We start from the raw sequence: 230,686 nt of genomic DNA, 5'->3' as shown, positions 1-230,686 counted from the left end.
TTTTAACGAAGTTCCAATTGCAATTAAAATACTCGCTACCATTAAGTTTACGGATGCTCGAACCATATCAAAAGCAGGTTCGTCGTCATTTCCTTTTGTTGGCTTTTCAACCGATTTAAAGCGATTGTCAATTCGGATTTGTAGTTTTTTAGGTAAAAAATAATTAATTCCTTCACCCAAATAAACACCCAATCTTACAATTCCTCGCGAAATTGTATTTGGTGCAAACTTCTCTACTCCTTCTCCTTGACGCGATAAATTAACACCCGTTTCAATAACGGCTTTTGCTTTTTTAGAAGTCCACAAAGTGATTACCATAATAATTCCTGCGAATAATAAAAAGTAAAACGGAGCCACGATATTGTCGTTTGCCAAAGCACCCATCATAAAAGTTTCACCCGAAGCTCCAGGAACAGCTTGGAAAATTTCATACGAATTGAAAGCTGCAATTGGTACACCTATAAAGTTCACTAAATCATTTCCTGCAAAAGCAAGAGCCAATGCAAACGTACCAATAGTGATGATAACCCGTAAGATATTCACTTTAAAATAGCTAATCAACACTTGAGAAAGCATTAAAAAGAATACAAAATTCACACCTAATATTAAGAATTGATGCGTGTTAATCCAACTTGACTGTTCTGCAGAAATGAAAGAAACGCCTTTTAATCCTTTGATTAAAATAAAGAAAGTAATAGCCGAAATAGCAACTCCTCCGAAAATCGCGCCAAAATATTTCAGCTTTTTCTCATAGTGAAAAGTAAAAATCAAACGCGAAATATATTGTATAAAACTACCTAATGCAAAAGATAGCACTACGGAAAGTAAAATACTATAGACAATTTCTGACGCTTTCTTGGTATTAATGTACATTCCTAGATTATCAAAAGAATCATCCGAAGTATAAATTTTATAAAGTGCCAAACAAACTGCCGCACCTAATAATTCAAAAATGATAGAAACAGTTGTGGATGTCGGTAAACCCAACGAGTTAAAAACGTCCAACAGAAGAATATCACTAATCATAACCGCCAAGAAAATAATCATGACGTCATTAAAGCTAAACATACTTGGTACAAAAATACCGCTTCGGGCAATTTCCATCATTCCGCTGGAAAACATCGCACCTAATAAAACTCCGGCACTCGCCACAATCATAGTGGTTTTAAACGAAATTGCCTTCGAACCTATGGCTGAATTCAAAAAATTAACCGCGTCGTTACTCACTCCAACCATTAAATCAATAACAGCTAAAACGCCCAACACAATCAACATTATTACGTAAATCTGATCCATTCTTTATTGAAATTTCTTTTATGCAAAAGTCCTTTAAGAAATCTGCATGCATGTTAAGTTAATGTTATTAAAAAGATAAGCGTTCCCCATCGGAATGCTTTATCCCAAAAATGAATTTACAATTTTTTTTACCGATTGTTTTAACAATTACACAAAAAAATAGCCGTCCAAAAAATGAACGGCTATTTTTAACCTTTGATATTCAACAAATTTATTCTTTTGCTTCGGCGTTTTCTTCAGCTTTAGCACCCATTCGTTCCCATTTAAATTTAGGAGCAAATTTGAATTTAATTTCTGCGATTTTTAAATTATCGTGAGACGACAATCCTTCTTTTTCAACTGTATTTTTTCTTGAGTCTAAAGCTTCATACAACGCTTTAATCTCGTCAAAATCTTCTCTTGAGTACGAGTTTTTATTGGCGTCAAATTCATTATAAAAGTCATTGTAAACGGTCAAAATATTATCCTTGTTTACCCAACTGAAGTCCATATCGCCACCAGTCATTTTTCCATCACCAAAATAAGAGTTACGAATCACTACTTTTCTATCCACTGGTTTAGGAACACTTGCCTCTACTTTCGTTTTAAACTCCGTATATTTAACTTTCGCTTTCTCAATTCGAATTTCTGCTTCAGCACGATCTTTCATACTAGCAATTGCCATGTCTGCTTCGTTCATACGGTCGTTATATCCCGCTTCAATTGCTTGCCAGTTTGCTAAAGCATCTGCTTCTGTAACAACTTGAACTGAATCTACATATTTCTCATAACGGTCAAATGACTTCTCTGCCATTTCTTGTTCTTCATTTTTACACGAGGTAAAAGAAGCTGCAAGGATAGCAACTCCTACTAATAATTGTACTTTTTTCATAATTTGGTTTATTTTAATAATTCATCATAAAAGTAACAAATGATTCAATATAACATTTAATTAACTTAAAAATTTATGATTAATTTAATAATTATACATTTTTAATGAATAAATATTCATATCTTGTAACTGTGACCTGAAATTGTATAATAGTTTTGCTGATGTTTTATTGCATTAAAATGTAACTTTAGCCCAGAATTCTAAAAACTACACAAAATGAAGGTCTACACCAAAACAGGAGATAAAGGAACAACAGCACTTTTTGGAGGTACGCGTGTTCCAAAAAATCACATACGAATAGAAAGTTACGGAACGGTGGATGAATTAAATTCGCATATTGGATTAATAAGAGACCAGGATATTAATGGAATATACAAAAACACATTGGCCGAAATTCAGAATAAGCTATTTACTGTTGGAGCAATATTAGCTACACCACCCGAAAAGGAAACATTGAAAAATGGAAAAGACCGCTTAAACATTCCCAAGATTACAGAGGCAGAAATTGAGTTTATGGAAAATGCGATTGATTCAATGGAAGCGTCACTCCCACAAATGACACATTTTGTATTACCTGGAGGCCATCCAACTGTGTCATATTGTCATATCGCACGTTGTGTTTGCCGCAGAGCGGAACGAATAGCAGTCCATTTAAACGAAATTGAGTCCATTGATTTCTTCGTTTTGAAATACTTGAACCGACTTTCTGACTACCTTTTTGTGTTGGCACGGAAGTTGTCTCAAGACTTAAACGCTGAAGAGGTTCAATGGATTCCCGAAAAATATTGACAGTAAATTTCCGGGCTATTTTTCTAAAAAATCCTTTTGCGAAACTGGAAAATAAAAAAACGTTCTTAACTTTAAAAAATAAACACAATTTTACTTGACTGTCTCAGTAAAAAATTTATTTTTGCATAAAATTATAAAACTTATACAAGATGTATTGGACATTAGAATTGGCATCCTATTTAAGTGACGCACCGTGGCCTGCTACTAAAGATGAACTTATTGACTATGCTATTAGAGCTGGTGCACCTTTAGAAGTGGTAGAAAACCTTCAATCTATAGAAGACGAAGGAGAGATCTATGAATCAATGGAAGAAATTTGGCCTGATTATCCAACCGACGAAGATTATCTTTGGAACGAGGATGAATACTAAAAAATAAACCCAATGAAAAAGTCTCATGCGAGACTTTTTTTTTGTTTGAATAACGAATTGAATAACAGAATTATATACATATGAGCTTCATAAACAGCATTCTTAAAGCCTTTGTAGGCGATAAATCACAGAAGGACGTTAAGGCTTTACAACCTTACTTGGCTAAAATTAAAACATTTGAGTCTTCATTGGCTGCCTTATCTCACGATGAATTAAGGGCAAAAACCGCTGAATTCAAAAAGCGAATACAAGAAGCACGTCAGGAAAAAGATGATAAGATTGCGGCTCTAAAACTTGAAGTAGACCAAAAAGTAGATATCGATGAGAAAGAAGACATTTATGTGTCTATCGATGCTTTAGAAAAAGAAGCCTATGATATTTCTGAAAAAACATTATTAGAAATTCTTCCTGAAGCTTTTGGCGTTGTCAAAGAAACAGCGAGAAGATTTAAGGACAATTCAGTAGTTCGCGTGAAAGCAAGTCCTAGCGATTTGAAATTTTCTGCTGCTAAAGAATATGTAAGTATCGAAGGCGATGAAGCACTTTGGTCAAATACGTGGTCAGCTGCCGGAAAACTAATTACATGGGACATGATTCATTATGATGTTCAGTTAATTGGTGGAATGGTGTTGCACCAAGGTAAAGTAGCGGAAATGCAAACGGGTGAGGGAAAAACATTAGTTGCAACTCTACCTCTTTACTTAAATGCATTAACTGGAAACGGTGTGCATTTAGTTACCGTGAACGACTACTTGGCAAAAAGAGATAGCGCTTGGAAAGCACCTCTTTTTGAATTCCACGGAATGACGGTTGATTGTATCGATAATCACCAACCGAATTCAGACGCAAGACGTGAAGCGTATAATGCTGATATTACTTATGGTACAAATAACGAATTTGGTTTCGATTATTTGAGAGATAATATGGCTCATGCTCCAACAGATTTAGTGCAACGCAAACACAATTTTGCAATTGTCGATGAGGTCGATTCTGTTTTGATTGACGACGCTCGAACTCCGTTGATTATTTCAGGTCCGGTTCCGCAAGGTGACCGACATGAATTCATGGAGTTGAAACCAAAAATTGAAAATTTAGTAGCACTTCAACGCCAACTATCTAATGGATTTTTAACAGAAGCCAAAAAATTAATTAAAGAAGGAAATACGAAAGACGGTGGTTTTCAATTATTGAGAGCGTATCGTGCTTTGCCAAAAAACAAAGCGTTAATTAAATTTTTGAGTGAAGAAGGAATTAAACAATTGCTTCAAAAAACTGAAAATCATTACATGCAAGACAACAACCGCGAAATGCATAAAGTGGATGAAGCGTTGTATTTTGTCATTGAAGAAAAAAACAATCAAGTTGAACTTTCAGATAACGGTATCAAATTTTTATCGACAGATGAAGATGCTGATTTCTTCGTTCTTCCGGATATTGGAACTGAAATTGCTCGAATTGAAAAATTAAAATTAGACAAAGACGCTGAAGCAGAAGAAAAGGAAAAATTATTCCAAGACTTCGGTATTAAAAGCGAACGAATTCATACGTTAACTCAATTGCTTAAAGCCTATTCTCTTTTTGAAAAAGATGTAGAATACGTAATCATGGACAACAAAATCATGATTGTAGATGAGCAAACAGGTCGTATAATGGATGGTCGTCGTTATTCTGACGGTTTGCACCAAGCGATTGAAGCAAAAGAAAATGTAAAAATTGAAGCGGCTACGCAAACATTTGCAACTGTAACTTTACAGAATTACTTTAGAATGTACAACAAACTTGCAGGTATGACCGGAACGGCCGTTACTGAAGCAGGGGAATTGTGGGAAATATATAAATTAGACGTTGTTGAAATTCCAACCAACCGTCCGATGGCTCGTAACGATAAAGAAGATTTGATTTACCGTTCCGTTCGTGAAAAATTCAACGCTGTTATTGACGATGTAACGGAATTATCAAAAGCAGGACGTCCGGTTTTAATTGGAACAACTTCGGTTGAAATTTCGGAATTATTAAGCCGAATGTTGAAAATGAGAAACGTGCAACACAACGTTTTGAATGCCAAAATGCACAAGCAAGAAGCACAAATCGTTGAAGAAGCGGGTAAATCTGGTGTTGTAACTATTGCAACAAACATGGCCGGTCGTGGAACGGATATTAAATTATCTCCAGAAGTAAAAGCGGCAGGTGGTTTAGCAATTATTGGTACAGAACGTCATGATTCGCGTCGTGTAGACCGTCAATTACGAGGTCGTGCAGGTCGTCAAGGAGATGTGGGAAGTTCACAATTTTACGTTTCACTAGAAGATAACTTAATGCGTCTTTTTGGTTCAGAACGAGTTGCAAAAGTGATGGACAGAATGGGATTGAAAGAAGGCGAAGTAATTCAGCATTCAATGATGACCAAATCTATCGAAAGAGCACAGAAAAAAGTAGAGGAAAATAACTTTGGAGTTCGTAAACGCTTATTGGAATACGATGACGTAATGAATGCACAACGTGAAGTAGTTTACAAACGCCGTCGTCACGCTTTGCATGGCGAACGTTTGAAAGTGGATATCGCTAACATGATTTATGATACGTGTGAATTAGTGGCGACCTCAAATAAAGAAGGTGGCGATTTCAAGAACTTCGAATTTGAATTGATTCGCTATTTCTCAATTACAGATGCAATTACGGAAGCAGAATACAACAAACTTACTCCAATTGAAATTGCAGGAAAAGTATACAAAGCAGCTTTAGAATACTATACAGAAAAAACAAATCGCAGTGCTCGGGAAGCATTGCCGATTATTAAAAATGTTTTTGAAAACAAAGACAATCAGTTTGAACGCATCGTAGTTCCTTTTACAGACGGAATTAAATCGTTAAACGTCGTTACTGATTTGAAAAAAGCATACGACAGCGAAGGAAAACAATTAATTGCTGATTTTGAAAAAAATATCACCTTAGCAATTGTGGATGAAGCTTGGAAAAAACACTTGCGTAAAATGGACGAGTTGAAACAATCAGTTCAATTAGCCGTTCACGAACAAAAAGACCCGTTGCTGATTTACAAATTCGAAGCTTTTAAATTATTTAGTTCAATGTTGAATGGCGTAAATAAAGAAGTTGTTTCATTCTTGTTCAAAGGTGATTTGCCGCAACAAAATACAGCGACAATTCAAGAAGCGAAAGAAGTACGTCAGAAAGAAGACTATACGACTTCTAAGGATGAAATTCAAAATACAGACCAAGCAGCTGCAGAAAACCGCGAAGCAGGTCAAACACAACAACGTCAAGTCACAGAAACGATTAAACGCGAAATGCCGAAAATCAACCGTAACGACAACGTAACAATTAAACATGTGATGAGTGGAAAAACGGAAAGTATGAAATACAAAAAAGCCGAATCCCTTTTAGCATCAGGCGAATGGGTTATCGTTAACGAATAACTTCATTTTCTAAAATCTCTAAAATCCTCAAACTGAATACAGTTTGGGGATTTTTTTTGTGGGAAACTTTTCATAACTTCTTGAAATTCTGTTTTTTCAAATTGCCTTAAACCGAATTATCTGTTTATCTTTGCAGCAGTTTAACTTTTACACAAAAAATGAAACCCAACACACAACAATTAGTCGATTTAAGTACACAAGTAAGAAGAGACATTCTTCGCATGGTTCACGCCGTAAATTCAGGCCATCCCGGAGGTTCTCTTGGTTGTACCGAATTTTTAGTAGCACTTTACCAAAACATCATGGACCGAAAAGAAGGCTTTGACATGGACGGAATGAACGAAGATTTATTCTTTCTTTCTAACGGTCACATTTCTCCTGTTTTCTACAGTGTTTTAGCAAGAAGCGGTTACTTTCCGGTAGCAGAATTAGCGACATTCCGTTTGTTAAATTCTCGTTTGCAAGGTCACCCAACAACTCATGAAGGTTTACCTGGAGTTAGAATTGCTTCTGGTTCACTAGGACAAGGATTATCTGTTTCTATTGGTGCGGCTCAAGCCAAAAAATTAAACAACGACAACCATTTAGTGTATACTTTAATGGGCGACGGTGAATTGCAAGAAGGTCAAAACTGGGAAGCAATTATGTATGCTGCTGCTAAAAAAGTGGACAACATTATCGCTACAGTTGATTTAAACGGAAAGCAAATTGACGGTTCTACAGACGAAGTTTTACCAATGGGAAGCATTCGTGCAAAATTCGAAGCATTCGGCTGGGACGTTTTAGACATTGAAAAAGGAAACGACATTGAAGCAGTAATTGCAGGATTGAATGAAGCTAAAGCCAAAACAGGAAAAGGAAAACCAGTTTGTATTTTGTTACATACAGAAATGGGTAACGGAGTTGATTTCATGATGTACACGCACGCTTGGCACGGAAAAGCGCCAAATGACGAGCAATTGGCAAAAGCTTTTGAACAAAACGCTGAAACTTTAGGAGATTACTAATTAAGTAATTATTTACGTAGTACAATATTCATGAAGAAATACATCTGTCTGCTACTGATTTTTACGATGCAGTTTGGCTTTGCCCAAAAAACATATAAGTTCAATTTGTTTGCAAATTATGAATCGCGAAAAGACAACAATCATTTTCAACAATTTTTTTTATCTGACACAATAGAAAACAATTATAGGCTATCAGTCTATGCGAAAAATGGAGAGATTATAAATGTGATTTTGGCCGATTATGAAGTAGGTGAAATTTACCGTTTTGAAATTCACGATAAAAGTTTTAAAGGTTTTGATATTTCTAGTAATTTAAAGAATTACGAGATATTTACCATGACAAATCCTAAAACCAGAAACAATTCTTATTGTGTAAGACATTACGATAGAAATTCACAAAAACTAAATGATTCAGTTAATGTTGAAACATTTACTTTTTATAAAAATAGAAGAAAGAAAAAGATATCTTCTATTACTACGATTCAAAGTTTAAGTTCAAAACATATAAAAAACCGTTTTTCTTCAGATGATGTAGGAATGATTATAGAGTGCATCGATAAAAGTTATGAATCGAAAATAATACAGAAAATCAATAGTAAATACTTTGATGGTAAAAAGTTGAAGTTTGAACACAGTAACAATTTGGTGGAAATGCAGCCAATAAATTTTAATTTTATTATTCAAAAATGAAAAAACATATCAATACAGGAAATAAAGATACACGTTCAGGTTTTGGAGCGGGATTAACTGAATTAGGTCAAACTAACGAAAATGTAGTTGCACTTTGTGCCGATTTAATTGGTTCATTAAAAATGGACGATTTTAAGAAAAATCATCCAGAACGTTTTTTCCAAATCGGAATTGCTGAAGCAAACATGATTGGAATTGCAGCAGGTTTGACTATTGGTGGGAAAATTCCGTTTACAGGAACATTCGCTAACTTTTCTACAGGAAGAGTGTACGACCAAATCCGTCAATCTGTAGCTTATTCAGATAAAAATGTAAAAATCTGTGCTTCTCACGCAGGATTAACTTTAGGAGAAGATGGTGCAACTCACCAAATCTTAGAAGACATCGGTTTGATGAAAATGTTGCCAGGAATGACAGTAATCAACACGTGTGATTACAATCAAACGAAAGCAGCTACGATGGCAATTGCTGATCACCATGGCCCAGTTTACTTGCGTTTTGGCCGTCCGTCTGTTCCAAATTTCACACCTGAAAACGGAACATTCGAAATTGGAAAAGCTGTTTTATTGAATGAAGGTTCTGACGTTACCATTATTGCTACTGGACATTTGGTTTGGGAAGCATTAGTTGCTGCAGAAGCGTTAGAAGCGAAAGGAATTTCGGCAGAAGTGATCAACATTCACACTATTAAACCGTTGGACGAGGAAGCCATTTTAGCGTCTTTAGCAAAAACAAAATGTGTAGTTACTGCGGAAGAACATAATATAATGGGAGGTTTGGGTGAAAGCGTTGCTCGAGTTTTAGCATTGAATAATCCTTCACCACAAGAGTTTGTTGCCGTTAACGACAGTTTTGGCGAATCTGGAACTCCAGACCAATTGATGGATAAATACAAGTTGAACAATCAAGCAATTGTTGCAGCTGTAGAAAAAGTGATGAAGAGAAAATAATCAATATCTCACGAAATAAAAAATCCAGTACTAGAAAGTACTGGATTTTTTTGTTGCTTAATATTACAGAATTATTGACAATTTGCGTCCAAATGTTTTCTTACACGAGTTGGACTTTCAAAATCTCCAGAACAACTTGGAATCCCTTTTCTGTCGTCGTAAGGTGTTGAAGGATCATCTACTAATGCACCGTTAAATGGATATTGAGCAGTGATTGTCACGCCATCTGCATTAACGTACGTATATCTTGTTTCTAAAATGGTTCTCACGCCATCATTGTCATCATCAATATCTAAAAAGTCAGGTATGTTATCGCCGTCTGTATCGACTGTGTACAAATCCTCAACACCAGATCCATTTTCATATTTAGATAAAACACTATCACGATCGTGATCGCGTTCACGAACACTGTGCAATCGAACGGTAAAAACCAAAGGTGAATAAATTGGAATATTATTTTGTGGCGTGTTGTAATACGCTAAACCTGAAGGCAAAAACACCACACCTACTCCGTAATTATTGTAAGATACAGAACCATCTACTCCTACATCGATTGTTTCAGATGCTTTTAAAAGCGAAGTAAATTGTCTAAAACCAGAAATTACAGAAACTTCTGCACTAGATATTTTTGGAAATGTAGCCCAAAACGGTGTGTTATTAATGTCAAATTGTTTATCATTCAACTTCCAGCCTCTGTAACTAACGTAAGTGGAATCAAATCTAGTTGTAGAAGCACCACCACCTTCATTAAGGATTAAATAGTACATTTTATAATCAACAGGATCTTTAACACGACCATCTACAAAATTCGTTGCACGAATATCATTCTTTACCATTTTAAATTGCAAAGGATACTCAGTATTGTCCCAAATAGAAACTTTACCTTCGGCATTCCCAACAATCAAAGTGTCGATTTTTACATCCGTTCTACCGTCGACTTCTATTACGGAAAAACTGTGTGTTTTTAAATACGATTCAATAGCTTCAATATCCGCTGGATACTGTTCTGTATATGCTCTTGGAGGCGCTGCCACTTTCTCGTCGTCTTTACTACAAGAAAATAAAACGATACTTACTAAAGGCAAGATAAAATAAAACCTAAATTTGTTCATTATTATAAAAAATTTTCGTCGCAAGATACAATATTGATTTATTTTTGAACTAAAATTTAACGCTGATTTTACAAAACAAATGAGAATTGACAAATATTTATGGTGTGTAAGATATTACAAAACCAGAAACATGGTTACCGAAGCATGCAAAAAAAATCACATTACCGTGAACGGACTAGTTGCAAAGCCATCTAAGGAGGTTTTTCCGACGGACAAAGTGACTTTTCGTAAAGATCAAATTGTTCGAAAAATCACAGTTTTAGACATTCCTCCCAATCGTGTTGGACCGAAATTAGTAGATATCTATCGGAAAGATGAAACGCCTACAGAATCTTTTGAACATTTAGAATTACTGAAATTAGCTAAGGAACATTACCGTAAAAATGGAGAAGGTAGACCAACTAAAAAAGACCGTCGTGACATTGACGACTACACAACTGATTTTGATACCGATGAAGAAGTTTAAAATTATAATTGTTTAAATTTACACTCAAATAAAAATTTCCATGAGTCAAAATACTATTCTTAACCACCAAGAAATAGCACACAAAATCAAGCGAATTGCTTATCAAATCTATGAAACGTTTGTAGATGAAGAAGAAATTGTGATTGCCGGAATCGCTCAAAATGGCTATCTCTTTGCAGAAAAAATTGCAGAAACATTAGAATCGATCACGCCCATTAAAGTTTTATTGTGCGAAGTGTTTATTGACAAGCAAAATCCCACAGAAGCAATAACAACTTCCATTTCTGCAGAAACTTATAAAAATAAAGGATTAATATTGGTAGACGATGTTTTGAATTCGGGAACAACATTAGTCTACGGTGTCCGTCATTTTCTAGATGTACCGTTGAAAAAATTTAAAACTGCAGTTCTAGTCGACAGAAACCACAAGAAATATCCTGTGAAAGCCGATTTTAAAGGCATTTCACTTTCAACCTCTTTATTTGAACACGTGACCGTAGTTTTTGAGAAAGACAACAACCACGCCTTCTTAAGTTAGCAGGTTGACAATTTCTGTTGAAATCAAATCAGGTGACTTTTCATTTACAAAAATTTTGAAATTTGCCTGATTGTAGAAATAACTTCTGTCAAAAAGATGTTTGGCAATGTACTCCTTAAATTCATCGGCATCTAAATTAGCAATTAGAGGCCTGTTCTGGCGTTCTTCAATTAATCTCGCACACAAAGTACCAATTGATGCATTCAAGTACACTGAAGATACGTTTTCACCCGAAAGTAACAAGTGATTATTTGCATAGCAAGGCGTTCCTCCTCCTAAACTCAAAACGAACGTTTCCTCTTTTGTAAGAAATTCTTTAAAAATCTCGTGTTCTATTTTTCTAAAGAAGATTTCACCCTTCTGCTTAAAAATTTCTGAAATGGACATTTCGAAACGTTTTTCAATGAAATGATCTAAATCATAGAATGAAATTCCCAATCGTTCCGCCACTAATTTTCCAACAATTGACTTTCCCGAACCCATATAACCAAGTATCAAAATCTTTTTCATCAAAATAAAGTCTTAAATAACAATGTGTTAAGTTTAAATCCAAAAAAAAGACAAATTTAAAGCAAAAATGCTTTGAAAAATAAATAATAAGGCCTTATATTTGCACCCGCATTCAAGGAAATAAAAATGACTCGATAGCTCAGTTGGTAGAGCACATCACTTTTAATGATGGGGTCCTGGGTTCGAGCCCCAGTCGGGTCACAAATTGACTTATTTTTCTTGAATGCATCGACTCGATAGCTCAGTTGGTAGAGCACATCACTTTTAATGATGGGGTCCTGGGTTCGAGCCCCAGTCGGGTCACAAAAGGTCGTTCGTTTTTCGAATGACCTTTCTTTTTTTGGGCCACGTGGAGAAACGGTAGACTTGCCATCTTGAGGGGGTGGTGCTCGAAAGGGCGTGTGGGTTCAAATCCCACCGTGGTCACATAAAAAATCCTTAAACTTTCTGTTTATCAGTTGTTTAAGGATTGCTTATTTTAGTATTTGTACGATTTCTGTATTATTGAAGTAGTATAATTGTTTTAAATCTTAATAATACGCTTCGATTTTATCAATTTTTTTCTTGAACGATTCCGACTTTAGCATCTTATTAAAATTGTCTTCTCTATTATCAAGTGGATTCCATAAAAAAATATTTTATCACTGATATGCCTCTTAACGTACTCACTCCAAAAGAATTTTAATTTTCAGTAATATTTTCCACCTCAACAGTAATAATAAGCAACTTCAAAGCATTTTTAACTAAAATAATTATTTCCTTCAACTTATTTGATTCAATAAGTTCTATTAAGCCATCAACCGTCTTTATATCAATTATCATTGTCATCGGGATTGGTAAAAACAATTTGAACTTTGGAAATATATTGGTTGTTGTTATTGGCATCTGTATAATTAATAGCTTTTAAACTTACGTAGAACAAATTTTGATAAATCAGTTAATGTCTTTATAAGTTCCGTTGGTTCTAATACTTTTAAATCGCTATTCATTAGCTCCAAATTATCATTAGTAAGGTTTTGGAACTGTTCACGTATTTCTTTAGCGTTGCGGTTCGGTCTTCCTTTGGTTCTTCCGTATGTTTTTATGCCTGCTTGCCAACTCTCCTATTTTTATTACTTTAGTTAATCGATTACAAAAATGGATTTAAATTTAGTGATCGACTAAAGCTATACATCATATTCCAAGGTTTTGGAAATTAATTGTATGATGCTACTTAAAAAAAAAGACGTTCCAAGTTGGAACGTCTTTTTTTTTTGGAAACGTGATTTAATTTATTCAATCAAAACAAGTGTTCTATTAATTAATTCATTTTTGTACTTGATGACATCATCAATATGTTCTAAAATATATTCATTATTATCAATAATTAATTTCATTTTAGTATCATTAAAAACTAATTTACAAATAACTTTTTTAGTAGAATTGTCAATACTGATATTGAAAAAATTTTTAAAATCTTTATATGAAATTCTTTCTTTTGGAATTCTTTTATTTTGAATCAACATCGTTCTAATGGTATGATAGGCTTGAATTTCAAATTCTGTTGTAATTACTCCCAAAGAATTAGATTTTGTCTCTTCAAGTACTTTTTTTTCATATAATGATTTCAACAAAGTAGAGTTAATTAAATTAATCATTTTACCTTGAGTCTCTTCATTAAACTTTGATTTAAAACTCATGTTTTTGTGAATAATTTTTAATAAATCTTTTGACGGCGCAATTAACTCATTAAATATTGAAGTTTCAAAACTTCTTATAAATACTTCTTCTTGAGCCGTACTAATAATATCAATAATTTTTATAAATCTTTTATCAAAGTGCAATAACGATTCAATATCATTTTCATCATAAGTAAGCAAGTTAAACACATAAAATGGATTGCTGTCTATTATATTTGGTTCAACAACATCAGAATAGAATTTATACTCTATACCATTTGTCAAAATAGCAATTCGTGAATTTTTAGTATTATTAAAATAACCGTTTAACTGCCCAGCTTCTTTATCGGATAGCTTACTATTATACTTCTTTGCTTCTACAAGTAATGTATCTTTTTTATTTAAAATTATTGCATAATCAATTTTTTGACTAACTCTGTCACCGAAGTCTGCATTATATTCAGGGATTAAATCATTGGAAACATAATTTAGTAGTCCGAAAAAAGGTTCAATTAAAAATTTGCGTGTTTGTGCTTCGTTTGTACACAATTCGATCGCATCAATTACTTTAAAATTATCTAATGCTTTTTTTAGTTGCGTTACTGCCTGTTTTGGTATTACTGTTGCCATAAAAATGATTGATTATTGTACCAAATCTAACAATAAAAACTAAATAAAGATAAATCTATGAAATTTCTTTTTTGTAATGATCAAATTACTTTAGGCATACAACGTGAGAAAGGACACTAGCGTATTTAATTAGATACTATTCATTAATAAATAACTATATTTTTAATTTAATATCTAATCTTAGAATTAATAGTAGGGAACTAGTAAATAATTAAAAAAAACGCTTCTACCCTAGTAACGCAAACAAAACAACAGTATCTTTCCATAAGATGCTGTTGTTTTGTTTATATAAAAAAAAGGCAAAAGAAACTGAATTCTTTTGCCTTTTTTTAAGACTCATTTAAACGCTTTACAGCTTAGATGCCGTGTTCGTCAAATAATGTAATTAATTCCGGCTCTGAAGGCCTTGGAGTATCGTAAGAAATCAAATTACCTTGTGGATCCAGTAATATAAAACGTGGAATGCCTTCAATAAAGTAATCCTTGATGAATTGCGACTCGATTTCGTTATCCGCCAATAATTGAACGCCTCCTAAGCCTTCTTTAACAATCATCTTTTTCCACTTTTCTTTGTCCTTTTGACGGTCGACAGAAATACTTAAGAAAGTAATGTTTTTTCCGTGGTATTTTTTCTCTAGTTCTTTTATGTAAGGAAATTCATATTTGCAAGGTCCACACCAAGTTGCCCAAACATCAATGAAAACATATTTTCCACGAAGGTCAGATAAAGACACTTTTTTACCATTTTGACTTTCATAATTTTTAAATGATGGCGATGGTTTTCCAACGATTAGCTTCTCATTAATTTGCAGTTGCTTCGTGTTTTCAGCAGTCATTCCGGTCATAAATTCCTCTTGTGCCTTGCTCTGCATTGAAATAAAGTTGGCACTTAAGTTTTTCTTGTTGCTCTCTAAAAGATGTACGATTTTAGAATTGTACTCATTTAGTTTGCTAGTGAATGTTGGTTTGTCTAATGAAAACAACGTTCTATAATCTTCGCCGAAAAGTTCGTTTGTAAACTTCTCTTTTTCGAATAACACTTGATTTTCTAAACTACCTTTTCCTTCATATTTCAAAGTTGATTTGAATTTTTTGGCATCAAAACTCACCTGAACATCCATACCATTTTCAACATAGAGGCTAAAAAAACTATCGTAGGAAGTAGTATAAATCGTAGGTGTTTTTAAATGGATTGTATCTCTAAAAGAGCCATCAGCACCCACGTTTAACATTGCGCTTTTTCCTGCGGCACTGTCGTAAAGACGTATTTTTTTATCTGCCGTTGGATTTTCAATCTTACCGGAAATTATGGCGTAATCCACTTGTGCTTGAGCGCTAAAAAATCCAATTGTCGCTAAAAAAGTTATTGCTATTTTTTTCATTTTTGTATATTTTATAATTAAGTATCTGTTTCAGTTAATAACCCGGGTTTTGAATCAATAAATTGTTCGCACTCAAAACATTTAAAGGCATCGGAAGGATGAATTGCGTTTCTGAAGTAAGTGACGCTTTTTCAGCGAAAGCGGAAACATCACCCAACTTATGGTAACGAATTAAATCAAACCACGTTTCTCCATTTTCAAAAAACAATTCTAATAATTTCTCCTCACGGATTTGAGTCAAAAGTGTCGTTTTATCGCTCAGTTCATACGCTTCCACTCCTGCTCTTTCTCTAATTGCATTCAAACTGGTTAACGCATCGTCTAAATTTCCGCCCGCTTTTCTAGCTTCCGCTTCTGCATGAATTAAATAAATTTCACCTAAACGGATGTAAAATAACGTGTTGTTTTCAGAATTAGCTTGAAAAGTATTTACTGGATATTTACCATTCAAATTCGTTCCTTTCGTACTTGTTGCATACGCATAAGAAAATCGAGGGTCGTAACCTGAACCACTTTCCGTTAAAGAACCTGCTCCATCAATTTGAGCATCTGCTAACGTTCGAAGCGTTTCACTGTATTTGGTTCGGTTTATTTGATACATTCCACTTCCACCTTCTGGTGTTTGCGTATGGTAAATGGCAAAAATAGCTTCAGATGAATTATAAGTGTTTGAAAAGATGGAACCGTAGTTCGTTTCTAACTCATATCCTTCTGCATTTAGAATTACTTCTTGTGCTGCAGCAGCGGCTCCTTCATAATCATTCATATATAGTTTAACTCTTGCCAATAAAGCAGTCGAAGCTACTTTTCCTGCAAAGTAATGTGCTACCATCGATGGACCATTTGCAGACGCGTCTTCTAAATCTGCAACAATTGATGCATATACTTCCTGTACAGAATTCCGTTGCGCGAAAACAACGTCCGTTGAAAATGTTGTTTTAAGTACAATTCCATACGATGAATTTTGGTCGTAAAACTGGCCAAAATAACGCAGCAAATTAAAATTAGCCATTGCACGAGCAAATTTTGCTTGCATGATCAGCTCTGTTTTTCGTTCGTCAGAAATACCAACTGCTTTTCCTTTTTCTAATTCTTCAATTAAAAAATTGCTACCATTTATAATTTTGTAATGTGCATTGTATAAAAAGCCCAAGTATAAGTTTTCAGGTTTCACTTGATTTGCGTTAAAACCAGTACTTCCTGTAATCGTTCCGGAAAAGAAACCTTCATTGCCTAAAGCACCAAGATGCAACGGAAATGCGTTGAGTTCTATGGCACGCCAACCGCCGTAAATTCCATTTAAAACAGCTTGAGCTGATTGTTCGTCTCGAATTGCATTCTCCGTTGTCAGTTGATTTAAAGGCTTCACATCGTCAATACTGCAACTTACGACTGAAGTTACAAGCATTAAAGTCAAGGCGATTTTTAAGATATATATTTTATTTTTCATGAGAATTTTATTTTTTAAAATTGTAATTGAACACCAAATGAAAATGATTTCGCTAATGGATACGGATCTTCATTCTGCACTTGATCTGTAACTCCTCCTCTTTCAGAGAAAATTTCCGGATCAATTCCTGGCCATTTTGTCCATGTGACGATGTTTGTAGCTGCAACAAAAATGGTTGCACGAGACAACATTAATTTCTCCACAATTGCTTTATCAAAAGTATAATTCAACTGAATATTTTTCAATCGCAAATAAGAAGTGTCAAATAAATAACGATCTGAGATTCTACCGTTTCCAGCTGGATCCGTATATACTGCTTTTGCATAACGTGCATCGGTATTTTCAGGCGTCCAAGTATTCAAACCATATTCTGCTAATTTATTTTGACCTATACTGTTATAAACTCCCGTTGGAATTGCATCCCAAACAGATTCAGCACCTACAGAATATTGGAAGAAAGCAGATAAACTTAAATTTTTATACGTAAATGTGTTGCTGAAACCTCCAAAAAATTCCGGTTGAATAGACCCAATTACAGAACGATCATCCGCATTGATTTCACCATCACCGTTCACATCTTTAAATTTATAATCTCCCACGCTTAAAGAAGGCGAACTGTAAAATCCATTTGGAGCATCTGCATTCAACTGATCAATTTCAGCTTGGTCTTGGAAAATTTTTTCCACTTGGTATCCCTTAATTGTTCCAATAGGTTGACCTTCTACATAGTAATCAAGACTATACTGATTGATATTTGCACCATTCAACTTGTCTAATTTATTTTTATTAGTCGCCCAATTCACATTCATACTCCACATGAAATCTTCCGTACGAATGATATCTCCACCAATATTAATTTCAATTCCTTTATTAGAAACATCCATCAAATTAGAGAAATAAGTCAACGGTCCAAGTTCAAAAGGAATTGGTGTTGGCGCTAAAGCTCCTGTTGTTTTTCTCGAATAAGCATCTATACTACCATACAAACGGTGAGAAAAAGCTTTGAAATCAACACCTAAATTAAATTCCTTGGTAGTTTCCCAACCAATATTTTTATTAGGTAAGATATTTAAAGGTGTGATTCCGGTATTTCCTCCGTATTTAATTCCGCTATTGGTTCCAAAGAATTGCAAATAAGCAAAATCAGCTGTATTTGCCGAACCTACTTTACCGTAACTGGCTCTTAATTTCAACACATTCAAATCTTCCACTTTAATGAATTCTTCGTTTGCAATATTCCAGCTTGCCGCAAGGGACGGGAAATATCCACTCTTATTTCCAGGTCCAAATTTTGAAGATTCGTCTCTTCTAAAATTCACCGTAAGATTGTATAAATCATTATAACTGTAACTCAATCTCGAGAAAATAGAGTTGATTCCCGATTCACTTTTACTGCTTGAAAAGGAAGTAATTTGAGCAGCTGAATTCGGATCAATTAAAATTTCATCGTCGGGAAAACCGGTGTAAAAAACGCTGTTGTATTGACGTTTAGTGCGGTCCCATGAATATCCAACCAATGCTTTGAAATTATGATCCCCTAAGTACAAATCATATTTTGCAGTTAAGTTGGTTGTAATATTTGAGGTTAACCCGTTTCCTGTAATCAAATTAGATTCGTTTGGGTACCCAAAGTTGGTTGACGTGGTTTTTGGAATAAACAAGTTAGAATCATTGTAAAAAACACCTGCATTTACATCACCTCTTAACACTAAATCTTTCGCTACTTTCGCTTCAAGAAATGTGTTTCCAATAAAATTATAGGATCTGTTTTCTGACTTATTCTGCAATTTAGCAACAGGATTTGGCTCGTAAGTTTCAAAACCATATTGATAATCAGGTTGGTCTAACAACATTCCGTTTTCTCCACGAACTGGTAAATCAGGACGAGCGATTACGTTAGCAGTATTTACGGTGTTGAATCCGAAATCTTTTGCTTCGCCAGATAAATTTTTAGTATGCGAAACATTTGCAGTCGCACCCATTGTCACTTTTTTGCCGATTTTTGAATCAATTGCCATTCTCAAATTGTACTGGTCGTATTTCTCATTGATGACCAATCCTTCTTGATCTACAGCTGATAATCCAAAAGAGTAATTCGTACTTTCTGAACCACCTCTTACATTTAAATTATACTGATTCGTTAATGCGAATTTTCGGAACGTTTCCTTGTTCCAATTTGTATTGGCTGTGCCAAAATAAGAATCATTCAACCCATTGTACGTATATAAAAAAGTATCGTAATCCAATTCGATATTTCCGATGTTCATCAAATCCATATCGTAAAAGAAATCAAGTGTCCCGTCGTTTAACGAGTTCACACTGTTGCTCATTAAAGTATCATAAAACGCTCGGTATTGAGTCGCATCCAATGCTTTCAACGTATTAATTGGTTGAGCATAAGTCGTTGTATAAGAGAAATCGACCGTAGATTTTTGATTCTTAGTCCCTCTTTTGGTCGAAACAATGACAACTCCATTCGCACCACGAGAACCGTAAATTGCAGTTGCAGCAGCATCTTTTAAAATATCGATTTTCTCAATATCATTTGGGCTTAACGCCAAAAGTGGATTGGAACCGCCTAAAGCATCGGCATTAAACGGAACACCGTCAATCACAAAAAGAGGCTGATTCAAACTTCCTGAAAGTGGCGAAGTCAATCCTCTAATATTCAACCGAACCGGTTCGCCTGGACGACCACTGTTTTGCGAAACTTGAACTCCAGGTGCCAAACCTCCCAAAGCTTTGTCAAATCCAACATTTCCAACCGAAAGTTGCGTAATTTCCTTTTTATCGATCGAAGAAACCGCACCAGTTACTTTATTTCTAGATTGTTTGTCGTATCCTATAATTACAATTTCTTGCATATTTTCGACTTGGAATTTTAATTTTACATTCATAAAATCAGTGTTTCCAACGATTACTTCTTGCGTTTCAAAACCAACGTAGGAAATCACTAAAACTGCATCTGTTGTAGGAAGTGTGATCGCAAAGTTTCCGTCTGCATCTGAAAAAACAGCGAGGTTCGTTCCCTTCACTTTGATACTCGCTTGTTGCAATGGATCGCCAAATTCATTCATTACTTTTCCACGAATAATAACTTCAATGTCTTCCGCTTCAGCAATAGAAATAGGAGTTACCGTCGCTTTTTTGACAGACAAAATGATGTGTGAACCTGATATCTTGTAATCAGTCGTGGTATTGACAAACAATTTATTCAACACATTTTCAATTTTCTCTTCTTCAAGATTAATTGAAATGACGCGTTGCAAATCAACCGATTTTACATTGTAAACAAACATGTATCCGGTTGTGTTTTCAATTTTATCAAGAACATCGGCCGTGGTTAACTGATGTGCATGTATCGACAGTTTATTCAATTGACCAAAACTTTCGTTGGCATGAATAAAGGTGATACTTGTTAATAAAAATAAGACGGTAAGTTTCATTTTTAAATCAAATTTTAGAAAAGGTTGTTCAAACCTAATCAGGTTAGGAAGTTTTTTCATACTTTTAAATCGGTTTTTAATTGGTTAATGTTAATCTATTGACCAGATAGTACTCCGGGAAATGTTGGCGCATTTTCCGGTTTTTTTCTGACCAATTCGGTTTAGCCTTTCAGCTGTTTCTTATTCAATATAAATGACATTGTTTTTAATACTATATTTGATTGGGTAGCTTTCACTCAAATGATTCAATAAAGATTCTATCGATTCATTTAAAAATGTGGCATTAAACTTTTCGCTATTCAACGCTTTATTTTTCACCACAATTGTGACATTATATTGACGCTCTAACGTTTTTAATATATCTTCAAATTTTGCATTTTTAAAAACCAATGTTCCCGTCATCCAAGCGATGTACGGTTTTACATTTACTTTTTCTGTCGATATAACGTTGGTTCCTTTTAAAATCGTTCCTTTAAAACCAGGAGTCAGATCAACTGATGCTTTCTTCATTTCAATATCTTGCGACAAGGCTACTTTTCCTTCTACCAAAACAACATTCGTTTCAGACTCATTTTCATACGCGTTTATGTTAAATTTTGTACCTAAAACTGCCACATTAACCGCATCAGTAGACACTTTAAAAGGATGGTTTTTATCTTTTGAAACATCAAAAAATCCTTCACCTTTCAAGAAAACCATTCGGTCACCTTCGATTGGGAATGCCGTTGGAAAACGAAAAGTAGTACCTGCATTTAAAAATACTTTTGTACCGTCAGAAAGTTGCAATTGGAATTTTTTACCAAATGGAATTTTTAACGTATTGTAAGTGATTTTTTGATCTTGCCCTTCATTTGTGTAGACTAATCCATTTTTGGTTGACGAACCTACTACGATTCCATCTGCATTTTTAATGGTTGTTTCTGTAGAAAGATCTAATTGTTGAATAGAACCGTCTTCCATTTCCAATGTAATTGCTTCTAATTTAGGTTGAAAAACTTCATCCGCTAAAGTTGGATTACGTTCAGTTTGAAATACAAACCATACTCCTAAAGCAATGACAAGAACCGCTGCAATTTTGATATAATTAGAAATGTGAAAAACAGATTTACGCTTTTCAGGCTGCTTTATTTTATTTAAAAGATGCATTTTGACTTTTATTTTGTCAAAAGAATGCAAATTACTTGTAGAAGCAATGTTCACTTTTACCAAATCATCGAATATTTTTTGATGTTCTGATTCTTCAAGCCATACCATTAACGAATCAATTTCACCTTTAGTTTCTTGATTGTTTAAGTATTTTACAATTATATCGGTCGCTTTTTCGCTATTCATCAGTTCACACATTTATTCTAATACGAAGTCGAAAATGAATACCCTATATTTTTTTGATATATTTTTAACTTTAGTAAATTTCTAAAGCAATATTTACTTAATTTGCTACTATGTCTTCTCACGATTTTAGCGATAACAGCCAATTGATTCAGCGCCTTAAAAAAGGGGATCAAAAAGCGTATACCTATATTATTGACATGTACTTTGATAAATTGTGCGTTTACGGGTACGGATTATCACGAAACACGGCAATTGCGGAAGATATTGTGCAGAATTGCCTGCTCAAAACATGGGAAAAAAGAGCACAATTAGAAGAAACACTTTCTCTTAAAAGCTATTTATATAAAATGGTTTACAATGAGTTTGTAGACATTTACCGCAGGAATAAATCAGTCTCGGCTTTAGAAGAAAATTATCAAAAATCTGTTGAGTCATTTATGGTTACAGATGACGAGGAATCATTTCAAGCTGCCGTAAATGCGGTTCGAAAAGAAATTGATAAACTTCCTGAAAAATGCAAAAATATTTTTATCCTAAGTAAAAAAGAAGGCCTCACCAATGCAGAAATAGCGGAACACTTAGGCATTTCAATTAAAACAGTCGAAGCACAAATCACAAAAGCGTTCTCCATTCTGCGTGAAATTTTCAAAGACAAACTCCCTTATATCTTGTTTACACTTTTTAGATAAAAAATAACGGGGATATTTTTGACATTAATCTATTAATTTACAGCAAATTAAAGTACTAACAACAACCTTTAAAAGAAATTTTTTGTTAAATTGCACAAACAAATCGTTAAACAAATTAGTTTTTCAAACTTTTAAAATGTACTTTTGTTTAAGATAAACAATAAAATGATGAACACTTTTAGAAACGCATACAGTATTAAGGACTTGGAAAACATTTCAGGTATTAAAGCGCATACGATTCGTATTTGGGAAAAGAGATATAATATCTTAGAGCCCATGCGAACCGACACCAATATTAGGTATTACGATTTTGGAAGCATCCAAAAGTTGTTAAACATCACTTTGTTGCACAATCACGGGTACAAAATATCGAAAATTTCTCAATATCCTTCGGAAAACATTCCGAGTTTAGTCAAAGAAATTATTACCGACAAAACATATAAAAGTCACGCAATAAATGCGTTTAAAGTGGCGATGTTAAACTTTGATCGCGAAGCATTTTACAAAGCATACGATCAATTGTTGGCCAATAAATCATTTACAGGAATTTTTAGCGATGTATTTGTTCCGTTGTTAAATGAAATAGGTTTGCTTTGGCAGACCAATACAATTACAGCCGCTCACGAACATTTTATCACGAATTTAATCAAACAAAAACTTGAAGTTGAACTTGAAATTATTTCAAAATCACAACAAGTTATTCAAGATAAAATCTTTATTTTATTTTTACCGGTTCAAGAAAGTCATGATTTAGGTCTGAAATACTTGAACTATGAAATCGTAAAAAATGGGTACAAGACCATTTACCTTGGCGAAAGCGTAGAAATTGACGATTTAAAAAAAATGACAGAGCAGTTTGAATCGCCTGTATTTTTGACGTACCTTACTACTACTCCAATGCTTGACGAAATCAATGCTTACATCGAAAAATTACAACAGAATCTTTTAGTAAACAGTGCGGATTCAGAATTGTGGGTTATGGGAATTGGAGTTGAAAATTTACCAATGGAAACGGCAACAAATCGTACCAAACTTTTTCTGTCAATGGACCACATCATTAAATCATTATAATTTTTTAGAATACGAATGTCACAAGAAATTGCAATTATAGGTTCAGGCTTTTCGTCGTTATCAGCGGCTTGTTATTTGGCGAAAGCCGGAAATAAAGTAACGGTTTACGAAAAAAACAAGACGATTGGTGGACGAGCCAGACAAATGAAAAAAGAAGGATTTACATTCGACATGGGACCAAGCTGGTATTGGATGCCCGATGTTTTCGAGCGCTTCTTTAATGACTTTGGGAAGAAAACAGCTGATTATTACGAGTTAATCAAACTTTCACCAGCTTATCGTGTCTATTACGGAATCAATGATTTTGTAAGTATCGCAGATAATTTAGAAGAAATTATTGCCACTTTTGAGTCTATTGAAAAAGGTAGTGGTGACAAATTGAAAGCTTTTATGGCCAAAGCCAAAAGCAATTACGACATCGCAATTAAGGATTTAGTTTACAGACCAGGCGTTTCACCGCTTGAATTGATTACGGTTGAAACAGCTAAAAAAGTAGGCCAATTTTTTAGTACCATCAGTAAGGATGTAAAACGCGAATTTAAAAATCAACGCTTAATTCAAATTTTAGAATTTCCAGTGCTGTTTTTAGGAGCGAAACCAAGTAACACGCCCTCGTTTTACAGTTTCATGAATTATGCTGATTTCGGATTGGGAACGTGGCATCCAAAAAACGGAATGTTTGATGTGGTAAAAGCCATGGAAACATTGGCAAAGGAGTTAGGAGTTACTTTTGAATTCAATGCAAACGTAAATAAGATTGTTGTTGAAAATGGTGATGCAAAAGCGCTCATCGTAAATAATTCTAGAGTTGAAGCAGATGTCATTCTAAGTGGTGCCGATTACCATCATTCTGAAACATTACTAGATTCAGAATACCGCATGTACTCCGAAAAATATTGGGACAGTCGGGTTTTTGCGCCATCATCGCTACTTTTCTACGTAGGTTTCGACAAAAAATTAGAGAACGTTTCGCATCATGCACTGTTTTTTGATGTCGATTTTGATCAACACGCTAGAGACATTTACGACGAACCAAAATGGCCAGAAGATCCTTTGTTTTATGCCAACTTTCCTTCTGTAACGGATCCGTCAACTGCACCAGAGGGAATGGAATCTGCTTTCTTTTTGATTCCACTAGCACCAGGAATTGAAGATCATCCGGCTTTACGGGAAGCGTATTTTGATAAAATTATCGATCGATTTGAAACGCTAACTAATCAAAAAATAAAAAATAACATTATATTTAAAGAGTCGTTTTGTAAGAATGATTTTGTATCTGATTACAACTCGTACAAAGGAAATGCATACGGAATGGCCAATACATTGCTGCAAACTGCTTTCTTACGACCAAAATTAAAAAGTAAAAAAGTTAAAAATTTATATTTTACAGGTCAGTTAACCGTTCCAGGTCCAGGAGTTCCACCGGCTTTAATTTCGGGAAAATTAGTATCGGAATTAATTAAAAACAATTAAATTGTCTATGAAATCCATTTTTGACACCGTATCAGCTGAATGCAGTAGAACCGTCACGCGTTCGTACAGCACTTCGTTTTCGTCTGCCGTAAAAATGTTAGCGCCAACAATCCGACAAGATATTTATAATATTTACGGATTTGTAAGGTTTGCTGATGAGATTGTCGACAGCTTCCACGATTACAATAAAATCGCTCTTTTTGAACGTTTTGAAACCGATCTACATTTGGCTTTGAAGGAAAAAATCAGTTTAAATCCAATTTTAAATTCATTCCAACATACCGTAAATAAGTATGAAATTGATATGAACTTGATCGATGCTTTTATGCACAGTATGCGACTTGATTTATACAAATCAGATTACAAAACAACGGAAGAATACAACCAGTATATTTATGGTTCTGCTGATGTTGTGGGTTTAATGTGTTTGAAAGTTTTTGTGAAAGGCGACATGGCAAAGTACGACGAATTAAAAGAATCTGCAATGCGATTGGGTTCGGCTTTTCAGAAAGTAAATTTTCTCCGTGATTTAAAAGCTGATTTTGAAGATTTAAGTCGGACTTACTTTCCAAATACCGATTTAACGAAATTAGATGAAAATTCGAAAAACGAAATTATTTCAGAAATTGAAGCGGATTTTACAGCTGCATTTCACGGTATCGTAAACTTACCGTTAGAAGCGAAATTTGGCGTTTACACCGCTTACGTTTATTACAAAAAACTATTGATGAAGTTGAAAAACACACCTTCAACAGAAATAAAAAACACTCGAATTCGGGTTTCTGATTATCAGAAGTTTGGCTTATTTGCCAAGTGCTATTTCACTTACAAATTGAACATTATTTAAATTACAGCATAAAAATCAACAACAATGGGAATTCATATCTTAGTTTTCTTTCTGACCTTTTTCTTCATGGAATTCATGGCTTGGTTCAGCCACAAATACATCATGCACGGTTTTTTATGGAATTTGCATGCAGATCATCATAAGAAAGACCACGACTCTTGGTTTGAAAGAAACGACGCTTTTTTTATTATTTATGCCGTTATTAGTATTGGATTTTTCCTGCTGTGGCAAAATAATATTTTGGAAATTGGCTTAGCGATTGGCTTAGGTATTTTCGCTTATGGATTGGCGTACTTTTTAGTACACGACATCTTTATTCACCAAAGATTTAAGCTTTTTAGAACTGCAAATAACAGATATGCAAAGGCAGTTCGTAGGGCACATAAAATGCACCACAAGCACATTGGTAAAGGAGATGGAGAATGTTTTGGGATGTTACTTGTTCCTTTTAAGTACTTCAAACAATAAAGCAAAAAAGCCTTTCGATTTAAAATGAAAGGCTTTTTTTATACAATTAATGCAGACTATTAATTAATCGTTGTATTGTTTGATTCTCCATTATCGGTCTTCTGCAGCATTTTTTGCAATGGTTTTAATTGCTCTAGATTAATTTTAGATTTTTGCAAAATAGTGACAAAATGCATCATGTCATTTGACGTTATACGATCTCCTAAGATTCGTACAACAGCAAAACCAGCTTCAGCACTTCGAGCATAGAAAATAATTTCGTCTACTTTTTCTTCCGTCCCTAAATAACTTACGGAAACACCTTGCATTCCGGAACTAAATTTCATTAGTGAAATGTATTTTTCTTCTTTTAAAATATCCTCAATTTTGGTTCTTTCCGACTCGTAAATTGACGCATTTTCAGCATTCAAGTTGAACGCTAGAATATTCATTTTTTCAAAAGATTTGAATGCTTTTTGTTCTTCTTGTGAAAGCAAACGCTGATCAATATTTAAAACCGAAGGCGAAAGGTCAATGTTAATAAAGTTCGCATCTTCAGAATGTGCGACAAAATAACGTTGCAATGAAGGTTCATTAGTACAACTAAGTAATAACAAACCGCATATAACTAAGATTAGGGAGTTCTTTATCATTATTTCGTTCCTTTACCAGTTTTGTTCAACACATTTCCACCAGGAAGATTCATTTTATCCGTCAAAACCGATAACTCATTCAAATCAAAATCTCCAGTAAGCGACATTAAAACGGTTTCATTTTTCTTTCCACTATCCTCAATGTACATCAAAAGCTCTTTAATTTGACTTTCCTTCGCTCCGGATTTTACTAGAATTCTAATATTTTGACTTCCGTCTTTAACCCGCATCAACTCTTCTAATCCAGCAGACACCAAATACTTTTCGGCAGTCGCTTTCAAATCTGCTTTAATTTTAGGATTTGAAGTTGTGAAAACTTTTAGATTGTTTAGTTTTTTAGTCAAACTAATGAATTGCTGCATTTCCTTATCATTCGCATCCATCTTCACATTCCCCATCATTTGAAACATTTTTTTGCTCACTAACACGGAAGTGACGTCGTCTAAACCGTCAAATTTATCAAAAACAGATTGTTGTGCGAAAAAGAAGTTCGGCAATAAAACGAAGGCAATTAGTACAATTATTTTTTTCATGGTTTCTTTATTTTATAAGTCTTTTAAATTTTATTTTTAATTTACGTTGAAAATTTTATTTTTGGTAACCTCATATTCACCAATATACTGTACACTTTCATAACCCGTATTTACATGCTTTGAGAGTAAAGTCAATGCTTTCTGTGTTTCTTCTAAAGCCACTTTTGGATCATTATAAGTTCCTAAATCACTTTCATTCTCCGGTTGATAGCTCGTGTACATAAAAATTACAACACCTAAACCAACAATCAAGGTTGCCGCGATTGAAAGTAAAAAAGCTCGGTTTTTTTTCGGATGTTCTGCAGATTTCAACATAAATTCTTTTTTATTTTTAATTTGTTTAGCTTCCGCAAAGTAGCCAAATAATGCCTGATATTGTATTAAATGTTTCGCAATATTTTCCTGTGCAAAATAATTGCGTAACGCCAATTCCTCTTCTTCATTTGAATCTCCGTCAAAATACTTCTCTAGAAATACTTCAATTTTACTTAATTCCATATTCATGTGTTTTTACCATTGCTTCTCTGATGGTTTTTCGTGCTCTTGAAAGTGCCACCCGAATTGCTGTTTCATTCATTTCTAAAATTTCTGCTATTTTTTCAAAATCATACTGCTCAATATCCCGCATTTGAATAATCAGCTGCTGCTGAACGGGTAAATTTTGAATTATTTTTTCGACCCAATTCAATATGTCTTTGTTTTCTATTTCATCCTGCAAATAACCTCCATTATCAGCATAATTCGCATGTTCTATTTTCAAATGAGAAGCTCGTTTATTTTTGAGTTGATCAAGACAGTAATTTTTAGTCATCGTCATTGCAAAAGCTTCAACACTTTTATATTCGTGCAATTTTTCTTTCTTATTCCACAAACGCATCAGCATTTCCTGCGAAACATCTTCAGCTTCTTCCACACTAATTAACAAGCGACGTGCCAATCGAAATACCTTTTCTTTAAAAGGCTGAACAAGATGTACAAATTCCGATGGCGTCATAAACATGATTTGAAATGCAGTGTATACTAAGAAGACGAATCAACTTTCTTTTTGTTACAAAAGAATGGTATTTAAATCTAAAGTAGTTAAATTTACGTTTGTAATTTAAAAGAATAACATGAAAAATATTTTTAAATTGTTGGTTTTAACCATTCTTGCATGTTTGACACTTTACAGTTGTGACGACATGGACGACTCCTTAAATGTACCCACAAATCTTGAAGTGCAGAATTTTATTTGGAAAGGACTCAATTTATATTATTTATGGCAAGAAGATTCGCCTGATTTAGCAGACGACCGCTTTGCAAATCAAGGACAATTGAATGCGTTTCTTTCCAATTATGGAAGTCCTGTTGATTTATTCAATCATTTAAAAGTAGACAAAAGCATCGATCGTTTTAGTGTTTTAGTGGACGATTATGTATATCTAGAAAATCTTTTTCAAGGTGTGACTAAAAATAACGGAATGGATTTCACCTTACGTTACAAACCAGGAAGTCAAACGGAAATATATGGAGTTGCAAATTATATTTTGCCAAATTCAGACGCTTCAAGTAAAAATGTAACTCGTGGTACGCTTTTTTACGGAATAAACGGTCAAGCCTTAAATGTGGATAATTACAGAGCATTGATCGCTTTAAATACATACACTTTAAATTTAGCCGATTTTAACGGTGGAGCAATTACGCCAAACGGACAATCGGTTGAATTAATCAAAAGCGAACTTACTGAAAATCCTATTTTCCTGACGAAAGTGATTCAAACCAACACCAAGAAAGTGGGTTATTTAATGTACAATGGTTTCACCGCTAATTATGATTTAGAATTAAATCAAGCATTTGCAACATTTAAAAACGAAGGTGTTACTGATTTAGTTTTGGATTTACGTTACAATGGTGGTGGTTCTGTTTTAACTGCAACCCGATTAGCAAGTATGATTACAGGGCAATTTAGTGGACAATTATTTGCGAAGCAACAGTGGAATTCAAAAATTCAGACTTATTTTGAAGAAAATAATCCGTCGCAATTGGTCAATAATTTTACGAATACGATTGGCAGTACACCAATTAACAGTTTGAATTTAACGCGGGTTTACGTTCTGACAACAGGCGGAACTGCTTCTGCCAGCGAATTAGTCATTAACGGACTGAAACCATATATGGATGTAATCCAAATTGGAACCAAAACAATCGGTAAAAATGTAGGTTCAATTACATTATATGATTCACCCACTTTTAATAAAGAAAATGTAAATCCACGTCATAAATATGCAATGCAACCTCTTGTGATAAAAACAATCAATAAAGATGGTTTTGGAGAATACCAGGATGGAATAATTCCGACAGTGGAACAACCCGAAAACCCAGGTAATCTAGGTGTTTTAGGAAACCAAAGCGAACCTTTATTACAAACGGCTTTAGGATTAATTGAAGGAAACGGACGAACTGCTCCATCAAATTTAAGAAAATTTGGACAAGAGTTTAAAAGCTCAAAATCCTTACAGCATTTTGGAAATGAAATGTATATTAACAATAATACAGAAATTACATTGCCAATATTCAAATAATTAAGCTAGATTGTCGTTCTATTTTAACAAACCATAAATTCTACTTACATGAAAAACACATTTAAATTTATTCTAGCATTTGCAGTTTTGGCTTCGTTTGCTTTTATCAAGCCATTTGAAAACGATCCTAAAAAGACCATTACTGTTGTAATTGATGCCGGACATGGTGGGAACGACGACGGAATGACGGTTGATGGTTTTATCGAGAAAGAAATCGTAGCCTCGATTGCTCAGAAAATCAAGGGAAAAAATGCTAATGAAAATGTAATTATTCACCTCACACGTACCCAAGATCAATACGTGAGCTTGCAAGATCGTGCAAAGTTTATCAATGAGTTGAAACCAGATTTAGTGCTTTCACTTCATGTGAATGGAAATGAAAATGCAGCAGCTTCAGGCATAGAATGCTATGTTTCTCCAAAAAACGCAATGTATGAACAATCAAAAAAAATAGCGGAAGACTTAAATTCTCGTTTAGTAAACAATCATAATTTAAAATCTAGAGGTATAAAAAAAGCTAATTTTACAATGCTTAAAGATTCAAAATTCCCATCTGTTACTGTGGAATTAGGCTTTCTTTCCAATGAAAATGACAGGGCTTATTTAACGAATAACGAACAACAAGATAAAATTGCAACTACTATTTTAGAAGCAATTGCAGCAATTAAATAATTTTTTGTCCCAAAGAAAAAGGGCTTGCATATACATGTAAGCCCTTTTTTAGTTTATAACTAAAAAAATTAGTCGTTGAAGTAAAATCCATTTGGAATTAAACCTGCACTAAACTCTTTTTGCAAAGTTCCTGCTGTACTGTAAATAAAAACAGCCCCATTTGAAGCATAATCTTTAGCATCGCCCACGAAAATTCTATTATTATCAACTGCAAAACCATATAAAGTAGTCGCTGTTGAAGTAAATAAAGGCGTTCCAGAAATCGCAGTTGTAGATAAATTTTCTTTATAAACGGCTGAATTTACTGTAAAGTACATTTTGTCATCCTCAATATTTAAATTCTGAGCATTCATCAATCCCGTCATAGTGATTTCAGAAACTTTTAAATTTGTAGTTAAATTGATTTTTACCACTTTACTGTCGTTTGTGACATTTCCACATAAAACATATAGAAACCCATTTTCTTCCTCCATAGAATTTGGTGACATTCCAACGTCAATTGTGCTTTCAATTACTTTTGTTGCTGCATTAATTACAGTTACTGAATTTCCAGCACCATAACTTCCGTTTGCTACATATAATTTTCCATTCTCCGCTACAATTTTTTCAGCAAGTGCATTTACAGCAATAGTACTTTCCACTTCGTAGGTTGTCAAATTTATTACACTAATAAAGTCGTCTGTCAAATTACCAAAATCAGCTAAATTAGTGACGTAAGCTTTTCCGTTTACAACTACACCGTAACGAGGAACGCTAAATCCTGTTTCAATTTTAGCAATCAATTCAAACGTGTATCGATTTACAACCGTTACTTTATTAGAACCATTAGAAACAATAAAAGCGCGGTCGCCATCAAAAAACATAGACTGAACGTAACCACCAATTCCTTGACCCGGATTTACTGTTCCAAAAATATCTTGACCAACACTAGTTAAATCGTCTGTGATAAATGAAATACTTCCAGCAGAACCGTTTCCTTCATTCACTACTAAAATACCATTATCGTAAGCACCAAGCGGCACTTGTGGTTCAACAGCTGCATTGTCATTGTCGTCATCGCTACATGAAACAAATAAAAGTGAACTTGCAATAGCAACAAAAAGCAATTTTGTAATCTTCATAATTTAAAAATTAAGGGTTAAATTTATTGTGTAATTTCGGCCAGGAAGTGGCCTGTTTTCTACGCTTTCGTAGTTTTCATTCCATAAATTAAGGATTTTGAATCCAATGGAATAATTTCTTTTTTTGTCCAATTCTGCTGAAAATCCGACATTCGAAACAGTATAATTTTGTATAATTTTTTTAGAATCATTATCTGTTTGTGTGAATACTTCACCGTTAAATAAATATTGATAAAAGGCAGAAAAACGACTGTACGAATAAGCAATTGATGCCGTTGTTTTATGAAAAGGAACAAACGTCAATTGCTTTCTAGTTTTCTCATTTTCCGATTTCGTATACGAATAATTGGCATTGAAATCAAATTGGTGTCTATCAATTTTCTTTTGATAATTCACCGAAATTTCACTTCCAAAAATAGAAACGCGATCCGTATTCATAGGTTTGAAAACACCACCATTTTGCGGAACCCAACGAATCATGTCTTTTATCTTTGAATGAAAAACCGTGGCCGTAAATGTGAAACTTTCAAATTGAAAAACGTTTCCAATCTCACCTAGTAAGGAATTTTCGGGCTTCAGATCCAAGTTTCCAGCTCCTTGCCAGTACAAATCATTGAAGGTAGGAATTCTGAAGTTTTTCGAAAAATTCGCTTTCAAAGTATAGAATTTTAAAGGCTTGAAATTCGTTCCAACAGCATACAAAAGCGGACTTCTATAATTAGAAGTTATCTCTTTTCGCAAACTCCAATCATAAGAAAATTTGGAGTTCACGTGGTGCTTAAACTGCAATCCAAATCCTGTAATTGTTCTTTTATCTTCTTGAATATCCGACCCAATTCCCTTATTCTGCGTATAATCAGCTGCAAAATCGGCTTGTATTGTGGAATTGAATCGGTAATTCAAATTGTATTTTGCCAAAAGCGTTTCTACTTTTCCAAATGTAAAATTATCACTTGCTGCATTTCCAAAGTATTTATACTTTTCGCTTAAAAAACCAACTTTCACATTCGAACTAAAAGCACCTAAAAACGTAGTGAAATCAGCTAAATTCCTCGTATTTACATCTTGGTATTTTGTTCTGCTATCCGAAGAATTTATTAAAGAAAAATGACGTTCTCCATCGTACACTTGGCTATACAATTTCAGTATATTCTTTGCATTTAATTTATAACCAAACCCAATATTATAACTTGAATTAAAGTAATTTCCATTCAAATTTTTCAATTTAGAACCCAAATACTCGTAATCATTATCGGAACTATTTCGTGAAATACTTCCAAAAAAACTGATTTTTTCATCGGAGTAACGCAAATGATAGTTAATCCCTAACGTATTAAAACTGCCGTAGTTTACACTTAATAGATTTGAAAACTCATCTTTAAAACGCAAGTCGGTAATCAGGTGAATACTTCCACCAATGGCACTTGTTCCGTAAAGCGAACTTCCTCCACCCGCTCGAACGCTAATGGAATTGAAATCTGAAGTGGTGATTGTATTAAAATCGGTCTGACCGTTTAACTGTGAATTGATATTGATTCCGTTCCATATTACGGCAGTTTGTTGAGCTGTTGTTCCGCGAAAAGACGGCGAAGAAACCATAGCCAAACCATTTTCTTTAAAATAAATTCCAGTTGAAAAATTTAATAAATTACTTAGTGAAGGTTGGCTTTTTCGAATAATCGAATCATTCATTTGCTGCACATTCTGCGAATCTGAATAATTTTTTAGTTTTTTATCGGACACTTCTACTTCCTCCAAAATTATTGCAGGAGTCGTTTGTGCCAAAGTTGATTGGCAAACTAAAATTCCAAATAAAAAGATATAAAATCGTAAAGTCATAATTTCTGAATCTTTTTTCCCGAAGATTCGATATTTGTTACGAAAAAAGGCAGGTCTCCTGGCTTGCGTCTTGTTGTCTACCTTCCCATTTCGCCAATAACGAAACAGTGGTTTTGTAGTTTACAACAAGCTTTTTAGCTTACAGTTGCGGGAACAGCTTTGGTTTTAAACCAAATTCCCTTTTAATGCGATTGATAAAATCACAACCTTAATTCGAGTGCGAAAGTACACTAAATATTGAGCAATTCCATTTCGTTTTTCAAAAAATTTACGTTTTGTGTTTTACTTTGAAATTTAATTAATGCCATAAAAGTCAGAATAACTTCTACCTTTGCAACGCATAAAATCTTTTTCATGAAAATGTACAACTTCAAAATCGCCTTACTTTTTACATTTCTATTTGCTTTCAGTTGCAAAAAAAATCCAACTGAAATTACAGTAAAAACAGAAATTTCAGAAAACACAGTTCAGTATGCAACGGGATTTTCAATCTTTAAATACGAAGGTTATTCAGTAGTAAAAGTGGTAAATCCATGGCCAAATGCAACAAAAGAGTACACCTATGTTTTAAAAGAAGCAGGCGGAACAATTCCAGATAGTTTGCAGAACTATACTTCTATTTCAGTTCCCGTAAAAAATATTGTGGTGACTTCAACGACTCATATTCCCTCTTTAGAAATGTTAGAAATGGAAAATTCATTAATAGGATTTCCCAATCTAAATTACATTTCTTCGGAGAAAGTTCGTTCGCTAATTGAAAAAGGAAAAGTAAAAGAATTAGGGCAAAACCAAGATTTAAATACGGAAGTGATCATCGATTTAAATCCCGATGTTTTAATTGGATACGGCATTGACAATAAAAATCCAACATTAGATAACCTTGAAAAAAGTGGCATTAAAATCATGATGAATGGCGATTGGAACGAACAAACGCCGTTAGGAAAAGCAGAATGGATTAAATTTTTTGGTGTGTTGTATGGCAAAGAAAAAAAGGCAGATTCAATTTTTTCAACTATTGAAAGAGAGTATAAAAACACAGTTAAGTTAGTAAAAAAAGCAACTAAAAAACCAACCGTTTTAGCAGGTGATATTTTTGAAGGAACTTGGTATTTACCAAAAGGTTCGAGTTGGGGTTCTCAACTTATCAAAGAAGCAGGAGGACAGTATTTGTGGCAAGAAACCGAAGGAACTGGAAGTTTAGCCCTGTCTTTTGAAGTCGTTTTTGAGAAGGCAAAAGACGCAGAATTTTGGATTACTTCGGGACAATTTGCAACTTTAAAAGACATGCAGAAAGGCAATCCGCATTACAGTCAATTTTCTGCATTTAAGAATAAAAAGATATATTCGTTTAGCAACAAAAAAGGAAAAACAGGCGGAAATTTATATTATGAATTAGCACCAAACCGACCTGATTTAGTTTTGAAAGACTTAGTTTGGGTTTTCCATCCTGAACTTTTGCCAAATTACAAACCGTACTTTTTTGAACAGATTCAATAGAGAATTTAATGACTACAAAACGCCATTATTTTTTATTTATAAGTTTCGCCATATTACTGGCGTTCTTCTTCTCAATGGATTTAATTTCGGGACAAGTTTCTATTCCTTTAAAAGAAGTTTTTAAAATTTTGATTGGACATGAATCATCAAAATCTACTTGGGATTACATCATTTTAAATTTTAGATTGCCCAAAGCAATTACTGCAATATTAGTGGGAATGGGACTTTCCATCAGTGGTCTTTTAATGCAAACCTTATTCAGAAATCCTTTAGCTGGACCTTATGTTTTGGGTTTAAGTTCAGGATCAAGTTTAGGTGTCGCCTTCGTGATTTTAGGAGCAGGATTTTTACCGAGTTTTCTAAATCAAGCGGTTTTATCCGATTATGGAATTGTTTTGGCATCTTGCTTAGGAAGTTTTCTAGTTGTTTTGGCAATAATGATCGTCGCGCAAAGATTACGAAATACAATGTCTATTTTGATTGTGGGATTAATGTTTGGAAGTTTTGCTGGAGCAATTGTAAATGTATTAAGTTACTTCAGCACCGCCGAACAACTTCAAAAGTTCACCTTTTGGTCAATGGGAAATTTAGGTAATTTATCTTGGAACTCCATAGGGATTTTAGGAACCGTTGTCAGTGTGGGATTGCTATTGAGTTTGTTCAGTATAAAATCTTTAGATGCTTTATTGTTAGGTGAAAACTACGCTAAAAGTGTAGGATTGAATTTCAAAAAAGCACGTTTTATCATCATTATTGCAACAAGTATTTTAGCGGGAAGCATCACTGCTTTTGCTGGACCGATTGCCTTCATTGGATTAGCAGTTCCGCATATTGCAAAATTATTATTTCAAACAAGTAATCATAAAATATTATTTTTTAGTACACTATTATTAGGTGCAATACTGATGCTTATTTGTGACATCATTTCGCAGATGCCTTATTTATCGATGACTTTACCTATCAACGCAATTACTTCTATTATGGGAGCTCCCGTTGTAATTTGGTTATTAATTAGCAAAAAAAACATTCAATAATCAAGTTATGGAAAATGAGATTATCCTGCATTCCGATACGATTTCAATTGGATACGCTAGCAAAAAAGAAAAAATAATTATAGCAAATGATATCACTATTCAATTGCAAAAAAGTAAATTAATTGCTTTAGTGGGAGTTAATGGTATTGGAAAATCTACTTTACTAAAAACAATTACCGGCATCCAAAAACCGATTGAAGGAAATGTTTATTTAAATAATAAAAACATCGCAGATTATACGGCAAAAGATTTGGCACAACAAATGAGTCTCGTTTTAACAGAGCATTTACCGCCAAGTAATTTGACCGTTTTTGAATTAGTTGCTTTAGGTCGCCAACCGTATACGAATTGGTTAGGAACATTAACCACAGAAGATCTTGAGAAAGTAAACGACGCCATTCGCTTGACGAAAATTGAACATTTGGCACAAAAAAAACATTTCGAAATCAGCGACGGACAATTGCAAAAAGTCTTAATTGCAAGAGCTTTGGCACAAGATACGCCATTGATCATTTTAGACGAACCAACGACACACTTGGATCTGTTGCACAAGTTTACCTTATTGCAATTGCTTCAAAGATTAGCAAAAGAAACACAAAAGTGTATTTTATTTTCGACGCACGATATTGATTTAGCAATCCAACTTTGCGACGAAATGATTGTAATGACACCAGAAAAAACCGTTCAAGCGTCGCCTTGTGAGTTAATCAAAAATGGAACATTCAACACTATTTTTGACGATAAAAGTATTGGTTTTGATCAACAAAAGGGAAAGTTTATCTTCGAGAATCGCTAAAGTTTTGAGGTCACAATCAATTGTCTTTTTGCCTCACCAATCACCATTGCAACCGCATTTGCTAAATTATAACTTCGTACCAACGGAGAAATAGGAATACCCAAATGATTTTGAAATTCCGCTAACATTTCAGCACTCAAACCCACAGATTCTTTTCCAAAAACCAACCAATCACCGTCTTGAAAATCGGCTTCTAAATACGATTGTTCCGCATGGGAACTGAAAAGAAAAACACGTGAGAAATCCGGAATTTGATTTCGCCATTCAGCGATATTTTGGTACTGACACCAATCTAGATGAACCCAATAGTCCAATCCAGAACGCTTCAGATTTTTGTCGGTTATTTCAAATCCAAAGGGATGAATGAGATGCAATCGGTTTTCAGTTCCAACGCACAATCGTCCAATATTTCCTGTGTTATTTGGAATTTCAGGTTCTACCAAAACAATATTCAACATAAAAATTAGCTTTTAAATTTAAGAGAGAACCGCTTCCAGCAGGTTTTCCATTTCGATTACGTCACCGGATTTCATTTGATTCAGATTTACATTTCCCACCCGAATACGCACCAACCGCAGTGTTGGAAAACCAACAGCAGCTGTCATTTTTCGCACTTGCCGGAACTTTCCTTCACGAACGGTAATTGACGCCCAAGTTGTTGGACCATGTCGGTCGTCACGGACTTTTTTAGATCGGATTTCAAAATTAGGATCATCTATTTTTTTCGCATTGCAAGGCAACGTCATGTACTTTCCACCTTCAAAACCAATCTCGACACCGGTTTTCAAAAGTGCAATGGCTTCATCGGTAATAATGCCATCCACTTGAACATAATATTCTTTATCTACCTTTTTACTTCGAACAGCTTCACTCACTTTTCCATCGGTTGTCAACAAAAGTAGGCCTTCGGAATCTTCATCTAAACGACCAATTGCCATCGTTCCAGCAGGAAAATCTGATAATTCGCCTAAAAGCTTTTTCTTACGTTTTTGTTCGTAAACAAATTGACTTAAAAAGCCGTACGGTTTGTAAATAAGGAAGTGCTGGTGTGACATAATGCGATTGAGAGCGACAAAGATAATCGCTTTGTTGCATTAAAACAATGTTAATGGTTTTGGAATTTAAATCGTTTTGAACGTAACTTAACCTAAAAATTGTCAAAAAACTAAAATTATAAATTATGGAAAAATCTAATTCCAAAAGTGCACAACCTGTAAATGAAGGTTTCAGCGGAAAAAATTTCGTGGAAAAAGAAAATACTTCAACTGCAGATTTGAAAAAAGAATTCGAGAAAGATGATCATGGAAAGGTAATTCAAGTTGATCGAGCACGCTATGTTGAAAAGAATTTGGAAGACTCAAAATCCGCTCCAAAAGTGGATTATCCCACAGAATCTATTCATCAAACACCTGAAACAGCAGAACACAAAGATTTTAATTCCAACCCGAATCCAGATGAATTTCCGGATAAAAATAAAAAAAATCAAGAAAATCGAGGCAACATAAAAGACTCATAATCAAAGAATTTAATGTAAATGAGTCCTAATTTCTACGTAGAAATTAGGACTCGTTTGTATTTTAAATCATACTATATTTATTGTTTTTTCACTTCTAGAAAACCGTACGTATTTTATTTTCGTATAGTTAAATATATCCCAATGAAATTGTATAAGATAAAGCAAAAATCACATAAGCATCTCATATAATAGTAGTTGTAATTTAGCAGTAAGAAAAATCAATAAAACACGCGTTATGAAAATAGTATCTCTAATCCTGTCAATAGTAGTCTTCATCGGAGCTGGCTTCTTTTTAATCACCGATTTTCGTCCTTCAATGGAAATGAATTTCTTGATTTACATGTCATTATTAGTGATTCTAATGTTAATTTGCATCGTGGGCGTTTTGATCAATTACCCAATATTATTGCAACAAAGAAAAAATGTAAAAACCATTATATACAACAGTTACTCTGCTAAACGGATTTCCAATAAAGAATTTGACCACCAATTTGGAATGTCATAAGCTTATATAAAAACTAAAATTCACAAAACGATTTCTCAAAAGGAATCGTTTTTTTTGTGCCAAAAAATTAAAAGAAGTAGTATTAAATAATTTTTTTTTTCTTGAAACAATGAAGAACATCAATATATTTTTTTGTAGATTTCTGTTCGTGTATTCTATCCTAAATTAAAAATATGAATGAGATTTTGATTGCGGTTCTAGTTGGAGTTTTAAGCTTCATTTTTGGTTTTATGTTCGCCAAATGGTTTGTTGCCTCTAAAAATTCAACAGAAAAACAAGTTTACGTTGAGCAGATTAGGCAACTGGAGCATCAAATTTCTGTGACAAAAGAAGAGCAAAATCGAATGCACGACTTTTTGCAGAAACAGAACACTCAAATTCAAATTGATCGCGAACAAATTCGCACTGAAAAGGAAGTTTTAGCCATTCAGCTATCTAAAAAAGAAGCAGATTTTGATCACTTATTTGAACGACATAGAGAACAAAAAAGTGAGGTTGAAGATTTACAAAAGAAATTCACAACGGAATTTGAGAATTTGGCCAATAAAATTTTAGAAGAAAAAAGCACCAAATTCACACTTCAAAATCAAGAGAATCTAAAAACTATTTTAGCTCCTTTGCAGGATAAAATTCTGAATTTTGAAAAAAAGGTCGAAGACACACATAAGGAAAGCATTGACTATCATGCGGCTTTGCGCCAACAAATTTTGGGACTCAAGGATTTGAACGTTTTGATGAATAAGGAAACGATGAACTTGACAAAAGCCTTGAAAGGCGATAATAAAATGCAAGGGAATTGGGGCGAATTGGTTCTTGAACGTGTTTTAGAAAAGTCAGGGTTGGAAAAAGGTCGGGAATACGAGGTGCAACAAACTTTTGAAATAGAAGGTCAGAAGCGAATTCCTGATGTGGTCATTCATTTGCCGGAAGGTAAAAAAATGATCATTGACTCAAAAGTATCGCTGGTTGCTTACGAGAAATTCGTTAACGAAGAAGACGAACATTTGAGAAAAAACTACCTCAACGAACACATTGCATCCTTGAAAAAGCATGTTGAGCAACTGAGTTCAAAAAATTACCATACCATATACGACATCGAAAGTCCGGATTTTGTATTGCTATTTGTCCCGATTGAAGCCGCTTTTGCTACCGCATTAAATAACGACAGCTTTTTATACAACAAAGCATTTGAACAAAACATCATTATTGTAACTCCCACGACATTACTTGCCACACTTCGCACAATTGATAGTATTTGGACAAATCAAAAGCAACAACAAAATGCCTACGAAATTGCGAGACAAGCAGGTGCTTTGTATGATAAGTTTTATGGGTTCATCACCGACATGGAAAAAATTGGCAGAAAATTAGACGATGCAAAATCGGAATATAGTTTAGCGATGAATAAATTGGTGGAAGGGAAAGGGAACTTAGTCAATAGCGTTCAGAAACTCAAAAAAATGGGTGCGAAAACCAATAAAAGCCTACCTGAAAATTTACTTATTACTGAAGAAGATAGGGAATCTTAAAATTAGTTGTTATATTTAGTTTACAAAAACAAAATAAAATGATTTTCAAACCTGTCGAAGCCTCAAGAGTGACTTTATCGGAACTTATGTTACCGTCACACTCTAATTTTAGTGGAAAAATTCACGGTGGATTTATACTCTCACTGATGGATCAAATTGCATTTGCAAGTGCGTCCAAATTTTCAGGATATTATTGTGTCACCGCTTCTGTTGATACGGTAAACTTTTTAAATCCTATCGAAATTGGCGAGTTAGTTACTTTAAAAGCTTCTGTGAACTTTGTTGGAAACAGCTCCATGATTGTGGGTATTCGCGTAGAATCTGAAAATATCAGAACGGGAACTTGCAAGCATTGTAACTCTTCTTATTTTACGATGGTTGCCAAAGATGATGAAGGAAAAACGATTAAAGTACCGGGATTAACGATTTCTACTGAAGATGAAATCAGGCGTTTTTATAACGGAATTCAGCAAACCAAATTAAAGAAAACAAATCCTAAAGTAGCTTTTGAACGTGATTTTGATACAATCGAAATGCACCAACTTTTTCAAGACTTCAACGTTGAAATCAAATAACACTTTAATCTGGAATTAAAGACCATTTCAAAACCAGAAGCGAGTACTTTATTCTAAAATAAAACCAAATTTACCACATAAAAAAAGTCTCTTTCCACAACGAAAAGAGACTTTTTTAAATATAAGCTATTTATTATTTACTTAAGTACATCTTACGTCTTGAATACAATTCGTAAAACTGATCGTCTTTTAAATCATCAATAAACAAGATGCTTTCACCTGTTGATTTCATCTCTGGACCCAATGCTTTATTTACATTTTTGAACTTACTAAATGAGAATACAGGTTGCTTAATTGCATATCCTTTAAGTTGCGGATTGAATTTGAAATCCGTCACTTTATTATGACCCAACATTACTTTCGTAGCGTAATTTACATACGGTTCGCCGTACGCTTTTGCAATAAAAGGAACAGTTCGAGAAGCTCTAGGATTTGCTTCGATAATGAAAACCGTATCATCTTTGATTGCAAATTGAACGTTGATTAAACCAACCGTTTTCAATGCTCTTGCAATGTTAATGGTATGTTCTTTAATTTGTTGCATTACAAATTCACCTAAATTAAACGGTGGCAAAGTTGCGTTCGAATCTCCTGAATGGACGCCACAAGGCTCAATATGCTCCATGATTCCGATGATGTACACATTTCCATCTGCATCACAAATTGCATCAGCTTCTGCTTCAATTGCACCATCTAAATAATGATCTAATAATAATTTATTTCCAGGAATTGATTTCAATAAATCAATTACATGTTCTTCTAATTCTTGTTTGTTGATGACAATTTTCATTCCCTGTCCACCCAAAACGTAAGAAGGACGAACTAATAATGGAAAATCTAATGTATCTGCTAGTTTAGAAGCTTGGTCGGCACTTTCAGCAATTCCGAATTTTGGGAAAGGAATATTTAAAGTTGTCAATAATTCAGAGAAACGGCCTCTATCTTCCGCTAAATCTAAAGCGTCAAAGCTAGTTCCAAGAATTTTAATTCCGTATTTTGAAAGTTTTTCAGCTAATTTTAAAGCCGTTTGTCCTCCTAATTGTACAATTACTCCTTCTGGTTTTTCATGACGGATGATATCGTAAATGTGTTCCCAAAAAACAGGTTCGAAGTATAATTTATCAGCTGTATCAAAATCAGTTGAAACCGTTTCAGGATTACAATTAATCATGATGGTTTCGTAACCACATTCTTTTGCAGCTAAAACCCCGTGAACACAAGAATAATCAAATTCAATTCCTTGCCCAATTCTATTTGGACCTGAACCAAGAACAATTACTTTTTTCTTATCCGTTACAATACTTTCATTGTGAACGTATCTTGTTCCGTCTGCTTTTTCTACTTCTGCTTCAAAAGTCGAATAATAATAAGGCGTCAATGCTGGGAATTCAGCCGCACACGTATCTACTAATTTGTAAACACGGTTGATGTTTTTGTCCTCACGTAATTTATAAATCTGACTTTCTAAACAACCCATCATGTGAGCGATTTGTCTGTCGGCAAATCCTTTTTGTTTTGCTTCTAAAAGTAATTCTTTAGGAAGTGTATCAATTTTGAAATTTGAAATTTCGCGTTCTAAAATATAAAGTTCTTCGTATTGCTTCAAGAACCACATGTCTATTTTAGTGATTTCGTGGATTCTGCTTAATGGAATTCCCATTTGAATGGCATCATAAATTACGAAAACTCGGTCCCAACTTGCAAAAGTTAGCTTCTCAATGATTTGTTCGTAATTTTTGTACCCTTTTCCGTCAGCTCCCAAGCCATTTCGTTTGATCTCTAATGATTGTGTCGCTTTGTGCAATGCTTCTTGGAACGAACGTCCAATTCCCATCACTTCACCAACCGATTTCATTTGAAGCCCTAACGTTCGGTCTGCACCTTCGAATTTATCAAAGTTCCAACGTGGTATTTTTACGATTACATAATCTAAAGTCGGCTCGAATAAAGCAGAAGTTGATTTTGTAATTTGGTTTTGCAATTCATCTAATGTGTAACCCAAAGCTAATTTCGAAGCGATTTTTGCAATTGGATAACCTGTCGCTTTTGAAGCCAAGGCGGATGAACGAGAGACACGTGGATTGATTTCAATTGCCACAATATCTTCTTTTTCGTCTGGCGAAACGGCAAATTGTACGTTACAACCTCCTGCAAAATTTCCGATACTTCGCATCATCAAAATCGCCATGTCGCGCATTTTTTGGAAAGTCGTATCTGATAACGTCATTGCTGGAGCTACCGTAATTGAATCTCCTGTATGAATTCCCATCGGGTCCATATTTTCAATGGAACAGATAATTACCACATTATCGTTTTGGTCGCGCAAAAGCTCCAATTCGTACTCTTTCCAACCGATCAATGCTTTGTCAATTAATACTTCGTGTATGGGCGACATTTCAAGTCCGTACGAAAGTTTTTCGTCGAATTCTTCCTTGGTATGTACAAAAGCAGCTCCTGTTCCTCCTAAAGTAAATGAAGGACGAATTACTAAGGGAAAACCAAATTCCTGTGCGATTTCTTTTCCTTGCAAGAAAGAAGTTGCCGTTTTTGCTGGTGCTGTTGGAACACCAATTTTATGTAACAACTGTTTGAATTGTTCACGATCTTCTGTTACGTTAATTGCATTAATGTCCACTCCAATTAATCGTACACCAAAATCTTCCCAAATTCCTTTTTCATCTGCTTCTAAACACAAGTTTAAAGCCGTTTGTCCACCCATTGTTGGCAAAACGGCATCAATTTGTGGATGTTCTTTAAGAATTTGAATTAAAGATTTCGTTGTCAATGGCAATAAATACACGTGATCCGCCATTGATGGGTCGGTCATAATCGTTGCCGGATTGGAATTGATTAAAATAACTTCGATTCCTTCCTCACGAATGGAACGAGCGGATTGTGAACCTGCATAATCGAATTCGCATGCTTGTCCGATTACAATAGGTCCTGAACCAATTATTAAAAGCGATTTGATTGAATTGTCTTTCGGCATAGTAGTTATATTTTGTGTGTTGTTGTGTTGTTGTATTTTAAAAAAGTGAGTTTCTGTTTTACCGCAGACCCTATCCCGAAATCTCGGGACTGATAGCGGTATCCTTTTTAATTTTTCTTTAAAATTAAAAAGATTTAGCGGATAGCAGGAAATAGCTCCTGAAACAAACCCTAAATTTAATCAATATTTTATAAAAAACTTTAAAAAAAAGCCGCTACTAATAAAAGTAACGGCTTGATATTGATTAGAATCTAATCATTATTTTTTGTGTCTTGGCTCGCAAGAAACAGTCAATTTATGTCTTCCTTTTGCTCTTCTACGTGCTAGAACTTTTCTTCCGTTCGCAGATTCCATTCTGTCCATAAATCCGTGTTTATTTCTTCTTTTTCTTTTCGATGGTTGAAATGTTCTTTTGCTCATTGCTTTGTATCTTTAAAAATCTTAATTTATTTCTATATTACGGTTCTTAAGATTTTCTTGCCTTAAAACCGAGTGCAAATATACAAAGGTTTTTTTTTTAAGCAAGCGGTTTTATAAAAATATTTTCAAATGATTTTCTTACATTTGCAAACTCAATAAAAGAACTACTATGTATCACAGAAATATTAAGCTTATTATCGCCGGATTAATCATTGCTACTGGGATTTGGCAATTTACAGAAAAGAATATCGGGAATGGAATTTTCCTTCTTTTACTGTCTACCATTTTCATCTTTTTGTATTTTAAGAATGAATTTATCCTTTTGGCCTTTTTAAAACTGCGAAAACAAGATTTTCCCGGTGCTCAAAAGTGGCTTTCATACATTAAAAATCCAGAAACAGCGTTAGTTAGAAAACAACAAGGTTACTTTCAATACTTACACGGTTTGATGCTGTCGCAAACAAACATCATGCAAGCGGAGAAGCATTTCAAAAAAGCGTTAGAACTTGGTTTAGGAATGGATACCGATAAAGCAATTGCGAAATTGAATCTTGCTGGAGTAGCGATGACGAGAAGAAGAAAATTAGAAGCTACGAACTTATTGAACGAAGCTAAAAAATTAGACAAACAAGGTTTGCTGAAAGACCAAATTAAGATGATGAAAGACCAGATGAAGAAAATCTAGTGGTCAGTGTTCAGGTTATTAGTAATCAGTCGTTGTCTTAAGTAAGTATTCGTCAGATTATTCGTAATCATTCGCAATTCAAGAATACATTTGAAATAGAAAATCCGCTTTTGAAACATTCATAAGCGGATTTTTTTGTGAATTATTTTCGAATAATTTATAATGAATACTCTTTTAAATTCTGAACACTAAAAGCCTGAACACTGACCACTTCCTTAATACCCGCTCGTTGGAATTTCAATTACGTATTTCTTTCCAGAAGTATTCGTCAACTTTTTATCGCGCAACCACGGATTGTGAATTTTCAATATCTTATAATTGATTCCTTGCTGTTTGGCGAAAGCGGCTAAATCAGTAATTGAAGAATCTATTTCTACTTTTTTTGTTGGAATTCCGCTGTACAATTCATCTTTTGTATAAGTGAACCCATACATAACGGGGTTTTTCATAATTTCTTTCAATGCCAAAATCCTGAAAACATAACGATAGGTTTCTTCCGTTAGCAATAAATCGTAGTAATTCGTTTCGCCTTGACTTGTGATTTGGCGGTTGACTCCTGCTAAACCTCCATTATAAGAAGCGGCAGCTAAAGTCCATGAACCCATTTTTTCTTTCGCATTCACAAGGTATTTACAAGCAGCTTCAGTCGATTTTATCAAATGATACCGTTCGTCTACTTCATCGGTAACTTCCATTCCATACTCTTTAGCAGTCGCCGGCATAAATTGCCAAAAGCCTTTTGCTCCTACTGATGAAGTAGCGTTTACCAAAGCACTTTCGGCTACAGCCAAATATTTAAAATCATCCGGAACGCCGTATTTCTTCAAAATTGGTTCAATTATGGGAAATTCCCGATTCGCACGTTTGGTAATAATGATCATGGAACCATGCAAATTTGCATTCACAATCAATTCGCGGTCAAATCGCTCTTTTACATCAGCTAAATGCAAAGGTGTTTTTTCTCCGGCGAAATCAATCGAAGTTGGATAATACCTTCCTCCTATTTCAGTATTCGATTTTGGTTCTGTGTAAGCAACCGAGTGGATTAAAGTGCCGCTGATTAAAACCAATCCGACTATACTTCCTATTTTCTTTATCGTGTTCATATCTTTCATCTATTATAGAAGTTAAACTGATTTACTCCTGCATTTATTGTTTTTATTCTAAAATTATTCTCGGAAGATTCTCGTTCATCCATCTAAATTTACTCAAAATCATAATATGTGTTCCGCCGGGAACTGCAATATAATCATTAATATTTTTAACAGGAAATACTTCGTCCAAGGTTCCGTGAATGTGAACGACATTTCTATCAGGTTCGGTTCGGTCCCATAAAATCATTTGCTCAATCGCCCAATCTAGATATACTTTGTCTCGAATGGAAAGATATTTTTCATACAATTTTAAACGTTTTTTTATGGCATCTCCAAAGGAATATTTGGCTAATAACTCTACATTGTGCAACCAACTTGTAGGCAATAATTTATACGCTTTTGTCGATTTTGCAAATTTCATTCGAAGCGGAACTTCCAAATTAGTTTTCACACTCGAAATAATAATCAGTTTTCTAACCTTCAGAAAGCGTGCCATTTCTTGGACTAAAACACCTCCAAAGGAAACGCCTATTAGAACAGGATTTGGTTCTGTGACTAATTTCGAAATTCGCTCTGCATAATGCGTCAGAGTTTCATTCACTAACGGTAATTCCCAATCTAATAAGTGAATTTCAAATTGGTCTTTAGGCAATTCAATACGTTCAAAAATTAGCGAACTTGCCGCAAGACCGGGCATAAAATAAACGTGAATTTTTTCCATCTCAAATGTTTTAACGCTGCACTAACAGCAAAAGTCATATAAAATGACGATTTTTGTATAAAATTACACGATTTATTGAAGTTGCACTATTCTCGATAGCACTTTATCACTAATTTGTGAAAAGCTGATTTTAGTTAGTTTGCTACAATTAATCATGCATTAGTTACTTGAAATACTATAATACAGACAATTATGGAAATTAAAGACAATACTTTTTCGAGACAATTTGAAACTTATGTCGATGAACAATTAATTACTTTAGAATATTCCTTTCAGGAAAAAAAGATTTTCTTAACACGGATAAACACACCTGATGATTTTGAAAACGAAGAATTCATATCCGAATTTTTGAAAGAAATCATGCAAATTGCTATTGATAACAATTGGAAAGTAGTTCCAATTTTACCAAAAATCGCCTCTTTCTTCCGTAAAAACAGAGTTTATAGAGAGCTTTTACCACCTGGAATTCGCATATAAAAACTCATAAAATTGAAACCACTTGTCAGAAGTGGTTTTTTTATTTTTAAAAATTTTTTATTTTTACGAAATGACATCCGAAGAACTCAACTCAAACGTACTTGCTTTTTTTGAAGAAATCGAAAAATATTACGGTTCTAAAACTGAAATAACATCGGGATTATACACCAATCTAGAAGATTTTGATTCGCACAACATCACTTGGAGTTTATCTGAATTTGATTTAATTCGAGCAGCTTATCGCAAAAAGGGCGAACGTTTTATGATGGAAGGTTCTTCAATGTATGTTGAAGTTAGCGCTAAAAACATTATTTCTTTCGAAAAAAAAGGAAGAAATAAATTCGAATTTATCGAGCAATACAGTCCTTCCGTTTATAGAATGACGACGATTAAATTTCATTATAAATATTAGAAATTGAAGTGTTTTTTTTTAGCCACGAATTTCACAAATCTTCACTAATATTTATAATTCATTCGTGCTAATTGGCGCAATTCGTGGCTAAAATTATTTTAAATTAAACTAAAGCCTCGACAAACTCCAATCTCACACTTCCGTCTTCATCGATTTTTGTCAATGTAATTTCGTGTAAAGTATTTACTAATTCTGGATTCCACGGCGTTTTTACTTTTACGTAATTTTCGGTAAAACCGTGAATGTAGCCTTCTTTGTTTTCGCTTTCAAACAAAACAGTTCGATTACTTCCAATTTGACTTTCGTAAAATGCACGACGTTTTTTCACAGACAAACCTCGAAGCATTTTACTTCTTTTCGAACGCACATTCGCTGGAACAACACCTTCCATTTCTGCCGCTTCTGTATTTTCACGTTCAGAATAGGTAAAAACGTGCAGATATGAAATATCCATATCATTCAAAAAATGATACGTTTCCAAGAAATGTTCGTCAGTTTCGCCAGGAAAACCAACAATTACGTCGACACCAATACAAGCGTGTGGCATTACTTCGCGGATTTTATTCACACGTTCGGTATAAACTTCGCGCAAATAACGACGTTTCATTAATTTCAAAATGTCATTACTTCCCGATTGCAATGGAATATGAAAATGCGGAACAAAAGTTCGGCTTTTAGATACGAATTCGATTGTTTCGTTTTTTAATAAATTAGGTTCGATGGATGAAATACGCAAACGCTCAATTCCTTCTACTTCGTCTAATTTTTGAACCAATTCATAAAAAGTATTTTCGTGTTTTTTGTTTCCAAATTCACCCTTTCCGTAATCACCAATATTTACACCGGTTAAAACAATTTCTTTAATATCTTGAGCAGAAATATCTTTGGCATTTTGCAATACATTTTCTAAAGTATCGCTTCTAGATATTCCACGTGCCAAAGGAATCGTACAATACGTACATTTATAATCGCAACCATCCTGCACTTTTAAAAAAGCACGTGTTCGGTCGCCAATGGAATAACTTCCTACATAAAAATCAGCTTCTGAAATTTCACAGGAATGAATTTCACCCATATCATTTTTGGATAAATCATTGATATAATCAGTGATTTTGAATTTTTCAGTCGCTCCTAAAACTAAATCTACACCATTTACATCCGCCAATTCTTCGGGCTTTAATTGAGCATAACAACCAATTGCGGCAACAAAAGCTTTGTCGTTCAACTTCATTGCTTTTTTAACAACTTGCTTAAATTGTTTATCTGCATTTTCAGTAACTGAACACGTGTTAATCACATAGATATCAGCTACTTCTTCAAAATCCACGCGGTCAAATCCTTCGTCTTGAAAGTTACGAGCGATGGTGGAAGTTTCGGAGAAATTAAGTTTACAACCAAGCGTATAAAACGCTACTTTTTTTTTAGTCAATGTCATTATCTGGAGCCCAATTGGGAAATAGGTATTTTAGCTATATTTACATTTTGTAAATAGCCTGCAAATTTACATACAATATTTTTTAAAATGAAATCATTAAGCTACTATATATCACTATTTTGCCTTACATTAACACTGTTTTCTTGCAAAAAAGAAGCCGAGTCTGACCGAGATAATTTGGTTTTCAGATACAATGAAGACGCCAATATCACCTCGTTAGACCCCGCTTTTTCAAAAGTGCAAACTAATATTTGGGCTTGTAACCACTTATTTAATGGGTTAGTTCAGTTGGATGATAAATTAAATGTGCAACCTGATATTGCAAAATCGTGGACTATTTCTGACGAAGGAACAACTTATCAATTCACTTTAAGAAACGACGTTTATTTTCATAAAAACAATTCTTTTGGAAAAGACAGCACGCGAACTGTAAAGTCTGAAGATTTCAATTATTCATTCAACCGAATTTTAGATGAGAAAGTCGCTTCGCCTGGACGATGGATTATGCAAAATGTTGCTTCTTTCAAAACTATTAATGACAGTGTTTTTGAAATAAAATTACACAAATCATTTCCCGGATTTTTAGGTTTGCTTTCAATGAAATATGCTTCGGTAGTTCCAAAAGAAGTGGTTGAAAATCCTGAAATTGACTTTCGTTCAAACCCAATTGGAACTGGACCTTTTCAATTTAAACTTTGGGAAGAAAACGTAAAATTAGTTTTGCGAAAAAATCCTTTATATTTTGAAAAAGATATTAATGGAGAAAAGTTACCTTATTTAGAAGCCGTTGCAATTACTTTTCTGCCTGACAAACGAAGTGGATTTCTGCAATTTATTCAAGGGAAATTGGATTTTATTTCAGGATTAGACCCTTCCTATAAAGACGAAATTCTGACTCAACGAGGTACTTTGCAAGACAAATATAAAAATGACATTAATTTAATTACTGGACCTTATCTGAATACCGAATATTTAGGTTTTCGCCTCGATGGAACTAGTGAAGCAATAAAAAATAAAAGTATTCGTCAAGCGATGAATTATGGTTTTGACCGGAAAAAACTAATTCTTTATTTACGAAATGGAATGGGAACACCTGCCACAAGCGGAATGATTCCAGATGGCTTACCAAGTTTTGAAGCTTTTGAAGGATATGATTATAATCCTGAAAAAGCAATTTCGTTAATAACAAAGTACAAACAAGAAACAGGTGATAAAAACCCAAAAATATTTTTAAGCACGAATGCTTCCTATATTGACATTGCTGAATTCTTGCAACGCGAATGGCAGAAAATTGGTTTAGATGTTTCGGTAGATATCAATCCACCATCGACTTTGCGTCAAGCGATTTCTACGGGTAAAGTGTCATTTTTTAGAGCGAGTTGGATTGCCGATTATCCCGATGCTGAAAATTATTTGTCTTTATTTTACAGTAAAAATTTCGCACCCAATGGCCCAAATTATACGCATTTCAAAAATGAAAAGTTTGATAAATTGTATGAAGATGCTTTCAGAGAAACGGATGTAGAAAAACGTTATAAATTGTACCGTGAAATGGACAAACTGATAATGGAAGAAGCACCTGTAATTCCTTTATTTTACGACAAAGTGGCTCGTTTCAGTCGGAAAGAAGTTCAGAATCTAGGTATCAACGGATTGAATATGTTGGATTTAAAACGCGTTAAAAAAGCAAAAAAGTAAATTTTTAACTGAAAGAGACTTAACGAAAGTATTTTTTTAGTAAATTGCTATGTTTAAATTAAAACAGCCCCAAAACCATGAATACAAAAAAGATATTTACGTTAATTTTAATAGCAAGTTCATTTTTTGCAAGTGCTCAACAAAAACAAAAGGTAACGAAATTACCACCTGAAGCGACAACTTTTCTCGAAGCAAATTTTAAAGGAATTCAAATACAAGAAATGTACAAAGAAGCAGAAGGTACTACGTTTAAATATGAAGTAAAACTTGCGAATGGTGCTGAAGTGGAATTTAACAACCGCGGCCGATGGAGAGAAATTGAATCAAAAACTACTACGCTTGCCACTACAATGTTACAACCAAGTGTTGGTGCTTACATTCAGAAAACATATCCCAATGCAAAAATCACTGAAATTAAAAAAGGAAATCGTTTCAATTTTGTAAAAATTAACGACGAGATAAATTTACAATTTGATACAGAAGGTAATTTTTACAGAATAATGCCTGATTAAAAAGCAAAGAAAAGCCTTAATTTATCATTAAGGCTTTTTTTATGTTTACGAATCTTTTCTCCACTTTTTAGTTTCTTCAAAAACGTGTTCTAATATTTGTTGCTCTTTTTCATCAAACTCTAGATTTCTTCTTGACATTACAATTCTTGCGGTTTCAAATGCTTTTTTAGTGATGTATGTTGAAAAACCTGAAGCGCCACCCCAAGAAAAACTTGGAACGAAATTACGAGGAAAACCACTTCCAAAAATATTCGCACTTACACCAACTACAGTTCCTGTATTGAACATAGTGTTAATTCCGCATTTACTGTGGTCGCCCATCATTAATCCACAAAACTGCGAACCTGTTTTAGCAAAACCTTCGGTTTCGTAACTCCACAATTTTACTTCTTCGTAGTTGTTTTTCAGATTTGAATTATTAGAATCGGCACCAATATTACACCATTCCCCTAAAACTGAATTCCCCAAAAATCCGTCGTGTCCTTTATTTGAATAAGCGAATAAAACCGAATTATTGACTTCTCCTCCAATTCTAGAATGTGGTCCAACCGTAGTTGCTCCATACACTTTGGTAGCCAACTTCACTTGAGCACCTTCGCATAAAGCAAAAGGTCCACGAATTACAGAACCTTCCATAATTTCAGAATCTTTACCTATGTATATTGGACCCGTTGAAGCATTTAAAGTTACAAATTCCAACTTCGCTCCTTCTTCGATGAAAATATTTTCTGGTGAAATGACATTCACACTTTTTGGAATGGGTTGTGACCTTCTGTCTTCTGTCAGTAATTCAAAATCTTCGCGAATCGCAGCGTCGTTTTTTTGAAAAATATCCCATGTATTTTCAACAGTCAAAACGTCGTCGCTGAATTCGATAATTTCGTAAGTATCAAAATCAACTTCTTCTTGCGATTCTTGTGTGAAAAATGCAATTACTTCATCGCCTTTGAAAATCGCCTGATTGACTTCTAAATTCGAAACCATTTCAACCAAAACGGCATTTGGCAAAAAAGAAGCGTTAATCATCACGTTCTCTTCCATTTCAACCATTGGAAATTTATCCTGCAAATATTCTTCTGTAACTGTAGTTGTTGTGGAGCCCAAATAATTTTCCCATTTCTCGCGAATGGTTAAAATTCCAATTCTAATTTCAGCAACAGGTCTGGTAAAAGTGAACGGCAACAAGGCATTACGAACGGTTCCGTCAAAAAGTATATAGTTCATTTGAAAAGTTTAAGGGTTTAAAAGTTTAAAGGCATTCTCGCTGCTTTTAAAATTAGATCAAAGTTACAAAGTAAAAATGATTTTTGAGCATAAAAAAAGCCTCCCAAACGGAAGGCTTTCTATAATTTGAAACACAAACTAGGTTATTTAGTGTGTTTAGCGTATTTTGTTTTAAATTTATCAATACGTCCTGCAGTATCAATAAGTTTAGATTTACCTGTGTAAAAAGGGTGAGAAGTTCTAGAAATCTCCAATTTTACAACTGGGTATTCAACACCTTCGTGCTCGATTGTTTCTCTTGTTTCTGCTGTAGATTTAGTGATAAAAACTTCGTCGTTTGACATGTCTTTAAAAGCAACTAATCTGTAATTCTCTGGGTGAATTCCTTTTTTCATGGTAAATGTTTTTATTCGTTTGTTGAAATAATTCGTTCTGAAGCTTTTTCATCTGACAGAAAAAGGTATAAACGCCTTATGACTTTTTGTTTATTCTGTTTTTAATTTCAGAGTGCAAAAATACACTTATTTTTTAATATACAAATGTTTAATGCGCTTTTTTTAATCTATTTAGAAAATGATTTTTAAAGATAGTAAAAGCGGATTTGCTATATTTGTAGCTTATTTTGAACCAAATACTAATGACAGACCCGATTAAAAAAATTGGAATGCGAAATGGCGTACTTCTAGGATGCCTTTTGATTCTATTCACTTCTTATCTACACTTTTATAATTTAGAATTACTTACAAACGTCTGGCTCGGCTTTTTCACGGTGTTTGTTATGATTGGTTTTGGAATCTTATCTATCCTACAAACCAAAGCGAAATTAGGTGGTTTAATCACTTTTAAAGAAGCTTTTTCAGGCTATTTTTATACTATTTTAATTGGCAACGTGATGAATACAGTATACCTATTGCTATTGTATTTAGTAATTCTTTCACCCGAAACAAAAGAAATTATCCGACAATTGATGATTGATTTGAATGTCAAATTAATGCATGTTGGAAATGCTCCTCAAGAAACAATTGATGAAGCGATGCCAATGTTTGAAAGTTTCAATCCATTTACTTTTTCTGAAGTGGTTACCGCTGCTGTAAAATATTTACTTCGCGATTGTTTGATTGGATTTGTTGTTGCCTTAATATTTAGAAACAAGCGAACTCTTTAATTATGAATTTATCGATTGTTATACCGCTTCTGAATGAAGACGAATCATTGCTAGAACTCCACAACTGGATTGTAAAAGTGATGACTGCCAATCAATACAGTTATGAAATCCTGTTTATTGACGATGGAAGTACTGATAAATCTTGGTCAATTATTGAAGGTTTATCCGTTGAAAATTCAAATGTAAAAGGCATTCGTTTTCTTAAAAATTTCGGAAAATCACAAGCCTTACATGCAGGTTTTGCAAAAGCACAAGGCGATGTAATTATTACTATGGATGCCGATTTACAAGACAGTCCTGAAGAAATTCCCGAATTATACGACATGATTATCAATCAAAATTATGATTTAGTTTCAGGTTGGAAAAAGAAACGCTACGATTCTGTGGTTTCAAAAAATTTACCTTCAAAATTATTCAATTGGGCCGCGAGAAAAACGTCAGGTGTTGAATTGAATGATTTTAATTGCGGTTTGAAAGCGTATAAAAATATTGTCGTCAAAAACATTGAGGTTTCAGGTGAAATGCACCGTTACATTCCTGTTTTAGCGAAAAATGCAGGTTTTGGAAAAATCGGTGAAAAAGTAGTTTTACATCAAGCTCGAAAATACGGCGTGACTAAATTTGGAATGGACCGCTTTGTAAACGGATTTTTAGATCTGATTACAATCTGGTTTTTATCCCGTTTCGGAAAACGACCAATGCATTTATTTGGACTTTTAGGTTCAATAATGTTTGTTATCGGATTTTTAGCAACACTTTCAATTATAATAATTAAATTAGTAAAATTAAATTCAGGATATCCAACGATTTTGGTGACCGATAATCCTTTGTTTTACATTGCCTTAACCGCTATGATGATCGGAACCCAATTGTTTTTGGCAGGCTTTTTAGGTGAAATTATTTTGAGAACCAAGAATAACGAAGAGCGGTATAAGATTTCGGAGGTGATTTAAAGGATTAAAATAGTTGGTGTGATAATTCGTGATACCATCAAAAATATAATTTCACAACTTGAGGTCACAATTTGTGACCTCAAGTTTAAAGAAATAAATTAATAACCTTCAAAAATATACGCCATGCCAAATTTAGAAACAATCGACAATAAAATTCACGTATTACGAAATCAAAAAGTAATGTTTGATTTCGATTTAGCTTTACTTTATGAAATTGAAACTAAACGCTTAAAAGAAGCCGTTCGAAGAAATATAGAACGATTTCCTGAAGATTTTATGTTTGAATTGAATAAAGAAGAGTTTGATAACTTGAGGACGCAAAATGCGTCCTCAAGTTATGGAGGAACTAGATATATGCCGTTTGCATTTACAGAACAAGGCGTTGCAATGCTATCTTCTGTACTAAAATCTTCAAAAGCAATTGAAGTAAATATTGCGATTATGCGGACTTTTGTACTGCTTCGCAATTCAATTTTATCATTGGAAGAAGTTTCAAAGCGAATCACAGATGTTGAAAAACATTTCCCAGAAATATATAATGCTTTGAATTATTTGATGAATACCGATAAAAAAAGTATTGAACAGAACGAACGAAAAAAAATAGGATACACAAATAAATAAAAATATGCATATTCCTGAAAACATATTAAGTCAAGTAAATGAATGGTTAACACCCACTTTTGACGAAGACACACAAAATAAAATCAAAGAAATGATGACTTCGTCTCCAAAAGAGTTGGAAGAAAGTTTCTATAAGAATTTAGAATTTGGAACGGGCGGAATGCGTGGCGTTATGGGTGTTGGAACCAATCGTATTAACAAATATACGTTGGGAAAAAACACGCAAGGTCTTGCGAATTACATGAAGCAGGTTTTTCCAAATAAAGCATTGAGTGTCGCTATCGCTTTTGATTGTAGGCACAACAGCAACACTTTAGCAAAAGTGGTTGCTGATGTTTTTTCGGCAAACGGAATAAAAGTATATTTATTCTCGGATATGCGACCTACACCTGAATTGAGCTTTGCTGTAAAATATTTGAAATGTCAAGCCGGAATTGTACTTACTGCTTCTCACAATCCTCCTGAATACAACGGGTACAAAGTATATTGGGAAGATGGCGGTCAATTAGTTCCGCCTCAAGATGCTGCAATTATTAATGAAATCGAGAATTTACGTTACGACCAAATTCAATTTCATGCGAATGAAAAATTAATTGAATACATCGATAAAAAGGTAGATGAAGCATTTATAAAATCATCTATTGAAAATGCAAGTTTTAATACTGATGCTGCTGCAAAAGACAATTTGAACATCGTTTTCACTTCACTTCATGGAACTTCAATTAAAATTGTTCCGGATACTTTGGCGAAAGCAGGATACAAAAATGTGCATTTAGTTCCCGAACAATCGGTTCCGAATGGCGATTTTCCAACGGTTAAATCTCCAAATCCCGAAGAACCGGAAGCCTTGACAATGGCCTTGGCTTTAGCCGAAAAATTACATGCTGACATTGTTATTGGAACCGACCCAGACTGCGACCGATTAGGTATTGCAGTTAGAGATACAGAAGGTAAAATGATTTTGCTGAACGGAAATCAAACCATGGTGATGATGACCGCATTTTTACTGGAACAATGGAAAAAAGCAGGAAAAATAAATGGTAAACAATTTGTAGGTTCAACGATTGTTTCTACTCCCATGATGTTGGCTTTGGCAGACGGATACGATGTGGAATGCAAAGTTGGATTGACAGGATTTAAATGGATTGCGAAAATGATTAAGGATTTCCCTGAACTTGAATTCATCGGAGGTGGTGAAGAAAGTTTCGGGTTTATGGTTGGCGATGCAGTTCGTGATAAAGATGCTGTTGCAGCTACTTTATTGATTTGCGAAATTGCCGCTCAAGCAAAAGCAAATGGAAGTAGCGTTTATGAAGAATTAATTAACTTATATATCGACTTTGGTTTCTATAAAGAACATCTAGTTTCACTAACTAAAAAAGGAATTGAAGGCGTTGCAGAAATCAATCAAATGATGGTTGATTTACGCGAAAATCCGTTGAAAGAATTAGGTGGCGAACGGGTGATTATGGTAGAAGATTATAAAAATTCGACTGCTTTAAACTTATTGACTGACGAAGTAGAAGCGCTATCTATTCCTAAATCAAACGTTTTGATTTACTACACGGAAGACGGTTCAAAAATTGCAGCACGACCAAGTGGTACAGAGCCAAAGATTAAATTTTACGTTAGTGTAACCACAGATTTAGACTCCAAAGATGATTTTGAACGAAAAGAAAAATCACTAGACTTGAGAATAAAATTAATTTTAGAAGATTTAAACGTCATTTAATGAGCAGTATTAAACAAATTATTCCTTTTGTAAAGCCGTATAAAAAATATGCTTATTTAAACATATTTTTCAACATTCTGTACGCGCTTTTTAGTACGTTGTCCTTTATTGCTTTAATGCCAATGTTAGATGTACTATTTGGCACAGACAAAAAAAATTACGTACAACCCGTTTATACGACGCTTGGCGAGTTAAAAAGTTTTCTTACTAATTTTTTAAGTTTTCACCTGACGCGTTTTACCGATGAAAACGGCATTAGCTTTACTTTAGGTGTTTTAGTAGCGGTAATTATCTCCATTTTCTTGCTAAAAAACTTGTTTGATTACCTCGCGATGTACTTTATCACTTTCCTACGAAATGGAATTGTAAAAGACATGCGAAATACATTGTACAAAAAAACGCTTGAATTGCCCATTGCTTTTTTCTCTGAAAAACGAAAAGGGGACACGATTGCTCGAATTTCAAACGATGTAAATGAAGTTCAAAACTCGATGCTTTCCATTTTAGAAATTATCGTAAAAGAACCGCTTACTATTATTTTTACAATTACCGCCATGTTTTTGATTAGTGTGAAACTTACACTTTTTGTCTTTATATTTATTCCTATTTCAGGTTATATCATTTCATTAATTGGAAAACAATTGAAGAAAAAATCTACTAAAGTGCAAGAAGAACAAGGCGTATTTCTTTCTACTATTGAAGAAACATTAGGCGGACTAAAAGTAGTAAAAAGCTATAATTCTGAAAATTATTTCAATAACGTCTTTCAAAATTCCACAACAAGATTTTATCATTTATCCAACGCAATTGGGAATAGACAAAATTTAGCTTCACCCGTAAGTGAATTTATGGGAATATTTGTAATAGCCGTTTTACTTTGGTACGGCGGACATATGGTTTTGGTCGAGAAAACCTTGAATGGTGGTGTTTTTATTGGATTCATGGGATTGGCTTACAATATTTTAACGCCTGCTAAATCTATTTCTAAAGCTTCTTATGCCGTAAAAAGAGGAGATGCAGCAGCAGAACGAATTCTAGAGATTTTAGACCAAGAAAATCCAATTCAGAATAAATTGGATGCTATTTCAAAAAATGAATTTCACGATAAAGTTTCTATTAAAAACATCAATTTTAAATATGAAGATGAGATTGTTTTGAAAAACTTTTCTTTGGATATTAAAAAAGGACAAACAGTTGCTTTAGTGGGACAATCGGGAAGTGGGAAAAGTACGATTGCAAACTTGCTGACTCGTTTTTACGACGTTCACGACGGTGAAATTAAAATTGACGAAAGCAACATCAAAGATTTAGATTTACAGTCGCTTCGTGGCTTAATGGGATTGGTCACGCAAGACAGCATTTTATTTAACGATACGATTAAAGCAAATATTGCTTTAGGAAAACTTGATGCTTCTGATGAAGAAATTATTGATGCGTTGAAAATCGCGAATGCTTTTGAATTTGTAGACAAATTACCAAAAGGAATTTATACCAATATTGGCGACAGCGGAAACAAATTGTCTGGTGGACAAAAACAACGTTTATCGATTGCTCGAGCAGTTTTGAAAAATCCCCCGATAATGATCTTAGATGAAGCGACTTCTGCTTTGGATACAGAAAGTGAAAAATTCGTACAAGTAGCATTGGAAAACATGATGCAAAATAGAACATCGATTGTTATTGCACACCGACTTTCCACCATACAAAAAGCGGATAAAATTGTAGTAATGCAGAACGGTCAGATCGCGGAACAAGGTTCGCACGATGAATTATTAGCTTTAAATGGAACCTACACACGGTTGGTGAATATGCAGTCTTTTGAGTAAAAATTTATAATTTTAACTGTATGAAAAGAGAATATTTCGGAATGCTTTTTATAATTATTTCTGTTGTTTTAATTATCGGTGCGGATTATATATTCGGAGACGACGTTGTGCAAGAAAACTTAAGTCGATTTATTGTAATATGGATTCTTGCAGGATTTTATGCGGGACAATATTCAATGAAATTTCCAAAAGCTTTTTAAATGTATATTTTAGACAAAAACATTCGACTTGCCGAAGATCCAGATACCATTATTTGGAAATATTTGGACTTGTCTAAATTTGTCGATTTATTGCTGTATCAAAAGCTATTTATGTCAAGGTCCGATAAATTTGAAGACCAATACGAAGGAACGTTCAGCGAGCCGACTTACGAGGAGATTAAAAAATTAGCGAAAGACAATCCCAATTTCTTGGATTACTACAAAACGCACCGCAAAAATGTGGTGATTAGCAGTTGGCATATTAATGAATATGAATCGTTCGCCATGTGGCAAATATTCACTCAAAAAAACGAAGGATTGGCTATTCAATCTACTTTAGGGAAATTACAGAAAGCACTTGAAGTGGACACGGAATACAAACAATACATCGGCGAAGTTAATTACATTGATTATAAAAAAGAATACATTCCGTTTGACAACACCTTCTTTCCGTTTCTATTTAAGCGAAAAAGTTTTCAATACGAACGGGAAGTTCGCGTGATTTCTGACTTAACCAATTTCAATTTAGAAATTGACAATGGTGTTAAAATAGGAATTGATATTAAAGAACTCATTGAGAAAATCTACATTCACCCAAAATCAGAGAATTGGTATAAGAAATTGGTGATGGATTTAATCGCTCGTTTGGGATTTGATTTCGAAACTGAAAAGTCGGATTTAGAAAGCGACATTCTTATTTAGACCCTGCAATTTGCTCTTTTCTAGGAATTAACATAAAATAGAACAAATGTTATAGAAATTATTTTGTAAGTTTGTGTAGAACTTTAAAATTTAGTACCATGGTTGCCGTAATTATCAAAGTCGTTTCTATACTAATTGCCATCATTACAACACTTTTTAACTATTTCTTTTAAATAGGATCGTAATTCTCAATCGTAAATTCAGGACTCAATAAATCTACAAAGTGGTAGTTGATTCGGTCGTTTTTGTCAAACTGACCGTTTTGATTTGTGTCTTCAATCGTTCTAAAGTACAATCTGTTTTTAGATTCTACTAAATTCCAATCAATCAATTCCTGCATATCTGCACTTAACTTCTTAAAGGTTCCTCCTGAAATCGTACTGATATATAACGCTTTTATGTCGTTCGAATCTAACTTTTTATCGCGATTTGTATCCATATCTACAATGGTGTACACCAACAATTGCTTTTTAGATTTTTCGAATATCGTATTCAAGTAACTCACATTACTGATCACCATTTTCTTGTCGGTCAAGAGATGCATTTCAGTTGAATCCGTGTGTTGGAATTTGATGTTCTGTAAAAATCCGGTTAATTCAAAGCGGTTGTAATTCGAAACTGTAAAACTCACTTTATCGGTATTTGAAGTTCCGTAGGTTGATTTCGCACGGCCTTCGTAAACTCTAAAGTCGCCAATGGGATGCAGCAAATAGGAAGTCCCTTCCATTTGAATCGGCAAATCTGCGATTGCAATTTGCGATGAATCGATTGGAGTTGTTTTAATTTCTGTTTTGGACGTATCTTCATACGTCACTTTTGGCGTCTCTTTCTCTTCTTTACAATTGAAAAACATCAAAGAAGCTAGAGCTATAAATACAAGTTTACTATTTTTCATGGTCGCTGTAATTGATTCAAATATAACAAATCTATTTCTAAAATCTAAAATCGTGATTTAAAGTTTGGCAGTCAATTTCAAATTGAATACCCGTGTGGTCAAATAATTCGGAACACCGTATTGATTTTTGGTGTACACGTCACGTACCCACGTATTGGTAATTGCGTTTTGATTGTTGAACAAATTAAAGATTTCAAAGCCTATGGACAAATCTTCAAACGTTTTAAGCCAATGGTTTTCAGAACGATTCGCATTGTTTTCGGTTAAGACGTAGGAGAAACCAACATCGGCACGGCGGTAATCCCTCAACCGACTTTGGTACACATAAGGATCTGCATACGATGGCGAACCTCCGGGAAGTCCTGTGTTGTATAGAATATTCAAATATACTTTTACACTTGGAATATTGGGCATGTAATCTTGAAACAAGGCGCCAAATTTCAATCGTTGGTCCGTTGGTCGCGCAATATAGCCTTTGTTGTCAATGTTTTCTTCTGTTTTCATGTAGCCAAAACTCAACCATGATTCGGTTCCGGGAACAAATTCACCATTCAATCGAACGTCAAGTCCTTGTGCAAATGCTTTTGCATTATTGTCAGCTGCATAACGTATGCGGACATTTTCTAACGTATACGGATTTACATCCGATAATGATTTGTAATAGAGTTCAGAAACCAATTTAAAAGGTCGGTTCCACATTTTAAAACTGTAATCATTGCTCAACACCATGTGAATGGATTGTTGTGCTTTTACATCCGGAAGAACGGTTCCTTCTTGGTTTCGCAATTCTCTGAAAAAAGGCGGTTGGTGGTACACACCTCCGGACACCCGGAACACCATGTCTTTTTGCCATTTTGGTTTTAATGCAATTGAAGCTCTTGGACTGAATACAAACTGCGAATTAGCATTTAGACCGTCACCAGAAACGGTCCATTGATGGCCTCGCACTCCGGCGTTGTACCAAATATCGGCTGCTCCTAATTTCCCTTTATTACTCCATTGTACATAACCGGAGTACCGATTAATATTGACAAAGTTTGTTGCCCGAACATTATTATAAGGAACCAATGGCCCAATATACGGCTCGTAAGGCTGGTTGTTTCCTAAAAAGGGTACAATGGGCGGATTCAAAGAAAATCCTGCTGAGTCAATCACTTCCCACTCCACTACTCTATCTCGAATGTCTTCGCGGGTGTATTTAAAACCCCACTCAACCGTATTGTTTTGAATTTTATTGATTCCTTTTATTTCTCCGTTGAAAATCAAGGCATCTAAATTATTTCGGGCGTGATTCAACTGCGAACCGACACCCTCTGAATAAACAACTTCACCAAAGTTTTCAGATCCCAAGTTGCCGTCCACTTCACCTAACGCATATTGTGCCAAAATATCAAAATATTCCTGTTCCGTCGTATGATAAGCAGAACCGATCAGTTTTAAAGTGAAATTTTCATTGACTTCATGCACTGATTTTAAGGCTCCAAAATAAGTCTTGTACGCGTCTTTTTCTTGCCCTTGATAAAAGATGTTTAAAGCAATCGGTTCATCGATCGTTCCAAAGTTGGTTTGCCGCGTTAACGGTTGGTAATAGTATTTGTTTTGAGAAATATTTCCAAGAAAGCTGAAGCGCCATTTTGTATTTGGTGTAAAAGTCAAATAAGTTTGCACATCGGCAAAAGTGGGTTTGAAATTCGATTCCGTTTCTTGACTGTTTACTAAAAGGCTGTTGTCTCTGTAGCGAATTCCTGCGATTCCTGTCCATTTTTGATTTTTAGAAACACCTTCAACAGCAACGCTTCCGCCAAGAAAACTCGCTTCGGCTGCAACGCCAAATTTCTTCGGAATACGATACGTAATATCTAAAACAGAGGAAAGTTTGTCGCCAAATTTCGCTTGAAATCCTCCAGCAGAAAAATCAACATTCTCCACTAAATCAGTATTGGTAAAACTCAAACCTTCTTGTTGACCTGAACGAATTAGAAAAGGTCGATAAACTTCAATTTCGTTCACATAAACTAAATTTTCATCGTAATTTCCACCGCGAACCGAATATTGGGTACTCAATTCGTTATTTCCATTTACGCCTGCGAAGGTTTTCAATACATTTTCTACTCCTGCATTCGCTCCTGGAATTTTCCGAATCGTAGCAGGATCGATGTTGGCTATGCCTTCAATTCGGTCCCGTTTATTTTTCACCACAATCACCTCGCCCATTTGTTCCGTTCTGCTGTTCAAAACGGGATTGAATTCGAAATCTTCATTCGTTGCAAATGTTTTGGTAATGAAGACATTTTTAAAACTGACGTGAGAAAAGACAATCGTGGTATTTTTGTTCGCAGGTACTTCTAAAACGTAAAAACCCGTTGCGTCTGAAATCGTGCTTTTAGTTGAAATAGAAATCGTTACATCGCGAACAGGCTGGTTGTTTTCGTCTAGAATAACTCCTTTTATTCGAGCGGTCTGTCCGAAAACATTCGCAATCGAAGCACAAATAAATAAAAAAAGCAGTAGGTGTTTTGTTTTCAAAAGGTCGACGTGTTTATTTAGCATTTCTAAAAAAGTGCGTTTCAAAGATAGTAGAATTCCCTACATTATCGGTTACTTCCAACTTAAATTCGTTTCGGCCGTCTTTCAAAAATTGGCCGTCGAAATCGTACGTAATTCGTGCTTTTTTATAGTCATAATCGAATAGAATCCAATTTCCATTGATGTAACCATTATATGAACTGATTCCTGAAAGGTCATCACTTATCGTAAAGTCTATGGAACTTTGAGCATTTAAGGATTTTCCTTCCGAAATATTTACTGGACGCACTTTTGGAGCTGTGGTGTCTTGTGCTAAAAAGAATTTTCCTAGGTTTTTAGTATAGGCCGTAAAGGTACTGTCTTTGACTTTCGTCGAATTGTATCGTTTGCTTTTCCCGTCTAATGAAGCGATAAATGTTTTTTTCTTCTGTTCTTCGGTCAACGAATTGTCGTCGATCGTGACTTTAAAGTTTTTATGAACGGCAACAGAACCATCGTGAAAGGTCAACGTATCTTCTTTTACATCAAAATTCACATAAAAATCTTCGTAGAATGTGCCTTCTTCCACGAAAACCGACATGTTGTCTTTTTTGTACATGTTGTCATTATTGGCTTTCAAGAAATACGGTGTTTTTATAACTTTACTTGGCGTTTCGGCAACTGCAGCCGCATACTGAATGGGAATATTAATGACCACTTTATTATTGTTGTAATCTCTTACTTCGATGCGATAGGTGTTGCTGATATTTGGCTTGACCACAACAATTCCATTGTTTTTATCCGACTTCACAATACTTAATGGATACGGATTACTCATAAATAATCTTTGAATTCGAACGCCCGTTTTCTTAAATCTTGGATAATCCAAAAGTGCATTGATGTAGCGACTTTCGTCAAAAGCAAACGTGTTGAACTCATAATTAAAGGATTGCTTTCCGTTCAAAAACGACTGTACTTGATAGGTTCCATTTTTATTGTAATTGAAATCAAACATATCATAGGCGTTGATTCCAAAACCAACCGCTCCGTTGACTAAAACTTTATCGGTCGTATACGTGCCATCGGGTTGCTTTGTATAATTGATTGCTAGTGGTTCTTGGGATTTATTCACAATGGAATTATCGCCAATCGGATACGCCATCAATGTGCTTACGACCGGCTCTTTGGTATCTTTTATCAATGCATCGAATCCAAAAAGTAGTGGATTAATCGGTTTTTCAGATTTGGTATCCCGAATTTCAAAATGCAAATGCGGTCCACCCGAACCACCCGTATTTCCTGACAGTGCGATAACTTCGCCTTGTTTAACCACCAATTCGTCCGGTTTCAGAAAAAGTTCAATTTCAAATGCTTTCTCCTTATAATGTGCTTTTTTAATATAGTCTTGAATTTTGCCGCTTCCTTGATTCAAATGTCCATAAACGGTTGTGTACCCATTAGGGTGCGTAATGTAAATTGCTTTTCCGTAGCCGTAACTTGAAATTTTAATGCGAGAAACATACCCGTCTGCGGCAGCGTACACATTTAGATTTTCTTTTTGATTGGTTTTGAAATCCAATCCCGTATGGAAATGGTTGCTTCTTAACTCACCAAACGAACCCGACAAGTTCAACCGAATGTCTAAAGGTGCTTTAAAATAGTCTTTTGGATACTCATTTTGAGCACAAAGATTCAAAGAAATAACGAGAAGCAGGAGGCGGATATACATGGTTTACATTTTTGGCTAATATAAATAATTTAAATGAGGCACTAATTCAATTTTAATAATTTTATAACGCACTATTCGTCACATTATTAACGCAGAAAAGAAGATTATCAGTAAAAAAAGCGTAAAACTATTGCGTAATAAAATAGGAATACTAACTTTGTGATTATAAGTAATGAATAATGATTCGATGAGTGAAATTGCAGATATAGTTGATACTCTTGAAGATAAGGTGCTTAAACTTTTTAGTAAACTAGAAGGATTAGAGCAAAACTCTCGAGATTTAAAACTAGAATTGGAGCAATCTGCATTGATCATCCAGCGGCAATCAGCGGCTATTGAAGTGTTGCAAAAGCAATATGAAGCAGTGAAATTGGCAAATTCCTTACTTGGCAGTGACGAAAATAAAAGAGAGACGAAGCTTAAAATAAATGCATTAATTCGGGAAATTGACTACTGTATCAAGCAGTTATCAGACTAAATAATATGGACGAAAAGCTTAAAATTAAAATATCAATTGCCGACCGTGTCTATCCCTTGAATGTGGACATGGCACAAGAAGAAGGACTGCGAAGTGCTTCCAAGAAAATTGATGTAATGATGAAGCAATTTGAAGAAAATTATGCTGTTCGAGACAAACAAGATGTTTTGGCCATGTGTGCGTTGCAATTTGCAACACAAGTGGAGCAAAAACAACTGGATAAAGTCGAAGACCACACGAATACGATTGACAAATTGAAGAATTTGAATGCTTTATTGGACCGCTTTCTCACAAAATAATACGTTCTTAACACAGACTAAAAATACTGCCTACATTAGTTTTTATTTGGTAAACTCAACACTAACAAATTAGAATGAGCAAATCATCGCTACTAGAGCAAGCCGTTTCAGTACGGAAGCTTGAACAGTGAGTTAGCTCAAAACTTGTCCTTTCGAGTTTATACATTTCCCTAATGTAGGCTTTTTTTATATACAAACAAAAACAGCAAATGGAATCAATAGTAATTATAATTTTAGCAGCAATCATAGGAGCTGCCGTAGGTTTTGCAATCGCAAAGAAGTTGGAAAAAAGCAGTTCTTCGAGCTTGATTAAAAATGCAAAACTACAATCTTCTTCTATTATAAAAGAAGCCAATTTAGAAGCAGAGAACATCAAGAAAGATAAGATTCTTCAAGCCAAAGAGAAGTTTATTGAAATGAAATCGGAACACGAACAAGTTATTTTGGGTCGTGACAAGAAAGTAGCGGAAGTAGAAAAAAGAATCCGCGATAAAGAATCACAAGTTTCAGGAGAATTAACTCGAGCGAAGAAATCGGGTGATGAATTTGAAGCCAAAACGAAAGAATACGAAAGTAAGATTGAAGTCTTAGACCGCAAACAGCAGGAAGTAGAACGCATGCACAAAAGCCAATTGGAGCAATTGGAAGTGATTTCAGGTCTTTCGGCAGAAGATGCTAAAAACCAATTGATCGATGGTTTAAAAGCGGAAGCTAAAAGTAGCGCGATGTCTTATCTACAAGACACCATGGAGGAAGCAAAATTGACGGCTCAACAAGAAGCTAAAAAGATTATTATCAATACGATTCAACGTGTTGGAACCGAAGAAGCAGTGGAGAATTGTGTTTCTGTTTTCAATATTGAAAGTGACGATGTGAAAGGTCGCATTATCGGTCGTGAAGGTCGGAATATTCGTGCCATTGAAGCGGCAACAGGTGTTGAAATCATTGTGGACGATACGCCAGAGGCGATTATCCTTTCTTGTTTTGACCCCGTTCGTAGAGAGATCGCTCGTTTGGCCTTGCATAAATTAGTAACCGACGGAAGAATTCACCCAGCGCGAATTGAAGAAGTGGTTGAGAAAACAAGGAAACAAATTGACGACGAGATCATCGAAGTTGGTAAACGTACCGTAATCGATTTAGGAATTCACGGATTGCATCCGGAGTTGATTAAAGTAGTGGGTCGAATGAAATACCGTTCTTCTTACGGACAGAATTTGTTGCAACACTCGAGAGAAGTTTCGAAACTTTGTGGCATCATGGCGGCAGAATTAGGCTTGAACGTCAAGTTAGCTAAAAGAGCTGGATTACTTCACGATATTGGAAAAGTGCCTGATACTGAAAGTGATTTGCCTCACGCATTATTGGGAATGCAATGGGCGGAGAAATACGGTGAGAAAGAAGAGGTTTGCAACGCAATTGGAGCCCACCACGACGAGATTGAAATGAAAACATTGTTAGCACCAATCGTACAAGTTTGTGATGCTATTTCTGGCGCACGTCCTGGAGCAAGACGCCAAGTATTGGATTCTTATATTCAACGTTTAAAAGATTTAGAAGAAATTGCTTTTGGATTCCACGGTGTGAAAAATGCGTACGCTATTCAAGCGGGTCGTGAGCTTCGTGTGATTGTAGAAAGTGAAAAAGTAAGCGACGACAACGCAGCTTCTTTATCGTTTGATATTTCACAGAAAATACAAACGGAAATGACTTATCCTGGTCAAGTGAAGGTTACGGTTATTCGGGAGACCAGAGCGGTGAATATTGCGAAGTAGAAAAGTTGTAGGTTGTAGGTTGTAGGTTGTAGGTTGTAGGTTGAAAACTTACTGGAATAGATAAAAATTGTAGAGGACTTGTTGATATTTTTCAACAGGTCCTTTTTTTTTTGTGGCTGATTTGAGGATTGAGAGATTGAGAGATAGAAGGATAGAAAGATTGAAAGATGGAAGGATTGGAGCATTGGAAGACGGAGGAAGTTCTCAGTTGACAGTTGACAATTGACAGTTTTGAGCAACTTTATGAGAATAGATTTATGAATTATGAGTTGTAGCAATATAGAGCAACGTGATTCAGATATGGAAGATGGAAGATGGAAGATGGAAGAAGGAAGAAGGAAGATGGAAGATGGAAGATGGAAGATGGAAGATGGAAGATGGAAGATGGAAGATTGAAAGATTGAAAGATTGAAAGATTGAAGGATTGAAGGATTGAAGGATAGAAGGATTGAAGGATTGAAGATAAAAGGATTGTGTTTCATACCGTTTTAATGTGGAAATGCAGTTGTCTTTTTAAAAGTTTAACCGCAAGTGTCGTTAAGAGTTGGATGATTGGAGATACTGAAACGAGTTCAGTATGACAAAGTTCTGAAAGGTGGATTTAGAATGCATTATAGCGACGCTACTGCGCTTTTTTGGAAAAAAATATACTTTTGTTTTGTCATTATGAATTTATTTCAGGGTCTAGCCTCAGCTCTATCTAACTAAGTCAAATCATTTGATGAAACGAGTCCAGTATGACAAAGTGCTGAATTGTGGATTTAGAATGCATTATAGGGACGCTATTGCTCTTTTTTGTAAAGAAATATACTTTTGTTTTGTCATAATGAATTTATTTTAGGGTCTAGTCTCAGGTTTATCTAACTAATTCAAATCATTTGATGAAACGAGTTCAGTATGACAAAGTTCTGAATTGTGGATTTAGAATACATTATAGCGTCGCTACTATTTTTTTTGTACAGAAATATACATTTATTTTGTCATCCTGAATTTATTTCAGGGTCCAGTCTCAGCTCCATCAAACTAATTCAAATCATTTGACACTTATCAGGAATTCAATTCTGGCTTTTATTGAAAAAAATGTTCTGATGCAGCGATTGCTTCGCCAGTTCGCTGAAAAGCACGTATCCTCTTTCCTCGAGATGAAAAAATGGTGGATTGTGAGTGCTGATTTTTGAGTAAGTGTCGAGCTGATTTATAATAGAAATAGAAATCATTCCTAGTGCCTCGGGACGATCGCGCATGAATCGTGGAATCGCACGAAAGCAAAAAAGAAGCCCGAAGGCTTCTTTTTATTTAAATTTGAATAGTGTTTTGTACCAAGGTTCTTTGACCTCTTCCACACCGTAGCCGTAGCCGTAACCGTACCCATAGCCGTACCCATAGCCTTTGGTGGTATCGGTATCGTTCAGTAAGATGGACATGTTCGGCAATTTCTTTTCTCTGTATAGGGTTTCAGGAATTTTCAGCATTCGTTTGTCGAGGTAGTTTGCACGGACTACATAAATAAATGCATCCGCATACTTCGCGATCAGTAACGTATCGGTCACTAGACTGACTGGTGCGGTATCGACGATGATGTAATCGTATTCTTTCTTGAGGATCGCAAACATGCTTTCCACTTTTGTACTCATCAACAGCTCTGCTGGATTAGGCGGAATCACACCCGCTGACATCACATCAAAATGTTCGTATCCTTCTTGTCTGAATATGAAACTATGCAAATCGGCGTTTTTAGTAGAGAGGTAATTGGTTACTCCAATGTTGGGCAAGTCCATGTACTCGTCTAGTTTTGGGTTCCGAATGTCCATTCCGATTAACAGTACTTTTTTACCCGACAGGGCAAATGTACCTGCTAAGTTTACCGACACGAATGTCTTTCCTTCTTTTGGGAACGTGGACGTCATGAAGATGGTTTTAGCCACGCCATCTGGTACCTGGTTGAGGATGAAATCCATATTGGTACGAATGATCCGCATCGCTTCTGCTGAACTCGAACGACTGCTCGCGCTGATGAGCTCGTTGTGTGTTTCTGATTTCGGCACATCACCAATAAACGGTACGGGTATTTTCCCTTCAATGTCTGCCCGCGATTTGATTTTGGTATCTAATAAATCGTAAATGTAAATGATCGCAAAAGGAAGCAATAGTCCCAACAATAGTGCTGCTAAGAAAATAATGTTCTTCTTAGGCGCCACGGGAATTGGATTGGCATACGCCGTATCAATCGTCTTAGAATTGGGTGCTGTGACGTTTAATGCAATGGCATTTTCTTCTCTTTTTTGCAAAAGGTATAAATACAATGCTTCTTTGACCGTTTGTTTTCTCCCAATTACTCGTGCTTCGCGTTCTTGGGTTGGAATTTCGCTGATCTTGCCTCCCAATACGTTACCTTGTCTTTTTAAGTCGCGTTCGTTGATTACCAACGCGCTTTGCAAGTTCTTCAAACTTTGCTTGATGCTTTGTCTCAAGCCGGTCAATTGCTGTTCCAGGTTCTGTACAGCAGGGTTGGCAGGCGTTGCGTCCGTTAGTAAGCGTTTTTTATTCAACACCATTAAGTTGTACTGTTGGATCAAGCCGCTTGTATTTCCTTCGTCCGGCACTAAATTGGTAGGGATTACATCTTCATTAGTGGCTCTGTTCAGCATTTGCATGACGTCGTCTACAATTGCTTTCTTGGTTTGGATCTTTAAGTATTCCTTTTGGTAATCCGTTGCTGTAGTTAAGAATGCTTGTGCTTCGGAGACAATATCGGTTACTCTATTTTCTTTTTTGAAGGACTCAATTGCTCCTTCGACTGTGTCTAACTCGGTTGTGATCGCTGCCAGTCGCTTGTTGATGAAAAGATCGGTACTGCGTGCTACTTCATTTTTATCGTTGATGGCGTCTTGGTTGTAATTGGTGATCAAACGGTTGATGAAATCCTCTCCCAATTCTTTTACCGGATCCACCATGGATAGCGTCAACACACTTGATGTTTTGTTGATCGCATCCACTTTCAATTTCGCAAGGTACTTGTTGGTTACCCGTTCCAATTTAGACAACTGAACCGTCACCGTAGCTTTACGTTCTGCCTTTCCTTCAGTTTCATTTTTAATCACGACCATTTTGGCGAAAACCATTGGTATTGTGGCACCAAATTTATAGGTTCCTTTTGTGGCTCCTTCTGCATTTTCGATCGTAAAATCGTTCGTTCCGTTGCTTTTTATGACAAAGGTGGTGTCTTTTTGATAGAAGTCTTTGTCCACTTCAAAGAACTGTACTTTGTACGGACTTGATGTGTATAATTCAGAGGTTTTTACACGGCCGTCTGAGAAATAGGAGATGTTTAGATTTAAGTCTTTTACGGTTTTCTGCACTAGCGTACGCGACTTCAGTACTTCCAGCTCATTGTCTACGTTGCTTTTGACACCCGTTAAAGCGGCTAAGTCGCCAAAACTCCCTAATTCCGATCCAATACCCCCTTTTTTATCGTCTTTGATTAAGACTGTCGCAGCAATATTGTATTCAGGTGTAGCGTAGCGCAAATATAAAAATGCTCCCATCACAAAAACAAGTGCACTCAACACAAACCACTTCCAGTGCACTAAGTAGCGTTCCAGTTGTTGTTTTAAATTAAAATCGTTGTCGTCTTCTTGCTCGGTGGAGTTGAAATTTTGTTGTTGCATGTTTTATCGAATTAAAAGCGCTACTATGGTTATTAACAAGGACACGGACGTCAAAATTACACTGATGTTGGCTCCTACCACCGAACTGTTCATTTTTGTTTTGTTGGGTTCTACATAGACTAAGTCGTTTTGTTGCAAGTAGTAGAACGGCGAATTAATGAAATCTGCCTTTGTTAAGTCTACGAAATTGTAGGATTTTTTGCCACCTATTTCGCGAATGATCAAGATGTTGTCGCGTTTTCCATAGATGGTCAAATCTCCTGCCATGCCTAACGCTTCGGGTAAAGTAATGCGTTCGGTCGTTGTACTGAAGGTTCCGGGTCGTGTTACCTCTCCTTGTACCGTTACTTTGTAATTTAAAATCCGCAATGTAACCGCTGGGTTATTTACATACTGTTGGATTTTGCTTTTCAACAGTTCAACCGCAGCGCTTCGTTCCATCCCTCCCAATTTAATGGTACCCAACACAGGGAACTCAATATTTCCTTTATTGTCAATTAAGTAGGATTGGTACCGCAATTGCGTTCCTGCCAAATCTGGACGTCCTAGGGTATTAGACCCATCGGCAATCACACCATACGATGCGAGGTTAAAGTCCTTTACGGCTTCTGGATTTTGTGCAGAAACAATGATCATCAATAAATCATCGTGTTTCAGTATGGGGTTGTAGGTGAGCGCATCTTGTTGCACTGCTTCTGCAATGCCTTGGTAGTATTGTAATTTTTCGCGTGAGGCACACGAGCCCAACACGACTACTAGTGCAACAGCAGCCATTAATTTCTTAATCATAGTTCTTTTTTAAAAAAGGCAAAGTTACAATTTATCAGCAATCGTGCAACTTTTATTTATCGAGCAGTACGAAGTCGGAGTTCATGCTGATGAATTCCGGCACTATTGCTTTCATTTTAAGTACAATTTCATTTGTGGTGTACTGATTGGCTTCTGTAATCAGCTCGTCCACGGCATGGTTTAGCGCTTCAAAATCTTCCATTTCTTCTTGGGCGATCATGATCTTTTCGTGGTAGGTTGGCAATGTTTTTGCGGCATCGTTCAACAATTCCTCGTACAGTTTTTCGCCTGGACGCAGGCCTACTATTTTAATTTTAATTTCAACTTCTGGGGTGTAACCTGCTAGTCGAATCATTTTGTGCGCTAAGTCGATGATCCGCACGGGTTTGCCCATGTCGAAAATGTATACTTCTCCCCCATTTCCCATGGCACCAGCTTCTAAGACCAATTGGCATGCCTCTGGAATCGTCATGAAATACCGAATGATGTCGGGATGCGTAATGGTTATTGGGCCTCCTTTTGCAATTTGCTCGGTAAAAAGCGGCACTACGGAACCGTTTGAGCCCAGTACGTTTCCAAATCGGGTGGTAATGAACTTTGTTTTCTCGCACCCTTCTTTTGACAACCGTTGTTTATGGTGCAGGCCTTGTACGTATTTTTCAGCAATCCGTTTGCTCGCTCCCATTACGTTGCTTGGGTTTACGGCTTTATCGGTCGACACCATCACAAAGGATTCGCAGTGGTATTTGCAGGCTAAATCGGCTATTATTTTTGTGCCCATCACGTTGACAAAAATGGCTTGTGCGGGGTTGCGTTCCATTAACGGAACGTGTTTGTAGGCCGCTGCATGAAACACGACTGCGGGACGGTATTTTTCAAATACGTGGCGCATGGCTTCTTGCTTTCTCACGTCTGAAATGAGGGGTAGTACCTTTACGGATGACTTCATTTGTCCTATTTCTAGCGACAAATTGTGCAAGGGTGTTTCGGCTTGGTCGACCATTAAAATCATCTTTGGATTGAAGGCGATGATTTGGCGTACAATTTCACTTCCGATCGAACCGGCAGCGCCTGTAACTAGTACCACTTTGTCTTGTAGTTGGCTTGATATGGCATGGTTGTCCAATACAATTGGCTTGCGCTCTAATAAATCTTGTATTTGGAAGGTTTTGATTTTTTTAGCGATGCCTTTTTGGTCTTCCCAGTCGGAAATTAAGGGCACGGTATATACTTTGTAGTTGAATTCCAGGCATTCGTCTACAATGGTTAGTTTTTCTTCTTTGGTCAGCGTTTTGTCGGCGATTACCAGTACTTCTGCGTCGATGGATCGCATGAGTACGGGTACGCGTTTGCGCAGGCTGATGATGGGTAAGTTTAAGATTCGTTTTGCGGTGTTTTGCTTGTGTTTGTCTACAAACCCCACTACTTTGAATCGCTTTGGGCGTTCTGCGATTAAGGCATTGGCTACTGCAAGTGCGTTTTCGTCGGAACCGTAAATTAGGGCCCGCATTAACTCGTCTTTATTGCTTTCGGAGAGGTAGCGTTCGAAGGTTTGTTTTACGACAATTCGGTAGGCAAACAAGGTGACAAATGAAATTACAAAATTGATGATCAGCGCCACGTTCATGAAAATCTTCTCACCTTTTACTAGTACTACGGTATAGTTGATGATAATGAGCACCACTAAGGTGGAAAAGGTGGCGAAGCCCAATTTAATGGCGTCGATGTACGAGGAATGTCGGATGATTCCGGAGTACGTTCTGAACAACCAGAAGAAAAAGATGTTGACTAGAAAGTAGGTCGGTATAATGTAGTACACTGCATACCATTCAAAGGCTTGCAGTCCCATACTGTGTACCATTACGTACATAAAAATGGCACTTACTGCCACAATACCTGTATCTATGGATAAAATGATCCATCGGGGTAAATACCCTAAGTTTTTCAAATTACCGAATTGCCTCAAGCGTTGGCTCAGGATCTTTAAACGGTAATACAACTGGTCGGTCTCTTTGTTGGGCACAGATGAAATGGGTATTTTTAATTGCGCAAAATTAGGTTAAAAAGGTGTACGATGTACGCACGTGGCATTGAAACGGTTTATTTCTTTTTTGAAACTAGCTGAAAAATTGTTGAATCGCCTCTTTGATTCGGTTGCGGTCGTCTTGGTTCAGGTTGGAACCCGATGGCAGGCACAATCCGTTTTCAAAGAGTTTTTCTGCTGTGGTTCCGCCGTAATACGGGAAGGATGCAAAGACGGGTTGCAGGTGCATTGGTTTCCATAAGGGACGGCTTTCGATGTTGGTTTTCTCTAAGTGCAGTCTTAGTTGCTCGGCTGTTTTGCCGTTGGCTTTTTCGGGATCGATGGTAATGGCAGACAACCAATGATTGGAGTGGTAGTCGCCGTTGGGCTCTTCAAACAGCGTTACCGCTGGTATTGTTGCGAATAGTTGTTTGTAGAATGCATTCATGGCGCGTCGGTAGCCCACATGCTGGTCGAGTACTTCCATTTGTCCCCTTCCAATTCCGGCACAGATGTTACTCATGCGGTAGTTGTAGCCTATTTCTGAATGTTGGTAATGCGGTGCTGCGTCGCGTGCTTGTGTGGAGAGAAACACGGCTTTGTCTTTGCGTTCTTTTGAATGGGCTACCAGTGCACCACCTCCAGAAGTGGTGATGATTTTGTTGCCGTTGAACGACAGTACGCCAATTGCACCAAAGGTACCGCACTTATTTCCTTTGTATGCACTCCCTAAAGCATCTGCACTGTCTTCCAGTACTGGTATTTCGTATTGATCTGCTACTGCGTGGATTGAGCCCACTTGGTACGGCATTCCGTATAAGTGCACTGCGATGATGGCTTTTGGTTTGTTGCCTTTTGCGATTCGGTCTTTTATGGCTTCTTCAAGTGCGATTGGGCACAAGTTCCATGTTTCTTTTTCACTGTCGATAAAAACGGGTGTTGCTCCTAAGTACCGTATTGGATTTGCAGAAGCGGAGAACGTCATGCTTTGACAGATGACCTCATCCCCTGCTTTGACTCCCAGTAGGATTAATCCCAAATGAATTGCCGCTGTACCTGAATTCAATGCTCCAACGTATACGTCTTGTTGCAAGTAGGATTGGATGTCGCGTTCGAATCCTTCTACGTTCGGGCCTAAAGGGGCTATCCAGTTAGTATCAAAGGCTTCTTTTACAAATTTTTGCTCGTTACCGCCCATGTGTGGGGAGGACAACCAGATTTTATTTTGCATGGAGGTGGTGTTTTTTGCAAAGATATGGAAATGGATTGAAAGATTGAAAGATTGAAAGATTGGAAGATTGAAGATGGAGGAAGTTTACAGTTGACAGTTGTCGGTTTACAGTTTTGGATTGTTGTCTTCCGGAGGAGGTTTTGGATTGTTGTAGGTTTCAGGTTTGAGCAACGTGATGTGAAAGGTTTAAGGTTTAAGGTTTAAGGTTTTGAGCAATGTCTTCCGATGGTTGAGTAGGTTGGAGGAAGTTGTCAGTTGACAGTTTTCGATTTACAGTTTTGGATTGTTGTCTTCCGGAGGAGGTTTTGGATTGTTGCAGGTTGTAAGTTGTAGGTTGTAGGTTTGAGCAACATGATACGAAAGGTTTAAGGTTTTGAGCAACGAACCGAGTCACAACCCAACATTTGTCATCCCGAGGTACGAGGACCCGAGCCTTTAAGCGAACTGGCAAGGCAATCGCTGCGCGAGGACAAGGGTTTTGTATCAAAATAGAAGTTTTCGACAAGATGAGATACTAACGCAGGGATCCTTCCTTCGTCAGGATGACAAATAGCAAGAATGGTGGAGGATTGGTGGAAGTTGACAGTTGTCGGTTAACAGTTTTCAGTTTTGGATTGTTGTCTTCCGGATGAGGTTTGGGATTGTTGAAGGATGGAGAAAGTTGTCAGTGGACAGTTCTCAGTTGACAGTTTTGGATTGTTGTCTTCCGTAGGAGATTTTGGATTATTGAAGGATGGAAGGATGGAAGGATTGAAAAATTGAAGGTTGTAGGTTGTAGGTTTGAGCAACGGACTGAGTCACAACTCAACAATTGTCATCCCGAGGTACGAGTACCAGAGCGTTTCAGCGAACTAGCGAAGCAATGGCTGCGTGAGGGTTGAGGAAGTTGTCAGTTGACAGTTAGCGGTTAGCAGTTTGAGCAACTTTGGTGAGCAACGTATTTTTTGTTCTATGTTTTTACAATTCTTTACACTGTAAAATATTCTTTTTATATAAATCTTTACTTTTTGTCTTGACACAAAAAGTAACAAAAAAGTCAAGCCAAAGAATATTCGTCGACCTGCGGACCTTCAAGACCTAAATCAAAAGAACTCCCTGCGGTCAAACAGCTTTTGATTCTTACGCCCTTTTCAGGGGGCAGGGACCCGACTGCCATAGTCTAAAGGCGAAGAAAAATCGTGTTCCAAAGAGCATCTCTTTTCTTTGTTAACGGTTGTCGGTTGTCGGTTTTGAGCAACTTTGGTGAGCAACGTATTTTTTGTTCTATGTTCTATGTTATATGTTTTTACAATTCTTTACACTGTAAAACCATCTTTTTATCGAAATCTTTACTTTATGTAGCTCACCTTAAAGTTATTGTCTTTTGTGTTCGCTGAATCTCATTCGTCGATTTCTTGACACAAAAAGTAAAGATCAGCAGAAGAAAAAAGTATAGCAGTGTAAAGCTTCAAACAATCTTTCAATCCATCGATCTTTCTATCTTAAGTCATAATTAATAAATCATTAAAAACCTACAACCTCTTCCATCTCCCATCTTCGATCATAATTCAGGATTCATAATTCAGGATTTTGCATGAGCTTAATTTCGGCGGGTTTTTCTAACCGAAACGGCAGTCGTTCTATATGGATTTGTCGTCATTGGATTTACTTTAAAAATTTCAGACACAATGAGGAAAACCGTAAAACACTTGTTTTTAACTGCTTTATTTTAGCCACTACATTTCATTCGCAACCGATTCTAATACAGGAACAGTTGGTGGATGACTGGGAAAACAAACTGAAATGAATCGTTTTAGAAAGACCTGTCGCCTGGCTTCCCTTGCTCTAATTGCATTAGGACTGAACTGCTGTAAAGAAGTGCGCCAAGCGCACCCCAATGAAGGTACCGGGATTCTAAAAGATGAAATACCGGTGGAATCAAGATCTTATACTTATTTTGACAGTATAGACCATCGAGAAGTAGTACGGACAAAAAGGGTTGACTTAGACCAAATGTTGGACGATTATGAGGTGTGTTTACACACGTACCTTTCCTGTCACAGAAAAGCGATGGCTGGCGATCAAGAGGCACTAACGCGTGATCAAGCTGTGATGGAACAAACGATGGTGTTGCAAAAAAAGATCTATAACGCAGCTGAAACCAACGAATTAAGTACTGCACAACGGGATCGAATGACTACTATTCAAAACAAGATGCTCCATGTGCTGCAGTAAAAGTATTTGATTTTTTTTCTCTTTTGAATTTGCTGTGGTACACTCCTCCTCTTCCAATTTAACTGGAACCGCTGCCTGAACTAAAACCTGCGTGTTTATCTGCAACTTTGTGTTTGCCAAGCATCTCTTGTTCCTTTGGGTATTTCAAAGATTCCAATCCATTCTCACGGATTCGCACTCTCCTGTAGCACTTTGAAAATTAAGCGCTGGCCGCTTAGGTCTTTTTTATTGCTGTTACGGGAAACCGTAAAATAGTTCGATTTATTGGAAGTAGTTTTGCGGTGCTAGTGCTATAAATTAGCTTTAAAAAAACCTTATGAACTTATGGCGCGTCGTCCAATACGTTGTTTTAAACTTAAAGTTTAATTCATCGTGGAATGAAGGAGATGCCCTATTTTAGTACCGGATTTCAGCGTCGCGTAGCGCCAACAAAGACCGCATGAAACTGCATTTTATGCACCAGCCTTTATAGCGGTATTGGACCAAAAACACAGTAAACAAACCATCTACTTTAAAATTATAAAAAAATGAAAACAAAAAAAGGAATTAGGCTTATAGAACGTTACTTGGAAGCGGGCGAAATCGAGAAAGTCAAGAAAGTATCTATTAAATTTAAGGAATCGAAATTTGCTGTATTCACCAGTTTGTTTAAAAACAATACCAAGCGTTACTTTTTGAAGGTGACGTTTACCGATAAATCCGAGCGCCTTATTCCCATTTCGGAATTGGAAAAAGAGACCGTGAAGCAGAGCGTTACTGCTTTTAACTTTGTGCTCCATACGGCTACTGTTTCTAAGTAATTTATAGACGAATGGATGGGCAGGTGTTGGAATCGGCATGATTCGTAAACAGTTGCACGTGATCTAGTTATTTTCTCGCAGTGGCGCGAAGACGCAAAGAGTTTTGGCAAGATTAGCAATGGATTTGGAGCATAAGCAATTCTTATATGCTATAAGAAAGAGATTTTAGTGCGTTTGCATGTTAACCGGACACATTCAAACTGTCAATGGCTAACTTCCTCCATCATAAACCGTTCCACATCAAGCCCAACTGGCACCACGGTATAAAACAAAATCTGAACGTCCATCCACCACGTTCGGTGCTGCACGTACCATTTGTTTATCCTGATTTTATCCGGCCAAATTACGCTGTCGTTGTATGCTAGTGGGTTGGATTGTTTCGCCAGTAGGTATTCCTCATTACGGTATTTAAGGGAGGCTAATCCCGTCAATCCAGGACGGACACTTAAAATGATGCGGTCCGCTCCCTTTAATTCATCCGCATAACCGGGAATGTCAGGCCGCGGACCTACAAACGTCATATCGCCTTTTATGATGTTGATCAGTTGAGGGAGTTCGTCAAGTTTGTATTTTCGGAGGAATTTACCGAACTAGGAAATTGAATTTATTTTTGGATGTAGGGTGCGGAATTTGAATAGGGTAAATGGAATTCCGTTTTTACCGATGCGGGATTGGTGGAAGATTCCAGAGAATCTTGTTGCATTACATGTTATAGAAATTAATATAACTAAAGGGATTAGTAAAATCAGCAATATAAAACAAGTTATAACCAAAAGTAAAATTTGTTTGAATAATAAATAATCTTTCATGATTTAATGAAAATTAATAAACTGGAACTAAACAACCTATAGGTATTTATTTGCAAATTATTCTGTATCTATTTTCCAGGTACTACAATCGTATCTAACATCATCTTCTTTATACAAATTCAGTGGCAGAGTGGAAAAGGACATTAGCTGAGATTCCTTCTCTAAAGCTTTGATCCCATTTGCATATCCACTAGGGATGTGGAGGATATTTGCTTGCGATGCTCTTAATATTACGCTCTCCACCTTTAAATCGTGAGAAGGATTTTCCCAATTGTCAATCTTAACATAATAAATCTCAAAAGATCCAGAAATACAATAGAAATTCTTACTGTCTAACTTATGACCTTGCCATGCCCTAACTGGGTTTTTCTCAGCATTTTTTATAATGTAAAATCGTTCTATATTTGCAAAGTTAAAATCGTTTACAAAAGAAACAGAGCCCCTATCATCCGTAAATACTGCGCCTTCAATTAAAAATGGCTTTGCGTTCATATTATTTAATTAATTTTTCTTACCGATAATTTTATAAAGTAAAATTTCAATAAATAAATTAGTAGTGCAGGAATAGCTAGCAACAAAATCAGTGCTAAATCATTTATTTTATGAAAAAGGCAAATTACCAATCCTGATACAATTATTTGAATACATCCGTAAACCCCTGAAACTACACGATGTTGTAATTTATATTCATTACTTAAAATTTGATAGAAATGAAGTCGATGGGCTTCAAAAATATTTTGCTTTAAATAAAGTCGATGTAGTATTGTACCTATAGTATCCACTCCATAAACTAGCAATAATAAAATCCAAACGAATGAATTTGTAACTAGCATTAGTTTTAGGATTAAAAATATTACCCAAAAAGCTATTGCAATGCTTCCAATATCTCCTGCAAAGCATTTCGCTCTCTTTCTAAAATTAAAAAAAAGAAAAACTATGCTAGCTAAAATAGGATAAATAATAAAGTCTTTATTTTCAAACGTGATTACATACTCATTAATATACAATAGAGAACTAAGTACAACTAAGGTATAGATCCCCGTTATACCATTAATTCCGTCCATAAAATTATATGCATTAATTATTCCAATAGAAATAATATAGGAAATTGCAATTAAAGCAATTGGTAAAACTTCAAAAATATCTAAATTATAAAAAATTAAAGTAATGGCTAAAAAATGAGCAATTATCCGAATCTTATTAGAAAGACTTCGTATATCATCCCAAAAACTAACTAAACTAACTATTGTTATTCCTATAAAAAACAGATAGCTCTCTTGTGGATTTTGCATGAAATAAAATAATGAAGCAAACCAAAATATAATCCCTCCTCCTCTTAACGTTACTTCAGAATGAGAGCTGCGTTCATTGGGATGATCAATAATGTTAAATTTATCAGCTACTCTGAAATAGATTAATTCAACAACAAACAAAACAATTGCAACAATTATGTAAATCATACTTTTTAAATATTTTAGTCTTTTTTAAAGCAAGTGTTGTATACCAATATAATAGTACAATAACACAACCAACATCAAATCTCGATCTTAAAATTATGTTTAACAAAAAGCATAAAATTATTGATAAATTTTTTAATCTAATTTAATAATGAAATTCCCCTTATTTCGCTAGAAACGGAGTCAAAATACAAAAAAATTGCATCAAAATAATAATTAATACTTCTAATTCAAAATTTAATATTTTTTTAATGAACATCTGTCATTGAAAAAATCGGAGTAAATTTTGCAGTAGTGTTTTCTAATAGCAAATTTTATTTTGTACATGATTATTATAGAAATAAATTAGAATTAATTTTTCCAAAAAGAAATTTCCTTTTCACCAAATATTTCTTTTAACCATCCACCAATGGACATACTATCGTAAATTTCCGAATCAATCTCTTCATAATCCGATGTAAAAAAAGATAACTCTAATTTAATATTATCTCTATCAATTACAAATATGTTTTTTGGGTTATAAAATGGATATTTTCTAATTTCCACATTTGTAGTTATCAACTTTTTACCTGCGCCAACAGATTCAAAAGTTCTCATTGTTAAACCGTTTTGATTAGGATGATTGATATCCAAAATCACTTTTGATTTCCGATACAACTGCAATATTTCATCAGTGCTTAAACTTTTAAAACTTAACTTAGAATAATCAAATTTCTGAAAGCTCTTATCAAACTGTTTTTTATAAAAATATACTAATTTCCCATGCATATAATAGTAGCAAAATGATCTAAGAGAACTTTCTCTTGCCCAATGCATAACTTTGCTACTTATTAAATATCGATCAGAATGCGCTGTTCCAATAAATAAAATATCGTAATTTATCGGAAGTTGTTTGGTCTTTTTAATTTTATTATATGCATCTAAAAAAAATAATGGTCTAAAAGTTAATTCATACTTTTTTGCATCCTCAGGATCGAACGAAAATTTTCTGTCAAAATAATTCAAAATAGATTTTGAATATTCATTATTACTAAATGAATCCCACGTAAAAAAGATAAATACACAAGCAGGGTGGTCAATTTTAAATTGCTTAAGAAAAAAAACAGGTATAACCTCGCCTTTATTAACAAACAAAAAGTCAAAATGCTTTCCCTTTGAAAGATTTAAAATATTTTTGTAATAAGAATCAATTTTATGCTGATAAAAACTTCTCTTCAAACGAATTATTCCCTTCGTAAAATTGTTATTTGAAGGTCTTTCATCATAATACTCAACTAAAGCTCCAAATTCGGTTAGTTTTTTAATAATTTCTTTTTCTAGGTTAAAAGTTTGTACAGAAAAAAAAATAATGTTTTTTTTGAAAAATGTTTCTATATTTCTCATTTTAATAATCCTTTTTTCTTCATATCATCTAATGATTGACTCAAATTATCTTCTTGAATTTCTTGACTAAGCACCCATTTAGAGAATTTACTAATTCCTTCTGTAAAACTAACTTTTGGGTTGAAGCCCAAAATATTCTTTATTTTTGTCAAATCAGCAAAATTATGTCTAATGTCCCCCAATCTAAACTTTCCAGTTATAGTTACGGGAACTTCAATATTGTAAGCATCAATTAAAGAATTCGCAACTGTCAAAACATCTATTGGCACCCCACTTCCTACATTAAAAACTTGTCCGTTTGCATCTTCAAGTTCAATTCCTAAAATTGTTGCATCAACTACATCATCAATGAAAACAAAATCTCTAGATTCTTTCCCATCTTCAAATATTTGAATGCCATTATTATTTCTAATTTGTGTAGAAAAAATTGAAAGAATTCCTGTATATGGATTTGACAACGATTGTCCAGGGCCATAAACATTTTGATATCTAAAACCCACTGGATCGATACCTAAAGTAGGGCAAACAGTCATAATCATCTGTTCTTGATTTTGCTTTGTAATTCCATAAACGGATGAAGGATGAATTTTCGAATTTTCATCTGTAGCCAATAGCTCTAATTCAGAATCGTCAATAAATTTCACATCAAAATTACCATCTAGCATTTCTTTTTCATTTCTGTGTGATGGATAAACGATTCCAAATTCTGGATGCTTGTACTTTCCTTCACCATAAATCGAACGAGATGAGGCTATTATGATTTTTTGAATTGTATGTTTGCTGTTAGCCAATATATCTAACAAAATCGCGGTACCTTTAATATTAACTTCAGTATATTTTTCTATACAATACATTGACTGACCTGTTCCTGTTTCTGCTGCATAATGCACAACAACATGTTGATTTTTTAAAGCTTTTTCCCAATCTCCTCTTGACGTTACTGTACCATTAATAAACGTAACTTCATCTTTAATACTTTGGTATAATGGCGAAGTTGTTTCTGGATTTTTGCCGTGAATTTGTGTTGACAAATTATCAAGGACGGTAATTTTATGTCCTTTTTTCATTAATTTAAGTGCAAGATTACTCCCAATGAATCCAGCACCTCCTGTAATTAGTATGTTTTTCATAATTATATTTTTTCCCATTTACTTATTTCGAAATTAAACTTTTTTATTGGCTTCGCAGGAGAACCTACAGCAATCACGTAAGGTGGCAAACTTTTTGAAACTACTGAGTTAGCGCCAACTATAGTACCCATTCCAATAGTTACTCCAGAAAGAACCGATACAAATTCACCGAGCCATACGTTATCTTCTATAGTTACTGGTCTTGATGACAGCGGCCTTTCTGCCGGTATTGTGTGTGGATTACTATCATTCATATCACCTCTATAACTTCCATGGGAAGAATCTGAAATGTAGATTTTACTAGCCATTAAAACATTATTCCCTATTTTTACACTTTCGACAGCGGTAATATGCACATAGTCATTTAATTGAACATTTTTACCGAAAATCAAATTAATTTGATTATGTAGTGGATATGCTTCCACTCTACACCCAACTCCTGTTGTAAAATTTTCTCCGATTTCTATATATTTTGAATTTCTTATATCAAAGGGCAATCTAATTAATTTCGCTTTTTTAAAAAAAATCTTTGTATAAATTAGAGACCTTACTAATTTCAAAAAGCCAAGTATTCCATATCTGTTAATAATTTCCATAATAATGTGATTTTTTAAAAAAATTACTTTTGAATTATTTTACATATTTCTAAATATTTCTGAGCTTGCCCACGCGAGTCGTCAAAATTCTTTAACTGCACTTTGCCCTTTGCGACTACATCTTTATATAAATTTTTATCATGAAACAAATTTTTTATCTTTTGCGCGACATCTTCCGCTGACTGATTGTCAAAATATAATGCAGCCTCTCCACATACTGTGTGGGCAAAGGATAAATCTGAAGTCAAAATAGGCTTTTCCATTTTCATAGCTTCAGGGTATGAAGCTGAAAAACACTCCAAGTGAGAAGGTAAAAACATCGCATCCGTTTCATTGTAAAGCGTTGGACAGTCTTTAGCTTTCACATGCCCGTGATTGATCACACTATCTTCTAGGCCTTTGAAATATAGCTCATAATCTACTTCCTTTATCGTTATATGAAATTCATATTTAAATTTATCCCCTTTTAATAATCGCACAACTTCTCTTATAATTTCAAAATTTTTGCTTGGTCGAAATGTACTTATCATTAAAAGTTTTTTAACAGTACTTTCCGTTCGAGTCACTACTTGCACTTCTTTATATTGCTGCCCTATTCCGTTTGAAACTAAAAAAATTTTTTCTAAAGGCACATTGATTTTTTTTGCCAATTTTTGTCGCACATCTTCGGTTTGTACTACCCAGTAATCTGCCTCATACTTTGTCCAGAACTTTTTATAAACCATCTCCATTTTTGTTTTTAAAGAGTAGTTTTTAACGTATTTGTAGTCGTTATAAACAATATGAGGAATACCAAAACCAACTAGATGCGGGCTTTTGGCTTTCCAATAACAAGGTCCAACGAATGAAAATACAGCAGTAGGCTCAATTTCCTTTTCCAATCGATTGAATTCTTTGACTATTCCCGCTCTATATTTTAGCGAAGCTGGACTTTGTTCAAAAAAATAAAATGTAAAATTTTGAGGAAAACTTTCTACATCTACTTGTTTTGCAATCTCTTCATTATAAAATACAAAGTATTTGTCTGTTCCGAATTCTTTTAACTCTTTTAAAAATGAGACGGAACGCTGAAAAGCACCACCTATTTTTAGATTTACCGTATTGATAATTAATTTCATCGTTCTAATATTGTATTTATGTACTCATTACAGATTTTTTCTGAAGATAATCTTTCTTTAATTTTACTTGCCTCTCCTCCTAAATCAATTCTTAAAGAATGATCATTAACTAACAATTGTAGTCGTTCTGTAAAAAAAGATTTATCATTTAGAGGCACTAAAAATCCATTTACTGCATCATCAATCATTTCTGCTGGACCTGTTGGACAATCGTATGCTACGCAAGGAAGTCCATTGGCCATAGCTTCGCTTAATGCGTTGGGAAAGCCTTCATAAAGAGATGGGAAAGCAAATATTGAGGCTTGCTGGAAATAGAAATCGATATCCGTTTGAAATTCCATTAAAACCACTCTATTTTCTAATCCTAGTTTATTCACTTTCGTTTGTAAAAAAGGTCTGAGCGAGCCATTGCCTAAAATATATAATTTCCAATCTACCGCATTTTTCAACTTAGAAAAAATATCTATTAACTCAAGCTGGTTTTTCTGTTTTTCATTTCTACCTACATTTAAAATAATTTTCTCTCTTGAAACGTTGAAATTAATAATATCTCGCAACGGATTCGGAATACAGCTGATATTAGTGTTTTTTGTTTTAGCTTCTAAAACAAGCTTACCTCGTTTTGTCTGCGCAATAATTCCAGTTGCACTTTTATATAAGATCTTCCTTAAAATCTCGTGCAAATTCCCGATATAATTACTGGGATTGTTTCGATCGGATACAAATACCTTAAACTGCAAACCTATTAAAGAAAAGAGCACTAAATTATTATATCGCTCACAAAAGGAAAGAATCACCGTGGGTCTTATTTCTTTAATGTGCTTGCGAATAAAGTTGATAGTCCAAATCGTATAGACAGATTTACTAATTGTATTATCGCTATATTGACGTTGAGGTTCAATTAAAATAACTCTACTATCTAACTGGTAATATTTTTCTTGCTTTACCAAAAGCAGAAGTGTGATTTCAGAATTTTCATCTTCAGCCCATTGATTTGCCAAAATACTGATAACCCTTTCCGCACCACCATGTCTCAACGAGGGGATTACAAGAACAATTTTTCTACTTAGTAATGAATTTTTCATCCGATAAGTTTAGTAAATAAATCTGCTTTTCAACAGCATTCATACTTTTACAATTTAAATTATATGCTTCTACCCTGCTAAAAAGCTCATTTACCTCTCCTACAATTTTGCCAGGATTTCCTGCAACAATAGCGTTATCAGGAATTGATTTTGTAATAATTGAACCGGCGCCTATTAGAACATTACTTCCTATAGTTATTCCGGGCATAATCATAGCACAGTTCCCAATGTATACGTTATTACCTATCGTAATTTTACCAAAATAATCAAATTCAGGATGCTTGTGCCTAAATATCCAGCTCCCTCCGTGATTAAAGAAACGCACATCATTGGTGATTTGAACTTTATCACCGATTTCAATTAAATAAGGTTCTGTACCAAAATAATTAATTGCTATACTACAATTATTTCCTACTTTAACGCCTAAACTTCTTGCGTAGTCAGATGGATTCATTGTTTTTATCTTGTAATATCGTCGCAAATATTTTAAAATTCTTGAAATCATAATAATTATATTTTGTTTTTTTTTTAATAAAAGTATTCTGTAATAAGATTATGGTCTATTTATTTTATTAATTAATATTACTAATAAAGTTAAATTCTATCATGTGTTAGTTTAATTAAATAATCTTTTATAAAAAAGATTATAATTTTCGCGAAGTTAAAGTAACAAATTCAATTTAGATTTTACTAATAAAAAAAACAACTTGTTAATATTTATCCGTACCAGATCGAAAACATGCATTAAAAGCCTTTGAACTTCATAGCTATATTTGCATTAGATAGGATAAATATATATTAAAACATAATTAAACCCTAAAATTTCCACAAATACACTTAAAATTTTATTAATTACAGAATTAAATTCTTAAAATGTTTACTTGCAAGACGTAAAAATATTCATTGACTATTCAATTAAAATACTTTCAAGGTAAATAGTTTGTTTTTCTTATTTCTTGTTTTTTGAAGTTTCGCAATTTAATTAATAAACCAAATAAAATTCCTAATAAAATCACATTCATTCGATCAATGAATAAATAATTTACGGAAAAACCATAAATAGCAAAAACTAAAAGCAGGACGCCTAATGTCTTTGCATAATCATTCTTGTCTTTTAAAGTTTTATTCACAGTATATAACAACAATAAAATATAATATAAAACAGAAACAACCCCAAAGGCAACTGCTGTTTCAAGGTATTCATTTTGTGAAGCAACTGGAAATACATTCGTTTTTAACATTTCCTCTCTGTAAACTGGACCTTTACCGACTAGCAAATTCTCTTCTACTTTATCAACATAAGCGTTAAAACTTCCAATTCGTGCATTCACACTACCGTCTTGCGATAAATTAGTATCCTCAAAATTCAAACGCTCAGTAAGATCCGGCAAACCAAGAGATACAGAAAAACTTGCGAACCAAATAAGCACTAAAATAAATAAGCCACCTAACGCAAAATATCTCGCTACTACAAATAATTTTAACTTTGAAGAAATCGTAAATAGTGGAATCAGTATTGCTAATTGTAAAAAAAATATTACCATGGAAGTCCGAGAACCGGTAAAATAAATACAAATTAACCCTACAACAATAAGCAAATATTTAAGAATCTGATTTTTATTCTTCAAACTAATCACATATAAGTAAAGAAAAGACAGCACGAAAGATTTTGCCGACAAATTTTGCTGTCCGTAAAAACCTAATGCTCTATCTATTGCAACTGAATAATCTTCAGCAAAAGTAGAATTTGCTGAAGAAGTTGAAAGTAAAAGCGCAATAAAACCAAAGTTAGTGTAACTTAATACAATTCCAACTGCTGACGAAATAAATATAAGTAAAAAAAAGATATCGAAATTTTTATCACGTTGATTTTTAAAAGCTACAATCGTAGCACACAAGAACATACTCCCAAAAAGTGATATAAAAGAAACCCAATACAGTAAATCCAGTTCATTAAGATTATCTAAATAGAGATGTAAGATAGTGAAAAGTACAGGAAAAAACCAAACCATCCATAACCAAAAGTTAAATACAGTTTTAAATTTTAGTATTTTTTTTATATTTTTTATATTGAAAGATATATAAAACAAACAAATTACCAGAGTTGCTGTAGAGAAACTGTTAGTTTGGAGGCCAAACGGCAGTAACAAGACCTTATACAAATCAGTTGCTTGCAAAAACAATATAATCAAAATCAATTTATCCATATTACATCTCTTATTTAAAATCTTACACCACTATCTATTATTAACAAACTTTAGAACAAATAATTAGCAGAATAATTTCAAATGCACAAAAAACATCAAAAAAAATATTGTCTTTCAATATATTGAAAATCAATCAAATTACTTAAAATTATTTTCTTAAAAATTAACTAAATAATTTAAAACTATTATTAAAATCATCAAATTGATTTTTTAAGCAATTGTAAAACTAAGTTTTGAGCCACTTTTGACAAAACAGTAAAGTAAGACACTACTGCAAGAAAAATTGAAATTACAGCAGAAATTATTAAAAAGTATATCCAGCTATCAATATTAATTTGTAACCCTATAAAGTACATAGTTATCAATATTAGTCCACAAACTAAATGTTTTGAAATGCTAGATTGTGAAATATTTACCATTCTATCAACCATAGATTTAAATAAAATATTTATTCCAAAACGACCTATTATAATTCCCATAAAAATAATTTCAATTTTATGAGCCCAAAAATTAACTAATAAGGCACATAGTATAAAACTTAAAATTGTGAATAAAAATCCAACAATAACTTTATTTTTAATTTTTAAAGATAAATCTTGAATCTGACCTTCATTTCTAAAGTGAATAATTTGGATAGCAATTATAACTGTAAGAAAATTATTTAAATCTCCGATGTAATAATTTTCACCCATCCACAAAGTCACAAAACTTCTGTTCATTAATAAAACAAAGCATCCAAAAAAAATTGCAATAAAAGCAGTTATTTCTCTCGAATTTTTGACAATATTAGAAGCACTAACAAAATTTTTCTCTCCAATGATTTTACCTAATCCTGGCATAATGGCACTTCCCGTCATCAACCCGACTGCAATAGCAAGTTGAATGATATAAGTGGAGAAAACATAATTCGTAACTCCTTCTGGATTAAAATAATATCCAATCAACAATATTTCAGCAGATAATATCAATCTAGTAATTAAAGACCAAACTAAGACTAAAACACTAAAATTAAGAAAGTTCTTAATTTGTTCTGAATCGGCCTTTTGATACCCAAACCATTTCGCTTCTTTTTTACATATGTAAAAAATAAAAATACCGTTTAAGAAAGTTACTCCCAAAACCACAAAAGCTAAGCCTATCAGACCAAAGCCTAAATAACTAACATAAATCATTAAAAGATTTGAAACTATCATATTGATAGTTTGAATACTAGTTGACTTATATCCTTTATTAATTCCTACCAATACAGCATCTGGTATTCCAAATAAAGGATTAAATAGAATATTGAGTCCTAAAATAAAAACAACAGTTCGTATTAAACTATAATCCTTAATATTAATACCATTTATTAATAACGGTGTGCCATAAACTAGTAAAGCGATAACAACTAGTAATATTGGAAGAAAATACAGCCAAATTCTGATAGAACTACCAATAGCTTGTTGTTTTTTATTTATATCTCCATTCTTCTCATCATTGGCAACAAGCCATTTCAAAGCTTGACTTGATCTTCCATCTGCAATAGATGCAAAGGACAAAAACTTTTGTACAGACTTCCAAATACCAAAATTATACGCCCCTAAGTATTGAACTAAATAGGGGTTGATAAAAAAAAGTAAGATTGAATTCAATGCAAAGTTTATATAACTTGTCATGGCATTCAGCTTTGCACTTTTAAATAAACTATTATTCATTATTAATTTTAATTATAGTTGATAAGGACTCTTCAACAGATAGAATACCGGTATCAATAATTACATTTTTTTTAGAATTGTTCAATATTAAATTATAAATATTGTTGTAGTCATCACAAAAAATTTTAAATTCTTGGTAGTTCATGTTTTGACCACGGCCATTTGAAGAAATACGTTTTTGAACCCTAGAAAATAACATTTCCTCCGATGCCTTTAAACAGACTACAAGGGAAAAGAATTCTATAACTATACTATATTCACTATTAAATTTTTTTAATGAAATTAATTTTTCATTATATAAAAGAACTAAATGAAAAAGTACTCCTTGATCTAAAATGATGTGACTAGCAGGAATTCCCTTTTTCTGCCATTTAATAATGATATTTTTAGAAATTTGAAAATGAAGATAACTCTTAAAAAATGCAGCATTTTTAGTTTTCATATAAACTGCAATCGCACGTAATGAATACCGAAACAAACAAAAAATTATAACTTTGGGATACTGTCTGATAGGTATTACTGTAATAACATTAGAATAAGTCTCTTTTATCTTTAATAATAAAGTTGATTTCCCCGTCCCATTAAGGCCAATCAATTCAGTTCTTAAAAATGATGCATTCAAATTGTCCCATACAGCAGCTGATAAAATTTCCTGTACCTCTTGAACATTAGAATGCTCTGTATTGATTGTAATTGCATATTCAAAATCCCAATTTCTCTCCCAAATCTGTCCTGAACGAATACGCAATTCGTCAGGATTGTCTTCTGGTCTTCTTTTTAGAGCAATTTCAGGATTCAATTTTAGCACAACTAATAAGTCAATTCCTTTAATATTCTTATACTGTCTTTGTTCTATTTTTGATAAAAATTTAAATTTACCATTTTCTATAGTGTGAATTTTAGGACTGTCCATAGCTGTTAATCCTTCAATAGGCATACGGTCTTGGAGAACGATGTACCCTTTATCTCGAAGGCGACATGCATTCTTAAATTCATTTTTTCTATTAAATGCAGTTGCTAGAAATAAAATGGCACGAGACAAATCGTTTATTTTTAAAACTTTTAATCCATTCCCTAAAATAAACAAAAAAGCACCAACGAAATATTTTCTTGGTTTACCAATATGAATGTTTTTAACAGCGAACTGCTTTTTGAGCGTTTTACTCAAATTACTGATTGTTGTCGATTTACCTGCACCATCACCACCAATAAATGCAATGATACGACCACCCCTTTCCGCTTTTTTACCTTCATTTTTTTTATATATACGAAGTTTACTCAGCAAGCTATAAACTCTAATTTTATTCAACCTATAAAAAGACACAATAAAAGTCATAGCTTCGCTGTGGGTACTTTGCGATCTTAAACCTCTTTTTAATTTCCTGCCGTAAGTAAAATAATTAAATAAATTATTATTTTCGTTGATCACTTTTGCGCAATCAATAAATATCTGCTTTTCAAGAAAAGGAAAGTCATTCTTTAAGACAGTAAACAATTTATTCATGTTCACTTTAGCTTTCAAATCAACATATTCATTAAAACCACCTCCACTTACAATGCCGTGATTTTTACCTTGCCTAAATATTCTAATTTGCTCGCTTGGAAGTAATAATAAAAATGGTGTTAATGAATTTTTAAGCATTAACCGAATCACTAAAATTATAAACTCATGCTCAACACTAGGCAAATAAATGATAGAATTATGAAAATGTTTACTTTTTAAATAAGAAGCAACTATGGGCAAGTCAAAACACTTATCAAAATCATATCCTAGCGTTAATTTAAAATGTAAATGTATATGAACTAACAGTTGTGAACTAATATCAAGACCAATGAAATGAGTAATTCCGTCCTGCCAACTATCTTTTTCAGAAAAAGCACGTATAATTTGTAACTTTTTAAAAACTTTAAAAATTTTCTTTTGATCTAATGGACTGACTAAAATGTCTAAATCGTCGATACCGTTTAATGCAAATTCAATATTTGTATTGCTTTTCCAATGAACATAATTAATATTATTATTATCTAACTCTTTTAAGAATGTTTCGATGAATGTCAACATAGAATTAACGTTTTTAAATAATGTGTTTTAGATTAATTTGAACTATTACGATTAGCTAATGTTATATTTTCAACAAATATTCACCATAACCACTTTTTACCAATGGCTGTGCAACTTCTTTTAATTGCTCTTTAGTAATATAACCCATGCGGTAAGCTACTTCCTCGATCGCGCCTATTTTCATTCCTTGTCGCTCCTCAATAACTTGTACAAATTGACCGGCTTGCATCAACGAATTAAAAGTACCTGTATCCAGCCAAGCTGTTCCTCTGTCAAAAACACCTACACTTAATTTTCCACGTTTTAAGTACTCTTTATTAACGTCTGTAATTTCATATTCTCCTCTTGGAGAAGGTTTAATGTTTTGTGCTATTTCTACGACCTCATTATCATAAAAATAGAGTCCTGGCACTGCATAATTAGATTTAGGCTGCGTTGGTTTTTCTTCTATAGATAAAACATTGTTATAACTGTCAAATTCGACGACACCATAACGCTCTGGATCATGAACTGGATAAGCGAAAACAACTCCTCCTTCTTCTTGTGTGCACTTTTGCAATAACTTTGACATTCCACTTCCATAAAAGATGTTATCCCCTAAAACCAAGGCTACTTTATCCGTTCCGATAAAATCAGCACCAATTACAAAAGCTTGTGCTAAACCATTAGGTTCTGCTTGCACAGCATAGGAGAATTTGCAACCAATTTGATTTCCGTCACCCAGTAATTTCTCAAAATGAGGTAAGTCATGCGGAGTTGAAATAATTAATATTTCACTAATTCCTGCCAGCATCAAAGTGGACAAAGGATAATAGATCATCGGTTTATCATAAACCGGCATTAACTGCTTACTCACTGCCAATGTCAATGGATGCAAACGCGTACCTGAACCTCCAGCTAAAATAATTCCTTTCATTTTAATTTTTTTATGTATTCCGATTTGAGTGACCAAATACTGTTTTACTTAACCATATTCCCTACAACCTCTTCTAAACTATTTGTCCAATGAGGAATAGCTATTGCGTAAGTATTCTTTATTTTATCTTTATTTAACAAACTATAAGCAGGCCTTTTTGCTGCCGTTACATATTGAGTTGAAGAAATCGGTTTTACCTCAATACTGGAGTGAACTAATTCTTTTATTTTAGTAGCAAATTCAAACCAAGAGCATTGCCCTTCGTTTGAATAGTTGAAAATTCCGTAAACCAGTTGATCAGCACTCGCAATTGCTCCAATCACTTTTGCTAAATCAGTTGCATTTGTTGGTGATCCAACTTGGTCGTTGATCACGCTTATTTCCGTCTTTTCATTAAATAAACGCAGCATGGTCTTTAAAAAATTAGATCCAAATTCAGAATATACCCACGCGGTGCGAATGATGATCGTTTTTGGATTAGCATTTAGTGCAAATTCTTCTCCTTCAAGCTTCGTCTGTCCATAAACTCCTATTGGATTGGTTGGATCAGTTTCCAAACGCGCTTTTGGCTCGACGCCGTCAAATACATAATCCGTAGAAATATGAATAAGCGTAATTCCCCTTTTAAATGCAGCTTCTGCCAAATACCTAACAGCAGTCGCATTTATTTTTTGTGCATTTTCAAAATCACTTTCTGCTTTATCTACAGCCGTATAGGCAGCTGTATTAACGATAATGTCATAGTGGTATTCGTCTAATAGATTTTCAATCGCACTTTGACTTGTGATATCAAGTTCGTTTGATGATTTAAAAGAGAAATGCAACTCTTCAAAATGCTCTTGTACAGACTTTAGTGCAGAACCCAATTGTCCCGATCCACCAGTAACTAATACATTTTTCATTTCAAAGAAGATTTATAGTCATTGAAACTCTGTGCTTCGTGGTCTTTTTCAGATAAAATGATTTGAGTAGAAGCAATACCCCAGTCAATTCCTAAAGTAGCATCGAGTGGATGAACCCCATTTTCTGATGCTTTATTATATCCGTTATCGCACTTATAGAAAAAAGTGGCGTTCTCTGACAACACAGAAAATCCGTGTAAAAAATCACGAGGAATAAAGAGCTGTTTTTGATTTTCTGCTGAAAGTTCAACTGCAATCCACTGCCCAAAGGTAGGCGAATTCAATCGAACATCCACCGCAACATCAAGCACAGTACCCTTAATAACGCGAACTAATTTAGCTTGTGCATGTATTCCCGACTGCAAATGCAAACCACGAACTACACCAAAACTAGAACGAGATTGATTGTCCTGAACAAACTTCGGTGAATACCCTAAAATTGCACTTAATTTATCTTCATTATAGGATTCAAAAAAATAGCCTCGATCATCAGCAAATACTTTGGGCTCTAGAATAAAACATCCTTTTAATTTTGTTTCAATCACATTCATACCTAAATTATTTATACTGTTGGCTATAATAGCGTTGATAATCGCCAGAAGTCACATTTTCTAACCACTGCTTATTTTCTAAAAACCAATCAATCGTTTTTGACAATCCTTCTTCAAAGGTAACTGACGGCGTCCACCCTAATTCCTTATTGATTTTTGTAGCATCAATTGCATATCTCAAATCATGACCGGGTCGGTCTTTAACATAAGTAATTAATGCTGCGGAAGTTCCTGCTGTACGATTTAATTTCTCATCCATTTGCGCGCACAATTCCTTAACTAAATCAATATTTTGCCATTCGTTAAAACCGCCAACATTGTATGATCCTCCATTAGTTCCTTCGTGAAAAACCAAATCAATTGCTTTAGCATGGTCAATTACATACAACCAATCGCGCGTATATTTTCCATTACCGTAAATCGGAAGCGGCTTATTATTTAAAATATTGTGAATACAAAGTGGAATCAGTTTTTCTGGAAAATGGTTGGGACCGTAGTTATTTGAACAGTTGGTCAACACAATCGGCATTCCGTAAGTGTCGTGGTACGCTCTTACAAAGTGATCCGACGAAGCTTTAGAGGCTGAATAAGGCGAATGTGGATCATAACTTGTTTCTTCGGTAAAAAAACCAGTGTCGCCTAAAGCACCATAAACCTCATCCGTAGAGACGTGGTGAAATCTTTTACCTTCAAAATTACCGTTCCAAATATGTTTCGCGGCATTTAATAAATTTACGGTTCCTATTACATTCGTCATTACAAACTCTAATGGGTTTGTAATGGAACGATCCACATGCGATTCTGCAGCAAGATGAATGACTCCAATGGGTTGGTGTTTTTCAAAAATATCAAAAATAGCTTGTGCGTCAGTTATATCCGCTTTAATAAACTCATAATTTTCAGTTGCTTCTAAATCTTTTAAATTTTCCAAATTACCTGCATACGTTAAGGCATCTAAATTTAAAATTTTTTTTTCGGGATACTTGTTTACAAATTCACGCACCACGTGAGATCCAATGAAACCTGCTCCTCCTGTTATTAAAATTGTATCCATAATTATAATCTGCTATCCACGTTATTTCTATCCATACAAGCCTTGGTATCAAAAACCACAGCTTTTTCTGTTTTAATTTTTGACAAATCTAATTGTAAAAATTCATTATGCGCTACGGCAACAATAACGGCCTCATATCTCTTATTTATTATCAATTTCTCAATAATTTCAATGTTATACTCTTCAAAAACCTCCTTTTTATTTACCCAAGGGTCGTATATATCTACATGAACACCATATTCCACCAATTCTTTATAGATATCTATGACTTTTGTATTGCGAAAGTCAGGACAATTTTCTTTAAACGTCACTCCTAAAATTAATGCATTTGCACCGTGAATTTGAATTTCTTTTTTTATCATCAACTTCACCGTTTTTGATGCGACAAAAGAAGCCATTCTATCATTTACGCGTCTGCCCGATAAGATAACTTCTGGGTGATATCCTAGTTGACTTGCTTTGTGGGCTAAATAATATGGATCGACTGAAATACAGTGTCCCCCCACTAAACCTGGTTTGTATTTTAAAAAATTAAATTTTGTTCCCGCGGCTTCTAAAACATCATGCGTGTCAATACCTACTCGGTCAAATATTAATGCCAATTCATTTACAAATGAAATATTTACATCGCGTTGTGCATTTTCAATCGCTTTAGAGGCTTCTGCCACTTTGATTGAAGGAGCTTTGTGCGTTCCTGCTGTTATAATTCTCTTATATAGTTGATCTATTTCCTCTGCAATTTCAGCTGTTGATCCCGAAGTCACTTTAATAATCGTAGTTAAAGTATTTACCTTATCTCCAGGATTGATCCGTTCTGGTGAATAGCCTACATAAAACTCTTCATTAAATTTTAATTTAGAAAATTTCTCTAAAATTGGCACACAAATTTCTTCGGTACAACCGGGAAACACAGTGGATTCGTAGATCACAATATCACCTACTTTTAAAACCTTACCAATCATTTCCGACGCAGTACGTAATGGATTTAAATCTGGAGCATTGTATTCATCAATAGGAGTTGGAACCGTAACTATAAAAACATTTGCAAAGTTCAACGCGGTTATATCCGATGAAGCCTTGTATCCATTATAGAAATTAGTTTCATTTGCTACTGAAATTGATTTTCTCAATTGATCCAAGTTTGCTTCTAAAGTGTGATCATTCCCGTCATTTAATTCTGCAACTCTATCGATATTCAAATCAAAACCGATTACAGGAAAATGCTTAGAAAACTCCAATGCTAAAGGCAAGCCCACATATCCCTGACCAATTACTGCAATTTTTTTCATTCTAATTTATGCTTCTCTTTATAATATTCTACTTTCAAAAAAACTTCCAGTTTGTTTTTAGTTAGTACTATTTGTTGATTGATTCCTCTGTTCTAATCTCTAAATTGTCCCAATACCATTTTACTGCATCCTTCAAGCCTTCTTGCAATGAATATTGTGGATTATAGCCTAAACGTTCCCTAGCTTTTTCAATGCTTGCCAAGGAATGAGGTATGTCACCTACTAATGTATTACCGTAAACAACTTCCACATTTGCTATTTTAGGATCAAAGATAGTTAAACAGCGTTTTAACGATGTAATTAAATCATTTAAAGTCGTACGGTCGCCGAATGCAGTATTGTAAACGGTATTCATAGCTGCTGGATCTTCAGTACGCAAGGCCAACACATTCATTTGAATCACGTTGTCAATGTAAGTAAAGTCCCGCGAGTTTGTTCCATCTCCGTTAACGACCGGGCTTTGATGGTTCATTAGTTGCATCACGAATTTAGGAATTGCAGCTGCATACGCTCCGTTTGGGTTTTGATTTCTTCCGAATACGTTAAAATAGCGCAGTCCAATAGTGTTTAGACCATAAGTTTTATGAAAAACATCCGCATATAATTCGTTTACGTATTTTGTAATCGCATAAGGTGACAATGGTTTTCCAATAACGTTTTCTTCTTTAGGTAAACTTTCCGAATCGCCATAGGTCGATGAAGAAGCCGCGTACACCATTTTCTTTACCTTCGCATCGCGAGCGGCCACCAACATATTTAAAAATCCCGAAACATTAACTTCGTTCGTTGTAATTGGATCATTGATTGAACGTGGTATTGATCCTAATGCGGCTTGGTGTAAGATGTAATCTACTCCTCTTGCAGCATTGTGACAGTCGGCTAAATTACGAATATCGCCCTCTAGCAACGTAAAATTAGGATTTGCAAGTAAATCTTTGATATTTGCTCTACTTCCGGTAGAAAAATTATCTAAGCAAACCACTTTATTGTTGTACCGCAATAAATAGTCACATAAGTTTGAACCTATGAATCCAGCTCCACCTGTTATTAAAATTACTTTATTTTGAATTTGTTGCATATCTAAGTTATATCGTAATAACACTTATACCAACTAACAAAATTTGCAATACCATTTTCTACATCTGTTTCTGATTCATATCCGTAATCCTTTTGCAAGGCACTTACATCGGCCCACGTTTTTTCCACATCACCTGCTTGCATTGGCAGGTAAATCTTCTCTGCTGTTTTTCCTGTGCTTTTTTCAGTGGCTGATATAAAGTCAAGCAATTGAACTGGACGACTGTTGCCGATATTGTAAATTCGAGCTAGATCGGCCTTAATACTTCTATTTAGTACTTGACTTACACCTTTTACAATATCGTCGATGTAAGTAAAGTCACGTGATAAATTTCCGTTGTTAAATACTTTAATTGGTTTTTCATTTAAAATGGCGTCCGTAAATAAAAACATTGCCATATCTGGTCGGCCCCACGGTCCATAAACTGTAAAAAACCGTAGACCGATTGTTTCAATACCAAACAAATGACTGTAGGTATGTGCCATTAGTTCATTGCTTTTTTTGGTTGCAGCATACAAGCTTATTGGATGATCCACATTGTCATCAACAGAAAACGGAATCTTGGTATTATTTCCATAAACGCTAGAACTACTTGCATACACTAATTTTCTTACGTCATAATTACGACATGCTTCCAAAATATTCAGAAAGCCTACAATATTACTTTCGATGTACGCTGAAGGATTTTCGATGCTGTACCGCACGCCCGCTTGAGCAGCAAGGTTACAAACCATATCAAATTGTTCGCTTTCAAATAAATCACCTATTGCATTTTTATTCTCTAAATTACACTTAATAAATCGGAAAGACTTGTGCAGATGACTAGTGGTGATGTTGTTTTCGTAAATAGATTCTTTCTCAATACCCAATTGTGCTATACGACTATATTTAAGGTTGACATCATAATAATCGTTTATGTTGTCAAGTCCTACTACTTCATGTCCTTCCGCAATTAAGTTTTCACACAGGTGGTATCCGATAAATCCTGCCGCTCCAGTTACTAATATTTTTTTGCTTAGCATAATTTAACCGATTCTTTTTAATTCTTTATCTGCAACTTCTCTTCTCAAACTTGAGCTTGAAAAACGGTGATCCCGCCTGTTGTAATAAAAGGTAATCCCTTTTTCCTCGCAATAGTCGCGTCCAGTAAAGTTTTTCTCCTTGTATTCGTCACCTATGATTCGGACATCTATCTTAAATGAACGCAAAATGTCTTCCAAATCTTGTTCAGTAGCGTAAGGTACAATTTCATCCACGAATCGACATCCCTTCAACTGAATGTAGCGTTCCACCACAGTTTGTGTTGGTCGATTTTTTTCAGGTCGGTCTAATGTTGGATCCGTTTGCAAACCTACGATTAAATAATCGCATTGGCGTTTTGCATCTTCCAACATTTTGATGTGTCCGGCGTGCAGGAGGTCGAAGGCGCTAAAGGTGATTCCTGTTTTCATAGTTTTATTTTGTTATCGGTTGTCGGCTGTCGATTGTCGGTTTTGAGCAACTTTGGTGAGCAACGTGTTTTATTTTTTTTATGTTCTAGTAAGCTTCTTTACACTGCGAACTATTTATCTCTGCTGTTCTTTACTTTTTGTAATGACACAAAAAGCAACAAAAAAGTCACGCCCAAGACTATTCGTCGACCTTCGGACCTTCAAGTGCTAAATCAAAAGAACTCCCTGCGGTCAGACAGCTTTTGATTCTACGCCCTTTTCAGGGGGCAGGGGCCCGACTGCCATAGTCTAATGGCGAAGGAAAATCATGTTCCGAAGAGCATCTCTTTTCTTTGTTAACGGTTGTCGGTTGTCGGTTGTCGGTTGTCGGTTGTCGGTTTTGAGCAACTTTGGTGAGCAACTTATTTTTTGTTCTATGTTCTATGTTCTATGTTTTTACAATTCTTTACACTGTAAAATCTAATTTTTTATCAAAATCTTTACTTTTTGTATTGACACAAAAAGTAACAAAAAAGTCACGCCCAAGGCTATTCGTCGACCTGCCGAACTTGAGCAGTTGTCAGTTGTCAGTTAGCGGTTAGCAGTTTGAGCAACGTGCTTTACTTTTTACATTATAGTAAGCTTCTTTACACTGCAAACTCTCTATTCAAATTCCAAATTACAAAATTGAAAATTCAAACCCTTCTATCTTTCTATCCTTATGTGTCCTTCTATCCTTTCCTCACTGATCACTAAAAACTGAACACTGATCACTTTCTCGTGTCCTTCAATCCTTTTCTAATTGACCGCTAAAAACTGAACACTGATCACTTCCTTCTGTCCTTCTATCTTTCTATCCTTATCTCCTTTTCTAACTGAACACTAAAAACTGAACACTGACCACTACTTTCCCTTCCCAATCGCTTGGAACACGAATCCGATTTGTTCCATCTTTTTGCCGTCTAATAAGTTCCGACCGTCGAAAATGAAGGCGGGTTTTTTCATGTTGGCGTAGATGCGGTGCCAGTCGTAGGACTTGAATTCGTCCCATTCGGTTAGTACGGCTATGGCATGTGCGTCTTTGCAGGCTTCGTAAGGATCTTGCTGGACTGTAATTCCGCTTGCATTTTCTTTTTCGGAGCGTGTAGCAAGGTAATTCAGGTCGCTTTGCATTTGCAACTCCTGTACTTGCGGGTCGAATACGGCTACATGTGCTTGTTCGTTCAGCAGGTAATCGGCTACATAAATGGCAGCTGATTCACGCGTATCATTGGTGTCTTTTTTGAAGGCCCAGCCTAAGAATGCAATTTTCTTTCCTGAAACGGTGTTGTATAATGTGGAAACAATGGTGTTGGCAAAACGGCGCTTTTGGTGGTCGTTCATGATGATGACCTGTTCCCAATAGTCCGCCACCTCATTAAGGGCATACGATTTCGCAATATACACTAAATTCAAGATGTCTTTTTGGAAGCATGAACCTCCGAAACCCACTGATGCTTTTAAGAATTTTGGGCCTATTCGGCTGTCCATTCCAATGGCTCGTGCGACTTCATTGACGTCGGCTCCTGTTTTTTCGCAGAGTTCCGACATCGCGTTGATGGACGATACTCTTTGTGCTAAAAATGCGTTTGCAGTTAATTTTGACAACTCGGAACTCCATAAGTTGGTTGTCAAGATGCGGTCTCTGCTGATCCAATTGGCGTAAATTGCCTCTAGCGCATTTACAGCTTCTTGTCCTTCTGCATCGCCATCTCCTCCGATTAGGACGCGGTCGGGATTCAGTAAATCTGTCACAGCTGTTCCTTCCGCAAGGAATTCGGGGTTGGATAGGATTTGGAATTTCACTCCATTTCCGGTGTTTTGTAATATATTTTTAATCGCTTCTGCCGTTCTTACAGGCAGAGTTGATTTTTCCACTACGATCTTGTCTGTCTTTGACACGGAGGCAATTTGTCGTGCACACAATTCGATGTACTTCAAATCGGCCGCCATTCCTTTTCCTATTCCGTAAGTCTTGGTAGGTGTATTTACAGATATGAAAATCATATCTGCTTCATCAATTGCCTGGTCTACGTTCGTGGAGAAAAAGAGATTGCGTCCGCGTGCTTCGGCAACGATGTCGCTCAAACCGGGTTCGTAAATGGGAATTTTAGTAACATCTGCATCGTTCCAAGCGGCGATGCGTGCCTCGTTTAAATCGACTACGGTTACTTTTATGTGGGGACATTTTGCAGCGATAATCGCCATCGTTGGCCCACCTACGTAACCCGCTCCAATGCAACAAATTGATTTTATATTCATACTTTTTTCTTCTTGTTTTCGGAAGCACTATAAACGCTTACCATTTTGCAAAGATATTATTATATTCATATTCCACCCTTTCTTTTTTTAAAACTTCGTTAATACCTTTTGAACGGGGAGGTATTTTTTGTGAAAGGAAGTTGATAGTGGTCAGTTCACAGTTGTCGGTTGACAGTTTTGGATGGTTGTCTTCCGGAGGAGATTTTCGATTGTTGTAGGTTGTGGGTTGTACGTTGTAGGTTTGAGCAATATTATGCGAAATGTTCCAGGTTTAAGGTTTAAGGTTTTGAGCAACAAACCGAGTAACAACCCAACATTTGTCATCCCGAGGTACGAGGGATCTCTGCGTGAGGATTGGTATTTTTTTTATAAAAATAGGATTTTTCGACAAGAGGCCGCACGAACGCAGGGATCCTTCCCGAAGCCTCGGGATTCGTCAGCGTGAAGGAAGTTCACAGTTGTCGGTTGACAGTTTTGGATTGTTGTCTTCCGGAGGAGATTTTGAGTAGTTGTAGGTTTGAGCAACGTTGATGAGCATGATAGTGGTTGTTAATTTATGATTGTTTGAAACTTTACACCTGCTATACGTTTTTCTTCAGCTAATCTTTACTTTTTGTCTTGACACAAAAAGTAACAAAAAAGTCAAGCCTAGGACTATTCGTCGACCTGCACACCTTCAAGGACTAAATCAAAAGAACTCCCTGTGGTCAAACAGCTTTTGATTCTACGCCCTTTCAGGGTGCAGGGGCCCGACTGCCATAGTCTAATGGCGAAGAAAAATCATGTTCCGAAGAGCATCCCTTTTCTTTATATTAATTAAAAGCTTTACACTACAAAACCTTTTCTTTATCGTAATCTTTACTTTTAGGCCTGGCACAGAAAGCAACAAAAAAGTCAAGCCTAGAAGGGTTTAGGATTGAAAGATGGAGGAAGTTGACAGTTGTCTGTTGTCTGTTGTCTGTTGACAGTTTTGGATTGTTGTCTTCCGGAAGAGGTTTTGGATTGTTGGAGGTTGTGAGTGATCAGGCAGAAATGGATTGAAGGATTGAAAGACAGAAAGATAGAAAGGGAGAATGATTGAAAAAGAATTCGGATTTATCAAATATCGTTGAGACCCTGAAATGAATTCAGGGTGACAAAACGTACAAATTCATAATTCATAATTCAAATGAAATATCGTTGAGACCCTGAAACTAATCCAGGGTGACAAAACGCAATCCAAATACTTTAAAAGAAAGAGTACTAATGTCGCTGCAATTTCATTTTGTTGCATAAGTAAACAGCCATCACTTAGCAGGTTTGTTGCTCAAAAACTTACAACCTACAACTTACAACATAGAACCTACAACCTACAACTTCTTCCCTCTTCTCAGCCATTTCTGCCATCTTGGGCCCTTCACTACTTCTTCTTCGTGGTAGCCATTTTCATAGGCTCCGTATCCGTAGCCATATCCGTAACCGTATCCATAGCCGTATTTTGCTTTGCTTTCAAAACCGTTGAGGATGATGCTTACGTTTTTAAGTTCACCGCGTTTGTTTCGCAGGTTGAGTTGGGCGATCATGCCTTTCTTGGTGTAGTTCTGGCGGACGATGTAAAGTACGACGTCGGCATAATTAGACAATTCCATGGCGTCTGAAACCAGGCCTACTGGTGGGGTGTCGAGGATGATGTAATCGTAGGTTTCCTTTAAGCGGTTGATTAATTCCGAGAGGTGTTCACTCATCAGCAATTCCCCTGGATTTGGTGGCAACGGACCGGCGGCAATCAAATCGAGGTTGGGAACGGACGTGGGTTGGATGACTTGGTCCAGGGTGTGCGTGCCGATCAGGTAATTGACCACTCCCCGATCGTTTGACACGTCAAAGTCGTTGAATAATTTAGGTTTGCGTAAATCGAGTCCGACGATGATGGTTTTCTTTTCGCTCAATGCAAAAACGGTGGCGATGTTGATGGAGCAGAATGTTTTTCCTTCTCCCGACACCGACGAGGTAATCATCAGCGTTTTGGCGCCTTCGACTTGCTGCTTTTTGTACAAAAACTGCAGCGAAGAACGGATGGCTCGAAAGGATTCCGATAAGGCCGATTTGGGACGTTCAAAAACAGAAAGATTGCTTTCGTTTTGCTTCATGCCTACGACACCAATAATGGGAATCTTGGTTAATTTCTCCAGATCCTCGATGTGCTGAATGGAGTTGTTTAATAAAAATAGCACCAATACAAACAAGAATGGAGCTAAGAACCCACCGAAAAAGGCGAGTATGTAATTCACTCCCGTTTTGGGTCCGATGATGCCGCCGCCGATGTCTTTCGCCGTGTCGATGAATTTGATGTCGGATACATTGGCTGCTTTCACGATCTCTGCTTCGTTTCTTTTTGCCAAGAACGAACTGTAGATGTTGTCGCTTAAGTTGTATTTGCGTTGGATTTTGAATAAATTTTGTTGGTCTTCCGGCAACACACGAAGTTTCTGTTCTGATTGATTGATTCGGGCGGCAATCAAATTCGCATCGTACTGCAACGCTGCTTTTGCGGAAGCGATGTTCACCAAAAGCACTTCTTTTATGGCTTGCATTTGCTTGTCGAAATCTTGAAAGATCTTATCGCTTTTCACCGCGTATGCTTTTTCGGCACGCGTCACGGAAAGGGAAATCAATTTGGACACATTGACCGTTATGTTTGGGTCTTCAATTCCTGCTACGGATGGGGCCGGTAACGCCGAAAAATCCGTACTGCTGGTCAAATACGACTTCAACATGTTGTAGTACGCCAACTTTCGTTGGACGCCGTCGCGCTCGAGTTCAAAATCAGTCAACTTTTCAGAAACAGTCGCTCCCCCATTTTCCAATTGAAAGACGTCTTTCCCTTGGCGGAACGCTTTTAACTCGTCTCCCGAATCTTTGAGTTGCTTTTCCATTTGCAACATGGTGGTGTCGATGAACTTAATGGTATTGGTTGCAAAGAGGTTTTTAGCGGTCAGTTGGTTGTCGCTCAGAACTTCCACAGTCGTATTCAAGTATTTGACAATTTTAGCTTTGTTGGTTCCTTGCATGGAAAGCGTCAAAATAGAACTGCCCGAAGAAATAGGCTGTACGTCTACATTTTGGTAACTGGCTACGGTACCGTCAAAATCAGAAAAACTGACGAAATATTCTTTGCCTATGTACATGCCCGGGTTTTCTACCAATTGCAATTTCCAATTCAGAAAGGGCAGGTTCACTGCTTCGCCGACTTGGTATGTTTTTGTAAAAGTGGTGGGCTGCACCGAAGTAGTACTGCTGGTTTTGTCGTTGTAATTGAACACTCCAACCGTCCCCGATTCAAACGGAATGGTGATTTGGTATTCGTTTGCTTTCAGAAATTTAATGCTGATGTTTTGGTAGGCCAACTGTCCTTTGGTTTCGTCAATTTGCAATTGAAAAGGCGTGGCACCGTAGGCATCGACTAATTTGTATTTGCCTTGTTCGTAGTAATTGATGTAAAATTGGAGGCGGCTTACTACGTCTTCGTTGTGGGAACGCGAACGCAACATGGTGGAGATGACTTGTACTTTATCCGAGGTGCCTCCCCAGTTGAATACCAAGCTGGTATTGGCGGTAAAAAAAGGATTGGTTTCTTCTTTTACGGAAATGGTATTGGACAGTGCGTAGATTTTTTCTTTTCGCACGTTGACTTGGTACGCGATGGTGAACGCGAGAAGCCAACTGATTAAGAACAGTTTCCAATAGCTTACTGCTTTAAACAAGAAGCCTTTGAAATCAAAACTATTGGATTGCTCTAGAAACGAAAAGTCTTTGGTGTCAAACATACATTTATATTAACGGGTTAACAACAAATAGGTTGTTGTTGCCAAACTCAAAATCGTTACAATGGTGGTCAGTGATTCAATACCTGTTTTACCCGTTCCCCATGTTTTCTGTACGAGTGGTTTGATGTACACGTAGTCGTTGGGTTGCAAATAGTAGTAAGGCGATTCCATCACTTTGATGTCGGTCAAGTCGATGTCGTGCATCTCGGTTCCATACGGGTATTGTCTGATAATGGTCACGTTTTTTCGATCACCCGTTATGGTAATGTCCCCGGAATTGGCGATCGCTTCTAAAATGGTGACTTTTTCTTGGAACATGGTTTTTGTTCCGGGAGCGCCAATTTCACCGTTGATGGTGAAACGCATGCCTGCCATTTTCACGGTGACAAAAATATTGGCTTCTTTATTAAAATAATTGTCGAGTAGCTCTTTTTCAATTTTCAACCGCACCTCATCCAGCGTGAATCCCATCACGTTGACTTCGCCAATAATTGGAATGCGGATGTTGCCGTGGTCGTCTACCGTAAATCCATCGTAATACGCGCCTTGTTCACTTTGACTTTGTTGGATTCCAGCAGTTCCGCTGGACGGGTTGAAGATGGCGACCAAAGCCGGATCAATTGCTTTTATGCTCAAACTGATAATGTCGTTGCTTTGCAAGCGGTATTCGGGCATAGGCACTGCCTTCATCATTCTCTGGACTTCGGGATTGCTGTTTTGCAGGTACACCAATTGTTTTCTGGACACACATGAAGTCAACAGCACGCTTGCCAAAAGAACCATTCCCAAGAATTTAAACCTCATTATCTGTTTTTTTGTAACAAATATACCTTTTCATTTAGAAAAACAAAATTCGGCTTGCCATTAATTTTATTAATTGTTTCTGAATGTGGTTTCAAAGGGAATTCGGTGGACGATGCTGCGGCCTAAAGTCACCTCATCGGCATATTCCAACTCGTCTCCGACGGCGATTCCCCGCGCGATGGTAGAGGTGATCAGTTGGTCGTTTTTTATTTGCTTGAAAATGTAGAAGTTGGTCGTATCTCCTTCCATCGTTGAGCTTAACGCAAAAATGAGTTCCCGTACGTTTCCTTCGTTTACTTTGTCGACCAAGGATTTGATCTTGAGTTGGCTTGGACCAATGCCGTCGATGGGTGAGATTTTTCCACCCAAGACGTGGTAAATGCCTTTGAACTGGCTGGTGTTCTCGATGGCCATGACGTCGCGAACGTCTTCTACGACGCAGACGAGTTGGTGGTCGCGTTGTGTGTTCGCACAAATGGCACATACTTCTTCGTCGGAAATGTTATGGCAGTTTTCACAGAGTTTGATGTCGGTTCGCATCTCGCTTAAGGCTTGGGTCAAAAATATGGTTCGTTCTTCGGGTTGCTTGAGCAAATGCAAGACCAACCGTAAGGCGGTTCGTTTTCCGATTCCCGGTAATTGCGCCATTTCATTAACGGCTTTCTCTAGTAGTTTTGAAGAAAATTCCATGGGGCAAAGATAGGGGAAAGTTTTCAGTTGTCGGTTGACAGTTTTCAGTTTTGGATTGTTGTCTTCCGGAGGAGGTTTTGGATTGTTGTAGGTTGTAGGTTTGAGCAATGGTCTGAAAACGTGGCACGTGGATAGAAGATAGAATACTGAAGATTAATGCATTGAAAGATAAAAAATCAGATTGGATTAGTAGTTAGAGTTGAGACCCTGAAATAAATTCAGGGTGACAAAACGTACAAATTCATCATTCACCATTCATAATTCATAAATCATTCAACTCCACAAAAAAAGACGGCTTAAATAATTTAAGCCGCCTTTTCATTATAAATTAGTAGAATACCTACTTCTTAATTATTTTAACTACTTCGGTGAAATCAGCTCCATTCAGGTGCACAAAATAAGCGCCTTGCGGTAAATGACCTAATGCTAGCTTTTGCATGGACTCAGAAGCCACAAATACTTGTTGGCCCATTACGTTAAAAATACGTACTGATTGCAATTCTTTAGTGCTGACGATGTTTAATTCCGCATCAACAGGATTTGGATAGACCATTGCAGCCGTTTGCGTCACGCCCTCTGTTCCTAAATTAGGTCCGTAAACGACGTCGTCAATAGCGATGTATTGGCTCGACGTTTCCATATTTCCTGCCTCTAGTTTGAAACCAATGTAGGTGTCTGTCCCGCTGTACGTTGAAAAATCAACAGTGATCACGCTCGTGTCTTCAGTCAAAGCATACGTTTGGAACGGGGTGAATACGGCATCAATTGCATTGGAGTTTAAGGTACCAACAATTAGCGGATTTGTACCGTAAGCAGAAAAGGTCAACAATTGATTCGCCACACCTAAAGTGCTTACAGGTGGTGTTATTGCTATTGCATCACTTCCTGCACTGGAATAGGAAGCATAAATAGTGAGGGCAAACGTATCCATTGTACCGCCATAAGAAACCGATACGTCCGAATCCGAAACCGCACCGTTGCGTAAGATGCTTGTCCAGCAAAGTGGAAGCGTCAAAAGGGTTGTATCGTCAAAATTTTCGTTGATTACCGTCGTTGTTCCACAATTCGTGGTAAATGAAAGGGGACCCACCCAACCACCAACCGTACCCGAACAAACGGAACGGGCCCATACTTTATAGGGAGTAGCTGGTGTTAAATCTGTAAAAAAGAAATTTGGAGATGCCGCATTCTGTGGCGTTAGCGTTGCTGGATCCGTAACAGACGCAGGTCCGTATACCACTTCCCAAGCCGATTCAAAACCGGTTGGAATCCAAGTAAGTGACGCGCTGTTTTGTGTAAGGTCTGCGATTGCTAGTGCACTTACATCTGCACAAAGCGGAATAGGCTCAATCACAACATCATCAATGTGAATCGTCTTGTAATCGCTAGTAGCGTTCAAGCGGAATCCTACATAGCGTGCCGCAGCAGGAGCACCATCTAGCGTTACGCTGTACGATGTCATGTCGTAATCCAATGGAATCGTTTGAATCACCGTATACGTTGCCGAAGCTGAATTTGAACTTAATGCCACGACATCTACTGAAGCGCCTTCGGAAACTGCATTGGCGAAAAATTTGACGCGACTTGCATTCACCGTATTCGCTTCCAATAAAGGCGAAACAAGTATAATATCGTATACGCCTGTCGAATTCGCATTAAACAAGCGCACCGCTTGCGTACCCGAATTTGAATTTGGCGTCACGCTTGTAGCTACTGCGGCATCAGTACCTACAGTTGCTCCTCGGATTATTTTAGACCAACAGTCTGGGAGTTGCGGTGCCAAAGCATTGTCGAAATTTTGACTCACACTCGCAACCGCTGCACAAGCCGTTGTAAATGAAACCGGAAGCGTCCAGTTTCCGTTATCTGTCCCGCAAACGGAACGCATCCATACTTTATAAGTCGTATTGGGCGTTAAACTTTCAAGTAAAAAACCAGCCTCATTTTGAGTTGCAGAAAAGGAAAGTGTGGAGGGATCCGTATCTGTTGCCGCTCCCAAAGCAATGTGCCACGTACTGACATCCGGATTGGAAGCCCAATTCACTTCTGCAGTGGTAGCAATAACGTTGTTCACCGATACATCAGTAGCATCGGGACAAAGCGGTATTGGTTCCCACACGACGTCGTCTATATAAATGGTACTGCTAGGTTCAAAGCTGGACAGTTGGATTCCAACGAATGGATCAGTACCCGTATACGAAGAAAATTCAACGATATATTGCAGGTAGTTTGCTGTAGTTTGCACGTTTTCTACGGACGTAAATATGCCGTTATTGGTCGCATCCGAAACCGTACCCACTTCAAGACTACCCACACCTTTCGCGTAAAACTTAAGGCGGTATGTTCCTAGTGCAAGAGTTGATAAATTAGGGGAAACGGCTGTAATGGAGCAATCTGCTGTAGAACCCGCGCTCGACAATTGCAAACTATTCGTTCCCGAATGTGGATATAAAGCAATGGTCCGCACATTTGCATTTGGCGCCAAGCCCGGTCCTGCTAAAATTTTACTCCAACACATCGGCAGCGTCAATGAAGCGGTTGTGTCGAAATTTTCACTGAAGGAGGCAACGGCCGGACAAGCGGTATTGAAAGGAACCGGCCCCACCCACGCGCTTGGTTCGGTGCCACATAAAGCACGTACCCATACTTTATACGAAGTTGCCGCCTGTAAACCTGTAATTGTTTTTTCAAAATTGACTGTAGTTGACGTCACCGTCGCGGTTGACGGATTCAGATCCGCAGCAGTTCCTACGGCAATCTCCCACGACGTTTCCAATCCGGAAATGCTGTTCCAGTTGACCGTTGCCGTATTCATAGTTGTTCCAACAACTTTCAACTCCATCACTTCAGCACAGGGTGCTGTTTGTGCGGCAGTACTAAAAACAATGCCCAACAGGACATGCAATACAAAAGTAAATTTCTTCATTAATTTAGGGTTTTAAATGTGTAGCCAAAAGTAAGTGTTTCGTTGGCCGTCGCCCAATACTGGAGGGCGGTATCACATTTTAAAAAAATTAGTGATTTTTATAAGGTGAAGTAAAAAGCGAATTACACCGTTGTTAGTAAAAAATCAGCACATTATTTACCTAAAAGCAAAAACACAACTTGATCACTTACTATTTTAACACTACTGTTTTAAATAGTCCATTTGACCTTGCCTTTTTAATTCACACTGCTCTACAATTATGTTACATTCCACTTCTTGTAAAGCACAATTAGTCTAGGTATACATAAGAAATTCAAACCATATCGGCTTAACAAGTACTGAGTCATCATTATTAAACTTAAAATTTCCGTGCTTACTGTTTTGTAGTCGGTAAAAATACGAGCGGTTCCGACTGCGTTCTTCCAAACCTTCACAAGAATCAATTCGTAAAATGATGCACTGAATTAGACGATACCAACCGGCAACTGACAACTTCCTCAACATTACAGTTTTTTTTCCTAATTTGGCACTTTGAAATAAACCACTCGCATGACACCCACATTTATCCTCACCTTAATTGCCATTTACTTTGGTATCTTGTTTCTTATCTCCCACTTTGTCAGTAAAAAAGATGGCGGTAATGCGGCTTTTTTCAGTGCCAATAAAAATGCAAAATGGTATCTTGTCGCTTTTGGAATGATTGGAACCGCTTTGTCGGGTGTGACGTTTATTTCCGTTCCGGGGCAAGTGGGTTCGCCGGAGGTCCAATTTAAGTACTTCCAGTTTGTACTTGGGAATGCGATTGGTTTTTTGTTGATTGCGAGAGTACTCCTTCCCCTCTACTACCGCATGAATTTGACTTCGATCTATGGGTACATCGAACAACGCTTAGGAACCGTTTCCTATAAAACAGCCGCGACTATTTTCTTAATTAGTCGGACTATTGGTTCTGCCGCCCGTTTGTACTTGGTGGTTTTGGTTTTACAGCGTTACGTTTTTGATGCGTTTGGAGTACCTTTTTGGGTGACGGTTTTAGGGTCGTTGGCCTTGATTTTTTCGTATACGTATCGCGGAGGACTGAAAACGATTATTATTACGGACACGCTGCAGACTTTATTCTTAGTGTCTTCCGTAATTTTTACCATTTATTTTATTTGTTCGAGTTTAGATTACTCACTCTTTGAAGCATTTGATGCCGTAAAAGACAGCAGTTATTCCAAAATATTCTTTTACGAGGACGCGTTGAAAAGCAATTTCTTTGTCAAGCAAATACTGGGTGGGATTTTCGTCACGCTCGCCATGGTGGGATTAGACCAAGATTTGATGCAGAAAAATTTGAGTTGTGCGAATATTAAGGATGCACAAAAAAACATGTACGTCTTTACAGGGATTTTTGTGGTGATCAATCTATTTTTCTTGAGTGTTGGTGCCTTGCTTTACATTTATGCCGAAAAGAATGGTATTTCGATTCCGCTTGATGCGGTAACCGGACAACCACGCACCGACTTGTTATTTCCCGAAATTGCGTTTCATCATTTGACTTTAATTCCGGCCATTGTATTTCTTCTCGGTCTAACAGCTGCCACGTTTGCTACGACGGATTCTGCATTGACCGCTTTGACGACCTCGTTCTGCGTTGATTTTTTAAACATGGACAAACAGACCGCACCCGATGACGGGAAATCGGTGCGAACACGACATCTAGTGCATGTCGGCTTTTCCCTCTTAATGCTGGGCGTGATTATGGTCATCTATTGGATGAACAGCGACTCGGTGGTGAGTTTGATTTTCAAAATTGCTGCATTTACGTACGGACCGCTTTTAGGTCTCTACGCGTTTGGACTTTTCGTAAAAACCAAAACCGTCAAAAACAATTGGGTACCGTTGATTTGTATTTTGGCTCCTGCGATTACGTTTCTCATTAGTATGTATTCCGCCGAATTATTTGGCAACTACCAATTTGCCGAAGAACTCATTATCGTCAATGGTGGTTTGACGTTTTTAGGCTTGCTGTTGATTTCAAAACCAGCGGAGGGAAGTACACGGTTTTAAGGGGTTAGGTGTAAAGTTTAAGGTTTAAGGTTTAAGGTTTAAAGTTTTGAGCAACTTGTTTTTATTGTTGGAGAATGTAAAGTTTAAGGTTTAAGGTTTTGAGCAACTTATTTTTATGGTTGGAAGCTTAATCATTTATTTTTGGCTTTGTTCATTTTGGCCTTGCCTCTGCGAAAGACTTACAAACAATACTTCAGAAGCGGGATGTAAAAACAGGTTTGTGTTGCATTTAGTTTAACGAAATCGTCATAAACTGCTCTTATTCGAATAAATTGAACTTCGTGTTGTAGTTTATGCCGAATTTTAAGTCAACGTATCGTTTTTTAAGATAACTTTATGAGATTGGATTAGGAAGACTTCTACGATTTATTTCTGAAGTAAAAGGTGCAAGTACTTCTTTATTTTATAAGCCAAACAATTCTATTTCGCGTACACCTGATGGATTTGAGTGGTATCATTTTTTGACAGGTATTAAATTGATATTTCGTATGCACGACAACAACACTCCGCGGATACCTACTTTTCTGCAGCATTCGCAGACTTATTTTGCATTGATTATTGATCTGAACGGCAATTACCTAGCAGTCAATGACCTATTTGAACGCCGATTCAGGCAACTGACCGATGATTTTATTGGTAAGTCGGCACTACTTGCCATTTTTAAAGACGATCATGCCCGTTGTTTAAGCACCGTTGACCAATGCTTCGCTCATCCGGAACAAAGCCACCACGTTAATTTACGGAAACCACATCCTGAAGCAGACCGCTTTTACTGGAACTCTTGGGAGTTTTCGCTGCTGCAAAATCAGTTTGGAGCCCCTAATGGTATCTTGTGTGTCGGACACGACACCACGGAGTCGGAGACAGCAAGTCAAGAAGTACGCAAATTTGCCACTAAAGTTGAAACCATTTTAGAGGAAATTACCGAAGGCTTTTATCAAACCGATACGCAGTGGCACCTTATACGCATGAACCGCGTTGCAGAATCCATTTTAGAACAAAAAAGAGATGCTACGTTAGAGCACTTGCTTTGGGACGTTTTTCAAACTACACCGGACGCGGAATTTATAATCCAACTCCAAGATGCCAGTATGAAAAAGCAAATGATCGCTTTTGAAAGCTTCCATCCGCACCTCAATAAGTGGATTTACACGACCGCTTATCCTTCAGTAGAAGGCCTCACCGTATTTTTCAGAGACAGCACTGCTGAACATGAAAGCAGGGACACACTTGCGTTATCAAAAAGCAAACTAAAAGCCATTCTTGACAGTACAAATGATAGTATTTTACTTATTAGCAACACCTATACCCTATTAAATTTCAATAAAACTGCAATGTCGTTTTACCATAATTATCTTGGGAAAACACTAAAGCAAGATGCCGATATTCGTCCCTATTTAGCGCCAGGAAACGCGTCTATTTTCAAAGAAGGATTCCACCGTGCCACAGAAGGCTTTTCGTCCACTTTCGAAATAGAAGAAGATTTGATTAACGAACCCTATTGGCTTCAAATTACCTTCAATCCCGTTTACGATTCCGACAATAACCGTATTGGAGTCACCCTTAATTCGCACTGTATTAATGATAAAAAGTTGGCAGAACTCAAAATTCGCCAACAAGAATACATGCTTCGCGCCATTTACCACAGTACCTCGGAAGCCAGTACTTTTATGGATACCGACCTAGTAATTAAATATTTAAATCAGAATGCGAAAGAACTCACCAAGGGGCTGTTTGGCAAAGAAGCGGAAATAGGAGACAACTGGATGGAATATGTACTTCCTGAATTTTTTACCGACTTTGAGCGTTGGTACCACGAAGCCCTCGCTGGAAATGCGATTTCTGAAGAAATTACCTACGAAGATTCATGGTGGTTATTGCGTATTAATCCCGTATATGGCGATGCGGGAGTGATTATTGGTATCAGTTTGATCATTAAGGATATTAGTATCGAGCACCATCGAAAGATGCAGTTGCAGGATAGTGAACAGAAACTGCACAAAACGATGGAAGCCATTCCGCATCCCTTGTTGATTGTAGATGAGGACAACCTAATTACGTTTGTCAACGATGAGTTTGAATCTGTTTTCGGGTATAACGCAGCGGAGGTTTTAGGAAAAACCATTGCATTCTTGATGCCTGAAAAATTAAAAAACAGCCAGATGAAGATGTATCATGACTATTTGGCCACCGGACGTACTTCACGAGGAATCAAACCCTATTTGTTTGCGGCAGCAAAGGACGGCCGAGAAGTTGTGATTCACGTCAGCATGAACACGTTTGTAGCAAATGAAAAACGATTTGTCAATTTGATTTTACAAGATGTTACTGAACTGAAAAAACACCAAGACACCATTTTGCTTCAAAACCAAGCCTTGCGAAGTATTGCTTGGCAGCATTCGCATGAAGTACGCAAACCCATCGCCAATATTTTAGGGATGTACCACCTTCTGAAAGACGACCAAAATGCCAACGAGGTCGATCGCCAAGATTACTTAGATCATTTGTACGCCTCTACGGAAGAACTCGACTTGATTATCCATAAGATTGTGAAAGAAAGCCACGAAACGAATAAATTTCCACCAATATAAGTTTAGAGCACGGTTTTAAATCGTTGGTTATCGCTTCGCATCCGGAATTATTTGTATTGGTTTTTTTGCCGTTGCCTCTTTTCTTTTGTGCATTTTTTTTGGATTTCATCGGCAGGCAATCGGCGGTATTTTTAAAGATTTTGGCCGTCCTATACTTGCTTCTAATCACTTTGTAAAGTAGTGCTTATAACACAACAGCTGATCAACTGTATATTAAGCAACTCTTAAGGAAAAAAACATGCTGAAGTTCCGTTTGTGCACGTTATTTGTTAGCCCAATAGCAATCAAATCTTAAAAACATGAAAACAGTAGCACTTCTCTTTTTATTTCTTTTACCTATTCAATGGGAACCTAGTTTTGAACATGCGAAAGTTTTGGCATCAGAAAAAAAAGAATTAATCCTGCTCAACTTTTCAGGTTCGGACTGGTGTGTGCCTTGCATTAGCTTGCGCAAGGACTTTTTAGAATCCGAGGCTTTTGCTGCTTTTGCTGCTGAAAACCTGATCTTAGTCAACGCTGATTTTCCACGAAAGAAAAAAAGCCAAGGTGATCCCGCCCAAATTAAACGAAACGCTTCCTTAGCCGAACAGTACAATCCGAACGGCATCTTTCCGCGCACGCTATTGCTGAATGCAGAAGGAAAAGTACTTAAAACTTGGGAAGGCAAACCAAAAGGTTCCGTAGACGAATGGATTGCGGAATTGAAAGTGGTTTGCCAAGCAACTAAATAACAGGACTATGGAATCGTTTTCAAAATCGTTGCAGTTAATGGGCAACCTGTTCACACTAACTGTGGTCAGTGAAGATCCTGAATTTGCACAAGAAAATATTGAAATTGCCATAGCTGAAATTCAGCGAATAGAAGCTCTTTTTACTACTTATACGACGGGAAGCCAAACGCATTTGATTAACGAAAACGCCGGGATTCAGCCTGTAAAAGTGGACCGAGAAGTTTTTGAATTGATTCAAAGAAGTTTGCACATCTCTAAAATTACGCAAGGTGCTTTTGACCTCTCGTACGGCAGTATCGATAAAAGCCTTTGGAATTTTGATGCAACCATGACCCAACTTCCGAGTACAGCGACGGCACTGAAAATGGTGCATTTGATCGATTACACGAACATTATTTTGGATGAGAAAGGTCCAACTGTTTTCTTAAAAGAAGCGGGCATGCGGATTGGTTTTGGGGGTATCGGAAAAGGATATGCGGCAGAAATGGCAAAGAAACTACTGGTTAAAAATGGTGTGAAAAGCGGCATCATCAATGCCAGTGGCGACTTGACCGCTTGGGGATCTCAAGCCAATGGGAAGCCATGGACCATAGGTATTGCGAATCCAAATGTTCCTAAAAATGCTTTTTCGTACTTGGAAATTTCCAATAAAGCAGTTGCTACTTCTGGAAATTACGAAAAGTTTGTTACCATCAAAGGCAAGAAGTATTCGCACACCATTGATCCCAAAACAGGATTGCCCATAATGGGAATTAAAAGTGTGACCGTGATCAGTACCAATGCCGAATTTGCCGATGCTATGGCAACACCAATTGCAGTCATGGGAATAGAAAATGGGTTATTCCTGGTAAACCAATTGCCTGATTTATATTGCATCATTATTGACGATCACAACAAAATTTATACTTCTAAAAACATCCACTTGACATGAAAAACAACGCAAAAAATACTTTCATTGGTCTTTTACTCGTCTTATTTGGAGGCACGTTTACGTCTTGCGAAGCGGTAAAGCCGTATCAAAAAAGTAAAATAAACGATTCCGAAATGGTTTTGGCCAATCGGAAAATACAGAAGACCGAAAACAGTTTTCAAACCTACCGCGAGGGTGCTTCGGGAGCCAGTGGCGGAAAAACAGGCGGCGGTTGCGGTTGTAATTAATTAGACTCAAAAGGAAATGAAACGAATACTCATCACCGGATTGGCTTTACTGGGCTTGATGCAACTTACCGCTCAGGTCGCACCTGCCGATTCCACCACGTATAAAAGCACAAAGTTAAAAATAGATGAAATCAACTTGGTTTCAAGTTATTACCAACAAGACGGTAACAATTCGTCGGTGACGGGAGGAATTGGTACAGAGAAATTGACTGATATTTCCAATACGTTGGACGTGCGACTGATTAAATTTGACAAAGCGGGCATTAAACACAGTTGGGATTTAGAGGTTGGCATTGACCATTACAGTTCCGCTTCCTCTGACATGATTGACTTGCAAGCAAATTCGTCTGCCTCTTCTGCTGATAATCGCGTTTATCCGTCGGTTACTTATGCACGAGAAAATGAAGAAAAAGGGCAATCGTTTTCTTTTGGTTTGTCTACTTCTTTCGAATACGATTATCAATCGTTTGGGGGAACCGTTGGCTTTTCAAAGCAAACCAAAAATAAAAACGGAGAGTTTACGGCTAAATTTCAAACCTATTTGGATCAAGTAAAAATGATCCTTCCCATAGAATTGCGTGATGCGAATGCACCAAGTGGTACGGAAGCACGAAATACTTTTGCGGGTTCCTTAGGTTATTCCCAAATTGTAACCGAAAATTTTCAAGTGCAATTCATGGTTGATTTGGTGCAACAAAACGGTTATTTGAGTTTGCCTTTTCACCGTGTTTATTTTACAGATGGATCAGTTCATCAAGAAAATTTACCCAACAGTCGTTTTAAAATTCCGGTATCGGTTCGTGGTAGTTATTTCCTGGGCGACAACATTATTTTACGAGCGTATTACCGTTATTATACCGACAACTGGAACCTTACCGCACATACATTGGATTTTGAAGTACCGGTTAAACTGTCTCCTTTTCTATCTGTAAGTCCGTTTTATCGGTATTACAACCAGCAGGGAACCAAGTACTTTAAAGGTTACGAAGCCCATACGGAAGCTTCCGAATTTTACACAAGTAACTATGATCTTTCTACATTCAGCAGTAACTTCTTTGGAGCGGGTGTGAAGTGGACGCCGTTACATGGTGTTTTTGGGGTCAAAAACCTCAACACGTTAGAACTCAGATACGGTCATTACAGTCGGAGTACGGATTTGAATTCGAATATAATTAGTTTGAATTTGAAATATAAATAAGCGAAAAAGGTTGTGGGCTGACTGTCGTCGGTTGTCCGTCTACGAGAAGAATATACTAAAAAAACGGGATTCATTTTCGATGAAAATGAATCCCGTTTTTTATGTTAACTAACGGCCTTAGGACTTGCTACGCAAATACTAGTACTGATTTGTACCTAACAAGACTAATGTACAAGCTACTTCTACTTCGATGTTATTTGATTTCAACAACTGATAAAACTCGGGATTCTCCGTTCCGGGGTTGAAAATAACGCGTTTGGGTTGCAAACCGATGATGTAGTTGTAATACTCCTTTTGACGCGATGGATTCAAGTATAAAGTAACCGTGTGAATGTTGGTAAACGGCACTTGCTTTGCCTGGATTTTTATACCTGATACTTCGCCCACTCGCTGACCAAGTGCGACAACCGATTGGTCTTTTGAAAGCAATTTTAAAATTGCCCTATTTGAATAGCGTTCTGGATTTTCGGAAGCACCCATTACTAAGGTTTTTTTATTTTTCATAGTCTCTTTTTTAATAGTTAGCCTAATTATACCACTTGAAACAAAAGTGAAATAACTAATTCGGTGTAAAAATACAGTTTAGCTTGTAATTTAAGACTTGATTTGGGATTTTTTTACCAACGTAAATAGTTGCAACGCTTGTCCAACAAAAGCTAAATTTCTCTACAATTTCAAATGAGTGGCAAAAAAAACAATTTATTATCGCTAACTTTACCTTTATCGCTCCTGCTCAAACTATTTTTGCCCTAAAACAATGGAATTATTTATCTACATTTTCGCCGCACTTTTTTCAGTTATCAACCCCATTGGTACCGTTCCTATTTTCGTAGGACTTACCCAAGACGACGATAAAAAGGAACGTTCTCGTATATCGCTTTGGACGGCGATCAACGTATTTTTGATTTTAATCATCTCGTTCTTTGTGGGCCAATATGTCCTTGATTTTTTTGGAATTAGTATTGATGCATTGCGAATAGGCGGTGGATTAATCATCGTAAGTTCTGGTTTTTCATTGCTTTCCGGCCAATTTAGTAAGAAGCGAGGCATCAATAAAAAAGTGACCAGTGAAGTTCAAAAAAGAAATGATATTGCGTTAACGCCACTTGCTATTCCGATGTTGGCTGGACCGGGATCGATTTCTTTATTGATTGCTTTTTACCAAGACCACCAACAAACGCATGAAATTATCATTGGAAGTTTGGCTATTTTAACGGTCGCACTGAGTATTTTTTTGATATTGAAAAGTGCGCATTATTTGGCTAAAATTTTAGGTTCATCCGGGATTGTTGCCATTTCAAGAATTGTGGGTTTTATCGTAATTGCGATTGGAATTCAATACATCGTCAGTGCGGTTGTGAGTATCGTACAAACTAATTTTATGCAACAAGTCCTTTAAATAAAGCTTATGAAAATATTATTAACGGGTGCCAATGGTTATGTGGGCAAGCGTCTGCTTCCTGAATTACTCCAAGAAGGGCATGAAGTGACATGTTGCGTTCGAAATAAAAACCGTTTGGGTCTTGACGAAACTACTTTGGCTAAAGTCAAAATTTGGGAAGTCGATTTCCTTGATGAAGTAGCGCTTGAAAATCTTCCTTCCGACTTTGATACCGCTTATTATTTAATTCATTCCATGAGTGCCTCGACGGAGGACTTTGATGTTATGGAGGCGAAAGCGGCTAAGAATTTCAATACCTACATGAAAACTATTGGCGTAAAGCAAGTTGTTTATCTGACGGGAATTGTCAATGAAGATAAACTTTCTAAACACTTGCAATCGCGAAGTGATGTGGAGCAGATTTTATACGAAGGCCCGTTTGCATTGACCGCACTTCGAGCTGCTATTATTGTAGGATCAGGAAGTTCGTCTTTTGAAATCATTCGGGATTTGTGTGAGAAATTGCCGGTTATGGTCACACCAAAATGGGTGCTAACTAAGTCGCAACCTATTGCTATTCGAGATGTTATGAAATGTCTTTTGGGCGTTATTGGACGAGAAGAATGCTACAAACAGTCGTTTGACATTGGTGGTTCTGATGTGATGACGTATAAGGAAATGCTGCTCAAATATGCGGAAGTGCGAAAGATCAAATTGTCTATTTATACGTTGCCCATTATGTCGCCCAAGCTTTCCTCCTATTGGTTGTACTTCGTTACGTCTACTTCTTATAAGTTGGCCGTCAATTTAGTAGACTCCATGAGTATGGAAGTGGTTTGCAAAGACCAGCGTTTGCAAAAAGAAATTTTGGGCTTGACGCCAATTAGTTATGTAGAATCCATCAACCTTGCTTTTAAAAAAATAGAACAAAATTTAGTTATTTCATCTTGGAAAGACAGCATTTCAAGCAGTCGGTTTGGCGATGATTTAAAGTCGTACATTGAAATTCCGAAGTACGGTTGTGTCAAAGACGAGAAGTCGCTTAAAGTTACTGATCCTGAAGGAACCTTGGCACGTATTTTCGCTATTGGTGGCGAAAGTGGATGGTACTACGGAAACTGGCTTTGGAAAACCCGTGGCTTAATGGACAAAATGTTTGGCGGTGTTGGCTTGCGACGCGGAAGAACACATCCTACCCATTTGGATAACGGCGATGCTTTGGATTTTTGGCGTGTCCTTTTGGCTGATCCAAAAGAGCGACGGTTACTGCTTTTTGCTGAAATGCGATTGCCTGGCGAAGCGTGGCTGGAATTCCGCATTGACGACGATAATGTGTTGCATCAAATTGCTACTTTCCGCCCAAAAGGAATTTTTGGAAGGTTGTATTGGTATGCCATGTTGCCTTTTCACTATTTTTTATTCGCTGGAATGATTAAAAATATTGGCAATCCGAAGAAGTAGGGAAAGAGGTTAGAAAGACTTTTAGAATGAAGAGCATAGAATGAAGAGGATAGATTATAGAAAATAGAAAAAAGAGTATAGAGTAAAGATTATAGATTGTAGAGTATAGATCAAAGAGAAACCCAAATCCCAACATGCTATTATTGGAATTTGGGTTTTTATGATTTTGAATTTCCTTTAGAATGTGAGCAATCTAGTGTTGGAATTTAGTCTTCTTTCTTTGGCAAAAAGATCTCTGCCATCATGCATCGTGCACTTCCACCGCCACAAGCTTCGATTGTATCTAAACTTGAACTTAGTATCTCAGCGTGTTTTTCTAACTGCTTGATTTGCTTTGGCGTCAAACTTTGATGTGCCGACGTACTCATTACCAAATAACGTTTGTCATCTGCACCTTTGACCTCAAGCATGTTTCCGGCAAAATTATTCACCTGATCTTCGGTAATTAAAATTACTTCTTTACCGTCTTCTTTGAGGTTGTCCAAAACCATTTTGCGTTCTTTCTTATCGTCGATGCAATCTGCACAAATTACTGCAAAAGTTTCGCCCAAGCACATGATCACATTGGTGTGGTAAATCAATTTACGTTCGCCATTTACGGTTTGAAATGCTTCAAAAATAACGGGTGCCAAATCATAATCTTCACAGAATTCAATGAATAATTCTTCATCCGCTCTTGGCGACAACGCACAATACGCTTTCTGATTCTTACGGTCTAAAAGTAAACTTCCTGTTCCTTCTAAGAAAAATCCGTCTTCTTCCGCTTCTGTATAATCGTTAATTGAGTCGATTTTAAAACCCTTTTCTTCTAGAATTTCTAAAATATCCTCCCGACGTTCTACCCGACGGTTTTCAGCAAACATGGGGTACAAAACTACTTCTGCATTTTGGTGAAAAGAAATCCAGTTGTTCGGAAAAATAGAATCCGGCGTGTCGGGATCTAAAGTATCATTGACCACCGTTACATCAACTCCGACGCTTCGTAATTTTTCAACAAACGTGTCGAATTCTTCTTGTGCTTTCGCATTTACAGTTGCTGGCAAAAGTCCGTCCAGTACTTTTTGGTAATAATTATTTACTGCTGTTTGTTCGTTCATTCGGAATGCTACCGGACGAATCATTAGTATGGAGTTTGTTGTTTGTCTCATGATTTTTTGTTGTATGTTGTAAGTTATAGGTTGTAGGTTAAAAAATTGGAAGTTACGTTTTCCAATTTTCTTCTACATATTTTATAAAGTTAAAAATTTTTGCGCTTAATTCGTTGTAACGACTTATTAATACATTCGGATCTTCGATAACTTCGGGATACAGTTGTGCTATTTTTTCGATGTGAAAAACCGACTCTAGGCAGCTTGCCCAAGAATACGTAAGAAATTTAATAAAATCAGCTTTGTACCTTTTTCTTCCATAGCCTTCCACAATATTAGTTGTTACAGAATCCGCTGACCTTCTGAGCTGACTTCCAAGTTCATACATTTCATACTTTGGTAATTTTAAAGTACAAGCGTGTGATAAATAGAATAATTCTAAGCCTAAATTATAAACGTCTAAATCTTTGTAACTTTTCATATTTCTTTAAAATTGAAATTTACAATCTTGCTACAAATATTAAGTTTGCGACTGTATTAAAATTACGCATCGTTATAAAACATTCCTGTTTCCACAAACTTAATACAAAACCTAGAACCTAGAACTTCCTCTATTCTCTAATTAGCGGTAATGTTGAACAACGTAACAATCCCTCCTGTTTTGAAATCTCAGCATACGGGATTTCTTCTACGGTAAATCCGTTTTCTCGTAGCCAATTGTTTAAACGTGTGAAGTTTTTCTCGGAAACCACGACGTCTTCTGCGATTGAAAATACATTAGAATTCATGTGGTACATTTCATCGCGGGAGATGTGAAATAGATTTTCTTTACCAAATAATTGGACTAAATACATGTAATCTGCTTCTTCACGAAATCCGCTTTTGTAAATGATTCCTTTGTCTTTTCCAACGGGCTGAAAGCAGCAATCAAGGTGTAATGCATTGTCTCTGGCTTCTATTTTAGATTTCACAAGGTCGAATTCTTTTACAATTTTGTTTGGAAACAAATTCTTAATGAACTCCACTCCTTCTTTATTCGTTCGAGCCGTTTTGTAATGTTTATAATCGCTTCCTTTGTAGGTTCCGATGAAAATGTAGTCGTTCCACAACATGACATCACCACCTTCAATATGCACTTCTTCAGGCGGGCGAACGACTTTTGCAGGATCTATTTGATCAATTACATAATTGATTGCATCCAATTCGCGGTCGCGTTCCGGCAGAATATTTGCTTTTATAAACACATCATCAATCACAAATCCGATGTCTCGGGTAAAAATCTGGTTGTACTCCTCGATCATTTCTGGTCGGTATACTTTCACATCGTATTTTTGAAAAACTTGATTAAACGCTTCCATTTCAGCGACCATATCTGCTTCAATCGGATACGTTCCCGCTAAAACGTGTTCAAGCGACTTTGGATCGTACGCTTCATCGGCAGTTGGCGTTGGTCCGTTATTAACAGCACTTCCCAGTACAACTGCTTTTAATCTCGAGGTTTCATTTTTTACATTTAATTGTAACATATCATTTTGTTTTATGCGAATGACAAATATAGAAAAAGCCCTTTACCTTTGCTACTTTTGTTTGCTTAATACTGTTAAATAAAGTACGTGATCCTCAAAATTCAACTACACTAAAATAATTGCAATTTTCTGAACCATTCAGGAATTAAGATTCATAACATCTAAATTTTCTTACTATTTTAATGGTTTAGAATTCTATACACGAATCACAACCCTAATCAATAAAATTTTTACAGTAAAAGATCTGCATTTCTAATTTATCCAAAAAAAAAGCCTCTCTTTCGAAAGGCTTTCTTTATAAAAAAAGTAAGTATTATCTTTTGTCCATGTCTACGAAAGACCGTAATGGATAACCTGTGTACACTTGACGTGGTCTTCCAATTGGTTCTTTGTTAACACGCATTTCTTTCCATTGTGCAATCCATCCTGGTAAACGTCCGATCGCGAACAATACCGTAAACATATCTGTAGGAATTCCTAAGGCTCTGTAAATAATTCCAGAATAGAAATCTACGTTTGGATATAATTTTCTTGACACGAAGTAATCGTCTACTAAAGCTGCTTCTTCCAGTCGTTTAGCGATTTGCAAAATTGGATCATCCACACCCAATTCTCTTAACACTTCATCCGCTGCTTTTTTGATGATTCTAGCTCTTGGATCGAAGTTTTTGTACACTCGGTGTCCAAAGCCCATCAAACGGAATGGATCGTCTTTGTCTTTGGCTTTAGCCATATATTTATCCGCGTCTCCACCGTCTTTTTGAATTGCTTCAAGCATCTCTAAAACGGCTTGATTTGCTCCACCGTGAAGTGGTCCCCAAAGTGCAGAAACACCTGCAGAAATAGAAGCAAACAATCCAGCGTGAGAAGAACCTACCATTCTTACTGTTGATGTAGAACAGTTTTGTTCGTGATCTGCATGAAGAATAAATAATTTATCTAAAGCGTCAATTACAATTGGATTCGCTTTGTACGGACTTGTTGGCAATTCAAACATTAAATGCAAGAAATTCTCAACGTATCCTTTTGTATTGTCGTAATAATTTAATGGGAAACCAGCTGTTCTTCTGTACGTCCAAGTTGCCAAAACCATGAATTTACCCATTGTTTTACAAACTGCGTCGTACATTTCTTTTTCATTTTCTACATTGACTACTTTTGGATTAAAAGCGGTTAATGCACTTGTCAAACAAGATAAAACGCCCATTGGGTGAGCGGTTCTTGGAAAACCTTCTACAATGGTTTTCATTTCTTCATTGACCAATGTATGTTTGTGAATGTCTTTTTCAAATTTAGCAAGTTGGTCTGCCGTTGGCAATTCACCAAAAATTACTAAGTAGGATACTTCAAGGAAATTTCCTTTATCTGCTAATTCTTCAATTGAATATCCTCTGTAACGTAAAATTCCTTCTTCACCATCTAAAAAGGTAATATCGCTTTTACAAACTCCTGAATTTTTATATCCTGGATCCATCGTGATTGCACCACTTAAATCTCTTAATTTACTAATATCAATGGCTACTTCATGCTCACTTCCTTCAATAACTGGAAACTCGTATTTCTTACCTTCTAATTCTAATGTTGCTATTTTTGACATGTGTTTATCTATTGTTATTCGGTGAAAAATTTTAATTTAACAAATCTATGAAAATTAACACGAACTAAAAAGAAAATTGTACTTGACAACAGTTAATTATTTTATAAAAGAGATTTGTGGAAATTTCACCTTAAAAACCAAATCCACAACTCGAAAGTTGTGGATTTCTCTATTAACAAAAAAACTAACTTAACTATTATTTTTTAATCACTTTTTGTGTTTGTTGACCAAATGATGTTGCAACAGTTATGAAATAAATCCCAGAAGAATAACTGGACAAATCTACTGATTCTGAGTTCTTATTGGACATTTTGGTTTGCAATATTCTTCCTTGAGCATCAAACAATTGAATGGAGTTGATTGTGTGTTCTGCTTTAATGAATACTTCGCTTTCTGCAGGATTTGGATACACTTGAATCGAAATGTCTCTATTGAAATCATTTTTTGATAAATCAGCAAAAATAGTTTGTTCTTCATTCGTAACTATTGGAAAATTATAGTCGAAGAAAATATTTGCACTATTGATCACTAAATCAGCAGGAAGTGTCGCATTTGATTTCAATTTCAACAAAATATTTCCGTGACCGCCTGTGTCTAAATCAATTCCTTGGAAAATGAACTCTGCAATATTACCTGTCACTTTCACAACTACAGGATGCGAACTTTCGAGCACTTGAAGCGACTGAATATCGTATTGCGACAAGTCGATTTGATTTTTTACAACTATATTTTCTGCTGGAGCGGTTCCGGTATTTTCAAAGCGAATGTTGTAATGGAGGTATTTTCCAATAGCATTTAAAGGAAGTGCATTTCCTTGTAAACAAGTGATGTCATTTGGGTCGAAGGAACCAACAACGATTTGATTTAACGTAAATAAATTATCATCTGTTTCAGTTTCAGATGTTGAACCAGAATTTAAGATTACACTAGCACTCAGCTCCAAAACATCTCCAATATTCACTCCGTTCGTTTCTGTTGGTGCATTGATATTCAACGTGACTAAAATAGAACGGGTTTCAAATGGTGCTAAATTGGTAAAATTAAATCCATAATAACCAAACGAACCATTATTTGCGGCAGGAACTGCACTTACAAAATCCATATAGGCATAATTAAAATCAAAAAACACGATTCCGTTTACGGTTTGATTTCCCTTGTTTTTGTAGACGATTTTGTAAACCGCATCAAAGCCAGGTCGTGCAGGCACAATTGGAACTAAAACTACTTCTAAGTCGGGATGAATGCCGTTTGGAGTGATGCAGAAGTTTTGGATGGTGGTTGTGTTGTCAATTTGAGTAATAGTTATAACCGCGGGATTTGGAGCAACGCTGAAATAATTTGGAATTTCAAGATTTGGTAGCAGCGTATAAGTTCCTAATTCATCAAAAGTTGTTGAATAATTGCCTGTAGTATTTGAAAACACTTTTTCGTTAGTATCTATACCGTTTACAATCATATTGAATGATAAAAAATTCACGGATTGATCTTCAGCATTACAGCCGTCTGCATTACTATCGAATTTAACTACTCCAGTCAATGTATTAAAATTACCTGGCGTATAGGAACAAAAAGTATTAGATACTGAACCTGAAGTAGTATCGAAATAAGAATATATATCATTAGCATCAATACATATAATCTGTGGACTATTCGCTAAACTACCAGAAAAGAAAGAACTATTTGTATTTTTATAATTGTTTTTTAGATTGATTTGAAGTAAGTTACTATTATTATTTAAGCCAATATCTAAAACATTAGAGGGAGACAAATTGTTAGGTTCGCGTTGAAAGGCTACAGAACTTAAATCAACGTTTGTTAGCGCGTTGTTCTGCGCTTTAATACGATACAAAAAAGGGAGATTAATCAAATTTAATGCGGTCAGATTGTTGAATCCTATCTCCAATGTTCGAATATTGTTATCTTGCAAAGTAAAAGTTGTAAGTGCATTAAAAGTGACATTAGCATATTTAATCCTGTTATTTTCGTTAAGATTCAAACTCGAAAGTTGTTGGTGTGCAAGACTTAAATAACGCAAGTTCAAACACGTGGTTAAATCAACATTCGTAAGTTGCCCATAAGAACAATTTAAATCTTCCAAATTAAAACAATTATTCACATTCAACGTTGTTGTACTTGTGTTTTCCGCTACTGCTGTGATAAGATGTGGAAAGCTGCTTAAATCAATCGTAGAAATTGGATTATTACTACAAGTAAAATATCTTAAATTCACAAAAGCTTCCAATCCGGTAAGGTTTGTAATCCCTGAATTGTTAAGGCGTAAATAAATAATAGACTGTACTTCTGAAAATTGAATTTCACCATCGTTATTCAAATCAATTTTGGAATAAACATTTGGAGTTGATGTACTATTTGGATTAACAATTGATGCAATATTTGAGGTTGTACTGGACGAAAGTAACTTAGCTTTTAAGATAGCATCTGGAAAATTCACAATGTAATCTTCCGTTTTCACATACAATTTAAAGCTCTTAATAACATAGCAACCTGTAGTATTGTAATGAACCCTTACAAAAATATTTTGTAAATCAGCACCTGTGAAAGTTTGTGGATTGGCAATTACGTCGACTTGGTTTTCTGCATTCTCCCTAGTTAAATAATAATCTACAGTAACATTACTAAGCGAATTGCTGTTTAAAAAAGTTGCTTGATTAGAGGTTAAATCGAATGTTGCCAAACCATCCGAAGGATTTTCATAGATTATTAAACCTAAAGGCTGGCCAATAGTAGGTTGTTGATTAATCACAAAAGAATAACTGTTCACAGCGTAATTTGATGGGATGCTATTTTGCTCTACTCGAATATAAATAGAAGTAAACGTTGATGAAACGAATGAAGTAGGATTTAAGGCAACTTCACTTTTAGTTTGAGCACCTTCCAAACTAGTATGATAAGAAATCGTGTATTCATTTGGATTTAATCCGTTTAATATCATTTCATCATAAGCTGTAACATCAAAAACGGCAAAACTATCACCAACGTTATCACATGAATAAAAATAATAACTTACTTGTGCAATTGGTGGCTGTGCATAAATTACACTTGATACAAATAGAAAAAAGAGTAGTAGTTTTTTCATGATATTTATTTTTTATAAATTTAATATTGTGTTTTCAATTTTTAATTACTCAATGAGTATCCAACCCGTTTGATTTAGAATTCGTTACAAATTCTTCAACAGCTCCTGTAACCTTTCTCTTTTTCGCTGCGCAATCGGCAAATTACTATTGTCACTCATAATCACATAACCGCCGTCTTTTTTAATATACGATTTCAAGTAGGCGAGATTAATCAAATGCGACTGGTGAATCCGTTCAAAACCATGTTCTGCCAATAACTCTTCGTATTCTTTCAGTGTTTTTGAAATCAAAATCGGCTTGTGATTTTTAATATAAAACTTCGTGTAATTATCCTCACTTTCACAACGAATAATATCGCTGATTTCAAATAAATGAATTCCGTCGCTTGTGGAAAGTGCAATTCTTTTAAAATTATCCACTTTCTTTCTGATGTTTTCCAAAAGCAAATCGATGTGTTCAAAGTTTTCCTTCTGATTTAAAACGGCTTTGATTTTCTCTACTACTTTCTGCAATTCCTCCGGGTCAACAGGTTTCAACAAGAAATCCAACGCACTAAATCGAAATGCTTTAATGGCATATTGTTCGTGAGCGGTAATAAATACAATATGTGAACTCAATTTACCCTGACTTTTAGTCACTCGTTCTAAAATGTCAAAACCGGTTCCGTCGTTCAGTTGGATATCCAGAAAAACCACTTGGGGTTGTAATTTCTCCATTGCGATTGTCCCGGTTTTTACACTATCTGCTTCACCAATTATTTCAATATCCGAAGCGTATCGTTCTAACAAGGCTTTCATTCCTTGTCGCAAATTCGCATCGTCGTCTATCAATAGTACTTTTATCATCTCTAAAATATTTCTATCTTTTCGTCCTTCTATCTTTCAATCCTAATTTCAAACAAGTTTCTCAAAACCTACAACCGCTCTAAATATTGAACCGGCAAATGCAACACTACTTTTGTTCCTTTCACTACTCCATCATCTACAATTTCTTCAATCGTCACAAATGATTTCTTTTGAGTCGAAGTCTCCATCATTTCCAATCGCTTTTTGGTAATGTCCAACGCCATTGATTTATGAATCGAAACCGATTGCTCTTTTAGTTTTTGGGATGCTTCCAAACCAACACCGTTGTCACTGATTGTGCAAAGTAGATTTTCGCCTTCCAATTCAAATGAAATATCAATTTGTCCTTTTTCTTGTTTCGGAATCAATCCGTGAATAATCGCATTTTCTACAAAAGGCTGTAACAATAACGGTGGCAAAGCCAGATCATCTTCAATATCCGCACTTTTAGTTATCGTAAAATCAAAAACTTGATTGAAACGCAATTGTTCTAATTCGAGATAATTCTGCAAACTTTCAATTTCTTTGTCAATCGGAATCAGGGCTTCTTTTGAATATTCTAAAGTCAATCGCATGAGTTTTGAAAACTTTGCCAAGTATTTTATCGCCGAATCCGTTCCATTCTGAACAATAAAGCTCGAAATCGAACCCAAACAATTGAACACAAAGTGTGGGTTCATTTGCAAATGCAAGGCTTTTTGTTCGTATTCGGCCAATTCTTTTTGAAGAGTAAGCGTTTTCTTCAATTGCATACGGTTGTAGATTAGAAATACAATTCCAAAAATCAAGATGACAAATAGAATACTAAATAAAATTTGCATCTGATGGCGCTTGATTTCTTCTTCATATACAATTTCTTTTTTCTCTTGTTCTTTTTGCAACAGCGACTCTTTTTTGTCGAATTCAAAATTCATTTCCGCTTGCACCATTTGGCGGATGTTTTCTCGATTTTGTAAACTGTCTTTCGCAATCCCGTATAATTTCAAATGTTTCAACGATTCATTCGTCTGCCCCATTTTCTCATAAATAGCACTCAAGGACAATTCAGAGTTTTGAACTGACTCTAACAAATCTAATTCTTTGGCATAAGCCAATGATTTCCGGGTATTTTCAAGTGCTTTTTGATATTCCTTTTGTTGTAAGTAAAATTGACCCAAATAATAATACGTATCTGAAGAACCGAATTTATCATCAATAGTTTTAAATTCGATTAAAGCTTTTTCAAAAGAAGAAATCGCTTCGACATTCTTATTTTGCAATTGATAGTATCTTCCAAAATGCGTCAACAACTCCCCCAAACCTCTAGCATCAGGAAATTGTTCAAATCGTGTTTGAGCCAATTGGAAATACTTCAATGCCTCCGGATAATTCTTTTGTTTTAAATAAATCTTTCCAATATTCGTCGCCGTAATTCCACTCGACAATTTATTTTTCTCTTGAATTTTAAAACATTTCAAGAAATAATCCAACGCTTTGAATTCTTGGTTTTGCGATTGATAGACCACACCAATATTATTAGAAACTTGAGCCACTTTAAGTTCTTGACCCGTTTCTTCGTATAGTTTTATTGCTTTCAAATGATTTTGCAACGCTTTCGCATAACTATTTTGTTCAGAGAAAACAATTCCCATACTTCCGTAAGCACGCGCCAATCCGTTTTTTAATTCTAAATGATTGGACGGTTTTCCTTGCAATTCCTTTTCAAACACAATTTGGGCATTTTGAAAATTCACTAAAGCTTCTGCATAATTTCCAGAGATAATTCCTGCATTTCCAAGACTCAACAATGCTGTTCCTTCGGCGGAAGCAAAATCAATTTTACGTGAAAGTACCAAAGCCTTTTCTGCATTTTCCTTTAACATTTTCGGATCGAAATCTTGGTAAGCAGAAGCCAATTGATTCAAAACCGTTGCCGTTTGAATATCGTCTTTGCTGTTTTTCAAGACATTTTGCAAACTATCCACCACCTTCTCTTGCGAAAAGACATTCGCAAAAAAGAACAAAACAATAACGATACTAAAATTTCTCATTCTACTCATGATAAGGTATTAGATGCAAACAAAAATAGTATTTTGCTTCAGTTAATTAGGAGTAAATGAGTATTTGATGGTTTTGAGTTAGAATTTGAAGAAAATGTTCTCGCAATAATCATTTAAGATGGGTCTCGCAAAGACGCAAAGTCGCAAAGGAAAAAGCACCTAAACTTTGGTCCTTGACTCCAGAATTCTGTCAAGATTACGACATCAAAATACCTTTCAAATTTTAAAAGTATAGAAGAGTGTTATAATTAAAATTCGTGAAATTCGTATTTAAAAACTCAATTAAATATTCTCGGAAAGAAAAGCAGTTACAAAGAAAAACCTCTATCACTTTGCGTCTTCGCGGCTTTGCGAGATAAAAACTTTAAAACGACTACAATATAAAATAAGTGAAAATTAATGTAATCCGTGTCGAACTTATACTTATTAATGGAGCTTCTTTGCAACATAAAAAAAACCCTTTCAAAGTTCAAAACTTCAAAAGGGTAATTTATATAATCCGTGAAAATTTGTTTAATTTGTGTGAAATCTTATTTCATCTTAAAAGCATTCACACCAGGAAAATAAGCCGTATCGCCTAATTCTTCCTCAATTCTCAACAATTGATTGTATTTTGCTATTCTATCAGAACGCGAAGCCGAACCTGTCTTAATCTGACCACAATTCAACGCCACAGCTAAATCAGCAATTGTTGTGTCTTCAGTTTCTCCAGAACGGTGTGACATTACAGAAGTATATCCAGCATTATGAGCCATATTTACAGCAGCAATCGTTTCAGTTAACGTACCAATTTGGTTTACTTTCACTAAAATCGAATTTGCAATTCCTCTGTCAATTCCAGTTTTCAATCGGTTTACATTGGTCACAAATAAATCATCACCAACAACTTGTACTTTATCGCCAATTAAATTTGTCAAATATTCCCATCCGTCCCAGTCTTCCTCATGCATTCCGTCTTCAACAGAAATAATAGGATATTTGGCACATAATGCCGCTAAATATTCAGCTTGTTCTTTAGACGAACGGATTTTTCCGTTTTCGCCTTCAAACTTTTTATAATCGTAACTTCCGTTTACATAAAATTCCGAAGCCGCACAATCCAAAGCAATCATAATTTCGTCTCCAAATCTATAACCCGCTTTTTCAACCGCTTTCTGAATCGTTTCAATTGCATCTTCCGTTCCACCAGCAAGATTTGGTGCAAAACCACCTTCATCACCTACCGAAGTACTCAAACCTCTATCGTGCAATTCTTTTTTCAAATGGTGAAAAATTTCAGTTCCCATTTGCATTGCTTCAGTAAAAGTTTTCGCTTTCACAGGCATAATCATAAATTCTTGAAACGCAATTGGAGCATCAGAATGACTTCCACCGTTAATAATGTTCATCATCGGAACCGGAAGCGTATTCGCCGAAACACCGCCAATATAGCGGTACAATGGCAATCCCAACTCATTTGCAGCCGCTTTTGCAACCGCTAACGAAACACCTAAAATAGCGTTCGCACCCAAGTTAGATTTGTTTGGCGTCGCATCAAGATCAATCATAATCTTATCGATCAAGTTTTGCTCAAAAACAGAAGTTCCCAACAATTCCTCGGCAATACGGTGATTTACGTGTTCCACAGCTTTCAAAACTCCTTTACCCATAAACGCTTTTCCGCCGTCTCTCAATTCCACCGCTTCGTGTTCGCCCGTCGAAGCACCACTTGGCACTGCCGCACGACCTAAAACGCCGTTTTGAGTAATAACATCCACCTCAATCGTTGGATTTCCTCTTGAATCAAAAATTTGTCGGGCATGAATTTTTATAATAATGCTCATTTTACTATAGTTTTTATTGTGAGTTAGACATTGATAACTGCAAATATATTACAACTTTATGAATCCTTTTAGGAAAATTGTGAATCTTATGAAGTTAATAGGTTTAGTAAGTAGAATAATGATTTGGAGCACATCGCTTGGGCATTTTCAGAATCCATGTTCCTGCCATCCTTCCACATCTCCTGATGAAAAATCAGGAGGATGTTCCCTCCTGTCAGGGCTATGATAAAATATATTGGGTTCTTTTATGTTTTGGGATATTATTGATAAAATATAGCTATGCTATTTTATCTTAAAGAAGTTGAATAAATTCTTATATATTTGATATGGGTTAAATTACATCTTCATACTTAAACGACTATGTTTAAGTATGGATACGATATTAGTTTTCCAAATCTCAGACCACGACAAGATTTTGAGAAGAAAAATATCTTTTACAATAAATTGAAAAACTTTTTATGACACACATTTCATCAACAAACAATATAGATAACACTCTTACAAAATATATACAATTAATGAGTGAAATCCGTAAAAGAGAAGAAGTCATTATAGCTTTACACGACGGAACAATAAACGCTAGATATTTAATCGTGAATTATGAGGTTATATTCTTTCAATTAAGAAAGATTTTGGAAATTATTATTAAAGCGCCAATGCTTATTAACGAAAATGATTACCGTGACATATCAAATAGTCCAGAAAATGATTGGCGAATAAGAGACATTATTAAAAAATTGGAGAAAGTTAATCCAAACTTTTATCCGCAATCAATTGAAATTATTAAAACTCAAAATCAGCCGGACGAATTTATAAATAGAAAAATCGGACACTTGACAGTTGACGAATTATGTAAAGCATATGATTACTGCAATGGATACTTACACTCGCACAACCCATTAAAAATCGAAAGTGAAGTAAACTTTAATATCGAATGGAACTGGATTGTTGAAATAATAGATAAAATTCATATGCTTTTAGATAAGCATTTATGTCATCCAACATTTAAAGGAAATTTTTATTTTATTACAATGGAAACAGGAAATGGACATCCAGGAGGAAATGTGTTTGCAAAATTATAACGTTTAATTTTTTACAATATTCGAAGATGCAGTATCATTATAAGTTACTAGGTTTGAGAATATCCCCGACTCAACAATTATTTTAACATAAATAAAGAAATAACACACAATAAAGCTGCGACGTCAGAAACCGTCGAAGCGCGAATTGCATCATAAAATTAATACAGCATTTCAATCTTAAAAAACCGCATCACAAAAATAATTGCAACTACATTTAAAAGCAACCCAATCCAATAAAGCACATTCCAAGAATCTCTATTACTTATTATTTCCGCAGCATTTAAAAGTGGTAAAATCAAAGTAAAAACCAATAACAAAATCCACTCAAAAGAAAGTGTACTGTCTAAAACACCAACAACTACATCGCCTGATGCTATGGCAAAAAATATAGCAAATAGAAGCACAATGCTTAATCCTAGATAAATTTTTTCTTTCATAATACCGGGATGAGTTTCAAAAGCAACTTAAAGTTTTACGTTTATTTCGAGTAAATAAATGTAAAAGTAAACGTATTTTTTGAATTGCTGTATTAAGCAGCTATGCGAAATTTGCAACTGCTGTGCAAATGTCCCTGACTTCGCAATATCTTTAAACTGAATACATAGGAATACAGCTAACAATTAGAGACAATCGGAGAGCGAAGAAAAACATCGACTGAATTTGATAATTTAGTATCTTTGATAAAATGCAAATCAAAATGAACATAGAAGCTCGAAAAATAGAATTTGTACAAGAATTTCTAAAACTTGAAAGTGAAGATGCGATTTCTAAACTCGAAAAAATATTGAGAAACGAAAAAAACAATTCAGACGAACGGATAGTTGAGACAATGACAAAAGAAGAATTGAATAATCGAATTGACCAATCAGAATCTGATTTTCAAAATAACAGATATAAAAGCAGTACCGAACTTTTAGCCAAATATGAATAATGGCTTATAAAATTATTTGGTCTGCATTTGCTGAAACGCAACTTGATGAAATCTATGAATATTACGAAATGAAAGTAAGTTCAAGAGTTGCTTCGAAACTCGTTAAAGAAATAATCAACGAACCAAATAAATTATTAAAAGCACCTTTTATCGGACAAGAGGAAGAATTTTTAAAGGATAGAGCAATTCAATACCGCTACTTAGTTTTCAAGAAATACAAACTAATTTATTCAATTGACCAAGAAAACGGATTTATAAAAATTGCCGATGTTTTTGATACGAGACAAAATCCTCCTAAAATGAAACGCACGAAGTAGAAGGTTTATCAAACGCCAACAGTTGTATAAACTCTCCAGCTAACGCGAGCGTCTCGCTCGTGCCCATTCAAATACTCAACACAAGTTAAAATCCAAAAACAAAACGCATTTTTCATTAAATTTGAAATAAAAACATGAAAAACGTTTTTATACTTTCCCTACTCATCATCACTCAAATTAGCTTTTCCCAAACAGACGAACGCATTTATTCCATTATAAAAGACGTTTCCGCAAAACGAATTGAAAGCGACATCCGCACTTTAGCCAACTTTGGCACCCGAAATACTTTCAGCGATACCGTTTCCAGCAAAAGAGGAATTGGTGCTGCACGACGTTGGATTAAGTCGGAATTTGAGAAAACATCAAAAAAGTGTGCAGATTGCTTAACTGTTTTTTACCAAAAAGATTTTGTCACCACAAACGACGGCGAACGCGTTCCAAAAGACACTTGGATTGTAAATGTAGTTGCCGTTCAAAAAGGAACTAAAAACAGCAACCGCTACGTCATCATGACTGGCGACATTGACACACGAAATTCAGATGTAATGGATTACAAAAACGACGCTCCAGGTGCAAATGATAATGCTTCGGGAATGGCAGGAACAATAGAAGCCGCTCGGGTTTTATCCAAATATAAATTTGATTACAACATTGTATACCTAGGATTATCAGGCGAAGAACAAGGTTTATTTGGCGGAAAAGGTTTTGCCGAATATGCTAAAAAAAATAATTGGGATATTATCGGAGTAATCAACAACGACATGATTGGAAACATCGAAGGCGTTGATGGCGTCATTGACAACCGAACCTTCCGAATTTTTTCTGAACCTACTCCAATCACAGAAACTGAAAAGGAAAAAGCAAATCGACGTTTTTACGGAGGCGAAGTCGATGGAATTTCTAGACAATTGGCACGCTACATTCACAAAACCACATTGACGTACATGCCGGAAATGAATCCGATGATGGTGTATAGACTTGACCGTTTTGGACGAGGCGGCCACCACCGACCATTTAATGATTTAGGTTTTGCCGGTGTTCGACTTATGGAAGCCCACGAAAACTACAACCGTCAACACCAAGATATCAGAACAGAGAACGGCATTAAATACGGGGACGTTGTTGAAGGAGTGAACTTTGGCTATGCAAGTAAATTGACAGCTGTAAACGCAATTGCTCTTGCTTCTTTAGCTTGGGCTCCACCCGAACCTAAAAATGTGAAGATTGGCGGCGTGGTAGAACCCAACACCAAATTAAAATGGGAAAAAGCCGAAGATTCGAACATCATTGGTTACAAAATTTACTGGCGTTTGACGACTTCACCTCAATGGGAATTCAGCCGTTTTGTGGGCGACGTAGATAATTTCGAATTAGAAGGAATTGTAATTGACAATTATTATTTTGGTGTAGCTTCGGTTTCAAAATCAGGACACGAAAGTGTGGTGGTTTTTCCGAATGATATTATTAGAACGACGTTTAGGAGGAAATAGTGAGGAATTTAATATACTTCTAAACCAACATAATAGGTGTTGTTTCTATCCCACATATATTGATCCCGAAACCATTTCGCATTTGGATTGTCGTCGTCATAGAATGCCAAGCTTTTTTGATACACTTTAAATTTGCTTTTTTCTGAAATTCCAATGGTTTTAAAACCAGGTCCAGTTTTAAAACCAATCGCTTCGTAATACTCTTTAGGGAAAGATGAAATAGCTATAAAAATTCCTTCGATCGGAAAGTTAATTTGTTGGTCTAAAGTCAATTCATAAGTGAGATGCTTTTCTCCTTCTTTTAATTGAACTGTTATGTCTTGCTCAAAAATCCTTTTGATAGGAATGAAAATTATCGTATCAACCGTGTATAAATTAATTTTGAATGGTGCATATTTTTGATCTTTTTGTTTCTCATGTTTGTTTTTTTCTCCTAAGGTAACTGAAGTATAATCCGTTGGATGTATGATAATTTTAGAAATAATCTTACTTGTGTCTTTACTTTCGTTTGGAATATAGACTGCCTTTATTAAGATGCTTTCAATAGTTTTCCCATCCGAACCAAAATTTTCTGGCAAAAAATCATTGAATCCCTTTTTGGGAAAAATTTGCTTATAGTTTCTTTTTTCTTTCACGACGTTTACTTCATTCAAAGCTTCGGTTGAAGGCGTGAGGAAAATAGCGTCCGTCTTTGTCGTTAATTTATACTCCAAAGATTCATATCCGATATATGAAATTTTAATAAATTCAATATTTTTCGGCACTGAAAAAACACCTTTGTTATCGGTGTGCGTTCCTTTTCCGTTACTGAAATTGATGTTCGCATTTTCTATTGCGAGTTTAGTTTCATTATCTAAAAGAAGATATTTCTGACTTTGAGCAAACGAAATGTAGGATATTAAGAGGAAGAAGTAGAGCAGTTTTTTCATTATAAAAAATTATAAATATTACTATGAAAAATAAAGTACAATTAGAAATTACTTAAATAGTTTGTAGTCTAAAAAAAGCCTCTAAAAATTGCAGGTTTTTGGATTATTATTTTATCACTTCAATTCCGAACCTAAAATTTGAATACTCATTGAAAGAAGTAATTTCCCAATTATACTTATCCGAGTCATTCATTTTGAAACCACTCATAAAAGATTTAAAGTTTTTCGAACTTCTTTTTAAAACAATTTCAAATGATGGAGCATAAATCCGACCCTTAATTGGATAATGACCGTAATAATCAACATCAGGAACTGAAACTACAACAAAAATACCTTCTTTAGGCAATATAATTCTATCAGGCAATTCAAACACTACATCTTTTGATTTTAGTGATTTACGTACTTGGATGTTATCTTCAAATAATAATTTAGATGGCGTTCCGTTTATGGTGTCCAATACTGCAAGGTTAATCATAAAAGGTAAATTAATAGTTTCTTTAGGACCTCTATATTCACTTTTGACACCTATGATGATTTTTGAAATCCATACATTTTCGCCCAAATCATTGGGTATTAATACCGCTAGCCGCCTACCAAAAGTCGAATTCACACCATTAAAGGTTTTCAAAAAATCTACCCCTTTACCTTTAGGAATCAATATTTCTTTTTTTAGGTCAACATTCACCTCCTTTAATATTTCTGCCGAACGAATTAAAAAAATAGAATCGTTCATAGATTTTACATTTAACTCTAAAGATTCATAGCCGATGTAGGAAATTTCAATTGAGTCAATGTTTTCCGGCACTAAGAAAAGACCTTTTTTATCGGAGTGGGTTCCTTTTCCGTTCCTAAAATCGATGTTAACGTTTTCTATCGCAAGTCTTGTTTCGTTATCTAAAAGAAGATATTTCTGGCTTTGAGCAAACGAAATGTAGGATATTAAGAGGAAGAAATAGAGCAGTATTTTCATGATTTAAAAAGAAATATTTTGATCACTAGCGTAATTTTATTGAATTGAATGTTACTAAAATAATTAGCTAATTTGAACGTTTTATTACTGTACATATTGTTTACCCAAACGAACATTTATGAAAAATAAATTATCACTTCTTCTAATCTTAACTTATTTCATACAAGATGCCAATGCGCAAGTTTTTAAATCGGACTGGAAACTTTATAGCTCAGACAAATACACTGTCGAATTCAAAGAAAACATTACAACGTATTTCACCTTAGATAATATTGGAGAATTGCATTTTATCTCAAAGTCTGATCCTACAAAGTTTGTAGTCTTTTATGTATTTAATGCGGAGAAAATTAATGGAAAATTTATTAGTGATGATGCAGACGAGCAAACCATTAATTCTTGCGTTAGGGTAGCCAAAAGTACACTTAGTACTCTCTATTTTAAAAAATATTATTATCTGGTAACTCCTTGGCAAAATTGCGAGATTTCAAAAAAATCCATTTTTAACGACTTACCGGAAGAAATTTTAAACTATATATTGAAATAAAAAGGTAAAACAACATGCTACGATTTTCAAATTAGAATTACGATGAACTTAATCACAATAGATTTATTAGCGAAGAGCTACTTTCCTTAAATCAAAAAAACCTGCACTTGCAGGTTTTTATTATTATTTCTTAGATTTCTCAATTAGTTCAATAAACTCATCAAAAAGATAAGAAGCATCGTGTGGTCCAGGACTTGCTTCAGGATGATATTGAACTGAAAAACAATCTTTATTTTTCATTCGCATTCCTGCAATCGTCCCGTCGTTGATGTGTAAATGCGTGATTTCGAAATCTGGATGATTTTCCAAGGCTTCTTTCTCTACTGCAAAACCGTGGTTTTGAGAGGTAATTTCACCTTTACCAGAGATCAAGTTCATGACCGGATGATTGATTCCTCTGTGTCCGTTGAACATTTTGTAGGTTGGAATTCCGTGTGCCAATGCAATTACTTGATGTCCCAAACAAATTCCGAATAACGGTTTGTTGGTTTTCAAAATTGATTTTGCAATTTCTTGAGCGCTTACTAGTGGTTGTGGATCACCAGGACCGTTGGATAAGAAATAACCGTCTGGATTGAATTCTGCCATTTCCTCAAAAGTCGCGTTCCAAGGAAAAACTTTTATGTAGCAATTGCGTTGGTCAAAATTGCGTAGGATGTTGTATTTAATTCCTAAATCTAAAGCGGAGATTCTGTATTTTGCGTTTTCGTTACCCCAAAAATAAGGTTCTTTTGTTGAAACTTTTGAAGCTAATTCCAACCCATTCATGCTTGGCGTTTTCGCTAAAGCGGCTTTTAATTCTTCAATCGGCGTTCCATCTGTACAAATAACCGAATTCATGGCACCGTTATCACGAATGTAACTTACTAAAGCACGTGTATCAACATCAGAAATACAAATAAGATTTTCCTTAATGAAATAATCTTCTAAACTTCCTGAAGCATCTGCTCTTGAATAATTGAAGCTAAAGTTTTTACAAACTAGACCTGAAATTTTAATTGAATTGGAATCTACTTCATTATCATTCACACCGTAATTTCCAATATGGGGATTCGTAGCCACCATAATTTGACCGAAGTACGAAGGATCGGTAAAGATTTCTTGATACCCTGTCATTCCGGTATTGAAACAAACTTCGCCAAAAGTTGTCCCCTCAATTCCAATAGATTTCCCGTGAAAAATGGTTCCATCGCTTAATAAAAGGATGGCTTTTTGTCGTGTTGTGTATTTCATTTGTTGTAGTTGTTATTGTCTTGTAGTTGTCGGGTGCAAATTTAGTTTTTTTTAGTTAATTGTGCACCATTGATTTTTAAGTTTAAAAAAGAGTTACGGCTTTGTGAATATAATTTCAAATAAGAAAAAAAGTCATTGCGTTGATAAAAATATGAAGCAAAATCGGATAATATATACTCTTCGTTTTCCAATAGGTTACTCCTAAAAGAATACCGTACACTAAAAAGATAATACTGTTGTTGAAATCTAAATGACCAATGCTAAATAGAATACTTGATACGATAATGGAAATGTAAACTCCGTATTTTCTAAGTAAGCTGGATAAAATAAGTTTTCTATAAAACAGTTCTTCTAAAATGGGTACGATTAGTAGTACTCTCAAGAGTCCGTATACTGTAAAAAAGTTCGGATTCTTTGTGATTTCGTTTAGATTGTGGGTTGTAAAACTTACATCTAAATTCCATTGATGTTGATGAATTTTAAACAAGGGTGAAATAAGAAACCATACAAAAGACAATAGTAGGAGTACTAAAAAAATAGCATTACTAACATTATTACTATTTACTATAAAATCGTCTCTTCTCAAATATTTAAATCCTGCAAAAACACAAATCACGAAACTGATGTCAATAGCAAGAGCCATCAGATTACTTACAGGCGTTTCTGGAAATAAATAATGAAACGCTACTACGGTTACTATTTGAAGTACAAAGAATGCCATAAATAGTAACAGCGATTTTAAAAGTGTGGCGTGTTTAATAATCATATATTCAAAAATAAGGTTTTTAAAAACCATTCAAGAATTCAATTCGCAACTTTCTAGTCCCGATTAGAGGGAATCTCGTTTTTTAGGAACGAGAAGGAAGGAAAGCGGGAATAAGGATTGCTGATAAAGCCCAAGCGATTCGCTCCTAATAATCCATGCAACAGGAATGAGAAGCTGAAATAAATTCAGCTTGACAAAACTTTATGGTAACGTGATAAGCTGAAATAAATTCAACTCCAAAAAAAAAGGATAAACAACTAAATGTTTATCCTTTTTTATATTTAAAGTGTGAAATGCATTATTCAGCAGTCTCAGTACTTTCGGTTTCTGCAGCTGGAGCTTCAGGAGCTTTATCAGTTGCTTCAGATTTTTTAGCTTTTCCACCACGACGGCTTTTTGCTTTTTTCTCTTCTTTTTTACCACCGTTGTATATTTCGTTGAAATCTACTAATTCGATCATTGCCATATCAGCATTATCTCCTAAACGATTTCCAACTTTGATGATACGTGTGTAACCACCTGGACGATCTCCTACTTTAGCAGCTACGTCTCTGAACAAGTCAGTTACGGCATATTTGCTACGTAAGTAAGCGAAAACGATACGACGGTTGTGAGTTGTATCTTCTTTTGATTTTGTGATAAGCGGCTCAACGAATTGTTTTAACGCTTTAGCTTTAGCAACAGTTGTGTTAATACGTTTGTGCTCAATAAGAGAACAAGCCATATTAGCAAGCATAGAAGCTCTATGTCCTTTTTGTCTGCTTAAGTGATTGAATTTTTTTCCGTGTCTCATGACGTTTTTTTTAATACTTTCATCTTGCTACTATCCTCTATGGAGAGCAAAATATGAAGTAATTTATTCTTTATCTAATTTGTATTTTGCTAGATCCATTCCGAAGGTTAAATTTTTAATAGCTACTAGTTCGTCTAGTTCTGTTAAAGATTTTTTACCAAAATTACGGAATTTCATTAAGTCGTTTTTGTTGAAAGATACTAGATCTCCAAGAGTGTCAACTTCTGCCGCTTTCAAACAATTTAATGCTCGAACTGAAAGGTCCATATCCACAAGCTTAGTTTTAAGCAATTGTCTCATGTGTAATGACTCTTCGTCATACGATTCAGTTTGTGCAATTTCGTCAGCCTCAAGTGTTATTCTTTCATCAGAAAACAACATGAAATGGTGAATAAGAACTTTAGCTGCTTCAGTAAGTGCATCTTTTGGATTGATAGAACCATCAGTTTTAATTTCAAAAACTAATTTTTCGTAATCTGTTTTTTGCTCTACACGGAAGTTTTCAATTCCATACTTTACATTCTTTACCGGAGTAAAGATTGAGTCAGTAAAAATTGTTCCTATTGCTGCATTTTGTTTTTTGTTTTCCTCTGCTGGAACATATCCTCTACCTTTTTCGATAGTAAGTTCAATGTTAAGGTTTACTTTGCTGTCTAAATTACAGATAACTAATTCTGGATTTAGAACTTGAAAACCTGAAATAAACTTTTGGAAATCACCTGCTGTAAGTTGATCTTTTCCAGACACAGATATAGTAACGGATTCGTTGTCTACATCGTCAATCTGGCGTTTGAAACGCACTTGTTTAAGGTTTAGAATAATTTCTGTAACGTCTTCAACAACACCTGAAATAGTAGAAAATTCGTGGTCTACTCCTTCAATTCTAACAGATGTTATTGCATATCCCTCTAAAGCGGATAGCAAAACTCTTCTAAGTGCATTACCAACGGTCAATCCGTAACCAGGTTCTAAAGGTCTGAATTCAAACTTACCTTCAAAATCGGTTGAATCGATCATGATAACTTTATCGGGCTTCTGAAAATTAAATATTGCCATAATTTCGACTAAGTCAATTATTATTTGTTGTACAATTCGACGATAAGTTGTTCTTTAATGTTTTCTGGAATCTGCAATCTAGCAGGAACAGTAACAAAAGTACCTTGCATGGTATCGTTATTCCATGTAATCCACTCGTAAACACGACTAGAGTTAGATAAAGAACGTTCGATAGCCTCTAAAGATTTAGATTTTTCACGAACTGCAACAACATCACCTGGTTTTAAGTGGTAAGATGGAATGTTTACCAATTCACCATTAACCGTGATGTGTCTGTGAGATGTTATTTGACGAGCTGCACGACGCGTTGGAGCAATTCCCATACGGAAAACTACATTGTCTAAACGTGCTTCGCAAAGTTGCAAAAGAACTTCACCTGTAACTCCACGAGCTGCAGATGCTTTTGTAAAAAGATTACGAAATTGTTTTTCTAAAATACCGTAAGAATATTTCGCTTTTTGCTTCTCCATTAACTGGATTGCATATTCCGATTTTTTTCCTCTTTTTTTAGCCTGTCCGTGTTGTCCAGGTGGGTAACTTCTTCTTTCAAAAGATTTATCTTCTCCGAAAATTGCTTCGCCAAATTTACGAGCGATTCTTGTACTTGGACCAGTATATCTTGCCATTTCTTAAAATTGATTTAAGGTAGAGACTATGAATTCAGGTCGTATCCTTCGATAATCTGTATTCTACCTTTTTGTTATACTACATTTTTTAAAAGTTACAAATACGATATTTGCAACGTTTCAAGTATAAAATTATACTCTACGTCTTTTAGGAGGACGACATCCGTTATGAGGCATAGGAGTTACATCAATGATTTCTGTAACTTCAATTCCACTGTTATGCAAAGAACGAATAGCAGACTCACGTCCGTTTCCTGGTCCTTTTACATACACTTTCACTTTTTTCAAACCAGCATCAAGAGCTACTTTTCCACAATCTTCGGCTGCCATTTGAGCTGCATACGGAGTGTTCTTTTTAGAACCTCTGAAACCCATTTTTCCTGCTGAAGACCAAGAAATAACTTCTCCTTTTTTGTTAGTCAAAGAAATGATGATGTTGTTGAACGTAGCACTAATATGAGCTTCACCAGTTGATTCAATGATAACTTTACGCTTTTTTACGGTTGCTTTAGCCATATCTACTTACTATTTAGTTGCTTTTTTCTTGTTCGCAACAGTTTTTCTTTTACCTTTTCTCGTTCTAGAGTTGTTTTTAGTTCTTTGTCCTCTTAATGGAAGACCAGATCTATGACGAATTCCTCTGTAACATCCGATATCCATTAAACGTTTAATGTGTAATGAAACCTCTGAACGTAACTCACCTTCAATTTTGTAAAATCCAACGGCCTCACGGATTGCTCCAATTTCGTCGTCATTCCATTCTTGAACTTTTTTATCTTGGCTAACTTGAGCTTTTTCTAAAACCTCAATAGCTCTACTTCTTCCTACTCCGAAGATGTAAGTTAAAGCGATAACTCCTCTTTTGTTTTTCGGGATGTCTACCCCTGCTATTCTTGCCATAATTTATCCTTGTCTTTGTTTAAATCTAGGATTCTTTTTGTTGATTACGTATAATCTGCCTTTTCGTCGCACAATCTTGCACTCGGCACTTCTCTTTTTTACTGAAGCTCTAACTTTCATATCCTTTAATATCTATAAGTAATTCTTGCTTTTGACAAATCGTAAGGACTCATTTCCAGTTTCACTTTATCACCAGGTAATAATTTGATGTAATGCATACGCATTTTTCCTGAAATATGGGCAATTACAATATGTCCATTCTCTAATTCTACACGGAACATCGCATTTGATAATGCTTCGATGATTGATCCGTCTTGTTCTATTGCTGATTGTTTAGCCATAAAATTAAGCTACTGCTTTTCTATTTTTACCACTTTTCATCAAACCGTCATAATGTTTGTTAAGTAAGTACGAATTAATTTGTTGGATGGTATCGATAGCAACACCTACCATAATAATCAATGACGTACCACCAAAAAACATTGCCCAAGATTGTTGTACATCCATAACACTTACAAGAATTGCCGGGAACACAGCGATTAAAGCAAGAAATAAAGAACCTGGGAACGTAATCAATGACATTACTTTATCTAAAAATTCAGAAGTTTCTAATCCTGGACGAATCCCTGGAATAAATCCACCGCTTCTTTTTAAATCATCTGCCATCTTATTAGTTGGAACTGTAATTGCAGTATAAAAATAAGTAAATACAACAATTAAAGTAGCAAACACAAGGTTGTACCAAAATCCAAACATATTACTAAAAGCACCAGCTATGGAACGAGAAGTATCTGAATCTGATAGACCTGCTACAGCAGCCGGAATAAACATAATTGCTTGCGCAAAAATGATCGGCATTACTCCAGAAGCATTTAATTTTAACGGAATCCATTGACGGTTACCATCTTGTTCAAACTCTCCTGAAACTGTACGTCTTGCGTATTGTACTGGAATTTTTCTCACAGCCATCACTAAAAGTATACAAGCTACAATTACTAATAACCAGATAATTACTTCAATAACCAATAACATTGGTCCTCCTTTATTGTTCGTAATCGTAGAAGTGAACTCTTGAATGAATGCTTGTGGCAAACGTGCAATAATTCCTACCATGATCAATAGAGAAATACCGTTTCCGATACCTTTATCAGTAATTTTTTCACCCAACCACATTGCAAATATGGTTCCTGTAACTAATATTGCCACAGAAGAAAATAAGAATGAAAATTGAGAAATCAATTCAGGATTTGACGAAGCGATAATTGCATTTGGAATTGTTCTGTACAAGTTATAGATATAACCTGGCGCTTGAACTAAAGTAATTCCGATTGTCAACCATCGTGTGATTTGGTTGATTTTTGTTCTTCCACTTTCACCGTCTTTTTGTAGTTTTTGCAAATAAGGAACTGCCATTCCCATCAATTGCACTACAATAGAGGCAGAAATGTAAGGCATGATACCCAATGCAAATACTGACGCTTTTGAAAAAGCTCCACCCGTAAACATGTCAAGAATTGATCCAATTCCACTGTCTGTTTGTCCGGATAAGTTAGCTAATTGTGTTGCATCAACACCTGGAAGAGTTACATGTGCTCCAAAACGATAAACGATAAGCAGTCCTAATGTAATAAGGATTCTATTTTTCAGTTCCTCGATTTTCCAAACATTACCAATTGATTCTAAAAATTTCTTCATATTGCTAAAAAAATTATAATGTTACAGCTTCACCACCTGCAGCTTCAATAGCCGCTTTTGCAGTAGCAGTAAATTTGTGAGCAGTTACTTTTATTTTAGCAGTCAACTCTCCTCTTCCTAAAATCTTAACAATTTCATTTTTTCTAGCTAAACGGTTAGAAACAAACGTAGTCATATCAACTGTGTCTGTTATCGAACCATTGTCCACCATCATTTGAAGTGTATCAAGATTAACACCTTCGTAGTCTTTACGATTGATGTTTGTAAAACCAAACTTAGGCACACGTCTTTGAAGTGGCATTTGCCCTCCTTCAAAACCAATCTTTTTAGAATAACCAGAACGAGATTTTGCTCCTTTGTGTCCTCTTGCAGAAGTACCACCTTTTCCAGAACCTTCTCCTCTACCTAATCTTTTATTTTGATTGTGTGTTGAACCTTCCGCTGGTTGTAAGTTACTTAAATTCATAACTATTTTTTGTTATTTAGCTTCTGTTACAGAAACTAAGTGTTTAACTTTATTTATCATACCAAGGATAGCAGGATTTGAATCGTGCTCTACAACTTGTCCCATTTTACGAAGTCCTAAAGCCTCTAATCCTCTTTTTTGAGTAAGTGGACAGTTGATTTGACTTCGAACTTGTTTTACTAATAACTTCGCCATAATTTCCTTGAATTAACCTTTAAAAACTTTTTCTAAAGAAACGCCTCTTTGTTTTGCAACAGTATAAGCACTTCTCATTTGTAATAAAGCATCAAAAGTTGCTTTCACTACGTTATGAGGATTTGATGATCCTTGAGATTTAGATAAAATATCATGAATACCTACTGATTCAAGAACTGCACGAACAGATCCACCAGCAATAACTCCTGTACCATGCGATGCAGGAATAAGGTTCACACGAGCTCCACTAAATTTACCTTTTTGTTCGTGAGGAATAGAATGTCCGTTTAGAGGAATTCTCACAAGGTTTTTCTTTGCATCTTCTACTGCTTTCGCAATTGCTTCAGAAACATCTTTAGACTTACCTAAACCATGACCTACTACACCGCTTTCATCACCTACAACTACAATAGCAGAAAAACCGAAAGCTCTACCACCCTTTGTAACCTTAGTAACACGATTTACACTAACCAAACGATCCTTCAATTCAAGTCCGCTAGGTTTTACCAATTCTACATTTTTATAATTAGACATACTATATTAGAATTTAAGTCCAGCGGCTCTAGCGCCTTCTGCTAATGATTGGATACGTCCGTGGTATAAATAACCTCCTCTATCGAAAACTACTGTATCAACACCAGCTGCAACAGCTTTTTCTGCGATAAGTTTTCCAACAGCTGAAGCGATTTCAACGTTTGTACCTTTATTTACTCCTTTTTCTCTTGAAGATGCAGCTAACAAAGTTTTTCCAGTTACATCATCAATTAATTGAGCGTAAATTTCTTTGTTACTTCTGAATACAGAAAGTCTAGGTCTTGCAGTAGTACCGCTTACAATCTTTCTAATTCTGAATTTAATTCTCTGTCTTCTATCAGATTTTGTTAATGACATAATCTTATGTTTTTAAGCGGATTTACCTGCTTTTCTTCTTAATACTTCACCTACGAATTTCACACCTTTACCTTTGTAAGGTTCTGGTTTACGGAAACCTCTAATTTTTGCAGCAATTGCTCCTAATAATTGCTTATCATGAGAAGTTAGCTTTACAATTGGGTTTTTACCTTTCTCAGAAATAGTTTCTAAAGTAACCTCTTCAGCTACCATCAAAACGATGTTGTGAGAAAATCCTAAAGCTAAATCAAGTTTTTGACCTTGATTAGACGCTCTGTAACCTACTCCAACTAATTCTAAAGATTTAGTAAAACCTTCCGATACACCAATAATCATATTATTGACTAATGATCTGTACAATCCGTGTTTTGCTCTATGATCTTTGTGATCTGATTGTCTTTCAACTATCACTTGACCTTCTTCAACCTTAACAGTTACATCCGAAAACTCTTGTGTAAGCTGTCCTAATTTTCCTTTTACGGTAATCATTCCGTCAGCAACTGTTACAGTTACTCCTTCAGCGATTACAACGGGACTTTTTCCTATTCTTGACATCTCTTTAGTTTTTTTAGTATACGTAACAAATTACTTCGCCACCAATATTTAATTGTTTAGCTTGCTTTCCAGTCATCAAACCTTTTGATGTAGAAACAATAGCAATACCAAGACCATTAAGGATCCTTGGCAACTTAGAAGCACCTGCATACTTACGTAAACCTGGTTTACTAATTCTTTGGATATCTTTGATAACCGCTTCTTTAGTCTCTTTATCGTACTTTAAAGCGATTTTGATACTGCCTTGAACGGCATTATCTTCAAATTTGTAACTTAAGATATAACCTTGATCAAATAAGATCTTTGTTATCTCTTTTTTCAGATTAGATGCAGGAATCTCAACGACTTTGTGGTTTGCAGCCACAGCGTTTCGTACTCTTGTCAAATAATCCGCAATAGGATCTGTATACATATGTATTAAATTGCGATTTTGGTATTCGTCCGGACCATCCGGAAGAACCTGAAACCATTAAAACTCTTATTTATAACGAACAGACAGTTGTGAGTTCGCGACTAAAAGCCGGCAAACTTACAACTATCTGTTGAATTATCAAAATGCTTATTGATTTTTTTACCAACTTGCTTTTTTCACACCTGGGATCAACCCGTTATTGGCCATTTCACGAAATGTAACTCGAGAAACACCAAACTGACGCATATAACCTCTTGGTCTACCTGTAATTTTGCAACGGTTGTGCATACGAACTGGCGAAGCATTTTTCGGTAATTTTTGTAAACCTTCAAAATCTCCAGCTTCTTTCAAAGCTTTTCTTTTCTCAGCATACTTTGCTACCGTTTTTTCTCTTTTCACCTCACGGGCTTTCATTGATTCTTTAGCCATGTCTTAATTCTTTTTAAAAGGTAATCCTAGTTCAGTCAATAATGATTTCGCTTCTTTATCTGTCGCTGCAGAAGTAACGAAAGTAATATCCATTCCTGAAATTTTGTTTACTTTGTCAATATCAATCTCTGGGAAAATAATTTGCTCTAAAACTCCAAGGTTATAATTACCCCTTCCGTCAAATCCAGTAGCTTTGATACCACCGAAATCACGTACACGCGGTAAAGCTGAAGTAACAAGTCTATCTAAAAACTCATACATTCTCTCTCCACGTAAAGTAACTTTTGCTCCAATAGGCATTCCTTTTCTCAATTTAAAAGACGCAACATCTTTCTTTGAGATTGTAGAAACTGCTTTTTGACCTGTAATTTTAGTCAACTCTTCAACAGCATAATCAATTAATTTCTTATCTGATACTGCTGCTCCAACTCCTTTACTCAAAACGATTTTTGTAAGTTTTGGAACTTGCATTACGTTTGTGTAACCGAATTCTTCCTTAAGAGCAGAGATAACTCTACCCTTATATTCTTCTTTTAGTCTAGGTGTATATGCCATCACTATAGTACTTGATTAGATTTTTTTGAAAATCTTACTTTCTTATCTCCTTCAATTCTCATACCTACTTTCGTAGTTTCTTTCGTTTTAGTATCTACTAAAGCGATGTTTGAGATTTGGATTGGAGCTTCCTTCTTAACGATTCCACCTTGAGGGCTTTTTGCACTTGGTTTAGTATGTTTACTAACCATGTTTACACCTTCAACAATCGCTTTGTTCTTTTCACGATCTACTTTTACAACTTTACCTTCAGCACCTTTATGGTCTCCAGCAATAACTCTAACAGTATCTCCTGATTTTATTTTTAGCTTTATCATCTTACAAATAATTAAAGCACTTCTGGTGCTAATGATACAATCTTCATGAATTGTTTTTCACGAAGTTCTCTTGCTACTGGACCAAAAACACGAGTTCCTCTCATCTCACCAGCTGCATTCAAAAGAACACATGCATTGTCGTCAAATCGGATATAAGAACCATCAGCTCTTCTCACTTCTTTTTTGGTACGTACCACTACTGCAGTTGATACAGCTCCTTTTTTAACGCTTCCGTTAGGAGATGTATCTTTTATAGATACTACAATCTTGTCACCAACAGAGGCATACCTTCTTTTGGTACCTCCTAAAACACGGATAGTTAAAACTTCTTTAGCTCCTGTGTTATCTGCTACTTTTAGTCTTGATTCTTGTTGTACCATAATTATTTAGCTCTTTCTAAGATTTCAACTAACCTCCAACATTTCGTTTTACTTAAAGGACGCGTTTCGCTAATCCTTACCGTATCGCCAATGTTACAGTCGTTTGTTTCGTCGTGTGCATGATACTTTTTAGTTTTCAACACGAACTTACCGTATAATGGGTGTTTTACTTTTCTTACTTCAGCAATAACAATAGACTTGTCCATTTTATTAGAAGTAACAACACCAACTCTCTCTTTTCTTAAATTTCTTTTTTCTTCCATCTTTCAGCAGACTACAGTTATTGTAACTCTCTTTTAGTTAGTTCAGTTGCAAATCTCGCAACAGTACGTCTTGCACCTCTAATTTGAAGTGGATTTTCAATTGGAGAAATAGCGTGAGCCATTTTTAAATCAGCATATGCTTTTTTAGATTGGATCAACTTCTCCTGTAATTCCGTTACCGAAAGATTTTTTATTTCTGATTGTTTCATAATTATATGTATTATGCTTCGAAATCTCTAGCGATGACAAATTTAGTTTTTACTGGAAGCTTTTGAGCTGCAAGACGTAACGCCTCTTTAGCTACTGACAAAGGTACTCCTCCAACTTCAAACATAATTCTTCCTGGTTTAACAACAGCAGCCCAATATTCTACGGCTCCTTTTCCTTTACCCATACGTACCTCTAAAGGCTTCTTAGTGATAGGTTTGTCTGGAAATATTTTGATCCACAGTTGGCCCTCTCTTTTCATGTAACGAGTAGCTGCAATACGAGCTGCTTCGATTTGACGAGAAGTAAGGAAACATCCATCTTCGTGTACCGATTTAATTCCAAACATTCCATTAGAAAGTTCATGACCTCTATTAGAGTTCCCTTTCATCTTACCTTTTTGTACCTTACGGTATTTTGTTCTTTTAGGCTGTAACATTTTTCTTTAATTTATAAAATTACTTTCTTTTACGAGCGTCTGGTTTACCGCCTTTGTTAAAGTTAGATTTTCCACCTCTGGAATCTCCACCTCTACCGCCACCAGTTCCACCACCGGATTGTTTTTTATCCATTCCCACTAATGGAGATAGATCTCTTTTTCCGTACACTTCACCTTTCATGATCCATACTTTAATTCCCATTCTACCATAAGTAGTATGAGCTTCAGCAAGAGCATAATCGATATCCGCTCTGAAAGTTGATAGAGGAATTCTACCTTCTTTGAATCCTTCAGAACGTGCCATCTCAGCACCATTCAAACGACCTGAAATCAAAACTTTGATACCTTCAGCGTTCATACGCATAGAAGCAGCAATAGCCATTTTGATTGCACGTCTGTAAGAAATACGGCTTTCGATTTGACGAGCGATGCTAGTCGCAACTAGATAAGCATCTAACTCAGGTCTTTTGATTTCAAAGATGTTGATTTGAACCTCTTTGTCAGTAACTTTCTTAAGTTCTTCTTTTAACTTGTCTACCTCTTGTCCACCTTTTCCGATAATGATACCAGGTCTAGCAGTAGTGATAGTAACGGTTACAAGTTTTAAAGTTCTCTCGATGATTACTTTTGATACACTAGCTTTTGATAAACGAGCATGGATATACTTTCTGATTTTATAATCTTCGGCTAATTTATCACCGTAGTCATTTCCACCATACCAGTTTGAATCCCATCCTCTGATGATCCCAAGTCTGTTTCCAATTGGATTTGTCTTTTGTCCCATCTTAAATTATTTAGCTTGTGTGTTATCTAATTGTCCTAACACGATTGTAACGTGATTAGAACGTTTTCTAATTCTGTGTGCTCTTCCTTGTGGAGCTGGACGAAGTCTTTTCAACATCATTCCACCATCTACACGGATTTCTTTTACGATTAATCCAGCTTCCGCTACATCACCTTCTGCATTCTTCTGTTCCCAGTTATTGATTGCAGACAATAATAATTTTTCAAGTTTTCTTGAAGCTTCTTTTGAACTAAATCTTAAAATATTAAGTGCTCTTTCTACCTTCTGACCTCTTACCAAGTCCGCAACTAAGCGCATTTTTCTAGGTGAAGTAGGGCAGTTATTCAATTTCGCGAAAGCAATAGACTTATTAGCCTCTTTTCTCGCATCTGCTGTTTCTCTTTTACGAACTCCCATTGCTTCTTTTATTTTTTACCTTTATTTTTTGCTCCAGCGTGACCTCTAAATGATCTAGTTGGTGAAAATTCTCCTAATTTGTGACCTACCATGTTTTCTGTTACGTAAACAGGTACGAACTGACGACCGTTGTGAACAGCGATAGTTTGTCCAACAAAATCTGGGGTAATCATTGAAGCTCTAGACCAAGTCTTAACCACTCCACCTTTACCGCTTTCAATATTTTCTTGAACTTTCTTATCTAATTTGTAATGAACGAAAGGTCCTTTTTTTAATGAACGTGCCATATCTTATTATTTCTTTCTACGTTCTACAATATATTTGTTACTCGGGTTTTTCTTAGAACGAGTTCTATAACCTTTAGCAGGAATACCGTTTCTTGAACGTGGATGTCCTCCTGATGAACGACCTTCACCACCACCCATTGGGTGATCGACAGGGTTCATAGCTACTGGTCTAGTTCTAGGTCTTCTACCTAACCATCTTGATCTACCTGCTTTACCAGATACAATTAATTGGTGATCAGAGTTAGAAACCGCTCCAATTGTAGCCGAACAAGTCAACAAGATCAATCTTGTTTCCCCAGAAGGCATTTTAATTGTTGCATATTTTCCGTCTCTTGCCATTAATTGAGCAAAAGTTCCTGCTGAACGAGCAATAGTTGCTCCTTGACCTGGACGCAATTCAATACATGAAATTACTGTTCCAAGTGGAATTTTACTTAATGGAAGGGTATTACCGATTTCCGGAGAAGCATCTGCACCAGAAACTAATTTCTGACCCACTTGCAATCCATTTTGTGCGATAATATAGGTTTTTTCTCCATCAGCATAAGCTAATAAAGCAATAAAAGCTGTACGATTCGGGTCATATTCAATCGACTGTACTTTAGCTGGAATTCCATCTTTAGTACGTTTGAAATCAATGATACGATATCTTTGCTTGTGACCACCGCCGACATAACGCATGGTCATTTTTCCTTGACTATTTCTACCTCCTGAGTTTTTTATCGGTGCTATCAATGAGCGCTCCGGCTTATCAGTTGTAATGGCGTCAAAACCATTCACAACTCTAAATCGCTGACCCGGGGTAATAGGTTTTAATTTTCTTACTGACATTTTATCTTAGATATTGTTGTAAAAATCAATTGTTTCTCCTTCTTTTACTTGAACCATTGCTTTTTTATAAGCGTTGGTTTTTCCACTGATTAAACCACTTTTTGTGTATTTAGTAGTTCTATCTGGACGTACGTTCATTGTATTAACTGAAACTACAGTTACTCCATAAGCAGCTTCAACAGCTTTCTTAATTTGTACTTTGTTTGCTTTTTTATCTACAACGAATCCGAAACGGTTAGAAACTTCACTTTCTTTGGTTACTTTTTCAGTTACTATAGGCTTCATTATGATGCTCATATTCCTATTATTTACTTAAATTTTCTTCAATTCCTTCTAAAGAACCTTCTAACAATATAAGATTGTTAGTGTTCAAAATAGCGTAAGTACTTAATTCTAAGTGACTTACAACGCTAGAAGTTTTTAAATTGCGTGAGGACAAATATACATTTTTATTTGAATCACCCACTACAAATAACGATTTTTTATTCTCTAACCCTAAAGCTTTCAAAACATTGATGAAATTTTTAGTGTTTGGAGTTTCAAAATTGAAATCTTCTAGAACGATAATATTAGACTCTTTTGCTTTGATTGAGAAAGCTGATTTACGAGCTAAACGTTTCACTTGTTTATTCAATTTGAATGAATAACTACGTGGACGTGGTCCGAAAATTGTTCCTCCACCTTTAAACAAAGGGTTTTTAATACTACCAGCTCTAGCTGTTCCTGTTCCTTTTTGCTTTTTAATCTTACGAGTACTTCCTTTAACTTCGGCTCTTTCCTTAGCTTTGTGAGTACCTTGTCTTTGATTAGCAAGATATTGCTTAACATCAAGATAGACTGCGTGATTATTTGGCTCAATTGCGAATACTGAATCAGAAAGAGTAATCGATCTGCCAGTTTCTTTTCCTGTGATATTTAAAACTTTTACTTCCATTACTTCTGAATGATTACATAAGAGTTAATGTGTCCTGGAACACAACCTTTAACTAAAAGTAGGTTTTTATCTGCAACCACTTTCAACACTCTTAAGTTTTGAATAGTTACATTATCAGTTCCCATTCTTCCTGCCATACGCATTCCTTTGAATACTCTAGAAGGATAAGAGGAAGCTCCTACAGATCCTGGTGCTCTCAAACGGTTGTGTTGTCCGTGAGTAGCTTGTCCAACACCACCAAAACCGTGACGTTTAACAACCCCTTGGAAACCTTTACCTTTTGATACACCTTGTACATCAACAAATTCGCCTTCTTGAAAAAGGTCTACAGTGATTACCTCACCTAATTTGTGTTCATTTTCGAAGTACTTGAATTCAACGACTTTTTTCTTAGCAACAGTACCTGCTTTTTTAAAGTGACCTACGGCCGCTTTAGTAGACTGTTTCTCTTTTTTGTCATCGAAACCAAGTTGCAACGCTTCATACCCGTCAACACCTTTGGTTCTGACTTGGGTAACTACGCATGGTCCCGCCTCAATAACAGTACAAGGAATGTTTTTCCCGTTCTCGTCAAAGATGCTTGTCATGCCAATTTTTCTTCCGATTAACCCAGACATAATATTAATTATTAATTATTAAATATAAAATAGAACGCAGCTTTTAACCGAACCCTAATTTTTTTGAGGTGCAAAAGTATAACTTATTTACACACAATCCAAAAAAACTTTTGTTCGTCTAAAAGCAGCGTCCTTTTATTTCTTTTGAACTACTACTTAAACTTTGATTTCAACTTCTACTCCACTTGGCAACTCTAATTTCATAAGAGCGTCAATTGTTTTTGAAGAGGAAGAGTAAATGTCAATTAATCTCTTGTATGACATTACTTCAAATTGTTCTCTCGCTTTTTTATTAACGTGTGGAGAACGTAGTACAGTGAAAAGTTTTTTGTGAGTTGGCAATGGAATTGGACCCGTTACAACTGCACCAGTACTCTTAACAGTTTTTACAATCTTTTCAGCAGACTTGTCTACCAACATGTGATCGTAAGATTTTAGTTTTATTCTGATTTTTTGACTCATTTTCTTTGAATTAAGCGGTTCCTTTTGCTTTTTTAATTACAGCTTCTGAAATATTCGAAGGTGTTTCTGCGTAGTGAGAAAACTCCATTGTAGAAGTAGCTCTACCCGATGACAATGTTCTTAATGTAGTTACATAACCAAACATTTCAGATAAAGGCACATCCGCTTTAATAGTTTTAGCACCGCTTCTGTCACCCATGTCGTTAACTTGACCTCTACGACGGTTAATATCACCTACGATATCTCCCATGTTTTCTTCTGGTGTAATAACTTCCATCTTCATGATTGGCTCAAGAATAACAGCACCAGCAGCTTTAGCTACTTCTCTGTATCCCATTCTAGCAGCTAATTCAAAAGACAATGCATCTGAATCCACAGGGTGGAAAGATCCGTCTGTCAAAGTAACTTTCAAACTATCAACTTGGTATCCAGCTAATGGACCCGCTTTCATAGCTTCTCTAAATCCTTTTTCAACAGAAGGGATATATTCTTTAGGAACGTTACCACCTTTAACAGCGTTAACGAATTGCAATCCAACTGGAGTTTTACCGTCCACTTCATCAGCAGGCTCTAATGTAAAAACGATATCACCGAATTTACCACGACCTCCAGATTGCTTCTTGTACGTCTCTCTGTGTGTTGCAGACCTTGTGAACGCTTCTTTGTATTCTACTTGAGGTTCACCTTGATTCACTTCAACTTTAAACTCACGTCTCATACGATCGATAAGTACATCTAAGTGAAGCTCACCCATTCCAGAAATAATAGTTTGACCAGAAGCCTCATCTGTTCTTACTGTAAATGTTGGATCTTCTTCAGCCAATTTAGCTAAAGCCATACCCATTTTATCAACGTCAACTTTAGTTTTAGGCTCAATTGCAATACCAATTACTGGATCTGGGAATTTCATTGACTCAAGAATAATTGGGTGCTTTTCGTCACACATTGTATCTCCAGTCTTGATATCTTTAAATCCAACTGCTGCTCCAATATCACCTGCTTCGATAAAATCAATTGGGTTTTGCTTGTTCGCGTGCATTTGGTAGATACGAGAAATTCTTTCTTTGTTACCTGAACGTGTATTCAAGATATAAGAACCCGCATCTAAACGTCCTGAATAAGCACGGAAGAAAGCTAAACGACCTACGAAAGGATCGGTAGCAATTTTAAATGCTAATGCAGCGAATGGCTCAGTTACAGAAGGCTTACGCAAAATAGGCGTTTGGTCTTCTTCTAACAAATCAGCATCATCTGGATGAATTCCCCAAATACCTTCTTTCTCCATTGGAGACGGCAAGTATTTACAAACTGCATCTAATAAAAACTGAACTCCTTTATTTTTAAATGATGAACCACATAACATAGGAATAATCGCCATGTCAATAGTAGCTGCTCTTAAAGCTTTGTTGATCTCCTCTTCAGTAATAGAAGTTTCATCTTCCATGTACTTGTCCAAAAGATTTTCATCATAATCAGCTACTGCTTCAATCAAAGTTGAACGGTATTGTTTCACTTCGTCCAACATATCTGCAGGAATGTCAACAATATCATACGTTGCTCCGTGATTTTCATCATGCCAAATAATGGCTTGATTTTTCACCAAATCCACAACACCTTTGAAATCGTTTTCTTCACCGATTGGCAAAGTGATTGCAACTGCATTAGACTTTAACATGTCTCTTACTTGTTGACAAACGCTTAAAAAATTAGATCCTTGACGGTCCATTTTATTTACGAATCCCATACGAGGCACACGGTACTGATCAGCAAGTCTCCAGTTTGTTTCAGATTGAGGCTCAACACCATCAACTGCACTAAACAAGAAAACCAATCCGTCAAGTACACGAAGCGAACGGTTTACCTCTACGGTAAAATCCACGTGACCAGGAGTATCGATAATGTTAAAGTGGTAAGAAATAGATTCCGGAAGTGCTTTACCTTGCTTTGAAGGGAAATTCCACTCACAAGTTGTAGCAGCAGAAGTAATGGTAATACCACGTTCTTGCTCTTGCGCCATCCAGTCCATTGTTGCAGAACCTTCGTGCGTTTCACCAATTTTGTGATTTTTTCCTGTATAAAAAAGGATCCGCTCAGTTGTTGTTGTTTTACCAGCATCAATATGTGCAGCGATTCCAATGTTTCTTGTATATAATAAGTCTCTAGCCATCTTTTTAATTAAAATCTAAAGTGAGAGAATGCTTTGTTCGCTTCAGCCATTTTATGAGTATCCATTCTCTTTTTAACAGCAGCACCTTCTTCTTTAGCAGCAGCTAAAACTTCAGAAGCTAGTTTTTGAGCCATAGATTTCTCATTTCTTCTACGTGCATAAAGTATCATCCACTTCATAGCCATAGAGATCTTGCGATCTGGTCTAATTTGCATTGGAATTTGGAATGTAGCTCCACCTACTCTACGACTACGTACTTCTACGTGAGGCATAACGTTTGTTAGTGCATCTTTCCAGATTTCTACTGAAGATTTTTCAGCATCTTGCTTTTTTGCTTCTACGATATCCATTGCATCATAAAATACTTTAAAAGCTGTTGATTTCTTACCATCCCACATTAAGTTGTTCACAAAACGCGTTACCAATTGGTCATTAAACCTTGGATCTGGCAAAAGTGGTCTTTTTTTGGCCGCTCTTTTTCTCATTTCTTTTCGTTGTTTTGCTTTAGACAATAAAATAAAAGCAATAAGACTAACTTACTACTTAAACAAATTGCTTCAAGCGTGTTTTAGATTTACTTTTTTGCTTCTTTTGGACGTTTCGCTCCGTATTTTGATCTACGTTGCGTTCTTCCCGCTACACCTGATGTATCAAGCGCACCACGTACAATGTGGTATCTAACTCCAGGTAAATCTTTTACTCTTCCACCCCTAACTAATACTATCGAGTGCTCTTGTAGATTGTGTCCTTCACCTGGGATATAAGCATTTACTTCATTACCATTTGTCAAACGTACACGCGCTACTTTACGCATTGCAGAGTTTGGTTTTTTTGGTGTTGTAGTGTAAACACGCGTACATACCCCTCTTCGTTGAGGACAAGAATCTAAAGCAACCGATTTACTCTTCTTAGTCATCTGAGTTCTTCCAGTTCTTACTAATTGTTGAATTGTTGGCATAATTAATACTAAAAATTTCTTAAATATAATTTTCCCGCTTTTTACGGGGTTGCAAATGTAAAAAAGTTTTTTCTAAAATCAAATCATAATTCATTAATTTTCAATCACATTAATAAAGATTTAATTTTATTAGGACACGACATCAATTTTTACTTTAATTTTACATCACTAATTTCTGCACATTTTCTGCTATTTAGCGTTCTAACTTAATACACAATTTAAAATTTACGTTTATCAGAACGTGGTTCCTATTCAAAATGAAAAACATTTTTATCCAAATTTAATCTGTTGAAAAAAGTAATTCTATTTCTTCTGTTATTTATAGGTCAAAATAATTTTGCCCAGCAACTTTCGTTAAAAATTAATGGCACCTCAAAAATAGAATCCACAACAATCGATTCAGTAGGTTACCAGAAAAAGCATTCAAATGCGAAAAACATTCTTGAGGAAGTACAACAATTCTCTAACAAGCTGCTTCAAATTGGCTATCTCGAACATGAATTAGTTGATTCAAAAAAAATAAACGACAGTTTATACCAATATAATTTCAATTTAGGAATCCAAACAAAATTGATACATATATATGTAGGAAAAACGTTCACTTACCTTTTATTTAAAAAAGACACACTTATCCTACCAATACATAAAACCGAATTATTCTTACAACAAAAATTAGCTGAACTGGAATCAAAGGGATATTCCCTCGCTACGCTACAATTAACCGACTTTAAAAAAAGCAACAATCAACTGTTCGCAACTTTAAAAATTGACGCAAAGGAAAAAAGGATTTTAAATGAAATTGTAATTAATGGATACGATAAATTCCCTGAAGGACATAAAAAAAACCTGCAACGCCTCTACCGAAAAAAGACCTTCAACAAAAGCAATTTAAATAAAGTATACACCGATTTTAGTAATTTCAGATTTACAACCCAAACACGCTATCCGGAAATTCTATTTACAAAAGACAGCACAAAAGTATATGTATATTTAGAAAAAGCGAAAGCCAACCGGTTTGATGGTTATATCGGTTTTGCAAATGACGAAGAAAGCAAACTCAAATTCACAGGTTATTTAGATTTATCATTAATCAATGTTTTAAATTCTGGAGAAGAATTTAGTTTGTATTGGAAGAGCGACGATAATAAGCAAGTCACATTTAATGCAGGAATTGAAATTCCCTATGTATTTAAAACACCATTAGGAATTAAAGCAAATCTGAATATTTTCAAGCAAGATAGTTTGTTTCAAAATACAAAAACTGCGATTGATTTAGGCTACTATTTTAATTACAACAAAAAACTATTTATCGGCTATCAGTCAACAGAATCAAGCGACATTCAAAATACTGCTAATTTATTGATTAGTGATTATGAAAGTAAGTTCGTTACCACAACGTTTGAATATAAAAACTATACAGATGAGCGACTGTTTCCACAGAAAACAAAATTTATTTTTAAAACAGGCTTCGGAAGTAGAACATCAAAATTAGAAACAAATAGTCAAACTTTTTTCGAACTAAATATGAGCCATGATTTATATCTGAATAAGAGAAATGTGGTCAATCTAAGAAGCGAAAATTTTTATTTATCAAGTTCTAATTTCATTACAAACGAACTGTATCGTTTTGGAGGAATTCAATCCATTAGAGGCTTTGCCGAAAATAGCTTACAAGCAAATACGATGGCCTCGCTGATGACTGAGTATCGTTTCATTTTATCGTCAAATTTATATATGCACAGCGTTTTGGACTACGGATTTTACAAAGACGACACTAATTCTACTACAAATAACTTATTAGGACTGGGTTTTGGCGTCGGAATTGGGTCGAAAAACGGTCTTTTAAACCTCATTTACGCTAACGGAAGCATCAATCAACAAGCGATAAAACTAGCAAATTCAGTAGTTCAGATTAAGTTTATAACGAAATTTTAATAGTCCCTTCACATTAACCATAAAAATTGTGATTTTATTTTAGGTTTTTTAACCTAGATTTTAGAATTTTGAAATATTAAACTAAATCAAATAATATGAAATCTAAATTAACGAATTACCTAGCGCTACTTTTGGTGCTAATTGGGCAATTTGCTTTTGCACAAGAAAGGAGTGTTAAAGGAACCGTGACGGACAACGACGGCCTACCACTACCTGGCGTAAGCATTTTAGTCAAAGGAACTTCAACAGGAACGCAAACAGACATGGATGGTAAATTTTCTATCCTGGCGTCCCCAACTCAAGTTTTAGTAGTTACTTACATTGGTATGAAAAGCCAAGAAGTAAAAGCTACTTCTCAGAATTTAACGGTTAAATTGCAAGATGATGCAACCGAATTAGAAGGAGTTGTTGTAACTGCTTTAGGTATTAAAAGAGATAAAAAAGCTCTTGGATATGCCGCCACAACAATTAGTAAAGAAGACATTACTAATGTTGTAACAAACAATCCACTAGAAAGTTTATCTGGAAAAGTGGCAGGAGTTGACATTAGTGCTCCTACACAACCTGGAGCTTCTACAAAAGTAATCGTGAGAGGTATTGGTTCTATTTCTGGAACAAATCAACCACTTTACGTTATTGATGGAACACCTATTAACAACTCAGCTAGTGGATCTACAAGTACTACTAGATCTTTTGATGGTGGTACAGGATTAAACGATCTTGATCCAAATAGTATTGAGAAAATTACCTTTTTGAAAGGATCTGCTGCAACAGCTTTATACGGCTCAAGAGCTGGTAGAGGTGCTGTTATCATCACAACTAAAAAGGGAAAAAATAGTTCAAAAATAAACGTTGATTTTGTTACATCTTTAGATGTCAATGAAGTAGCGCGAGTTCCACACTTGCAAAATCAATTTGGACAAGGTTGGAATGGACAAGGTTTCTCTCAATTGTCAACTGGTGCAGGACCAAGTAATGAGAATGGATCTTGGGGTCCAGCATTTAATGGTGAAATCAGACCTTGGGGAACTGTTTACGACAATTCTCAACAAATCAAACCGTATGTAGCATTAAAAGACAATGTTAGAGATTTTTACGAAAAAGGTTTGACTACAACTAACTCTATTAACATTAGTGGTGGTGGTGAATTTTCTGATTTCTCTTTAGGTTTTACAAATATGGATAGCGATGGTGTTATCCCTACTAATTCAGATGCTTTTGTTAAAAGATCGTTCACATTTAATGGAGGAATCAAAAACGAAAGAACATCGATCAGAACGAACATTAATTTCACGAACAGAGATCAAAATGCGGTTAACACTGGACAAGGTGACGACGCTGGAGAAGGATCTACTTTGATGCAAGATTTGCTTCAAATTCCTCGTGATGTAAGTGTAGTAGACTTTGCTGATTATCAAAATAATCCGTTTAATACGCCAAGTTATTATTTTACTCCTTATTCTGCTAATCCGTATTTTTCACTTAATGAAAATTCAACAAAAATACTTGGAAATAACTTATTTGGAAACATCAATATCAACCACAAAATCACTGATAACTTATCAGCAAGCTGGCAAGTAGGTGGTAACTATAGAGTTGAAAATGTTAAAAGTTACGGTGCAATAGTAAATTATTTACCTGGTTCTGCTCAGGATCTAGGTGCTGCAAACCCTGTTGTTGGTGGTGTAACTGAAGGTCGTGTTGAACGTTCAGAATTTGATACCTATTTCAATCTTAACTACGATCGTATGTTAAGCGAAGATTTCAAATTAAACCTTTTAGCAGGTATTAGTTACAATCAAAGAGAAGGAAATACACTTTACGCTAGCGTAACAGGATTAGATGTTCCTAATTTTTACGAATTATCAAATAGTGCAAACCGTCCTGAAATTTCACAAAACAATTCTTTGAGAAGAACTTTTGGTTACTACGGTCAAGCAGAACTTTCGTTTAAAGAGCGTTTATTTTTAACATTAAGTGGTAGACAAGATAAAACGTCTACACTTCCTACGAATAACAACTCTTACTTCTATCCAGCAGCTTCATTAAGTGGAATTGTTATTGACAACGGAGCTAATTTCTTAAAATTACGTGGTGCTGTTTCTCAAGTAGCAAACGACACTGATCCTTACCAAACGGAATCTTCTTTAGTAACTGGTAATGCTGCAGCAAATTTCGGACTTATTTCTTCTCCTTTTGGTGGAATTAATTTTTACGAACTTTCAGGAGTATTGGGTAATATTAACCTAAAACCAGAAAGAACAACGGAATACGAAGTTGGTTTTGAAGCAAGTTTATTCAGAAGAAAAGTTACGTTTGACGTTTCTTATTACAACAGAAAAACAGAAGATTTAATCGTAGCTGTGCCACTTGACCCTTCTACAGGTTATTCTTCACAAGCATCAAACATTGGTGATGTTGTAAATAAAGGTATTGAAGTTGCAGTTGGTTTAACACCATTCAAAACAGATAATTTTAGTTGGAACTTAAACTATACTTTCGCTAAAAACGACAATGAAGTTACTAGAGTAAACGGCGGTTCAAGAATCGAAATTACCAAAGCATACGGAATTACATTTGCTGCAGAAGAAGGAAGACCTATTGGTTCTTTTTATGCACAAGTACCTGTTGTTAATGCAGATGGTCAGTATGTAGTAAATCCAGATACAGGTTATTACAAAGTTACTGACGAATTAGAGTATGTGGCTGATGGTCAAAGAGATTTCATCATGGGTCTTCAAAATACACTTAAATACAAAAACGTTTCTGTATCTTTTGGATTTGATTGGAAACAAGGTGGGAAAATGTATTCTTACACTAAAAGATTGTCTCATTTCGTAGGAAACGGTATTGAAACAGCTTACAACGATAGAAATACATTCATCATTCCTAACTCGGTAAATGAAGTTGTAGATGGGACTGGAAATGTTACAGGTTATACTGAAAACACAACACCAATTACTTTTGAAAACATCACAAACTTTTGGGGAAATACCTCTAACAATCCTGGTGTTGAAAAAGACCATTTAATTGACAAAACATTTATTAGATTAAGAGACATCAGCTTGTACTACGATTTTAGTTCTAAAATTGCTGAACAAATTGGTCTAACTAAATTATCAGTAGGTGTTTATGGAAGAAACTTATTCATGTGGACTCCAGCAGAAAATCCTTATATTGACCCAGAAGTTACTTCTTACGGAAATGATTTATTAAGTGAATTTGGTGAGTTTGGAGCGAATCCTTCTCAAAGAGTTTTTGGTGGTTCAATTAAATTATCATTCTAAAAAAAAAATCATGAAAAAAATATTTTTATTATTTACAGCTTTATCAATCTTCACCGCATGTAGTGATGAAGATTTTGATATCAACAGAGACCCGGATAATCTAAGTGCCGATGGCGTAGCATTATCTGTTGAGATGCCGTCAGGAATGGTGGGTCTTGCTGGAGCACAAGGTTCTTACTACGCTTTAGTAGGTGGATTTTGGTCCCAATATTGGACACAAAGTAATGCTTCAAATCAGTACAAGAATATTGATGAATATTCTATTGGAACAAATGATTACGAAGGTGGTTGGACAGCAATGTACGATGCATTAGGTGACATTAGAAATGTAAAAAAACTTGCACTACAACAAGAGAACTGGAATTATTATTTAATTGCTACAACTTTAGAAGTACAAGCATCTCAAATAATGGCTGATTTTTATGATCAAATTCCATATACAGAAGCGAACAATCGTGAAATCTTAACACCAAAATTCAATACAGGTGAAGAAGTTTACGACCTAATGGTTGCTGATATGAAAGAAGCATTGTCTAAAGATTTAGCTTCTTCATTGGGATCTGCTCCAGCAGCAGATGATTTCATTTTTGGTGGAAATATGAGTAACTGGAAAGCGTATGCAAATACGTTACTTCTAAAATTATATTTAAGACAAAGTGAAAAAAGACCTTCAATTGCACAACAGGGAATTAATGAGTTATTTGCTGCAAATGCAGATTTCTTAAATACTGATGCTGCTTTAGTTCAATTCGAGGATGCTCCAAGTAGAAGTAATCCTTTATTTGAATCAGACAGAAGACAATTGAATACTAAAACAAATTTACGTGCTAGTACGACTTTATTTTCTTACTTAACTCAAAACTCTGATCCACGTGTTGCGAAATTTTACGATGCAGGACTTGCTTTGAATCAAGGAGACTTTAATAGTTTATCAGCACCAACATCTTTTGCAGTAGTGCATTTAGAGGCATTGACACCTGTTTACTTTATGAGTCAAGAAGAAAGTTTGTTTTTGCAAGCAGAAGCACTAGAGCGTTACAGCGGTGGCGCTGGAGCTAAAGCGAAGTATGATGCAGGAGTTCAAGCGGCTTTTTCTAAATTTGGCGAAAGCGGTGCTTCATTTGTTGCAGCGGCTGGTGCTTACGAGTATCCAACTGCGGGAACTTTGAGTGCTAAGATTAAAGCTATTATTACACAGAAATGGGTATCAGGATTCCCTGGAAATGGTTTTGAATCTTTCTTTGAACAAAACAGAACAGGATTTCCATTAGTTTCAGCAGTACCACAATCTAGCCCTAGTTATGTTTCAGGAGAGTTTGCATACTCACTAAACGGTACAACAGGTGGTGTATTCCCAAAAAGAATGGTATTCCCAGCTAACGTAAAAACAAGAAATCCAAATTGCCCAGCTTTAGAAACAGTAAAAGTTCCTGTTTGGTGGGATGTTAACTAATAAAAAAAAATGATTATGAAAAAAATAATTTCAATTTTAGTCGTAACATTATTACTGGTCTCTTGTTCTAAAGACGACTCAGGAGATGTTTCACAAATTACGTATTATCCGCAATTTACACTGATAGGAGATGATGTTATCTTCGTTGATAAAGGTGCAGAATTTGTTGACGAAGGTGTTATCGCAAAAGAAGGCGATACTGAAATACCTTATACAACAGCAATCACTGGTAAATATAGAGGAGGAACTACAATCGACACGGATGTAGTTGACATTTATCAAATAGTTTACACAGCAGTAAACCAGGATGGATTTTCAGGTTCAATCTCTAAAACAGTTTATGTAATTGAGACAGGTGATTTAGTAAACAGTATTGCAGGATTGTACACTTCTACAGTTACTAGAAATGGAACAGGTGGTGCGGCATATACAAACATGAAATATGTTTTGATTTGGCAGAAAGCTGACAATACGTACCAAATCTCTGACGCATTTGCTGGATGGTACAGTATTGGACGTGCTATCGCTGGATCAGATACTTCTGGAGGAATTATTGTAGCAAATAATATTGCAACAAATGATTTCAGTTTTCCTGCAACTTTAACGAATGCCTATTTTGGCGGTGTATCAAATATTACGGGACTTACAGTAACACCTGCAACTAAAAAACTTGTGATGACCACTTCATGGGATGCTCCAGGAAATCCTCCAACCCCTTATTCTTTTACAGCAACTTTAACACAAGTTCCACTATAATACTATGAAAATGAAAAACATAAAAAACAATTTTATTAAAGTACTTTTTGGAATTGTACTATTCAGTTCTGTTACCGCGTGTGATGAAGGGGGCGATGCAACTGCAGGACAAACAAACACTGGGCAATTTGCTGGTGACTGGTTCATCTCACTTACAGATACAGATGGTGATTTAGTTGTAGACCATGCACTACACTCCACTTACAATACGTCAGCTAATGACAATACGATGTGGATTGATGATAAGGAAAATGGATATTACATCAAAGCAAAATTTACAATTAACGATGATGGTACTTTTTCATCACCTGAAACCGATAATCTTTTGGATCCAGGTACAACTGTAACTATAACAGACGGAAAAATTGAGAAAGATGGTGCAGTATCTCAAGGTGGACATACTGTAAACAAAATCTCTTTTAGAGTGCACTTTAGTTACGATCCTCCAGGATACGATATTTTGTATGAAGGTCATAAAAGAACTGGTTTCTTAGAAGACGAATATTAATACAAGTATTTTTAATTAGTTAAAACCATCCGCCAAAAACGGATGGTTTTTTTTATTACATTTGCACTATGGAAAAAGAACATTTGATTTTTGGGATTCGGGCAATTGTAGAAGCCATTACAGCAGGTAAAGAAGTAGATAAAGTGTTTCTTCAAAAAGACGCTCAAGGCGAATTGATGAAGGATTTATTGAAAGTAATGAAACGCAACAACGTCAACTTTACTTATGTTCCTGTCGAAAAATTAAATCGATTGACGCCAAATAACCACCAAGGTGCCGTTGCAACCATAGCACCAATTTCCTTCGTGGACATTGAAACATTAATAGAAACAGTTCTTGAGAAATCAAAAACACCTTTGTTCTTGGTTTTAGATCAAATATCTGACGCTAGAAATTTTGGAGCAATAATTCGTACGGCAGAATGTACGGGTGTTGATGGAATCATTGTTCAAAAATCCGGTGCTGCTCCAGTTAATGGCGACACGGTAAAAACTTCTGCAGGAGCGGTTTTCAACATTCCTATTTGTAGAGTTGAACATATTAAAGACGCGATTTTCTTCTTACAAGGATCCGGAATAAAAACAGTTGCTGCAACGGAAAAAACAGATCAAACTATTTACGACATCGCATTAAATGAACCAATTGCAATTATTATGGGTTCAGAAGACAGAGGGATAAATCCTTCTGTTTTGAAAATTGTTGATGAAAAAGCAAAGTTACCTATGTTTGGAACGATCGGTTCTTTAAACGTTTCTGTAGCTTGTGGCGCTTTTCTTTACGAAGCGGTTCGTCAGCGAAAATAAACGACAAATAAACATATTCAAAGCACGATTTAGTTCTAAATCGTGCTTTTTTTTTATTCTAAACTTTCTTCTTCCTTGAAGTGATATATAATCTTATACTGATTTACAGCCGTTGAATGTTGGTACATATTAGCGTGAATTAAATCCTCGACTACCTCTGGTTTAGGAGCATTTACAAAAATCCCATTTTCATCAAAACGCTCCATGAATTTGTCACCTTCGCAATTATAATCAGGTTGTTCCCAATCGTATTTTAGAAATTTCTTATAATCCGGTGTTTTGTAAAAAATAGCCATTCCGAAACCAGTAAGCAATCCAGCTAAATGTCCTTCCCATGAAATTCCATCTTCGATGTCGGGAAAGACATACCAAATCATTCCACCATAAAGCATAATAATGACTAAAGACAAAGCGACTAATCTGTAGTATTGTGAACGCAAACCTTTAAAAAACATGAAGCTCACCAATACATAAATCAATCCACTCGCTCCAATGTGATAGGATTCTCTAGCAATTAACCAAGTTAGGAATCCGGAAAACAAAATTCCATACCCTAAAACATTCCAGAAATTACCTCTGTAAAAATAACGCAGTGAAGCCATTAATAAGAACGCTGGAATTGTATTGCTGTATAAATGTTCAATACTACCGTGTAAGAACGGACTGAATATAACACCTCTCAAACCTTCTAACGTTCTTGGATAAATACCAAAGTCGGATAGATTGTAATTGAATCTGATTTCAAACCAATACACTGTCCAAATGGATAGTACAAAAAGCAGCGGTAAAACTAAAACAGATAAGGAAAATTTAAAATGATTTTCATTCATGTATAAAAACTTAAACACACAGTCAAGGCGTAATTCCCTCTTAAGTTATCAAGAAGTCCTCCAAAAATAAATGTATGTTAATGTGTCATAATTTACAAAATTCAAGTCAATTATTTTGAGTAATTTTACACGATGGAAGCACCTTTAGCAGAACGTATTCGTCCTCAAGTTTTAGAAGACTACATCAGTCAGTTGCATTTAGTAGGACCCGAAGGCTCGTTAACGCAACAAATAAATAAAGGAATCATCCCTTCGCTCCTACTTTGGGGGCCGCCAGGAACAGGAAAAACTACCTTAGCAGAAATCATTGCTAAAGAATCCAAACGTCCATTCTTTGTATTAAGTGCGATCAATTCCGGCGTAAAAGACATTCGTGAAGTGATTGACAAAGCCAAGCAAAGTGGTGGAATGTTTACCACTAAAAACCCCATTTTATTTATTGATGAAATCCACCGTTTTAGCAAGTCGCAACAAGATTCTCTTCTTGCCGCTGTTGAAAAAGGTTGGATTACGTTAATTGGTGCTACAACCGAAAATCCCAGTTTCGAAGTGATTCCTGCTTTACTGTCTCGCTGTCAGGTTTATATTTTAAATCCATTTTCAAAAGACGATTTATTGGCATTGCTTCATCGCGCAATGGAAATAGACCATTACTTAAAAAGCAAAACCATTGACCTAAAAGAAACGGAAGCCCTACTTCGACTTTCAGGCGGAGACGGTCGGAAATTACTCAATATATTCGAATTAGTAATCAATGCTTCGCAAACAGACGACGTCGTAATTACAAACGAAATGGTGATGAAGTTGGTGCAGAAAAACACTGTTTTGTATGACAAAACAGGCGAACAACATTATGATATTGTTTCTGCTTTTATAAAATCAATTAGAGGAAGTGATCCCAATGCTGCCGTTTATTGGCTTGCTAGAATGATTGAAGGCGGTGAAGACGTAAAGTTCATTGCGCGACGAATGCTGATTCTTTCAAGTGAAGATATCGGTAATGCGAACCCAACTGCTTTTGTGATGGCGAATAATACTTTTCAAGCGGTTTCCACCATTGGCTATCCTGAAAGTCGAATTATTTTAAGTCAGTGTGCTGTTTATTTAGCAACTTCTCCCAAAAGTAATGCTTCCTATCTCGCCATCGGAAAAGCACAAAAATTAGTAAAGCAAACCGGAGATTTACCCGTTCCAATTCATTTGCGGAATGCACCAACCAAACTGATGAAAGAGTTGGGTTATGGTGAAGAATACAAATATTCACATGATTACGACAATAATTTTGCCGATCAAGAGTTTCTTCCGGACGAAATTAAAAACACAGCATTTTACGTTCCGGGTAATAATTCGCGAGAAAACGCTACGAAAGAATTCCTAAAGAACAGATGGAAAAACAAATACGGTTACTAAATTAATATGGAATTTATTCCTTTTCAAAATTTACTTAAGCTGAAGTTTTCCTATGGTTTTTCAATTATAGAAAGAGTCAATACCTTTATTAAGTGGTATGTTGTTTCGAAGTTTTTGTTTTTAAAATCCCTTTGGGAGAATTGCAAAATATAAATTATTTCTAAAACTTAATAGTCAACTTCTCTGAAATAAGTTGGTCGTTCACATAATACTCAAAAAACCACTCCCCATTTTTTTTGAAAACAACGCCATTTTTTGTTTCTGAAGTAGCGGTATAATAATCCGCTTGCGAAGTTCTAAATATTTTTAAAACAACTTTAGGCGTGGTATCAATTAACTGAAATCCATTCGCAATTGGTTGAGCGAACAATGCGTTTTCCATTACAATTTCCGTTTTCTCAACTGCAACAGGCACGCTTAGTTTTAAGGCTGGACCAACTTCTTCCATTTTTTTGCCATCAAATTTGTAGTTTAAAGCTTTCACTGATTGCAAAGCTTCTTCTAAAGCTTCGGCATATGCTGTTTTATAATCTTTCACTTTACTACTTCCTACTGCAGACTGATAAATTATCGCTTTTTTACAGTCTTTAAATACTACGTATAATTTCGTTGAAAATAGTCCACTTACGTTTACGACATCTACATTTAAATAACGACAACGCTCGTCGTAATTTGTTTTTAATTCATCTGAGGTATAAAACGCTTTAAAGCCATATTGCTCTAAACGGAATTTAACCAAAGTGTTCAAACGATATTCGTTTTCACTTTCTTGAAATTCAAATCTCGTGGGAACGATCACAAATTCATACGCATTTATATTTTGTGCAAATGAGACAGCGGTACACAAACTGAATAGTAATAAAAATATATTTTTCATAATTGAAATTCTAATGGAATTATAGGTATTTTTTTAAATCTAACAAATGACTGATTTGTTTAATCGTCTTATCTTCTAAAACTTGTGGAATTTCACTGAACAAAATTGCATCAATTCCACAATTAAGCGCTCCTAGAACATCGGCATGAATGCAATCGCCAATCATCACGCTTTGTTCTTTTTTTGCGTTCGCTTGTTGCAACGCATATTCATAAATAATAGGATTCGGTTTTTTCACTCCAGCAGATTCACTGTTGGTTACTGTCTTAAAATAAGGAGTCAAATTAGAATTTTTTAATTTATAGTTTTGCAAGTCTTTAAAACCATTGGTAATAATATGCAAGTTATACTTGGGCTTTAAATACTCTAAAAGCTCAATGGTTCCTTCGAAAAGAAATGTGTTTTCAGGTAAAAACGCAATGTAATCGTCTGCTAAAACACTTATTTGCTCTTCGTCAACAATCTTATTCAACAAGGCAAATGTTTCTTGTAAGCGACCCAAACGCATTTGTTGCTTGGAAATTTTATCATCACGAAACAAATCCCAATACCTGTAATTTATAGGAACATAATGTTCTAGAAATGCAGCATGATCCACATCAATATTATTCTTGTGCAAAATTTTCGCAAAAGTCAAAGCAGAATTTTTTTCAAAATCCCAAAGTGTATGATCTAAGTCAAAAAAAACGTCGGTAATTGTAGTTTTCAAATTATTTACCTTTTACAATTTCCGCATTATCAATATGGTAAATCCAATCTTCTACGTCGTTTTCATTGATGCGAAAAGTACCCACTAAAGTCACATATTGATCGGTTTTCAACTTTGGAGTACCACCTTTAAACTTAATTCCCATAATCGTTTCCGGACCCGCTTGGCCACAGAAAAAACAAGATGCAAAAACATTTTTACTTAATGCGAACGTGGTGTTGTCAATAGGAATTATAAAACCACTAATGGCTATTTTTTTACCTGCTTTTTGTTTCAATAATGGACTGACTTGTGGATACATTACTTCACCGTATTCTTTATCGGCTTTCTTGATGAATTTAATCATTCCTAAAAACTTCCAATTTATAGAATCAATTGGTGTTGTGATAAATTCTGATTGACTAAAATCTAACTTTTCAAATTTAGAAACCGAAACCTCTTTTGCGGAAGCAAAAAACGATGAGAGAAGTAAAGCGAAAAATAAAACTGATTTATGCATGAGCTAACGTTTTTGAAATATTAAGTCGGTATGCTTTTACAGCAGGAATTAAAGCTGCGATAACACCAACAAAAATAGTGGTTAAAAATAAAATTCCTTCTTCTTTTACGGCAAATTCAAACGGATTGAACGCCATTTTATAATCCTGTTCGGTTGATGTCGAAATGAAATACAATCCCAGTCGTCCAACAATTGTACCAAATACAAATCCAACAAAACATAATAATATGCTTTCAAAAAGCACTAAAATCAATAATTGTGATCTACTTGCTCCAGAAACCCGCATTAAAGCAAATTCATATTTACGTTCTTTTAAGGTATTGTATAAAGCGATAAAAATACTGATTCCTGAAATCAACATAATTCCGTAAGCCAAATATTGCAACGCATCAAGTCCAATTCCGAAAAGCGAAAACAATCTATTGATTTCAATTGCTGGAGAAGCAGCTTGCATATCTGTGTTTTGAGAAATTAGTCTTGGCCAAAGTACAAATCCCATTTTGTTCTTCAACTTAATTAAAACAGCAGTAATTTCGTGATTATCGTATTCAACAACATTTTCGTCGTGCTCATGATTGTCGCCTTCGTGATGTTCATGTGTTGTTGCAACAACAGTTTCAGCTTCTTCCTCGTGATTGTGAATGGCCCAAACACTTTCAATATTTGATAAAATTAAATTATCAATTACTTTCCCAGTCGAAGACGCAATTCCTTTCACCACGTACGGATGCTCTTCATGCACTTCTCCTTCAACAGCGTCTCCATGCGAACTAAAAAAGGTGTCTCCCACTTTCAAATTCATTTTTCGGGCAACTTCACTGCCTAAAACGACATCAAAGTTTTTAGTAAAAAGAACTCCTGAACTGATTTTCGTGTCGTATTTTGTAAGATAATCCGCTGTAGTTCCCAAGATTTTAAAACCACGATAATTATCACCAAAAGCTAGTGGAATTGCCGTTTTCACATACGGGTGTTTCATCCAAACCTTTGCTTCTTTGTAATTAATGTTTCCGGTTGGCGCGTCCATTTGGTACACGGATGAAAGTATCAATTGCATCGGACTTCCCTTCGCCCCAATGACTAAATCAACGCCATCAATATTGCTTGAAAATTGCTTTTCAAATTGTTTTTGTAATAAAATCAATAAAGAAATTATCGCGACACTTGCCGTCAATAAAATAATACTCAAAACTGTGTTGAGTGGTTTGAACCAAATGTTTTTCCATGCAATTTTAAAAATCATAATTCTATTGCGGTTTTAAAACGTTCTTTTAATCGCTGATCGTGCGTCACAATAATTAACGCCGAATTGTATTTTTGAGACAAATCAACTAATAAATCAGCTACAATTTCTGCATTTTGATCGTCTAAACTTGATGTGGGTTCGTCTGCTAAAAGTAATTTTGGTTCATTAATCAAAGCTCTCGCAATAGAAACCCTTTGTTGTTGACCAATACTCAATTGACTTGTTAATTTTGAAGCAAATTTTTCCATTCCCAAAAGCGACAAGAGTTCCTTCGCTTTTTCACGTTTCTTCGTTTTATCAGTTAGCCATGAAGCTAGTTCAATATTTTCTAAAACAGTTAGCGACGCGATGAAATGTGCTTTCTGCAGAATCAATCCAATATTTTGACCTCTAAAATGATCTAACTTTTTAGAAGAAAGTCCACAGATATCAGTAGAATTTATTTGAATTGAACCGGAAGTTGGCTTTAAAAGTCCGCCTAACAAATGTAAAAGGGTTGTTTTTCCTTTACCAGAAGCTCCCGTAATAAGTAACGTTTCATTCGAATTACAACGCAAATCAGGAAACTGAAATTGCGTTTCAGAATTGTATTGAAAGACTACGTTTTCCGTATGTATCATCTAAAATTGCGTAATTTTTTTGAGTCGGCAATATAACCAAACTTGAAAAAATTTAGCAGCTATTTAACGTAAGTTTCATACTTACATCATTCCCTCATCCGCGAAACTTAAATAGCCAGCATTAGTAATAATCAAATGATCTAAAATATTGATTTCAAGTAATTTTCCTGCCTCTTTTATCTTTTTCGTAATTTGTTTGTCGGCGTGACTTGCTTGCAAAATTCCCGAGGGATGGTTGTGACAAAGAATAATACTTACAGCATTTTGTTCAAAAGCAGTTTTAAAAACAATTCGACTATCCACCACAGTTCCTGTGATTCCGCCTTTACTCAACTGCGATTTATACATGACTTTATTGGAATTACTCAAATACAAAACCCAAAATTCTTCGTGTGGCAATTCGCCAATGAAGGGTTGCATGATATCGTAAACGGATTTACTTGAAGTGATTTTCTTTAATTCCACTTCTTCTTCTGAACCTCGACGGCGTCCAAGTTCCATTGCAGCAAGAATTGTAACGGCTTTCGCTTCACCAATTCCTTTAAATTCGGTGAGTTGTTTGAACGTCATTCTTCCCAAGGCTTTCAAGTTTTCGACTTTTGATAAAATACGTTTGCTCAAATCAACGGCGCTTTCGTTCCGACTTCCGGAGCCAATTAATATCGCTAAAAGTTCGGCATCGCTTAAAACTTGTTTGCCTTTCAACATTAATTTTTCACGAGGTTTATCGTCTTCGGCCCATTGGCTGATTGGAAAAGAAGTTTGTGGTTCCATGGCTTATACTTATTATATATTATACTAAATTCAATATTCAGTCGTTTAAAACCTGAATATCAACCACTAAAATAATGAAATTACTTTACAGTTTAAGTTTTTTGCTGCTAATTTCATCTTGGAATCAAGAAAAAAGTTTTCAGCAGAAATTAGCAGATGCTGCAATCAGCTTGACGAAAGACCGAGTGGTTTATAATGGCGCTTACGTTTCTATTCCGTACCCAAACGGCGACGTTCCAACAACTCAAGGCGTTTGTACAGATGTAATTATTCGAGCTTACCGAAAGTTGGGAATTGATTTGCAAAAAGAAGTTCATGTTGACATGAAGTCAAATTTCTCAAACTATCCAAAAACTTGGGGATTGAAGAAAACGGATACGAATATTGACCATCGACGTGTACCAAATTTAGAAACGTTTTTCACTCGAAAAGGGCAAAAGTTAGCGGTAACAAAAAATGCATCTGATTATAAAACGGGTGAAATGGTCACTTGGATGATTAATGACAAAATGCCACACATTGGGATTATTACGCATTTAAAGTCAAACGATGGTAAACGATTTTTGATTGTTCATAATGTAGGAGGTGGACAAGTTTTAGAAGATTGTTTGTTCAAATATAAACTTGTCGGTCACTATAAATACAAGAAATAAAAAAGCCAACTAACAAAAAATTAATTGGCTTTAAAACTATAAATTGAGCTAAATTTAAGAAATCATTCCCTTCACCTCATCAAAATTTAAACCACCGTAATTACCAGAACTCATCAATAACAAAGCGCTTTCTTTTAAATCATACTCGCGCAAAAATCCTTTAAATTCTTCCGGATTTGTATAAATTATTAAATCGTTTCGTTTAAATGCTTCCGAAATTTGATCATAAGTTACTTCTTCAAGTTGTTTTATTTTTACAGCGTCTGGCGAATAAAAAACAACAGCAACATCTGCAGCATCTAAAGCGCCTTCGTATTCTTTTAAAAACTCGGCGTTCAAACTACTGTACGTATGCAATTCTAAACAAGCCACCAATTTCCGGTTTGGATATTGCGCTTTTACGGCTTCTGTGGTTGCTTTTACTTTACTTGGTGAATGGGCGAAATCTTTATAAGCAACTGCAGTTTTGGTTTCAGCGATTTTTTCTAAACGTTTCGAAGCTCCTTTGAAAGTGGCAATTGCTTCGTAAAAATCAGCTTCGTCCACTCCCATGTTCTGACAAATCCATTTGGCTCCAGCCAAATTATTTAAATTATGTGCGCCAAAAACCTCAATTGGCATTGGACCTTCTGGTGTTGACAATAAAGTCGTTCCATCTTCAACTGTGTAATCTGGAGTTTTATAAGCAATTTTACGAATTGGATTTGTAGCGTTTTCAGCCACTTTTTTCACTTCAGCGTCGTCTTCGTTATAGACTAGAATTCCGCCATTTGTAATTTTCTTTATGAAAATTTCAAATTGCTCTACATAAAAATCATAGGTTGGAAAAACATTAATATGGTCCCAAGCGATTCCCGAAATTAAGGCAATATTGGGTTGGTACAAATGAAATTTTGGACGAAGATCAATTGGTGAAGACAAATATTCATCGCCTTCTAAAACAATAAAATCATTTTCTTTAGTCAAATGAACCATCGTATCAAAACCTTCCAATTGAGCGCCAACCATATAATCGACTTCAATATTATGGTAATGCATCACGTGCAAAATCATCGAAGTAATAGTGGTTTTTCCATGAGAACCACCAATCACCACACGTGTTTTATTTTTAGATTGTTCAAATAAAAATTCGGGATACGAATAGATCTTCAAGCCCAATTCTAGTGCTTTTAGCAATTCAGGATTGTCTGCTTTTGCATGCATTCCAAGAATTACTGCATCAATTTCAGAACTGATCTTTTCGGGAAACCAACCCATTTCTTCAGGCAACAAGCCTTTTTTATCCAAACGCGCTTTTGAAGGTTCAAAAATCGCATCGTCGCTACCGGTTACTTGATCTCCTTTTTGGTGTAAAGCCAAAGCTAAATTGTGCATGGCACTTCCGCCAATTGCTATAAAATGAGTTCTCATTTTTTAATTTTTTTATTTATCAAAAGCCAACTTTAAAGCTTCCGCTTTTTTAGTTTGCTTTAATTTATTGGTGTACAAATTGTATAGTTTCTGAAAAGTAGTTTGCGATTTTCCAATTTCAAACGCTATTTTATACTCGATTTCAGCTTTTAAATAGCGACTAAAATATTCCTGAATATAACCACGAGCTAAATATCCATCAACTGGCGAAATAGCTAAAAGTTCGTCGCTGTATTTCTGTGCTTTTTTCTCGCTTCCGCCAAGAATTCCCGGAACTTGCAAATAAAACTCAATCAAAGCCCAACGAGCATCAATGTGTTTCGCATCTAGTTGAACAGCGTTTAGAAAAGCTTTCTCAACATCGCCAACCAAACCTAAAGCTGCAATCTTACTTCCCTCCTTTGCTTTCATTCCTAAAGCACCGCCGTATTTATAGTGGTAATTCGCTTCTTTTGGATTTGAATTTTTTAGTTTTTCGTAATAATTCAATGCTAAATTCCAATCTTTATAATGTCCTGCGATGTCACCTAAATATTCGATTGCCTTGTAATTATCGGGTTCCGACTTTACAATTTTTTCAAAAATAGGTTTCGCCAAAGCGTATTTCTCTTGTTTAAAAAGCATTTCGGCCCGATTAAAATCAGATGCATTCATTTTTACAGCAAATAAAAGTAGAAAAATAATTAAAGTTCGCATTGAAAATTATTTAGTTTCAAAAATACTAAATTGCAGTTGAATATCATTTGGTTTTCAGAAATGATTCTTGTAAAGTGACGGTAAATATGTTGAATTTTTACAGTATTTCATTTTCAATATTAATAAGCCACTTCATTCAATCAATTAAAATTAATATCTTACGTGGGTTTAAAAAACAGCTCTAAAAATAAAGGCTGTGCTTTGCCTTACTTTCACACAATGCCAACTAACGCAATTTTATGAAAAAATATATTTTACTGATTTTCCTGTTTTCATTTTCAATCAGTTTCGCACAAGATTATCATGCAGAATGGCGCGAAGTAATGAAATACGAATTGGATGGAAAAGTTAAATCAGCAAGCGAAGTAGTTGATAAAATTTATAAAAAAGCGAAACGTAAAAACGTAGAAGACCAAATTATCAAATGTTTTTTCTACAAATCCAAGTTTTTAAAAGTTCGCGATGAAAATGCACAATCTATCATAATCAAAAACATAATTGAAGAAATTGCAATTTCAAAAGATAGTAAAAAAGCACTTCTCAACTATATTTATGTAAACATTCTTGAAAATTACTACGAGCGAAATCGGTATGTGATTAATAAACGAACAAATTTAGCAGTCACGGACTCTAGAGATTTTCTAACATGGACTCAAAATGATTTTGAAAAAGAAATTAGTAAAGTGTATTCATTATTACTGAAAGACGAAATACAACTTCATGAAGTTTCCATTAAAGAGTACAGTTCGATTTTTGAAATCTCACCTTACACCGATGCTAAGAAATGGTCGGTTTACGATTTTCTGCAGGATAAAACTTTGAAGTATTACTTTTATGATTTGGAAGATTTCAATGAGAAAAATTCGACAAAAATCATTTCGATTCTGCTATCGGATTCAAAGGAATTTGAGAAACTCAATGCTGATACAATTTCAAATATAGAATTAAAAAACATTGTTGAAATTTTTCAAAAAAATGAAAAGTACGTTTTAAAAAATAGTCCCAAAGAAATTCATTCGTTGCAATATGACCGCATGAATCGGTTTTCAAAATTCATAGAAGACAAAGAATTTTATTTTTCCCAGCTCGCAATTTTGCAAAAGGAAACTACAGACTTATACCTCCTTCAGGATATCAAAGTTGACTTTGCAAATCACTATTATAATTCAACCACTAAAATCAGTGAGAAAAACTATTATACAGCAGTTTTATCGCTTATTGAATCGGTTTTAAATCAAAAAGAAAATCCGAGTGCGAAAGCAAATATGGAAATTCTAAAAGAAAAAATTCTTAAAAAAAGAATTAGCATCTACTTAGAAGATGCCTTTTATCTGAATCAAAATTACCGCGCCTTCGTGACCTTCAAAAATGTGGATACGATTAAGGTAAATTACTATAAAATCCCAGTTTCAATGTACTCGGAGTTGCAACTTCGAAGACCTTATTACGAAAACAATAACGCAAAAAGCATCAATCATGATTCGCTGGTTTTAAATTATATTGAGAATAATAAAGCAGTAAAAAGCACAGTTAAAGTGCTACCCAATAAAACAGACTATTTCGAGTACACTACCGAAATTCTCATGGATAATTTAGACATGGGACATTATTTAATTTTCTTTGAAACAAAAAATCCATATTACACTTCCCAACCTGCTTACGCTTTCAAGTCCATTCAAATTTCGAACATTAATTTTGTTCAACAAGAAAACAATGATTTTGATACGTTTAATTTATTGGACAGAAAAACTGGAAAACCAATTGAAAATGCAACTATCAAAAACGACACGTCGTCCGTCAGATCAGACAAAACTGGAAAAGCAAATTTTAAATTAACGGAAAAGAACTCAAATTCATACAGCGATTTGTTTTTTATAAAGGAAAGAGATACGCTTTATACAACGTATGTAAAAAGCACAACGCGTGAATCGCAAGACGACGAAAATTTTGATGCGAAGTCTATGGTTTTTTTTCGACAGAGCCATCTATCGACCGGGACAAAAAGTGTTTTTTAAAGGATATATGTTTCAAAATAAAAACAATGTAAAAAGCGTTGTTCCTGACTTGACCGTACATGTAATAATTGAGAATGCTAATAATGATGAAGTTAAAACATTCGAATTAAAAACGAATGAATTTGGAAGTTTCACGGGTGAATATGAAATTCCAAAAAACGTACTTACTGGTCAATTTAGAATGAAAATTGAAGAACCAGAAGACTCTAAAATTGACAGCAAATACTACGACAAGAAGGAAGATGAACATTCATTTTGGGATAAGGCTGACTATGATGATTATCAAAGTTTTAAATTTCAAGTGGAAGAATATAAACGACCGACATTTGAAATCTTATTTGATAAAATAACCGAGAATTACACGCTTGGTGATTCAATTACATTAAAAGGAACAGCGAAAACTTTTGCGGGAAGCAATTTGACAAACGCCAAAGTATCCTATACATTTTCAAAAAATGTGCATTCAAATAAAAATTACTTTGATGATAATTCTAATAATAGCACATGTGAAACTACTACAGATGAAAACGGTAATTTCGAAATCAGATTTAGGGCAAGTCATGACTCTATTCCCGACTCACACATAAAAGCTATTCATTTTCAAATAAAAGCTACAATTACTGATTTAAATGGAGAAACAAGAACGCAGTCAACTGTTATTATTGTAGGACAAGAAATGCTGAAATTAAACTTTAATATTAATTCAGAACTTCTGCAGGAAGATAAAAACACATTGGAAATTTTAGCCACAACTTTGAATGATTTTCCAATTAAAGCAAAAGGAACAATCACCTTTATTGAACAAAATAAAAAAGAATTTCTAATTAAAAAGGAGCGATTTCCTGAATTAAATACTATTGATAGAATAGAATTCGAACGTTTATTTCCCAACGAAGCTTACGATAAAAAAGATATTGAAATAACTGAGAACGAAGTAAAGACTATACCTTTCAACACAGAAAAATCTACTATTATCGACTTGTCTTTTCTCAAAAATTTTAATTTGACCAATTACAAGATTGTTTTAAAAGCGAATGACCAAAAAGGCAATGAAATTAGTAAAGACCGAACATTTAAATTAATTTCAAAGAACAAGAAAGCAGATCATAATTCGCTTTTTAATTATAGTCAAATTGAATCTGACAAAAATAATTATACTTTCGAAACTAGATCTGTCATACCTGATTTATACATTACCACCCGAATGTTTGATGGTAGTAGCGAAATTTCAGAAACAGTAATTCAGCTAAATAAAGGATATGCTCTACTAAAAATTCCTAGGAAAGTTAATCTTGCAAACGACATTCAATTTCACTTTTCTTCTTTTTGGGAAAACACTTATTTTTCAGACCAAATTACGATTGCAAAAGCAGAGATTAAAAACCAATTAGATTTCGAAATGGTCAGTATGCGGAATAAAATTGAACCAGGAAGTCTTGAAAATTGGTCATTCGTTCTTAAAAATTCTAAAATGCAGTCGGAAGTTTTAGCGAGTATGTACGACACTTCTCTAGATCAATTTGCCACAAGCAACTGGACGTTAAGAGACTTTTACAGAAGAAACCAATTCCCATCAGTTAATTACAAGACAAGCAATTGGTACAACAACACGGTTGGTTTTAGAAATTTATATTTCACCACAAATTACTACAATACGGCAAACTTCAGTCCTGAACTTAATTGGTTTGGGTTTTCATTCGCTGATGCTAACAAGTATATAAATGAACAATATTTAAAAAAAGTGAGTCAAACCGCTTCTATTCCGCAAAATGCTAAGTTGATTCAAGGTTTAGTTTCAGGGTTTTCCGAAGCGTTAGCAGGTGCAGTTATAGCAGTGGAAGGTACCAAGCGATTTGTGGTAAGTGATTTTGATGGTCAGTTTAAAATTGATGTTGCAATAGGAGAGGTTTTAATAATTAGTTATATTGGATTTAAAACAGTTTACATAACTATTGATAAAAACCAAAGTTTAAATGTTGTTCTTGAAGAAGGCGATGACAATAACTTAGACGAAGTGTTCATAACAAGCACTGGCTACAGCAGAACGAGAACTAAAAACGAAACTTCATCTGCAGTGACTGTTTCCTCTGAAACGATTCGGCACAATGTTTCGTTTTTAGAGAGCCTTGCTGGAAGTGCTCCTGGCTTAACTATCTTATCTGCTTCGGGACAACCAGGTTCTGCTAAAATTGAACAATTTATCCGAGGGGCTTCTTCAACAAATAGCAGTAACGAACCGTTAATTGTTGTCGACGGCGTTCCTATTTCTCCAGAAGCTTTCCGGAATTTAAATCAAGCTGAATTTATTTCTGTAGCTGTTTTAAGAGATGCTGCCGCTACTTCAATTTATGGCAGTCAAGGTAAAAATGGAGTTCTTGTGATTACTACTAAAAATGAAATGAAAGCATTAGAACAAGTTAAAACTCGAACTAATTTTGATGAAACAGCATTCTTCTACCCTAACCTGACCACAGACTCAAAAGGTAATATCAACTTCAGCTTTACTACTCCAGAATCTTTAACTAAATGGCGTTTACGATTATTTGGTCACAATAAGAAAGCAGAGATGGGTTACTTTCAGAAAGATATTATTTCGCAGAAAGACATTATGGTTATGCCAAATATGCCAAGATTTGTAAGAGAAAAAGACCTGATTCAGTTTTCGACCAAAATCGTAAATATGACAAATGAAACAAAATCTGGAAACGCTATTTTATTACTTTTTGATGCGGCAACTAATACTGCAATTGATTCCATCACAATGAATTCTGACAATGTTAAACCATTTAATTGTAAAGCTAAAGAAAGTGTTTCTGTAAATTGGACAGTTACCATTCCTGAAGACGTTCAAGGTTTACGCTATAAAGTGATTGCAAAATCAGGAACAGTGAGCGACGGTGAAGAAAATATTGTACCCGTTTTAACTGATAAAATTCTGATTACTGAAAGCATTCCGATTTGGTTGAAAGGAAATACGAAACGAGAATTCACAATCGAAAATCTCACGAATAATACGTCAACGACTTTGCAAAATCATGCGTTAACTTTTGAATATACGTCAAATCCGGTTTGGATTGCATTACAATCGTTACCTTATTTGATGACGTATGAACACGAATGTTCCGAACAAGTTTTTGCAAAATATTACGCCAACTGTATTGCTGAAAAAATTATTTCAACGAATCCGAAAATGGAGCATTTATTCAAAAAATGGAAAGATGACAAATCTGTTGTTTCGAAATTGAAGATGAATGAAGAACTCAAATCAATCGTAATCGCTGAAACACCTTGGTTATTCGACACAGAATCGGACGCGGAGAAAAATAAGCGATTGGCAATCTTAATGGATTTGAATACTTTAAAGCAAAACAATTCGGAGACGTATAAAAAACTGGAAGATAAAATGCTGCCAAGTGGCGGTTTTCCTTGGTTTAGCGGTGGAACGGAAGACCGTTATATTTCGCAATATATATTAACTGGAATTGGACATTTGATTAGTTCATTTCCTGATGATAGTTTGAAATATAAAACAATTGTTTCAAAAGGAATTCCAAATTTGGACAGCAAGTTTGTTGCTAATTATTCGAAAAAAAATAAAATAATTAGACCTTCAACTTTGGATTTAAATTATTTATACACACGAAGTTTTTATTTGAAAGATTATTCCGTTTCGACGAACACAGATTCTTTAATTCAGTTGCAATTAAAACAATGCAAAACAGATTGGCTTTCTTATTCACTGTATGAAAAAGGTTTGTTAGCATTAATTATGAATCGTTTTAATGAAAAAGACTTTGCCAAAAAAGTTATTGCAAGTCTAAAAGAAACGGTTTCCAATAACGATAAAATTGGCATGTATTGGGTTGAAAATAATTCAGGTTACAGTTGGTATCAATCTAGCATTGCGACACAAGCATTATTGATTGAGGCTTTCGCCGAAATTGACAAAGACACCAAAACGATTGACGCTATGAAAGTCTGGCTGATTAAAAACAAGCAGACGAATCGTTGGTCTTCTACAAAATCAACTACAGAAGCCGTTTATGCATTGATGAGTCAAGGAAGTGATTTGACTTCGCTAAAAGAAAACACTAAAATTAAAATTGGAGACGAGAAATTATTTACACAAAAAATCTCGAACAAAGAGGAAGAACAAAATGCAGGCTATTTAAAAATTCAATATCAGGCAGAAGAAATAACTCCAAAAATGGGCAGTATTTCTATAGATAATAAGTCAAATGTTGCTGGTTTTGGTGGATTGTATTTGCAATATTTTGAATCTTTAGCAAACATCAAGAAAGATTCGACTCAAGCTATTTCAATTGATAAAAAGTTGTTTAAAAAAGTTAACACTTCAAAAGGAGAAGAATTGATTGCGATTTCAAACGAAAATTTGAAAGTGGGTGATTTATTGACTGTTCGCTTAGTAATTAAAACCGAAAATGATTTAGAGTTTGTTCATTTGAAAGACTTACGTGCTTCGTGTTTAGAACCCGTCGATGTGATTTCAAAATACGAATGGAAAGGAAATTTCAGTTATTACAAAAGCACAAAAGATGTTTCTACCAACTTCTTTTTCGACCGATTACAAAAAGGAACTTACATCGTAGAATACGATTTGAGAGTGACCAATCTAGGAAATTTCAATAATGGAATTTCGACTTTTCAAAGCATGTATGCTCCAGAGTTTTCGGCACATTCCGAGAATAGCAAAGTAATAGTGAAAGAGTAAAAACAAGAAACCCGAAAGCATTTCTACTTTCGGGTTTCTTAAATTATACTTCTGACGTAAATTACTTCACAATTGTCATTTCGTCAATGATGTGTTTAGCACCCGCGTATTTGTCAATAATCCAAAGTACGTAACGAATATCAACGTTAATTGTTCTTTGTAATTTTGGGTCAAAGATAACGTCACCAGCCATAGCTTCAATGTTTCCGTCAAATGCAAGACCAATTAATTCTCCTTTTCCGTTTAATACTGGAGAACCTGAATTTCCACCTGTAATGTCATTATCCGTCAAAAAGTTGATTGGCATGAAACCTTCTTTATCGGCATATTGACCGTAATCTCTTGCTTTGTTCATTTCGATAATTTTGGTTGGCATATCAAATTCGGCATCGCCTTTTTTGTATTTCTTTACCATTCCGTCCATTGTCGTATAGTTGTTGATTTTCGCATCGTTGCGTTTATCAGCTGGCAAAGCTCTAACTTTTCCATAAGTCAAACGAAGTGTTGAGTTTGCATCTGGATAACTAATTGGATTTAATTTAGATTCTCTCAAACCTTCTACCAAAAGTCTAAATGCTTTTTGAAAATCATTATCTAAAGCAGCTAATTCATCTGATTTCGCACGGTATTGCGTCATCAAATCTGATGAAATTTGAAACAAAGGATCATTCTTAATTACTTCCGCATCTGGATTTTTTAAATAGTTTTCTAATTTTTCTTTACTTGAAAACACACTTTTTTCAACTGCATCATTTACAAGTTTTGTAAAATCACCGTTGTTCTCTGCTTTCAATTTGGCAATCATTGTAGGCAATCCGTAAGCTGCACCTTTTGCTGCATATAAATTCAATTGAGCTGCCAAAACATCTCTTTCTAAAGGAGCATAAAATTCAGAATATGCATTCTCAATTGCATCATTAAAACGAGGTAACATTTCTGCTCTTTTCGCTTCATTTTCTGCAGCATATTGCATCAAACCATTTCCAAAATTAGCCGGCATCGCTCCATAAGCTGAAGTTCGCAACAATTGCATTAAGTAACTGTCGTGGCTTGATTTTTTGTCTGTAGCGTTGTAATATTTGTTGATAGTTGCAATTACGTTTCCGTATTTCGCTTTGTTTGCTGATTTATTAGCCCATTTATTAAATTTAGCTTCTTGGCCCGCTTTTGTTTTTGCAGTACCAAATTTTGTCAACGCGTCAATCATTCCCTGACGGTTCTTCCAATAATTTGCTGTTCCTGCAAATTTAGACGCATACATTAAATTCACAGTTTCGTTCTGTGTCATGTATTTTTTCATGTTGTCCATTCCTACTTTTGCACCTTCAACCCAAGCCGGATAAGCAAACTTAACGTTTTGCTCAATTCCACCAGCCGGCATCCAACGGTTTGTACGACCTGGATAACCTAAAATCATTGCGAAATCATTTTCTTGAACTCCTTTTAAACTTATAGGTAAATGGTGTTTTGGTTGCAAAGGCACGTTCTCTGCAGCATATTCTGCAGGATTTCCATCTTTATCTGCATACACTCTGAACATTGAGAAATCTCCTGTATGACGTGGCCATTCCCAGTTGTCAGTGTCTCCACCAAATTTTCCAACACTTTCTGGAGGCGTTCCAACTAAACGAACGTCTGTATAATCTTGATAAACAAAATAGTAATATTCATTTCCTTGAAAGAACGGACGAACAGAAACCGTATATTTTCCACCCTCGTCATTCTCTTTCTGGATTTTTGCCATTTCCTGATTTAACGCTTTTTCACGCTCAGCTTCAGTCATTTTCTCGTTAACAACCGCTAACATTCTTTTTGAAACGTCGTCCATACGAACAAAGAATCGAACGTATAATGATTTAGGTTTCAATTCGTCTTTTTTAGACGCTGCCCAAAATCCATTTTTTAAATAATTTTGCTCTTCACTTGATAATTCTGCAATCGCATCATATCCACAGTGGTGATTGGTCAAAACCAAACCTTGATTCGAAACAATTTCAGCAGTACAACCTCCGTTGAATTGCACAATAGCATCTTTCAAACTTGAATTGTTTACGCTGTAAATTTCCTCTGCAGTCAATTGAAGTCCCATTTTCTGCATATCTCTGTGATTTAAACGTTCGATGAACATCAAAAACCACATTCCTTCGTCGGCCTTAACCGTTGCCGGAATTACCATTATCGAAAGGGTAACGAATAAAATAATTTTTTTAAACATGTGTGAATTAATTAAATAGTTAGTCATTCGCAAAAACAAGAATCCTTGTTTTTTGCGGTGCTAATATAGGACTTCTAAATAAGTTGATTTGCTTTATCGTTTGCAAACTAACACGTTTGCGTAGTATTTAACTTTTCTTTTAGAATTGCGAATCTAAAAATTGAAATTTGGAAGATTAATTGACCACTTAAAATCTGAATTATACCACAACTGACCTTCTTTTACTTCCAATGGCGAATCGAAATTATTAGTATATAAACCACCTGTTCCCAAACCTTGAGGCATTGGCGATTGAAGTACGAATGTAAATTGTGCAATCGCATTCAAACCGATATTACTTTCCAAAGCGGAAGTAATCCACCAACCTATTTTATATTTTTCAGCGAGCGTAATCCATTCTTGTGTGCCCTGAAAACCGCCAACCAAGCTTGGTTTAAGAATAATGTATTGTGGTTTAATTTCTTGTAAAATTCGTTCTTTGTCGTCAAGCGAAAAAATCCCGATTAGTTCTTCATCCAATGCAATCGGGAAAGGAGTTTGTTTACACAACTCTGCCATTTCAGCAATTTGATGTTGCTTAATGGGTTGTTCAATGCTGTGTAAATCGAATTGATGCAGTTGATTTAATTTTGAAAGTGCTTCTTCTGGCGAAAATCCTCCATTTGCATCTACCCGAATTTCAATTGTTTTTGCATCAAAATGCGTTCGGATGAATTGCAGCAATTCGAGTTCTTTATTGAAATCAATAGCGCCAATTTTAAGTTTGATGCAGTTAAAACCTTCTGCAATTTTCTGCTCAATTTGTTCCTTCATGTAAGAAGGTTCGCCCATCCAAACTAGGCCATTTATTGGAATGCTTTTTTTGTTTGTTGTGAAGTCTGACGGGAATAACTCCAAAGGATTTTCACTTTCTAACGATAAAAAAGCCATTTCTACGCCAAATTGAATGGAAGGAAATTCAGTTAAGCCGTCGTATAAATTTTGCTTTCCCAAGTGAATATTATCACAAACCCATTGCAGCTTTTCTTCATAATCCGGTCGGTCGTCAATGCTTAAACCCCGAAGAATCCCGGATTCACCAATTCCCTTCTTACCTTCTCTTTCAAGAATCAAGAACCAAGTTTCTTTTTGTGTCAAAATACCTCGGGAAGTTCCCGAAGCTCTTTTAAAATCCAACACATATTTTTGATAACGTGCTACAATCATGTCTTTACTCTTGAATCAACTTTAAAATGCGCTCAAAATTATCCGACTGAATTCCAGCTGTTTTCATTTCCGAAAAATCAGCTTTCGTGCGATCGATCCAACTTTCCGTAGCCGAAACATTCTGGTTTTTATATTTTTTATGCAGCGTTCTAGCCTCACTGTATTCGTCGTTTAACAAGTACGCATGTGCTAAATTCAATTGGATCAGCAATTCTGATTCATCCATTTTCTCGGCTTCTTTCAACACTTTTATCGCTTTACCATATTGTTTTGAATAGATATAATAAGTACCCAACGCGTTATAATCAGCAGCTTTTCCATTGCCGTTATCGATCAATCCCACTTGCAGCAAGCGAATTGCTTTGTCGTATTTTTTATCAATAAAGTGCTGAAACGAATTTACCCGAACACTGTTTAAAATCGTTTGATTTTCTGCTTTGTTTAGGAGGCATTTTGCCCCAAAATCTTTATACGCTTTTGATTTTTCAGCTGCCAAAAGTTTCTGGTATTCAGGAAACGTATATTTCTGAACAAACTGGTCTAAAATACAAACGCAAAAATCATTTGAATTTCCCATTAATTCAGCCAGGTCAGAAGTTTTGCACAAATCTAAAATGGATTTTTTGTTCGCTTGACTCCAACCTTTACTCAATTTATAATCAACCCAAGGCACAACTTCTAAAACAATTTTTTGTTTCATGAGCCAGTTCTTACTCTCAAAAGCAAACCAGATATTCTGAGCATTTGCCTTCAAACATTTTGAAGTTTCTATTGAAAACAATTTCGCTTCCTTACTCAAAGGCGTGTTTTGAACATAACAAGCAGCATCAGATGTACCTGAATCCTTATATTTTTTGGCATTGTCCTCTGACGAAAACAACGCATAGGTACATTTATCGTCGCCTGAAATCTTTGACATCAAGAAAACGGCTCCAGCGGAACCTTGACTGATTCCTGAAGGATCAGGAACTGATTTCAATAAAGAAACCAAGCTGGTTGCTAATTGCTGGTTGTCGTCTAACAAAGTAATTCGGTAAATAATTTCAGTAGTTCCTTTGGGAAAATCTTCAGATTTGACTGAAACTCGATTTCCAGCACTCAAAGAAATTTCTTTTGTAGTTACGCGAGCTTTGTCCCAATATCCCGTTTGCTGAGCGGAAATTGAGATCGTGAAAAAGAAAAGTAGTATTAAAAATGATGATTTCATAAAATCCTGAAAATTATTAAATAGCCCCGATTACCTCACTTTACCCTTATTTTATCTGTGTTCAGTGAATGCTTCACATTTGCAGCGGAAATCTTCTTGTTCCGGGGTTCGGAACGAGAAGATTGAAGTGTAAAGCGGGAAAATGGAACCCAAAAAAAGCCCAAGCCATCCGCTCCAAAAAATATTACAATTCGATTGAAGCACCAATTTCCAGCAACATCAGATCTTTTCCTGCATCAAAAAACTTTTTAACTGCTTCTTGATGGTCAATTTCGATATAACCAAAAGTATCAAAATGATACCCTAAAATCTTGTCGCATTCGACAAAATCGGAAGCGATAATCGCATCTTCAACATCCATTGTAAAGTTGTTTCCGATAGGTAAAATTGCTAAATCTAGATTTGTACGAAGTGGAATCAACTGCATGTCAAAGGTTAACGCTGTGTCTCCGGCAATGTAAATATTTTTATGTTCGCCTTCAATAACAAAACCACCTGGATTCCCGCCGTAACTGCCGTCAGGAAAACTACTGGAATGAATAGCTTGTACAAATTTCACTTTTCCGAAGTCAAAATTCCAACTTCCACCGTGATTCATAGGATGTGTTTTAAATCCTTTTTTATCGTAATAACCGGTAATTTCTGCGTTTGAAACGATTGTCGCATTCGTGTTTGAAGCAATTGTTTCTACATCTGCAATGTGATCTCCATGAGCGTGCGTTAGTAGAATGTAATCTGCTTTTAAAGCATTGACATCAATATCAGAAGCTTTTGGATTTGGAGAAATATAAGGATCAACAATAATGTTTTTGCCAGCGATTTCAATTGCTAAAGAAGCATGTCCGTAAAATGTTATTTTCATGTTTTGGAAATTTATACGTTATCAACTACTAAATCTGAAAGTAAATAAATTAAACTCAACGACAGCAAAATGGCCAAAAGAAATGTGCTGATTGCTAATTTTTTTAATTCTGGATCTAATAGTTTTGAATTTTTATTTTTATAAACTGTGATCAAATGACTGATTAGCGGAAAATATGCAACGATGAAAAAATACGTGTCAAAGTTGAATTTTTCAGGCTCGACGTCTTTATTAAAATCGATGTAAATTGCAAAAATCAGCACTAAAACCATAGCAGAAACTATTAGAAAATAATGATATTTCTTTGCTGCTTCAATTCCAATCTTAACTACAACCGTGTTTTTATTGGACATTTTATCAGATTCAATGTCTCGCATATTATTCAAATTTAATACACCAACACTCAAAAAACCGATTGCGACTGCAGGTAAAACCAGTAACCAATCAAGCTGTTTTGAATATAAAAAGTTAACACCTAACGTACTTACAAGTCCAAAGAAAATAAACACAAATAAGTCTCCATATCCTGAATAACCGTAAGCTGTATTTCCCACCGTATACCGAATTGCCGAAATAATTGCTAAAATTCCGAGTACTAAAAATATAAGCGAGTACCAAATGTAGTCAATGCCAAATGCAAAATAAATCAGCAGTATGGCAGAAATGAATGTTAAAACCGAGGTGATAACAATCGCTCTTTTCATAGATGCGGCCGAAATAACGCCACTTTGAATGGCACGTTTTGGACCCACTCGGTGTTCGTTATCGGTACCTTTAATTCCATCTCCATAATCGTTCGCAAAATTAGATAAAATTTGCAATCCTAAAGTTGTCAACATCGCGAAACCAAATAATTGCCAATTAAAAACCTCTGTTGGCGTCAAGATATTATCTGTAGGATAAGCCAGTGCATACATACTTCCTAAAATTATTCCCGAAACCGAAAGTGGTAAGGTTCTCACTCGAGCTGCTTCAATCCAATGTCTCATATAGTTTTTATTATTTTCTTAATTAAAATTAATTATTTTTGGATTTACATCCAATTTATATTTTTAGTTTCTACCGTGTACAACCACAAATTAACATAGTTTTTTACGGTTGTAAAATTTCCTAGCGAAAAGTGAACGTCTCCTCCTGCTGTATGAATTGTCAACGAACCAATATCAGGTCCTTTGTGCCAAAATAATTGCGAAGTTGTCACTGCTTGAATTTTTCCTATTTCGATAATGCGGTTGTCAACATCCCAAGCGCCACTTTGAATGTTGATGTAATTATCACTCACAAAAAGACGGTTATTACGATAACTAAAGATCAAAATAATTGCCACAAAGATAGTATATCCCACCGCTACAAATGCATAATCAAACGCTAAAGGTTCGAGATAGGTTCCGAATCCAAAGTAGAACGAAAGCGGTATAATTATTCCAAGGAAAAAAGAAAATCCCAGTCGACGCCAGTTGGGTTTCATCATCACACCTTTTTCAGGAATGGTATTGAAAATCAATTTTAGAATGTCGTTTTTTTCATTTTCATTACATCCCGGAATTTCCGTAACATCTTTTTTTGTTTCTAATTCGCCGCTACTTGCTTGCTGGATTTTTATCTCTAATATATCCATTTTTCGTTGAAAAAAATTGCGAGTAATGGTTGTGATTTGGACTTTCTCAGGTTTGATAATCGTTCCTTTTGTATTGAACAAACCATAACTTAAAAGTAGAGAACCTTTCTGTTTTGATATTGTAAAATCAAAAAACTTTACAACTGTCCGAACAATATTAACTACTAAAACAATTGCAATCAAAATGATTCCAACAATTAAAACCGCTCGCAAAATGCTTTGTGTAGCAAAAAAATCGTCGAGCTGACTGCCGTCTAAATAATCAGTTTCAGAAAAGTTACGCAGATTTTCTTGTACATAACTGTAGAAAAGAAATAGTAGTCCAATGCTTCGCAAGTAGTTAGAAGTAATTCCGATTTTCAGTAAAGTAAGCAAGCTGATTTTAATAAACGGTTTCGGCTCTTGAGAAGCAATCGGCGGTACGTCCAAATTTAAAGAATAATCTTGAAGGACCTTCTTTTCATTATCCAACAATCTTGATTTCAACGCCAAAGCTAAGTTATGAGAAATGGCTTTAATAGAACCTTCTTTTTTCGCACTTCCTGCCGTATCCACTTCTAGGGCATAAACACCAATAATTTTCTGAATCAGCGACTGATTGATATTCACTTGTTGAATTTTCTCTAACTGAATGGCCGTTTTTGTTTTATTAAAAATGCCTTCGCTGATGATAAACTCTTCATTTTCTTCGTCAATATAAAAGGTAAAGTTGAGATATTGAAAATAGGCAAAAACAGCAAGCAAAGCTATTCCTACAAACAATCCCGGAATTACTAAAAGTAAATTTAAGTTTTCACTCTTGACATAAAACAACACCAAAAGCGGAAAAAACACTCGTACTAATTTCTGCAACGAGTAGAAAAACATCACTAAAATTCCGACTTTAGATTGTCTTTGCGGTTGATTAAAAGAAGCTATCATTAGAGTTGTTGTTGAATTTTACCCATCAACAATTGCTTTATTTTCTCGGCTTGCTCCTTTTCAATACCTGGGATTTTAATGTCACTTGAACTTCCGCCAGCAGTAAAAATCTCTACTTTGGCTAAGCCAAAATAGCGCGACAACCAACCTTCGTGCAAAGCGACGTGTTGAACCCGATTGTAAGGAATAATAATTGTATTTGTGGCGATAATACCGTTTTTAAAAAGAACGTCGTGTTCCCGAAAAGCAAAACCTTTTTTCACAAAACTGATGCGTGAAAATACAAAAGTGATCGCGATTATCACTCCTAAAGTGATCACGAGGTAAATTGCTTCTTTGCGGAATTCATCGACCAAGTAGTACACTATTCCCAGTCCAATACTTAAAATAGCTACGGTAATAAAAAGATTAATCAGGACAACTTTCCAATAATTAGGCTCAAGTTTTTGAAACGCTACGGTTTCAAAACGAGGTAATTGCTTAATATCGATTGTATTATTTGAAAATTGCTCCATTAAATTGTAATTAGTAAATAAATTATGTTTTGCTTGATTCAATGTCAATTATCGGCAATGGACCACTGTTTAACAAGGTAAAAGTACAAAAAAATAAACTTCTAAAAATTACACGATTGTCCTTTGGTTTCATCAAAAATAACGTGTTGTCATTGGAATTACTAAATTGTTAAGATTATTATAATAAGAAAAAACCTTCAATTCAAATTTCTTACCTTCCATCGTGCCTTGAAATACGAGAAATTTAAGGTAAGAGAAAATAGATCAGTAATATAAAAATTAGTAAAATGAAAAAGACATGTGTTTTTTTATTCACATTGGTTGCAATAACTGCAAGTACAAAGACAATAGCTCAGGAATTTTATGTTCGAGGCGGCGGTGGATACTCCATGGAATCTGGAAAAACAGAATTTAATAATGCGGATCCAAATGGATTGACGATGATACAGCAATCCACAGATGTCACTGTTAATGCTGATGGAAGCCAGAGAATAAAAGCCTTAAATGGAACTTTGGGAAGTGGTTTCAAAGCGAACTTAACCTTCGGTTATATGTTCAATCCATATATCGGGGCTGAACTTGGATTTAACTATTTTACTGGTGAAGAAAAAACGATCGGAAAATTAACGAGTCCACTGATGCAGTCGGAAGCCAAAGCACACCTTCAAGGGTTAGACTTAATGCCAGCGCTTTATATTACTCCAGCGTTTAGCAAATTAAATCCATACGCAAGAATCGGATTTTTAATTCCTGCTGTGGGGAAATTATATATTGACAGCGATGCATATGCTCCAAACGCCGGAGGTCCGGGAGTTGACGTAAATGTCAGCGCGAAAACGGAAGTAACAGCGAAATTCAGTTTGGGTTATGCTGGCGCTTTAGGTGTGACTTATCCAATAGGACCGCGACTTCATGTCTTTGGCGAGTTTGAATTCAAAAATTTAAGCATAAAAAGCAAAACTGCAGAAATAAAAGAATACGAAACGACTGCAATAACTCCTAACGGAACTGTATTCGTTCCGGGGCAACAATTGGCAGATTTACCTAAAAATGAAACCCATTTTGAATTTTCAGATGATTATACTCAAGGCGTTTCTGACCCAAATTCTGTTCGGAAAATTCCAACACAATTTGTAAATGCAAGTGGTATTGGATTCAATTTTGGTGTGCGGTATAGTTTTGGCAGGTAGAACTTCGTAAAATATTTTATAAAGTTAAAAACTGCATAGCGAGAGCATTCTTGTTATGCAGTTTTTATTTTTAAATTTGAATCAAAAAACTTTCATTATACTACTGTTGCCTAAAAATTTAAAAATACCCGGCATATATAGGTTTAAAAAATGATAGCCACAAGTGAAATTAATTGAATTAAATAGTAGACTTTTGCACTTTCTATTATATAATTTCAGATGCTTTATTGACAAATATTATTTGCAACACATTAAATTTTTATTTCACAAAATATAGTATCTTTAATTTTGTTTCTAAATTTTCACACCACTTACTTCACGAATAACCAACAAATTATGAGAAAAGGTTTCTCTTCAAAAAACATTTTGTTTTATATCGCAACATGTGCTTCTATTCTGTTTTCTTTTAACGGATTTGCACAACAAAAAAAACCTAAAATAGCGTTAGTCCTGAGTGGCGGTGGTGCAAAAGGTATCGCACATATTCCTTTGTTGCAAACATTGGATTCGTTAAACATTGTTCCCGATTTAATTGTAGGAAACAGCATGGGAAGTGTCGTTGGTGGACTTTATGCAATGGGTTATTCTGGTGACAGTATTGCCGCTATCGTCAAACAAGCAAATTGGGAAGAACTAATAGGAGGACGTGTCTCTTTAAAAAATGTGAGTGTTGAAGAAAAAACCGAATTCAATCGCTACTTAGTGGAGATGGATTATGTCAAAGGGAAAGTAGGAATTGGAAAATTTCTTCTAAACGATCAAAATTTGAGACAGTTTATATCCTTGCTTACTTTTCCAAGTTACAATATTGACGATTTTGATAAATTGCCAATTCCCTTTCGAGCAGTGGCTACAGATATCGTAAATGGAAGAGTTGTGGTTTTAAAAAGTGGGTCACTAGCAATTGCCATGCGTGCCAGTATGTCGTTACCAGGCGTATTTTCTCCTGTTCCTTTTAAGGAAACTTTGTTAGTTGATGGTGCAATTTTAAATAATTTCCCTGTTGATGTTGCTAAAGATATGGGAGCCGATTTTATAATTGGTAGCGATGTAGGTGATGGAATGATGGGCAAAAAGGAATTAGAAAGTATATCGTCATTGTTGTTTCAGGCCGGAATGATGAGCAGTCATTTAAAGAATCCAAAAAATCGTGAACTTTGCGATATTTTAATCAATCACACGGAACACTTAACGTATGGAACAACAGATTTTCAAAGAAATCAAGAGATTTATAAAGAAGGAAAATTAGGAGTCGCCGACAATCGTGAGGCACTTTTAGCACTCTCAGAACGTTTAAAAGACTACAGAAAAGAAACGGTTGAAATTCCATTTGTTAGAGAACAAATGCGTCTTGACACAATCGTTTACAAAGGTATTAGTAGGACAAACATGCCGTTAGTTAAAGCGCGAACCAATATCAACAGCGGGCAAATTTACACCAAACAAGAACTTATTGATGGTATTAATAGTGCGATGGGTACCACAATTTTTAGCCAAATAACATTTGAACCATTTTCAAAAAGCGGAAAACTAGGGTTGCAATTTAATGGTTTTGAACGGTCGAAACATCAAGTAAAAGGTTCGCTACATTACGACAGTTTTCATGGAGTAGGTATTCTTGTCAACTACACAGGAAGAAATATTTTAGGTGCGGCATCACGTTCATTAGTTACACTTGATGTGGCAGAACAGCCTCGATTTAGAGTGCAACATCAGAAAAATTTTGGAGACGACAGAAATTGGTGGTGGCGAACGGAAGCTTTAGGACAAAGATTAACACATGAGGCTTACCTCAACAACCGAAAGGAAGACGAAGTACGTTACCGTTATTTTGAATTTGAAAATCAGGTCAATCGAAACATAACCTCAATGACCAGCTATGTTGGTTTTAACGTCAATTATCAAAATTCTTATTTAAAACCAAAGTTGACTCCTGAAGTTGGAGGAACTTCATTAAAGCTAAAATCATATTCGTTAGACGTAATTCAAGTTGGAGCTCATTTTGTGTACAATACATTAAATATGACTTCATTCCCAACGGATGGTGCTTCATTTAAAGTGAATTTTAGCAGATCAGTCAACAATAAAGTGGAAATGCAATTTTCAGATTCTAATGCACCTAAAGAAAATGGTTCACTTGCAAATTTCAGCAAAGTAGGTTTAGACTATGAAAAGCGATTCCCGTTGAATGGAAGAATCACAGCGATTCTTGGTGCTACAGGAAATTTCTTAGTGGTAGATGATGAAGAAGGCAATGATGTGTCGTTTTCGAAATTTGGACTAGGAGCTAAATATACACTTGGAGGAAATCAACCAGATCCAAGAAAAGACAATTTTGCACTATCTGGGATTCAGCAAGGTGAAATTTTCGCTACTCAATTCACTAAAATAAATCTGGGATTGCAGTATAACTTTAAACCAAAATTATACGCGATCCCTCATGTTGATATGGCTTTAATAGGATTCGGCAGTTTAAATAATTACGTTAATAATATGATTCCGGCGAAAGGCCACTGGCAAGATTATAACGACGTAAGTTTCTTATTCACTTCTGGTGTAACTTTAGGTTACAACTCCATTTTGGGACCTGTTACTTTTGATGTTTCTTGGGTCAACGATGTCAATAAAGTACGTGTATTTTTCGGCGTAGGGTTCCCTTTGAATCGTTCCAATTAAAAATTTTTTTCCATACAAAAAAAGCAATTGTAGTCGTGATCTAAATCATTAGCTACAATTGCTTTTTTTTATTCCATTAAATACTTCTTTACGTTCTATCGATTTAAGGAAGGTATTTTTTTTCGAAATTGGGTTTTCTCTTTTCTAAAAATGCATTTCTACCCTCTTTTGCTTCTTCAGTCATATAGGCCAAACGAGTTGCTTCTCCAGCAAAAACTTGTTGACCTACCATTCCATCATCAGTCAAGTTCATTGCGAATTTCAGCATTTTAATAGATGTTGGCGATTTTGCTAAAATTTCTTGAGCCCATTCAAAAGCAGTATCTTCTAACTCATCATGCGGAATGACTGCATTAACCATTCCCATGTCAAAAGCTTCTTGAGCCGAATAATTTCTTCCTAAAAAGAAAATTTCACGTGCTCTTTTTTGTCCCACCATTTTTGCTAAATAAGCCGAACCGTAACCTCCGTCAAAACTGGTAACATCAGCATCCGTTTGCTTGAAAATTGCGTGTTCTTTACTGGCCAACGTCAAATCGCAAACGACGTGCAAACTGTGTCCTCCACCTACAGCCCAACCGGGAACCACACAAATGACTGCTTTTGGCATAAAACGAATCATCCGTTGCACATCAAGAATATTTAATCTGTGGTAACCATCTTCTCCTACATAACCTTGAGCTCCTCTGGCTTTTTGATCTCCACCACTGCAAAAAGAATATATTCCGTCTTTAGAACTTGGTCCTTCTGCCGAAAGTAAAACCACACCAATCGACGTATCTTCCTGGGCATCATGAAACGCTTGGATTAATTCGGCGGTTGTTTTTGGTCGGAAAGCATTTCGAACGTCGGGACGATTAAAAGCAATTCGCGCTACTCCGTCGCATTTTTTATAAGTGATGTCTTCAAAATCTTTAACAGTTTTCCAATTTATAGTTGCCATTTTTATCTTATTTTAGCGTAAAAATAATACTTTTAGTTCTTATTAAAAATTAAATACATCATGAAAACACATTTCATAACGATCGCCTTAATGTCTTTCGCCTTCTCTGTTTCAGCTCAAAAATATGAATTTCAAACCATAAAAGACATTGATGCAGAACCGGTAATTTCACAAGGAAATACAGGAACGTGTTGGAGTTTTTCATCAACTTCATTTTTAGAAGCTGAAATCACGCGAACAACTTGAAAGAAAATAGACTTGTCTGAAATGTACAATGTGCGTCATACGTATCCTAAAAAAGCATGGAATTATGTGATGCGACAAGGGAAAGCACAGTTTGGCGAAGGCGGATTAAATCATGATGTAATTAACAGCGCGAGAATTGCTGGAATGGTGCCGCAAAGTGTTTATCCAGGATTAGTGGGTACAAGTTCAAAATACGACCATTCAAAAATGGTAGAAGAATTAGAAGTGGTAGTTAAAAAGCATGCCAATCCTGATGTGAAAGTAGATCCAATTTGGAAGTCTGAAGTAAGTGCTATTTTAGATAAATATATGGGTCAAGATATCACCGAATTCACTTTCGAAGGCAAGAAATACACTCCAAAAACTTTCTTGGAAATGACCAAATTGAAACTTGATGACTACGTGACGATTACTTCTTTCACCAACGAACCATATTATAAAACCTTTGTTTTAGACGTTCCAGATAATTTTTCTAACGGTTCTTTTTACAATTTACCTTTAAATGAATTTGTAAGCAATATTGACAATGCTTTGGAAAAAGGCTACACGTTAGCACTAGATACCGACGTTAGCGAAAAAACATTTTCAAGCAAATACGGTATTGCAGTAATCCCCGAAAACGAGAGTGATGAAACAACCATTTTGACCGAAATCAAAACAGAGAAAAAAATTACTCCTGAATTTCGCCAACAAGAGTTTGAAAACTACAATACAATGGACGACCATTTGATGCATATTGTGGGAAAAGTAAAAGATCAAAAAGGAAACGAATATTATAAAGTGAAAAATTCGTGGGGAAGTGACGAAAAGTATATCGGTCATGCAGGCTATATTTACATGAGCGTTCCTTATTTAAAACTGAAAGCCATTTCGGTACTAGTACATAAAAATGCATTGTTGAAAAACACTAAAAAAGAATTGAATTTGTAATGAAAGTTTTCAAATCCTCAAAAAATTATATAATGGTAAGTCTGCTTTGGCTTATCATTATTTTTTTATTGGCAATTCCTTTTATACCTGAAAGCGAATTAGATGTTGAAAAATTACCAATTTTCGGAATAGTAATTCTATATTTAATAACAGGAATGTTGGTTTGGATTTTATTAGATACCAAATATAAAATCGACCGAAATATATTATCATATTATTCAGGGCCAATCCGTGGAAAAATCGAAATCTCAAAAATTAGAAAGGTGGAATATTGGAATAAATGGTACAGCAATAGCCTTTTAAAACCCGCATTAGGAAATAATGGACTGATTATTTACTATGATAAATTTGCAGACATCTACATTTCACCAAAAGACAAGGAAGAATTTATTGTCGCTTTACGCGAAATTAATCCAGATATAGAAGTAGTTTAATGTTGACTTTTCAAAATTACACTAATAAAAAAAGCCGTTTTTAGCATTAAAAACGGCTTTCTTACTTTCTATACTTAATATTTACTCTTTTACCAAGTAAATTCCGTCGTCTTTAATTTCGATAATTTTATCTCTATACAAAGCGCCAACTGCTTTTTTGAATGTTTTCTTACTCATTTGCAATACCGTTTTGATGTCTTCTGGATGACTGTTATCGTTCAAACGTAAGAAACCGCGACTTGCACGAAGTTCATCTAAAATGCGTTCTGCATTCGGCTCGATGCGTTCGTAACCAATTTTTTCAAGGGAAACATCAATTTTATTATCAGGTCGAATATGTTTGATATAACCTCTCAAACGATCTCCCGTACGAATTGAATCATCAAAAACCTCATCTTTATAAAGCAAACCTTTGTACTGTTCATTGATAATTACGTTGATTCCGATATCGGTAATGTGCGAAACAATTAGTTCAACTTCTTCGCCACGTTCTACCGTTAAGTTGTCGTTGTTTAAAAACTGATTTGTTTTACTTGACGCAACCAAACGATTTGTTTTCTCGTCCATGTACAAATAAACCAAGTAACGCTTTCCTTTTTCCATCGGACGTGCTTGCTCTTTGAACGGAACTAGAATATCTTTCTCCATTCCCCAATCCATAAAAGCACCTACTTGATTAACGTAATTTACACGTAAAAGCGCAAATTCATTTAGTAAAATGTACGGCTCTAAAAGTGTGGCAACCGGACGTTCTTCATGATCCAGATAGATGAAAACGGTTAAGTCCTGACCAAATTCAAATTCATGCGGTACATATTTATTCGGTAATAAAATGTCGTGAATTCCCTCCGGATCCTCTTCTGGATTACCTAAAAAGAGTCCCACTTTTGTATCCCGTAATATTTGTAGCGTATTGTATTTTCCTATTTGAATCATAATCTTATTTTCTAAAGTGCAAAGGTACAAACTTTATTCGCTTTTGGTTTCAAGGAATTTGAGTAAAAGTTTAGCAACGAATTGCATGAATTATCACGAATTACTTCTATTGAATAATTAGAAGAAATTTATTGATTTTAAAGAAGGTAATGTGATTTTGAATTTTACACAGATTGCAAGAATGTGCACAGATTATATTTCTTTGCAATATCCCACGGTTGAAACCGTGGACAATATTCTGATATTTTGCAGACTAAAAAATTAGTTCGAGGAAAGCACATATCCTCACACGAATACTAAAACTAAACACATTCAACAGTTAAAACCGTGGGCAATATTCTGGTATTTTGCCAACTACAAATCGAACAGAAATTAGCTAAAATTTTTATACATTTTTCTCTATACCTCAACATTGGCTACGGTTTTAACCGTGGTGCTATAAATAGACTAATTAAACTAACTCCTTAAAAAACTGAAGCAAAATACCATCATTTAATAAAGTAGGTGTAAAGACTTCTAAAATCGCAGGTTTGTCATTTTCCGAAAAGAACGTTTCTAAATTCTCCTTTAAATTAGTTTCGTTTGAAGCCGTATAATAATTGAACTGAAACATTTTAGCTAAATGTTCGCCGGTAAAACAATGCGATGTTTCAAAAAACCGATTGAAAACGGGCGTTTCTTCGTGACCTGGCAAAATCCTAAAGATTCCTCCTCCTCCATTATTCACAAGAATAATTTTAAAGTTCTTAGGAATGTATTGATTCCATAAAGCATTACTATCGTACAGAAAACTGATGTCACCGGTTATCAAAACAGTTTGCTGAGTTGACGCAAAAGCAGCTCCAATTGCCGTTGAACTCGAACCGTCAATTCCGCTTGTTCCGCGGTTACAGAAAACACTTATACTCGGATGAATATCAATTAACTGTGCATAACGAATCGGTGAACTATTACTAATTTGCAACATCGAATTTTGCGGCAAATGCGGCATTATCAACTCAAAAGCTTTGAAGTCTGAAAATGGAATTTTCGATAAATAAATATCCTGCTTCATCTGACGCAGTTTCTTAATTCCATCTATTTCTGATTTATAATTACTTTCTACATTTTGCGAAAGCGGTATAAATTGCTCAAAAAATAAATTAGGTTCTGTTTTGAAATGATGCGTCAAAGCGCCAAAAGTATCGTACGCCCTGAATGGATCAATGTGCCAATGTTCTGTTGGTTTGTACTTTCGTAAAAATGCTTTAATCCGTTTTGAAACTACCATTCCGCCAAAAGTTACTAGAATTTCAGGTTGAAAATGCGCGAAATCTTCTGCTGTAAAAGGCGTAATAATGGTGTCAATATTATTGATAAAAGTTTCGTCGTGCAAGTTGGATGTCGTTTCCGTCAACACAACGATCGAAGGATCATTTGCCAACCAATCAATTATATTTTGCTGAATTGCTTTTGGGAAATTCACGCCAACTAACACTAATTTTTTAGTTGCAGCATTCCATTTTTTTGCAAATTTAGACAAATTTTCTGATTCTAGAACGGGTTGGATTTCAGAAATAATTTCACTTTTCACCACTAAATCTTCCGTAGTTTCATATAGAGGTTCTTCGAAAGGAACATTGATGTGAACTGGACCTTTTTCTAAAATCGCTTTTGAAATGGCTTCATTAATGAGTTGGTCGTTTTCAATAGAAACATTTTCATTCAAATTGGCATTGAACAAACTATGATTTGCAAAAACATTTTCTTGGCGAATGGTTTGGCCGTCGCCAATATCAATTTTATCGTGGGGACGATCTGCGGAAACTACGATTAACGGAATTTGACTGAAAAAAGCTTCCGCGAAAGAGGGATAATAATTCAGCAATGCCGAACCTGAAGTACACAAAAGCGCCACCGGTTTTTGAGTTTGTTGCGCAATTCCTAAAGCGAAAAAAGCAGCTGAACGTTCATCAGCGATACTTAAACATTCGAAGGTATTGTTACTTGCAAAACCGATGGTTAGAGGCGCATTTCGAGAACCTGGAGAAATGACAATTTGATGGATTCCTCGTGCGGCAAATATCTCAATAATACTTTGTGCCAAAGGAATTTTCGGATAAATCATAGAACTGAATTTGAAATACAAATTTACTAAATATACCTTTGAAGTGCCGTATGGTTTAGGATTAAATTTAACAGTGTTGAACGATGGATTTAGTCCGCTAAATAGTAATTTTGAATTTGTTGAAGATTTTTCAAAAGTTAAAGCTCACTAAAATAGTTCAACAAAAAAATTAATACTTTTTCATGGAATATACTCTTCGTAAAGCAACACAATCCGACCTTGATTCAATTTTAGAAATTGTAAATCACGCTATTGCAAATACAACTTCAATTTATGATTATGATGCACGAACTTTAGAACAACAAGCGCTAATTTTTGAAACTAAAAAAGCAAACGGCTTTCCTACATTTGTTATCGAATCAAACAATGAAATTTTAGGATTTGGAACGTACGATACGTTTAGAACTAAAATTGGCTATCGATTCACTGTTGAACATTCTGTTTATGTAAAGGAAGGTTTTGCTGGAAAAGGAATCGGAGCACTTTTATTGCAAAAATTGATTGACACCGCAAAAGAAGAAAATTACCACATTATGATCGGCGTTATTGATGCTTCAAATGAAAATAGCATTAAATTTCATGAACGTTTTGGCTTTCAATCGATGGGCATTTTAAAGGAAGTTGGTTTTAAATTTGACCGTTGGCTAGATGCGAATTTGATGACACTTAAGCTTTAGGAAGGTTGAAGGTTGTAGGTTGTATGTTCTAGGTTGTAAGTTTGAGCAACTTTGTGGTGAGTGTTCACTGGTCAGTTTTTTTCATGGTCAGTTGCGCAACATTGGTGCATAAAAAAACAGAAAACATCGATTTTTAATCTCCATTTTCTGTTCTTCACAATCTATATTCTTTATTCTATTATCTATATTCTTATTAAGCTTTAATCCAATCTACAATTTCAGGATCTGTCGGTAATGTTTTTGGACTAACTACTTTCGCTAAATGGCCGTTTTCGTCAATTAAGTATTTTTGAAAGTTCCATTGCACTTCTGAATCTTCTAAACCGTTTTTACTTTTCTTGGTTAAGAACTGGTAAATTGGCGCCATGTCAGCTCCTTTTACAGAAATTTTGTCCATCATTGGGAAAGTAACTCCGTAATTCTGCTTGCAAAACTCTGCGATTTCACCACTTGTTCCTGGTTCTTGAGATGCAAAATTATTCGCAGGAAAACCAATAATCACTAAATTTTTGTCTTTATATTGGTCGTAAATCGTTTGCAAATTTTCATATTGTGGTGTCAATCCGCATTTTGAAGCCGTGTTTACCACTAGAATTTTCTTGCCTTTCAACGAAGCAAAATCGAATTCTTTGCCTGTTAAATCCGTTACTTTAAATTGATAGATGCTTTGTTTTTCCATTGTTTGATCTGTTTTAACCGCTGACGTGTTTTTATTTTGAGCATTATTGTCCATACAACTTACTAACGAAAGTGCTGTAAATGCGAGAAAGAATAAATTTTTCATGAGTTCATATTTTTTATAAAATTAAACAAACCTCCTGCTAGTTTTGTGAAAGTAACCTTAAAATTTTCATTCAACATTAGTTAAAGATTTCAATCCGCGTTTAAATTAAGCTTCGAGACACCGAAATAGCTTGATTTTATCTATCTTTAAATTACCTTTAAAAAAATGTTTATGAAACAAACAAACTCGACATCATGACACAAGAAGAATTACTGCCTTTAATCTTAAAAAAAGACGACAAGGCTTTTACTTTAATGTATGATATGTATTCTAAAAATCTGTACGGCGTTATTTATAATTTGATAAACGACCGTGAGGAAGCGGAAGATGTATTGCAAGAAGTATTTGTAAAAATTTGGAAAAACATCGAACAGTATAACGTCAGTAAAGGAAGATTCTTTACCTGGATTATCAATATTGCTCGAAATACAACCATCGATAAATTACGTTCTAAAGGATTTAACAATAGCAAAAAAAACTTATCTTCTGATAATTTCGTACATCTACTTGACGACAGTAACAAACTGTCGCACATGATCGACAGCATTGGAATTCAAGAATTTGTAAAGAAGTTAAAGCCAAAGTGCATCCAAATAATTAACCTATTATTTTTTAAAGGTTATACCCAACAGGAAGCTTCGGACGAACTTGAAATTCCATTGGGAACGGTCAAAACGCAAAATAGAAATTGCATTAATGATTTAAGAAACTTTTTACAAGTATGATGGAAGTTAGAGCATATATCGAATCGGGTATTTTAGAACTCTACGTTTTTGGTACGCTAAGCGAATCAGAAACTGCAGAAGTAGCCCAAATGGCAGAAAAACATCCTGAAATTCAGGACGAAATTATTTCAATTGAGAAAGCCGTGATTAGCTTGTCGTATAGTATGGCACCGTATCTTTCGGCGTCCAATTACGACAGAATAAAAGCAAGCTTGATTGAAAAACACGCACCAAAAGTGGTGGAAATGAAACCAAAAAGCAATGCAATGTCTTACATTGGTTGGGCTGCAGCCGTATTACTGATGGCTGGATTTGCATGGCAATACACGCAATTGGATTCGGCTAAAAACCAAATTGCCTCTGTTGAAACTGAAAATGATACGTTGTCGAAACAATTAAACACCGTAAAATTAAATCAAACGCAAACCGAAAGTTTATTAGCAGTTGTTCGTGACCAGAACAACACGGTTGTCGCTCTTGGAGGTCAAGCGGTTTCGCCAGAATCTACCGCAAAAGTGTATTGGAATCAAGGCACACAGACGGTTTACGTAGATGCGGCAGGATTGCCAGAACCTCCTGAAGGATTTGTGTACCAAGTTTGGGCATTAAAACTAGATCCACTTACACCTACAAGCATTGGTCTTTTAGATAATTTTAAAGCAAACGATTCGCGTCTTTTTGCAGTTAACAATGCCAGTGGAGCAGAAGCTTTTGGAATTACTTTAGAACCAGCAGGAGGAAGTGTATCTCCTACATTAGAACAATTGTACACTTTGGGAAAAGTCTAAATATTTTAAAAAAAAACCAATTTAAAAGAGTCGAAAACTTTAAGAAATTGTATTAATACCATTAAGACATTAAGTGAATTAAGTCTTAATGGTTTTTTATTTGCTTCAACAATTGAAAGAAGAAGTAATTGAATTTTCTATAGACAATTTGATTTCCGCGTGAGGGGTTGAAGTGGAGCTCTTTATTGTATCGCCTTTTTGGGCGAGACAATAAAAGCGGGAGCGGAAGACCCGACCCTTGGGTCACGCCCAAATAATTTTAAAGGTATTTTATATAAATAATTAAAAGCAAAAAAGGGATTCAATTACAATTGAATCCCTTTTTTTATATCTAAAAGAAATACTATTTCTTATAATACTTTCTATACTTTGGATAACTAATCGCGCCAATAATGGTAATTACGATTACGGTTTCCCAAATCCAACTTAATGATTTAGCTTCACCTGTTGCATACGAATGCAAACCTACCAAGTGGAAATTTACTCCATAATAGGTAAATAAAATGGACAAGAACGCAAACATACTCATCAAGTTGAATACCCATTTACCTCTTAAAGCAGGAACAAAACGCATGTGAATTACAAAAGCGTAAACCATAATACTAATCAAAGCCCACGTTTCTTTTGGATCCCAACCCCAGTATCTTCCCCAACTTTCATTAGCCCATTGACCTCCTAAAAAGTTACCGATGGTTAACAAAATCAGTCCAATCGTCAAAGCCATCTCATTGATGTAAGTGATTTCTCGGATGTTTAATTCCATTACAACTTTGTTTTTCTCTGTTGTGCACAAAATTAATATCAACGAAACAAGTCCTAAAATCATTCCTAAAGCAAATGGTCCGTAACTGGCCACGATTACAGCAACGTGAATCATTAACCAATACGAATTTAACACCGGTTGCAACGTTGCAATTTCAGGATCTACCCAGTTGGCGTAAGCTGCCATTAAAATCATTGAAGTTACAAATGCAGACGATGCTACGGTCAATTTTGATTTAATGTCAAAAGCTAAACCAAAGAACATTGTAGCCCAAGCCACGTAAACAATGGACTCATAAGCGTTACTCCACGGAGCGTGACCAGCAATATACCATCTTCCTATCAATCCAACTGTATGTGCTAAAAATAATACGGCAATAAAAACATGCATGAAATTGACCAAGAATTTCAGTACTTTATTTTTCTCGTTGAAAATCTTAACCACTACTAAAAGGATCATTAAAATTCCTCCAATCATGTAGAGGAAAAACAAATTTTTGAAAATATTTATTTTATTGTACAGAATTTCCCAACTAATTTTATCATCAGATGGCATTACTTTCGATCCGAACTTTCTCTGAAATTTTTGAATTCCATCCAGATAAAAATCAGATTCTTTGTATTTACCGGTATTCGCGGCATTACTCAAAGACGCTAAATAAATAGGAATAATTTGTTTCGTGAAAGTCGAATCCATTCCTTTAATATTCGTCTCTCCTAATTCCGGATAAGAAACCCATTTGTTATTCGCATCATTTGGAATTGGGAAAATTTTCAAAATACTTCCAAATAAAGCCGAACTCAATAGATTTACTTTCTTATCCGTTTCTACGAAATCTTTTTGAAATTGATTTGGATTCGCCGTTTTGTAAGCCGCATCTAAATATGGAGACAATTTATAATTTCCCTTTTCGTCGAAGAAATTAATAAAAGCAGCCAACTTTTGATCGGCAGGAATTCCAATAATTTTACGCAAACTATCGTTACCCGTACTCATGTAAATCATTTGCACTTGGTACCACGCATTTGGAAATTGCGTCATCGACAAGAAAACCTGATCGGCATTCATTCCTTTGTACGTATCAGAATGACTCACTTTTCGCAATAATTCTGAGGAAAAAGTATTTACAGGTTTCATTCGACCTCCTGCATCTTGGACTACTAATTTACCAAATCGGCCTGCATGATCTTCTGAAACTTTATATTTCTGAATTAAAGAATCAATCGATTTTAAGTCAAATGGTTTTTCCTGATGCGGTTCTTGTGCAAAACCACTTAAACTCAATAGTAAAACGATTACAGTCAATTTCGCTTTTTTCAATTTTACTTTTTCTAATTTTCGTTTAATATCTGCAAAACGAGAATATTTGGTAAACATAATTGCCATCATAGCGAAGTATAATAAGAAGTAGCCAATGTACGTAATCCAAGTTCCCCAGAAATCACTGTTTACGGATAAAATCGTTCCTTTTTCGTCCTCGTCAAATTGCGCTTGAAAAAACCGATAACCTCTATAATCCAATACATGATTCATATAAATATGGTAATCAAATTTCTCCTCGCCATCAATAACTTCCACTTTACTTTCAAAGGTGGAATAACTTTTCTCTGTTCCAGGATATTTCTGTGCGATAAAATCATTCAGTTTTACCTTAAATGGCGTATTGTACACTTTACTTCCGTACATCAAAGTGAATTCTAAATCGCCCACTTTTACTACAGTCGGTACTCCCATTTTTCCTTTCGTTCCAACCAGTGTTACTTCCTTTTCCTCATTTCCAGAAGAAACTTTTAGCACAAGTGCGTCATCTGTTCGTACATCTTTGTAATCATTATTACTTTTGTAGGCTACTTTACCTTTCATCGGCTGATCAGGAAACACAAATTGTGCTCCACCTAAATTATAAAGTGATCGCATCATCAAAGGTTGGACGTCATTCATTGTCACTTTTCCTTTCAACTGATCGGACATTCGCATAAACTCGCCTTCAAATGGGGCTTGAATGGTATAAGGTTGTACTTCTGTGTTGATGTTAATTGCACCTTTTACATATTTATTCAAAGAAAACAGAACGTTATGTAAGTTTTCAACTTCACCTGATTTTAAATAATGTTCGTGTCGCGTACCATCACCAGATTCCACCATTTTCAGATATACAATTCCATTGGCATCTTTAACGATTTCTTGAGTGGCACCCATTACGAAATCTTGGTATTCAATTTTATAAGGTGTTTGGTCGAATTTACTATTTATGGAAAAATCATTATTCGTAGCCGGAGACATTAAAAGTGGATTTTCATGGGTCTTGCGTTTCATTTCGCCCAAATATTCGCCATCCACAAAAATAGTAAGGAATGTTTTGTCCGATAAAAATTCATTTGACATTTCACCTTCACGAATAGGCATCATCCCTTCATGACTGATGTATCTTGTAACAAAAGCACCTGCAAGAATGAAGATAAAAGACAAATGCAGCAGCAAAGACGCCCATTTTTCTTTTTTATGCAATTGGTAACGCTTGATATTTCCGATGAAATTGACCATGAATAAAAACATGATTGCTTCAAACCACCAGGCATTGTAAACCATGATTCGAGCAGTATCAGTATTGTATTTACTTTCTATAAAAGTTCCAGCTGCCATTGCAACAGCAAACGAAACAAATAAAAGAGCCATTAAACGTGTTGAAAAGAAAATGGAGCCGAGAACCGAAACTATTTTTTTATCCATTGTAGTGGAAATTAGATTTTTATAAGTTGTGCAAAAGTACGCAAAAATGTTAGCATTGTCCTAAAACAAAAGGCGACCAAATCTTAAATAATCCTTAAAAGAAATAGGGGAAATCCAAAATATTTTCGGGAGATAAAAAGTTAAGTCACATTGAAAATCACATGTTTTTCGAACTATTGTACAAGATTTTTACTAATTTATAATGGTTGAAATTAAAAAATGCATGGTTGAAATTATTATAACTGATAAATCCTTATTTTTTGAATAATTTTGCGGTATGGTAAAAATCACTATCATTGGCTACGGAAATGTAGCGCAACATTTAATTCATGCATTCCAGCAGCAATCAGACGTTGTTATTGAGCAGGTTTATTCTCGGAATTACGAAGATGGAAATCGTATCGATTCATCATTGAACTTCACTTCTAATTGGGACGATTTAGTTCCGACTGATCTGTTTATCATAGCCGTTTCAGATGATGCCATTGCTGAAGTTTCCTTACATTTTCCTTTGAAAAACCAACTCGTAGTGCATACTTCGGGAAGCGTTTCTTTAGAACAAATAAGCAACCACAACCGAAGAGGTGTTTTTTATCCGTTGCAGACTTTTACAAAAGGCAAGAATGTTGATTTTTCTCAGATTCCAATTTGCATTGAAACTGAATTCAGTGCTGATTTAGAAATCTTGAAAAAATTAGCCCAAGTAATTTCAGAGAAAACACATATTATTAATTCACAACAGCGACGAGCACTTCATGTAGCTGCGGTTTACGTAAATAATTTTGTAAATCACCTGTACCAAATTGGCAACGAAATTTGCATAGAAAATCAAATTCCATTCAGCATTTTACAATCTTTGATAAAAGAAACTGCTTCTAAAATCGAAACATTGTCTCCTGTTGAAGCACAAACAGGTCCTGCAAAAAGAAACGACCAACAAACGATTGAATCGCATTTGGACTTTTTAGAACCAAATAAGATGCAGCGAAATATTTATAAATTATTAACTGAATCCATCCAAAGCAATGGCAAAGAGCTATAAAGAAACTTTAAACGACATTACCACTTTTATTTTTGACATTGACGGCGTTTTAACCGACAGTTCTGTTCACGTTTCTCAGACCGGAGAAATGTTGCGAATCATGAATATCCGAGATGGATTTGCAATGAAGGCGGCTATTGAAAGCGGTTACAATGTCTGTATTATTTCGGGTGGTTCCAATGAAGGTGTAAGAATCCGACTCCAAAATTTAGGAATTAGCGAAATCCATTTAGGTTCTTCAGACAAAGTGAAAACATTTAAACAATATACAGAAGCCTACACCATCAATCCGGAACACGTACTTTATATGGGCGACGATATTCCCGATTATCACGTGATGCAATTAGTTGGCTTACCCACTTGTCCACAAGATGCGGTTTCTGAAATTAAATCGATTTCAAAATACATTTCCCACATAAATGGAGGAAAAGGAGCTGTTCGTGAAGTTATCGAACAAGTCATGAAAGTCCAAGGAAAATGGAATACGTATTTTGACGGCAAACACGACTAAATTTTAATCTAATTTTTTACTCTAAATCAAGTAAAATCGTAATGTTTTCCTTTACTTTCTGAATCATATCTTCAGGAAGTTTCCCTACTTTCTCAATCAGTCTTTTATTGTCAAGTGCTCGAATTTGATCGATCATTACGTCGAAGTCCTGCGTCAAATTAGCCATACCCGATTTTAAATGTACCCGTAAAATATCAAAATCTTCTTTTACAATATCAGTCAAAGGACAAATTACCGTTGTTGCATGCGGAATAGCATTTAATAAATTGGTCTGCATTACTAACACAGGACGCTTTTTATCTCCTTCTGTTCCCAGTTGCGGATTAAAATCAGCAATCCAAATTTCAAATTGATTTACCATCTTGACATATTATTTAATTTATTAAAGGATAATTTTACCAAAACTTTTTGGACAAATCCGATTCCACTTTTAATTTCTTTTCGATCAGTTCTCTTTTTTGAATTTTGTTGTAAAACTCAAGTGCTTCGTTAATGTACTTATTTCGAGAGATGGCCCTTTGACTGAGAATCCGCTCTGTATCTTCGAAAATGGACTGTTCTAACTTTAAAGATATTGCTTTCATATATTTAAATTTTATACCACAAATATATATTAAAATTAACTACTAAAAAGAGAAAAATAAAAAATTTACTTATTTTATAGTATATTTTAGTAGTTAATATGGATATATTTAATAATATCAATTACTACTACTATAAATCTTTTTCTTAAGATTTATCTATTGAAAAGTTATGTATTTTTTGGTATAATATCTCCTCTAAATACTGAAATTTATCAACAAAAAAAAAATGTACCTTTGCAAATCAAATACAAAGAATGAGATTACACAGAAATTTAGTTTACACAACTATTGATTCATTAAATGCAATTTTTAATGAAGGAGAATATGCAGACAAAGTAGTAGCGCGAGCTTTAAAAAAAGACAAACGTTGGGGAAGCCACGATCGTAAGTTCGTTGCGGAAACAATTTATGAAATAGTACGTTGGAAAAGATTGTATGCAGAGATTGCAGATGTAAAAGAACCGTTTGACCGTGAGGATTTATGGAGGATGTTTGCTGTTTGGGCAGTTTTGAGAGGTTACCCAATACCGGATTGGCGCCAATTAGATGGAACGCCGGAGCGAAAAATCAAAGGCCGTTTTGACGAGCTTTCTAAAAACAGAGTTTATAGAGAATCTATTCCAGACTGGATGGACGAACTTGGCGTAAAAGAATTAGGCGAAGAAAAATGGAGCAAAGAAATTGCTGCACAAAACCAACCTGCAAAAGTTATTCTGAGAGTCAATACTTTAAAGACTACAAAAGAAGCACTTCGCGCCATATTAATGGATTTAGACATTGATACTGAATTCGTCAAAGGACACGACGATGCATTGGTTTTAAAAGAAAGAGCAAATGTGTTTTTGACGGACGCTTTTAAAAACGGATTCTTTGAAGTGCAAGATGCAAATTCACAATTAGTAGCTGCTTTTCTAGACGTTAAACCAGGAATGAGAGTTGTTGACACTTGTGCTGGTGCTGGTGGAAAAGCACTTCATATGGCTTCATTGATGGAAAACAAAGGCCAGTTGATTGCAATGGATTTGTACGAAAGCAAACTGAAGCAGTTGAAAATTAGAGCGAAGAGAAACGGTGCTTTCAACATTGAATATAAAATTATTGATTCGACGAAAGTCATCAAGAAGTTGCAAGAAAAAGCAGATCGCGTTTTGATTGACGCACCTTGTAGCGGATTAGGAGTTTTAAAAAGAAATCCAGATGCGAAGTGGAAACTGCAGCCGGAATTTATTGACAACATCAAAAAAGTCCAAGCTGAAGTTTTAGAAAGCTATTCTCGAATTGTAAAACCCGGTGGAAAGCTGGTTTATGCAACTTGTTCCGTTTTACCTTCCGAAAATCAAGAGCAGGTGGAAAAATTCTTAAAAACCGATAATGGTAAGAAATTCACCTTCATAAAAGACCAAAAAATATTAGCGTCGGAATCCGGTTTTGACGGATTTTATATGGCACTTTTAGAACGAAAAGAATAACAATAAAAACAAATCGCCCTTTCGCTTTTTTAACTACCTAATTATTAGTTGTTAAAAAAGTAAAAGGGCGAAATTATTCCCATATATTTGTTTCCCTTAATTTGAAAAGAAAATGAAAAAAAATTACACTTTTTTGCTTTTATTAGTATCAGTTGTATTATTCGCTCAAGCGCCAGCAAACTATTATAACAATGCAACTGGAACTGGATATACCTTGAAAACCCAGTTGAAAACAATTATTAGTACTGGCGCGATTGACAAAGGATACGCTGCTTTGTGGAACCTGTATTACACTTCTGATGTTCGAGCCGATGGAAAAGTATGGGACATGTATTCAGACTGTAATATGACTTTTGGAACCGACCAAGACACAGGAAGTAGCGGAACATCACAATGTCAAAAATACAACCGCGAACATTCTTTTCCAAAAAGTTGGTTTAATGATGCTGCTCCAATGGTAAGTGACGCATATCATATTCTTCCCGCTGACAAATACGTTAACGGAGTTAGAGGGAATTTTGCCTATGGAATTGTTGGAACTGCAAATTTCACTTCATTTAATGGATCCAAGAGAGGAAATAACATAGCTCCTGGAGCTCCAAGTGCGATAGTTTTTGAGCCAGCGGACGAATTTAAAGGCGATTTTGCACGTATTTATTTCTACATGGCTACAAGATATCAAGATGTAGTAGCAAACTGGACCGGAAATGATTCAGATGGCGACTCGATGCTCGATGGAACCAGCAACAAAGTTTTTTCGCAATGGACATTAGACATGCTTTACCAATGGCATATTGCAGATCCTGTGAGTGTTAAGGAAACAAACAGAAATAATGTTGTTTATAACTATCAAAACAATCGAAATCCATTTGTTGATCATCCAGAATATGTTGCAATAATTTGGGGCGCTTCACTTTCTACAACTCAATTTAATACAATTGCTGCTGTTACTGTTTATCCAAATCCATCAAATGATCATCGCATCAATATTAGTTATGAAGACACTATTGATGAAATTCAACTAATCAATGTTAATGGTCAAATTATGCAGCAAATTACTAAACCTGCATCAAGTAACAGTACGTACACTATTGAAAATATCCCTACTGGATTCTATTTTTTACGTCTTTCAAATGGCGGTCAATCAGTAGTTAAAAAAGTAATCGTGAATTAACCTTTGCTGATCAAAATTTTTAAAACCAACGTATTACGCGTTGGTTTTTTTTATACAAATTCGTCAACAAATGTTAAATAACTTAAAAAACATAAATAATAAGTTACATTTGCTACCCTAAAATAGTTTCTAATGAAGAACAAAATTACTTTTCTTTTCCTATTAAATTCAATATTATTACTTGCACAACAAGGAGCTCCTGCAACATATTACAATGGATTCAACTGGAATCAAACAGGTACTTCCTTAAAAAATGCATTGAGTACAAAAATCATTTCAACGCATTCAAAACTCTTAAGCTATCAACAAGCAGAATATGCGATACAAGTTGTGGATTTAGATCCGCTTGATACTTCGAATACAAATGTACTACTTGTCTATGGGTTCAGTCCCTCAATTTGTCCTTCTTCAGTTGCAGATGACAACGACCATAGAAGAAGAAATAAAGATAGTGATGGCGGTGGCGCAACTTGCCAATGGAACCGCGAACATACTTACGCCAAATCTTTAGGAACGCCCAATCTAGGAACTGCAGGTGCTGGAGCTGATGCACATCATCTGAGAGCTGCTGACGTACAAAGAAATAGCGACAGAGGAAGTAAAAAATTCAGTGCAGGCTCAGGAAATTCACAAAGTTTAGGAGCCACTTGGTATCCTGGCGACGAATGGAAAGGCGATATTGCACGAATGATGATGTACATGTATTTGCGTTACGGAAACCAATGTTTGCCAAAAAATGTAGCTTCAGGAACTGTAAACGCATTAGATTCCAATATGATTAATTTACTGTTGCAATGGAACGCTCAAGATCCTGTTTCGACTTATGAAGACACAAGAAACACCTATCTAGGAAATGCTAATAATGCGTACGGTCAAGGAAATAGAAATCCATTTATTGACAATCCTTATTTAGCCACACTTATTTGGGGAGGACAAGTTGCCGAAAATCGCTGGCCAAACGTGTATCTAACAGCACCAATATTTGACTTGAACGACGACTTAGTGGTGTATCCAAATCCAACAAACAATCACAGGATTTCTATTGCTACTGAAATCAAATTGGACGAAATTCAACTAATCAATATCAATGGGCAAATCATGCAGCAAATCAAAAATCCTGCTGTAATCAATAATAGTTATTCTGTCGAAAATATTCCGCAAGGTTTTTATATTTTACGAATTACTGCGGACGATCAAACGGTGGTTAAGAAAGTAATTGTAAATTAAGAAAGTGTTTTAGGTTCTATATTAAAATGAAAAAACTCCGATACTAATTTAATTTAGCATCGGAGTTTTTTCTATTTATAATAATGTGAAAAATTAGCCTTGATTCATTGAGATTAGGAATTCCTCATTATTTCTCGTTTTCTTAAATCGATCGTTGATGAAGTCCATTGCTTCTACTGGATTCATATCCGAAAGGTATTTTCGCATAATCCACATACGTTGCAATGTTTTTTCGTCCAATAGTAAATCGTCGCGACGTGTACTTGACGATGTCAAATCGATTGCTGGGAAAATACGTTTGTTGGCAATTTTTCTGTCCAACTGCAATTCCATATTTCCTGTTCCTTTGAATTCTTCGAAGATTACTTCATCCATTTTAGAACCGGTTTCTGTCAATGCCGTAGCGATGATACTTAATGAACCACCATTCTCAACATTTCTTGCCGCACCAAAGAAACGTTTTGGTTTCTGTAATGCATTTGCATCTACTCCACCACTTAACACTTTTCCTGACGCAGGTTGAACCGTATTGTATGCTCTTGCTAAACGTGTAATCGAATCCAAGAGAATCACAACATCATGTCCACATTCCACTAAACGTTTTGCTTTTTCTAAAACAATATTCGCAATTTTCACGTGTTCCTGTGGTTCACGGTCAAATGTTGAAGCAACTACCTCTCCACGAACGCTACGTTGCATATCTGTAACCTCTTCTGGTCGTTCGTCAATTAATAAAACGATCAAATACACTTCTGGATGATTCGCGGCAATTGCATTTGCGATGTCCTTTAACAACATGGTTTTACCCGTTTTCGGTTGGGCAACGATCATTCCACGTTGTCCTTTTCCAATTGGCGAAAACAAATCGATAATTCGAGTGGAAATTGTACTTTCTTTCTCTGCTAATCTGAATTTTTCATCTGGAAAAACCGGCGTTAAATGTTCAAAAGAAACACGATCGCGAACCACTTGCGGATCATGTCCGTTGATTTTTAACACACGAACTAATGGGAAGAACTTCTCGCCTTCTTTTGGAGGACGAACTACGCCTTTGACTGTATCACCCGTTTTTAAGCCAAAAAGACGTACTTGCGAGTTTGACAAATAAATATCATCCGGAGAAGCTAAATAATTGTAATCCGAAGAACGTAAAAATCCGTATCCGTCAGGCATCATTTCTAAAACACCTTCACTTTCAATAATCCCGTCGAATTCAAAATCAGAATCGCGGTAATTATTTTTCTTGTTCTTCTGGCTTGGGTTCTGCGGTGCATTTCCGTTACCATTTGAATTTTGATTTGGATTTTGGCTCGGGTTTATCTTCGAATTCGGGTTTGCTTTTTGAGCATGAACCGGTTTTTTAGGCTTTGTCTCCTCTTCAGAAGTTGCTGATTCTAGATTTTCAGAAGTAGCAGTGACTTCTTTAACACCTTCATCAGCTGATTTACGTTCAACGGCAGCGTTGACTTTACTTTCGTATTTTGCCTTATTAAACTTGATTACTTTTCGTTCAGGAGCGATTTTTACTTCTGCTTCAGTAGTAGTTTCGTTTTTTTGAACATCCGTTGCAGCCAAATTTAAATCACTTGCAGCGTCGTCTTGCTTTTTTGTAGGAACAATGCGTGTTCTTTTTGGGCTTTCATCCGATGGTGTTTGAACAGTTTCAGCAGCAGGAGAAGGCTTTGCCTCGCTTTGCTTTTGTAAAATTTGTTCAACAAGAAGATCTTTTTTGACACCTGCTGATTTGATTTTTGCCAACTTGGCTATGTCTTGAAGCTCAGCCAGCTTCATTTGCTTTAATGCAGAAATTTCAAACATGTATGTTTATTTGAATTAATTAGTTCGGAAGTTGTAGTGAGATGTTGTTGTGCAATATTATTTGTCTTGCAAACCCTAAAAGATGAAGTACTTATAGGTTTATACTGCAATATTACGAATAAATTTTTAGCTTACAATAGTATTTTTCAAAAAGAAGATATATTTTTGCGTTAGATTTTTATAAAAAATGTTACAAAGAATACAAACCATTTACCTTATTCTCGCTGCAGTTGTCACTGGAGTTTTGCCTTTTGTTTTTCCACTTTGGAAACAAGTAACAGGAACTGCAATTGCCGACTTCTATTTCATGACCGAAATAAGTTACGTGGCGTTATTTGGATTAAGTACTACTTTATCCATTGTAAGTATTATGAGTTTTAAAAAGAGACAAAATCAATTTGTCATGGGCAGATTGAACATCATATTGAATTTATTTTTATTAGGGTTATTTGTGTATCGGTTACTAACGGTATCTGGAGAAACTTCGGTTTCTGAGAAAGGTATTGGGATGTTCCTTCCTATTGTTGCTATCGTTTTTTTGGTCTTGGCCAATAAAGCCATCAAGAAGGATGAAGATCTCGTAAAATCTGTGGATCGATTGAGATAAACCTATAAACTTAGTTTATTAGTGCGAAGAAAAGTCCTGACGAAAGTTGGGACTTTTTTTGTTTTATACTTTTTTAATCTACTACTAATTTGGGCGTTCCCCTCCGCAAAAACTTCGGGTCAGGCTGTTCGTTCCCGCTTTTATTGTCTCGTCCCAAAAGACGACACAATAAAGAGCTCCACTTCCATCCTTAACGCGAAATCCCGCAGCGCCAGAAAAGATATTTTTATTCTGAAATCTTAATTTTGGTAGGAAATTTAAAACTTGGAAATCTTCATTCAAACAAGATCCCGAAATAAATTCGGCATGACAAATATCTATATTTTATCCCGTAATTGTCAAGTTGCATTTATTTCAGCTTCTCACAAAATTAGATATCGAAATGAATTTGGCATCACAAAATGAGAGTTATGTAGAAACTTACTTATAAATCTTCTTAATCCTGTCCAGATCACGTTTCGTATCTTGTTCTTTCAAAGATTCGCGTTTGTCGTACGTCTTTTTACCTCGAGCTAAAGAAATCTCAAGTTTCGCCATTCCTTTTTCATTGGTATACAATTTAAGTGGCACAATAGTCAAGCCTTTCGCTTGCACGTTTTTTGCTAAATTTTTCAGTTCCCGTTTGTTCAACAACAATTTACGTTCGCTTCGCGCTTTATGGTTGAATTGATTCCCGAAAGCATATTCTTCAATATACATATTGATCACGAAAAGTTCACCACGTTCATTGAATTCGCAGAAGCTTTCCGTAATGTTTGCTTTTCCCAACCGAATGGATTTGATTTCCGTTCCGGTTAAAACAATTCCAGCGGAATATTTCTCGATTAATTCAAAATCAAAACGAGCACGTTTATTTAATATATTTATTGTCTTTAGCATAGGATTGCAAATGTAGTGACATTCCTTTAAATCGTCAATAGATTTTGAATATTGGTCACCGTTTTTATTTTAATAGTTGCAAAAAATACGCACTTTTGCTAAATCAAAACTTCCAAATTATAAAACATGAATAATCCGAATCCAAAAAATCCACTTCACGGCATTACTTTACAGAAAATGCTTGAAGACTTAATTCAGTTTTACGGATTTGACACCTTGGGCGAATTGATCAAAATCAAATGTTTTACGGACAATCCAAGTTTAAAATCCAGCTTGACTTTTCTGCGAAAAACACCTTGGGCCCGCGAAAAAGTCGAAGAATTATACTTGAGAACACTTCCTAAAATCATTGGAAAAATATAAATTACTTATTCCTCAGGAATTCCACGCCATTTTTTAATCACTCGTGAAAGCAGAAACAATACAAAAACGAGTAACAGTAAATTTAATTGAGCTAATAAAACGACGTTAGTTTCAATCCAATCAATTTTTGGAAATTCCTCGACAACCACACCTGTCTCAAAATTATATCGGTTGTTGTATCCCGAATATTTTTTTACAAAATCCATCACGATGACGTAGATCATTGGCAAAAATCCAGGTAACAACCACAACATTTGATTTAAAGCAATTCCCGAAAGCTTCTTGCCCTTTTTCTGATAATAAACCACAATAAAATAGACAAATACAAGTAAGAAATAGAGCAAATAGAGCATGGGAAAAGTCAAGCTATAACTGAAAAGTGCGGTTCCAATTCCGAAAATAATTTGAACAACACCCATTGCAATCAAGGAGATAGTCCATTTTCGAGCAGAGGTAACTCTGAAACTGAAAACCAATAATGAACCACCGAAACCGAGATACAGAACGACCATAATGTAATCTAAATCTACTAACGAATTTCCCCAGGCTTCCGCGACTTTAGCGTAAAATCGATATAACGGTTTATGACTTACGTAATATTTTGAGTAGACGTATTGTTGTTCATTTTCTGTTTTAATTGTTGTAGTAGTGGTGTCGCGACTAGAAATCACATCATCACTTTCCATTACTACTTCATTTTCTTTAAATCCATATTCGTATAAAAGATCTCTTTCAGAAGTTCCAATTACTTTATAAGTTGTAAATTCTGGATAATTATATACCAAATCCATCCATTGTTCAGCTGATATATTCGACTTCAACTTATGTTCATTTGCAACAGCAAAATAATCTTGGAAAATTTTTAAAATTTGCGCTTTATCATCTCGTTTCATCCAACGTTGCACTTGAAGGCGACGTAAAGAATCACTTTCAGAATTAAACGAAGGAAACATTTCCATGTTTTTATTCATCAAAGAATTTAAAGCATATCTTTTGCCTTCAAACGGAAATGAATCACGCTGAACTTGAATAATTTTACCATTAACCGTTTTATCTTCCCAGTTACTTTCCTTAAAACTTCCCTGCAGAAACATCGACGCTTTACTGATCGTCTCGCAACGTTCTAACACAACTTTATGGGACATATTACTTCGCATCTGCACATTTGCTCCTAGAACTGCCGAAAGTGCATAACTAAAAGTGGACAAGCAAAAGATTAAAATGAGCATCCATTCCTTAAATAACGCATTATTGGTTTTAGGATAAAAAGCCTTAAACGCATTGTTTCTAAAATACAAAACACACCAAATGATCGAAACCAAAACCGATATCAGAATGGCAAATAAATTGATCGTAATTGCATTACTGTCCTGATTGTAATAATTATGAATTTGCACCGAATGTACAATTGCATTTTGATAACCAACTGCAAAAAACAGAAGGTGAATCAGTAATGAAATCAGCAAAAACGGAATTATTTTAGTATTCCAAATCAAGGGATAATTGTAAACAAATTTATGATTGAAGTTTTTAAACATGATGACGAATTTAGGAGATGAAGAAACGACGCGTTGAGTTGGAAATATTCCTGTAATATTGAATCGGAACATTGTGCTCCGTCAACATTTGCAAAAATTGCGAGGGCGAAAGTGCTGCTGTACAAGTCGCAATATAAACCCCTCCATTGATCTGCAAGTCAATTAATTCCCTTTCGAATATTGGAATTAGCTGATTTTTTGTCCATTCCGTTTCAAACTCATAAATGAAATTTTGAACTTCAATTGCGTCGTTTTCGTTTACTCTATTTTCGTACAAGTTTTTCTGTGAACCGTTTTTCAAAAAGATAACCTGGTCCGAAGTTTTCTCCACTTCATATAATTGTTGTGAACTCAACACAATCCCAATTGGTCGAAATGGCGACTTTGAAATCGCTTTAAAATCCTCTAAAATCGTTTGCTGAGCCAAAATATCTAAATTAGCCAACGGTTCATCTATCAACAGTATTTTAGGTTTACGTAAAAGCATGTGTGCTAGTTCCAAACGCATTTTGAATCCAGACGATAAATCTTTCCAACCATAATCCCGAAACTTTCTCAAGCCCAAACGTGCCATAATCAAGTTAACAACTAGGACATTTTCATTAGGCTTATAGCCATAACTTGCAGCTGCAAATTCTAAATTTGTAAATACGGAGCCGTACCATGTTTCTGTTCGTTGCGGAATATAAACGAGCTGTGTTCTTAAATCATATAAATCGTCGTACTGAAAATGATAGTTCAGTTCGCCTGATGTAGAAAATAATTCCCCACAAAGCAAACGCAATAACGTGGTTTTTCCATTTCCGTTTTCGCCCACTAAACCTAAAATTTCTCCGTGATGTAGATTCAAATTAACAGGACCAAGAGAAAATCGCCCTGAAGGATATATTTTTTCTAAAGCTGTGACACTAACTAAAAGTTTAGATTCTGGAATTTCCTTTTGACTCAAGAATGCAAAGAGTTCGTCTAAAAGTGACTGAAATTTTATCTTTTTCTCCGGAATGTTTTCGGAATTTGAATCTAACCAATCTAGCAAATCATTGGTTTTTTGATAAAACGCTACCGATTCAGTATCGAGTGTTAAGTCAATAATTCGTTTGGTTAAAATCGCAAAATCATCGTATTTTAAGTAATCGACAATCTGTTCAAACTGCAGTTGAAAAGCATTCATTGGCACATTTATTTAATCAAATATAATTAAATAAAGGGAAGAAAAATACGCACAAAAAAAAGTCTTGAAAAAAATTCAAGACTTTTAAGTGTAGGATGAGTTCGTTATTCTACTGTTACCGTATGCTCGACAAAAGTTTCGTTTGTCTTTTTAAATTTGACCAAATAGGTTCCCGGTATACTTTTCTTAAACGTATAATTTGATTTTTGCGTGCTTTCTACTTCATCACAACTACAAGCGTCGTAAGTTGTATTTACGGTAACGATATCAACCATAGGCTGCAAATCTTCATTTTTATAGAAAGAATAAAAATTACCACAATTTTTTTTGGTTTTGTAGGAAACTTCTAGTAAAATTGGCACATCAACAACTGCTTCTGTTGGGCCAGTGACTGCTAGTGCGGGAACGCCAACAACTGCTGGACAACTGCTTGATCCTGTACTTCCGATATCGCAACTTGCAAATAAAACCGCTGTAAATGCGATTAGAGAGATTTTCTTGAACATAATGATTAGTTTAATGGTAGATGCAACTACTTTGAAAGGGTTGCTTTTTTAATTGAATAATTATCTTAAATTTTATTGTACTGCAATTTCAATGCTGTACGTTGCCGAAAATTGACCGTTTTTTTCCAACGATTGAATGCCTGACTTTTCTTCTAATTTCTGTGAACTTACCACTTCATCCGCATGACCAAACCAAGGTTCGATGCAAATAAATGGAGCATTCACTTTTGTCCAAATTCCCAAATCAGGAAAGTTTTTGAAATTTATTTTTAAAAAATCTTTCGCATTTTCTTGAATTGTAATTGCTTGTATTTTATGGTTTTTGAATACCAACGCATCTTTTTCAAAGAGTTGATAATGGAGTGGCAAATGGTTGCTTTCAACTTCAAGATTTTGTATTTCAGCGGATAAAAGATGATCTTCTAGAAACGAAAATTGCAATGCTTCGTCTGTTTCAAAAACCAATGAATAGTGATCAAAATTTTCAGCTAGCGCAAAACCAGGATGTCCACCAATTGAGAAAAACAGGTTGCCGCTTGAATTATTTTTCACTTTGTAAGCAACTGTTAATTGGTTTTCTACTAAACGATATTCAATTTGCAATTCAAAACAAAACGGATATACTTTAAGTGTTTCCGCATCTTCTTGTAAAGAAAACAGAATTGTATGTTCCGTTTGTTCAACAATTTGAAATTGCTTTTCTCGTGCAAAGCCATGTCTTGGCAAGGTATATTCTTTTCCTCCAAAGAAATAAACATCGTCTTTTAAGGAGCCAATTGTGGGAAACAAAATAGGAGAATGCTTATCCCAAAATTCAGGATTACCTTCCCAAATGTATTCCTTTTCATTAGACTTCAGCGAAATAAGTTCCGCACCTAAAGTATCGAAAGTCGCTTCTAAAATGTTGTTTTTAATCTGAACTCTCATAAAAAAATAATGCTATTTCACAAAAAAAGTCAGCGATAACGCCGACTTTCTTAAAATTTTTTGAATATTATTCTTGTTCTTTATTCAACATTTCCCATAACTTATCTTTCAACTCCACAAGTCCTTGTTGCGCAACGGATGAGATAAACATGTAAGGAATAGTCAATTCTTTGTCTAATTGTGTTTTCAATTCCGCTTTTAATTCGTCGTCAAGCATGTCGCATTTTGAAATAACTAACATTCGCTCTTTGTCTAACATTTCAGGATTGTACTTCGTCAATTCATTCACAAGAATGTCGTATTCTCCTTTGATATCTTCGGTATCGACAGGAACTAAAAACAACAATGTTGAATTTCTTTCAATGTGACGCAAGAAATAATGCCCCAACCCTTTTCCTTCTGCAGCACCTTCAATAATTCCAGGAATATCAGCAATCACAAAAGATTGATAATCTCTGTACGCTACAATTCCCAAGTTTGGTTTTAATGTTGTAAACGGATAATCAGCAATTTTTGGCTTAGCAGAAGTCAACACAGAAAGCAAAGTAGATTTTCCTGCATTTGGAAAACCAACTAATCCCACATCCGCTAAAACTTTAAGTTCTAAAACGATATCACTTTCTTCTGAAGGTAAACCCGGTTGAGCATAACGAGGCGTTTGATTTGTAGAGCTTCTAAAGTGCCAGTTTCCTAAACCACCTTTTCCACCTTGAGCGATGATTCTTTTCTCATCATGTTCTGTAATTTCAAACATGATTTCATTCGTTTCCTTGTCGCGAACAACAGTACCTAAAGGAACTTCGATAAATTTATCGTCTCCATTAGCTCCCGTACTTCGGTCTCCTCCTCCATCTCCACCGTGACCAGCTTTAATGTGTCGCGCGAATTTCAAGTGAAATAAAGTCCACAAACTTTTATTTCCAACCAAGTAAACGTGACCACCTCGCCCACCATCTCCACCATCAGGTCCACCTTTTTCGATAAATTTTTCACGGTGCAAATGCGTTGAACCCTTTCCTCCTTTTCCGGAAGAAACATATATTTTTACGTAATCTACAAAATTTCCTTCTGTCATTTCTTTTGTTTTCAGTTGTCGGTTTTCAGTTGTCAGTTAAAACTGATAACGGAAAACGAACTACTATTTTTCTTTTAGTGCCTTAATTAACACTTTATCAATCTTCACACCGTCCATATCAATCACTTCCAACTCTAAACCGTTCCACTTTAGTTTCTCTCCTTGCTTTGGAATACGCGAAAGTTCGGTCATTATTAAACCACTAACGGTCGTAACATCATAGTCATTAATCAATTCGTCAAACTCAAAATAGGTTAAGAAATCGTGTAACGAATAATGTCCGTCTACCAACCAAGTTCCGTCTTCGCGTTCCACCAATTGAAAATCTTCTTTATAAAAATCAGAAGCGTTACCCACTAATGCTTCTAAAATATCATTTAAGGTAATAATTCCCTGAAATACACCGTATTCATCAGAAACAAACGCATAATGAATTCCACTTTGTTTGAACGTTTCCAATGCTTTATAAGCGGTCGTTTGTTCCATCATAAATGGTGCGTCAGTAACGATATCAGGAAGATTGAATGAATTTTTATTAATATTCGCGAAAATATTTTTCAAATTCACACAACCTACAATGTCGTCGTAATTTTCTCCATAAACCGGATAAACCGAATGTAATTCTTTCAACATCAATTCGGTCACTTGCGTCTTATTGGCATCAATTGGCAAGAAAACTACAGATTTTCTGTGCGTCATCAAGGAGTTGACCTTTCGGTCGCCAATATGAAAAACACGTTCCACAATATCTTGTTCAATCTCCTGAACTTCTCCACCTTCTGTACCTTCTTTGATAATGGCCTTAATCTCTTCTTCAGTCACTTTACCGTCAGAAGAAGGTTTAATCATTAAAACTTTCAATAGAAATTCGGTTGAAATGGTCAATAACCAAATAAACGGTGCCGTAATAATGGAAACCACTTTCATAGGAACAGCAACTGCTTTCGCTATTTTTTCAGGATGATTTAATCCAATTCGCTTTGGAAGCAATTCCCCCAAAACTAAAGAGAAAAAAGTCAGAACAACCACAACTAAACCTACCGCAAGAGAATCAGCATACGGCCTTAAAACTTCAAAACCTTGAATGAATACTTTTACATCAGAAGTAATTTTATCTCCACTAAAAATACCTGTTAAAATTCCAATTAAGGTAATTCCAATTTGTACTGTTGATAAAAATTTATTTGGCGAATTGGCCAATTCCAAAGCTATTTTCGCGCTTTTGTTGCCTTTTTTTGCAGCCGTTTCCAATCGGTTTTTTCGCGCAGAAATAAGTGAAATTTCTGACATAGAAAAAACACCATTCAGAATAATTAAAAAGAGAACAATGAGTATTTCCATTATTATATTTAAGACTTTAGATTCTTGGCGTCGTTGCCAAAATCTAACTAAACTATTTTAGACTATTGATCACAAGACTTAAGCGTTCGGTAATTTCTTGGATTGAACCAATGCCGTTTACGCTGTGAAATTTATTTTGACCTTTATAATAATCCATTAAAGGTGCCGTTTTTTCGTTGTATTCTTGGTACCGGTTTCTGATTTTTTCGGCATCTTGATCGTCTGGTCTTCCAGAAGTTTTTCCGCGTTCCAATATTCTTTTTACCAAAACCTCATCGTCTGCTTCTAAAGCTATTGTTGCGGTAATTTGCTCGTTTTTCGACTCTAAAAAAGCATCTAATGCTTCCGCTTGTGAAAGTGTTCTTGGAAAACCATCAAACAAAAACCCACTAGAATCAGGGTGATTGTTGCATTCACTTTCTAACATTTTGATGGTTACTGCATCGGGAACAAGTTCACCTTTATCCATAAAAGTCTTAGCCAACTTTCCTAAATCAGTATCACCCTTGATGTTAAATCTAAAAATATCTCCTGTTGAAAGATGTGTTAAATTGTATTTGGTTTTTAAAAATTCAGCTTGTGTTCCTTTTCCCGCTCCAGGTTTTCCGAATAAAACGATATTAATCATTGTGTAGTTGAGTGTGTTGTATTGTTGTGTTCTTGTAAAATTATTCTTTTAACTGATAAACTTCAGGTAAATTTCGACCTAAACCGTCGTAATCTAATCCAAAACCTACTATAAATTTGTTAGGAATTCGAATCCCAACGTAATCTAGTTTTATGTCTTTTTTATATGCTTCAGGTTTGAAAAACAAAGTAGCGATTTTAAAATGCTTTACTTTTTTAGACTTTAAAATTTCTTTTAAAACTTCAATTGTGTTTCCAGTATCTACAATATCTTCCACTATAATTACCGTTTTACCCTCTAAATCTTGGTTCAAACCAATTAACTCGTTGACTGTATTCGTGGTTTCCATTCCGCTGTAAGAAGACATTTTTACAAAACTAACTTCGCACATGCCGCGGTAATGTTTCATCAAATCAGATAAAACCATAAAAGAACCGTTTAAAACACCAATAAAAATGGGCTGTTCATCAAAAAAATCATCGTCCATTTGTTTCGCCATATTCTTAATTGCGAAGTCAATTTCTTCGGCTGAAATAAAAGGAACGAAATGTTTATCGTGAAGTTGTATCATAAGTAGTCTACTTTTAAAATAAACGACAAATTTACAAAGTATTAGCTATTCATACTAAGGTATTTTTAATTTTTTACGATTTAGATTTTTTAGCACGGAAATCCAGATTTTAAATTACATTTTTACATGCTATATTTCTACAGAAAAAAGACTTGAGAGAAATTATACCAACTCATATCCTATTTCAAAATTACAAGTACGATGTTAAAATTAAAACGGCCTTCCGCTTTTATTTCTACTTTTATAAAAAAAAGAAAATGTTTCCAAAAGCCATTCCTTATTTACTCAGTCTCTTTGTTTTGTCCTTTTGCACAAACGCTGATTCAAACGTAGATTTTACAACGTTATTCCAATTACCGAATAATATGAAAGAATCTTCGGCAGTGGAAGTCACTGAAAAGTCAGATTTGATATGGACCATACAAGATCGTGGGAACAAACCCGAAATATTTGGATTGGACAGCGAAGGAAAAATTGCTCAACAAGGCATTATTCAAGATATTGAAAATGTGGATTGGGAAGATTTGACTTCCGATAAAGAAGGAAACTTATATATTGGTGACTTTGGAAACAATAAAAACGATCGAAAAGATTTGGCTATTTACAAGATTGACGCTGCACATTTACTGCAAAAAGAGATCAACATTTCTGGCAAAATCTCCTTCTATTTGCCAGAGCAAAAGGCATTCCCTCCAAAAAAATCGAATCGCATATTTGACGTAGAAGCATTTTTTATTTTTAAAGACAATTTCTACTTGTTTACCAAAAACAGAAGTTCAAAATTTGACGGCACTACTTCCTTATATAAAGTCCCAAACGCTCCCGGAACTCATGCAGCAGAATTAATTTCGAGTTTTAAAACCTGCGAAAATTTTAATCATTGTGCCATTACTAGTGCAGATATTAGTTCGAGTGGCAAGACAATTGCATTATTGAGTTCAGATCAAGTTTGGCTCTTCAGCAATTTTAAAGAGGATGATTTCTTCAATGGAAAGATGAAAAACAGGCAACTTCCAACGTTCACGCAAAAGGAAGGGATTTGCTTTAAGGACGAAAATACACTCTACATCACAGACGAAAAGGACAAGAAAACGGGTGGAAATCTCTATAAATTAAATCTATTAAAAACCAAAAAGTAAGCCAACCGAAACGCGTCCTCCATCTTCACCTTGGAAATAAGACACTTTTCCGGTAACCACATTAGCACCGTTGATCCACATTCCGCCGCCATAGGAATTGTGCCATTTATTTGAAAAATCATTTTCTAACCAAACGCGTCCTAAGTCAAAACCGGTAAACAAACCGTATTTCCCTGGAACCAAAATGTTTCGAATTTTACCTATTTCAAACCGAACGTCTGAAGTCATAAATAACGATTGCTTTCCTGAAAATCGTTCAAAACGATACGCTCTCAAGTCAGAATCGCCGCCAATTTGTGCCATTTGGTAAAACAAATAATCAGTACTAAAAAGCATTTTAGTTTTTGCTAACGTACTAAAAACAAGCTTATCCGATTTGGTGATTTTATGAACAAAACCTAGAGCGGTTTCAAAGTAAGGCACCTTTTTATTTGTCTGATCTAAATTTACTTCATAACCGCCTTCCAGATAAAACTTCATTCCAAAAGTTGGATTTGAGGCGTTATCGTAATTTTCAAAAGCATATCGCACTTGTGCAGCTACATAATTTTGTGTCTGAAAAACTTCAGGATTGATGAACGCATTATCAAGAATAAAACGATTTGCCGTTCGATCCACCTCAACGGATCTGAAATTAAATTTGGCAAAAAAGCTTCCACCTGATTCCCCTTTCCAATGCATGGATGGTGCGAAACCTAAAGTTTGCGTTTTTATCCGATTGTAATTCATTCCTAAATTATCATCTGAATTTTGCGTTTCATTTCCATATCCAAAGAAATTAGAACTGAAGTTTGGACTTGTGACAACAGCATCTAATTCAAGTCGCCAATTATTTAAAACATTGGGAAATACGCCATTATACATAAATTCATAACCCTGTGTTGCGAAGTAATAATTAGCTTTCACATTGTGCTTTTGTGAAAAGGGATTTCGGATAAACGAATTGACTTTGTACGTCATCGAAACACCTACTTTAATACCATCATCAGGATTAAATCCAATATCTGGAGCAGTTGCAAAAGCATTAAATTTAGGTTTTTTATAATCGTACGTATTTAAATCATAACTGTCACTTAGCATTTTTGTTGTTTTTCTATCAACTTCAAACGTATTATTTTTTGATTTATAGTCAACAATTGCAACGCGTTTTCCATTCTCAATGGTGTACAAATCATTGTTCAAACCGCCAATTAATTTTAAGCGAATAGATCCCGATTCTTTTCCTTTCACTTCAAAAATATCATCCCCATCTAATCCATAAACCCACAAGTGCTTCGTTTCGTTATTCTCATAAATCCGTTTGTACTGAAACTCTTCACCTGTTTTCTTCAATCGAAAAATACTCACTTCTGTTGTACCATCACGCAGTCTATTAATGACAAATTTATCTTTTTTGTTGGTTCCAACAATCAATACCGTACGTTGCAGAACTTTATAATAATCGGTGGCAAACACATTTAAGTTGGCTCTTCTCGCTTTCAAAAATGATCTTATTTCATCACTACTTTTATCGTGCACTTCAATAGGCAATTGTGCAAAAGCAGCATCAATTGCGGCATCAGAAAGATTTTCTTTTATATATTCAGCTTGCTCAAGCCATAGTTTTTCATCAGCGGTTTTTAGAAATTTTAAATCAAGTGGATAAGGTTCCATATTGAACCATTTAATGTTTCTAATATCCGATTTAAAACCCTGCATGTGTCGCAATTCAGGTGTAGTCATAATTAAAGTCAAAGCGACTCCGCCGTACTTAGGAAATGCTTGATCGCGATCGCGTGGAATAGGTTTGTAGATTATTTTTCCGCTTTCGTGAAATTCTCCCCAACGCCACTGATCAGAATGCCGGTCCCAATCGCCAATTAGCATATCAAAAAGTCGCGCTCGAACATAAGAAGTTTCGTCGATGGCATACTTTTCATCTTTAACCAGATTTGCTAAAACATCATCTGTACTCAAAATTGCTTTTGGATTTCCAAAACTTTCATAGTCTTTAAATCCATCCATCGGACGTTCTTCAATCATGTAGAGTTCATCGCCATAATTGGCATTAAATTCTTTTAATGCATTTTGTTTTGGCACAAAAAATAACTTCGGATTCGTGTGTGGTATTCCTATGGCTTCCGCCAAATTCCCTACGATAAAAGGAGTGTAGGGATGAGAAGAAGTATAAAAATCAAGCAGAAATCGTTCCGCATACGTGTTGTCAAAGTCATTTTCAATGGCCTGATTTTTAAACGCCACCGATTGAATAAAGCGTGTCGCGCTCTTTTTTATCCCTCGCATTACAAATTCCCGTCCCAAAGTATCCGTTAATCTTAAAGAATTAGACTGATGCCCTCCTCCAGCTTTTATTGGTTTTAAACCTCCAAATAACGTATCTAAATTTACATTTGCGACTTTTATGTCTTGAGAATAGATGGAGCGATAATGGTTTCCCCAAAGAAATTTATAAAAACTATTCTTCGTTGTAAATTCCTTCGTGTAAACAGACGCGACTTTAAATTGTTCGCGTGATAATTCATAATTTTCAATTGATTCGTTCTTTTTCTCAAGAACAACATGTCTGAATAAAAGTTTTTCTGAACCATTTTTAATGCCGTAAAAAGAGGCGTGTGCTTGTCCTTTACTTCCCACTTCTAAAACCGCATAACCATTGTATCCCGCAGAAAAATCATTTGCATTTCTTGCTCGAGCAGCTTCTAATTTTGAACCGGAACCACTGATAATTTGTTTCACGTTATTTTTCTCAACGTACTGCAAATTATGATCGTGTCCCGAAACTACAACTACATTGTTATATTTTTGAATCAATGTTTTTACTCGATTAGAAAATTCGGTGTATTTTTTATTTTGCAAATCCTGTGGACTCACACCACCGGTTTTCCGAATAAGATTAGCCAACGAAGCTAAAACCGGCATCGGAATTTTATTCTCTAACGGAAATAATTGTTTTTCTAATGAAAATTGTCCGCCGTGCGTTCCATTGGTCATTAATGGATGATGAACAGCAATTACTATGGTTTTATTTTGGTTTTTATTGAGTAAACTTTCTAATTCTTCAAATAACTGTTCACGGGATTTAATTTCACAATCTTCGTTAATACCGGGATTTTTATTCCAATCTGCTAAAAACCATTCGGAATCAATAGTTATTAAAACTAAATTCTCAGGAAGATTCAGTTTGTCAATTGCACAACCATTTCGCGGAAGGAAGGATTTCTTCTGTTTTAAGCCATTATTAATATAATCTTCTTGTCTTTTAACTCCTTTAATTCCGTCGCTGTACCAATCGTGATTTCCTGGAATGAAAATAGTTTTGCCTTTAAAATCAGTAGCAACACTCATTTGAACATCTAACTTTTGTTCTGCTAATTTTCTATCTTTATGGTTTTCTTCAGGTAAGCCACTTGGATAAATATTGTCACCTAGAAAAATTAATGTGCTGTTGGAATTGGCTTTGTTTAACTTATCCTTCAAGATGTTAAGCATATTTCCACCTGCTTCACGATCTGCATTTCCTGCGTCTCCCACTAAATAAAAAGTATGATTGACGTCAATATCTTCAGGAATTTCAGTAAAATCGATATTTATATTTTTTCCATATCGAGGTTCTTTCACAGCACAACTTGTGATGAATAAAGAGACAACCGAAACAATAAAAAGTATTTTAATAATTTCAAAAATGGAAGTATGACCAGAAAATTTCATAATTTGCAGGATATTATTTTCTTATGAGTATCGTTCAGAAAACCGAAGATTTTGTCAATCAATTGTTCAAAGATAATTTATCTTTAGATTATACTTACCATAATTTTAATCATACTTTAAATGTGGTTAAAAGTGCAAGATTATTACTTGATGCTGAAAATTGCTCAGCGGATGAAACGGAAATTGCACTTCTTGCGGCTTGGTTTCACGATACGGGATATACAAAAGGTTGCGAAAAGCACGAGGAATTGAGTATTGAAATTGCTACAACATTTTTAAAGGAACAGCATTATGATGCTTCAAAAATTGAACTTATAAGCCAATTGATTCGCAAAACGGAATTGCATCAAGAACCACAAACTAAATTAGAAAAGATCATTCGAGAC

At 35.4% G+C, this 230,686-nt stretch carries 213 protein-coding genes, 3 tRNA genes, 2 pseudogenes and 1 riboswitch (2 of these 219 only partly in view); of the genes and pseudogenes, 82 read left to right on the top strand and 136 right to left on the bottom strand.

Features of this window, described 5'->3' with window-relative positions:
- A protein-coding gene (locus tag YWA_RS0110695; protein ID WP_022828506.1) for an inorganic phosphate transporter crosses the window boundary here: on the bottom strand, positions 1-1,296 show its 5' portion. 954 nt of this gene lie to the left of the window's left edge; the window shows 1,296 of its 2,250 coding nt (coding positions 1-1,296); the start codon lies at positions 1,294-1,296; the stop codon falls past the left edge of the window.
- 211 nt (positions 1,297-1,507) lie between these two features.
- Entirely contained in the window at positions 1,508-2,167 is a 660-nt protein-coding gene (locus tag YWA_RS0110690) for a hypothetical protein (RefSeq protein WP_022828505.1), read from the bottom strand.
- Positions 2,168-2,383: 216 nt separating this feature from the next.
- On the opposite strand from YWA_RS0110690, the gene YWA_RS0110685 reads away from it, so the two are divergent.
- The 6 genes from YWA_RS0110685 to YWA_RS0110660 all read left to right on the top strand — a co-directional run bounded on the left by YWA_RS0110685 (position 2,384) and on the right by YWA_RS0110660 (position 9,408).
- The gene (locus YWA_RS0110685) at positions 2,384-2,956 is read left to right on the top strand and encodes a cob(I)yrinic acid a,c-diamide adenosyltransferase (protein WP_022828504.1); all 573 of its coding nucleotides are present in this window, start codon (positions 2,384-2,386) and stop codon (positions 2,954-2,956) included.
- Positions 2,957-3,105: 149 nt separating this feature from the next.
- The gene (locus tag YWA_RS0110680; RefSeq protein ID WP_022828503.1) at positions 3,106-3,327 is read left to right on the top strand and encodes a DUF2795 domain-containing protein; all 222 of its coding nucleotides are present in this window, start codon (positions 3,106-3,108) and stop codon (positions 3,325-3,327) included.
- An 80-nt stretch (positions 3,328-3,407) separates the two neighbouring features.
- Positions 3,408-6,761 (top strand): preprotein translocase subunit SecA, encoded by a 3,354-nt coding sequence (secA, locus tag YWA_RS0110675; protein ID WP_022828502.1) that lies wholly within the window; start codon positions 3,408-3,410, stop codon positions 6,759-6,761.
- A 158-nt stretch (positions 6,762-6,919) separates the two neighbouring features.
- Entirely contained in the window at positions 6,920-7,768 is an 849-nt protein-coding gene (locus tag YWA_RS0110670; RefSeq protein ID WP_022828501.1) for a transketolase, read from the top strand.
- A 105-nt stretch (positions 7,769-7,873) separates the two neighbouring features.
- Positions 7,874-8,458, top strand: a complete 585-nt coding sequence (locus YWA_RS0110665) for a hypothetical protein (RefSeq protein ID WP_157505333.1) — start codon at positions 7,874-7,876, stop codon at positions 8,456-8,458.
- Complete coding sequence (locus YWA_RS0110660; protein ID WP_022828499.1) at positions 8,455-9,408, top strand: transketolase family protein; 954 nt, start codon at positions 8,455-8,457, stop codon at positions 9,406-9,408. The genes YWA_RS0110665 and YWA_RS0110660 overlap by 4 nt, the downstream gene beginning before the upstream one ends.
- Positions 9,409-9,479: 71 nt before the next feature.
- On the opposite strand, the gene YWA_RS15380 is transcribed toward YWA_RS0110660, so the two are convergent.
- Positions 9,480-10,520: an FKBP-type peptidyl-prolyl cis-trans isomerase gene (locus YWA_RS15380; protein WP_022828498.1), complete on the bottom strand. Its 1,041-nt coding sequence runs from the start codon at positions 10,518-10,520 to the stop codon at positions 9,480-9,482.
- A gap of 79 nt (positions 10,521-10,599) precedes the next feature.
- Between YWA_RS15380 and YWA_RS0110650 the strand changes: the two genes are divergently transcribed.
- Both YWA_RS0110650 and YWA_RS0110645 read left to right on the top strand, forming a co-directional pair.
- Positions 10,600-10,986, top strand: a complete 387-nt coding sequence (locus YWA_RS0110650; protein WP_022828497.1) for an RNA-binding S4 domain-containing protein — start codon at positions 10,600-10,602, stop codon at positions 10,984-10,986.
- 40 nt (positions 10,987-11,026) lie between these two features.
- Complete coding sequence (locus YWA_RS0110645) at positions 11,027-11,524, top strand: phosphoribosyltransferase domain-containing protein (protein ID WP_022828496.1); 498 nt, start codon at positions 11,027-11,029, stop codon at positions 11,522-11,524.
- Here YWA_RS0110645 and YWA_RS0110640 read toward each other — a convergent pair.
- Positions 11,516-12,034: a shikimate kinase gene (locus tag YWA_RS0110640; protein ID WP_022828495.1), complete on the bottom strand. Its 519-nt coding sequence runs from the start codon at positions 12,032-12,034 to the stop codon at positions 11,516-11,518. The two genes, YWA_RS0110645 and YWA_RS0110640, sit on opposite strands and share 9 nt — an antisense overlap.
- A 128-nt stretch (positions 12,035-12,162) precedes the next feature.
- On the opposite strand from YWA_RS0110640, the gene YWA_RS0110635 reads away from it, so the two are divergent.
- The 3 genes from YWA_RS0110635 to YWA_RS0110625 all read left to right on the top strand — a co-directional run bounded on the left by YWA_RS0110635 (position 12,163) and on the right by YWA_RS0110625 (position 12,460).
- Positions 12,163-12,235 (top strand) — tRNA-Lys (locus tag YWA_RS0110635).
- 29 nt (positions 12,236-12,264) lie between these two features.
- A tRNA-Lys gene (locus YWA_RS0110630) sits at positions 12,265-12,337 on the top strand.
- A 40-nt stretch (positions 12,338-12,377) separates the two neighbouring features.
- Positions 12,378-12,460, top strand: a tRNA-Leu gene (locus YWA_RS0110625).
- A gap of 845 nt (positions 12,461-13,305) precedes the next feature.
- Here YWA_RS0110625 and YWA_RS0110615 read toward each other — a convergent pair.
- From YWA_RS0110615 to YWA_RS14945, 5 genes are all read right to left on the bottom strand, one after another.
- Positions 13,306-14,322: a type I restriction enzyme HsdR N-terminal domain-containing protein gene (locus YWA_RS0110615; RefSeq protein ID WP_022828493.1), complete on the bottom strand. Its 1,017-nt coding sequence runs from the start codon at positions 14,320-14,322 to the stop codon at positions 13,306-13,308.
- Between the two features lie 356 nt (positions 14,323-14,678).
- Complete coding sequence (locus tag YWA_RS0110610; RefSeq protein WP_022828492.1) at positions 14,679-15,704, bottom strand: TlpA family protein disulfide reductase; 1,026 nt, start codon at positions 15,702-15,704, stop codon at positions 14,679-14,681.
- 34 nt (positions 15,705-15,738) lie between these two features.
- Positions 15,739-17,154, bottom strand: coding sequence for a RagB/SusD family nutrient uptake outer membrane protein (locus YWA_RS0110605; RefSeq protein ID WP_022828491.1), 1,416 nt, complete (start codon positions 17,152-17,154; stop codon positions 15,739-15,741).
- Positions 17,155-17,168: 14 nt separating this feature from the next.
- On the bottom strand, positions 17,169-20,660 hold the full coding sequence (locus tag YWA_RS0110600; protein ID WP_022828490.1) for a TonB-dependent receptor: 3,492 nt from the start codon (positions 20,658-20,660) through the stop codon (positions 17,169-17,171).
- 120 nt (positions 20,661-20,780) lie between these two features.
- A complete protein-coding gene (locus tag YWA_RS14945) occupies positions 20,781-21,932 on the bottom strand; it encodes a FecR family protein (protein WP_169627256.1) in 1,152 nt (383 codons plus the stop codon).
- Between the two features lie 110 nt (positions 21,933-22,042).
- Between YWA_RS14945 and YWA_RS0110590 the strand changes: the two genes are divergently transcribed.
- From YWA_RS0110590 to YWA_RS0110570, 5 genes are all read left to right on the top strand, one after another.
- Complete coding sequence (locus YWA_RS0110590; protein WP_022828488.1) at positions 22,043-22,621, top strand: RNA polymerase sigma factor; 579 nt, start codon at positions 22,043-22,045, stop codon at positions 22,619-22,621.
- A gap of 168 nt (positions 22,622-22,789) precedes the next feature.
- Complete coding sequence (locus YWA_RS0110585) at positions 22,790-23,692, top strand: MerR family transcriptional regulator (protein ID WP_026718750.1); 903 nt, start codon at positions 22,790-22,792, stop codon at positions 23,690-23,692.
- Positions 23,693-23,707: 15 nt separating this feature from the next.
- Positions 23,708-25,165, top strand: coding sequence for a phytoene desaturase family protein (locus YWA_RS0110580; RefSeq protein ID WP_022828486.1), 1,458 nt, complete (start codon positions 23,708-23,710; stop codon positions 25,163-25,165).
- Between the two features lie 7 nt (positions 25,166-25,172).
- Entirely contained in the window at positions 25,173-26,012 is an 840-nt protein-coding gene (locus tag YWA_RS0110575) for a phytoene/squalene synthase family protein (protein ID WP_022828485.1), read from the top strand.
- Positions 26,013-26,036: 24 nt separating this feature from the next.
- Positions 26,037-26,480: a sterol desaturase family protein gene (locus tag YWA_RS0110570; protein ID WP_022828484.1), complete on the top strand. Its 444-nt coding sequence runs from the start codon at positions 26,037-26,039 to the stop codon at positions 26,478-26,480.
- Between the two features lie 59 nt (positions 26,481-26,539).
- Here YWA_RS0110570 and YWA_RS14940 read toward each other — a convergent pair whose 3' ends face one another.
- The 4 genes from YWA_RS14940 to YWA_RS0110550 form a co-directional block, all read right to left on the bottom strand.
- The gene (locus YWA_RS14940) at positions 26,540-27,043 is read right to left on the bottom strand and encodes a DUF4252 domain-containing protein (protein ID WP_051126942.1); all 504 of its coding nucleotides are present in this window, start codon (positions 27,041-27,043) and stop codon (positions 26,540-26,542) included.
- A 68-nt stretch (positions 27,044-27,111) separates the two neighbouring features.
- Complete coding sequence (locus YWA_RS0110560; RefSeq protein WP_022828482.1) at positions 27,112-27,645, bottom strand: DUF4252 domain-containing protein; 534 nt, start codon at positions 27,643-27,645, stop codon at positions 27,112-27,114.
- A gap of 36 nt (positions 27,646-27,681) precedes the next feature.
- Positions 27,682-28,143 (bottom strand): hypothetical protein, encoded by a 462-nt coding sequence (locus tag YWA_RS0110555; protein ID WP_026718749.1) that lies wholly within the window; start codon positions 28,141-28,143, stop codon positions 27,682-27,684.
- Complete coding sequence (locus tag YWA_RS0110550; RefSeq protein WP_022828480.1) at positions 28,130-28,639, bottom strand: RNA polymerase sigma factor; 510 nt, start codon at positions 28,637-28,639, stop codon at positions 28,130-28,132. Before YWA_RS0110550 ends, YWA_RS0110555 begins: the two co-directional genes overlap by 14 nt.
- Positions 28,640-28,757: 118 nt before the next feature.
- Between YWA_RS0110550 and YWA_RS0110545 the strand changes: the two genes are divergently transcribed.
- Positions 28,758-30,206: a S41 family peptidase gene (locus tag YWA_RS0110545; RefSeq protein WP_022828479.1), complete on the top strand. Its 1,449-nt coding sequence runs from the start codon at positions 28,758-28,760 to the stop codon at positions 30,204-30,206.
- A 48-nt stretch (positions 30,207-30,254) separates the two neighbouring features.
- A complete protein-coding gene (locus YWA_RS14935; RefSeq protein WP_022828478.1) occupies positions 30,255-30,878 on the top strand; it encodes an N-acetylmuramoyl-L-alanine amidase family protein in 624 nt (207 codons plus the stop codon).
- Between the two features lie 68 nt (positions 30,879-30,946).
- On the opposite strand, the gene YWA_RS0110530 is transcribed toward YWA_RS14935, so the two are convergent.
- Both YWA_RS0110530 and YWA_RS0110525 read right to left on the bottom strand, forming a co-directional pair.
- Positions 30,947-31,999, bottom strand: a complete 1,053-nt coding sequence (locus YWA_RS0110530) for a YncE family protein (RefSeq protein WP_022828476.1) — start codon at positions 31,997-31,999, stop codon at positions 30,947-30,949.
- 3 nt (positions 32,000-32,002) lie between these two features.
- Positions 32,003-33,838 (bottom strand): TonB-dependent receptor plug domain-containing protein, encoded by a 1,836-nt coding sequence (locus YWA_RS0110525; protein WP_026718748.1) that lies wholly within the window; start codon positions 33,836-33,838, stop codon positions 32,003-32,005.
- 31 nt (positions 33,839-33,869) lie between these two features.
- Positions 33,870-34,064: riboswitch (cobalamin riboswitch) on the bottom strand.
- 128 nt (positions 34,065-34,192) lie between these two features.
- Between YWA_RS0110525 and YWA_RS0110515 the strand changes: the two genes are divergently transcribed.
- The 3 genes from YWA_RS0110515 to YWA_RS0110505 are packed head-to-tail and all read left to right on the top strand — an operon-like array spanning position 34,193 to position 37,165.
- Positions 34,193-35,335, top strand: a complete 1,143-nt coding sequence (locus YWA_RS0110515; protein WP_022828474.1) for an ABC transporter substrate-binding protein — start codon at positions 34,193-34,195, stop codon at positions 35,333-35,335.
- 8 nt (positions 35,336-35,343) lie between these two features.
- Positions 35,344-36,369, top strand: coding sequence for an iron ABC transporter permease (locus tag YWA_RS0110510; protein WP_022828473.1), 1,026 nt, complete (start codon positions 35,344-35,346; stop codon positions 36,367-36,369).
- Between the two features lie 7 nt (positions 36,370-36,376).
- Positions 36,377-37,165 carry an ABC transporter ATP-binding protein gene (locus YWA_RS0110505; RefSeq protein ID WP_022828472.1) on the top strand — a complete coding sequence of 263 codons (789 nt, stop codon included), beginning with the start codon at positions 36,377-36,379 and terminating at the stop codon, positions 37,163-37,165.
- On the opposite strand, the gene YWA_RS0110500 is transcribed toward YWA_RS0110505, so the two are convergent.
- On the bottom strand, positions 37,162-37,623 hold the full coding sequence (locus tag YWA_RS0110500; RefSeq protein WP_022828471.1) for a tRNA (cytidine(34)-2'-O)-methyltransferase: 462 nt from the start codon (positions 37,621-37,623) through the stop codon (positions 37,162-37,164). The two genes, YWA_RS0110505 and YWA_RS0110500, sit on opposite strands and share 4 nt — an antisense overlap.
- A gap of 18 nt (positions 37,624-37,641) precedes the next feature.
- A complete protein-coding gene (locus YWA_RS0110495; protein WP_022828470.1) occupies positions 37,642-38,220 on the bottom strand; it encodes a pseudouridine synthase in 579 nt (192 codons plus the stop codon).
- Positions 38,221-38,345: 125 nt separating this feature from the next.
- Between YWA_RS0110495 and YWA_RS0110490 the strand changes: the two genes are divergently transcribed.
- The 4 genes from YWA_RS0110490 to YWA_RS0110475 all read left to right on the top strand — a co-directional run bounded on the left by YWA_RS0110490 (position 38,346) and on the right by YWA_RS0110475 (position 41,290).
- On the top strand, positions 38,346-38,681 hold the full coding sequence (locus tag YWA_RS0110490; protein ID WP_022828469.1) for a hypothetical protein: 336 nt from the start codon (positions 38,346-38,348) through the stop codon (positions 38,679-38,681).
- A gap of 235 nt (positions 38,682-38,916) precedes the next feature.
- Entirely contained in the window at positions 38,917-39,186 is a 270-nt protein-coding gene (locus YWA_RS0110485) for a hypothetical protein (protein WP_157505332.1), read from the top strand.
- Between the two features lie 173 nt (positions 39,187-39,359).
- Positions 39,360-40,715, top strand: coding sequence for a DNA recombination protein RmuC (rmuC, locus tag YWA_RS0110480; RefSeq protein WP_022828467.1), 1,356 nt, complete (start codon positions 39,360-39,362; stop codon positions 40,713-40,715).
- A 38-nt stretch (positions 40,716-40,753) separates the two neighbouring features.
- On the top strand, positions 40,754-41,290 hold the full coding sequence (locus YWA_RS0110475) for an acyl-CoA thioesterase (protein WP_022828466.1): 537 nt from the start codon (positions 40,754-40,756) through the stop codon (positions 41,288-41,290).
- A 133-nt stretch (positions 41,291-41,423) separates the two neighbouring features.
- Here YWA_RS0110475 and carB read toward each other — a convergent pair whose 3' ends face one another.
- Together carB and rpmH are read right to left on the bottom strand one after the other, a co-directional pair.
- Positions 41,424-44,279 carry a carbamoyl-phosphate synthase large subunit gene (gene carB, locus YWA_RS0110470; protein WP_022828465.1) on the bottom strand — a complete coding sequence of 952 codons (2,856 nt, stop codon included), beginning with the start codon at positions 44,277-44,279 and terminating at the stop codon, positions 41,424-41,426.
- 258 nt (positions 44,280-44,537) lie between these two features.
- A complete protein-coding gene (rpmH, locus tag YWA_RS0110465; RefSeq protein WP_022828464.1) occupies positions 44,538-44,699 on the bottom strand; it encodes a 50S ribosomal protein L34 in 162 nt (53 codons plus the stop codon).
- 169 nt (positions 44,700-44,868) lie between these two features.
- Here rpmH and YWA_RS0110460 point away from each other — a divergent pair, with 169 nt between their 5' ends.
- Complete coding sequence (locus tag YWA_RS0110460; RefSeq protein WP_022828463.1) at positions 44,869-45,384, top strand: membrane protein; 516 nt, start codon at positions 44,869-44,871, stop codon at positions 45,382-45,384.
- A gap of 215 nt (positions 45,385-45,599) precedes the next feature.
- Here YWA_RS0110460 and YWA_RS0110455 read toward each other — a convergent pair whose 3' ends face one another.
- Both YWA_RS0110455 and YWA_RS0110450 read right to left on the bottom strand, forming a co-directional pair.
- Complete coding sequence (locus YWA_RS0110455) at positions 45,600-46,490, bottom strand: lytic transglycosylase domain-containing protein (RefSeq protein WP_026718745.1); 891 nt, start codon at positions 46,488-46,490, stop codon at positions 45,600-45,602.
- 52 nt (positions 46,491-46,542) lie between these two features.
- Positions 46,543-47,199: an alpha/beta hydrolase gene (locus YWA_RS0110450; protein ID WP_022828461.1), complete on the bottom strand. Its 657-nt coding sequence runs from the start codon at positions 47,197-47,199 to the stop codon at positions 46,543-46,545.
- Positions 47,200-47,391: 192 nt separating this feature from the next.
- Here YWA_RS0110450 and YWA_RS0110445 point away from each other — a divergent pair, with 192 nt between their 5' ends.
- Positions 47,392-47,676 (top strand): GNAT family N-acetyltransferase, encoded by a 285-nt coding sequence (locus YWA_RS0110445; RefSeq protein ID WP_022828460.1) that lies wholly within the window; start codon positions 47,392-47,394, stop codon positions 47,674-47,676.
- Positions 47,677-47,746: 70 nt separating this feature from the next.
- Entirely contained in the window at positions 47,747-48,088 is a 342-nt protein-coding gene (locus YWA_RS0110440; RefSeq protein ID WP_157505331.1) for a hypothetical protein, read from the top strand.
- A gap of 103 nt (positions 48,089-48,191) precedes the next feature.
- On the opposite strand, the gene mtaB is transcribed toward YWA_RS0110440, so the two are convergent.
- Complete coding sequence (gene mtaB / locus YWA_RS0110435; RefSeq protein ID WP_022828458.1) at positions 48,192-49,523, bottom strand: tRNA (N(6)-L-threonylcarbamoyladenosine(37)-C(2))-methylthiotransferase MtaB; 1,332 nt, start codon at positions 49,521-49,523, stop codon at positions 48,192-48,194.
- An 87-nt stretch (positions 49,524-49,610) separates the two neighbouring features.
- Between mtaB and YWA_RS0110430 the strand changes: the two genes are divergently transcribed.
- Complete coding sequence (locus tag YWA_RS0110430; RefSeq protein WP_022828457.1) at positions 49,611-51,221, top strand: ABC transporter substrate-binding protein; 1,611 nt, start codon at positions 49,611-49,613, stop codon at positions 51,219-51,221.
- Between the two features lie 77 nt (positions 51,222-51,298).
- Positions 51,299-51,733 (top strand): PepSY-like domain-containing protein, encoded by a 435-nt coding sequence (locus YWA_RS0110425; RefSeq protein WP_022828456.1) that lies wholly within the window; start codon positions 51,299-51,301, stop codon positions 51,731-51,733.
- 45 nt (positions 51,734-51,778) lie between these two features.
- Here YWA_RS0110425 and YWA_RS0110420 read toward each other — a convergent pair whose 3' ends face one another.
- Positions 51,779-52,957 carry a GlmU family protein gene (locus tag YWA_RS0110420; protein ID WP_022828455.1) on the bottom strand — a complete coding sequence of 393 codons (1,179 nt, stop codon included), beginning with the start codon at positions 52,955-52,957 and terminating at the stop codon, positions 51,779-51,781.
- Between the two features lie 143 nt (positions 52,958-53,100).
- Positions 53,101-53,352 carry a type B 50S ribosomal protein L31 gene (locus YWA_RS0110415; protein WP_022828454.1) on the bottom strand — a complete coding sequence of 84 codons (252 nt, stop codon included), beginning with the start codon at positions 53,350-53,352 and terminating at the stop codon, positions 53,101-53,103.
- 242 nt (positions 53,353-53,594) lie between these two features.
- On the opposite strand from YWA_RS0110415, the gene YWA_RS0110410 reads away from it, so the two are divergent.
- The 7 genes from YWA_RS0110410 (at position 53,595) to YWA_RS0110380 (ending at position 60,156) form a co-directional block, all read left to right on the top strand.
- Complete coding sequence (locus tag YWA_RS0110410; protein ID WP_022828453.1) at positions 53,595-54,122, top strand: DUF4199 family protein; 528 nt, start codon at positions 53,595-53,597, stop codon at positions 54,120-54,122.
- 2 nt (positions 54,123-54,124) lie between these two features.
- Positions 54,125-55,075, top strand: a complete 951-nt coding sequence (locus YWA_RS0110405; RefSeq protein ID WP_022828452.1) for a glycosyltransferase family 2 protein — start codon at positions 54,125-54,127, stop codon at positions 55,073-55,075.
- Positions 55,076-55,198: 123 nt separating this feature from the next.
- Positions 55,199-55,696 carry an ORF6N domain-containing protein gene (locus tag YWA_RS0110400; RefSeq protein WP_022828451.1) on the top strand — a complete coding sequence of 166 codons (498 nt, stop codon included), beginning with the start codon at positions 55,199-55,201 and terminating at the stop codon, positions 55,694-55,696.
- A gap of 4 nt (positions 55,697-55,700) precedes the next feature.
- Positions 55,701-57,428, top strand: coding sequence for a phospho-sugar mutase (locus YWA_RS0110395; RefSeq protein WP_022828450.1), 1,728 nt, complete (start codon positions 55,701-55,703; stop codon positions 57,426-57,428).
- The gene (locus YWA_RS0110390) at positions 57,428-59,254 is read left to right on the top strand and encodes an ABC transporter ATP-binding protein (RefSeq protein ID WP_022828449.1); all 1,827 of its coding nucleotides are present in this window, start codon (positions 57,428-57,430) and stop codon (positions 59,252-59,254) included. Before YWA_RS0110395 ends, YWA_RS0110390 begins: the two co-directional genes overlap by 1 nt.
- Before the next feature lie 20 nt (positions 59,255-59,274).
- Positions 59,275-59,454, top strand: coding sequence for a hypothetical protein (locus tag YWA_RS0110385; RefSeq protein ID WP_022828448.1), 180 nt, complete (start codon positions 59,275-59,277; stop codon positions 59,452-59,454).
- Positions 59,455-60,156, top strand: a complete 702-nt coding sequence (locus tag YWA_RS0110380) for a hypothetical protein (protein WP_022828447.1) — start codon at positions 59,455-59,457, stop codon at positions 60,154-60,156.
- A 169-nt stretch (positions 60,157-60,325) separates the two neighbouring features.
- Here the strand turns inward: YWA_RS0110380 and YWA_RS0110375 are convergent, their stop codons facing one another.
- The 3 genes from YWA_RS0110375 to YWA_RS0110365 are packed head-to-tail and all read right to left on the bottom strand — an operon-like array spanning position 60,326 to position 65,285.
- Positions 60,326-61,051 (bottom strand): hypothetical protein, encoded by a 726-nt coding sequence (locus tag YWA_RS0110375; protein ID WP_022828446.1) that lies wholly within the window; start codon positions 61,049-61,051, stop codon positions 60,326-60,328.
- 57 nt (positions 61,052-61,108) lie between these two features.
- Positions 61,109-63,601: a TonB-dependent receptor gene (locus YWA_RS0110370; RefSeq protein WP_022828445.1), complete on the bottom strand. Its 2,493-nt coding sequence runs from the start codon at positions 63,599-63,601 to the stop codon at positions 61,109-61,111.
- Complete coding sequence (locus tag YWA_RS0110365; RefSeq protein WP_022828444.1) at positions 63,591-65,285, bottom strand: M23 family metallopeptidase; 1,695 nt, start codon at positions 65,283-65,285, stop codon at positions 63,591-63,593. The genes YWA_RS0110370 and YWA_RS0110365 overlap by 11 nt, the downstream gene beginning before the upstream one ends.
- A 187-nt stretch (positions 65,286-65,472) precedes the next feature.
- Between YWA_RS0110365 and YWA_RS0110360 the strand changes: the two genes are divergently transcribed.
- From YWA_RS0110360 to YWA_RS15855, 4 genes are all read left to right on the top strand, one after another.
- Positions 65,473-65,763: a hypothetical protein gene (locus YWA_RS0110360; RefSeq protein ID WP_026718742.1), complete on the top strand. Its 291-nt coding sequence runs from the start codon at positions 65,473-65,475 to the stop codon at positions 65,761-65,763.
- A gap of 5 nt (positions 65,764-65,768) precedes the next feature.
- Positions 65,769-66,062: a cell division protein ZapA gene (locus YWA_RS0110355; protein WP_022828442.1), complete on the top strand. Its 294-nt coding sequence runs from the start codon at positions 65,769-65,771 to the stop codon at positions 66,060-66,062.
- A 209-nt stretch (positions 66,063-66,271) separates the two neighbouring features.
- Positions 66,272-67,837 carry a ribonuclease Y gene (gene rny / locus YWA_RS0110350; protein ID WP_022828441.1) on the top strand — a complete coding sequence of 522 codons (1,566 nt, stop codon included), beginning with the start codon at positions 66,272-66,274 and terminating at the stop codon, positions 67,835-67,837.
- Positions 67,838-68,101: 264 nt separating this feature from the next.
- Positions 68,102-68,233: a hypothetical protein gene (locus YWA_RS15855; RefSeq protein WP_262493618.1), complete on the top strand. Its 132-nt coding sequence runs from the start codon at positions 68,102-68,104 to the stop codon at positions 68,231-68,233.
- A gap of 896 nt (positions 68,234-69,129) precedes the next feature.
- On the opposite strand, the gene YWA_RS0110335 is transcribed toward YWA_RS15855, so the two are convergent.
- The 4 genes from YWA_RS0110335 to YWA_RS0110320 form a co-directional block, all read right to left on the bottom strand.
- Positions 69,130-71,505 carry a GumC family protein gene (locus YWA_RS0110335; RefSeq protein ID WP_022828440.1) on the bottom strand — a complete coding sequence of 792 codons (2,376 nt, stop codon included), beginning with the start codon at positions 71,503-71,505 and terminating at the stop codon, positions 69,130-69,132.
- A 3-nt stretch (positions 71,506-71,508) separates the two neighbouring features.
- Complete coding sequence (locus YWA_RS0110330; RefSeq protein ID WP_022828439.1) at positions 71,509-72,294, bottom strand: polysaccharide biosynthesis/export family protein; 786 nt, start codon at positions 72,292-72,294, stop codon at positions 71,509-71,511.
- Between the two features lie 52 nt (positions 72,295-72,346).
- A complete protein-coding gene (locus tag YWA_RS0110325) occupies positions 72,347-74,317 on the bottom strand; it encodes a polysaccharide biosynthesis protein (protein WP_245557712.1) in 1,971 nt (656 codons plus the stop codon).
- Positions 74,318-74,411: 94 nt separating this feature from the next.
- On the bottom strand, positions 74,412-75,548 hold the full coding sequence (locus YWA_RS0110320; protein ID WP_022828437.1) for a DegT/DnrJ/EryC1/StrS family aminotransferase: 1,137 nt from the start codon (positions 75,546-75,548) through the stop codon (positions 74,412-74,414).
- A 1,911-nt stretch (positions 75,549-77,459) separates the two neighbouring features.
- Between YWA_RS0110320 and YWA_RS0110300 the strand changes: the two genes are divergently transcribed.
- Together YWA_RS0110300 and YWA_RS0110290 are read left to right on the top strand one after the other, a co-directional pair.
- Positions 77,460-77,762, top strand: coding sequence for a hypothetical protein (locus YWA_RS0110300; protein ID WP_157505330.1), 303 nt, complete (start codon positions 77,460-77,462; stop codon positions 77,760-77,762).
- 527 nt (positions 77,763-78,289) lie between these two features.
- A complete protein-coding gene (locus tag YWA_RS0110290; RefSeq protein WP_022828431.1) occupies positions 78,290-78,562 on the top strand; it encodes a hypothetical protein in 273 nt (90 codons plus the stop codon).
- Positions 78,563-78,765: 203 nt separating this feature from the next.
- Here the strand turns inward: YWA_RS0110290 and YWA_RS15545 are convergent.
- From YWA_RS15545 to YWA_RS0110165, 25 genes and pseudogenes are all read right to left on the bottom strand, one after another.
- Positions 78,766-79,371, bottom strand: a pseudogene (locus tag YWA_RS15545) (sugar transferase).
- 57 nt (positions 79,372-79,428) lie between these two features.
- The gene (locus YWA_RS0110280; RefSeq protein ID WP_022828430.1) at positions 79,429-79,863 is read right to left on the bottom strand and encodes a dTDP-4-dehydrorhamnose 3,5-epimerase family protein; all 435 of its coding nucleotides are present in this window, start codon (positions 79,861-79,863) and stop codon (positions 79,429-79,431) included.
- Between the two features lie 5 nt (positions 79,864-79,868).
- Positions 79,869-80,831 carry an MraY family glycosyltransferase gene (locus tag YWA_RS0110275; protein ID WP_022828429.1) on the bottom strand — a complete coding sequence of 321 codons (963 nt, stop codon included), beginning with the start codon at positions 80,829-80,831 and terminating at the stop codon, positions 79,869-79,871.
- 348 nt (positions 80,832-81,179) lie between these two features.
- The gene (locus YWA_RS0110270; protein WP_026718737.1) at positions 81,180-82,211 is read right to left on the bottom strand and encodes a glycosyltransferase family protein; all 1,032 of its coding nucleotides are present in this window, start codon (positions 82,209-82,211) and stop codon (positions 81,180-81,182) included.
- Complete coding sequence (locus YWA_RS0110265; RefSeq protein ID WP_026718736.1) at positions 82,208-83,341, bottom strand: NAD-dependent epimerase/dehydratase family protein; 1,134 nt, start codon at positions 83,339-83,341, stop codon at positions 82,208-82,210. The genes YWA_RS0110270 and YWA_RS0110265 overlap by 4 nt, the downstream gene beginning before the upstream one ends.
- 2 nt (positions 83,342-83,343) lie before the next feature.
- Positions 83,344-83,937 (bottom strand): LbetaH domain-containing protein, encoded by a 594-nt coding sequence (locus YWA_RS0110260; RefSeq protein ID WP_022828426.1) that lies wholly within the window; start codon positions 83,935-83,937, stop codon positions 83,344-83,346.
- A gap of 23 nt (positions 83,938-83,960) precedes the next feature.
- Positions 83,961-85,055 (bottom strand): glycosyltransferase family 4 protein, encoded by a 1,095-nt coding sequence (locus tag YWA_RS0110255; RefSeq protein ID WP_022828425.1) that lies wholly within the window; start codon positions 85,053-85,055, stop codon positions 83,961-83,963.
- A complete protein-coding gene (locus tag YWA_RS0110250; RefSeq protein ID WP_022828424.1) occupies positions 85,052-86,140 on the bottom strand; it encodes a glycosyltransferase family 4 protein in 1,089 nt (362 codons plus the stop codon). Before YWA_RS0110250 ends, YWA_RS0110255 begins: the two co-directional genes overlap by 4 nt.
- Entirely contained in the window at positions 86,118-86,645 is a 528-nt protein-coding gene (locus tag YWA_RS0110245; protein WP_022828423.1) for an acyltransferase, read from the bottom strand. The genes YWA_RS0110250 and YWA_RS0110245 overlap by 23 nt, the downstream gene beginning before the upstream one ends.
- Before the next feature lie 421 nt (positions 86,646-87,066).
- Entirely contained in the window at positions 87,067-88,347 is a 1,281-nt protein-coding gene (locus YWA_RS0110240; protein WP_084683054.1) for an O-antigen ligase family protein, read from the bottom strand.
- A gap of 197 nt (positions 88,348-88,544) precedes the next feature.
- Positions 88,545-90,041, bottom strand: coding sequence for an oligosaccharide flippase family protein (locus YWA_RS0110235; RefSeq protein WP_022828421.1), 1,497 nt, complete (start codon positions 90,039-90,041; stop codon positions 88,545-88,547).
- Complete coding sequence (locus YWA_RS0110230; RefSeq protein WP_022828420.1) at positions 90,034-92,103, bottom strand: nucleoside/nucleotide kinase family protein; 2,070 nt, start codon at positions 92,101-92,103, stop codon at positions 90,034-90,036. The genes YWA_RS0110235 and YWA_RS0110230 overlap by 8 nt, the downstream gene beginning before the upstream one ends.
- Before the next feature lie 61 nt (positions 92,104-92,164).
- Positions 92,165-93,019: a glucose-1-phosphate thymidylyltransferase RfbA gene (gene rfbA / locus YWA_RS0110225; protein WP_022828419.1), complete on the bottom strand. Its 855-nt coding sequence runs from the start codon at positions 93,017-93,019 to the stop codon at positions 92,165-92,167.
- A gap of 44 nt (positions 93,020-93,063) precedes the next feature.
- Positions 93,064-93,921: a dTDP-4-dehydrorhamnose reductase gene (gene rfbD / locus YWA_RS0110220; protein WP_022828418.1), complete on the bottom strand. Its 858-nt coding sequence runs from the start codon at positions 93,919-93,921 to the stop codon at positions 93,064-93,066.
- A complete protein-coding gene (gene rfbC / locus YWA_RS0110215) occupies positions 93,918-94,472 on the bottom strand; it encodes a dTDP-4-dehydrorhamnose 3,5-epimerase (RefSeq protein ID WP_022828417.1) in 555 nt (184 codons plus the stop codon). The genes rfbD and rfbC overlap by 4 nt, the downstream gene beginning before the upstream one ends.
- A 7-nt stretch (positions 94,473-94,479) precedes the next feature.
- Complete coding sequence (rfbB, locus tag YWA_RS0110210) at positions 94,480-95,526, bottom strand: dTDP-glucose 4,6-dehydratase (RefSeq protein WP_022828416.1); 1,047 nt, start codon at positions 95,524-95,526, stop codon at positions 94,480-94,482.
- A gap of 2 nt (positions 95,527-95,528) precedes the next feature.
- Positions 95,529-96,815, bottom strand: a complete 1,287-nt coding sequence (locus tag YWA_RS0110205; RefSeq protein ID WP_022828415.1) for a nucleotide sugar dehydrogenase — start codon at positions 96,813-96,815, stop codon at positions 95,529-95,531.
- A 67-nt stretch (positions 96,816-96,882) separates the two neighbouring features.
- Positions 96,883-97,893: an SDR family oxidoreductase gene (locus YWA_RS0110200; protein WP_026718734.1), complete on the bottom strand. Its 1,011-nt coding sequence runs from the start codon at positions 97,891-97,893 to the stop codon at positions 96,883-96,885.
- Positions 97,894-97,895: 2 nt separating this feature from the next.
- Positions 97,896-98,915 (bottom strand): NAD-dependent epimerase, encoded by a 1,020-nt coding sequence (locus tag YWA_RS0110195; RefSeq protein ID WP_040472169.1) that lies wholly within the window; start codon positions 98,913-98,915, stop codon positions 97,896-97,898.
- Between the two features lie 3 nt (positions 98,916-98,918).
- A complete protein-coding gene (locus tag YWA_RS0110190; RefSeq protein ID WP_026718732.1) occupies positions 98,919-99,344 on the bottom strand; it encodes an adenylyltransferase/cytidyltransferase family protein in 426 nt (141 codons plus the stop codon).
- An 882-nt stretch (positions 99,345-100,226) separates the two neighbouring features.
- Positions 100,227-101,624, bottom strand: a complete 1,398-nt coding sequence (locus tag YWA_RS0110185) for a UDP-glucose 6-dehydrogenase (protein ID WP_022828413.1) — start codon at positions 101,622-101,624, stop codon at positions 100,227-100,229.
- Between the two features lie 1,349 nt (positions 101,625-102,973).
- A complete protein-coding gene (locus tag YWA_RS0110180) occupies positions 102,974-105,430 on the bottom strand; it encodes a polysaccharide biosynthesis tyrosine autokinase (protein WP_022828412.1) in 2,457 nt (818 codons plus the stop codon).
- Between the two features lie 9 nt (positions 105,431-105,439).
- Positions 105,440-106,234: a polysaccharide biosynthesis/export family protein gene (locus YWA_RS0110175; protein WP_022828411.1), complete on the bottom strand. Its 795-nt coding sequence runs from the start codon at positions 106,232-106,234 to the stop codon at positions 105,440-105,442.
- Between the two features lie 69 nt (positions 106,235-106,303).
- On the bottom strand, positions 106,304-106,924 hold the full coding sequence (gene recR / locus YWA_RS0110170) for a recombination mediator RecR (protein WP_022828410.1): 621 nt from the start codon (positions 106,922-106,924) through the stop codon (positions 106,304-106,306).
- Positions 106,925-107,264: 340 nt separating this feature from the next.
- Positions 107,265-109,850, bottom strand: coding sequence for a fibronectin type III domain-containing protein (locus YWA_RS0110165; RefSeq protein ID WP_022828409.1), 2,586 nt, complete (start codon positions 109,848-109,850; stop codon positions 107,265-107,267).
- Between the two features lie 549 nt (positions 109,851-110,399).
- Between YWA_RS0110165 and YWA_RS0110160 the strand changes: the two genes are divergently transcribed.
- The 6 genes from YWA_RS0110160 (at position 110,400) to YWA_RS0110135 (ending at position 117,580) form a co-directional block, all read left to right on the top strand.
- Positions 110,400-111,902, top strand: a complete 1,503-nt coding sequence (locus tag YWA_RS0110160) for a sodium:solute symporter (RefSeq protein ID WP_022828408.1) — start codon at positions 110,400-110,402, stop codon at positions 111,900-111,902.
- Between the two features lie 488 nt (positions 111,903-112,390).
- Positions 112,391-114,493 (top strand): PAS domain S-box protein, encoded by a 2,103-nt coding sequence (locus YWA_RS0110155; protein WP_022828407.1) that lies wholly within the window; start codon positions 112,391-112,393, stop codon positions 114,491-114,493.
- A gap of 299 nt (positions 114,494-114,792) precedes the next feature.
- Positions 114,793-115,224 carry a thioredoxin family protein gene (locus YWA_RS0110150; protein ID WP_022828406.1) on the top strand — a complete coding sequence of 144 codons (432 nt, stop codon included), beginning with the start codon at positions 114,793-114,795 and terminating at the stop codon, positions 115,222-115,224.
- 7 nt (positions 115,225-115,231) lie between these two features.
- Positions 115,232-116,155, top strand: a complete 924-nt coding sequence (locus YWA_RS0110145; protein ID WP_022828405.1) for an FAD:protein FMN transferase — start codon at positions 115,232-115,234, stop codon at positions 116,153-116,155.
- Positions 116,152-116,382 (top strand): DUF4266 domain-containing protein, encoded by a 231-nt coding sequence (locus YWA_RS0110140; protein WP_022828404.1) that lies wholly within the window; start codon positions 116,152-116,154, stop codon positions 116,380-116,382. Before YWA_RS0110145 ends, YWA_RS0110140 begins: the two co-directional genes overlap by 4 nt.
- Positions 116,383-116,398: 16 nt before the next feature.
- Entirely contained in the window at positions 116,399-117,580 is a 1,182-nt protein-coding gene (locus YWA_RS0110135; RefSeq protein WP_022828403.1) for a DUF3570 domain-containing protein, read from the top strand.
- Between the two features lie 138 nt (positions 117,581-117,718).
- Here YWA_RS0110135 and YWA_RS0110130 read toward each other — a convergent pair whose 3' ends face one another.
- Positions 117,719-118,084, bottom strand: a complete 366-nt coding sequence (locus YWA_RS0110130; protein WP_022828402.1) for a CoA-binding protein — start codon at positions 118,082-118,084, stop codon at positions 117,719-117,721.
- 253 nt (positions 118,085-118,337) lie between these two features.
- On the opposite strand from YWA_RS0110130, the gene YWA_RS0110125 reads away from it, so the two are divergent.
- Together YWA_RS0110125 and YWA_RS0110120 are read left to right on the top strand one after the other, a co-directional pair.
- Positions 118,338-118,979 carry a MarC family NAAT transporter gene (locus YWA_RS0110125; protein ID WP_022828401.1) on the top strand — a complete coding sequence of 214 codons (642 nt, stop codon included), beginning with the start codon at positions 118,338-118,340 and terminating at the stop codon, positions 118,977-118,979.
- Between the two features lie 9 nt (positions 118,980-118,988).
- Complete coding sequence (locus tag YWA_RS0110120; RefSeq protein WP_022828400.1) at positions 118,989-120,422, top strand: SDR family oxidoreductase; 1,434 nt, start codon at positions 118,989-118,991, stop codon at positions 120,420-120,422.
- 206 nt (positions 120,423-120,628) lie between these two features.
- Here YWA_RS0110120 and ctlX read toward each other — a convergent pair whose 3' ends face one another.
- The 8 genes from ctlX to eno all read right to left on the bottom strand — a co-directional run bounded on the left by ctlX (position 120,629) and on the right by eno (position 132,438).
- Positions 120,629-121,570, bottom strand: coding sequence for a citrulline utilization hydrolase CtlX (ctlX, locus tag YWA_RS0110115; protein ID WP_022828399.1), 942 nt, complete (start codon positions 121,568-121,570; stop codon positions 120,629-120,631).
- A gap of 52 nt (positions 121,571-121,622) precedes the next feature.
- Complete coding sequence (locus tag YWA_RS0110110) at positions 121,623-121,991, bottom strand: four helix bundle protein (RefSeq protein ID WP_022828398.1); 369 nt, start codon at positions 121,989-121,991, stop codon at positions 121,623-121,625.
- 130 nt (positions 121,992-122,121) lie between these two features.
- Positions 122,122-123,036, bottom strand: coding sequence for a dimethylarginine dimethylaminohydrolase family protein (locus tag YWA_RS0110105; protein WP_022828397.1), 915 nt, complete (start codon positions 123,034-123,036; stop codon positions 122,122-122,124).
- A 313-nt stretch (positions 123,037-123,349) separates the two neighbouring features.
- Positions 123,350-124,633 carry a citrate synthase gene (locus YWA_RS0110100; RefSeq protein ID WP_022828396.1) on the bottom strand — a complete coding sequence of 428 codons (1,284 nt, stop codon included), beginning with the start codon at positions 124,631-124,633 and terminating at the stop codon, positions 123,350-123,352.
- Positions 124,634-124,829: 196 nt separating this feature from the next.
- The gene (locus YWA_RS0110095; protein ID WP_022828395.1) at positions 124,830-127,730 is read right to left on the bottom strand and encodes a DUF7619 domain-containing protein; all 2,901 of its coding nucleotides are present in this window, start codon (positions 127,728-127,730) and stop codon (positions 124,830-124,832) included.
- An 84-nt stretch (positions 127,731-127,814) separates the two neighbouring features.
- Complete coding sequence (locus YWA_RS0110090; protein ID WP_022828394.1) at positions 127,815-128,576, bottom strand: LytR/AlgR family response regulator transcription factor; 762 nt, start codon at positions 128,574-128,576, stop codon at positions 127,815-127,817.
- 68 nt (positions 128,577-128,644) lie between these two features.
- Positions 128,645-130,615: a tetratricopeptide repeat protein gene (locus YWA_RS0110085; RefSeq protein ID WP_084683051.1), complete on the bottom strand. Its 1,971-nt coding sequence runs from the start codon at positions 130,613-130,615 to the stop codon at positions 128,645-128,647.
- Positions 130,616-131,145: 530 nt separating this feature from the next.
- The gene (gene eno, locus YWA_RS0110080) at positions 131,146-132,438 is read right to left on the bottom strand and encodes a phosphopyruvate hydratase (RefSeq protein WP_022828392.1); all 1,293 of its coding nucleotides are present in this window, start codon (positions 132,436-132,438) and stop codon (positions 131,146-131,148) included.
- A 458-nt stretch (positions 132,439-132,896) separates the two neighbouring features.
- Between eno and YWA_RS0110075 the strand changes: the two genes are divergently transcribed.
- Entirely contained in the window at positions 132,897-133,520 is a 624-nt protein-coding gene (locus YWA_RS0110075; protein ID WP_022828391.1) for a hypothetical protein, read from the top strand.
- 158 nt (positions 133,521-133,678) lie between these two features.
- Here YWA_RS0110075 and YWA_RS0110070 read toward each other — a convergent pair whose 3' ends face one another.
- Positions 133,679-133,957, bottom strand: coding sequence for a hypothetical protein (locus YWA_RS0110070; RefSeq protein WP_022828390.1), 279 nt, complete (start codon positions 133,955-133,957; stop codon positions 133,679-133,681).
- A 260-nt stretch (positions 133,958-134,217) separates the two neighbouring features.
- Between YWA_RS0110070 and YWA_RS0110065 the strand changes: the two genes are divergently transcribed.
- From YWA_RS0110065 to YWA_RS0110055, 3 genes are all read left to right on the top strand, one after another.
- On the top strand, positions 134,218-134,451 hold the full coding sequence (locus YWA_RS0110065; RefSeq protein ID WP_026718731.1) for a hypothetical protein: 234 nt from the start codon (positions 134,218-134,220) through the stop codon (positions 134,449-134,451).
- The gene (locus tag YWA_RS0110060; RefSeq protein ID WP_022828388.1) at positions 134,451-134,768 is read left to right on the top strand and encodes a type II toxin-antitoxin system RelE/ParE family toxin; all 318 of its coding nucleotides are present in this window, start codon (positions 134,451-134,453) and stop codon (positions 134,766-134,768) included. Before YWA_RS0110065 ends, YWA_RS0110060 begins: the two co-directional genes overlap by 1 nt.
- A gap of 134 nt (positions 134,769-134,902) precedes the next feature.
- Positions 134,903-136,258, top strand: coding sequence for a M28 family metallopeptidase (locus YWA_RS0110055; RefSeq protein WP_022828387.1), 1,356 nt, complete (start codon positions 134,903-134,905; stop codon positions 136,256-136,258).
- Between the two features lie 8 nt (positions 136,259-136,266).
- Here the strand turns inward: YWA_RS0110055 and YWA_RS0110050 are convergent, their stop codons facing one another.
- Positions 136,267-137,187 carry a carboxypeptidase-like regulatory domain-containing protein gene (locus tag YWA_RS0110050; RefSeq protein ID WP_022828386.1) on the bottom strand — a complete coding sequence of 307 codons (921 nt, stop codon included), beginning with the start codon at positions 137,185-137,187 and terminating at the stop codon, positions 136,267-136,269.
- A 106-nt stretch (positions 137,188-137,293) separates the two neighbouring features.
- Positions 137,294-138,157 carry a peptidase associated/transthyretin-like domain-containing protein gene (locus YWA_RS0110045; RefSeq protein WP_022828385.1) on the bottom strand — a complete coding sequence of 288 codons (864 nt, stop codon included), beginning with the start codon at positions 138,155-138,157 and terminating at the stop codon, positions 137,294-137,296.
- Between the two features lie 118 nt (positions 138,158-138,275).
- Here YWA_RS0110045 and YWA_RS0110040 point away from each other — a divergent pair, with 118 nt between their 5' ends.
- The gene (locus YWA_RS0110040) at positions 138,276-138,701 is read left to right on the top strand and encodes a hypothetical protein (RefSeq protein WP_022828384.1); all 426 of its coding nucleotides are present in this window, start codon (positions 138,276-138,278) and stop codon (positions 138,699-138,701) included.
- A gap of 123 nt (positions 138,702-138,824) precedes the next feature.
- On the opposite strand, the gene carA is transcribed toward YWA_RS0110040, so the two are convergent.
- The 34 genes from carA to rpsL all read right to left on the bottom strand — a co-directional run bounded on the left by carA (position 138,825) and on the right by rpsL (position 158,336).
- The gene (gene carA, locus YWA_RS0110035; protein WP_022828383.1) at positions 138,825-139,934 is read right to left on the bottom strand and encodes a glutamine-hydrolyzing carbamoyl-phosphate synthase small subunit; all 1,110 of its coding nucleotides are present in this window, start codon (positions 139,932-139,934) and stop codon (positions 138,825-138,827) included.
- 115 nt (positions 139,935-140,049) lie between these two features.
- Positions 140,050-140,700, bottom strand: coding sequence for a CPBP family intramembrane glutamic endopeptidase (locus tag YWA_RS15370; RefSeq protein WP_026718730.1), 651 nt, complete (start codon positions 140,698-140,700; stop codon positions 140,050-140,052).
- Positions 140,701-140,998: 298 nt separating this feature from the next.
- A complete protein-coding gene (gene rplQ / locus YWA_RS0110025) occupies positions 140,999-141,493 on the bottom strand; it encodes a 50S ribosomal protein L17 (protein ID WP_022828381.1) in 495 nt (164 codons plus the stop codon).
- A 63-nt stretch (positions 141,494-141,556) separates the two neighbouring features.
- Complete coding sequence (locus YWA_RS0110020; protein ID WP_022828380.1) at positions 141,557-142,549, bottom strand: DNA-directed RNA polymerase subunit alpha; 993 nt, start codon at positions 142,547-142,549, stop codon at positions 141,557-141,559.
- 20 nt (positions 142,550-142,569) lie between these two features.
- Complete coding sequence (gene rpsD / locus YWA_RS0110015) at positions 142,570-143,175, bottom strand: 30S ribosomal protein S4 (RefSeq protein ID WP_022828379.1); 606 nt, start codon at positions 143,173-143,175, stop codon at positions 142,570-142,572.
- Between the two features lie 132 nt (positions 143,176-143,307).
- The gene (rpsK, locus tag YWA_RS0110010; protein WP_022828378.1) at positions 143,308-143,691 is read right to left on the bottom strand and encodes a 30S ribosomal protein S11; all 384 of its coding nucleotides are present in this window, start codon (positions 143,689-143,691) and stop codon (positions 143,308-143,310) included.
- A 9-nt stretch (positions 143,692-143,700) separates the two neighbouring features.
- Positions 143,701-144,075 (bottom strand): 30S ribosomal protein S13, encoded by a 375-nt coding sequence (rpsM, locus tag YWA_RS0110005; RefSeq protein ID WP_022828377.1) that lies wholly within the window; start codon positions 144,073-144,075, stop codon positions 143,701-143,703.
- Between the two features lie 3 nt (positions 144,076-144,078).
- Complete coding sequence (ykgO, locus tag YWA_RS15540; protein WP_073370549.1) at positions 144,079-144,195, bottom strand: type B 50S ribosomal protein L36; 117 nt, start codon at positions 144,193-144,195, stop codon at positions 144,079-144,081.
- A gap of 5 nt (positions 144,196-144,200) precedes the next feature.
- A complete protein-coding gene (gene infA, locus YWA_RS0110000; RefSeq protein ID WP_007136545.1) occupies positions 144,201-144,416 on the bottom strand; it encodes a translation initiation factor IF-1 in 216 nt (71 codons plus the stop codon).
- Between the two features lie 4 nt (positions 144,417-144,420).
- Positions 144,421-145,770, bottom strand: coding sequence for a preprotein translocase subunit SecY (secY, locus tag YWA_RS0109995; protein WP_022828376.1), 1,350 nt, complete (start codon positions 145,768-145,770; stop codon positions 144,421-144,423).
- A 13-nt stretch (positions 145,771-145,783) separates the two neighbouring features.
- Complete coding sequence (gene rplO / locus YWA_RS0109990; protein WP_022828375.1) at positions 145,784-146,236, bottom strand: 50S ribosomal protein L15; 453 nt, start codon at positions 146,234-146,236, stop codon at positions 145,784-145,786.
- Positions 146,237-146,248: 12 nt separating this feature from the next.
- Positions 146,249-146,431: a 50S ribosomal protein L30 gene (gene rpmD / locus YWA_RS0109985; protein ID WP_022828374.1), complete on the bottom strand. Its 183-nt coding sequence runs from the start codon at positions 146,429-146,431 to the stop codon at positions 146,249-146,251.
- A gap of 12 nt (positions 146,432-146,443) precedes the next feature.
- The gene (gene rpsE, locus YWA_RS0109980) at positions 146,444-146,965 is read right to left on the bottom strand and encodes a 30S ribosomal protein S5 (RefSeq protein ID WP_022828373.1); all 522 of its coding nucleotides are present in this window, start codon (positions 146,963-146,965) and stop codon (positions 146,444-146,446) included.
- A gap of 6 nt (positions 146,966-146,971) precedes the next feature.
- On the bottom strand, positions 146,972-147,322 hold the full coding sequence (gene rplR / locus YWA_RS0109975; protein WP_022828372.1) for a 50S ribosomal protein L18: 351 nt from the start codon (positions 147,320-147,322) through the stop codon (positions 146,972-146,974).
- Positions 147,323-147,334: 12 nt separating this feature from the next.
- The gene (gene rplF / locus YWA_RS0109970) at positions 147,335-147,877 is read right to left on the bottom strand and encodes a 50S ribosomal protein L6 (protein WP_022828371.1); all 543 of its coding nucleotides are present in this window, start codon (positions 147,875-147,877) and stop codon (positions 147,335-147,337) included.
- A gap of 13 nt (positions 147,878-147,890) precedes the next feature.
- On the bottom strand, positions 147,891-148,289 hold the full coding sequence (gene rpsH / locus YWA_RS0109965) for a 30S ribosomal protein S8 (protein ID WP_022828370.1): 399 nt from the start codon (positions 148,287-148,289) through the stop codon (positions 147,891-147,893).
- 159 nt (positions 148,290-148,448) lie between these two features.
- Positions 148,449-148,718: a 30S ribosomal protein S14 gene (gene rpsN / locus YWA_RS0109960; RefSeq protein ID WP_022828369.1), complete on the bottom strand. Its 270-nt coding sequence runs from the start codon at positions 148,716-148,718 to the stop codon at positions 148,449-148,451.
- A 3-nt stretch (positions 148,719-148,721) separates the two neighbouring features.
- On the bottom strand, positions 148,722-149,273 hold the full coding sequence (rplE, locus tag YWA_RS0109955) for a 50S ribosomal protein L5 (protein ID WP_022828368.1): 552 nt from the start codon (positions 149,271-149,273) through the stop codon (positions 148,722-148,724).
- Between the two features lie 2 nt (positions 149,274-149,275).
- The gene (rplX, locus tag YWA_RS0109950) at positions 149,276-149,590 is read right to left on the bottom strand and encodes a 50S ribosomal protein L24 (protein ID WP_022828367.1); all 315 of its coding nucleotides are present in this window, start codon (positions 149,588-149,590) and stop codon (positions 149,276-149,278) included.
- 11 nt (positions 149,591-149,601) lie between these two features.
- On the bottom strand, positions 149,602-149,970 hold the full coding sequence (rplN, locus tag YWA_RS0109945; protein WP_022828366.1) for a 50S ribosomal protein L14: 369 nt from the start codon (positions 149,968-149,970) through the stop codon (positions 149,602-149,604).
- 2 nt (positions 149,971-149,972) lie between these two features.
- The gene (rpsQ, locus tag YWA_RS0109940) at positions 149,973-150,233 is read right to left on the bottom strand and encodes a 30S ribosomal protein S17 (protein WP_022828365.1); all 261 of its coding nucleotides are present in this window, start codon (positions 150,231-150,233) and stop codon (positions 149,973-149,975) included.
- A gap of 17 nt (positions 150,234-150,250) precedes the next feature.
- Positions 150,251-150,442: a 50S ribosomal protein L29 gene (rpmC, locus tag YWA_RS0109935; protein ID WP_022828364.1), complete on the bottom strand. Its 192-nt coding sequence runs from the start codon at positions 150,440-150,442 to the stop codon at positions 150,251-150,253.
- Positions 150,443-150,453: 11 nt separating this feature from the next.
- Positions 150,454-150,879, bottom strand: coding sequence for a 50S ribosomal protein L16 (gene rplP / locus YWA_RS0109930; RefSeq protein WP_022828363.1), 426 nt, complete (start codon positions 150,877-150,879; stop codon positions 150,454-150,456).
- Between the two features lie 19 nt (positions 150,880-150,898).
- Positions 150,899-151,663 carry a 30S ribosomal protein S3 gene (gene rpsC, locus YWA_RS0109925; RefSeq protein WP_022828362.1) on the bottom strand — a complete coding sequence of 255 codons (765 nt, stop codon included), beginning with the start codon at positions 151,661-151,663 and terminating at the stop codon, positions 150,899-150,901.
- Between the two features lie 6 nt (positions 151,664-151,669).
- On the bottom strand, positions 151,670-152,080 hold the full coding sequence (rplV, locus tag YWA_RS0109920; protein WP_022828361.1) for a 50S ribosomal protein L22: 411 nt from the start codon (positions 152,078-152,080) through the stop codon (positions 151,670-151,672).
- An 8-nt stretch (positions 152,081-152,088) separates the two neighbouring features.
- On the bottom strand, positions 152,089-152,367 hold the full coding sequence (gene rpsS / locus YWA_RS0109915; RefSeq protein ID WP_022828360.1) for a 30S ribosomal protein S19: 279 nt from the start codon (positions 152,365-152,367) through the stop codon (positions 152,089-152,091).
- A gap of 6 nt (positions 152,368-152,373) precedes the next feature.
- A complete protein-coding gene (gene rplB / locus YWA_RS0109910; RefSeq protein WP_022828359.1) occupies positions 152,374-153,198 on the bottom strand; it encodes a 50S ribosomal protein L2 in 825 nt (274 codons plus the stop codon).
- 6 nt (positions 153,199-153,204) lie between these two features.
- A complete protein-coding gene (gene rplW, locus YWA_RS0109905; protein WP_022828358.1) occupies positions 153,205-153,495 on the bottom strand; it encodes a 50S ribosomal protein L23 in 291 nt (96 codons plus the stop codon).
- 7 nt (positions 153,496-153,502) lie between these two features.
- Positions 153,503-154,132: a 50S ribosomal protein L4 gene (gene rplD / locus YWA_RS0109900; protein ID WP_022828357.1), complete on the bottom strand. Its 630-nt coding sequence runs from the start codon at positions 154,130-154,132 to the stop codon at positions 153,503-153,505.
- The gene (gene rplC / locus YWA_RS0109895) at positions 154,132-154,749 is read right to left on the bottom strand and encodes a 50S ribosomal protein L3 (protein ID WP_022828356.1); all 618 of its coding nucleotides are present in this window, start codon (positions 154,747-154,749) and stop codon (positions 154,132-154,134) included. The genes rplD and rplC overlap by 1 nt, the downstream gene beginning before the upstream one ends.
- 156 nt (positions 154,750-154,905) lie before the next feature.
- The gene (gene rpsJ, locus YWA_RS0109890; protein ID WP_011963470.1) at positions 154,906-155,211 is read right to left on the bottom strand and encodes a 30S ribosomal protein S10; all 306 of its coding nucleotides are present in this window, start codon (positions 155,209-155,211) and stop codon (positions 154,906-154,908) included.
- 10 nt (positions 155,212-155,221) lie between these two features.
- Complete coding sequence (gene fusA, locus YWA_RS0109885; RefSeq protein WP_022828355.1) at positions 155,222-157,378, bottom strand: elongation factor G; 2,157 nt, start codon at positions 157,376-157,378, stop codon at positions 155,222-155,224.
- Between the two features lie 8 nt (positions 157,379-157,386).
- A complete protein-coding gene (gene rpsG / locus YWA_RS0109880) occupies positions 157,387-157,863 on the bottom strand; it encodes a 30S ribosomal protein S7 (RefSeq protein WP_026718729.1) in 477 nt (158 codons plus the stop codon).
- 89 nt (positions 157,864-157,952) lie between these two features.
- On the bottom strand, positions 157,953-158,336 hold the full coding sequence (rpsL, locus tag YWA_RS0109875) for a 30S ribosomal protein S12 (RefSeq protein ID WP_022828353.1): 384 nt from the start codon (positions 158,334-158,336) through the stop codon (positions 157,953-157,955).
- A gap of 288 nt (positions 158,337-158,624) precedes the next feature.
- Between rpsL and YWA_RS0109870 the strand changes: the two genes are divergently transcribed.
- The 6 genes from YWA_RS0109870 to rlmB all read left to right on the top strand — a co-directional run bounded on the left by YWA_RS0109870 (position 158,625) and on the right by rlmB (position 167,078).
- Positions 158,625-160,271 (top strand): BamA/TamA family outer membrane protein, encoded by a 1,647-nt coding sequence (locus YWA_RS0109870; protein ID WP_022828352.1) that lies wholly within the window; start codon positions 158,625-158,627, stop codon positions 160,269-160,271.
- A 95-nt stretch (positions 160,272-160,366) separates the two neighbouring features.
- Positions 160,367-163,558, top strand: a complete 3,192-nt coding sequence (locus YWA_RS0109865; protein ID WP_022828351.1) for a SusC/RagA family TonB-linked outer membrane protein — start codon at positions 160,367-160,369, stop codon at positions 163,556-163,558.
- Between the two features lie 10 nt (positions 163,559-163,568).
- A complete protein-coding gene (locus YWA_RS0109860; protein WP_040472176.1) occupies positions 163,569-165,011 on the top strand; it encodes a SusD/RagB family nutrient-binding outer membrane lipoprotein in 1,443 nt (480 codons plus the stop codon).
- Positions 165,012-165,026: 15 nt separating this feature from the next.
- Complete coding sequence (locus YWA_RS0109855) at positions 165,027-165,767, top strand: immunoglobulin-like domain-containing protein (RefSeq protein WP_169627255.1); 741 nt, start codon at positions 165,027-165,029, stop codon at positions 165,765-165,767.
- A gap of 10 nt (positions 165,768-165,777) precedes the next feature.
- Positions 165,778-166,275, top strand: a complete 498-nt coding sequence (locus YWA_RS0109850) for a lipid-binding protein (protein WP_026718727.1) — start codon at positions 165,778-165,780, stop codon at positions 166,273-166,275.
- A gap of 68 nt (positions 166,276-166,343) precedes the next feature.
- The gene (gene rlmB / locus YWA_RS0109845; RefSeq protein ID WP_022828347.1) at positions 166,344-167,078 is read left to right on the top strand and encodes a 23S rRNA (guanosine(2251)-2'-O)-methyltransferase RlmB; all 735 of its coding nucleotides are present in this window, start codon (positions 166,344-166,346) and stop codon (positions 167,076-167,078) included.
- Between the two features lie 53 nt (positions 167,079-167,131).
- Here the strand turns inward: rlmB and YWA_RS14920 are convergent, their stop codons facing one another.
- Positions 167,132-167,908: a rhomboid family intramembrane serine protease gene (locus tag YWA_RS14920; RefSeq protein ID WP_022828346.1), complete on the bottom strand. Its 777-nt coding sequence runs from the start codon at positions 167,906-167,908 to the stop codon at positions 167,132-167,134.
- A 132-nt stretch (positions 167,909-168,040) separates the two neighbouring features.
- On the opposite strand from YWA_RS14920, the gene YWA_RS0109835 reads away from it, so the two are divergent.
- Entirely contained in the window at positions 168,041-169,318 is a 1,278-nt protein-coding gene (locus YWA_RS0109835; RefSeq protein WP_022828345.1) for a replication-associated recombination protein A, read from the top strand.
- A gap of 160 nt (positions 169,319-169,478) precedes the next feature.
- Here YWA_RS0109835 and YWA_RS0109830 read toward each other — a convergent pair whose 3' ends face one another.
- The 6 genes from YWA_RS0109830 to radC all read right to left on the bottom strand — a co-directional run bounded on the left by YWA_RS0109830 (position 169,479) and on the right by radC (position 174,043).
- On the bottom strand, positions 169,479-170,195 hold the full coding sequence (locus tag YWA_RS0109830) for a hypothetical protein (RefSeq protein ID WP_022828344.1): 717 nt from the start codon (positions 170,193-170,195) through the stop codon (positions 169,479-169,481).
- A gap of 19 nt (positions 170,196-170,214) precedes the next feature.
- Entirely contained in the window at positions 170,215-170,904 is a 690-nt protein-coding gene (locus YWA_RS0109825; protein ID WP_022828343.1) for a YjjG family noncanonical pyrimidine nucleotidase, read from the bottom strand.
- Between the two features lies 1 nt (position 170,905).
- Positions 170,906-171,403, bottom strand: coding sequence for a hypothetical protein (locus YWA_RS0109820; protein ID WP_022828342.1), 498 nt, complete (start codon positions 171,401-171,403; stop codon positions 170,906-170,908).
- Entirely contained in the window at positions 171,396-172,646 is a 1,251-nt protein-coding gene (locus YWA_RS0109815; RefSeq protein WP_022828341.1) for an ABC transporter permease, read from the bottom strand. The genes YWA_RS0109820 and YWA_RS0109815 overlap by 8 nt, the downstream gene beginning before the upstream one ends.
- Positions 172,643-173,269: an ABC transporter ATP-binding protein gene (locus YWA_RS0109810; protein ID WP_022828340.1), complete on the bottom strand. Its 627-nt coding sequence runs from the start codon at positions 173,267-173,269 to the stop codon at positions 172,643-172,645. The genes YWA_RS0109815 and YWA_RS0109810 overlap by 4 nt, the downstream gene beginning before the upstream one ends.
- Before the next feature lie 81 nt (positions 173,270-173,350).
- Complete coding sequence (radC, locus tag YWA_RS0109805) at positions 173,351-174,043, bottom strand: RadC family protein (protein WP_022828339.1); 693 nt, start codon at positions 174,041-174,043, stop codon at positions 173,351-173,353.
- A gap of 74 nt (positions 174,044-174,117) precedes the next feature.
- On the opposite strand from radC, the gene YWA_RS0109800 reads away from it, so the two are divergent.
- On the top strand, positions 174,118-174,696 hold the full coding sequence (locus tag YWA_RS0109800) for a DUF1287 domain-containing protein (RefSeq protein ID WP_022828338.1): 579 nt from the start codon (positions 174,118-174,120) through the stop codon (positions 174,694-174,696).
- A 54-nt stretch (positions 174,697-174,750) separates the two neighbouring features.
- Here YWA_RS0109800 and YWA_RS0109795 read toward each other — a convergent pair whose 3' ends face one another.
- Both YWA_RS0109795 and YWA_RS0109790 read right to left on the bottom strand, forming a co-directional pair.
- Positions 174,751-176,106, bottom strand: a complete 1,356-nt coding sequence (locus YWA_RS0109795) for a UDP-N-acetylmuramate--L-alanine ligase (RefSeq protein WP_022828337.1) — start codon at positions 176,104-176,106, stop codon at positions 174,751-174,753.
- A 12-nt stretch (positions 176,107-176,118) separates the two neighbouring features.
- Positions 176,119-176,802 (bottom strand): tetratricopeptide repeat protein, encoded by a 684-nt coding sequence (locus tag YWA_RS0109790; RefSeq protein ID WP_022828336.1) that lies wholly within the window; start codon positions 176,800-176,802, stop codon positions 176,119-176,121.
- 239 nt (positions 176,803-177,041) lie between these two features.
- On the opposite strand from YWA_RS0109790, the gene YWA_RS0109785 reads away from it, so the two are divergent.
- Positions 177,042-178,817: a hypothetical protein gene (locus tag YWA_RS0109785; protein ID WP_022828335.1), complete on the top strand. Its 1,776-nt coding sequence runs from the start codon at positions 177,042-177,044 to the stop codon at positions 178,815-178,817.
- Positions 178,726-183,549: an alpha-2-macroglobulin family protein gene (locus tag YWA_RS15365; RefSeq protein ID WP_157505329.1), complete on the top strand. Its 4,824-nt coding sequence runs from the start codon at positions 178,726-178,728 to the stop codon at positions 183,547-183,549. Before YWA_RS0109785 ends, YWA_RS15365 begins: the two co-directional genes overlap by 92 nt.
- 61 nt (positions 183,550-183,610) lie before the next feature.
- Here YWA_RS15365 and YWA_RS0109775 read toward each other — a convergent pair whose 3' ends face one another.
- The 7 genes from YWA_RS0109775 to YWA_RS0109745 form a co-directional block, all read right to left on the bottom strand.
- Positions 183,611-185,764 carry a S46 family peptidase gene (locus YWA_RS0109775; RefSeq protein WP_022828333.1) on the bottom strand — a complete coding sequence of 718 codons (2,154 nt, stop codon included), beginning with the start codon at positions 185,762-185,764 and terminating at the stop codon, positions 183,611-183,613.
- Positions 185,765-185,917: 153 nt separating this feature from the next.
- Positions 185,918-186,967 carry an o-succinylbenzoate synthase gene (locus YWA_RS0109770; protein ID WP_026718724.1) on the bottom strand — a complete coding sequence of 350 codons (1,050 nt, stop codon included), beginning with the start codon at positions 186,965-186,967 and terminating at the stop codon, positions 185,918-185,920.
- Between the two features lie 7 nt (positions 186,968-186,974).
- Entirely contained in the window at positions 186,975-188,177 is a 1,203-nt protein-coding gene (locus YWA_RS0109765) for a tetratricopeptide repeat protein (RefSeq protein WP_022828331.1), read from the bottom strand.
- A gap of 184 nt (positions 188,178-188,361) precedes the next feature.
- The gene (locus YWA_RS0109760) at positions 188,362-189,039 is read right to left on the bottom strand and encodes a metal-dependent hydrolase (RefSeq protein ID WP_022828330.1); all 678 of its coding nucleotides are present in this window, start codon (positions 189,037-189,039) and stop codon (positions 188,362-188,364) included.
- An 11-nt stretch (positions 189,040-189,050) separates the two neighbouring features.
- Positions 189,051-190,028: a 1,4-dihydroxy-2-naphthoate octaprenyltransferase gene (gene menA / locus YWA_RS0109755; RefSeq protein ID WP_022828329.1), complete on the bottom strand. Its 978-nt coding sequence runs from the start codon at positions 190,026-190,028 to the stop codon at positions 189,051-189,053.
- A 44-nt stretch (positions 190,029-190,072) separates the two neighbouring features.
- Entirely contained in the window at positions 190,073-191,578 is a 1,506-nt protein-coding gene (locus YWA_RS0109750) for a PH domain-containing protein (RefSeq protein ID WP_026718723.1), read from the bottom strand.
- The gene (locus tag YWA_RS0109745) at positions 191,578-192,093 is read right to left on the bottom strand and encodes a PH domain-containing protein (RefSeq protein WP_026718722.1); all 516 of its coding nucleotides are present in this window, start codon (positions 192,091-192,093) and stop codon (positions 191,578-191,580) included. Before YWA_RS0109745 ends, YWA_RS0109750 begins: the two co-directional genes overlap by 1 nt.
- Before the next feature lie 287 nt (positions 192,094-192,380).
- Here YWA_RS0109745 and YWA_RS0109740 point away from each other — a divergent pair, with 287 nt between their 5' ends.
- Both YWA_RS0109740 and YWA_RS0109735 read left to right on the top strand, forming a co-directional pair.
- Complete coding sequence (locus YWA_RS0109740) at positions 192,381-193,283, top strand: outer membrane beta-barrel protein (RefSeq protein WP_022828327.1); 903 nt, start codon at positions 192,381-192,383, stop codon at positions 193,281-193,283.
- A 336-nt stretch (positions 193,284-193,619) separates the two neighbouring features.
- A complete protein-coding gene (locus tag YWA_RS0109735; protein WP_022828326.1) occupies positions 193,620-195,959 on the top strand; it encodes a patatin-like phospholipase family protein in 2,340 nt (779 codons plus the stop codon).
- Positions 195,960-196,062: 103 nt separating this feature from the next.
- On the opposite strand, the gene YWA_RS0109730 is transcribed toward YWA_RS0109735, so the two are convergent.
- On the bottom strand, positions 196,063-196,902 hold the full coding sequence (locus tag YWA_RS0109730) for a 1,4-dihydroxy-2-naphthoyl-CoA synthase (RefSeq protein WP_022828325.1): 840 nt from the start codon (positions 196,900-196,902) through the stop codon (positions 196,063-196,065).
- Positions 196,903-196,962: 60 nt separating this feature from the next.
- Here YWA_RS0109730 and YWA_RS14910 point away from each other — a divergent pair.
- Both YWA_RS14910 and YWA_RS14905 read left to right on the top strand, forming a co-directional pair.
- A pseudogene (locus YWA_RS14910) lies at positions 196,963-198,078 on the top strand (C1 family peptidase).
- A 32-nt stretch (positions 198,079-198,110) separates the two neighbouring features.
- Complete coding sequence (locus YWA_RS14905; protein ID WP_169627254.1) at positions 198,111-198,512, top strand: PH domain-containing protein; 402 nt, start codon at positions 198,111-198,113, stop codon at positions 198,510-198,512.
- A gap of 81 nt (positions 198,513-198,593) precedes the next feature.
- Here the strand turns inward: YWA_RS14905 and YWA_RS0109715 are convergent, their stop codons facing one another.
- Together YWA_RS0109715 and menD are read right to left on the bottom strand one after the other, a co-directional pair.
- Positions 198,594-199,448, bottom strand: a complete 855-nt coding sequence (locus YWA_RS0109715) for a CvfB family protein (RefSeq protein WP_022828323.1) — start codon at positions 199,446-199,448, stop codon at positions 198,594-198,596.
- Positions 199,449-199,899: 451 nt separating this feature from the next.
- Positions 199,900-201,555, bottom strand: coding sequence for a 2-succinyl-5-enolpyruvyl-6-hydroxy-3-cyclohexene-1-carboxylic-acid synthase (gene menD, locus YWA_RS0109710; RefSeq protein ID WP_022828322.1), 1,656 nt, complete (start codon positions 201,553-201,555; stop codon positions 199,900-199,902).
- Between the two features lie 182 nt (positions 201,556-201,737).
- On the opposite strand from menD, the gene YWA_RS0109700 reads away from it, so the two are divergent.
- The gene (locus tag YWA_RS0109700) at positions 201,738-202,232 is read left to right on the top strand and encodes a GNAT family N-acetyltransferase (protein ID WP_022828320.1); all 495 of its coding nucleotides are present in this window, start codon (positions 201,738-201,740) and stop codon (positions 202,230-202,232) included.
- Positions 202,233-202,425: 193 nt separating this feature from the next.
- Here YWA_RS0109700 and YWA_RS0109695 read toward each other — a convergent pair whose 3' ends face one another.
- The gene (locus tag YWA_RS0109695; RefSeq protein WP_022828319.1) at positions 202,426-203,016 is read right to left on the bottom strand and encodes a glutathione peroxidase; all 591 of its coding nucleotides are present in this window, start codon (positions 203,014-203,016) and stop codon (positions 202,426-202,428) included.
- Positions 203,017-203,210: 194 nt separating this feature from the next.
- On the opposite strand from YWA_RS0109695, the gene YWA_RS0109690 reads away from it, so the two are divergent.
- Positions 203,211-203,741 (top strand): RNA polymerase sigma factor, encoded by a 531-nt coding sequence (locus YWA_RS0109690; protein WP_022828318.1) that lies wholly within the window; start codon positions 203,211-203,213, stop codon positions 203,739-203,741.
- Positions 203,741-204,529: an anti-sigma factor gene (locus tag YWA_RS0109685; RefSeq protein WP_026718720.1), complete on the top strand. Its 789-nt coding sequence runs from the start codon at positions 203,741-203,743 to the stop codon at positions 204,527-204,529. The genes YWA_RS0109690 and YWA_RS0109685 overlap by 1 nt, the downstream gene beginning before the upstream one ends.
- 343 nt (positions 204,530-204,872) lie before the next feature.
- On the opposite strand, the gene ccsA is transcribed toward YWA_RS0109685, so the two are convergent.
- On the bottom strand, positions 204,873-208,022 hold the full coding sequence (gene ccsA / locus YWA_RS0109680) for a cytochrome c biogenesis protein CcsA (RefSeq protein ID WP_022828316.1): 3,150 nt from the start codon (positions 208,020-208,022) through the stop codon (positions 204,873-204,875).
- A gap of 277 nt (positions 208,023-208,299) precedes the next feature.
- Between ccsA and YWA_RS0109675 the strand changes: the two genes are divergently transcribed.
- Together YWA_RS0109675 and YWA_RS0109670 are read left to right on the top strand one after the other, a co-directional pair.
- Complete coding sequence (locus YWA_RS0109675; protein ID WP_022828315.1) at positions 208,300-209,064, top strand: Rossmann-like and DUF2520 domain-containing protein; 765 nt, start codon at positions 208,300-208,302, stop codon at positions 209,062-209,064.
- The gene (locus YWA_RS0109670) at positions 209,048-209,575 is read left to right on the top strand and encodes a KdsC family phosphatase (RefSeq protein ID WP_022828314.1); all 528 of its coding nucleotides are present in this window, start codon (positions 209,048-209,050) and stop codon (positions 209,573-209,575) included. Before YWA_RS0109675 ends, YWA_RS0109670 begins: the two co-directional genes overlap by 17 nt.
- 16 nt (positions 209,576-209,591) lie before the next feature.
- On the opposite strand, the gene YWA_RS0109665 is transcribed toward YWA_RS0109670, so the two are convergent.
- Positions 209,592-209,936 (bottom strand): type II toxin-antitoxin system PemK/MazF family toxin, encoded by a 345-nt coding sequence (locus YWA_RS0109665; RefSeq protein WP_022828313.1) that lies wholly within the window; start codon positions 209,934-209,936, stop codon positions 209,592-209,594.
- 34 nt (positions 209,937-209,970) lie between these two features.
- Complete coding sequence (locus YWA_RS14900) at positions 209,971-210,159, bottom strand: hypothetical protein (protein WP_022828312.1); 189 nt, start codon at positions 210,157-210,159, stop codon at positions 209,971-209,973.
- 254 nt (positions 210,160-210,413) lie between these two features.
- Here YWA_RS14900 and YWA_RS0109655 point away from each other — a divergent pair, with 254 nt between their 5' ends.
- The 3 genes from YWA_RS0109655 to YWA_RS14895 all read left to right on the top strand — a co-directional run bounded on the left by YWA_RS0109655 (position 210,414) and on the right by YWA_RS14895 (position 214,029).
- Positions 210,414-211,628: an RsmB/NOP family class I SAM-dependent RNA methyltransferase gene (locus tag YWA_RS0109655; RefSeq protein ID WP_022828311.1), complete on the top strand. Its 1,215-nt coding sequence runs from the start codon at positions 210,414-210,416 to the stop codon at positions 211,626-211,628.
- A 112-nt stretch (positions 211,629-211,740) separates the two neighbouring features.
- Positions 211,741-212,802, top strand: a complete 1,062-nt coding sequence (locus YWA_RS0109650; protein ID WP_022828310.1) for an endonuclease — start codon at positions 211,741-211,743, stop codon at positions 212,800-212,802.
- A 132-nt stretch (positions 212,803-212,934) separates the two neighbouring features.
- Positions 212,935-214,029, top strand: a complete 1,095-nt coding sequence (locus YWA_RS14895) for an endonuclease (protein WP_022828309.1) — start codon at positions 212,935-212,937, stop codon at positions 214,027-214,029.
- A gap of 93 nt (positions 214,030-214,122) precedes the next feature.
- Here YWA_RS14895 and rho read toward each other — a convergent pair whose 3' ends face one another.
- Positions 214,123-215,847, bottom strand: a complete 1,725-nt coding sequence (gene rho, locus YWA_RS0109640) for a transcription termination factor Rho (protein WP_022828308.1) — start codon at positions 215,845-215,847, stop codon at positions 214,123-214,125.
- A gap of 187 nt (positions 215,848-216,034) precedes the next feature.
- On the opposite strand from rho, the gene YWA_RS0109635 reads away from it, so the two are divergent.
- Positions 216,035-216,454: a DUF4293 domain-containing protein gene (locus tag YWA_RS0109635; RefSeq protein ID WP_026718719.1), complete on the top strand. Its 420-nt coding sequence runs from the start codon at positions 216,035-216,037 to the stop codon at positions 216,452-216,454.
- Between the two features lie 420 nt (positions 216,455-216,874).
- On the opposite strand, the gene smpB is transcribed toward YWA_RS0109635, so the two are convergent.
- A complete protein-coding gene (gene smpB, locus YWA_RS0109625) occupies positions 216,875-217,333 on the bottom strand; it encodes an SsrA-binding protein SmpB (RefSeq protein WP_022828306.1) in 459 nt (152 codons plus the stop codon).
- Positions 217,334-217,459: 126 nt separating this feature from the next.
- Between smpB and YWA_RS0109620 the strand changes: the two genes are divergently transcribed.
- A complete protein-coding gene (locus YWA_RS0109620) occupies positions 217,460-217,696 on the top strand; it encodes a VF530 family protein (protein ID WP_022828305.1) in 237 nt (78 codons plus the stop codon).
- A 5-nt stretch (positions 217,697-217,701) separates the two neighbouring features.
- Here YWA_RS0109620 and YWA_RS0109615 read toward each other — a convergent pair whose 3' ends face one another.
- The 8 genes from YWA_RS0109615 to hpt all read right to left on the bottom strand — a co-directional run bounded on the left by YWA_RS0109615 (position 217,702) and on the right by hpt (position 225,453).
- Positions 217,702-219,306: a hypothetical protein gene (locus tag YWA_RS0109615; RefSeq protein ID WP_022828304.1), complete on the bottom strand. Its 1,605-nt coding sequence runs from the start codon at positions 219,304-219,306 to the stop codon at positions 217,702-217,704.
- Positions 219,245-220,405 carry an ABC transporter ATP-binding protein gene (locus tag YWA_RS0109610; RefSeq protein ID WP_022828303.1) on the bottom strand — a complete coding sequence of 387 codons (1,161 nt, stop codon included), beginning with the start codon at positions 220,403-220,405 and terminating at the stop codon, positions 219,245-219,247. Before YWA_RS0109610 ends, YWA_RS0109615 begins: the two co-directional genes overlap by 62 nt.
- Before the next feature lie 104 nt (positions 220,406-220,509).
- A complete protein-coding gene (locus YWA_RS0109605) occupies positions 220,510-220,911 on the bottom strand; it encodes a hypothetical protein (protein ID WP_022828302.1) in 402 nt (133 codons plus the stop codon).
- A gap of 72 nt (positions 220,912-220,983) precedes the next feature.
- Positions 220,984-221,838, bottom strand: coding sequence for an aldose 1-epimerase family protein (locus YWA_RS0109600; RefSeq protein ID WP_022828301.1), 855 nt, complete (start codon positions 221,836-221,838; stop codon positions 220,984-220,986).
- A 67-nt stretch (positions 221,839-221,905) separates the two neighbouring features.
- Complete coding sequence (obgE, locus tag YWA_RS0109595) at positions 221,906-222,913, bottom strand: GTPase ObgE (protein WP_022828300.1); 1,008 nt, start codon at positions 222,911-222,913, stop codon at positions 221,906-221,908.
- A 63-nt stretch (positions 222,914-222,976) separates the two neighbouring features.
- Positions 222,977-224,254, bottom strand: a complete 1,278-nt coding sequence (locus tag YWA_RS0109590) for a hemolysin family protein (RefSeq protein WP_022828299.1) — start codon at positions 224,252-224,254, stop codon at positions 222,977-222,979.
- 52 nt (positions 224,255-224,306) lie between these two features.
- Positions 224,307-224,882 carry an adenylate kinase gene (locus tag YWA_RS0109585; RefSeq protein ID WP_026718717.1) on the bottom strand — a complete coding sequence of 192 codons (576 nt, stop codon included), beginning with the start codon at positions 224,880-224,882 and terminating at the stop codon, positions 224,307-224,309.
- Between the two features lie 40 nt (positions 224,883-224,922).
- Positions 224,923-225,453: a hypoxanthine phosphoribosyltransferase gene (gene hpt, locus YWA_RS0109580; RefSeq protein ID WP_026718716.1), complete on the bottom strand. Its 531-nt coding sequence runs from the start codon at positions 225,451-225,453 to the stop codon at positions 224,923-224,925.
- A 257-nt stretch (positions 225,454-225,710) separates the two neighbouring features.
- Between hpt and YWA_RS0109575 the strand changes: the two genes are divergently transcribed.
- Positions 225,711-226,592, top strand: a complete 882-nt coding sequence (locus YWA_RS0109575) for a hypothetical protein (RefSeq protein WP_022828298.1) — start codon at positions 225,711-225,713, stop codon at positions 226,590-226,592.
- On the opposite strand, the gene YWA_RS0109570 is transcribed toward YWA_RS0109575, so the two are convergent.
- The gene (locus YWA_RS0109570) at positions 226,575-230,300 is read right to left on the bottom strand and encodes a metallophosphoesterase (RefSeq protein ID WP_022828297.1); all 3,726 of its coding nucleotides are present in this window, start codon (positions 230,298-230,300) and stop codon (positions 226,575-226,577) included. The two genes, YWA_RS0109575 and YWA_RS0109570, sit on opposite strands and share 18 nt — an antisense overlap.
- 23 nt (positions 230,301-230,323) lie before the next feature.
- Here YWA_RS0109570 and YWA_RS0109565 point away from each other — a divergent pair, with 23 nt between their 5' ends.
- Positions 230,324-230,686: the beginning of a Pycsar system effector family protein gene (locus YWA_RS0109565; protein ID WP_022828296.1), read on the top strand. The gene runs 828 nt beyond the window's last position; 363 of the gene's 1,191 nt are visible here — the first part of the coding sequence; the start codon lies at positions 230,324-230,326; its stop codon lies beyond the right edge, outside the window.

Origin of the sequence: Flavobacterium antarcticum DSM 19726, from assembly GCF_000419685.1 — a bacterium.
Taxonomy (GTDB): domain Bacteria; phylum Bacteroidota; class Bacteroidia; order Flavobacteriales; family Flavobacteriaceae; genus Flavobacterium; species Flavobacterium antarcticum.
Note: the sequence above shows the minus strand (reverse complement) of the source record. Positions and strands in the feature narration are given on the sequence as shown.

Excerpts from the sequence above, each read along its gene's own strand:
- YWA_RS0110600 (WP_022828490.1), bottom strand. The coding sequence starts at position 20,660 with ATGAAAAAACTTCCTAACCTGATTAGGTTTGAACAACCTTTTCTAAAA.
- rplB (WP_022828359.1), bottom strand. The coding sequence starts at position 153,198 with ATGTCAGTAAGAAAATTAAAACCTATTACCCCGGGTCAGCGATTTAGA.
- YWA_RS0110265 (WP_026718736.1), bottom strand. The coding sequence starts at position 83,341 with ATGAAAAACATACTAATTACAGGAGGTGCTGGATTCATTGGGAGTAAT.
- YWA_RS0110365 (WP_022828444.1), bottom strand. The coding sequence starts at position 65,285 with ATGTATATCCGCCTCCTGCTTCTCGTTATTTCTTTGAATCTTTGTGCT.
- YWA_RS0110425 (WP_022828456.1), top strand. The coding sequence starts at position 51,299 with ATGAATACAAAAAAGATATTTACGTTAATTTTAATAGCAAGTTCATTT.
- YWA_RS0109750 (WP_026718723.1), bottom strand. The coding sequence starts at position 191,578 with ATGATAGCTTCTTTTAATCAACCGCAAAGACAATCTAAAGTCGGAATT.
- YWA_RS0110400 (WP_022828451.1), top strand. The coding sequence starts at position 55,199 with ATGCCAAATTTAGAAACAATCGACAATAAAATTCACGTATTACGAAAT.
- YWA_RS14935 (WP_022828478.1), top strand. The coding sequence starts at position 30,255 with ATGAAAAACACATTTAAATTTATTCTAGCATTTGCAGTTTTGGCTTCG.
- YWA_RS0110175 (WP_022828411.1), bottom strand. The coding sequence starts at position 106,234 with ATGAGGTTTAAATTCTTGGGAATGGTTCTTTTGGCAAGCGTGCTGTTG.
- YWA_RS0109850 (WP_026718727.1), top strand. The coding sequence starts at position 165,778 with ATGAAAAACATAAAAAACAATTTTATTAAAGTACTTTTTGGAATTGTA.
- YWA_RS0110145 (WP_022828405.1), top strand. The coding sequence starts at position 115,232 with ATGGAATCGTTTTCAAAATCGTTGCAGTTAATGGGCAACCTGTTCACA.
- YWA_RS14900 (WP_022828312.1), bottom strand. The coding sequence starts at position 210,159 with ATGAAAGCAATATCTTTAAAGTTAGAACAGTCCATTTTCGAAGATACA.
- YWA_RS0109795 (WP_022828337.1), bottom strand. The coding sequence starts at position 176,106 with ATGAGAACTCATTTTATAGCAATTGGCGGAAGTGCCATGCACAATTTA.
- YWA_RS0109730 (WP_022828325.1), bottom strand. The coding sequence starts at position 196,902 with ATGGCAACTATAAATTGGAAAACTGTTAAAGATTTTGAAGACATCACT.
- rpsQ (WP_022828365.1), bottom strand. The coding sequence starts at position 150,233 with ATGGAAGAAAAAAGAAATTTAAGAAAAGAGAGAGTTGGTGTTGTTACT.
- rplQ (WP_022828381.1), bottom strand. The coding sequence starts at position 141,493 with ATGAGACACGGAAAAAAATTCAATCACTTAAGCAGACAAAAAGGACAT.
- YWA_RS0109665 (WP_022828313.1), bottom strand. The coding sequence starts at position 209,936 with ATGGTAAATCAATTTGAAATTTGGATTGCTGATTTTAATCCGCAACTG.
- YWA_RS0109815 (WP_022828341.1), bottom strand. The coding sequence starts at position 172,646 with ATGATTTTTAAAATTGCATGGAAAAACATTTGGTTCAAACCACTCAAC.
- rlmB (WP_022828347.1), top strand. The coding sequence starts at position 166,344 with ATGGAAAAAGAACATTTGATTTTTGGGATTCGGGCAATTGTAGAAGCC.
- YWA_RS0110050 (WP_022828386.1), bottom strand. The coding sequence starts at position 137,187 with ATGAAAAAACTGCTCTACTTCTTCCTCTTAATATCCTACATTTCGTTT.
- rpsM (WP_022828377.1), bottom strand. The coding sequence starts at position 144,075 with ATGGCAAGAATAGCAGGGGTAGACATCCCGAAAAACAAAAGAGGAGTT.
- YWA_RS15380 (WP_022828498.1), bottom strand. The coding sequence starts at position 10,520 with ATGAACAAATTTAGGTTTTATTTTATCTTGCCTTTAGTAAGTATCGTT.
- YWA_RS0110585 (WP_026718750.1), top strand. The coding sequence starts at position 22,790 with ATGAACACTTTTAGAAACGCATACAGTATTAAGGACTTGGAAAACATT.
- YWA_RS0110065 (WP_026718731.1), top strand. The coding sequence starts at position 134,218 with ATGAACATAGAAGCTCGAAAAATAGAATTTGTACAAGAATTTCTAAAA.
- YWA_RS0109715 (WP_022828323.1), bottom strand. The coding sequence starts at position 199,448 with ATGATTCAAATAGGAAAATACAATACGCTACAAATATTACGGGATACA.
- YWA_RS0109700 (WP_022828320.1), top strand. The coding sequence starts at position 201,738 with ATGGAATATACTCTTCGTAAAGCAACACAATCCGACCTTGATTCAATT.
- rpsJ (WP_011963470.1), bottom strand. The coding sequence starts at position 155,211 with ATGAGTCAAAAAATCAGAATAAAACTAAAATCTTACGATCACATGTTG.
- YWA_RS0109635 (WP_026718719.1), top strand. The coding sequence starts at position 216,035 with ATGTTACAAAGAATACAAACCATTTACCTTATTCTCGCTGCAGTTGTC.
- obgE (WP_022828300.1), bottom strand. The coding sequence starts at position 222,913 with ATGACAGAAGGAAATTTTGTAGATTACGTAAAAATATATGTTTCTTCC.
- YWA_RS0110430 (WP_022828457.1), top strand. The coding sequence starts at position 49,611 with ATGAAATCATTAAGCTACTATATATCACTATTTTGCCTTACATTAACA.
- YWA_RS0110650 (WP_022828497.1), top strand. The coding sequence starts at position 10,600 with ATGAGAATTGACAAATATTTATGGTGTGTAAGATATTACAAAACCAGA.
- ccsA (WP_022828316.1), bottom strand. The coding sequence starts at position 208,022 with ATGGATAAAAAAATAGTTTCGGTTCTCGGCTCCATTTTCTTTTCAACA.
- YWA_RS0110330 (WP_022828439.1), bottom strand. The coding sequence starts at position 72,294 with ATGATTAAGAAATTAATGGCTGCTGTTGCACTAGTAGTCGTGTTGGGC.
- YWA_RS0110055 (WP_022828387.1), top strand. The coding sequence starts at position 134,903 with ATGAAAAACGTTTTTATACTTTCCCTACTCATCATCACTCAAATTAGC.
- smpB (WP_022828306.1), bottom strand. The coding sequence starts at position 217,333 with ATGCTAAAGACAATAAATATATTAAATAAACGTGCTCGTTTTGATTTT.
- YWA_RS0109745 (WP_026718722.1), bottom strand. The coding sequence starts at position 192,093 with ATGGAGCAATTTTCAAATAATACAATCGATATTAAGCAATTACCTCGT.
- YWA_RS0109695 (WP_022828319.1), bottom strand. The coding sequence starts at position 203,016 with ATGAAAAATTTATTCTTTCTCGCATTTACAGCACTTTCGTTAGTAAGT.
- YWA_RS0110375 (WP_022828446.1), bottom strand. The coding sequence starts at position 61,051 with ATGAAAAATAGTAAACTTGTATTTATAGCTCTAGCTTCTTTGATGTTT.
- YWA_RS0110405 (WP_022828452.1), top strand. The coding sequence starts at position 54,125 with ATGAATTTATCGATTGTTATACCGCTTCTGAATGAAGACGAATCATTG.
- rplF (WP_022828371.1), bottom strand. The coding sequence starts at position 147,877 with ATGTCAAGAATAGGAAAAAGTCCCGTTGTAATCGCTGAAGGAGTAACT.
- YWA_RS0110095 (WP_022828395.1), bottom strand. The coding sequence starts at position 127,730 with ATGAAAAAACTACTACTCTTTTTTCTATTTGTATCAAGTGTAATTTAT.
- YWA_RS0110660 (WP_022828499.1), top strand. The coding sequence starts at position 8,455 with ATGAAAAAACATATCAATACAGGAAATAAAGATACACGTTCAGGTTTT.
- rpmH (WP_022828464.1), bottom strand. The coding sequence starts at position 44,699 with ATGAGCAAAAGAACATTTCAACCATCGAAAAGAAAAAGAAGAAATAAA.
- menA (WP_022828329.1), bottom strand. The coding sequence starts at position 190,028 with ATGAGACATTGGATTGAAGCAGCTCGAGTGAGAACCTTACCACTTTCG.
- YWA_RS0110140 (WP_022828404.1), top strand. The coding sequence starts at position 116,152 with ATGAAAAACAACGCAAAAAATACTTTCATTGGTCTTTTACTCGTCTTA.
- YWA_RS0110125 (WP_022828401.1), top strand. The coding sequence starts at position 118,338 with ATGGAATTATTTATCTACATTTTCGCCGCACTTTTTTCAGTTATCAAC.
- YWA_RS0109615 (WP_022828304.1), bottom strand. The coding sequence starts at position 219,306 with ATGTTCCGATTCAATATTACAGGAATATTTCCAACTCAACGCGTCGTT.
- YWA_RS0110555 (WP_026718749.1), bottom strand. The coding sequence starts at position 28,143 with ATGGAATTAAGTAAAATTGAAGTATTTCTAGAGAAGTATTTTGACGGA.
- YWA_RS0110530 (WP_022828476.1), bottom strand. The coding sequence starts at position 31,999 with ATGAAGATTACAAAATTGCTTTTTGTTGCTATTGCAAGTTCACTTTTA.
- YWA_RS0110130 (WP_022828402.1), bottom strand. The coding sequence starts at position 118,084 with ATGAAAAATAAAAAAACCTTAGTAATGGGTGCTTCCGAAAATCCAGAA.
- YWA_RS0110395 (WP_022828450.1), top strand. The coding sequence starts at position 55,701 with ATGCATATTCCTGAAAACATATTAAGTCAAGTAAATGAATGGTTAACA.
- YWA_RS0110205 (WP_022828415.1), bottom strand. The coding sequence starts at position 96,815 with ATGAAAAAAATTGCAGTAATTGGTCAGGGATATGTGGGCTTGCCTTTA.
- YWA_RS0110475 (WP_022828466.1), top strand. The coding sequence starts at position 40,754 with ATGATTTTCAAACCTGTCGAAGCCTCAAGAGTGACTTTATCGGAACTT.
- YWA_RS0110230 (WP_022828420.1), bottom strand. The coding sequence starts at position 92,103 with ATGTTGACATTCATCGAAACATTCTTAAAAGAGTTAGATAATAATAAT.
- rmuC (WP_022828467.1), top strand. The coding sequence starts at position 39,360 with ATGAATGAGATTTTGATTGCGGTTCTAGTTGGAGTTTTAAGCTTCATT.
- YWA_RS0110120 (WP_022828400.1), top strand. The coding sequence starts at position 118,989 with ATGAAAATATTATTAACGGGTGCCAATGGTTATGTGGGCAAGCGTCTG.
- YWA_RS0109860 (WP_040472176.1), top strand. The coding sequence starts at position 163,569 with ATGAAAAAAATATTTTTATTATTTACAGCTTTATCAATCTTCACCGCA.
- rplD (WP_022828357.1), bottom strand. The coding sequence starts at position 154,132 with ATGGAAGTAAAAGTTTTAAATATCACAGGAAAAGAAACTGGCAGATCG.
- rpmD (WP_022828374.1), bottom strand. The coding sequence starts at position 146,431 with ATGGCGAAGTTATTAGTAAAACAAGTTCGAAGTCAAATCAACTGTCCA.
- YWA_RS0109585 (WP_026718717.1), bottom strand. The coding sequence starts at position 224,882 with ATGATTAATATCGTTTTATTCGGAAAACCTGGAGCGGGAAAAGGAACA.
- YWA_RS0110135 (WP_022828403.1), top strand. The coding sequence starts at position 116,399 with ATGAAACGAATACTCATCACCGGATTGGCTTTACTGGGCTTGATGCAA.
- YWA_RS0110450 (WP_022828461.1), bottom strand. The coding sequence starts at position 47,199 with ATGGAAAAAATTCACGTTTATTTTATGCCCGGTCTTGCGGCAAGTTCG.
- YWA_RS0110490 (WP_022828469.1), top strand. The coding sequence starts at position 38,346 with ATGGAAAAATCTAATTCCAAAAGTGCACAACCTGTAAATGAAGGTTTC.
- YWA_RS0109600 (WP_022828301.1), bottom strand. The coding sequence starts at position 221,838 with ATGAGAGTTCAGATTAAAAACAACATTTTAGAAGCGACTTTCGATACT.
- YWA_RS0110590 (WP_022828488.1), top strand. The coding sequence starts at position 22,043 with ATGTCTTCTCACGATTTTAGCGATAACAGCCAATTGATTCAGCGCCTT.
- YWA_RS0109785 (WP_022828335.1), top strand. The coding sequence starts at position 177,042 with ATGAAAAAATATATTTTACTGATTTTCCTGTTTTCATTTTCAATCAGT.
- YWA_RS0110360 (WP_026718742.1), top strand. The coding sequence starts at position 65,473 with ATGAGTGAAATTGCAGATATAGTTGATACTCTTGAAGATAAGGTGCTT.
- YWA_RS0110420 (WP_022828455.1), bottom strand. The coding sequence starts at position 52,957 with ATGAACTATATACTTTTTGACGGAACCGTTCGTAATGCCTTGTTGCCG.
- YWA_RS0110085 (WP_084683051.1), bottom strand. The coding sequence starts at position 130,615 with ATGAGTAGAATGAGAAATTTTAGTATCGTTATTGTTTTGTTCTTTTTT.
- rpsC (WP_022828362.1), bottom strand. The coding sequence starts at position 151,663 with ATGGGACAAAAGACAAATCCAATTGGAAACAGACTTGGGATCATCAGA.
- YWA_RS0109610 (WP_022828303.1), bottom strand. The coding sequence starts at position 220,405 with ATGAATGCTTTTCAACTGCAGTTTGAACAGATTGTCGATTACTTAAAA.
- rfbD (WP_022828418.1), bottom strand. The coding sequence starts at position 93,921 with ATGAAAAATGTATTAGTTACTGGTGGATCGGGACAATTGGGTTCTGCA.
- carB (WP_022828465.1), bottom strand. The coding sequence starts at position 44,279 with ATGCCGAAAGACAATTCAATCAAATCGCTTTTAATAATTGGTTCAGGA.
- YWA_RS0110385 (WP_022828448.1), top strand. The coding sequence starts at position 59,275 with ATGAAAAGAGAATATTTCGGAATGCTTTTTATAATTATTTCTGTTGTT.
- rny (WP_022828441.1), top strand. The coding sequence starts at position 66,272 with ATGGAATCAATAGTAATTATAATTTTAGCAGCAATCATAGGAGCTGCC.
- YWA_RS0110075 (WP_022828391.1), top strand. The coding sequence starts at position 132,897 with ATGACACACATTTCATCAACAAACAATATAGATAACACTCTTACAAAA.
- hpt (WP_026718716.1), bottom strand. The coding sequence starts at position 225,453 with ATGATACAACTTCACGATAAACATTTCGTTCCTTTTATTTCAGCCGAA.
- YWA_RS0109575 (WP_022828298.1), top strand. The coding sequence starts at position 225,711 with ATGTTTCCAAAAGCCATTCCTTATTTACTCAGTCTCTTTGTTTTGTCC.
- YWA_RS0110570 (WP_022828484.1), top strand. The coding sequence starts at position 26,037 with ATGGGAATTCATATCTTAGTTTTCTTTCTGACCTTTTTCTTCATGGAA.
- YWA_RS0109810 (WP_022828340.1), bottom strand. The coding sequence starts at position 173,269 with ATGATACATACGGAAAACGTAGTCTTTCAATACAATTCTGAAACGCAA.
- infA (WP_007136545.1), bottom strand. The coding sequence starts at position 144,416 with ATGGCTAAACAATCAGCAATAGAACAAGACGGATCAATCATCGAAGCA.
- YWA_RS0110150 (WP_022828406.1), top strand. The coding sequence starts at position 114,793 with ATGAAAACAGTAGCACTTCTCTTTTTATTTCTTTTACCTATTCAATGG.
- YWA_RS0110580 (WP_022828486.1), top strand. The coding sequence starts at position 23,708 with ATGTCACAAGAAATTGCAATTATAGGTTCAGGCTTTTCGTCGTTATCA.
- rpmC (WP_022828364.1), bottom strand. The coding sequence starts at position 150,442 with ATGAAACAATCAGAAATAAAAAATCTTTCGGTAACGGAATTACAGGAG.
- YWA_RS0109865 (WP_022828351.1), top strand. The coding sequence starts at position 160,367 with ATGAAATCTAAATTAACGAATTACCTAGCGCTACTTTTGGTGCTAATT.
- YWA_RS0110455 (WP_026718745.1), bottom strand. The coding sequence starts at position 46,490 with ATGAACACGATAAAGAAAATAGGAAGTATAGTCGGATTGGTTTTAATC.
- YWA_RS0110280 (WP_022828430.1), bottom strand. The coding sequence starts at position 79,863 with ATGAACGCAAAGCCATTTTTAATTGAAGGCGCAGTATTTACGGATGAT.
- YWA_RS0110045 (WP_022828385.1), bottom strand. The coding sequence starts at position 138,157 with ATGAAAATACTGCTCTATTTCTTCCTCTTAATATCCTACATTTCGTTT.
- YWA_RS0110100 (WP_022828396.1), bottom strand. The coding sequence starts at position 124,633 with ATGTCAAAAATAGCAACATTAGAATTAGAAGGTAAGAAATACGAGTTT.
- YWA_RS0110515 (WP_022828474.1), top strand. The coding sequence starts at position 34,193 with ATGAAAATGTACAACTTCAAAATCGCCTTACTTTTTACATTTCTATTT.
- YWA_RS14895 (WP_022828309.1), top strand. The coding sequence starts at position 212,935 with ATGAAGAACAAAATTACTTTTCTTTTCCTATTAAATTCAATATTATTA.
- secA (WP_022828502.1), top strand. The coding sequence starts at position 3,408 with ATGAGCTTCATAAACAGCATTCTTAAAGCCTTTGTAGGCGATAAATCA.
- YWA_RS0110165 (WP_022828409.1), bottom strand. The coding sequence starts at position 109,850 with ATGAAGAAATTTACTTTTGTATTGCATGTCCTGTTGGGCATTGTTTTT.
- YWA_RS0110605 (WP_022828491.1), bottom strand. The coding sequence starts at position 17,154 with ATGAAAAATAAAATATATATCTTAAAAATCGCCTTGACTTTAATGCTT.
- YWA_RS0109775 (WP_022828333.1), bottom strand. The coding sequence starts at position 185,764 with ATGTTTAAAAAAATTATTTTATTCGTTACCCTTTCGATAATGGTAATT.
- YWA_RS0109740 (WP_022828327.1), top strand. The coding sequence starts at position 192,381 with ATGAAAAAGACATGTGTTTTTTTATTCACATTGGTTGCAATAACTGCA.
- ctlX (WP_022828399.1), bottom strand. The coding sequence starts at position 121,570 with ATGAGACAAACAACAAACTCCATACTAATGATTCGTCCGGTAGCATTC.
- rplX (WP_022828367.1), bottom strand. The coding sequence starts at position 149,590 with ATGATAAAGCTAAAAATAAAATCAGGAGATACTGTTAGAGTTATTGCT.
- YWA_RS0110690 (WP_022828505.1), bottom strand. The coding sequence starts at position 2,167 with ATGAAAAAAGTACAATTATTAGTAGGAGTTGCTATCCTTGCAGCTTCT.
- rplO (WP_022828375.1), bottom strand. The coding sequence starts at position 146,236 with ATGAATTTAAGTAACTTACAACCAGCGGAAGGTTCAACACACAATCAA.
- YWA_RS0110185 (WP_022828413.1), bottom strand. The coding sequence starts at position 101,624 with ATGAATATAAAATCAATTTGTTGCATTGGAGCGGGTTACGTAGGTGGG.
- YWA_RS0109735 (WP_022828326.1), top strand. The coding sequence starts at position 193,620 with ATGAGAAAAGGTTTCTCTTCAAAAAACATTTTGTTTTATATCGCAACA.
- YWA_RS0110105 (WP_022828397.1), bottom strand. The coding sequence starts at position 123,036 with ATGTTACAATTAAATGTAAAAAATGAAACCTCGAGATTAAAAGCAGTT.
- YWA_RS0110290 (WP_022828431.1), top strand. The coding sequence starts at position 78,290 with ATGAAAACAAAAAAAGGAATTAGGCTTATAGAACGTTACTTGGAAGCG.
- YWA_RS0110525 (WP_026718748.1), bottom strand. The coding sequence starts at position 33,838 with ATGACTTTACGATTTTATATCTTTTTATTTGGAATTTTAGTTTGCCAA.
- rfbB (WP_022828416.1), bottom strand. The coding sequence starts at position 95,526 with ATGGATACAATTTTAATAACAGGAGGAGCAGGTTTCATTGGATCTCAC.
- rfbA (WP_022828419.1), bottom strand. The coding sequence starts at position 93,019 with ATGAAAGGAATTATTTTAGCTGGAGGTTCAGGTACGCGTTTGCATCCA.
- YWA_RS0110320 (WP_022828437.1), bottom strand. The coding sequence starts at position 75,548 with ATGCAAAATAAAATCTGGTTGTCCTCCCCACACATGGGCGGTAACGAG.
- rpsH (WP_022828370.1), bottom strand. The coding sequence starts at position 148,289 with ATGTATACAGATCCTATTGCGGATTATTTGACAAGAGTACGAAACGCT.
- fusA (WP_022828355.1), bottom strand. The coding sequence starts at position 157,378 with ATGGCTAGAGACTTATTATATACAAGAAACATTGGAATCGCTGCACAT.
- YWA_RS0109790 (WP_022828336.1), bottom strand. The coding sequence starts at position 176,802 with ATGCGAACTTTAATTATTTTTCTACTTTTATTTGCTGTAAAAATGAAT.
- YWA_RS0110355 (WP_022828442.1), top strand. The coding sequence starts at position 65,769 with ATGGACGAAAAGCTTAAAATTAAAATATCAATTGCCGACCGTGTCTAT.
- YWA_RS0110275 (WP_022828429.1), bottom strand. The coding sequence starts at position 80,831 with ATGATTTACATAATTGTTGCAATTGTTTTGTTTGTTGTTGAATTAATC.
- rpsK (WP_022828378.1), bottom strand. The coding sequence starts at position 143,691 with ATGGCTAAAGCAACCGTAAAAAAGCGTAAAGTTATCATTGAATCAACT.
- rplP (WP_022828363.1), bottom strand. The coding sequence starts at position 150,879 with ATGTTACAGCCTAAAAGAACAAAATACCGTAAGGTACAAAAAGGTAAG.
- YWA_RS0110505 (WP_022828472.1), top strand. The coding sequence starts at position 36,377 with ATGGAAAATGAGATTATCCTGCATTCCGATACGATTTCAATTGGATAC.
- YWA_RS0110640 (WP_022828495.1), bottom strand. The coding sequence starts at position 12,034 with ATGAAAAAGATTTTGATACTTGGTTATATGGGTTCGGGAAAGTCAATT.
- YWA_RS0109835 (WP_022828345.1), top strand. The coding sequence starts at position 168,041 with ATGGAAGCACCTTTAGCAGAACGTATTCGTCCTCAAGTTTTAGAAGAC.
- YWA_RS0110510 (WP_022828473.1), top strand. The coding sequence starts at position 35,344 with ATGACTACAAAACGCCATTATTTTTTATTTATAAGTTTCGCCATATTA.
- YWA_RS0110550 (WP_022828480.1), bottom strand. The coding sequence starts at position 28,639 with ATGACGCCATCGGAATTTGTACATCTTGTTCAGCCTTTTAAAGAAAAG.
- YWA_RS0110270 (WP_026718737.1), bottom strand. The coding sequence starts at position 82,211 with ATGAGAAATATAGAAACATTTTTCAAAAAAAACATTATTTTTTTTTCT.
- rplV (WP_022828361.1), bottom strand. The coding sequence starts at position 152,080 with ATGGGAGTTCGTAAAAGAGAAACAGCAGATGCGAGAAAAGAGGCTAAT.
- radC (WP_022828339.1), bottom strand. The coding sequence starts at position 174,043 with ATGGAACCACAAACTTCTTTTCCAATCAGCCAATGGGCCGAAGACGAT.
- rho (WP_022828308.1), bottom strand. The coding sequence starts at position 215,847 with ATGTTTGAAATTTCTGCATTAAAGCAAATGAAGCTGGCTGAGCTTCAA.
- YWA_RS0109760 (WP_022828330.1), bottom strand. The coding sequence starts at position 189,039 with ATGAAAATAACATTTTACGGACATGCTTCTTTAGCAATTGAAATCGCT.
- YWA_RS0109820 (WP_022828342.1), bottom strand. The coding sequence starts at position 171,403 with ATGCATAAATCAGTTTTATTTTTCGCTTTACTTCTCTCATCGTTTTTT.
- YWA_RS0109590 (WP_022828299.1), bottom strand. The coding sequence starts at position 224,254 with ATGGAAATACTCATTGTTCTCTTTTTAATTATTCTGAATGGTGTTTTT.
- YWA_RS0110070 (WP_022828390.1), bottom strand. The coding sequence starts at position 133,957 with ATGAAAGAAAAAATTTATCTAGGATTAAGCATTGTGCTTCTATTTGCT.
- YWA_RS0110090 (WP_022828394.1), bottom strand. The coding sequence starts at position 128,576 with ATGATAAAAGTACTATTGATAGACGACGATGCGAATTTGCGACAAGGA.
- YWA_RS0109765 (WP_022828331.1), bottom strand. The coding sequence starts at position 188,177 with ATGAAATCATCATTTTTAATACTACTTTTCTTTTTCACGATCTCAATT.
- YWA_RS0109650 (WP_022828310.1), top strand. The coding sequence starts at position 211,741 with ATGAAAAAAAATTACACTTTTTTGCTTTTATTAGTATCAGTTGTATTA.
- YWA_RS0110440 (WP_157505331.1), top strand. The coding sequence starts at position 47,747 with ATGACATCCGAAGAACTCAACTCAAACGTACTTGCTTTTTTTGAAGAA.
- YWA_RS0110610 (WP_022828492.1), bottom strand. The coding sequence starts at position 15,704 with ATGAAAAAAATAGCAATAACTTTTTTAGCGACAATTGGATTTTTTAGC.
- rpsN (WP_022828369.1), bottom strand. The coding sequence starts at position 148,718 with ATGGCTAAAGAATCAATGAAAGCCCGTGAGGTGAAAAGAGAAAAAACG.
- YWA_RS0110110 (WP_022828398.1), bottom strand. The coding sequence starts at position 121,991 with ATGAAAAGTTACAAAGATTTAGACGTTTATAATTTAGGCTTAGAATTA.
- YWA_RS0109690 (WP_022828318.1), top strand. The coding sequence starts at position 203,211 with ATGACACAAGAAGAATTACTGCCTTTAATCTTAAAAAAAGACGACAAG.
- YWA_RS14920 (WP_022828346.1), bottom strand. The coding sequence starts at position 167,908 with ATGAATGAAAATCATTTTAAATTTTCCTTATCTGTTTTAGTTTTACCG.
- carA (WP_022828383.1), bottom strand. The coding sequence starts at position 139,934 with ATGAAATACACAACACGACAAAAAGCCATCCTTTTATTAAGCGATGGA.
- YWA_RS0109830 (WP_022828344.1), bottom strand. The coding sequence starts at position 170,195 with ATGAAAAATATATTTTTATTACTATTCAGTTTGTGTACCGCTGTCTCA.
- YWA_RS0110485 (WP_157505332.1), top strand. The coding sequence starts at position 38,917 with ATGAAAATAGTATCTCTAATCCTGTCAATAGTAGTCTTCATCGGAGCT.
- YWA_RS15855 (WP_262493618.1), top strand. The coding sequence starts at position 68,102 with ATGAGTTGTAGCAATATAGAGCAACGTGATTCAGATATGGAAGATGGA.
- YWA_RS0110390 (WP_022828449.1), top strand. The coding sequence starts at position 57,428 with ATGAGCAGTATTAAACAAATTATTCCTTTTGTAAAGCCGTATAAAAAA.
- YWA_RS0109675 (WP_022828315.1), top strand. The coding sequence starts at position 208,300 with ATGGTAAAAATCACTATCATTGGCTACGGAAATGTAGCGCAACATTTA.
- YWA_RS0110445 (WP_022828460.1), top strand. The coding sequence starts at position 47,392 with ATGGAAATTAAAGACAATACTTTTTCGAGACAATTTGAAACTTATGTC.
- secY (WP_022828376.1), bottom strand. The coding sequence starts at position 145,770 with ATGAAGAAATTTTTAGAATCAATTGGTAATGTTTGGAAAATCGAGGAA.
- YWA_RS14905 (WP_169627254.1), top strand. The coding sequence starts at position 198,111 with ATGGTAAGTCTGCTTTGGCTTATCATTATTTTTTTATTGGCAATTCCT.
- YWA_RS0110255 (WP_022828425.1), bottom strand. The coding sequence starts at position 85,055 with ATGAAATTAATTATCAATACGGTAAATCTAAAAATAGGTGGTGCTTTT.
- rfbC (WP_022828417.1), bottom strand. The coding sequence starts at position 94,472 with ATGAATGTGATTGAAACAAAATTAAAAGGATGTTTTATTCTAGAGCCC.
- YWA_RS0110545 (WP_022828479.1), top strand. The coding sequence starts at position 28,758 with ATGAAAAATATTTTTAAATTGTTGGTTTTAACCATTCTTGCATGTTTG.
- YWA_RS0110645 (WP_022828496.1), top strand. The coding sequence starts at position 11,027 with ATGAGTCAAAATACTATTCTTAACCACCAAGAAATAGCACACAAAATC.
- YWA_RS0110495 (WP_022828470.1), bottom strand. The coding sequence starts at position 38,220 with ATGTCACACCAGCACTTCCTTATTTACAAACCGTACGGCTTTTTAAGT.
- rplN (WP_022828366.1), bottom strand. The coding sequence starts at position 149,970 with ATGGTACAACAAGAATCAAGACTAAAAGTAGCAGATAACACAGGAGCT.
- YWA_RS0110245 (WP_022828423.1), bottom strand. The coding sequence starts at position 86,645 with ATGATTTCAAGAATTTTAAAATATTTGCGACGATATTACAAGATAAAA.
- eno (WP_022828392.1), bottom strand. The coding sequence starts at position 132,438 with ATGAGCATTATTATAAAAATTCATGCCCGACAAATTTTTGATTCAAGA.
- YWA_RS0110685 (WP_022828504.1), top strand. The coding sequence starts at position 2,384 with ATGAAGGTCTACACCAAAACAGGAGATAAAGGAACAACAGCACTTTTT.
- YWA_RS0110560 (WP_022828482.1), bottom strand. The coding sequence starts at position 27,645 with ATGAAAAAAATAATTGTACTAATTGCCTTCGTTTTATTGCCGAACTTC.
- YWA_RS0110670 (WP_022828501.1), top strand. The coding sequence starts at position 6,920 with ATGAAACCCAACACACAACAATTAGTCGATTTAAGTACACAAGTAAGA.
- YWA_RS0110500 (WP_022828471.1), bottom strand. The coding sequence starts at position 37,623 with ATGTTGAATATTGTTTTGGTAGAACCTGAAATTCCAAATAACACAGGA.
- rplC (WP_022828356.1), bottom strand. The coding sequence starts at position 154,749 with ATGTCTGGGTTAATCGGAAGAAAAATTGGCATGACAAGCATCTTTGAC.
- YWA_RS0110060 (WP_022828388.1), top strand. The coding sequence starts at position 134,451 with ATGGCTTATAAAATTATTTGGTCTGCATTTGCTGAAACGCAACTTGAT.
- rpsL (WP_022828353.1), bottom strand. The coding sequence starts at position 158,336 with ATGCCAACAATTCAACAATTAGTAAGAACTGGAAGAACTCAGATGACT.
- YWA_RS0110615 (WP_022828493.1), bottom strand. The coding sequence starts at position 14,322 with ATGGCAACAGTAATACCAAAACAGGCAGTAACGCAACTAAAAAAAGCA.
- menD (WP_022828322.1), bottom strand. The coding sequence starts at position 201,555 with ATGATTTATCCGAAAATTCCTTTGGCACAAAGTATTATTGAGATATTT.
- YWA_RS0110040 (WP_022828384.1), top strand. The coding sequence starts at position 138,276 with ATGAAAAATAAATTATCACTTCTTCTAATCTTAACTTATTTCATACAA.
- YWA_RS0110410 (WP_022828453.1), top strand. The coding sequence starts at position 53,595 with ATGACAGACCCGATTAAAAAAATTGGAATGCGAAATGGCGTACTTCTA.
- YWA_RS0110370 (WP_022828445.1), bottom strand. The coding sequence starts at position 63,601 with ATGCTAAATAAACACGTCGACCTTTTGAAAACAAAACACCTACTGCTT.
- YWA_RS0109620 (WP_022828305.1), top strand. The coding sequence starts at position 217,460 with ATGAATAATCCGAATCCAAAAAATCCACTTCACGGCATTACTTTACAG.
- YWA_RS0109670 (WP_022828314.1), top strand. The coding sequence starts at position 209,048 with ATGGCAAAGAGCTATAAAGAAACTTTAAACGACATTACCACTTTTATT.
- YWA_RS14945 (WP_169627256.1), bottom strand. The coding sequence starts at position 21,932 with ATGAATAGCGAAAAAGCGACCGATATAATTGTAAAATACTTAAACAAT.
- YWA_RS0109855 (WP_169627255.1), top strand. The coding sequence starts at position 165,027 with ATGAAAAAAATAATTTCAATTTTAGTCGTAACATTATTACTGGTCTCT.
- YWA_RS15370 (WP_026718730.1), bottom strand. The coding sequence starts at position 140,700 with ATGATTATTAAACACGCCACACTTTTAAAATCGCTGTTACTATTTATG.
- YWA_RS0110200 (WP_026718734.1), bottom strand. The coding sequence starts at position 97,893 with ATGCAACAAATTCAAAATAAAGTAATTTTAATAACAGGTGGAGCTGGA.
- YWA_RS0110460 (WP_022828463.1), top strand. The coding sequence starts at position 44,869 with ATGTATCACAGAAATATTAAGCTTATTATCGCCGGATTAATCATTGCT.
- YWA_RS0109685 (WP_026718720.1), top strand. The coding sequence starts at position 203,741 with ATGGAAGTTAGAGCATATATCGAATCGGGTATTTTAGAACTCTACGTT.
- rpsS (WP_022828360.1), bottom strand. The coding sequence starts at position 152,367 with ATGGCACGTTCATTAAAAAAAGGACCTTTCGTTCATTACAAATTAGAT.
- YWA_RS0109655 (WP_022828311.1), top strand. The coding sequence starts at position 210,414 with ATGAGATTACACAGAAATTTAGTTTACACAACTATTGATTCATTAAAT.
- YWA_RS0109800 (WP_022828338.1), top strand. The coding sequence starts at position 174,118 with ATGAAATTACTTTACAGTTTAAGTTTTTTGCTGCTAATTTCATCTTGG.
- YWA_RS0110235 (WP_022828421.1), bottom strand. The coding sequence starts at position 90,041 with ATGAATAATAGTTTATTTAAAAGTGCAAAGCTGAATGCCATGACAAGT.
- YWA_RS0110680 (WP_022828503.1), top strand. The coding sequence starts at position 3,106 with ATGTATTGGACATTAGAATTGGCATCCTATTTAAGTGACGCACCGTGG.
- YWA_RS0110380 (WP_022828447.1), top strand. The coding sequence starts at position 59,455 with ATGTATATTTTAGACAAAAACATTCGACTTGCCGAAGATCCAGATACC.
- YWA_RS0110575 (WP_022828485.1), top strand. The coding sequence starts at position 25,173 with ATGAAATCCATTTTTGACACCGTATCAGCTGAATGCAGTAGAACCGTC.
- YWA_RS0110020 (WP_022828380.1), bottom strand. The coding sequence starts at position 142,549 with ATGGCAATATTTAATTTTCAGAAGCCCGATAAAGTTATCATGATCGAT.
- YWA_RS0110335 (WP_022828440.1), bottom strand. The coding sequence starts at position 71,505 with ATGCAACAACAAAATTTCAACTCCACCGAGCAAGAAGACGACAACGAT.
- rplR (WP_022828372.1), bottom strand. The coding sequence starts at position 147,322 with ATGTCATTAACAAAATCTGATAGAAGACAGAGAATTAAATTCAGAATT.
- rpsG (WP_026718729.1), bottom strand. The coding sequence starts at position 157,863 with ATGAGAAAAAGAGCGGCCAAAAAAAGACCACTTTTGCCAGATCCAAGG.
- YWA_RS0109605 (WP_022828302.1), bottom strand. The coding sequence starts at position 220,911 with ATGTTCAAGAAAATCTCTCTAATCGCATTTACAGCGGTTTTATTTGCA.
- YWA_RS0110195 (WP_040472169.1), bottom strand. The coding sequence starts at position 98,915 with ATGCTAAGCAAAAAAATATTAGTAACTGGAGCGGCAGGATTTATCGGA.
- recR (WP_022828410.1), bottom strand. The coding sequence starts at position 106,924 with ATGGAATTTTCTTCAAAACTACTAGAGAAAGCCGTTAATGAAATGGCG.
- YWA_RS0110240 (WP_084683054.1), bottom strand. The coding sequence starts at position 88,347 with ATGGATAAATTGATTTTGATTATATTGTTTTTGCAAGCAACTGATTTG.
- YWA_RS0110415 (WP_022828454.1), bottom strand. The coding sequence starts at position 53,352 with ATGAAAAAAGGAATTCACCCAGAGAATTACAGATTAGTTGCTTTTAAA.
- YWA_RS0109570 (WP_022828297.1), bottom strand. The coding sequence starts at position 230,300 with ATGAAATTTTCTGGTCATACTTCCATTTTTGAAATTATTAAAATACTT.
- rplE (WP_022828368.1), bottom strand. The coding sequence starts at position 149,273 with ATGGCATATACACCTAGACTAAAAGAAGAATATAAGGGTAGAGTTATC.
- rplW (WP_022828358.1), bottom strand. The coding sequence starts at position 153,495 with ATGAGCATCATAATGAAGCCTATAGTAACTGAAAAAGTAACCAAAGAA.
- YWA_RS0110260 (WP_022828426.1), bottom strand. The coding sequence starts at position 83,937 with ATGGAAATTATTAACAGATATGGAATACTTGGCTTTTTGAAATTAGTA.
- mtaB (WP_022828458.1), bottom strand. The coding sequence starts at position 49,523 with ATGACATTGACTAAAAAAAAAGTAGCGTTTTATACGCTTGGTTGTAAA.
- YWA_RS0110180 (WP_022828412.1), bottom strand. The coding sequence starts at position 105,430 with ATGTTTGACACCAAAGACTTTTCGTTTCTAGAGCAATCCAATAGTTTT.
- rpsE (WP_022828373.1), bottom strand. The coding sequence starts at position 146,965 with ATGTCTAATTATAAAAATGTAGAATTGGTAAAACCTAGCGGACTTGAA.
- ykgO (WP_073370549.1), bottom strand. The coding sequence starts at position 144,195 with ATGAAAGTTAGAGCTTCAGTAAAAAAGAGAAGTGCCGAGTGCAAGATT.
- YWA_RS0110250 (WP_022828424.1), bottom strand. The coding sequence starts at position 86,140 with ATGAAAAATTCATTACTAAGTAGAAAAATTGTTCTTGTAATCCCCTCG.
- YWA_RS0110160 (WP_022828408.1), top strand. The coding sequence starts at position 110,400 with ATGACACCCACATTTATCCTCACCTTAATTGCCATTTACTTTGGTATC.
- YWA_RS0110190 (WP_026718732.1), bottom strand. The coding sequence starts at position 99,344 with ATGAAAACAGGAATCACCTTTAGCGCCTTCGACCTCCTGCACGCCGGA.
- rpsD (WP_022828379.1), bottom strand. The coding sequence starts at position 143,175 with ATGGCAAGATATACTGGTCCAAGTACAAGAATCGCTCGTAAATTTGGC.
- YWA_RS0110155 (WP_022828407.1), top strand. The coding sequence starts at position 112,391 with ATGCACGACAACAACACTCCGCGGATACCTACTTTTCTGCAGCATTCG.